General features: G+C 61.3%; 171 protein-coding genes, 1 tRNA gene and 1 pseudogene (1 of these 173 cut by a window edge). 88 read left to right on the top strand and 85 right to left on the bottom strand.

Features of this window, described 5'->3' with window-relative positions; all coding sequences use genetic code 11:
- Positions 1–148: 148 nt before the first annotated feature.
- Positions 149–1,348, bottom strand: coding sequence for a tyrosine--tRNA ligase (gene tyrS / locus AC56DI_RS03120; RefSeq protein ID WP_496344899.1), 1,200 nt, complete (start codon positions 1,346–1,348; stop codon positions 149–151).
- A 204-nt stretch (positions 1,349–1,552) separates the two neighbouring features.
- Here tyrS and AC56DI_RS03115 point away from each other — a divergent pair, with 204 nt between their 5' ends.
- A complete protein-coding gene (locus AC56DI_RS03115) occupies positions 1,553–2,938 on the top strand; it encodes a peptidoglycan DD-metalloendopeptidase family protein (RefSeq protein WP_496344898.1) in 1,386 nt (461 codons plus the stop codon).
- A gap of 6 nt (positions 2,939–2,944) precedes the next feature.
- The gene (locus AC56DI_RS03110; RefSeq protein ID WP_496344897.1) at positions 2,945–4,033 is read left to right on the top strand and encodes an anhydro-N-acetylmuramic acid kinase; all 1,089 of its coding nucleotides are present in this window, start codon (positions 2,945–2,947) and stop codon (positions 4,031–4,033) included.
- Positions 4,034–4,109: 76 nt separating this feature from the next.
- Here AC56DI_RS03110 and erpA read toward each other — a convergent pair whose 3' ends face one another.
- Both erpA and argC read right to left on the bottom strand, forming a co-directional pair.
- On the bottom strand, positions 4,110–4,460 hold the full coding sequence (gene erpA / locus AC56DI_RS03105; protein WP_324520546.1) for an iron-sulfur cluster insertion protein ErpA: 351 nt from the start codon (positions 4,458–4,460) through the stop codon (positions 4,110–4,112).
- Positions 4,461–4,575: 115 nt separating this feature from the next.
- Positions 4,576–5,610, bottom strand: a complete 1,035-nt coding sequence (argC, locus tag AC56DI_RS03100; RefSeq protein ID WP_496344896.1) for an N-acetyl-gamma-glutamyl-phosphate reductase — start codon at positions 5,608–5,610, stop codon at positions 4,576–4,578.
- 176 nt (positions 5,611–5,786) lie between these two features.
- Between argC and hemJ the strand changes: the two genes are divergently transcribed.
- The 4 genes from hemJ to AC56DI_RS03080 all read left to right on the top strand — a co-directional run bounded on the left by hemJ (position 5,787) and on the right by AC56DI_RS03080 (position 9,267).
- Complete coding sequence (gene hemJ, locus AC56DI_RS03095) at positions 5,787–6,212, top strand: protoporphyrinogen oxidase HemJ (protein ID WP_496344895.1); 426 nt, start codon at positions 5,787–5,789, stop codon at positions 6,210–6,212.
- 60 nt (positions 6,213–6,272) lie between these two features.
- Positions 6,273–7,223 (top strand): NAD(P)H-dependent flavin oxidoreductase, encoded by a 951-nt coding sequence (locus tag AC56DI_RS03090; RefSeq protein WP_496344894.1) that lies wholly within the window; start codon positions 6,273–6,275, stop codon positions 7,221–7,223.
- A 133-nt stretch (positions 7,224–7,356) separates the two neighbouring features.
- Positions 7,357–8,421, top strand: a complete 1,065-nt coding sequence (locus AC56DI_RS03085; RefSeq protein WP_496344893.1) for a DUF805 domain-containing protein — start codon at positions 7,357–7,359, stop codon at positions 8,419–8,421.
- Between the two features lie 48 nt (positions 8,422–8,469).
- Positions 8,470–9,267 (top strand): SDR family NAD(P)-dependent oxidoreductase, encoded by a 798-nt coding sequence (locus AC56DI_RS03080; protein ID WP_496344892.1) that lies wholly within the window; start codon positions 8,470–8,472, stop codon positions 9,265–9,267.
- Positions 9,268–9,380: 113 nt separating this feature from the next.
- On the opposite strand, the gene AC56DI_RS03075 is transcribed toward AC56DI_RS03080, so the two are convergent.
- The gene (locus AC56DI_RS03075) at positions 9,381–10,862 is read right to left on the bottom strand and encodes an AAA family ATPase (RefSeq protein WP_496344891.1); all 1,482 of its coding nucleotides are present in this window, start codon (positions 10,860–10,862) and stop codon (positions 9,381–9,383) included.
- A gap of 90 nt (positions 10,863–10,952) precedes the next feature.
- On the opposite strand from AC56DI_RS03075, the gene AC56DI_RS03070 reads away from it, so the two are divergent.
- Genes AC56DI_RS03070 through coq7 form a run of 3 tightly spaced genes read left to right on the top strand, consistent with a single transcriptional unit; the run spans position 10,953 to position 12,831 of the window.
- Positions 10,953–11,291, top strand: coding sequence for a histidine triad nucleotide-binding protein (locus AC56DI_RS03070; protein ID WP_496344890.1), 339 nt, complete (start codon positions 10,953–10,955; stop codon positions 11,289–11,291).
- Positions 11,291–12,142 (top strand): formylglycine-generating enzyme family protein, encoded by an 852-nt coding sequence (locus AC56DI_RS03065; RefSeq protein WP_496344889.1) that lies wholly within the window; start codon positions 11,291–11,293, stop codon positions 12,140–12,142. Before AC56DI_RS03070 ends, AC56DI_RS03065 begins: the two co-directional genes overlap by 1 nt.
- A gap of 41 nt (positions 12,143–12,183) precedes the next feature.
- The gene (coq7, locus tag AC56DI_RS03060) at positions 12,184–12,831 is read left to right on the top strand and encodes a 2-polyprenyl-3-methyl-6-methoxy-1,4-benzoquinone monooxygenase (RefSeq protein ID WP_496344888.1); all 648 of its coding nucleotides are present in this window, start codon (positions 12,184–12,186) and stop codon (positions 12,829–12,831) included.
- Positions 12,832–12,899: 68 nt separating this feature from the next.
- Here coq7 and AC56DI_RS03055 read toward each other — a convergent pair whose 3' ends face one another.
- Positions 12,900–13,322, bottom strand: a complete 423-nt coding sequence (locus tag AC56DI_RS03055; protein ID WP_496344887.1) for an OsmC family protein — start codon at positions 13,320–13,322, stop codon at positions 12,900–12,902.
- Between the two features lie 236 nt (positions 13,323–13,558).
- On the opposite strand from AC56DI_RS03055, the gene crp reads away from it, so the two are divergent.
- Entirely contained in the window at positions 13,559–14,203 is a 645-nt protein-coding gene (gene crp, locus AC56DI_RS03050) for a cAMP-activated global transcriptional regulator CRP (RefSeq protein WP_496344886.1), read from the top strand.
- Between the two features lie 52 nt (positions 14,204–14,255).
- Here crp and trpC read toward each other — a convergent pair whose 3' ends face one another.
- The 13 genes from trpC to AC56DI_RS02985 all read right to left on the bottom strand — a co-directional run bounded on the left by trpC (position 14,256) and on the right by AC56DI_RS02985 (position 32,332).
- Positions 14,256–15,092, bottom strand: a complete 837-nt coding sequence (gene trpC, locus AC56DI_RS03045) for an indole-3-glycerol phosphate synthase TrpC (protein ID WP_496344885.1) — start codon at positions 15,090–15,092, stop codon at positions 14,256–14,258.
- On the bottom strand, positions 15,089–16,138 hold the full coding sequence (trpD, locus tag AC56DI_RS03040; protein WP_496344884.1) for an anthranilate phosphoribosyltransferase: 1,050 nt from the start codon (positions 16,136–16,138) through the stop codon (positions 15,089–15,091). Before trpD ends, trpC begins: the two co-directional genes overlap by 4 nt.
- Positions 16,135–16,731, bottom strand: coding sequence for an aminodeoxychorismate/anthranilate synthase component II (locus AC56DI_RS03035; RefSeq protein ID WP_496344883.1), 597 nt, complete (start codon positions 16,729–16,731; stop codon positions 16,135–16,137). Before AC56DI_RS03035 ends, trpD begins: the two co-directional genes overlap by 4 nt.
- Positions 16,732–17,032: 301 nt before the next feature.
- Complete coding sequence (locus AC56DI_RS03030; protein ID WP_496344882.1) at positions 17,033–21,124, bottom strand: SNF2-related protein; 4,092 nt, start codon at positions 21,122–21,124, stop codon at positions 17,033–17,035.
- Positions 21,125–21,209: 85 nt separating this feature from the next.
- Complete coding sequence (trpE, locus tag AC56DI_RS03025; RefSeq protein WP_496344881.1) at positions 21,210–22,700, bottom strand: anthranilate synthase component I; 1,491 nt, start codon at positions 22,698–22,700, stop codon at positions 21,210–21,212.
- Between the two features lie 73 nt (positions 22,701–22,773).
- On the bottom strand, positions 22,774–23,610 hold the full coding sequence (locus AC56DI_RS03020) for a phosphoglycolate phosphatase (protein WP_496344880.1): 837 nt from the start codon (positions 23,608–23,610) through the stop codon (positions 22,774–22,776).
- Positions 23,607–24,281 carry a ribulose-phosphate 3-epimerase gene (rpe, locus tag AC56DI_RS03015; RefSeq protein WP_324520564.1) on the bottom strand — a complete coding sequence of 225 codons (675 nt, stop codon included), beginning with the start codon at positions 24,279–24,281 and terminating at the stop codon, positions 23,607–23,609. Before rpe ends, AC56DI_RS03020 begins: the two co-directional genes overlap by 4 nt.
- A gap of 104 nt (positions 24,282–24,385) precedes the next feature.
- Positions 24,386–25,216, bottom strand: a complete 831-nt coding sequence (locus AC56DI_RS03010) for an ABC transporter permease (RefSeq protein WP_496344879.1) — start codon at positions 25,214–25,216, stop codon at positions 24,386–24,388.
- A gap of 197 nt (positions 25,217–25,413) precedes the next feature.
- On the bottom strand, positions 25,414–26,661 hold the full coding sequence (locus AC56DI_RS03005; RefSeq protein WP_422587419.1) for an ABC transporter permease: 1,248 nt from the start codon (positions 26,659–26,661) through the stop codon (positions 25,414–25,416).
- 126 nt (positions 26,662–26,787) lie between these two features.
- Positions 26,788–27,819: an ABC transporter substrate-binding protein gene (locus AC56DI_RS03000; protein ID WP_496344878.1), complete on the bottom strand. Its 1,032-nt coding sequence runs from the start codon at positions 27,817–27,819 to the stop codon at positions 26,788–26,790.
- 34 nt (positions 27,820–27,853) lie between these two features.
- Entirely contained in the window at positions 27,854–28,966 is a 1,113-nt protein-coding gene (locus AC56DI_RS02995; RefSeq protein WP_496344877.1) for an ABC transporter ATP-binding protein, read from the bottom strand.
- A gap of 324 nt (positions 28,967–29,290) precedes the next feature.
- Positions 29,291–29,920, bottom strand: coding sequence for a response regulator (locus AC56DI_RS02990; protein ID WP_496344876.1), 630 nt, complete (start codon positions 29,918–29,920; stop codon positions 29,291–29,293).
- Positions 29,921–29,947: 27 nt separating this feature from the next.
- Positions 29,948–32,332 carry a PAS domain-containing sensor histidine kinase gene (locus tag AC56DI_RS02985; protein ID WP_496344875.1) on the bottom strand — a complete coding sequence of 795 codons (2,385 nt, stop codon included), beginning with the start codon at positions 32,330–32,332 and terminating at the stop codon, positions 29,948–29,950.
- A 161-nt stretch (positions 32,333–32,493) separates the two neighbouring features.
- Here AC56DI_RS02985 and AC56DI_RS02980 point away from each other — a divergent pair, with 161 nt between their 5' ends.
- Entirely contained in the window at positions 32,494–33,573 is a 1,080-nt protein-coding gene (locus AC56DI_RS02980; protein ID WP_496344874.1) for an alpha/beta hydrolase family protein, read from the top strand.
- A gap of 417 nt (positions 33,574–33,990) precedes the next feature.
- Here the strand turns inward: AC56DI_RS02980 and AC56DI_RS02975 are convergent, their stop codons facing one another.
- The 3 genes from AC56DI_RS02975 to AC56DI_RS02965 are packed head-to-tail and all read right to left on the bottom strand — an operon-like array spanning position 33,991 to position 36,453.
- Positions 33,991–34,758 carry a J domain-containing protein gene (locus AC56DI_RS02975; RefSeq protein ID WP_496344873.1) on the bottom strand — a complete coding sequence of 256 codons (768 nt, stop codon included), beginning with the start codon at positions 34,756–34,758 and terminating at the stop codon, positions 33,991–33,993.
- A 1-nt stretch (position 34,759) separates the two neighbouring features.
- Positions 34,760–35,431, bottom strand: a complete 672-nt coding sequence (murU, locus tag AC56DI_RS02970; RefSeq protein WP_496344872.1) for an N-acetylmuramate alpha-1-phosphate uridylyltransferase MurU — start codon at positions 35,429–35,431, stop codon at positions 34,760–34,762.
- Positions 35,428–36,453 (bottom strand): aminoglycoside phosphotransferase family protein, encoded by a 1,026-nt coding sequence (locus tag AC56DI_RS02965; RefSeq protein ID WP_496344871.1) that lies wholly within the window; start codon positions 36,451–36,453, stop codon positions 35,428–35,430. Before AC56DI_RS02965 ends, murU begins: the two co-directional genes overlap by 4 nt.
- 127 nt (positions 36,454–36,580) lie before the next feature.
- Between AC56DI_RS02965 and AC56DI_RS02960 the strand changes: the two genes are divergently transcribed.
- From AC56DI_RS02960 to yfiB, 15 genes are all read left to right on the top strand, one after another.
- Positions 36,581–39,340 carry an LPS-assembly protein LptD gene (locus tag AC56DI_RS02960; RefSeq protein WP_496344870.1) on the top strand — a complete coding sequence of 920 codons (2,760 nt, stop codon included), beginning with the start codon at positions 36,581–36,583 and terminating at the stop codon, positions 39,338–39,340.
- Positions 39,321–40,613, top strand: coding sequence for a peptidylprolyl isomerase (locus tag AC56DI_RS02955; protein ID WP_496344869.1), 1,293 nt, complete (start codon positions 39,321–39,323; stop codon positions 40,611–40,613). The genes AC56DI_RS02960 and AC56DI_RS02955 overlap by 20 nt, the downstream gene beginning before the upstream one ends.
- Complete coding sequence (pdxA, locus tag AC56DI_RS02950; protein WP_496344868.1) at positions 40,610–41,596, top strand: 4-hydroxythreonine-4-phosphate dehydrogenase PdxA; 987 nt, start codon at positions 40,610–40,612, stop codon at positions 41,594–41,596. The genes AC56DI_RS02955 and pdxA overlap by 4 nt, the downstream gene beginning before the upstream one ends.
- Before the next feature lie 138 nt (positions 41,597–41,734).
- Positions 41,735–42,553, top strand: coding sequence for a 16S rRNA (adenine(1518)-N(6)/adenine(1519)-N(6))-dimethyltransferase RsmA (gene rsmA, locus AC56DI_RS02945; protein WP_496344867.1), 819 nt, complete (start codon positions 41,735–41,737; stop codon positions 42,551–42,553).
- A gap of 95 nt (positions 42,554–42,648) precedes the next feature.
- Positions 42,649–43,029 carry a Co2+/Mg2+ efflux facilitator ApaG/CorD gene (apaG, locus tag AC56DI_RS02940; protein ID WP_324520585.1) on the top strand — a complete coding sequence of 127 codons (381 nt, stop codon included), beginning with the start codon at positions 42,649–42,651 and terminating at the stop codon, positions 43,027–43,029.
- Position 43,030: 1 nt separating this feature from the next.
- Entirely contained in the window at positions 43,031–43,906 is an 876-nt protein-coding gene (locus tag AC56DI_RS02935) for a symmetrical bis(5'-nucleosyl)-tetraphosphatase (RefSeq protein WP_496344866.1), read from the top strand.
- Positions 43,903–44,232 carry a thiosulfate sulfurtransferase GlpE gene (gene glpE / locus AC56DI_RS02930; protein ID WP_496344865.1) on the top strand — a complete coding sequence of 110 codons (330 nt, stop codon included), beginning with the start codon at positions 43,903–43,905 and terminating at the stop codon, positions 44,230–44,232. Before AC56DI_RS02935 ends, glpE begins: the two co-directional genes overlap by 4 nt.
- A gap of 251 nt (positions 44,233–44,483) precedes the next feature.
- The gene (locus tag AC56DI_RS02925) at positions 44,484–46,406 is read left to right on the top strand and encodes a PrkA family serine protein kinase (RefSeq protein WP_496344864.1); all 1,923 of its coding nucleotides are present in this window, start codon (positions 44,484–44,486) and stop codon (positions 46,404–46,406) included.
- Between the two features lie 84 nt (positions 46,407–46,490).
- The gene (locus AC56DI_RS02920; RefSeq protein WP_496344863.1) at positions 46,491–47,762 is read left to right on the top strand and encodes a YeaH/YhbH family protein; all 1,272 of its coding nucleotides are present in this window, start codon (positions 46,491–46,493) and stop codon (positions 47,760–47,762) included.
- A complete protein-coding gene (locus AC56DI_RS02915) occupies positions 47,759–49,327 on the top strand; it encodes a SpoVR family protein (RefSeq protein ID WP_496344862.1) in 1,569 nt (522 codons plus the stop codon). Before AC56DI_RS02920 ends, AC56DI_RS02915 begins: the two co-directional genes overlap by 4 nt.
- A gap of 61 nt (positions 49,328–49,388) precedes the next feature.
- Complete coding sequence (locus tag AC56DI_RS02910; RefSeq protein WP_496344861.1) at positions 49,389–49,895, top strand: DUF4136 domain-containing protein; 507 nt, start codon at positions 49,389–49,391, stop codon at positions 49,893–49,895.
- A 53-nt stretch (positions 49,896–49,948) separates the two neighbouring features.
- Complete coding sequence (locus AC56DI_RS02905; protein WP_496344860.1) at positions 49,949–51,181, top strand: multifunctional CCA addition/repair protein; 1,233 nt, start codon at positions 49,949–49,951, stop codon at positions 51,179–51,181.
- A gap of 201 nt (positions 51,182–51,382) precedes the next feature.
- Positions 51,383–51,922 carry a regulatory sequestration protein YfiR gene (gene yfiR, locus AC56DI_RS02900; RefSeq protein ID WP_496344859.1) on the top strand — a complete coding sequence of 180 codons (540 nt, stop codon included), beginning with the start codon at positions 51,383–51,385 and terminating at the stop codon, positions 51,920–51,922.
- A complete protein-coding gene (gene dgcN / locus AC56DI_RS02895; protein ID WP_496344858.1) occupies positions 51,919–53,178 on the top strand; it encodes a diguanylate cyclase DgcN/YfiN in 1,260 nt (419 codons plus the stop codon). The genes yfiR and dgcN overlap by 4 nt, the downstream gene beginning before the upstream one ends.
- Before the next feature lie 35 nt (positions 53,179–53,213).
- Complete coding sequence (gene yfiB / locus AC56DI_RS02890) at positions 53,214–53,678, top strand: outer membrane lipoprotein YfiB (protein ID WP_496344905.1); 465 nt, start codon at positions 53,214–53,216, stop codon at positions 53,676–53,678.
- On the opposite strand, the gene folK is transcribed toward yfiB, so the two are convergent.
- Entirely contained in the window at positions 53,679–54,218 is a 540-nt protein-coding gene (folK, locus tag AC56DI_RS02885; protein ID WP_496344857.1) for a 2-amino-4-hydroxy-6-hydroxymethyldihydropteridine diphosphokinase, read from the bottom strand. It abuts the gene before it with no gap.
- Positions 54,209–54,562: a dihydroneopterin aldolase gene (folB, locus tag AC56DI_RS02880; RefSeq protein ID WP_496344856.1), complete on the bottom strand. Its 354-nt coding sequence runs from the start codon at positions 54,560–54,562 to the stop codon at positions 54,209–54,211. Before folB ends, folK begins: the two co-directional genes overlap by 10 nt.
- Positions 54,563–54,635: 73 nt before the next feature.
- Here folB and plsY point away from each other — a divergent pair, with 73 nt between their 5' ends.
- Entirely contained in the window at positions 54,636–55,205 is a 570-nt protein-coding gene (gene plsY / locus AC56DI_RS02875) for a glycerol-3-phosphate 1-O-acyltransferase PlsY (RefSeq protein ID WP_496344855.1), read from the top strand.
- 20 nt (positions 55,206–55,225) lie between these two features.
- Here plsY and tsaD read toward each other — a convergent pair whose 3' ends face one another.
- Positions 55,226–56,251, bottom strand: a complete 1,026-nt coding sequence (tsaD, locus tag AC56DI_RS02870) for a tRNA (adenosine(37)-N6)-threonylcarbamoyltransferase complex transferase subunit TsaD (RefSeq protein WP_496344854.1) — start codon at positions 56,249–56,251, stop codon at positions 55,226–55,228.
- 202 nt (positions 56,252–56,453) lie between these two features.
- Here tsaD and rpsU point away from each other — a divergent pair, with 202 nt between their 5' ends.
- The 4 genes from rpsU (at position 56,454) to AC56DI_RS02850 (ending at position 60,948) form a co-directional block, all read left to right on the top strand.
- Positions 56,454–56,669 carry a 30S ribosomal protein S21 gene (gene rpsU / locus AC56DI_RS02865; protein WP_324520602.1) on the top strand — a complete coding sequence of 72 codons (216 nt, stop codon included), beginning with the start codon at positions 56,454–56,456 and terminating at the stop codon, positions 56,667–56,669.
- 161 nt (positions 56,670–56,830) lie between these two features.
- Positions 56,831–58,828: a DNA primase gene (dnaG, locus tag AC56DI_RS02860; RefSeq protein WP_496344853.1), complete on the top strand. Its 1,998-nt coding sequence runs from the start codon at positions 56,831–56,833 to the stop codon at positions 58,826–58,828.
- Positions 58,829–58,895: 67 nt separating this feature from the next.
- A complete protein-coding gene (gene rpoD / locus AC56DI_RS02855; RefSeq protein WP_496344852.1) occupies positions 58,896–60,737 on the top strand; it encodes an RNA polymerase sigma factor RpoD in 1,842 nt (613 codons plus the stop codon).
- Positions 60,738–60,874: 137 nt separating this feature from the next.
- A tRNA-Ile gene (locus tag AC56DI_RS02850) sits at positions 60,875–60,948 on the top strand.
- A gap of 219 nt (positions 60,949–61,167) precedes the next feature.
- Here the strand turns inward: AC56DI_RS02850 and AC56DI_RS02845 are convergent.
- Positions 61,168–62,064 (bottom strand): LysR family transcriptional regulator, encoded by an 897-nt coding sequence (locus tag AC56DI_RS02845; protein ID WP_496344851.1) that lies wholly within the window; start codon positions 62,062–62,064, stop codon positions 61,168–61,170.
- 144 nt (positions 62,065–62,208) lie between these two features.
- Here AC56DI_RS02845 and AC56DI_RS02840 point away from each other — a divergent pair, with 144 nt between their 5' ends.
- The 3 genes from AC56DI_RS02840 to AC56DI_RS02830 all read left to right on the top strand — a co-directional run bounded on the left by AC56DI_RS02840 (position 62,209) and on the right by AC56DI_RS02830 (position 64,923).
- On the top strand, positions 62,209–62,772 hold the full coding sequence (locus tag AC56DI_RS02840; protein ID WP_496344850.1) for a hypothetical protein: 564 nt from the start codon (positions 62,209–62,211) through the stop codon (positions 62,770–62,772).
- The gene (locus AC56DI_RS02835; protein WP_496344849.1) at positions 62,769–64,211 is read left to right on the top strand and encodes an MFS transporter; all 1,443 of its coding nucleotides are present in this window, start codon (positions 62,769–62,771) and stop codon (positions 64,209–64,211) included. The genes AC56DI_RS02840 and AC56DI_RS02835 overlap by 4 nt, the downstream gene beginning before the upstream one ends.
- Positions 64,212–64,569: 358 nt before the next feature.
- Positions 64,570–64,923, top strand: a complete 354-nt coding sequence (locus AC56DI_RS02830; protein WP_496344848.1) for a hypothetical protein — start codon at positions 64,570–64,572, stop codon at positions 64,921–64,923.
- A gap of 96 nt (positions 64,924–65,019) precedes the next feature.
- On the opposite strand, the gene AC56DI_RS02825 is transcribed toward AC56DI_RS02830, so the two are convergent.
- From AC56DI_RS02825 to AC56DI_RS02805, 5 genes are all read right to left on the bottom strand, one after another.
- Positions 65,020–65,904 (bottom strand): MbnB/TglH/ChrH family RiPP precursor modification enzyme, encoded by an 885-nt coding sequence (locus AC56DI_RS02825; protein ID WP_496344847.1) that lies wholly within the window; start codon positions 65,902–65,904, stop codon positions 65,020–65,022.
- A gap of 45 nt (positions 65,905–65,949) precedes the next feature.
- Complete coding sequence (locus AC56DI_RS02820) at positions 65,950–66,240, bottom strand: BufA1 family periplasmic bufferin-type metallophore (protein WP_496344846.1); 291 nt, start codon at positions 66,238–66,240, stop codon at positions 65,950–65,952.
- Between the two features lie 24 nt (positions 66,241–66,264).
- Positions 66,265–66,885, bottom strand: a complete 621-nt coding sequence (locus AC56DI_RS02815; RefSeq protein WP_496344845.1) for a glutathione S-transferase family protein — start codon at positions 66,883–66,885, stop codon at positions 66,265–66,267.
- Entirely contained in the window at positions 66,882–67,394 is a 513-nt protein-coding gene (locus tag AC56DI_RS02810) for a DoxX family protein (protein WP_496344844.1), read from the bottom strand. The genes AC56DI_RS02815 and AC56DI_RS02810 overlap by 4 nt, the downstream gene beginning before the upstream one ends.
- A 62-nt stretch (positions 67,395–67,456) precedes the next feature.
- Entirely contained in the window at positions 67,457–67,957 is a 501-nt protein-coding gene (locus tag AC56DI_RS02805) for a YHS domain-containing (seleno)protein (protein WP_496344843.1), read from the bottom strand.
- A 178-nt stretch (positions 67,958–68,135) separates the two neighbouring features.
- Between AC56DI_RS02805 and AC56DI_RS02800 the strand changes: the two genes are divergently transcribed.
- The 8 genes from AC56DI_RS02800 to AC56DI_RS02765 all read left to right on the top strand — a co-directional run bounded on the left by AC56DI_RS02800 (position 68,136) and on the right by AC56DI_RS02765 (position 77,419).
- Positions 68,136–69,050: a LysR family transcriptional regulator gene (locus AC56DI_RS02800; protein ID WP_496344842.1), complete on the top strand. Its 915-nt coding sequence runs from the start codon at positions 68,136–68,138 to the stop codon at positions 69,048–69,050.
- A gap of 5 nt (positions 69,051–69,055) precedes the next feature.
- Positions 69,056–69,955, top strand: coding sequence for a LysR family transcriptional regulator (locus tag AC56DI_RS02795; RefSeq protein ID WP_496344841.1), 900 nt, complete (start codon positions 69,056–69,058; stop codon positions 69,953–69,955).
- Positions 69,956–70,122: 167 nt separating this feature from the next.
- Positions 70,123–70,752, top strand: coding sequence for a glutathione S-transferase family protein (locus AC56DI_RS02790; protein ID WP_496344840.1), 630 nt, complete (start codon positions 70,123–70,125; stop codon positions 70,750–70,752).
- Positions 70,753–70,966: 214 nt separating this feature from the next.
- The gene (locus tag AC56DI_RS02785; protein ID WP_496344839.1) at positions 70,967–73,033 is read left to right on the top strand and encodes a 2Fe-2S iron-sulfur cluster-binding protein; all 2,067 of its coding nucleotides are present in this window, start codon (positions 70,967–70,969) and stop codon (positions 73,031–73,033) included.
- A 12-nt stretch (positions 73,034–73,045) separates the two neighbouring features.
- The gene (locus tag AC56DI_RS02780; protein ID WP_496344838.1) at positions 73,046–73,357 is read left to right on the top strand and encodes a cupin domain-containing protein; all 312 of its coding nucleotides are present in this window, start codon (positions 73,046–73,048) and stop codon (positions 73,355–73,357) included.
- 24 nt (positions 73,358–73,381) lie between these two features.
- Positions 73,382–73,858 (top strand): nuclear transport factor 2 family protein, encoded by a 477-nt coding sequence (locus AC56DI_RS02775; RefSeq protein WP_496344837.1) that lies wholly within the window; start codon positions 73,382–73,384, stop codon positions 73,856–73,858.
- Positions 73,859–74,145: 287 nt separating this feature from the next.
- Positions 74,146–74,472: a hypothetical protein gene (locus AC56DI_RS02770; RefSeq protein WP_496344836.1), complete on the top strand. Its 327-nt coding sequence runs from the start codon at positions 74,146–74,148 to the stop codon at positions 74,470–74,472.
- A 613-nt stretch (positions 74,473–75,085) separates the two neighbouring features.
- Complete coding sequence (locus tag AC56DI_RS02765; RefSeq protein ID WP_496344835.1) at positions 75,086–77,419, top strand: tetratricopeptide repeat protein; 2,334 nt, start codon at positions 75,086–75,088, stop codon at positions 77,417–77,419.
- A 136-nt stretch (positions 77,420–77,555) separates the two neighbouring features.
- Here AC56DI_RS02765 and AC56DI_RS02760 read toward each other — a convergent pair.
- Positions 77,556–77,831 (bottom strand): annotated as a pseudogene (locus AC56DI_RS02760) (type II toxin-antitoxin system HipA family toxin); the annotation flags it as partial.
- 137 nt (positions 77,832–77,968) lie between these two features.
- Between AC56DI_RS02760 and AC56DI_RS02755 the strand changes: the two are divergent.
- The 9 genes from AC56DI_RS02755 to AC56DI_RS02715 all read left to right on the top strand — a co-directional run bounded on the left by AC56DI_RS02755 (position 77,969) and on the right by AC56DI_RS02715 (position 88,324).
- Positions 77,969–78,739, top strand: a complete 771-nt coding sequence (locus AC56DI_RS02755) for a nuclease-related domain-containing protein (protein WP_496344834.1) — start codon at positions 77,969–77,971, stop codon at positions 78,737–78,739.
- Positions 78,740–78,769: 30 nt separating this feature from the next.
- Entirely contained in the window at positions 78,770–79,171 is a 402-nt protein-coding gene (locus tag AC56DI_RS02750; RefSeq protein WP_496344833.1) for a lysozyme inhibitor LprI family protein, read from the top strand.
- 47 nt (positions 79,172–79,218) lie between these two features.
- Complete coding sequence (locus AC56DI_RS02745; protein WP_496344832.1) at positions 79,219–80,133, top strand: restriction endonuclease; 915 nt, start codon at positions 79,219–79,221, stop codon at positions 80,131–80,133.
- Positions 80,134–81,055: 922 nt separating this feature from the next.
- Entirely contained in the window at positions 81,056–82,210 is a 1,155-nt protein-coding gene (locus AC56DI_RS02740) for a Fic family protein (protein WP_496344831.1), read from the top strand.
- A 3-nt stretch (positions 82,211–82,213) separates the two neighbouring features.
- Positions 82,214–83,761 carry a class I SAM-dependent DNA methyltransferase gene (locus AC56DI_RS02735; RefSeq protein WP_496344830.1) on the top strand — a complete coding sequence of 516 codons (1,548 nt, stop codon included), beginning with the start codon at positions 82,214–82,216 and terminating at the stop codon, positions 83,759–83,761.
- Positions 83,754–85,328 (top strand): restriction endonuclease subunit S, encoded by a 1,575-nt coding sequence (locus tag AC56DI_RS02730; RefSeq protein WP_496344829.1) that lies wholly within the window; start codon positions 83,754–83,756, stop codon positions 85,326–85,328. Before AC56DI_RS02735 ends, AC56DI_RS02730 begins: the two co-directional genes overlap by 8 nt.
- On the top strand, positions 85,325–86,941 hold the full coding sequence (locus tag AC56DI_RS02725) for a restriction system-associated AAA family ATPase (protein WP_496344828.1): 1,617 nt from the start codon (positions 85,325–85,327) through the stop codon (positions 86,939–86,941). The genes AC56DI_RS02730 and AC56DI_RS02725 overlap by 4 nt, the downstream gene beginning before the upstream one ends.
- Positions 86,942–87,013: 72 nt before the next feature.
- Positions 87,014–88,054 (top strand): hypothetical protein, encoded by a 1,041-nt coding sequence (locus AC56DI_RS02720; protein WP_496344827.1) that lies wholly within the window; start codon positions 87,014–87,016, stop codon positions 88,052–88,054.
- Positions 88,055–88,081: 27 nt separating this feature from the next.
- Positions 88,082–88,324 carry a hypothetical protein gene (locus AC56DI_RS02715; protein ID WP_496344826.1) on the top strand — a complete coding sequence of 81 codons (243 nt, stop codon included), beginning with the start codon at positions 88,082–88,084 and terminating at the stop codon, positions 88,322–88,324.
- A 342-nt stretch (positions 88,325–88,666) separates the two neighbouring features.
- Here AC56DI_RS02715 and AC56DI_RS02710 read toward each other — a convergent pair whose 3' ends face one another.
- The 3 genes from AC56DI_RS02710 to AC56DI_RS02700 all read right to left on the bottom strand — a co-directional run bounded on the left by AC56DI_RS02710 (position 88,667) and on the right by AC56DI_RS02700 (position 92,053).
- On the bottom strand, positions 88,667–89,155 hold the full coding sequence (locus AC56DI_RS02710; RefSeq protein WP_496344825.1) for a Dps family protein: 489 nt from the start codon (positions 89,153–89,155) through the stop codon (positions 88,667–88,669).
- A 192-nt stretch (positions 89,156–89,347) separates the two neighbouring features.
- Entirely contained in the window at positions 89,348–91,129 is a 1,782-nt protein-coding gene (locus tag AC56DI_RS02705; RefSeq protein ID WP_496344824.1) for a SulP family inorganic anion transporter, read from the bottom strand.
- Positions 91,130–91,189: 60 nt separating this feature from the next.
- Positions 91,190–92,053, bottom strand: coding sequence for an MBL fold metallo-hydrolase (locus AC56DI_RS02700; protein WP_496344823.1), 864 nt, complete (start codon positions 92,051–92,053; stop codon positions 91,190–91,192).
- Between the two features lie 486 nt (positions 92,054–92,539).
- Between AC56DI_RS02700 and katG the strand changes: the two genes are divergently transcribed.
- Positions 92,540–94,714: a catalase/peroxidase HPI gene (gene katG / locus AC56DI_RS02695; RefSeq protein ID WP_496344822.1), complete on the top strand. Its 2,175-nt coding sequence runs from the start codon at positions 92,540–92,542 to the stop codon at positions 94,712–94,714.
- Between the two features lie 283 nt (positions 94,715–94,997).
- Here katG and AC56DI_RS02690 read toward each other — a convergent pair whose 3' ends face one another.
- From AC56DI_RS02690 to AC56DI_RS02680, 3 genes are all read right to left on the bottom strand, one after another.
- Positions 94,998–95,573, bottom strand: a complete 576-nt coding sequence (locus tag AC56DI_RS02690) for a DUF2780 domain-containing protein (protein ID WP_496344821.1) — start codon at positions 95,571–95,573, stop codon at positions 94,998–95,000.
- A gap of 103 nt (positions 95,574–95,676) precedes the next feature.
- Positions 95,677–96,642, bottom strand: a complete 966-nt coding sequence (gene speB, locus AC56DI_RS02685; RefSeq protein WP_496344820.1) for an agmatinase — start codon at positions 96,640–96,642, stop codon at positions 95,677–95,679.
- Positions 96,643–96,652: 10 nt separating this feature from the next.
- Positions 96,653–97,732, bottom strand: coding sequence for a polyamine ABC transporter substrate-binding protein (locus tag AC56DI_RS02680; RefSeq protein ID WP_496344819.1), 1,080 nt, complete (start codon positions 97,730–97,732; stop codon positions 96,653–96,655).
- A gap of 123 nt (positions 97,733–97,855) precedes the next feature.
- Here AC56DI_RS02680 and AC56DI_RS02675 point away from each other — a divergent pair, with 123 nt between their 5' ends.
- The 4 genes from AC56DI_RS02675 (at position 97,856) to AC56DI_RS02660 (ending at position 102,256) form a co-directional block, all read left to right on the top strand.
- A complete protein-coding gene (locus AC56DI_RS02675; RefSeq protein WP_496344818.1) occupies positions 97,856–98,752 on the top strand; it encodes a LysR family transcriptional regulator in 897 nt (298 codons plus the stop codon).
- A 90-nt stretch (positions 98,753–98,842) separates the two neighbouring features.
- Positions 98,843–99,625 carry a substrate-binding periplasmic protein gene (locus AC56DI_RS02670; protein WP_496344817.1) on the top strand — a complete coding sequence of 261 codons (783 nt, stop codon included), beginning with the start codon at positions 98,843–98,845 and terminating at the stop codon, positions 99,623–99,625.
- Between the two features lie 330 nt (positions 99,626–99,955).
- Positions 99,956–101,086, top strand: coding sequence for a GGDEF domain-containing protein (locus AC56DI_RS02665; RefSeq protein WP_496344816.1), 1,131 nt, complete (start codon positions 99,956–99,958; stop codon positions 101,084–101,086).
- Between the two features lie 378 nt (positions 101,087–101,464).
- Positions 101,465–102,256, top strand: a complete 792-nt coding sequence (locus tag AC56DI_RS02660) for a gamma-glutamyl-gamma-aminobutyrate hydrolase family protein (protein ID WP_496344815.1) — start codon at positions 101,465–101,467, stop codon at positions 102,254–102,256.
- A gap of 805 nt (positions 102,257–103,061) precedes the next feature.
- Here the strand turns inward: AC56DI_RS02660 and AC56DI_RS02655 are convergent.
- From AC56DI_RS02655 to AC56DI_RS02630, 6 genes are all read right to left on the bottom strand, one after another.
- Entirely contained in the window at positions 103,062–105,017 is a 1,956-nt protein-coding gene (locus AC56DI_RS02655; RefSeq protein ID WP_496344814.1) for a PhoX family protein, read from the bottom strand.
- Between the two features lie 92 nt (positions 105,018–105,109).
- Positions 105,110–105,904, bottom strand: a complete 795-nt coding sequence (locus tag AC56DI_RS02650; RefSeq protein WP_496344813.1) for an energy transducer TonB — start codon at positions 105,902–105,904, stop codon at positions 105,110–105,112.
- A complete protein-coding gene (gene tolR, locus AC56DI_RS02645) occupies positions 105,901–106,344 on the bottom strand; it encodes a protein TolR (protein WP_496344812.1) in 444 nt (147 codons plus the stop codon). The genes AC56DI_RS02650 and tolR overlap by 4 nt, the downstream gene beginning before the upstream one ends.
- A 9-nt stretch (positions 106,345–106,353) precedes the next feature.
- Entirely contained in the window at positions 106,354–107,061 is a 708-nt protein-coding gene (gene tolQ, locus AC56DI_RS02640) for a protein TolQ (protein ID WP_496344811.1), read from the bottom strand.
- A 104-nt stretch (positions 107,062–107,165) separates the two neighbouring features.
- Positions 107,166–109,106 (bottom strand): phytase, encoded by a 1,941-nt coding sequence (locus AC56DI_RS02635; RefSeq protein WP_496344810.1) that lies wholly within the window; start codon positions 109,104–109,106, stop codon positions 107,166–107,168.
- A gap of 51 nt (positions 109,107–109,157) precedes the next feature.
- Complete coding sequence (locus AC56DI_RS02630) at positions 109,158–111,674, bottom strand: TonB-dependent receptor (protein WP_496344809.1); 2,517 nt, start codon at positions 111,672–111,674, stop codon at positions 109,158–109,160.
- A 341-nt stretch (positions 111,675–112,015) separates the two neighbouring features.
- Here AC56DI_RS02630 and AC56DI_RS02625 point away from each other — a divergent pair, with 341 nt between their 5' ends.
- The 3 genes from AC56DI_RS02625 (at position 112,016) to AC56DI_RS02615 (ending at position 114,968) form a co-directional block, all read left to right on the top strand.
- Positions 112,016–112,927 (top strand): GGDEF domain-containing protein, encoded by a 912-nt coding sequence (locus tag AC56DI_RS02625; RefSeq protein WP_496344808.1) that lies wholly within the window; start codon positions 112,016–112,018, stop codon positions 112,925–112,927.
- Between the two features lie 6 nt (positions 112,928–112,933).
- Entirely contained in the window at positions 112,934–113,974 is a 1,041-nt protein-coding gene (locus AC56DI_RS02620; RefSeq protein WP_496344807.1) for an AraC family transcriptional regulator, read from the top strand.
- 331 nt (positions 113,975–114,305) lie between these two features.
- Positions 114,306–114,968: an endonuclease I family protein gene (locus tag AC56DI_RS02615; protein ID WP_496344806.1), complete on the top strand. Its 663-nt coding sequence runs from the start codon at positions 114,306–114,308 to the stop codon at positions 114,966–114,968.
- 90 nt (positions 114,969–115,058) lie between these two features.
- Here the strand turns inward: AC56DI_RS02615 and AC56DI_RS02610 are convergent, their stop codons facing one another.
- The 4 genes from AC56DI_RS02610 to rpmE all read right to left on the bottom strand — a co-directional run bounded on the left by AC56DI_RS02610 (position 115,059) and on the right by rpmE (position 118,909).
- Positions 115,059–116,327, bottom strand: a complete 1,269-nt coding sequence (locus tag AC56DI_RS02610) for a malic enzyme-like NAD(P)-binding protein (RefSeq protein ID WP_324521885.1) — start codon at positions 116,325–116,327, stop codon at positions 115,059–115,061.
- Positions 116,328–116,430: 103 nt separating this feature from the next.
- Entirely contained in the window at positions 116,431–117,870 is a 1,440-nt protein-coding gene (locus tag AC56DI_RS02605; RefSeq protein WP_496344805.1) for a M48 family metalloprotease, read from the bottom strand.
- Positions 117,867–118,667: a thermonuclease family protein gene (locus AC56DI_RS02600; RefSeq protein WP_496344804.1), complete on the bottom strand. Its 801-nt coding sequence runs from the start codon at positions 118,665–118,667 to the stop codon at positions 117,867–117,869. Before AC56DI_RS02600 ends, AC56DI_RS02605 begins: the two co-directional genes overlap by 4 nt.
- A 26-nt stretch (positions 118,668–118,693) precedes the next feature.
- On the bottom strand, positions 118,694–118,909 hold the full coding sequence (gene rpmE / locus AC56DI_RS02595) for a 50S ribosomal protein L31 (RefSeq protein ID WP_324521888.1): 216 nt from the start codon (positions 118,907–118,909) through the stop codon (positions 118,694–118,696).
- Between the two features lie 162 nt (positions 118,910–119,071).
- Here rpmE and AC56DI_RS02590 point away from each other — a divergent pair, with 162 nt between their 5' ends.
- The 10 genes from AC56DI_RS02590 (at position 119,072) to AC56DI_RS02545 (ending at position 131,872) form a co-directional block, all read left to right on the top strand.
- Positions 119,072–121,291, top strand: a complete 2,220-nt coding sequence (locus AC56DI_RS02590) for a primosomal protein N' (RefSeq protein WP_496344803.1) — start codon at positions 119,072–119,074, stop codon at positions 121,289–121,291.
- 128 nt (positions 121,292–121,419) lie between these two features.
- Positions 121,420–123,159 (top strand): arginine--tRNA ligase, encoded by a 1,740-nt coding sequence (gene argS / locus AC56DI_RS02585; RefSeq protein ID WP_496344802.1) that lies wholly within the window; start codon positions 121,420–121,422, stop codon positions 123,157–123,159.
- Between the two features lies 1 nt (position 123,160).
- Complete coding sequence (locus AC56DI_RS02580) at positions 123,161–123,880, top strand: SPOR domain-containing protein (protein WP_324521891.1); 720 nt, start codon at positions 123,161–123,163, stop codon at positions 123,878–123,880.
- A gap of 132 nt (positions 123,881–124,012) precedes the next feature.
- A complete protein-coding gene (gene hslV / locus AC56DI_RS02575; RefSeq protein WP_324521893.1) occupies positions 124,013–124,543 on the top strand; it encodes an ATP-dependent protease subunit HslV in 531 nt (176 codons plus the stop codon).
- Between the two features lie 27 nt (positions 124,544–124,570).
- Complete coding sequence (gene hslU, locus AC56DI_RS02570; RefSeq protein ID WP_496344801.1) at positions 124,571–125,908, top strand: ATP-dependent protease ATPase subunit HslU; 1,338 nt, start codon at positions 124,571–124,573, stop codon at positions 125,906–125,908.
- Between the two features lie 88 nt (positions 125,909–125,996).
- Complete coding sequence (locus AC56DI_RS02565) at positions 125,997–126,371, top strand: gamma-butyrobetaine hydroxylase family protein (protein WP_496344800.1); 375 nt, start codon at positions 125,997–125,999, stop codon at positions 126,369–126,371.
- Positions 126,372–126,678: 307 nt separating this feature from the next.
- Positions 126,679–128,358, top strand: coding sequence for a class II poly(R)-hydroxyalkanoic acid synthase (phaC, locus tag AC56DI_RS02560; protein WP_496344799.1), 1,680 nt, complete (start codon positions 126,679–126,681; stop codon positions 128,356–128,358).
- Between the two features lie 165 nt (positions 128,359–128,523).
- Positions 128,524–129,381, top strand: a complete 858-nt coding sequence (gene phaZ, locus AC56DI_RS02555; RefSeq protein ID WP_496344798.1) for a poly(3-hydroxyalkanoate) depolymerase — start codon at positions 128,524–128,526, stop codon at positions 129,379–129,381.
- Positions 129,382–129,537: 156 nt separating this feature from the next.
- On the top strand, positions 129,538–131,220 hold the full coding sequence (gene phaC / locus AC56DI_RS02550; RefSeq protein WP_496344797.1) for a class II poly(R)-hydroxyalkanoic acid synthase: 1,683 nt from the start codon (positions 129,538–129,540) through the stop codon (positions 131,218–131,220).
- 37 nt (positions 131,221–131,257) lie between these two features.
- Entirely contained in the window at positions 131,258–131,872 is a 615-nt protein-coding gene (locus AC56DI_RS02545) for a TetR/AcrR family transcriptional regulator (RefSeq protein WP_496344796.1), read from the top strand.
- 46 nt (positions 131,873–131,918) lie between these two features.
- Here the strand turns inward: AC56DI_RS02545 and AC56DI_RS02540 are convergent, their stop codons facing one another.
- The 3 genes from AC56DI_RS02540 to AC56DI_RS02530 form a co-directional block, all read right to left on the bottom strand.
- Positions 131,919–132,617 carry a phasin family protein gene (locus AC56DI_RS02540; protein WP_324521907.1) on the bottom strand — a complete coding sequence of 233 codons (699 nt, stop codon included), beginning with the start codon at positions 132,615–132,617 and terminating at the stop codon, positions 131,919–131,921.
- A 12-nt stretch (positions 132,618–132,629) separates the two neighbouring features.
- Positions 132,630–133,067 carry a phasin family protein gene (locus AC56DI_RS02535; RefSeq protein WP_324521909.1) on the bottom strand — a complete coding sequence of 146 codons (438 nt, stop codon included), beginning with the start codon at positions 133,065–133,067 and terminating at the stop codon, positions 132,630–132,632.
- Between the two features lie 164 nt (positions 133,068–133,231).
- Positions 133,232–133,510, bottom strand: coding sequence for a polyhydroxyalkanoic acid system family protein (locus AC56DI_RS02530; protein ID WP_324521910.1), 279 nt, complete (start codon positions 133,508–133,510; stop codon positions 133,232–133,234).
- A 142-nt stretch (positions 133,511–133,652) separates the two neighbouring features.
- Between AC56DI_RS02530 and ubiE the strand changes: the two genes are divergently transcribed.
- The 9 genes from ubiE (at position 133,653) to AC56DI_RS02485 (ending at position 139,562) form a co-directional block, all read left to right on the top strand.
- A complete protein-coding gene (ubiE, locus tag AC56DI_RS02525) occupies positions 133,653–134,423 on the top strand; it encodes a bifunctional demethylmenaquinone methyltransferase/2-methoxy-6-polyprenyl-1,4-benzoquinol methylase UbiE (protein ID WP_324521911.1) in 771 nt (256 codons plus the stop codon).
- Positions 134,423–135,040: a ubiquinone biosynthesis accessory factor UbiJ gene (locus AC56DI_RS02520; protein WP_324521912.1), complete on the top strand. Its 618-nt coding sequence runs from the start codon at positions 134,423–134,425 to the stop codon at positions 135,038–135,040. Before ubiE ends, AC56DI_RS02520 begins: the two co-directional genes overlap by 1 nt.
- Positions 135,037–136,626: a ubiquinone biosynthesis regulatory protein kinase UbiB gene (gene ubiB, locus AC56DI_RS02515; RefSeq protein ID WP_496344795.1), complete on the top strand. Its 1,590-nt coding sequence runs from the start codon at positions 135,037–135,039 to the stop codon at positions 136,624–136,626. Before AC56DI_RS02520 ends, ubiB begins: the two co-directional genes overlap by 4 nt.
- A 75-nt stretch (positions 136,627–136,701) precedes the next feature.
- On the top strand, positions 136,702–137,103 hold the full coding sequence (hisI, locus tag AC56DI_RS02510) for a phosphoribosyl-AMP cyclohydrolase (protein WP_324521915.1): 402 nt from the start codon (positions 136,702–136,704) through the stop codon (positions 137,101–137,103).
- Positions 137,096–137,431: a phosphoribosyl-ATP diphosphatase gene (locus AC56DI_RS02505; RefSeq protein ID WP_422586837.1), complete on the top strand. Its 336-nt coding sequence runs from the start codon at positions 137,096–137,098 to the stop codon at positions 137,429–137,431. The genes hisI and AC56DI_RS02505 overlap by 8 nt, the downstream gene beginning before the upstream one ends.
- Before the next feature lie 21 nt (positions 137,432–137,452).
- On the top strand, positions 137,453–137,698 hold the full coding sequence (locus tag AC56DI_RS02500) for a twin-arginine translocase TatA/TatE family subunit (protein WP_496344794.1): 246 nt from the start codon (positions 137,453–137,455) through the stop codon (positions 137,696–137,698).
- 6 nt (positions 137,699–137,704) lie between these two features.
- Entirely contained in the window at positions 137,705–138,070 is a 366-nt protein-coding gene (tatB, locus tag AC56DI_RS02495; protein WP_496344793.1) for a Sec-independent protein translocase protein TatB, read from the top strand.
- The gene (gene tatC, locus AC56DI_RS02490) at positions 138,067–138,858 is read left to right on the top strand and encodes a twin-arginine translocase subunit TatC (protein WP_496344792.1); all 792 of its coding nucleotides are present in this window, start codon (positions 138,067–138,069) and stop codon (positions 138,856–138,858) included. Before tatB ends, tatC begins: the two co-directional genes overlap by 4 nt.
- Positions 138,855–139,562 carry a 16S rRNA (uracil(1498)-N(3))-methyltransferase gene (locus tag AC56DI_RS02485; RefSeq protein WP_496344791.1) on the top strand — a complete coding sequence of 236 codons (708 nt, stop codon included), beginning with the start codon at positions 138,855–138,857 and terminating at the stop codon, positions 139,560–139,562. Before tatC ends, AC56DI_RS02485 begins: the two co-directional genes overlap by 4 nt.
- A 25-nt stretch (positions 139,563–139,587) precedes the next feature.
- Here AC56DI_RS02485 and AC56DI_RS02480 read toward each other — a convergent pair whose 3' ends face one another.
- Positions 139,588–140,088, bottom strand: coding sequence for a winged helix-turn-helix transcriptional regulator (locus AC56DI_RS02480; protein ID WP_496344790.1), 501 nt, complete (start codon positions 140,086–140,088; stop codon positions 139,588–139,590).
- Between the two features lie 101 nt (positions 140,089–140,189).
- Here AC56DI_RS02480 and AC56DI_RS02475 point away from each other — a divergent pair, with 101 nt between their 5' ends.
- Positions 140,190–140,918, top strand: coding sequence for an SDR family oxidoreductase (locus AC56DI_RS02475; RefSeq protein WP_496344789.1), 729 nt, complete (start codon positions 140,190–140,192; stop codon positions 140,916–140,918).
- 163 nt (positions 140,919–141,081) lie between these two features.
- On the top strand, positions 141,082–141,669 hold the full coding sequence (locus AC56DI_RS02470; RefSeq protein ID WP_496344788.1) for a 2-hydroxychromene-2-carboxylate isomerase: 588 nt from the start codon (positions 141,082–141,084) through the stop codon (positions 141,667–141,669).
- Positions 141,670–141,756: 87 nt separating this feature from the next.
- Here AC56DI_RS02470 and AC56DI_RS02465 read toward each other — a convergent pair whose 3' ends face one another.
- From AC56DI_RS02465 to pip, 5 genes are all read right to left on the bottom strand, one after another.
- Positions 141,757–142,491 (bottom strand): amino acid ABC transporter ATP-binding protein, encoded by a 735-nt coding sequence (locus AC56DI_RS02465; RefSeq protein ID WP_496344787.1) that lies wholly within the window; start codon positions 142,489–142,491, stop codon positions 141,757–141,759.
- Positions 142,484–143,446 (bottom strand): amino acid ABC transporter permease, encoded by a 963-nt coding sequence (locus tag AC56DI_RS02460; protein ID WP_496344786.1) that lies wholly within the window; start codon positions 143,444–143,446, stop codon positions 142,484–142,486. The genes AC56DI_RS02465 and AC56DI_RS02460 overlap by 8 nt, the downstream gene beginning before the upstream one ends.
- A gap of 216 nt (positions 143,447–143,662) precedes the next feature.
- Complete coding sequence (locus tag AC56DI_RS02455; RefSeq protein ID WP_496344785.1) at positions 143,663–144,457, bottom strand: transporter substrate-binding domain-containing protein; 795 nt, start codon at positions 144,455–144,457, stop codon at positions 143,663–143,665.
- Between the two features lie 145 nt (positions 144,458–144,602).
- Positions 144,603–145,040 carry a D-aminoacyl-tRNA deacylase gene (dtd, locus tag AC56DI_RS02450; protein ID WP_496344784.1) on the bottom strand — a complete coding sequence of 146 codons (438 nt, stop codon included), beginning with the start codon at positions 145,038–145,040 and terminating at the stop codon, positions 144,603–144,605.
- Positions 145,037–146,008, bottom strand: a complete 972-nt coding sequence (gene pip, locus AC56DI_RS02445) for a prolyl aminopeptidase (protein WP_324521144.1) — start codon at positions 146,006–146,008, stop codon at positions 145,037–145,039. The genes dtd and pip overlap by 4 nt, the downstream gene beginning before the upstream one ends.
- Before the next feature lie 89 nt (positions 146,009–146,097).
- Here pip and AC56DI_RS02440 point away from each other — a divergent pair, with 89 nt between their 5' ends.
- Complete coding sequence (locus AC56DI_RS02440; RefSeq protein WP_496344783.1) at positions 146,098–146,529, top strand: hypothetical protein; 432 nt, start codon at positions 146,098–146,100, stop codon at positions 146,527–146,529.
- Between the two features lie 13 nt (positions 146,530–146,542).
- Here the strand turns inward: AC56DI_RS02440 and AC56DI_RS02435 are convergent, their stop codons facing one another.
- From AC56DI_RS02435 to AC56DI_RS02405, 7 genes are all read right to left on the bottom strand, one after another.
- A complete protein-coding gene (locus AC56DI_RS02435; RefSeq protein WP_496344782.1) occupies positions 146,543–147,103 on the bottom strand; it encodes a lipocalin family protein in 561 nt (186 codons plus the stop codon).
- A gap of 8 nt (positions 147,104–147,111) precedes the next feature.
- Positions 147,112–147,366 (bottom strand): hypothetical protein, encoded by a 255-nt coding sequence (locus tag AC56DI_RS02430; protein ID WP_496344781.1) that lies wholly within the window; start codon positions 147,364–147,366, stop codon positions 147,112–147,114.
- 132 nt (positions 147,367–147,498) lie between these two features.
- On the bottom strand, positions 147,499–148,506 hold the full coding sequence (locus AC56DI_RS02425; RefSeq protein ID WP_324521152.1) for a class 1 fructose-bisphosphatase: 1,008 nt from the start codon (positions 148,504–148,506) through the stop codon (positions 147,499–147,501).
- Between the two features lie 82 nt (positions 148,507–148,588).
- The gene (locus AC56DI_RS02420; protein WP_496344780.1) at positions 148,589–150,487 is read right to left on the bottom strand and encodes an autotransporter domain-containing protein; all 1,899 of its coding nucleotides are present in this window, start codon (positions 150,485–150,487) and stop codon (positions 148,589–148,591) included.
- 103 nt (positions 150,488–150,590) lie between these two features.
- Positions 150,591–152,237, bottom strand: coding sequence for a histidine kinase N-terminal 7TM domain-containing diguanylate cyclase (locus AC56DI_RS02415; protein ID WP_496344779.1), 1,647 nt, complete (start codon positions 152,235–152,237; stop codon positions 150,591–150,593).
- A gap of 33 nt (positions 152,238–152,270) precedes the next feature.
- Positions 152,271–153,647, bottom strand: coding sequence for a DUF3999 domain-containing protein (locus tag AC56DI_RS02410; RefSeq protein WP_496344778.1), 1,377 nt, complete (start codon positions 153,645–153,647; stop codon positions 152,271–152,273).
- Complete coding sequence (locus tag AC56DI_RS02405) at positions 153,644–157,234, bottom strand: DUF2339 domain-containing protein (protein WP_496344777.1); 3,591 nt, start codon at positions 157,232–157,234, stop codon at positions 153,644–153,646. The genes AC56DI_RS02410 and AC56DI_RS02405 overlap by 4 nt, the downstream gene beginning before the upstream one ends.
- 230 nt (positions 157,235–157,464) lie before the next feature.
- On the opposite strand from AC56DI_RS02405, the gene AC56DI_RS02400 reads away from it, so the two are divergent.
- Complete coding sequence (locus AC56DI_RS02400; protein ID WP_422589015.1) at positions 157,465–157,857, top strand: YkgJ family cysteine cluster protein; 393 nt, start codon at positions 157,465–157,467, stop codon at positions 157,855–157,857.
- A 64-nt stretch (positions 157,858–157,921) separates the two neighbouring features.
- Here the strand turns inward: AC56DI_RS02400 and cptA are convergent, their stop codons facing one another.
- The 3 genes from cptA to thiI form a co-directional block, all read right to left on the bottom strand.
- Positions 157,922–159,661, bottom strand: coding sequence for a phosphoethanolamine transferase CptA (gene cptA, locus AC56DI_RS02395; protein WP_496344904.1), 1,740 nt, complete (start codon positions 159,659–159,661; stop codon positions 157,922–157,924).
- A 207-nt stretch (positions 159,662–159,868) separates the two neighbouring features.
- Entirely contained in the window at positions 159,869–161,689 is a 1,821-nt protein-coding gene (gene typA, locus AC56DI_RS02390) for a translational GTPase TypA (protein WP_324521164.1), read from the bottom strand.
- Positions 161,690–161,818: 129 nt separating this feature from the next.
- Positions 161,819–163,273 carry a tRNA uracil 4-sulfurtransferase ThiI gene (gene thiI / locus AC56DI_RS02385; RefSeq protein WP_496344776.1) on the bottom strand — a complete coding sequence of 485 codons (1,455 nt, stop codon included), beginning with the start codon at positions 163,271–163,273 and terminating at the stop codon, positions 161,819–161,821.
- Positions 163,274–163,598: 325 nt separating this feature from the next.
- On the opposite strand from thiI, the gene glnA reads away from it, so the two are divergent.
- From glnA to ntrC, 5 genes are all read left to right on the top strand, one after another.
- Complete coding sequence (gene glnA, locus AC56DI_RS02380; protein ID WP_422589020.1) at positions 163,599–165,008, top strand: type I glutamate--ammonia ligase; 1,410 nt, start codon at positions 163,599–163,601, stop codon at positions 165,006–165,008.
- A gap of 149 nt (positions 165,009–165,157) precedes the next feature.
- Positions 165,158–165,706: a DUF4124 domain-containing protein gene (locus AC56DI_RS02375; protein WP_496344775.1), complete on the top strand. Its 549-nt coding sequence runs from the start codon at positions 165,158–165,160 to the stop codon at positions 165,704–165,706.
- A gap of 3 nt (positions 165,707–165,709) precedes the next feature.
- Positions 165,710–166,324, top strand: coding sequence for a DUF4124 domain-containing protein (locus AC56DI_RS02370; RefSeq protein ID WP_496344774.1), 615 nt, complete (start codon positions 165,710–165,712; stop codon positions 166,322–166,324).
- Between the two features lie 191 nt (positions 166,325–166,515).
- A complete protein-coding gene (glnL, locus tag AC56DI_RS02365; protein ID WP_496344773.1) occupies positions 166,516–167,601 on the top strand; it encodes a nitrogen regulation protein NR(II) in 1,086 nt (361 codons plus the stop codon).
- The gene (gene ntrC / locus AC56DI_RS02360; protein WP_496344772.1) at positions 167,598–169,028 is read left to right on the top strand and encodes a nitrogen regulation protein NR(I); all 1,431 of its coding nucleotides are present in this window, start codon (positions 167,598–167,600) and stop codon (positions 169,026–169,028) included. The genes glnL and ntrC overlap by 4 nt, the downstream gene beginning before the upstream one ends.
- A 479-nt stretch (positions 169,029–169,507) precedes the next feature.
- On the opposite strand, the gene AC56DI_RS02355 is transcribed toward ntrC, so the two are convergent.
- The 17 genes from AC56DI_RS02355 to AC56DI_RS02275 form a co-directional block, all read right to left on the bottom strand.
- Positions 169,508–173,533, bottom strand: a complete 4,026-nt coding sequence (locus tag AC56DI_RS02355; protein ID WP_496344771.1) for a DUF6701 domain-containing protein — start codon at positions 173,531–173,533, stop codon at positions 169,508–169,510.
- Positions 173,534–173,537: 4 nt separating this feature from the next.
- The gene (locus AC56DI_RS02350) at positions 173,538–173,936 is read right to left on the bottom strand and encodes a pilus assembly protein MshP (protein ID WP_496344770.1); all 399 of its coding nucleotides are present in this window, start codon (positions 173,934–173,936) and stop codon (positions 173,538–173,540) included.
- On the bottom strand, positions 173,917–174,795 hold the full coding sequence (locus AC56DI_RS02345) for a PulJ/GspJ family protein (RefSeq protein ID WP_496344769.1): 879 nt from the start codon (positions 174,793–174,795) through the stop codon (positions 173,917–173,919). Before AC56DI_RS02345 ends, AC56DI_RS02350 begins: the two co-directional genes overlap by 20 nt.
- Positions 174,795–175,253 (bottom strand): type IV pilus modification PilV family protein, encoded by a 459-nt coding sequence (locus AC56DI_RS02340; RefSeq protein WP_496344768.1) that lies wholly within the window; start codon positions 175,251–175,253, stop codon positions 174,795–174,797. The genes AC56DI_RS02345 and AC56DI_RS02340 overlap by 1 nt, the downstream gene beginning before the upstream one ends.
- Positions 175,250–175,699 (bottom strand): prepilin-type N-terminal cleavage/methylation domain-containing protein, encoded by a 450-nt coding sequence (locus AC56DI_RS02335; protein ID WP_496344767.1) that lies wholly within the window; start codon positions 175,697–175,699, stop codon positions 175,250–175,252. The genes AC56DI_RS02340 and AC56DI_RS02335 overlap by 4 nt, the downstream gene beginning before the upstream one ends.
- A 9-nt stretch (positions 175,700–175,708) precedes the next feature.
- The gene (locus AC56DI_RS02330; protein ID WP_496344766.1) at positions 175,709–176,149 is read right to left on the bottom strand and encodes a pilin; all 441 of its coding nucleotides are present in this window, start codon (positions 176,147–176,149) and stop codon (positions 175,709–175,711) included.
- A 26-nt stretch (positions 176,150–176,175) separates the two neighbouring features.
- Positions 176,176–176,703: a type II secretion system protein gene (locus tag AC56DI_RS02325; RefSeq protein WP_496344765.1), complete on the bottom strand. Its 528-nt coding sequence runs from the start codon at positions 176,701–176,703 to the stop codon at positions 176,176–176,178.
- A gap of 12 nt (positions 176,704–176,715) precedes the next feature.
- Positions 176,716–177,243, bottom strand: coding sequence for a hypothetical protein (locus AC56DI_RS02320; protein WP_496344764.1), 528 nt, complete (start codon positions 177,241–177,243; stop codon positions 176,716–176,718).
- Positions 177,243–178,472, bottom strand: a complete 1,230-nt coding sequence (locus tag AC56DI_RS02315; protein WP_496344763.1) for a type II secretion system F family protein — start codon at positions 178,470–178,472, stop codon at positions 177,243–177,245. The genes AC56DI_RS02320 and AC56DI_RS02315 overlap by 1 nt, the downstream gene beginning before the upstream one ends.
- Positions 178,473–178,560: 88 nt before the next feature.
- A complete protein-coding gene (locus AC56DI_RS02310; RefSeq protein ID WP_324520282.1) occupies positions 178,561–180,282 on the bottom strand; it encodes a GspE/PulE family protein in 1,722 nt (573 codons plus the stop codon).
- Complete coding sequence (locus AC56DI_RS02305; protein ID WP_496344762.1) at positions 180,279–181,646, bottom strand: tetratricopeptide repeat protein; 1,368 nt, start codon at positions 181,644–181,646, stop codon at positions 180,279–180,281. The genes AC56DI_RS02310 and AC56DI_RS02305 overlap by 4 nt, the downstream gene beginning before the upstream one ends.
- Positions 181,643–182,572, bottom strand: a complete 930-nt coding sequence (locus tag AC56DI_RS02300; RefSeq protein ID WP_496344761.1) for an ExeA family protein — start codon at positions 182,570–182,572, stop codon at positions 181,643–181,645. The genes AC56DI_RS02305 and AC56DI_RS02300 overlap by 4 nt, the downstream gene beginning before the upstream one ends.
- Before the next feature lie 3 nt (positions 182,573–182,575).
- Complete coding sequence (mshL, locus tag AC56DI_RS02295; RefSeq protein ID WP_496344760.1) at positions 182,576–184,177, bottom strand: pilus (MSHA type) biogenesis protein MshL; 1,602 nt, start codon at positions 184,175–184,177, stop codon at positions 182,576–182,578.
- A gap of 4 nt (positions 184,178–184,181) precedes the next feature.
- The gene (locus AC56DI_RS02290; protein WP_496344759.1) at positions 184,182–184,499 is read right to left on the bottom strand and encodes a type II secretion system protein N; all 318 of its coding nucleotides are present in this window, start codon (positions 184,497–184,499) and stop codon (positions 184,182–184,184) included.
- Positions 184,492–185,169: a type II secretion system protein M gene (locus AC56DI_RS02285; protein ID WP_496344758.1), complete on the bottom strand. Its 678-nt coding sequence runs from the start codon at positions 185,167–185,169 to the stop codon at positions 184,492–184,494. Before AC56DI_RS02285 ends, AC56DI_RS02290 begins: the two co-directional genes overlap by 8 nt.
- Entirely contained in the window at positions 185,162–185,770 is a 609-nt protein-coding gene (locus AC56DI_RS02280) for a PilN domain-containing protein (protein ID WP_496344757.1), read from the bottom strand. The genes AC56DI_RS02285 and AC56DI_RS02280 overlap by 8 nt, the downstream gene beginning before the upstream one ends.
- The gene (locus tag AC56DI_RS02275; protein ID WP_496344756.1) at positions 185,770–186,684 is read right to left on the bottom strand and encodes an MSHA biogenesis protein MshI; all 915 of its coding nucleotides are present in this window, start codon (positions 186,682–186,684) and stop codon (positions 185,770–185,772) included. The genes AC56DI_RS02280 and AC56DI_RS02275 overlap by 1 nt, the downstream gene beginning before the upstream one ends.
- Before the next feature lie 109 nt (positions 186,685–186,793).
- On the opposite strand from AC56DI_RS02275, the gene trmL reads away from it, so the two are divergent.
- Positions 186,794–187,255: a tRNA (uridine(34)/cytosine(34)/5-carboxymethylaminomethyluridine(34)-2'-O)-methyltransferase TrmL gene (trmL, locus tag AC56DI_RS02270; RefSeq protein WP_496344755.1), complete on the top strand. Its 462-nt coding sequence runs from the start codon at positions 186,794–186,796 to the stop codon at positions 187,253–187,255.
- Positions 187,256–187,380: 125 nt separating this feature from the next.
- Here the strand turns inward: trmL and AC56DI_RS02265 are convergent, their stop codons facing one another.
- Complete coding sequence (locus tag AC56DI_RS02265; protein WP_496344754.1) at positions 187,381–187,851, bottom strand: hypothetical protein; 471 nt, start codon at positions 187,849–187,851, stop codon at positions 187,381–187,383.
- Between the two features lie 122 nt (positions 187,852–187,973).
- On the bottom strand, positions 187,974–188,381 hold the 3' portion of the coding sequence (gene secB, locus AC56DI_RS02260; protein WP_496344753.1) for a protein-export chaperone SecB. It continues 66 nt past the right edge of the window; the window shows 408 of its 474 coding nt (coding positions 67–474); its start codon lies off the right edge, out of view; it ends in the stop codon at positions 187,974–187,976.

The raw sequence follows: 188,381 nt of genomic DNA, 5'->3' as shown, positions 1-188,381 counted from the left end.
CCGGCGCATTCTACACAGCTTTCGCTGCTTTGCAACCCCTCTTTTTAAGCTAACTCTTTGTTTTCAAAAGAGTTTTCCGAGAGGTCTGCGCCGGAAGAGGTGCGAATTATAGACACTTAAATCGAGCAGTCAAGGGATATTTGATAACTCATTCAGCTTTCAGCGTGACACGCGCAAAAGCCTTCTTGCCAGCCTGGCAAACATGGGTAGAACCCAGCGTGTATATAAAGGTGCGATCCACCACCTCACCATCTATACGCACACTGCCCGCATTCAACAGATCACGGGCGCCTGCCGCGTTCTTCACCAGCCCGGCCTTATTAAGGAGGGAAGCAATTGGCAGATCCTCGCTTGAGGTCACGTCCACCTCAGGCAGATCCTCTGGCAACTCCCCTTCTTTCATGCGGTTACCCGCAGAGCGGTGAGCACTGGCAGCAGCTTCTGCGCCATGGAAGCGCGCAACGATTTCTTCGGCCAGCTTGATCTTGATATCGCGCGGATTGGCACCCTGCTCGACATCACGCTTGAACTGCTCGATTTCAGCCATGGAACGGAAGCTGAGCAATTCGAAATAGCGCCACATCAGTGAATCAGGGATGGACACCAGTTTGTTGTACATCACGCCCGGTGCTTCCTGGATACCTACGTAGTTGCCCAATGACTTGGACATCTTCTTCACGCCATCCAGACCTTCCAGCAAAGGCATGGTCAGAATAACCTGAGGCTCCTGACCATAAGCGCGCTGCAGCTCACGCCCCATCAGCAGGTTGAATTTCTGATCGGTGCCGCCCAACTCGACATCCGCACGCAAGGCCACGGAGTCGTAGCCCTGAACCAATGGGTAAAGGAACTCATGGATGGCAATAGGTTGATTGCTGCTGTAGCGCTTGCTGAAGTCATCACGTTCGAGCATCCGCGCCACTGTGTATTGTGACGACAGACGAATGAAGTCCGACGGCTTGAGCTGATCCATCCAGGTGGAGTTGAACGCCACTTCGGTCTTGGTCGGATCGAGAATTTTGAACACCTGCGCCTTGTAGGTTTCGGCGTTGTCCAGCACTTGCTCGCGCGTCAGAGGAGGGCGAGTTGCACTCTTGCCACTCGGATCACCGATCATTCCGGTGAAGTCACCAATCAGGAAAACCACCTGATGGCCCAGCTCCTGAAACTGACGCAGCTTATTAATAAGCACTGTGTGCCCGAGATGCAGATCAGGCGCAGTCGGGTCGAACCCCGCCTTGATGCGCAGCGGCTGACCGCGTTTGAGCTTTTCAATCAGCTCGGCCTCGACCAAAACCTCTTCCGCACCGCGCTTGATCAGCGCCAGCTGTTCTTCAACCAACTTCATGACAGGACTCACAACCACTCAAAATGAAAGGGAACCAACCATACAAGATCAGGCACTAATTACAAGTTTTGCCCAACCCCGCACCGACCCTACCAAGACAAAGGTTGCCTAGAGCAAGATTTGGTTATATTTTAAGCAGTTGATAGATTCTATTTTTACTTTTTTGTCATCTTCATTTCATATTTTAAGAATCTTACCCAGACCATGACGCCGACTTCCAAGCCCCCGCTGTACCCCAAAAGCCACTTGCTAGCAGCAAGTGGCGTGGCCGCCTTTTTAAGCTTTACGCTGCTGGTTTTTCCCTCCAGCGATGTAGAAGCAAAGCGCACCACGCTGACGCTGGATATTAGTAGCGATGCCGAGCAGCTTGAGCAAAACAAAGACGACCTGCCGCTGACCACAGTCACAGGCACTGAAGGCGCGCAACCCTTTGCCAAAGCTGCAGACACTCCAGCTGCGCCCGACACTGCCAGTAAGCCTGTAGACCCGCTCAATAAGAGCGTCACAGTCGGTAAAGGTGACACGCTTTCCACGGTTTTTGCCAAGGTTGGCCTGTCGTCCAACGAACTGCATGACGTAGTCAACAGCAGCAAAGATGCCAAGCGTTTCAGCCGCCTGAATGTTGGCCAGGAACTGCAGTTTAAATTGACTGCAGACGGCCACCTGGAAAGCCTGCACAGCAAACTCAGCGACCTTGAAAGCATCAGCCTGAGCAAAACCGACAAGGGCTTCGCCTTCAAGCGCGAACTGGTTAAGCCTGACGTGCGCTCTGCCTATGCGCGCGGTGTTATCAACAGCTCCCTTTCGCAATCTGCCCAACGCGCCGGCCTGCCCTATAGCCTGGCAATGGACATGGCCAATGTGTTCGGCTACGACATCGACTTTGCTGAGGACATCCGCCGCGGCGACGAATTCGAAGTGGTCTACGAGCAGAAAGTCGTGAACGGCAAGCCGATTGCCAACGGCAATATCCTTTCCGCCCGTTTTATCAACCGCGGCAAGACCTTCACCGCCGTGCGTTATACCAACAAACAAGGTGCCACCAGCTACTACACCGCTGACGGCAACAGCATGCGCAAAGCCTTTATCCGCACGCCGGTAGACTTCGCCCGCATTAGCTCCGGCTTCTCCATGGGCCGCCGCCATCCAATCCTGAACAAAATCCGCGCGCACAAGGGTGTCGATTACGCGGCGCCACGTGGCACCCCGATCAAAGCCGCCGGCGATGGCCGGGTTATGCTGGCCGGCCGTCATGGCGGCTATGGCAATGCGGTGATCATCCAGCACGGCAACAGCTACAAGACCCTCTACGGCCACATGCAGGGCTTCGCCAAAGGTGTGCGTACGGGCACCAGCGTCAAGCAGGGGCAGATCATTGGCTACATCGGCACCACAGGCCTCTCCACTGGGCCACACCTGCACTATGAGTTCCAGGTCAATGGTCGCCACGTCAATCCGCTGAGCATCAAGACCGCCATGGCTGACCCGATTGCCCGCGCTGAGAAGCAGCGCTTCCTGCAGCAGAGCAAGCCGTTGCTGGCCCGCATGGACCAGGAAAAATCCACCATGCTCGCCCTGAACAAACGCTAACAGCCGATGCCGCGTTATCTGGGGGTGATGTCCGGAACCAGCCTCGATGGTTTGGACATTGCCCTGATCGACCAAGACCAGCACACCCGCCTGATCGCCACCCATTACGTGCCCATGCCCGCCACACTGCATGCCGAGCTGCTGGCGTTGTGCAGCTCCGGTCCCGATGAGCTGGCCCGTGCGGCACTGGCTGAGCAGCGCTGGGTCGAGCTGGCAGCGCAGGGCATTCAGGCCCTGCTGGCTGAGCAACAACTGCAACCTTCTGACATTCGCGCCATTGGCAGCCATGGCCAGACCATCCGCCATGAGCCCGCCCACGGCTTCAGCATCCAGATTGGCAACCCAGCCCTACTCGCCGAGCTAACCGGCATCAGCGTGATCAGCGACTTCCGACGTCGTGATATCGCTGCCGGCGGCCAAGGCGCGCCCCTGGTGCCAGCCTTCCATGAAGCCCTGTTTGCGACCGACAAGCGCTGTGCGGTCTTGAATGTTGGCGGCTTCAGCAACCTCAGCCTGTTGCAACCCGAGCGCCCGGTGCATGGTTTTGATTGCGGCCCGGGTAACGTATTGCTCGACGCCTGGATTCAGCTGCAGCGCGGCGAACGCTTCGACCGTGACGGCGCCTGGGCGGCCAGCGGTGAGATAATCCCGGAACTGCTGCATGCGCTGCTCAATGATCCGTTCTTCCAGACCCGCGGACCGAAAAGCACCGGCCGCGAACTGTTCAGCCTGGAATGGCTGCAGCAACTCCTAGCGCAGCTACCACCTTATGCGCCAGCCGACGTGCAAGCCACCCTGCTGGAGATGACGGCTTCGAGCATCATCGACTCACTCACCGCCGCCCAGCAAAACACCGAAACCCTGCTGGTCTGCGGTGGCGGCGCCCATAACGGCGCGCTGATGCGGCGCCTGCAAAGCCTACTGCCGAGCGCCTGCGTCAGCAGTACCGCCGCTCAAGGCGTGCCACCCGACTGGGTGGAAGCCATGGCCTTTGCCTGGCTGGCTCACTGCTGCCTCGAGCAGATCCCCGCCAACCGCCCCAGCGTCACCGGCGCCCGCGGACTGCGCGTACTTGGCGCCATCTACCCAGCCTGATCCGCAGAACTCATAACGCAGAAACGACAATGCCGCGCACAGGGCGCGGCATTGCGGGTCACACTCAGCAAACGAATCAGATCGAGAACGACTGACCGCAACCGCAGGTGCTGGAAGCATTCGGGTTCTTAATCACGAAGCGCGAACCTTCCAGACCTTCTTGATAGTCCACCTCGGCGCCGACCAGGTATTGAAAGCTCATCGGATCGACCACCAGGCTCACGCCTTCGCGCTCGACCACGGTGTCATCGTCCGCCATCTCGTCATCGAAGGTGAAACCGTACTGAAAGCCGGAACAGCCGCCGCCAGTCACGAACACCCGCAACTTCAGACGCGGGTTACCCTCTTCTTCAACCAGGCTCTTCACCTTGCTGGCAGCACCCTGCGTGAACTGCAAGAGAGTGGGTGTGAAGGTTTCGACGCTCATGCTGCTGTTCTCCCGACGCTACGCGCCATACTGCTTAGGCCTTGCATTATCCGCTTACCCTACCAAACTGGTCAACTATTCTCCGCCCACAGGCAGCCATGGCCGGCAAATACCCTCAGGGCAGCAATGCGGCCTGCATCAGCCCCATGCGCTCATCCAGGCCACAGCGGATGTTCATGCACTGCACCGCCTGACCCGAAGCGCCCTTGACCAGGTTATCAATCACCGAGAGCACCACCACCAGATCGCCGCCCTGCGGGCGATGCACCGCCAGACGGCAGACGTTGGCGCCGCGCACGCTGCGGGTTTCCGGATGACTGCCAGCCGGCATCACATCGACAAACGGCTCATTGGCATAACGCTGCTCGAACAGCGCCTGCAGATCCACTGCCTGATCAACCACGGTGGCATACAGGGTGGCGTGAATACCGCGAATCATCGGCGTCAGATGCGGCACAAAGGTCAGACCGACATTCCCGCCCGCAGCGCGGCGCAAGCCCTGAGTGATTTCCGGCAGGTGACGATGGCCCTTAACACCGTAGGCCTTCATGCTCTCGCCCGCTTCGCTGAACAGCGAACCGACACTGGCGCCACGACCAGCTCCGCTGACCCCGGACTTGCAGTCGGCGATCAGGCGGCTGTTGTCCGCCAAGCCCGCCTCCAGCAACGGCAGGAAGCCCAATTGGGTGGCCGTCGGGTAACAGCCGGCTACTGCGATCAGGCGCGCCTGGCGAATTTGTTCACGATTGACTTCCGGCAGGCCGTATACCGCCTCAGGCAACAACTCAGGTGCGCCATGGGGCTGGCCGTACCACTTGGCCCACTCCTCAGCGTCTTGCAGACGGAAGTCCGCTGAAAGGTCGATAACCTGAGTGCCCGCCGCCAGCAACTCACCGGCCAAGGCATGGGCGACGCCATGGGGCGTGGCGAAGAACACCACGTCGCAGGCGCCGAGGGTGGCACTGTCCGGCACGCTGAAGGCCAGCGAATCATAATGACCGCGCAGGTTCGGGTACATGTCCGCCACTCTCACACCGGCTTCGGAGCGCGAGGTAATCACCGCCACTTCTGCTTCCGGGTGCTGAGCCAGCAAACGCAACAACTCGACCCCGGTGTAGCCCGTGCCGCCGACAATACCTACCTTGACCATGACCCGCCCCTCGAACCAACCCAGTGGAAAGCTGCCGATGATACGGCCGCACGCCCGGCCAGCCAACAGCAAGGCGCGTCTGTCTCGCGGTTTCTCCACCGGCCAGGGCTGCGCAAGGTGACGAGCAGCCGTGCTTGCCTCTACTATCGGCGGACTTTGTCCCGCGGAGTCACCCCATGCTTTACCTCTGGCTGAAAGCCCTGCACATCATCGCCATGGTCTGCTGGTTTGCCGGGCTGTTCTACCTGCCCCGCCTGTTCGTCTACCACGCCATGAGCAGCGATGCCGTCAGCCACGAGCGCTTCTGCGTGATGGAGCGCAAGCTTTACCGCGGCATCATGCAGCCATCGATGATTGCCACCCTGGTCCTCGGCGCCTGGCTGCTGTACCTCAATCCAGCCTGGCTGAGCATGGGCTGGCTGCACGTGAAGTTAACCCTGGTCGCCATCTTGGTCGGCTATCAGCACCTCTGCGGCGCTCAGTTGCGCGCTTTTGCCCGTGGCGAAAACGCCCGTGGCCACGTGTTCTTCCGTTGGTTCAACGAGGTGCCCGTGCTGTTCCTGCTGGCCATCGTGATTCTCGTCGTGGTCAAACCGTTCTGATCACCGCCCTTGATAACACTGTCCTTAATAACACCGCCCTTAATAACAAGAGGAATGCCCATGTCCCTGCCCGCCTTGTTGCAACAGCGCCTGCGTCTGCCCGTAGTGGCTGCGCCGATGTTTCTGGTCTCCAATCCGCAACTGGTACTGGCCTGCTGCAACAGCGGTGTGGTCGGCAGCTTTCCGGCCCTCAATCAGCGCGAAAGCAGCGGCTTTCGCGCCTGGCTGGAGGAAATCCAGGCAGGCCTGCATGACGATGCGGCGCCCTATGCGGTCAACCTGATCGTTCACCACAGCAACCCGCGCTTGCAGGACGACCTGGCCATCTGCGTGGAAAAGCGCGTGCCGATCATCATCACCAGCCTCGGCGCTGTAAAGGAAGTAGTGGATGCCGTGCACAGCTACGGCGGCCTGGTGTTCCACGACGTAACCACCCGCCGGCACGCGGAGAAAGCAGCTGAAGCCGGAGTTGATGGTCTGATCGCGGTGGCCGCCGGCGCCGGTGGCCACGCCGGTACTTGGAGCCCGTTTGCCCTGATCGCCGAGATCCGCCAGTTCTTCGACAAAACCCTGCTGTTGGCCGGCTGCCTCAACCACGGCCACGAGATTCTCGCGGCGCAGCTGCTCGGTGCCGACCTTGCTTACCTCGGCACGCGCTTTATCGCCACCCAGGAAAGCCACGCCGGCGAGGCCTACAAGCAGATGCTGCTGGACGCCAAGGCCGCCGACATCATCCATACCCCGGCCGTATCAGGCATTCCGGCCAGCTTTATGCGCCAGAGCCTGCAAGCCGCCGGTTATGACCTGCAGCGCCTGCAAGACAAAGGCGAGGTCAATTACGGTGAAAAACTCAAACCGGTCAACGATGAGGCCAAGGCGTGGAAAACCGTGTGGTCGGCCGGCCAGGGCGTCGGCGACATTGATGACCTGCCCAGCGTGGCCGAACTCGTGGCTCGCCTGGATGCCGAATACCGGGCAGCGCGCCAGCGTTTCACCCCACTCGAACACTAAGCACCTCCCTGGCGGCTGAACTCAAGCAGCCGCCAGGAACTAGGCCACCTTTCTCCTGTTGCGCACTTGTCGCCCATGGCTGCGGCCCATTAGGCTGTGCGCTCAACTCTTTCCTGCCGACAGGGATGCCCGCATGTCACAAGCCCGTTTCAAGATCGTTTTTAGCGGCGAATTGATGCCCGCAGCGCAACTGGACGAGGTCAAAGCCAACCTGGCGCGCCTGTTCAAGAGCGACAGCGCCAAGATCGAAAGCCTGTTCTCTGGCAACCCGGTCGCTCTCAAGCGCGATCTGGCTGAAGACGAGGCCGAAAAGTACCTCGCCGCCCTGCAGCGCGCCGGTGCCAAGGTGTACAAAGAGGCCGATCTGGCCGCCAGCCTGAGCCTGGTAGAAACCGAAGACCACAATCCGCCTGCGGCTGCCAATGAAGCCACCGCCACCACCGACAGCAGCCGCATGAACTGCCCCAAGTGTGGTCACGAACAAGACAAGGCAGCCGAATGTACGGCCTGCGGCATCATCATCGACAAATACCTGGCACGCCAGGCCGAACTGGCCGCCAGTGCGCCCGCCATCACCATCACCAGCACCATCAGTAACGACCCCGCGCCGGCCTCCCCTTACGCGCCCCCCACTGCCAACGTCGCCGAAGAACTGCCGGAGTACGCCGAGTTGCGCCCGTTTGGCGTCGAGGGCCGGATTGGCCGCTTGCGCTACCTGGCCTGGAGCCTGAGCTTGATGGGTGCTGCCATGGCGGTGTTCGGCGTAGTCGCCATCGGCTTTCAATTGTCGCAAGTGCTCGGCGCTATCCTCGCCGTCGTGACCCTGGTGGCCATGGCGGTGGTCAGCGTACAAATTGGCGTGCAACGCCTGCACGACATCGGCTGGTCCGGCTGGCTGTTGCTGGTCAACCTGGTGCCGGTGGTCGGCAGCGTGTTCTCCATCATCATGCTGGTAGTGCCTGGCAGCACCGCGGCCAACCGCTTTGGCCCGCCACCGCCACCCAACAGCACCGCGGTCAAGGTTCTGTCCGCCCTCTGGCTGCTGGTACCGGTGGTGTTCGGCATCCTCGCCGCCATCGCCATTCCGGCCTATCAGGACTACACCGAGCGCGCCCAGTCCGCACTGGAAAGCAGCTACGATGAGGCCGACAGCGCCGAGGCCGCAGACGCTTACGCGCCGCTCAGCGAAGACGAGTAAATCCCCCCGCAGCAGCGGCCCGTCGGCCGCTGCCCCACGGAGTCACCCATGCCCCGTTATGCCCTGATTACCGGCGCCTCCAGCGGGATTGGCCTGGCCATTGCCGAAGCCCTGGCTCGCCGCGGCCGCAACCTGATTCTGGTGGCTCGCCAGCGCGACGCCCTGGAAAGCATCGCCTACGAGCTGACCCAGCGCTTCGGCGTCGAGGTGCTGTTTAGCTCCTGCGACCTTAGCGAGCCGCTGCAGGTATCCGGCCTGCTGCAAGAGCTGGAACTGGCCGATCAGCAGATTGACCTGCTGGTCAACAACGCCGGCTTCGGCACCGCCGGCGCCTTTCTCCAGCAGGAGTGGAGCCGCGAACAGCAGCTGGTGGAAGTCAATATTCTCGCCCTCACTCGCCTCTGCCATGCTCTCGGCCAACGCATGGTGCAACAGGGCGGCGGACAGATTCTCAACGTCGCCTCGGTCGCAGCCTTTCAGCCAGGGCCGTGGATGAGCAACTACTTCGCCAGCAAGGCCTACGTGCTGAGCCTGTCAGAAGGTCTGCGTGAAGAGCTGAAGGGCTTTGGCGTGAAAGTCTCGGTGCTCTGCCCTGGGCCGACGCGCAGCGCGTTCTTTCGCAATGCACAGATGAAATCCGCCAAGCTGGAACGCAGCTCGCTGATGATGTCCTGCGAGGAAGTGGCACTGCTCGCCGTCAGAGGCCTGGACAAGAACCGCGCGATCATCACCCCCGGATGGCGCAACAAGCTGATGGCCGGCTGGCCACGCCTGGCTCCACGCGCACTGGTGCGTTACCTGGTGGGCAAGGTCAATCGCTCCAGTTCAGGACGAAAGGCCGACTAGCTAAACACTCGCCCCTCAGACCGATTGAACCTGTAGGAGCCAGCTTGCTGGTGATCTCTGTTGCGCAACAGCATCGCCAGCAAGCTGGCTCCTACCGGGGATCCTCGCGCGCCTTAATCAGCACTCACCGTCCGCCCATCCGCCCAGGCCCGCAGCCGGGCCAGATCCTCGGCCATGACCACCGATAACGGCGAACTGCTGTGGATCATCTGCAACAGCAACGCCTGATCGACACTCTGCTGCCGCGCCTGCGCGGCATACAGCGCGCTGACCACCGCCTGCTCGATCTCCGCCCCGGCAAAGCCCTCACAGGCCGCCGCCAATTCCGGCAGATCAAACTGCGCAGGCTCCAGCTCACGGCGCTGTAGGTGGATCGCGAAAATCTCGGCCCGCACCTCGGCATCCGGCAGGTCGACAAAGAACAGCTCGTCGAAACGCCCCTTACGCACCAGCTCCGGCGGCAGACGGTCGATGGCATTGGCGGTAGCCACCAGAAACACCGGCGCTGTGCGCTCGGCCATCCAGGTCAGCAAAGTGCCCAGCACCCGCTGACTGACCCCGCCATCCTGATCGCCGCTGGCCAGGCCCTTCTCGATCTCATCCATCCACAGCACGCACGGCGCCATGCGCTCCGCCAACTGCAAGGCCTCGCGCAGATTGCGCTCGGTTTCGCCGAAGAACTTGTTGTACAGGCAAGCGAAATCCAGGCGCAGCAGCGGCAGCCCCCAAAGCCCGGCCACCGCCTTGGCCGCCAGACTTTTGCCGCCGCCTTGCACACCCACCAGCATCACCCCCTTGGGCAGGTCTTCGGCCTTGGCGGCGAGAAACACCGGTTCGCGTTCACCCAGCCAGCGCTTGAACGTACGCAGACCGCCGACCTCGGCGAAGCGGGCGGTGTCGTATTCGAAGCTCAGCACGCCTTCCAGATCCAGCAGCTGGAACTTGCTCTTGTTCAGCTCCGGCAGGTCATCCTGAGTAATTGCGCCGTCGTCGCAGATCACCCGCCGCGCCAGGGCTCGGGCTTCAGCGTGGCTCATGCCGCGCAGGTTTTTCACCACCTGCTGCAAGGTGCGGTTGTCGGTGCGTACCCGCGCGCCGCGATTGCCCTCGCTCCAACGCGTGGCCTCGTCGCGAACGATGGCCAGCAGCTCCTCTTCAGACGGCAGCGCCAGGGCAAAGCGCGCCGCATAACGCTGCACTTCCACCGGCAATTTGAGGGCGTGGGAAACCAGCACCAGGGTCGGTTTGTGGGCGCCTTCGGCCAGGGCGATTTCCTTGAGCAGGCGCACCAGCTTGGGGTTATCGACCAGGAACGGATGCAGGTCGCAGAGCACATACAGATTGGGCTGCGGATCGTGCTTGATCAGCTTCAGCGCGGCCTCTGGCTCCAGGCTGGCGCTTTCTTCACTCACGTCTGCGGCAAAGCCAAGACGCTGCAAACCTTCAGTCACCGCCCAGGTGTACAGCCCCAGGCCACGCTTGACCGCCAGGCTGGTGAGGGTCTCCAGCACCCGCCGCTCGTCCCAGGACTCAATCACTACCAGCTTGACCTTGGAGTCCAGCACCAGCCCCAGGTCATGAATATCGTTTATCACTGCTGCTCCTTGTGCGTATCGGCGCCACTGGTCGCCCCCGGTGTGCATGGTTACACTCTGCGGCTCAAATCATCAGCCGGGGGACTGTCCATGGACTGTCTGTTCTGCAAGATCGTCGCCGGGGACATCCCCGCGCGCAAGCTTTATGAAGATGATCAGGTCGTAGCCTTCCACGACATCAGCCCGGCCGCGCCGGTGCACTTCCTGGTGATCCCGAAAAAACACATCAGCACCCTCAACGACCTCGGCGAAGACGACAAAGCCCTGGCCGGCCATATCCTCTTCACTGCCCAGCGCCTGGCCGTTGAGCAAGGCTGCGAAGAAGGCTTCCGGGTGGTGATGAACTGCAACCCGCAAGGCGGGCAGACGGTCTATCACATCCACATGCACGTCCTTGGTCAACGCCAGATGCAGTGGCCGCCGGGCTGATGCGCGTACAGTTAGCCCTGACGCTCAGCCTGCTATTGCCCCTACCAGCCCTCGCCAACGAGGCCGGCAAGGTATTTCGCGACCCACTGCGCAACGGCCAGCAAGGCCCCGAGCTGGTGGTCCTGCCCACTGGCCGCTTTGTCTTGGGCGATAGCCTGGGCCGTGGTAACGACAACGAACGCCCACCGCGCGCGGTCGACATTAGCCAGCCCATCGCCATGGGTCGCTTTGAAGTCACCTTCGCCGACTGGCAGCTGTATGCCGATGCCACCGGCAAGGCCATGCCCGACAACGAGGGCTGGGCCATGTCGGCGCAGCGCCCGGTGATACACGTCAGCTACTTTGCCGCCCAGGGTTACTGCCAATGGCTGAGCAAAGTCAGCGGCCAGACCTATCGCCTGCCTAGCGAAGCCGAATGGGAATATGCGGCCCGCGCGGGCAGCCAGAGTTACTACTGGTGGGGCGAGCAACTCGACAGCAGTGAAGAACAGCCCCGCGCCCACTGCCGCGGTTGTGGCACGCCGCGCAGCCTAGAGTACAAAACCAGCCTGGTGGGGCAGTTCGCGCCCAATGCCTTCGGCCTGTACGACACTGCCGGCAATGTCTGGGAATGGACAGCCTCGGCCTTCGTCGCGCCCTATGACGGCCACGAACAGCGCCGCGCCGGCCTGCTCGACAACAGCCCAAGGGCGATACGCGGCGGCGGCTGGAACAGTGGCCCGGTGTACCTGCGCAGCAGCCTACGCGACCTCAAGCAGCCCCATATCAAGGACTACGCCTTGGGCTTCCGGGTGCTGCGCGAGCTGCCCCAATCTGATCCGGATCAAGACCGCCACGCCAGCTTGGAGTAGACTCGCAGGCGTATTCCACCTGCATGCCGCCCGGAGCGCCCATGGCCAGCGAACGTCATTACTCACCCATTGACCGTCTGTTACTGCAAGCCGATGCGGCCATGCGCACCCTGCTGCCCTTCAGCGGCCAGCCCTATCGCCCGTCGCCGGCCATCGTCCAGCCCGACACCCAGTTCGACCCCGAGACCACGCGTCATGTGGCCGGCCTGATGCGCATCAACCACACCGGCGAGGTCTGCGCCCAGGCGCTGTATCAAGGCCAGGCACTGACCGCCAAACTGCCCGAGGTGCGCAGCGCCATGGAGCATGCGGCCGAGGAAGAAATCGACCACCTGGCCTGGTGCGAACAACGTATCCGCCAACTCGGCAGCCACCCCAGCGTGCTCAATCCGCTGTTCTATGGTTTGTCGTTTGGTGTCGGGGCGGTGGCCGGGCTGATCAGTGATCGGGTCAGCCTGGGCTTTGTCGCCGCCACTGAAGACCAGGTGTGCAAGCACCTCGACGATCATCTCAGCCAGTTGCCGGCTGAAGACGAAAAATCCCGCGCCATCCTTGAGCAGATGCGCAGCGATGAAGAGCAACACGCCAACAGCGCCCTGGCCGCTGGCGGCCTGCGCTTTCCGGCGCCGGTCAAGTTCGGCATGAGCCTGCTGGCCAAGGTCATGACCAAGAGCACCTACCGGGTCTGACGCCGTAACCTGCAGGCAATAAAAAAGGGGCGCTGATTGGCGCCCCTTTTTTATTGCCTGCGTAACGATCAACCCAACTCGACAATCTCGTAGTCGTGGGTGATCTCAACACCGGCACGCCCGAGCATGATCGACGCCGAGCAGTACTTCTCCGCCGACAGTTCCACCGCGCGCTTGACCTGAGCTTCCTTCAGGCCGCGGCCCTTGACCACGAAATGCAGGTGGATCTTGGTGAACACCTTAGGGTCTTCATCGGCGCGTTCAGCCTCAACAAAGGCTTCGCAGCTTTCCACCGCCTGGCGGGATTTCTTCAGGATGCTGACCACATCGAAGTTGCTGCAGCCGCCCAGGCCGATGAGTAACATCTCCATCGGCCGCACGCCCAGGTTGCGCCCACCGGCCTCCGGCGGACCGTCCATGACCACGGCATGGCCACTGCCAGATTCGCCGATAAACAGGGCTTCGCCTGCCCACTGGATACGTGCTTTCATCGCCAGGTGTCCACTGCAAAAAGGGTCGCAAGCTTAGCACAGGGCCTACGAGCTCCGGCAAACGAGCACGCGTAGACTAATCCCCGACAGCCAGGTGTTAGCCACGTCGCAAAAACGCCTAGTTGGTGTATAACTGTCTGTTAAGCTGGCGTCGGATAAATGGCACACTGACCGCATTAATAATAAGAATTCGTCTAGCAGACAGGGACTTACCTCTTCTTTACCGGGACTCGCGCATGGTCGCTATTACGCTCACACCCAAAATCAAAAATCTCGACAAGCTGCTTGCCCATTGCCACCGTCGCCGCTACACCGCCAAGAGCACCATCATTTACGCCGGTGATCGCTGCGAAACCCTGTTCTTCATCGTCAAAGGCTCGGTCACCATCCTGATCGAAGACGACGATGGCCGGGAAATGATCATCGCCTACCTCAACTCCGGCGACTTCTTCGGTGAAATGGGTCTGTTCGAGAAAGAAGGTGTCGAGAAAGAACGCAGCGCCTGGGTACGGGCCAAGACCGAATGCGAAGTGGCCGAACTGAGCTACACCAAGTTCCGCGAACTGACCCTGCAAGACCCGGACATTCTCTTTGCCCTCGGCAGCCAGATGGCCGAGCGTCTGCGCAACACCACACGCAAGGTCGGCGACCTGGCCTTCCTCGATGTCACCGGCCGTGTGGCCCGCACCCTGCTGGACCTGTGCAAGCAGCCGGATGCCATGACCCACCCCGATGGCATGCAGATCAAGATCACCCGCCAGGAGATCGGTCGCATCGTCGGCTGCTCCCGCGAGATGGTTGGCCGCGTGCTCAAGGCCCTGGAAGAACAGGGCCTGGTCAACGTCAAAGGCAAAACCATGGTGGTGTTCGGCACCCGCTGAAAGCGACCACAAAAAAAACCGGCCTAGGCCGGTTTTTTTATCTCTGTCGCAATCAGTCCGGATCAGCACCCAGCGCCATCGACGCGGCATCCGGGAAGAACAGCCGCTGCAGCTCAACGCCGGGCTCTGCCGCACGCATAAAGGCCTCACCCACCAGAAAAGCATGCACGTCGCTGATTTCCATCAGCTCCACGTCAGCGCGATTGATGATGCCACTCTCGGTCACCAACAAACGGTCACGTGGAATCCGCGGCAGTAGATCCAACGTGGTGTCCAGGCTTACCTCGAAGGTGTGCAGGTTGCGATTGTTGATCCCTACCAGCGGCGTATCAAGGGTCTTCAGGGCGCGTTCAAGCTCGGCGCCATCGTGCACTTCGACCAGCACATCGAGGTTGAAGTCCTTGGCCACGCTGGCCAGTTCAGCCATCTGCCCATCCTCCAGGGCCGAGACGATCAGCAGTACGCAGTCGGCGCCGAGGGCACGGGCTTCAACGATCTGATAAGGATCGACCATGAAGTCCTTGCGAATCACCGGCAGGCTGCAAGCCGCCCGTGCCTGTTGCAGGTAGGCATCGGCGCCCTGAAAGAAGTCCACATCGGTGAGCACCGACAAGCAGGTGGCGCCGCCCTTGGCGTAGCTGACCGCGATCGCCGCGGGATCGAAGTCCTCACGGATTACGCCCTTGCTCGGCGAAGCCTTTTTGATCTCGGCAATCACTGCCGCTTCCTTGCGCGCGACCCGCTCCAGCATGGCCTTGGCAAAGCCGCGCGGGGCATCGGCTGCGCGCGCCAGGCGCTCCAGCTCGGCCAGGCTGACCCGCGCACTGCGCTCGGCCACTTCCACATATTTGCGGGCGATGATGTTTTCCAGAATGGTCGGCAGGCTCACGCTTGATTCTCCTCACGGAATACCGCGGTAAAGGACGCCAGCTCGTCCATTTTTTCCCGCGCCAGGCCAGTATGCAGCGCGTCATGGGCTAGGCGAACACCCTCAACCAAACTGGTGGCCAGGTCGGCGGCATACAGCGCCGCGCCGGCATTTAGCACGATAAGGTCACCGGCCTTCTTGCCGGCTTCGGTTTTGCGCCGCCCCAGAGCATCGCGGATCAATTCCAGCGACGCTTGCGGACCGTCCACCTCCAGGCCCATCAGGGTCTGGCTGTGCAGGCCGAAGTCCTCGGGGCTGACGTCATACTCGCTGATCACGCCATCTTTCAGTTCGGCCACATGGGTCGGCGCGGCCAGGCTGAATTCGTCCAGGCCATCACGGGAATGCACCACCAGGATGTGCTCGCTGCCCAGGCGCTTGAGCACCTCAGCCAGCGGCCGGCAAAGGGCTTGGCTGAATACGCCAACGACCTGATGGCGCACGCCAGCCGGATTGGTCAGTGGGCCGAGCATGTTAAAGATGGTGCGCAAACCCAGCTCGCGACGAGGGGCAGCAGCGTGTTTCATGGCCTTGTGGTGCACCTGGGCGAACATAAACCCGACACCGACGGTGTCAATGCAACGCGCCACCTGCACCGGGGTCAATTCCAGGTAAATGCCGGCGGCTTCGAGCAAATCGGCACTGCCGCTTTTACCGGACACCGCGCGGTTGCCGTGCTTGGCCACCTTGCCGCCCGCCGCCGCCACCACAAAGGCCGCCGCAGTGGAGACGTTGAAGATATTGGCGCCATCGCCGCCGGTGCCGACCACGTCGACCACATGCTTGAGGCTCGGCAGCTCGACCTGGCTGGCCAGCTCACGCATCACCGACACGGCGCCGACGATCTCGTCGATGGTCTCGCTCTTCATGCGCATGCCCATCAGAAAGGCGCCGATCTGCGCCTCGCTGCACTGGCCGGTCATGATTTCGCGCATCACGTCCTGCATTTCCTCGGTGGACAGGTCGAGCTGGGCCACCACCCGATTGAGGGCTTCTTTGATATTCATGCCCGCACGCCTCCAGTCTGCTTGAGGAAGTTGGCGAACAGCTCATGGCCCTGCTCGGTCAGGATCGACTCGGGGTGGAACTGCACGCCTTCAATATTCAGGGTCTTATGGCGCAAGCCCATGATCTCGTCGACCGCGCCGTCATCCAGCTGGGTCCAGGCGGTAATCTCCAGGCACTCCGGCAGGGTTTCGCGCTTGACCACCAGGGAGTGGTAGCGGGTCACGGTCAACGGGTTGTTCAGACCGGCAAATACGCCGGTGTCGTGATGGAACACCGGGCTGGTCTTGCCGTGCATCACCTGGCGCGCACGCACCACGTCACCGCCAAAGGCCTGGCCAATGCTCTGATGGCCGAGGCACACGCCAAGAATTGGCAGCTTGCCGGCAAAGTGCGCGATCACCGCCAGCGACACGCCGGCTTCGGTCGGCGTGCAAGGGCCGGGGGAAACCACGATGCGCTCGGGATTCAGCGCCTCGATCTCGGCCACGGTCAGTTCGTCATTACGGATGACGTTAACGTCGGCGCCCAGCTCGGCCAGGTACTGCACGACGTTGTAGGTGAAGGAGTCGTAGTTATCGATCATTAGCAGCATTTCTTGCTCAACCCTTTGCTTCTACTGCGCTTAAATTTAAAACCCTGATACTGCCGGGCGTCTCGCGCCGCGCGCTTTAAGCGACGGGCTGCAGGCCAGTGATACGCAGTGCAGAGGCAACACAAAACGGCCGACGCTGAGTCGGCGGGGAGGGATCAAGTGCGCCAACGCCAGCGGGCGTGGCCCTTGATCAGACGCATCAGGAGGGTACTGCTGAATGCCACGGGACTGTCTCGTTGCGCTATTCCCGCACAGTAGCCCACGCACAGACCGCCGCGCAATATTGATCGGCCGAAGGCCATCACAGGCCAAGGCCCTGATAATCGCCGCGCAGCAAACTCAGCAGGGCATCGGCATCCAGCTTGGCGCTCAGCTCGCCACCGTCCAGCAGGCTGTCCGCCAGGGCGCGCTTCTTGCTGTGCAGGGCGACGATCTGCTCCTCAATAGTGTGTTCGGTGACCAGTCGGTAAATGGTCACCGGGCGCAACTGACCCATGCGATGAGCGCGGTCGCTGGCCTGGTCTTCCACGGCCGGGTTCCACCAGGGATCGAGGTGGATCACGTAATCCGCCGCCGTCAGGTTCAAACCGGTGCCGCCGGCCTTGAGGCTGATCAGGAAGATTTCCCCCACACCGGCCTGGAAGGCATCCATACGCGCCTTGCGTTCTTTCGGCGAGGTTGAGCCATCCAAGTATTGATAGTGAATACCCTGCTCATCGAGCCAACCCCGGACAATCGTCAGGTGGTCGACGAACTGGCTGAACACCAGAGCCTTGTGTTTGTTCTCCAGCAACTCGGCGACGATCTCGGCGAAGGCCGCCAGCTTGCTGCCACTCAAGCCGGCACCCGGCATCACCAGACTAGGGTGACAGCAGAAGCGCCGCAGCCGAGTGATTTCCGCCAACACCTGCAAGGACTGATTCTGCCCGGCCGGCGCGCTGATCAGCGACTGCACAGCCTGCTGGCGCAGCGCCTCGTAGTAATGGGCCTCTTCCGCGGAGAGCGGCACCTTGTAAGTGATCTCGGTGCGCGGCGGCAGTTCATCCAGCACCTGACTCTTCAAGCGACGGAGGATAAACGGCTGGATCAGAGCCTTGAGGGCCTTGCGCGCAGACTGCTCGCCGCGCTCGATCGGCGTGCTGAAGCGTTCGGCAAAACGCTCTTGGCTGCCCAACAGGCCTGGGTTGATAAAACGAAACAGGTTCCACAACTCACCGAGGTGATTCTCCAGCGGCGTGCCGGTGGCGATCAGTTTGAAGTCGGCCTGCAGGGTCATCGCCGCCTGGGAGCGTTTGCTGCCGGCATTTTTGATCGCCTGGGCTTCATCCAGCACCACGCTCGTCCAGTGCTGAGCGACAAAGGCCTGATGATCCTGTTGCAGCAGGCCGTAGCTGACCACCACCAGGTCCAGCGGCCCCACGCCTTCAAGGCTTCGGGTTTGCTGGTAGTTGTGCACATTGAGGGTCGGCGCAAAGCGCTGCGCTTCACTCAGCCAGTTGATTGCCACCGAGGTCGGCGCCACCACCAATTGCGGCCCACGCGGCGCGCGCTGAAGCATCAGCGCCAGGGTCTGCACTGTTTTGCCTAGGCCCATGTCATCCGCCAGGCACGCGCCCACGCCCCACTCGGCCAGACGCGCCAGCCAGGCAAAGCCCTCGCGCTGGTAATCGCGCAACTCGGCCTGCAGGGTGCTCGGTACCTGTGGCTGGAAACTCTGCAAGGATTCGAGGCGCTGCAGATGGCTCTGCCAGTGCTCATCGGCTTGGAATTCACCGGCTTCGTCTGCCAGCCCAGCAAGCAACGGCGCGGTCAGCAGATTGAGGCGCAGGCCGTCATCGTCGACCCCGTCAGCCAGGTAGGCAAGCTCATCCAGGTGCTTGCGCAGACTGCTGCTGAGGGCCAGCCAGTCCTGATCACCGAGCTTGAGAAAACGCCCCTTGTTGGTTTTCAGCAGCTCCAGCAACTGGCGCAGGTGCAGCACCCGGCCGTCATCCAGCTGCACTTCACCGGCCAGAACAAACCAGTCGCCCTGCTGTTTGAGTCCCAGCTTGAGCTGACGCATGCCCGGCCGCGCCTTGATGCGCATGCGCTCGCCTTCCGGCCACACGCACTGCACGCGCTCACCATCCAGGGCCTGCAACTCGCTGAGCACCTGCAAAGCATCCTGGGGTTCGGCCAGCTGCCATTCCTGGCCATCGCACTCGGCTTGAGCCAAGGCCGGACACGCCGCCAGCGCCCATTCCAGGGTGGCGGTTTCTGCCGCCAGGTCGCGGGTGGCCTGCAGCGCACGGCCGTCCAGTTCACCGAGCACATTGGCCAGGCCAATACCGGGGCGGAACCAACTGCTGTTGGCCAATGGGCGCACCAGCAATTGCAGGCGCAACCCGCCCTGCAGCGGCAACAGGTGGGCATACAGGGTGGCATCGGCGGGCACGCAATCGAGGTGCGCGGCCAGCTCGGGTAAGTCCGAGTGAATCGGCAACAATGGCGCGATGGCACTGATGGCGTCGATCAACTGCGCCTTGCCGGCCTGCGGCACGGTGAGGCCATGGCCGATGATGTCGATGATCTGCCGCAGTTCGCGACTGACCGCATACACCAGCAGCCGAGTCGGGGTTTCCTTGTAGAGCAGCATGTTGCCGCTCTTTTGCAGCTCCGGCGGCTCCAGCTGCAGATGAATCTGTTCGCCTTGCGAATGCAGCTGCAGGCTGGCCTTGCCCAACAACAGATCGATACGCACATCGGCGCCATCGCCCAAATACAGCGCCGGGTGGCCGACCAGACGTGGCAGCGCCAGTTCAGCCGGCAATTCGTAACGCACGCCGCCGTAGTAATCGACCGCCGACTGAATCATGCGGATGGCCTGGCGGTCTTGCTCGAGGAGGAAATCCAGACGCTCGCCGTCCTCCAGCAAGCGCTTCAAGGCCACGGCGCGGCCCTTGCTCCACTGGCCCTTGGCGCTGAGTTTCTGCTCGCGCGGCTCGATCTGGACATGGGCGCCCTGGCCGCTGATTAGCCAGGCCAAACGGCTGCTGCTGGCGGCCGTAGCGGCGACATTTTGCGGATTAAGCAACGCCAGGGCGGTCAGCGCATGCTGCCACGCGGCCTGCCGCTGATAGAGCCTGACCAGCGGCACCAGCCCGGCGCTGGCATACCACTGCGGCGCCTGCCAGGGTTGCCCGGCCTGCTCGGCCAACAAGGCCTCGACCTCGGCGGCCAGCCAGTGATAACCGTCGGCGCTGAGCTGACGTTGGAAGGCTTCCAGGAGTTTTTGCCAGCCGGGCAAGCGGCCTTCTTCGGCATCGCTCCAGTACACCCCAAGCGCCAGCAGCAGACCGTCGAAACCATTGAATGCCAGGGTGCCGCGCAGCCCCTGATCCTGGCCCTGACTGCTGCCCTGCAACTGCTCGAGCAACATCGACAGGGCCGGATAAGCGCGCCCGTAATGTTCCTTCAAGCCCAGCCCAATCGCCTGTTTAAGCGCCGGGAAGTGCTGCGGATCGCCGCCTGCCAACAAGGCCAGGCAGTAGAAGCCATGCAACAACGGCGGCAGTTCCAGGCTGCGTTTTTTGGTCGGACGGCGCTGACCGTTCCACGCCTGCAAGGCCGTCAGGGCACTGCTGCTATCGCCGCTCAGCACGCCCTGGATAAAGGCACCCGGCACGGCGGCGACCTCCTCAACCAAGCGACTGAACTGCGCCCAGTCGCCACGCCACAGCGCCTGCAACGTCAGCTGCAGACCCAGTTCGGCCTGTTGCGGAGCACGTTTGAACAGCGTCAGGGCCACCCGATAGACCTCGGCAGCCGGCTGCAAGCGCCAGTTGAGCTGGTTCAGATAGTCTTGCAGCAGAAGGATTTGCACCTCCTGGCCCACGCTGGCGAACACCTGTTTGCCCGCGTCATCACTGAACAACTGCTGGGCCGGTGCCTCTACATTCCAACTGGCCAGGCGCTCAAGAATCTGCCGCAGCTCGAAGGCTTGCCCCTGCAAGATCGCCAGCCACAGGCTGTGCAGCTGATATTCCTGGGTCTGCACTTCCCAGCCGGCACGCGGCGCACCCAGGCTGCTGCGCAACAGGTCCAGCCAACGGTCTTTGTTGCTGTCGCCACTGAGCTGCTGCAACACCAGGTTGCGGCGTCCCGGCAACAGGCAAATCGGCTGCCCAGAGCCTGCTTCGGACAACCATTGCAGGCGCTGCAGAGGCTCAAGGATTTCGTTCAGCGAGGCGGCATCAAAGGCACGGGCGGCCGACGCGCGCACACCCATCTCGCGCAGGTGACGCACCAGCGCGGTCTTCAGCTGCCCAGGGAAAGACAACGCCAGCACATACAGCAGTGCCTTGTAGTTGTCCGGCAGTACTGCCAGAGCAGAAGGCGCTTGGGGCGCAGGCATGGGTAAGCTCCAGCGTAACGATTCAACCAACAACGGGCGGGCGGCGAGCTCGCGCAAGGCCTGCCCGCAGGCAGGCCGCGAGGTTTCAACCGTAAGTTTTGTGCGTGTGTTCGGCCAGGGCCACGGCGCGGAACATGGCGCGACGCTTGTTCAGGGTTTCTTCCCACTCCAGCGCCGGCACCGAGTCGGCAACGATGCCGCCACCGGCCTGCACGTGCAGCTCACCGTTCTTGATCACCGCCGTGCGGATCGCAATCGCGGTGTCCATGTTGCCGTTCCACGCCAGATAACCCACGGCGCCGCCGTAGACACCGCGCTTGACCGGCTCCAACTCGTCGATGATTTCCATCGCGCGAATCTTCGGCGCGCCGGACAAGGTGCCGGCCGGCAGAATGGCACGCAGCGCGTCCATGGCACTCAGGCCCTGCTTCAGCTGACCGTTGACGTTGGAGACGATGTGCATGACGTTGGAATAGCGCTCGATCACCATCTTCTCGGTGACCTTCACCGAGCCGGTTTCCGACACCCGGCCGGCATCGTTGCGGCCCAGGTCGATCAGCATCAGGTGCTCGGCAATCTCTTTGGCGTCGGCCAACAGGTCCTGTTCCAGGGCCAGATCGGCTTCCTCGGTGGCGCCCCGCGGGCGGGTGCCGGCGATCGGCCGTACGGTGACCAGGCCGTCCTCGACCCGCACCAGCACTTCCGGCGAGCTGCCCACTACATGGAAGTCGCCGAAGTTGAAGAAGTACATATACGGCGTCGGGTTGAAGCAACGCAGGGCGCGGTACAGGTCGATGGGCGCCGCCGAGAAATCGATGCTCATGCGTTGCGACGGCACCACCTGCATGCAGTCGCCAGCGAGGATGTATTCCTTGATGGTATCGACGGCGCGCTCGTAGTCCTCATGGCTGAAGCTGGAGCGGAAGGTCGGCTCGGCCGTTTCGCCCAAGGCGCTCAAATCGAGGCCACGGCGCGGGGTAATCGGCTGGCGCAGTTGCTCCATCAGCTCGGCCAGGCGAGCCTGACCGCGATCGTAAGCATCGGCTTCGCTGGGGTCGGCCAGGACAATGGCGTGCAGCTTGCCAGCCAGGTTGTCGAACACCACCACGGCGTCGGAGACCATCAACAGAATGTCCGGATTGCCCAGCGGATCGGGGTTCGGGCAGGTGGCCAGTTTCTTCTCGACGTAGCGCACGCAGTCATAGCCGAAGTAGCCCACCAGGCCGCCATTAAAGCGCGGCAAGCCGGCAATCGGTGCGACCTGATAACGCTCCTTGAATGTCTCGACAAAGGCCAGCGGGTCTTCGCAGTCGTGCTGCTCGATCACCACGTCATCGACGCTCACCGAGACCTTGTGCTCGTAAGCACGCAGCACGGTGCGGCACGGCAGGCCGATGATCGAGTAACGCCCCCACTTCTCGCCGCCCTGCACCGACTCCAGCAAATAGGAGTACGGCGCGTCGGCCAGCTTCAGGTACAGGGACAGAGGGGTATCGAAATCCGCCAGGGTTTCGATCGCCATAGGGATACGGTTATAGCCGGCAGCGGCTAAACGCAGGAATTCTTCGCGGGTCATAATCAGCCTCGTGGCTTGAGGAGCAAACGGTCAGCAAATAGGCAAACATACCGGCACGCCGGTCAGGCACAGGTCAGGCGCGCCAACGCCAGCGGGCCAGGGCCTTGAGGATTTTCATCCCGGACTTGATGAACCAGTGTTTGCGGGGGACCACCACGATTAAATCTCTTGAGCGGGGGGATTGAACGGCATCGGGCAACGGTAGCGCAGCGGCTGTTTCGAAGCAACCGGGCAGCAGCTCGCGCAAATCATCGATCACCAGCGCGGGCGACTCTTCGGCAATCGGCCGACCGTGGTTATAGCCATAACTCATGGCCACGCAAGCGACACCCGCCGCCTTCGAGGCCAGCACATCGCTGCGCGAGTCGCCCACAAACAACGCTTCGCCTGGGCTGACCCCGGCCATCGTGAGCACATGCAGCAAGGCGGTGGGATCGGGCTTTTGCTGCGGCAGGGTATCGCCGCCGATGATCCAGCGGAAATAGCGGCCGATGCGCAAATCGTCCAGCAGCGGGCCCACGAAGCGCTCCGGCTTGTTGGTGATCAAGGCCATCTCGATGCCTTGCAGCTTGAGCCACTTCAGGGTTTCCCGCACGCCAGGGTAGATCGCACTCAGGCCGTGGCTGTTGGCATAGGCGGCAAGAAACAGGTCGAGAGCGTGATCGGCATCCGCGTCAGCCACCTGCTCGTGCTGCAGGTCGCCCGCCAGGGCGCGCCGCACCAGCACCCGCGCGCCATTACCGACCCAGTTGCGCACAAGCTCGCGACCGGCCGGCGGGCGCCCAAGGCTGAGCAGCATTTCATCGACCGCCGCCGCCAGGTCGGGCACCGAGTCAACCAGGGTGCCGTCCAGATCGAACATCACCAGGCGTGGCAGGCGACCGGCCAGCAAGCGCTCGAAGCCACTCATCCGCGGGCGAGCGCGAGCTCGGCACGCATCGCGGCGATCACTTCGGCATAGTCCGGGGTATTGAAGATCGCCGAGCCGGCGACAAAGGTATCTGCGCCAGCAGCAGCGATTTCGCGGATGTTCTTGACGTTGACGCCGCCGTCGATCTCCAGACGAATGTCGCGCCCGGAGGCTTCGATCAGAGCCCGCGCCTCGCGCAACTTGTCGAGGGTGCCAGGGATGAACTTCTGCCCGCCGAAGCCTGGGTTGACGCTCATCAGCAGGATCATGTCGACCTTGTCCATCACGTACTTGAGGCTTTCCAGCGAGGTGGCCGGGTTGAACACCAGGCCGGCCTTGCAGCCACCGTCCTTGATCAACTGCAGGGAACGGTCGATGTGGCCGCTGGCTTCCGGGTGGAAGGTAATGTAACTGGCACCGGCCTCGATAAAGTCGCCAATGATGCGATCCACCGGCGAGACCATCAGGTGCACGTCAATCGGCGCGGTGATGCCGTACTTGCGCAGCGCCGTGCACACCATCGGGCCGATGGTCAGGTTGGGGACGTAGTGGTTGTCCATAACATCGAAGTGGACGATGTCGGCGCCAGCGGCGAGAACGTTATCGACTTCCTCGCCGAGGCGGGCGAAGTCGGCGGACAGGATGGACGGAGCAATGGCAAAAGGCTGCATGGCGCACCTCGGGGCAGATTCACGATGGCGCGCATTGTAGCCTGAGTCGTCGCCGCTGGCGGTTGTCCTGTGTCAGCGGCGGGCACGACCTTGGTCGCAGGCGGTTATTCGTGACTGGCCGAGGTGCGCATTTTTTCGCTACGGCCGCGTAACCATTCCAGGGTCAGCAGCAGGACAATGGAAAAACCAATCAGCAGAGTCGCGGCTGCGGCGATGGTCGGGCTGAGGTTTTCACGGATGCCGCTGAACATCTGCCGTGGCAAGGTGGCTTGCTCGGGGCCGGCGAGGAACAGGGTCACCACCACTTCGTCGAACGAAGTGGCGAACGCAAACAGCGCACCGGAAATCACCCCCGGCGCGATCAGCGGCAAGGTTACCCGGAAGAACGCGGTCAGCGGCGAGGCCCCCAGACTGGCCGCGGCACGCACCAGGTTGTAGTTGAAGCCCTGCAGGGTGGCCGACACGGTGATGATCACAAAAGGCACGCCCAGCACGGCATGCACCAGGATCAGCGCCAGGTAGCTGTTACCCAGGCCCAGCGGAGCAAAGAACAGGTAGCTGGACACACCGACGATCACCACCGGCACCACCATCGGCGAAATCACCAGGCTCATCACCAACGCCTTGCCACGGAACTCGCCGCGGGTCAGGCCGATGGCCGCCAGTGTGCCGAACACCATGGCCAGCAAGGTCGCCGCCGGAGCGATGATCATGCTGTTGCGCAGCGAGCGCATCCAGTCGGCCGAGCTGAAGAAGTCCTGGTACCAATGCAGGGAAAAGCCCTGCAGCGGATAGACCAGAAAACTGCCGGAGTTGAACGACAGCGGCACGATGACCAGCACCGGCAGAATCAGAAACAGCAGCACCAGGCCGCAGAGGATGCGCAGGCTGTAGAACCACACGCGTTCAATCGGGGACATGTAGGGGCTGAGCATGGTTGTTCTCCAGAATTCTTGATCCAGCAACGGGGGCAACGCCCCTCTCCCGGCCCTGGGGCCACCCTCGCCCAATGGCGAGGGTCACATCTTTATGTCTCTCCCCCGCTTGTGGAGGAGGGACTGGGAGAGGGGAGCAAGCTGCCGACACGCCCCCTCTCCCGCCCTGCGGTTGGCCTGCGGCGCAGGCCTTTAATTCAACTCAGGCGCAGACGACTGGCGCCCACCAGCCAGCTGTACACCACGTAGAGCACCAGGGTGGCGAGCAGCAGCAGGCCGCCGAGGGCCGTGGCCATGCCCCAGTTGATGCTGACGTTGGTGTAGAAGGCGACGAAGTAGCTAACCATCTGATCGCCCGGGCTGCCTAGCAATGCCGGGGTGATGTAGTAACCAATCGCCAGGATGAACACCAGCAGGCAACCGGCGCCGACGCCGGCCAGGGTCTGCGGGAAATACACCCGCCAGAAGCTGGCGAACGGGTGGCAGCCCAGAGAGATGGCGGCACGCATGTAGGTCGGTGAAATGCCCTTCATCACGCTGTAGATCGGCAGGATCATGAACGGCAGCATGATGTGCACCATCGAGATGTACACACCGGTACGGTTGAACACCAACTCCAGCGGCTGATCGATCAGACCGATCGCCAGCAGCGCGCTGTTGATCAAGCCACCGGACTGCAGCAGCACGATCCAGGCCGCAACCCGCACCAGGATCGAGGTCCAGAACGGCAACAGCACCAGAATCATCAGCAGGTTGCTCTGCCGCGACGGCAGGTTGGCCAGCAGATAGGCCAACGGGTAGGCCAGCAGCAGGCAGATGGCGGTAATCACCAAGCCCATCCAGAAGGTGCGGGCAAAAATATCCAGGTAGATGGCCTGGTCCGGTGTGGCAGCTGCCAGCTCGCCGAGATCGTCGATGCGATGGTCCAGGGCAGCCAACAGGTAATAGGGGGTGACATTCGTGTCGTTGCGGCGGATCACCTGCCAGTAGGCCGGGTCACCCCAGCGCTCATCGAGGCTTTCCAGCGCATCTTTATAGGAGGCCGGCTCGCTCTTGAAAGGCAGCGCGCGGGCGGTTTTCGACATCAGGCTGCGGTAGCCTGCCAGTTCCATGTTCAGGCGTTTCGACAAGTCACCCAGAGTCTGCTGCTTGCGTGCATCGGCCAGGTCCAGGCTCAGCGCCTGATACGCCGGCTCGGCGGGCAAGGCTTTACCATCCCACTGCTGCAGGGCGGCCACGGTACGCGGCAGTGAACCCACCACTTCCGGATTGCCCACGCTCTTGACCAGCAGCGCCACAATCGGCACCAGGAAGACCAGCACGAGAAACAGCACCAGCGGCAGGATCAGCGCCTGGGCCTTCAAGCGGTTAACCCGCTCGGCACGCGCCAGTCGTTGCTTCAGATTGGGCCCGGTAACCATGGTGAGAGGCTTGGCGACGGCCATAGTGAACTCCGCTAAAAAAGGCCACGCGAACGCGGCCAAAGGGTAACTCCGGGCCCCGCCATAAACCGGCGAGAACCCGCAAACTGAGGTAGCGCAACCGCCTTGGCGACGGTTGCGCCGCCTGTCTTACTTGGCAGCCCAGGCGTTGAAGCGCTGTTCCAGCTGCTCGCCGTAGTCAGCCCAGAACACCACGTCCATCGGCACCTGGTTGGCGATGTTTTCCGGGGTGGTCGGCATGTCTGCCAGCATCGACTTGTCCATCAGCGCCACGGCTTTGGTATTGGCCGGACCGTAGGCGATGTTTTCCGAGTAGGTCTTCTGCTGCTGCGGCTGGATCGAGTAGGCGATGAACTTCTGTGCGGCTTCCAGATCCTTGGCGCCCTTCGGAATGGCCCAGGAATCGAAGTCGTAGATGCCGCCGTTCCACACTACTTTCAGGTTGCTTTCCTTCTGCACGGCAGCGATGCGACCGTTGTAGGCCGAGCTCATCACCACGTCACCAGAGGCCAGGTACTGCGGCGGCTGAGCGCCGGCTTCCCACCACTGAATGCTCGGCTTGAGCTGGTCGAGTTTCTTGAAGGCGCGATCAACACCGGCGGGGGTCGCCAGCACCGTGTAGACCTCTTTCGGCGCCACGCCATCGGCCATCAGGGCGAATTCCAGGGTGTACTTGGCGCCTTTGCGCAGGCCACGCTTGCCTGGGAACTTGTTGGTGTCCCAGAAATCGGCCCAACCAGTAGGCGCGCTTTTCAGCTTGTCGGCGTTGTAAGCGAGCACGGTCGACCACACGAAGAAGCCCACGCCGCACGGTTGAATGGCACCCGGAACGAAGTCATCGGGGTTGCCGAATTGCGCCGAGTCGAGGGTTTCGAACAGGCCTTCGTCACAGCCACGGGCCAGCTCCGGCGACTCGACTTCGACCAGATGCCAAGACACGCTCTTGGTGTCGACCATGGCTTTGACCTTGGCCATCTCACCGTTGTATTCGCCGGCAATCACCTTGCCGTGACCGGCCGCTTCCCATGGACTGTAGAAGGCTTTGACCTGGGCGTTTTTGTTCGCGCCACCAAAGGACACCACAGTCAGGTCGGCCGCCATGCTGGAGGCGGCAAAGGCCATGCCCAGGGTCAGCGCAGTGAGTTTGAGAGAGTTGTTCATTGTTGTTGTCTCCACTGGATTGATAACGGATCGATCACACAGCATCGAGTAACGGGTCGAGCGCGCGTACGTGCTCCACTTGCCAGCCGAGGGGCACCACGTCGCCCACCGCGAGTGCCGGATCAAGCTCGGCAATCGGTTGTTTGACGAAGAAATCGGCCTTGCCACAAACCTCCAGGCGCACACGCACGTGGTCGCCCAGATAGATGAATTCCTCTACACGGCCACTGAAGCGGTTGGCACAGCTTTCACTGGCACCGTTCAAGCGAATGCGCTCCGGGCGGATCGACAGGGTCACCGGGCCACCGACTGCGCCGACATTCACCGCCAGCGCCTCGACCTTCTCGCCACGGCTCAGCTCGACCACGCAACGCTCACCGCTGCGGCTGTGCAGACGGCCGTTAAGGCGGTTGTTCTCGCCAATAAAGTTGGCCACGAAGGTGTTCTTCGGCTCTTCATACAGGCAGCGCGGGGGGGCGATTTGCTGGATCTCGCCCTGGTGGAATACCGCCACCCGGTCGGACATGGTCAGGGCTTCGCCCTGGTCGTGGGTCACGTACACCACGGTCACGCCGAGGCGCTGGTGGATGTGCTTGATCTCCATCTGCATGTGCTCACGCAGCTGTTTGTCCAGCGCACCCAGCGGCTCATCCATCAGCACCAACTGCGGCTCGAACACCAAGGCGCGGGCCAGAGCCACACGCTGCTGCTGACCGCCAGAGAGTTGGCCGGGATAGCGATTGCGGAACTTGTCGAGCTGCACCATGGACAGCGCACGCTTGACCCGCTCACTGCTGTCGGTCTTGTTCATGCCGCGCACCGACAACGGAAACGCCAGGTTCTCGGCCACGGTCATGTGCGGAAACAAGGCGTAGTTCTGGAACACCATGCCGATGTCGCGCTTGTGCGGCGGCACGTTATTGATCGCCTTGCCGGCCAGGAGAATCTCCCCAGCGGTGGGGGTCTCGAAGCCGGCCAGCATCATCAGGCTGGTGGTCTTGCCCGAGCCGGACGGCCCCAGCAAGGTGAGGAATTCGCCTTTGCGAATATCCAGGTTGAGGTCTTTGACGATGAGGTTCTCGCCGTCGTAGCTCTTCTGCACGCCACGAAAGCTGACCAGTACATCGTTCGCTTGCGTATCGACCATAACCGCACCTTTTGTCTTGTTGTCTGTCGTGACTTAAGACTAGGGCTGCAGGTCGGCAACGCAAATCGGCGGGTATGAGAGATTGCTATAAGCACAACGGACGACTGCGGGTAGGGATTGCCCTACAAAAACAACACAAGCACCCTCGTAGGTTGGGTTGAGCCGCACAGCGGCGAAGCCCAAAGGCAAGAGTTGCCCTAGTCCGTAGGATGGGTTGAGTCCGTAGGATGGGTTGAGCGCAGCGATACCCATCAATACCCATCGCAAGGCCATGATGGGTTACGCCGCTGCGCGGCTAACCCATCCTACAATTGCAGCCAGGCATCAGAGCAGCTTGTGCTCCATGGCGTAGCGCACCAGATCGGCCATCGAGGTGACGTTCATCTTCTGCATCAGCCGCGCCTTGTGGGTGCTGATGGTCTTGTTGCTGAGGGCCAGTTGCTGGGCAATGTCGTTGACGCTGGCGCCCTGCACCAGGCGCTCGAACACCGAGAACTCGCGCTCGGACAACAACGCATGGGCCGGCCGCGCATCGGTCAGCCCGACCTCGAAGACCATGCGGTCGGCCAGTTCCGGATCGATATAGCGCCCACCAGCGGCGACCTTGCGAATCGCCAGCAGCAGCAACGCCGGATCGCTGTCCTTGGTGGCGTAACCGGCGGCACCGACTTTCAGGGCGCGCGCGGCCATTTGCGCCTCATCGTGCATGGACAACACCAGGATGGCCGGCGGATTGTTCAACGCGCGAATCCGCGGAATCGCCTCCAGGCCATTCACCCCAGGCATCGAGATATCCAGCAGCACCACGTCGCAAGGCAGGTGACGCAGGGTCTCGAGTAATTGCTCGCCGTTGCAGGCCTCACCCACCACTTGCAGGTCCTTGGCCAGGCCGATGAGCTGCTTGATGCCCTCGCGGACGATGGTGTGGTCTTCCGCCACCAGTACTCGAATCACGCTGCTGCCTCCATATTCATTCCAGGCCTATTCCAGGGGGATGCGCACGCTGAGGGTGGTGCCCTCGCCCAGGCGACTGTCTAGGTGCAACTCACCGCCGAGCATCAACACCCGCTCGCGCATGCCGACCAAACCAAAGGAGCTGGGCCGCCCCGTGGGGGCGACAAAACCGCAGCCATCGTCGCTGATGGTCAGGCACAGCCAGCCGGCGTCCAGGGTTAGGTTCAGCTCAACAGTATGCGCCTGGGCGTGGCGCAGCACATTGGTTAGCGCCTCTTGGAGAATCCGAAATAGACCGATCGCTTTGTCGTCCGCCAGGGCCGGCAAGTTATCTGGCACCTGCACCAGACAAGGAATTTGCGTACGCGCCTCAAAGCGCTGGGCCTGCCATTCGATCGCCGAGCTGATGCCGGCATCGAGAATCGGCGGGCGCAGGGCGGTAGCCACATCACGCACCAGTTGGAACAGGTTGGCGATCAGCCGCTTCATGCTGTTCAGGCGTTCCTGCAAGCCGGCATCCAGCTCACCGAAAGCCAACTCGCACATGGAGGTTTCCAACTTGAGCACGGTCAGCACCTGGCCCAGTTCGTCATGCACTTCACGGGCGATGCGGGCTTTTTCTTCTTCGCGCACGCTTTCCAGGTGCGCCGATAGCTCTCGCAGTTGGCCCCGCGATTCACTCAGCGCCAGTTCAATGCGCTTGCTCTCGCTGATGTCCCAGACGATCCCGTCCCAGACCACCAGCCCGTCTTCCAGGCGCCGGGCGATGGCCTTGATATCAGCCCAGCGCTGTTCGCCTTCGCGGGTCAGGATGCGCCCTTGCCAGTGCCAATCGCGGTCGGCCTCCAGAGCGGCCGTCTGACTTTGGTTGTAACCGTCCAGGTCCTCCGTATGCACCAGGCTGCGAATCCCCCGCCCCGGCAACAGCAAGGTGCTGGCCGGATAGCCGACCAACTGCTCGCTGCCTTCACTGATAAAGGCAAAATCCACCGGCGCGTCCAACTGCGCCCGCTCCAGACGAAACACCAGGCCAGGCACGTTAGCGGCGATGCCCTGCAGGCGCGCCTCGCTTTCCTGCAGGGCGGCCAGGGCACGGCGGCGCTCGGTGACGTCGGTGAGGTAGACCACCAGGTATTCGGCCTGACGAAAGCGCAGAAAGCTCAGCGACACATCGGCCGGTAAGGTGCTGCCATCGGCGCGCAGGCAGTTGCTCTCGAAGCTCAACGGCTCTTCGCCGCCGCTGCGTACGCGCTTCCACAGGGCCAGCCAGCGGTCCATCTGCAAACTCGCTTCGATCTCGATCAGCGGCCGCGCCAGCAACCCTCCGGCGCCGTAGCCAAGCATCTGTTCGGCAGCGCGGTTGGCGTAGCCGATATGGCTGTCCCAGTTGACCCAGAGGATGCCGACCGTGCTCTGATCGATGGAGAATTGAGTCAGGCGCAGCGCTTGCTCGGCCGCCTCGCGCGACTCGATGGCCTGGCGCGCCTCCAGCAAGCCGCGCTCCAGCAGCGTGCGCTGCCGGCGCAGGGCAACCAGGATGGCCAGGGCCGCCAGCAGCAGTACCGTCAGCAGGGCACTGAGGTTCTGCCAGAACCCTGGCGAGTCACTCAGGCGCGGGTATTTGAGCTGCAGCCAGCGTCCGCGCAACTGATCCAGTTGCTTGGGCGACAGGCTGCGCAGGGCACTGTCGATCAACCCCGAGAGCTGCGGCCAATCGCGCCGCGAGGCAACCCGCAGCAACTGCGGCAGACCGATATCGGCCACCACTGCCAGCTCGGCAAACTCGCTTTCACGGGCCAGACGGCTGAACTGCGCCTCGTCGATCACCGCATAGCGCACCTGCTGGCTGAGCACCTGACGCAGAGCCTGCCGCTCGCCGCTGACGCCTTGCAGGCTGAGGTTTAGATAGGTGCCGCGCAGGTAATCAGCCACCACGCTGGGCATGCGCACGGCCACCGGCTCTGTGGAGCTGAGCTGTTCCAACTCCACTGCCGTGCCGCCATTGCGCGCACCCACCAACAATTGCGGCACGCGCATGTAGGGGTCCGAATACAGCCACAGGCGCAAGCCCGCTGGGGTCTGACTGAGGCCGGGAGCCAGATCGACCAGGCCTTTACGCACCGCCGTTTCCAGCGCTGCCTGATCAGCGTACTGCTGCCACACCAGTTCCACTTGCAGGGCGCTGGCCAGCCAGGTCATCAGCTCGACATTAAGCCCGGACAGCTGCTGCAGGCGCCGGTCAAACTGCACAAACGGCGCCTGCAAAACCACCCCGACTCGCAACTGCCGATGCTGATCCAGCCAAGCGCGCTGCTCGCTGTCCAGCGCCAGCGGCTCGATCGCCGCAGCGTAGGCGGGGGCCAACAGCGCCGAGCACGCCAACAGGCCGATCACCAGCAAACTTCGAATCATGCCGAGCACAACATGCCGCTCCCGATCTGCAGATTGAAAAGACCATCAACCCTGAATACTTCTGACTTATCCGGCAGGCCGCCAACAGACGCAAGCGGCGCCTGACAAATCACGGCCCAGCTATTAGGCTGAACAGATTACTCCCGGCCTGGACTGCTCTGATGTCTCGCACACTTGCTTCGACACTTTCACTCTGCTGCCTGACCCTGCTGCTGCCCTGCGCCACCCCCACCTGGGCGGAAGAACAAGCCGCGGCAGCAGCACCCGCCGAGGCACCGCCTGCCGCCGCGGATGCCCCTGCGGACGCCCCCGCAGAAACCGCTGCCGACACACCGGCCGCGCCGCCCACCGAGCACGTCGCCGTGCCCGAGCGCAGCGAGAACGAAGCCCAGGCCCTGCAACAGCAATTACCCAACGCCGAGCAACAACAACTCGCGGCCAGCGATGGCAACTTTCTCGCCTTGTGGAAGCCAGCCAATGCAGCCGAATCCAGCGGCGTGGTGATCCTCATTCCAGGTGACAGTGAAAGCGCCGACTGGCCGCAAGCCATCGGCCCACTGCGCAACAAACTGCCTGATGTCGGCTGGAGCAGCCTCAGCCTGACCCTGCCCGACCCCCATGACCAGGCACCCCAGGTCGCGCCCACGCCAGCACCTGAAGAAACCGCCAGCGCAACCGCCGAAACCGACCCAGAGGCGCCCGCCACTGACACGGCGCAAGCGGCGTCAGATGAAACACCCGCCGCCACAACCCAAGCCATCGCCGCCCCCGAAGCAGGTCCTCTGACCCAGGTCACGCCGGAGCAACACGCCGAGCGCGTACTGGCCCGCATTCAGGCCGCCGTGGCGTTTGCCCAGACGCAAAAACCCAAACGCATCGTGCTGCTCGGCCATGGTTCTGGCGGCTATTGGGCAGCCAGCTACCTGGGCAAAAACCCGAACCCCGAGGTGCAAAACCTGCTGCTGGTGGCCGCCAAGGTGCCAGAAGGCTTCACCCCACCACTGGAGGAGTTGGTGCCTGGCCTGAAGCTGGCTGTGGGGGATTTCTACTATAAAGATCAACCCGCCGACCGCACCGCGGCGCTGAAGCGCCAACAGGCCAGCAAGCGCCAGACCCAACCTGCTTATGTCCAGGTGGCGATGAAAGCCTTGCCAGGCAATCCGGCTACCGAACAAGAGCAATTGTTCCGCCGCATTCGTGGCTGGCTCAGCCTCGATGTGAAAGCGCCGGCAGCTAAGTAAGACCGCTAACGAAGCAACGCCTTGTTTAAGGTACTTACTATCGCCAGGAAGCGGCGGCCTACGCCGTTCGCGGTCGAGACCGCTCCCACAAAGATCGCGCCTGACGTAAACCCAGTGGGAGTGGCCTTGGCCGCGAATCCAGGCGACGCGGTGACGGAGCCGAGCCAGTAAGTGCTAAGTAGTTGAAGGGTTCTTAATATTCGCCACGAAACGGCGACCTACGCTGTTCGCGGTCGAGACCGCTCCCACATAAATCGCGCCTGACGTAAAACCTGTGGGAGCGGCCTTGGCCGCGAATCCAGGCGACGCGGTGGCGGAGCCGTGCCACTAGCGCGGCGCGCTGTTGATGACACTCACAATCGCCACGAACCCCGTCGGAGCACCGGCCTTATATTTCAAACAGCGCGAAGCGCAGCACTAGCGCTGACTGTGGCGCTGACGCAGCAGGGCATAGGCGCGGTGCAACTCACTGGTGACTTCCGTGGCCTCACGCAGACGTGCGGCACCGGCACCCGCGCCGGCCAATTTGTCCGGGTGATGACGACTGAGCAGGCGCCGGTACGCTTGCTTGATTTGCGCAGGCGTGGCCTCGCTGCTGACGCCGAGCAGGCGCAGCGCCTCAAGCTCGGCGTCGGCACTGCGCACACCACGACTCGCGCGACGAACGTAAGGCGCCTCCAGCGCCAGCACCGCATCGCGGCGCCAACCCAGCCACTGGCCCCAGCCCAGAATCAGCTCACGCGTGGACGACGGCACCTGCCCCTCGGCCCAGGCCAGTCGCCAGCAGGCACATAGCAACCCTTCTACCGTTACATCCTGCCCGCGCAATTGCCGCAACGGCCGACGCAGGTTGTCTGTGGGTGTCTTACCACGGTTAAACGCCTCAACTGCGCGCTGTTGCGCTGCACCATCCAGCTGCATCCGGCGCATTTCCTCACGGGCCTGTTGAATATGGGCAGGCCGTACCGCCCCGCCGCTCTTGGCCAAGCGCCCGAGCAGAACAAATAACAGCTCCTGCTCGCCCAGTCCGGGCTTGCCGCCCATGCGCAGGCGCAAATCGGCCCAGGAGCGCAGCTGCAGACGACGGTCCAGCACCTGCCCGAGCAACGCACCAAGCAGCGCGCCGGGAATGCTCGCCAGCAGCAGTCCGGCCAGCGCCCCGAGCAACGTGAGCGGCCAGAACACCCTAGCCACGCTCCGCAAGCAACTGCTCGACTTCAGCCAGACGCTCATGGGTGCCGACATCCACCCAGCGACCGCCGTAGCGCTCACCACTGACCTGGCCAGCCGCCATGGCCTGGCGCAATAACGGCGCCAGCTTGAAGGCGCCGTCCGAGCAGTCGGCAAACAGGTGCGGGCTGAGCAACGCCAGACCGCTGTAGGTAAGGCTCGGCTGCCCGGCGCTGGCGTTCAGCACCTGGCCATCCTGCAGGGCAAAATCGCCCTGAGGGTGGTGTGCTGGATTGTCCACCAGCACCAGATGGGCCAGCCCATTCAGACTGCGTGGCAGATTATCGAAACTGTAATCCGTCCAGATATCACCATTGACCAGCAGAAACGGCTCGTCGCCCAGCAACGGCAGGGCGCGAAAGATGCCGCCGCCGGTTTCCAGCGGCTCGTGCTCCGCCGAATAGCGGATCTGCACGCCAAAACGCGCGCCGTCACCCAGATGATCCTCAATTTGCTGGCCGAGCCAGGCGTGGTTGATTACCACGTCGCAGATCCCGGCTGCCGCCAGGGCACGCAGGTGATACTCGATCAAGGGCACGCCGGCCACTGGCACCAGCGGCTTGGGCGTGTACAGGGTCAGAGGGCGTAGACGCTCACCCTTGCCGGCGGCCAGGATCATCGCCTTCATGCCGGCACATCCGCCGCCTGCGGCAGGCTGGCCAGCAGTTCGCCCAATTCAGCCAGCTCCGGTCGGCGCGCCAGCACTTCGTGGATATAGGCAAAGAAACGCGGCACGTCGCCCAGGTATTTGGGCTTGCCATCGCGATGGCAAATCCGCGCGAAGATGCCGATGACTTTGAGGTGGCGCTGCACGCCCATCAGATCGCTGGCCCGCAGAAAGTCCTCCAACTGCACCTGCACCGGGATGCCGACCGCCTGGGCCTGCTGCCAATACTGTTCGAGCCAGCCACGCACCCGCTCGGGCGGCCAACTGAGGAAGGCATCTTTAAACAGACAGGTCACGTCATAGGTCACCGGGCCATAGACCGCATCCTGAAAATCCAGCACGCCCGGATTGGGGCTGCTGAGCATCAGGTTGCGCGGCATATAGTCACGGTGCACCAGCACCTGGGGCTGGGCCAGGGCGCTATCGATCAAGACGCTGCAGATCCGCTGCCAGGCAGCCGCCTGCTCGGCATTCAAGGTCAGTTGCAGGTGCTTGGCTAGGTACCAGTCAGGAAACAACTGCAGCTCACGACGCAGCAAAGCGTCGTCATACACCGGCAAACCATCCGTCAGGGGCAATTGCTGGAATTGCAGCAAGGCATTCAAGGCCGCGGCGAACAGCTCATCGGCGTTCTCCGCGGTAATCACGTCCAGGTAGGTCTGCCGGCCCAGATCGGGCAGCAGCAGAAAGCCTTGCGCCAGGTCGGCAGCAAGGATCTGCGGCACATGCGCATCGGCCTGAGCCAGCAGCCCGGCGACCTTGACGAAGGGCGTGCAGTCTTCCTGGGGTGGCGGCGCATCCATCACAATCAGCGTGCGGCCCCCCCCTTCCCAGCGAAAATAACGGCGGAAGCTGGCGTCACTGCTGGCACTGGTGAGGCTGGCCGGCGGCACGTCGCCCCACCCTTGGCGAGCAAACAGGGCCGGCAATTGCAGCTCCAGCCAGTGGCGCAGCTGGGTTAAACGTAGATCTTCATCAGGCATTGCAAGGGTCTCCGACGGCGCTAGCCGTTGCGCGGGTCATGCTTTATTATCCAGCATCTTTTTCAGCCCATCGAGAGGCATGCAGCTTCCTGCATGTTGATGGCGCGCAGGAAGCCCGGAAAACAAGATGGCAGTAAAATCCCCCGCGTTCCGCAAAAAATTTCCATTGCTGGTGACTGGCAGCCTGTTGGCTATGCAGCCATTGGCTGTGCCCTTCGCTGTGGCCGCCGAGCAGTTTGATTGCCAAGTGTCCGCCTCCGGCGGCTGGGCCTGCGCCCCGAAAAGCACCGCGGCCAAGCTGCCACCACGGCCGACCCACAGTGCCACCGCCGTTAGTGCCGTGGCCGCTGACAGCGCTGGCGATACCAGTACCGCGAAAACGGCGCTGGTCACTGACAGCGAGGGCAAAGGCCTAAGCTCGCGCAGCGCCGACTATAGCCATCTCGATTGGGTGCCGCGCGACAAACTTAGCGCCGCCCAACTGGCCGAAGCCGGTCCGTACTGCGCTGGCGCCTATATCGAGCCAACGCGGCCGGGCATGAACGACGATACGCCACTGAATGACGCGCCAATGTTCGTCTCGGCTAAAGCCTCGCGCTTTGAGCAGGAGCAGCAAGTCGCCACCCTCGCCGGTGATGTGGTGCTGCGCCAAGCCGGCCTGCAGGTTGAAGCTGACGAAGCGAGCCTGTATCAGACGGAAAACCGTGGCGAGCTGGTCGGCAACGTGCGCCTGCGTGACAAGGGTGCTCTGGTGGTCGGCGACCGTGCCGAGCTGCAACTGGACACCGGTGCGGCGAAAATCGACAACGCTGAATACGTCATGCACAAAGGCCATGTGCGCGGCAACGCGCTGTATGCCAAGCGCCAGGAAGACGCCATCATCCGTCTCAAGGACGGTACTTACACCCGTTGCGAACCTGGCAACAACGCTTGGCACCTGAAGGGCAACAACATCAAGCTGAACCCGCTCACCGGTTTCGGCACTGCCACCAACGTCACGCTGCGGATTAAAGACATACCGGTGTTCTACACCCCGTATATCTACTTCCCGATCGATGACCGTCGTCAGTCCGGCTTCCTCGCCCCGAGCATCAGCTCGTCCAGCGACAACGGCATGACCCTGCAGACGCCTTATTACTTCAACCTGGCGCCTAACTACGATGCCACCCTCTATCCGACCTATATGGCCGATCGTGGGTTACTGCTGGAAGGCGAAGGTCGCTACCTGACCAAGAGCAGCGAAGGTCAGATCGGCGCAGCCATCCTCAACGATGAAAATGACGACCGCGAACTGCAGTCCGAATATGAAGACACCCGCTGGATGTACAGCTGGCAGCACAAAGGTGGCTTGGACTCGCGCCTGTTGAGCGAAGTGGACTTCACCGACATCAGCGATCCCTACTACTTCCAGGACCTGGACACCGACCTGGGCATCGACACGCCCAGCTTCGTTAACCAGCAAGGTGCTTTGACCTGGCGCGGCGACAGCTACACCGCACGCCTGAATGCCCACGCCTATGAAATGGCCACGGTTACCGAGATCACCCCGTACAACCGCCTGCCACAGATCACCCTGGATGGCGTAGTACCGGTTGAGGCTGGCGGCCTGAAAATGACTTACGCCAGTGAATTGGTGCGCTTCGACCGCGACCTGCGCAAAGGCTACTTCACCGACGAAGACGGCAACACCGGCACCGACGCCCAGCGCTGGTATGACGACCGTATCAGCGGCCTGGCTCGCGCCAACGGTGACCGTGCTCACGTCGCGCCCGGCCTGAGCCTGCCGATGAGCAACAGCTACGGCTATGTCACTCCGTCGATCAAGTACCTGTACACCGATTACGACCTGACCCTGGACAGCATCGGCAAGGCGCAAGTGGGCGCTTTTGATGATGCCCCAGATCGCGGCGTAGCCGTTTCCAGCGTCGACAGCGGCCTGTACTTCGACCGCAACACCCAGCTGTTCGGCAAAGACTACCGCCAGACCTTGGAACCGCGCCTGTTCTACCTCTATGTACCCGAAGAGAAACAGGACGACATCCCGATCTTTGACAGTGGCGAGAGCCGCTTCAACTATGGCTCGCTGTTTCGCGAAAACCGCTTCAGCGGCCGCGACCGGGTGGGCGACGAGAACAAGCTGTCCCTCGGCGTAACCAACCGCTGGATCGAGCCTAACGGCTTCGAACGGCAGACCTTCAGCATCGGCCAGGCGGCGTACTTTGCCGACCGTAAAGTGCAGATGCCGGGCATCGACTACCGCGACCGTGCAGACGCCAAGACCTCGCAGTCGCCTTATGCGCTGGAATACCTCTACCGCTTCAACCGCGACTGGCGCCTGTCGTCCGACTTCAACTGGGACGAGAGCACTCACAGCACCCGTTCCGGCAGCGCGATGTTCCACTACCAGCCGCAGGACAACCTCAACAAGGTGGTCAACCTCGGTTATCGCTACAGCAATGACACCGTGGTCTACGACCCAGAGAGTGGCACCTGGCAGCAGGGCGGCGATTACGGCAACCCGGGCGACAGCAACTACATCAAGGATTACTACAAAGTCAGTCAGCACGACTTCTCCACCATCTGGCCGCTGGTGCCACAGTGGAGCGTCATTGCCCGCTGGCAGCATGACTACAACCGCAACCGCACCCTGGAAGCCTTTGGTGGCTTCGAGTACGACAGTTGCTGCTGGAAACTGCGCCTGATCAATCGCTACTGGGTCGACAATAACGAAGTCAGCCTGTCCCCTTCCCAGAACGAGCAAGGCGACCACGGGATTTTCCTGCAGATCGTGCTCAAAGGCCTCGGCGGTGTCGTAGGCAACAAGACTGGGACTTTCCTCGACCAAGGCATTCAAGGTTATCGTGAACGTGAAGACCAAGCTTTCTGATTGTCTGCGCCCGCTGTTGCTGGGCGCAGTGTTTCTCGGTACCTCGGTACACGCCGAAGTACAGCCCCTCGACCGCGTAGTGGCCATCGTTGATACTGACGTGGTCATGCAAAGCCAGCTGGACCAACGCGTACGTGAAGTGCAGCAGACCATTGCCAAGCGCGGTGACAGCCTGCCGCCTGAGCATGTTCTGAGCCAGCAGGTGCTTGAGCGCCTGATAATCGAGAACATCCAGCTGCAGATCGGCGACCGCTCCGGCATTCGCATCACTGACGAAGAGCTCAACCAGGCCGTCGGCACCATTGCCCAGCGTAACAACCTGAGCCTGGAGCAGTTCCGAGCCGCCCTGGAGCGTGACGGCCTGTCCTATGAGGATGCTCGCGAGCAGATCCGTCGGGAAATGATCATCAGCCGCGTGCGTCAACGCCGGGTGGCCGAACGTATTCAGGTCAGCGACCAGGAAGTGGAAAACTTCCTTGAGTCGGAAAGCGGCAAGATGCAGCTGTCGGTCGAGTACCGCCTGGCCAACATCCTGATTCGAGTGCCGGATGCGGCTTCCGCCGACGAAATCCAGGCAGCCGATCGCCGGGCTCAGGAGCTGTACCAGCAACTGCAGCAAGGCGCTGACTTTGCCCAGCTGGCGATTGCCAGTTCGGCCAGTGAAACCGCTCTCGAGGGCGGCAACATGGGCTGGCGTAAAGCGGCCCAGCTGCCGACACCATTCGACTCGATGATCGGCGCCCTGAGCGTTGGCGAAACCACTGAGCCCGTGCGCACTCCTGGCGGCTTTATCCTGATCAAACTGCTGGAAAAACGCGGCGGCGAAACCCAGGTACGCGACGAAGTGCATGTGCGTCACGTGCTGATCAAGCCGAGCGAAATTCGCAGCGAAGCCGAGACCAAGCGTCTGGCCGAGCGCGTTTATGAGCGCATCATGGCCGGCGAAGACTTCGCCGAACTGGCGAAAGACTTCTCGGAAGATCCGGGTTCAGCCCTCAACGGCGGCGATCTCAACTGGATCGACCCGAATGCCCTGGTGCCGGAATTCCGCGCAGTGATGGCGCAAACCGAAAGCGGTGAAGTGTCCAAACCGTTCAAAAGCGCCTTCGGCTGGCACGTCCTGCAGGTCATGGGCCGCCGCGCCACTGACGGCAGCGAGCAGTTCCGCAAGCAACAAGCCCTCAGCGTTCTGCGTAACCGCAAATACGAAGATGAGTTGCAAGCCTGGCTGCGCCAGATCCGCGACGAGGCCTACGTAGAAAGCAAGCTGTGAGCCTGCCCCGCTTTGCCGTTACCCCCGGCGAGCCCGCCGGCATTGGTCCCGACCTGTGCCTGCTGCTCGCCGCGCAAGCCCAGCCTTACCCACTGATCGCCATCGCCAGCCAGCCCTTGCTGGCGGCGCGGGCGAGCCAGTTGCAACTAACCGTACAGTTAATCCCGGTTGAGCCCGGCCACTGGCCCGAGCAACCGGCGGCTGCAGGTAGCCTGTACGTCTGGGACACACCACTGAGCGCCCCCGTGGTGGCCGGCCAGCTTGACCCGGCCAACGCTGCTTATGTACTGGAAACCTTGCACCGCGCGGGTTCCGGCTGCATCAACGACGACTTTGCCGGAATGATCACCGCGCCCGTACACAAAGGCGTGATCAACCAAGCTGGCATCCCCTTCTCTGGCCACACTGAATACCTGGCCGAGCTGACCCACACCGAACAGGTGGTGATGATGCTCGCCACCCATGGCCTGCGGGTTGCACTGGTGACCACCCACCTGCCCCTGCGCAATGTCGCTGATGCCATCACGCCTGAGCGCCTCGAACGGGTCACCCGCATCCTGCATGCCGACCTAGTCAACAAGTTCGGCATTGCTGCCCCGCGCATCCTGGTCTGCGGCCTCAACCCCCATGCAGGTGAAAGCGGGCACATGGGCCGCGAGGAAATCGACATCATCGAGCCGTGCCTGGCACGCCTGCGTGACGACGGTTTGAACCTGATTGGCCCGTTGCCCGCCGACACCTTGTTCACCCCCAAGCACCTAGAGCACTGCGATGCGGTGCTGGCCATGTACCACGATCAGGGCCTGCCCGTGCTCAAGTACAAAGGCTTCGGCGCGGCGGTGAACATCACCCTTGGCCTGCCGATTATTCGCACTTCAGTCGACCACGGCACCGCCCTGGACCTGGCCGGCAGCGGCAAGGTCGACACCGGCAGCCTGCAGGTCGCACTGCAAACCGCCTACCAGATGGCCGTGCACGGCTAGGGTCTGTTCCCGCTTCATTCGCTCGCAATGAAACGGGAGCAGACCTAAGCGCAAACACCGAACGGTGTGGCTTTGCTGTTAAACTGCCGGCCTTTTGCATTCGCTCAAGCGTATCGCTTGGGGCCCGGAGCCGCGTCCATGACCGAGAATTACCAACACCGCGCGCGCAAGCGCTTCGGCCAGAACTTCCTGCACGATGCTGGGGTGATTCACCGCATCCTGCGCGGCATCCACGCCCGTCCGGGCGAGCGCCTGCTGGAAATCGGTCCAGGTCAGGGTGCGCTCACCGAAGGTCTGCTCAACAGCGGTGCACAGTTGGATGTGATCGAGCTGGACCACGATCTGGTGCCTATTCTGCGTGCCAAGTTCGGCAGCAACCCGGCCTTCAACCTGCACCAGGGCGATGCCCTGAAGTTCGACTTCAACAGCCTCAACCCGGAACCGCGCAGCCTGCGCGTAGTTGGCAACCTGCCGTACAACATCTCAACCCCGCTGATCTTCCACCTGCTGGCCAATGCCGGGGTGATCCGCGACATGCACTTTATGCTGCAAAAGGAAGTGGTCGAGCGCCTGGCTGCCACCCCTGGCGGCGGTGACTGGGGCCGCCTGTCGATCATGGTGCAGTACCACTGCCGCGTGGAACACCTGTTCAACGTGGGCCCAGGCGCCTTCAATCCACCGCCGAAAGTCGACTCCGCCATCGTCCGTCTAACACCCCACGACGTGCTGCCGCACCCAGCCAAGGACCATCGTCTGCTTGAACGCGTGGTCCGTGAAGCCTTTAACCAACGGCGTAAAACCCTGCGTAACACCCTTAAGGCCCTGCTCAGCACAGCTGAAATCGAAGCCGCCGGTGTTGATGGCAGCCTGCGCCCGGAACAGCTCGACCTGGCCGCCTTCGTGCGCCTGGCCGACCAGCTCAGTCAGCAGCCGAGCCCGCAGACAAGCGCCGACTAAGGCCCTAGACTCAGCTTTTGGCCGCACCCGCCTGGCGGGCTGCGGTCCAGCGCCAGGCCCATCCGGCTCCGACCCTATTCAGCAGAGCCCTGCCCATGCCCAAACCCGCACAGCAAATCGACGTCAGCGTCACCTCGCGCTTTCTGCCGGAACAATCACAGCCGGAACAGAACCGCTACGCCTTCGCCTACACGGTCACCCTCAACAACAGCGGCCAACTGGCAGCCAAGTTGCTGAGCCGCCACTGGGTGATTACCGACGGCGATGGCCATGTGCAGGAAGTCCGCGGCCCCGGCGTGGTCGGCCAGCAGCCGCGGCTCGAACCCGGCGAGCAATACAGCTACAGCAGCGGCACCTTGATGACCACCCGCGTGGGCTTTATGCAAGGCAGCTACCAGATGCAGACCGATGACGGAGCCACTTTCGACGCCCCCATCGCCCCCTTCCGCCTAGTGGTCCCGGGAGCGCTGCACTGACATGACCGTCTACGCCGTCGGCGACCTGCAAGGCTGCCTGCAACCACTGCAATGCCTGCTCAAAGAGGTGGCCTTCGACCCCGCGAAGGATCGTTTGTGGCTGGTTGGCGACCTGGTCAACCGTGGCCCGCAGTCGCTGGAAACCCTGCGCTTTCTCTACGCCATGCGCGACTCTCTGACTTGCGTGCTGGGCAATCACGATTTGCACCTGCTGGCCGTGGCGCACAACCGCGAGCGCCTGAAAAAGGGCGACACGCTGCAGGAAATTCTCGATGCTCCCGATCGCGACGACCTGCTCAACTGGCTGCGCCAGCAAAAACTCCTGCACTACGACGCCGAGCGCGACACCCTGCTGGTGCATGCCGGCATTCCGCCACAGTGGACCCTGAACAAAGCCCTCAAGCGCGCGACGGAGGTGGAAGACGCCTTGCGCGATGACACGCGCCTGCCGCTGTTTCTCGAGGGCATGTATGGCAATCAGCCGAACCGTTGGGACAAGGACCTGCAAGGTATTGCCCGCCTGCGGGTGATCACCAATTACCTGACGCGCATGCGGTTCTGCAGCGCCGATGGCAGCCTCGACCTGAAGAGCAAGGAGGGCGTCGACAGTGCCCCCGCCGGCTTCGCCCCCTGGTTCAGCTACAACAACCGCAAGACCCGCAGCCATAAAATCATTTTTGGCCACTGGGCAGCCCTCGAAGGGCGCTGCACCCAACCCAACCTGTTCGCCCTGGACAGCGGCTGCGTATGGGGCGGCGCCATGACCCTGTTGAACCTCGACAGCGGCGCCAAACACCTGTGCCAGTGCCACGAACAGCGGCGCCCTGCCGCACCCACCACAACCCACGAACAACCCCGCAGCGAGGCAAGCCCATGACTGACTTCAAACGCATCGCCCCAGCCCAGGCTCAGGCCCTGCGCGCCCAGGGTGGCGTAGTGGTCGATATCCGTGACCCACAAAGCTTCGCCATGGGCCATATCAGCGGCTCCCAGCACCTGGACAACCACTCCCTGCACGACTTTATCGCCAAGGCCGATCTCGACCAGCCACTGGTGGTGGTCTGCTACCACGGCAACTCCAGTCAAAGCGCCGCTGCTTACCTGGTCGGCCAAGGCTTTGCCGAGGTCTACAGCCTCGACGGCGGTATCGAGCTATGGCGCAGCACCTACCCCGCCGAGGTTAGTCAAAGCCCCGCCGAATAAAAATTTTCCCCCGCCCAGCCCGCCGCCGCCGCGCCCTGCACCGACAAATCGGCAGACGGGCGGCGCGCCAGCCCTTGACCTCGCCGATTCCGAACTATTCTTTGCCATAGGCCCTGCTTGATCAGAACGAGCTGCCCGCAGCTCATGGCCATTGATGAGATCTTTTGGTGTCCCGGGGGATTCACGTCAGCTGCGTGGCAACCACTGCACGACTGGTCCCATGGCGACTCCGAGCCCCGCGAGGTGACGTCATGACTATTTTCAGCCACTTCCAGAACCGCTTCGAGGCCACTCGCCAGGAGGAGTACTCCCTGCAGGAGTACCTCGACCTGTGCAAACAGGATCGCAGCGCCTACGCCACCGCCGCCGAGCGCCTGCTGATGGCCATTGGCGAGCCGCAACTGGTGGACACCACCAGCAACTCGCGGCTGTCGCGGATCTTCTCCAACAAGGTGATCCGCCGCTACCCGGCCTTCGCCGACTTCCATGGCATGGAAGAGTGCATTGACCAGATCGTCGCCTATTTCCGCCACGCGGCCCAAGGCCTGGAGGAGAAGAAACAGATCCTCTACCTGCTCGGCCCGGTGGGTGGCGGAAAGTCGTCGCTGGCGGAGAAACTCAAGCACCTGATGGAGAAAGTGCCCTTCTATGCGATCAAGGGCTCGCCGGTGTTCGAGTCACCTCTAGGGCTGTTCAATGCCGCCGAGGATGGCGCCATCCTCGAAGAAGACTTCGGCATTCCGCAGCGCTACCTGTCCACCATCATGTCGCCCTGGGCGGCCAAGCGCCTGGCCGAGTACGGCGGCGACATCAGCCAGTTCCGCGTGGTCAAACTCTACCCATCGATCCTCAACCAGATCGCCGTGGCCAAGACCGAACCGGGCGATGAGAACAACCAGGACATCTCCGCACTGGTCGGCAAGGTCGACATCCGCAAGCTGGAGGAATACCCACAGAACGATGCCGACGCCTACAGCTACTCCGGCGCCCTGTGCCGCGCCAACCAAGGGCTGATGGAATTCGTCGAGATGTTCAAGGCGCCGATCAAGGTGCTGCATCCGCTGCTGACGGCCACTCAGGAAGGCAACTACAACAGCACCGAAGGCCTCGGCGCGATTCCGTTTATGGGCATCCTGCTGGCGCACTCCAACGAGTCCGAGTGGCACAGCTTCCGCAACAACAAGAACAACGAAGCCTTTATCGACCGCATCTACATCGTCAAGGTGCCCTACTGCCTGCGCGTCAGCGACGAGATCAAGATCTACGAGAAGCTGCTCACCAACAGCTCCCTGGCCAATGCCCACTGCGCCCCGGACACCCTGAAGATGCTCGCCCAGTTCTCGGTCTTGAGCCGCCTCAAGGAGCCGGAAAACTCCAACGTCTACTCGAAGATGCGCGTGTATGACGGCGAAAACCTCAAGGACACCGACCCCAAGGCCAAGTCGCTGCAGGAGTATCGCGACAGCGCCGGCGTCGACGAGGGCATGAATGGCCTGTCGACCCGCTTCGCCTTCAAGATCCTCTCCAAGGTGTTCAACTTCGACCCCCACGAGATCGCCGCCAACCCGGTGCACCTGCTGTACGTACTGGAACAGCAGATCGAGCAAGAGCAATTCCCTGCCGAGGTGCGCGAACGCTACCTGCGCTACCTGAAGGAATACCTGGCGCCGCGCTACATCGAGTTTATCGGCAAGGAAATCCAGACCGCCTACCTGGAGTCCTACAGCGAATACGGGCAAAACATCTTCGACCGCTATGTGCTGTACGCCGACTTCTGGATTCAGGATCAGGAATACCGCGACCCGGAAACCGGCGAAATTCTCAACCGCGTGGCCCTCAACGAGGAGTTGGAGAAGATCGAAAAACCCGCCGGCATCAGCAACCCGAAAGATTTCCGCAACGAAATCGTCAACTTCGTCCTGCGTGCCCGCGCCAACAACAATGGCAAGAACCCAACCTGGCTGAGCTACGAGAAGCTGCGGGTGGTGATCGAGAAGAAAATGTTCTCCAACACCGAAGACCTGCTGCCCGTTATCAGCTTCAACGCCAAAGCCAGCAAGGAGGACCAGCAAAAACACAACGATTTCATCACCCGCATGGTCGAGCGTGGCTACACCGAGAAACAGGTGCGCCTGCTGTCCGAGTGGTACCTGCGGGTGCGCAAGTCGCAGTAAGCGACCGGTCGTTGTTGCCGCCAGGCTGTTTGACCGCCGCCTGGCGAATCCGTCTGCCCTGCACGCGGGTTCAAAGGAGTTGCCATGAGCTATGTGATAGACCGCCGCCTGAACGGCAAGAACAAGAGCACGGTGAACCGGCAGCGCTTTCTGCGCCGTTACCGCGAGCACATCAAGAAGGCCGTGGAAGAGGCCGTCAGTCGCCGCTCGATCACCGACATGGAGCACGGCGAGCAGATCAGCATTCCTGGCCGTGATACCGACGAACCGGTGCTGCACCACGGCCGCGGCGGCAAGCAGACGGTGGTCCACCCCGGCAACAAGGAGTTCGTCAGCGGCGAGCAAATCGCCCGCCCCAGCGACGGAAGCGGCGGCAAAGGCGCAGGTAAAGCCAGCAACTCCGGCGAGGGCATCGACGAGTTCGTATTCCAGATCACCCAGGAAGAGTTTCTCGACTTCATGTTCGAGGACCTGGAGCTGCCCAACCTAGTAAAACGCCACCTGACCGGCAGCGAAACCTTCAAGACCGTACGCGCCGGCATCAGCAATGACGGCAATCCCTCGCGGATCAATATCGTCCGCACCCTACGCTCAGCCCACGCCCGACGCATCGCCCTGTCGGGCAGCAGCCGGGCCAAACTGCGCAGCTGCATGGCCGAACTGGAGCGCCTGCTGCGCGACGAACCGGACAACTTCGACGACATTCGCCTGCAAGAAGAGCAAATCAGCCAGTTGCGCGCGCGCATCAAGCGCGTGCCCTTTCTCGACACCTTCGACCTCAAGTACAACCTGCTGGCCAAACAGCCCAACCCCAGTTCGAAAGCCGTGATGTTCTGCCTGATGGACGTTTCCGGCTCCATGACCCAGGCTACCAAGGATGTGGCCAAGCGCTTCTTCATCCTTCTTTATCTGTTCCTCAAGCGCAATTACGACAAGATCGAGGTGGTATTCATCCGCCACCACACCAGCGCAAAAGAGGTCGACGAGGAGGAGTTTTTCTATTCCCGCGAGACCGGCGGCACCATCGTCTCCAGCGCCCTGAAACTGATGCAGGAGATCATGGCCGAGCGCTATGCGGTCAACGAATGGAACATCTACGCCGCCCAGGCGTCCGACGGCGACAACTGGAATGACGACTCACCGGTGTGCCGCGACATTCTGATCAAGCAGATCATGCCGTTCATGCAGTACTTCACCTACGTCGAGATCACCCCCCGCGAGCACCAAGCACTGTGGCTCGAATATGAACAGGTCGGCGCGGCCTTTGCCGATAGTTTTGCCCAGCAACAGCTGATCTCCAGCGGCGACATTTACCCGGTATTTCGCGAACTCTTTCAACGGAGACTGGCGACATGACCCCACCCAGCAAAGCACCCGGTGAACGGGCCGCACAACCGCTGTCCACGGGTTCGGAATGGACCTTCGAGCTGATTCGTAGCTACGACCACGAGATCGCTCGCCTGGCCAAACGCTATGCCCTGGACACCTATCCGAACCAGATCGAGGTGATCACCGCCGAGCAGATGATGGACGCCTACGCCTCCGTCGGCATGCCGCTGGGCTATCACCACTGGTCCTACGGCAAGCATTTTCTCAGCACGGAAAAGTCCTACAGCCGCGGCCAAATGGGCCTGGCCTACGAGATCGTGATCAACTCCGACCCGTGCATCGCCTACCTGATGGAAGAAAACACCATCTGCATGCAAGCCCTGGTAGTGGCCCACGCCTGCTACGGCCACAACAGCTTCTTCAAGGGCAACTACCTGTTCCGCACCTGGACCGATGCCAGCTCGATCATCGACTACCTGGTGTTTGCCAAGCAGTACATCATGCAATGCGAAGAGCGCCACGGCATCGATGCCGTCGAGGAGCTGCTGGACTCCTGCCACGCTCTGATGAACTACGGCGTCGACCGCTACAAACGCCCTTACCCGATTTCTGCCGAGGAAGAACGCCAGCGCCAGCAGGACCGCGAAGAGCACCTGCAAAAGCAGATCAACGACCTCTGGCGCACCATACCGAAAGGCGCCAGCAAGGGTGCTGACAAGGACAATGCACGCTTCCCCGCCGAACCACAGGAGAACATCCTTTATTTTCTGGAAAAACACGCGCCCCTGCTGGAGCCCTGGCAACGCGAAGTGGTGCGCATCGTGCGCAAGATCTCGCAGTATTTTTACCCGCAACGCCAGACTCAGGTGATGAACGAGGGCTGGGCCACCTTCTGGCACTACACCCTGATGAACGACCTGTATGACGAAGGCCTGGTCACCGACGGCTTTATGCTGGAGTTCCTCCAATACCATACTGGTGTGATCGCCCAACCTGGCTTCGACAGCCCCTACTACAGCGGCATCAACCCCTATGCCCTGGGCTTTGCCATGTACCGCGATATCCGCCGGATCTGTGAAGAGCCGACCGAAGAAGACCGCCTGTGGTTCCCCGACATCGCCGGCAGCGACTGGCTGGCCACCTTGAAATTCGCCATGCAGAGCTTCAAGGACGAGAGTTTTATCCTGCAGTACCTGTCGCCCAAGGTGATCCGCGACTTCAAGCTGTTCAGCATCCTCGACGACGATCGCCGCGAAGACCTGCTGGTGCCTGCCATCCACGATGAGAACGGCTACCGCAGCATCCGTGAACTGCTAGCCGCGCAATACAACCTGGGCAACCGCGAGCCCAATATCCAGATCTGGAGCATCGACCGCCGCGGCGACCGCTCACTGACCCTGCGCCACCAGCAACACGAGCGCAAACCCCTGGGCGACTCCACCGAAGAGGTGCTCAAGCACCTGCACCGCCTGTGGGGCTTTGATATTCATCTGGAAAGCCGCCAAGGCGAGCAACTGATAAGCACCCTGCACGTCCCACCCAAGAATGACAGCGAGCTGCCACGCCTGGACCTGGCCATGCCACCCATTTGATTGGTTGACCGAGGCGCTGACCGTGGTGAGCATGCTGGCATTTCCCCGGAGCCCTCGGCTAATGCGCATATTCCCCGTTTTGCTGGTGTGCCTGGCCTTAGCCACCTGCTCCAGCCACCTGCTGTTGCCGCAGGTGACAACCCCTGCCCAACCCGGCCTGCGCGACCTCAGCAGTGTGCAGCTGATCGCCGTAAGCGCCAGCAACGACAGCCAAGCCCCCGCCGAACGCGCGACCCTGCTCACCAGCCTGCTGCGCGACGGCCTGAGCCTGCGCGGTTACCGTGAAGGCTCGCCAGCGCAACTGCGCGCTTACTACTGGCTGGGGCTGCGCAGCGAACCCGTTGAACTCAGCACCGATCTACCACCGCCTGGCCTCCTTGGCCCTTACCAGAGCGTGCACCGCCTCAAGGAAGAGCGTGCCACCCTGCACCTGCGCCTTACCGACCTGCAGGACCACGTGCTCTGGGAAGGCCAGGTCGACACCGGCCTCAGCCCCGCCTGGGACAGCGACGAGCAACTGCACAAGGCCAGCAACGCCCTGCTGCAACAAGTGCCCATGGCCCGCTAAGCGCCATACTCCCGGTTCAGACGGTATGCTGTAGGCCTGACGAAGGAGTTCCCATGCAGATTTACAAGGTCGGCGGCGCCGTGCGCGACCGCTTGCTCGGTCAACCGGTCACCGACATCGACTGGCTGGTGGTAGGCGCTACGGTTGAACAGATGCTGGCCCAGGGCTTTCGCCCGGTCGGCGACGACTTCCCGGTGTTTCTCCACCCGCAAACGGGCGAGGAATACGCCCTCGCCCGCACCGAGCGCAAATCCGGCCAGGGCTACGGTGGCTTCACCTTCTTCGCCAGCCCGGACGTCAGCGTCGAAGACGACCTGATTCGCCGCGACCTGACTATCAACGCCATGGCCGAAGACGCCCAGGGCCAGTTGTACGACCCCTACGGCGGCCAGCGCGACCTCGAAGCCCGCCTGCTGCGCCATGTATCCCCGGCCTTCGCCGAAGACCCGCTGCGGGTGCTGCGCGTCGCCCGTTTTGCCGCGCGCTACGCACCCCTGGGCTTTCACGTGGCCGATGAAACCCTGGCGTTGATGCGCCAACTCAGCGAATCCGGTGAATTGCAGGCACTGACCGCCGAACGCAGCTGGAAGGAAATCTCCCGCGCCCTGATGGAGCCGCGCCCAGACGTGTTCATCCGCGTACTGCACGCGTGTGGCGCCCTACAAGAGCTGCTGCCGGAAGTTGACGCGCTGTTCGGTGTCCCGCAGCCCGCCGCCCATCACCCGGAAATCGACACCGGCGAGCACGTGCTCAGCGTGCTGCGCCAATGCGCCGAACACCAGCAGCCACTGACGGTGCGCTGGGCCTGCCTGCTGCACGATGTCGGCAAGGGCCTAACGCCAGAGGCCGAGTGGCCCCGGCATATCGCCCACGAGCGCACGGGGCTGAAGCTGATCCGCGCAATCAATCAACGCTACAAGGCGCCCAAGGATTGCCAGGAGCTGGCCGTGCAGGTCGGCGAGTTCCACACCCACGGCCATCGCGCGCTGGAGCTCAAGGCCGCCACCCTGCTCAAGCTGCTGCAAGGTTTCGATGTGTTCCGCCGTCCGCAGCGTTTTGAAGAATTTATCGCCGCCTGCGAGATGGATGCCCGCGGCCGCCTGGGCTTCGAGCAGCGCGCCTACCCGCAAGCCGACTACCTGCGCGCCGCCATGCACGCAGCCCGTGCGGTGGCCGTACAACCGCTGCTTGAACGCGGCCTGCAGGGTGCCGCACTGGGCGCCGCATTGCAGGAAGCACGCCTGCAGGCGCTGCAGCAATTTCGGCAGAACACCGCACGACCGTAGCGCCGCCCGCCGCACACTGATAGGCTGCAGGCCTTGCAGCACTAGGCCTCCAGCCAATACAAGCATGTTTTTTGACGCCAAAAACTGAGCGCATGAGCTTTACTTAACAAGAGCCTGCCTTGCCACGCGCCAACGCGCGTGCATCAGCGCCGAACAGGCCACGCCGGAGACCTCACCTTGTATCTCAATCGTTCAGTGTTTATGCGCGCCAATCGAAACGTTCTCTGCACCGTCCTGCTGACACTCTGGTCGGCGCTGACCCAGGCCGAATCCACCCCGGAGAGCGCCACACTGCGCGCCACTCAGGTCGCCCACGTGGTGCACGGTATTCTCAGCTATGCCCGTTGGCCGCAGCAGCCGCAAAGCCTGCGCCTGTGTGTGATCGCGCCAACCGAGTACGCCGACTTGCTGTGGCAAAATCACGAGCTGGAATCCCGCCTGCCGGTACAAGCCAAACGCCTGCTAATCGACAGTCCGCTGCTGGAAACCGACTGTGAAGCTGTCTACCTCGGCGTAATCGAAGAAAGCCAGCGCATCGAGCTATTCAGCCGCCTGGTCGGCAAACCGATCCTGACCATCAGTGAAGCCAGCCAGGCCTGCAGCGAAGGCAGTCTGTTCTGCCTCGGCATCAGCGATGAGCATGTGGCGTTCAAGGTCAACCTAGACGCTGTCGCCCGCAGCGGCATCCGCATTCACCCCAACGTGCTGCAGCTGGGCAAGCGTGCAGGCCCACAGCCATGAACCGCAGAAAGCCCAAAGTCATTCAACAGCGCCTCAGCCTGCGCCGCCTGCTGCAGAGCGCGCACCTGCGCGTCGCCCTGCTGGCCATGGGGCTGACCAGCCTGTCGCTGACCCTGGTCAGCCTGCTGGCACTCAGCACCTACGCCGGCCATAACCTGCAACTAATTGCCCGCTCCCTGGCGTACACCCTGGAAGCTGCCGTGGTGTTCAATGACCGCACCGCCGTGCGTGAAACCCTGGAACAGGTCTGCAAGAGCGAAGAAATCGCCCAGTTGGCCGTTTTCGATAAAAATGGCGCGCTGCTCGCCCGCCTGGACGCCCCCAACAGCACGGTACTGAACAGCGCCGAGCAAGCCATCGCCCACCTGCTGCTGCCGGACGTGGTGATCCAGCCCATCACCTACCAGGGCCAACAGATAGGCGCACTGCACCTCAGCGGCCAAGGCACCACCCTGCTGCGTTTCCTGCTCGGCGGCCTGTTCGGTCTGCTGGCCAGCCTGGCGCTCAGTGCATTGGGCGCGATCTATGGCTCCAAACGCATACAACGGGCGATTACCGAACCACTGCGCAACCTGTCGCACGTGGCGCACAGTATTTCTACGCAGCGCACCTTCAACGAGCGCGTGCCGGCCACCCCGATCGCCGACCTCAACGAGCTGGCCGAGAACTTCAACGCCCTGCTCGATCAACTTGAGGCCTGGCAGCACCAACTGGAGCGCGAGAATGCCTCGCTGGCGCACCAAGCCAGCCACGATGCACTGACCGGGCTGCCCAACCGCGCCTTTTTCGAATCGCGCCTGCTCGGCAGCATGCGCCAAGCCCGCGACAGCAACACCCAGATGGCGGTGATGTTTCTCGACAGCAACCGCTTCAAGGAGATCAACGATCAGCTCGGCCATGCCGCTGGCGACGCTGTGCTGATCGCCATCGCCCAGCGCCTGCGCGCCCAGCTGCGTGAAGGTGACACCGTCGCGCGCCTGGGTGGCGACGAGTTTGCGGTGCTGCTCGAGCCCATCCACCATGAAAATGACGCGGCACTGATCGCCGACAAGATCATCGACAGCATGCGCGCGCCCATCGCCCTTCCCGAAGGCGGCAGCATCACCAACTCACTCAGTATCGGCATCGCCCTGTACCCGAAGCATGCCGACAATCCTGAAGCGCTCGTGCACAAAGCGGATGTCGCCATGTATCAAGCCAAGCGCAACCAGGGCGGACGAACCATGGCCAAAAGCCAGAACTCAATTACCAACTGAAAAGGAACTTCATCGTGCGCAGTTTAATTCGATTGATGTTGATCAGCGTGCTCGGCGCAGCACTCCTCAGCGGCTGCCAGAGCGCCCCCAAGGGCCTCAGCGCCGAACAGGTGGCAGTGCTCAAGAGCAATGGTTTCCAGTGGACCGAAGATGGCTGGGAGCTGGGCCTCTCCGGAAAAGTGCTGTTCGACACCAACTCCGAAGTCGTCTCCAGCGCCAGCAACGCCCAACTGACGCAAATCACCCGCGCCCTGCTGGGTGTCGGTATTCAGCAGGTGCGTCTGGAGGGCCACACCGACAATGTCGGCCAGGCGGCGTATAACCAGCAGCTGTCACTGCGCCGCGCGCAGACGGTGGCAACCGTGATGCAAAGTGCAGGCATGGATGCGCAGCTGATTGCGACCCACGGCATGGGCCAAAGCAAGCCAATTGCCGACAACGCCACCGCCGAAGGGCGCAGCGAAAACCGTCGCGTGGCGATTATCGTCAGCACCCCCTGATCAGGGCTTGGCCGGATACTCGGCGCACAAGGCCGCGGGCGTTAGCGGCTGCTCACGCCAGCTGAACGCCACCGGCCACAGCTGCTGCTCAATCTGCGCTGTCTGCCAGAGGTCGGCAAAGCAACGCTGCACGCCGGGATGCACGGTATGCGGCGCGTGCAAAGCCAGCGGCCAAAGCACAAAGGCATTTTTGAGGATTTCAGCCCGTGGCAGCACCAGGCCATCAAAATCGCCCACCTGCTCGCCATACAGCAGCACATCGATATCCAGCGGCAGTCCCTTGCGGCCGGGGGCGTAGCGGCCATTGTCGGCCTCGATCAGCTTCAGTCGCTGGTCCAACTCCGCCAGTGTCAAATCGGTCTCGCCCGACACCACCAGATTGAAGAATGGGCCACTGCTGATACCCACCGGCTCGCTCTCGAACACCGGTGAGCACTGCAGGGAACCGACAAAGCCGGCCAAGGCATCGAGCCCGGCGCGCAGGTGCCGTTCGCGCTCGATATTGCTGCCGAGGCCAAGAAATATCCGCGTCACAGGCATCCGCGCTCGATCTCCACGCCGACACCACTGGCAGCCGGCACGGCGCCGGGCTTGGTCAGCTTGAGGCGCAGCCAGGGAATGTGAAATTCGTCCATCAGCAGCGCCGCCAGGCGCTCGGCGAAGGTTTCCACCAGGATAAATTGCGCGTCCTGGGCAAAGGCCTGAATGCGCGTCGAGACCGTGGCGTAATCCAACGCCAGGCTCAGGTCATCATTGGCCGCCGGCTTGCGGTTGTCCCAGGCGAAGCTCAAGTCCAGGCGCAGGCACTGGCGAATCTCGCGCTCCCAGTCATAGGCGCCGATCACCGTATCGACCTCCAGCCCTTCGATAAACACTCTGTCCACGTACGCTGCTCCGGCACGACAAGGGCGCCATGCGCCGTTAGAATCGGGGCTTACCCGCCCCGGAATGGAAACCATGTTTTGGCTCTTGGCGTTCCTCGCCTACCTGCTCGGCTCCTTGTCGTTTGCCATCCTGCTCAGTCGCCTGGCGGGCGGCCCCGACCCCCGTGATGGCGGTTCAGGCAACCCCGGCGCCAGCAACATGTTACGCCTGGCAGGAAAGAAACTGGCCATCCTCACCCTGCTCGGTGACTTGAGCAAAGGCCTGCTGCCAGTACTGGTGGCGGCGGCTTGGCACTTCAGCATCCAGCAACAAGCCTGGATTGGTCTGGCGGCAGTCGTTGGTCACCTCTACCCGGTGTTTTTTCGCTTCCGTGGCGGCAAGGGCGTGGCCACTGCCGCCGGCATGCTCCTGGGCCTCTATCCGCCCGCGGCTTTACTGGCGGTAGGCGCCTGGCTGCTGAGCTTTCAGCTGACCCGCATCAGTTCCCTCGCTGCGCTGATTGCCACACCGCTGACACTGCCCTTGCTGGCCTGGCAACAACCCGGCGCCCTGCTGCCCATGAGCGCGCTGTGCGGCCTGATTGTCTGGCGCCACCGCGGCAATTTACGCGACCTGTTCGCCGGGCGCGAACGGCATTTTTGAGCGATCAACCTGCAGCTGCCTCATAGCGGCAACAATTGCTCCATTGGCCAACGAGCCTGCACACCAATCGCCGGGCCGTCCTGCTGCCCCGCCAGCAGGCGCTGACAGCCCGCATACGCGATCATCGCACCGTTATCGGTACAGAACCGTGGCCGCGCGTAGAAGACCTGACCACCGAGCTCCTTGAGCATCTTCTCCAGGCCGCTGCGCAATGCCTGATTGGCACTCACGCCACCGGCGATAACCAGACTCTTCAAATGCGTGTGCTTCAGCGCGCGCTTGCATTTGATGGTCAGGGTTTCAACCACCGCCTGCTGAAACGCCAGGGCGATATCACAACGAACCTGCTCGTCAGCCTCGCCACCGGTGCGCTGTTGCTGCCAGGTATTCAGGGCAAAAGTCTTCAAGCCGCTGAAACTGAAGTCCAGCCCCGGCCGATCGGTCATCGGCCGGGGGAAAACAAACCGCCCAGGCACGCCACGTTCAGCCAGGCGCGCAATCTCTGGGCCGCCCGGATAGACCAGCCCGAGCATCTTGGCGGTCTTGTCGAAGGCCTCGCCAGCGGCATCGTCCAGCGACTCGCCGAGCAACGCATAACGGCCGATGCCATCCACGCGTACCAACTGGGTATGGCCACCCGACACCAACAAAGCGACGAACGGAAACTGCGGCGGCTGCTCTTCCAGCATTGGCGCCAGCAAATGACCTTCCATGTGGTGCACGCCCAGCGCCGGAATCTCCCAGGCAAACGCCAGCGCCTGGGCGCACGAAGCGCCCACCAGCAAGGCACCGACCAGGCCGGGGCCCGCGGTATAGGCAATGGCGTCAATATCCTGAGCCGTACACCCCGCCTCCTCCAGCACCTGGCGGATCAGCGGCAGCATGCGCTTGACGTGATCGCGCGAGGCCAACTCCGGCACCACGCCGCCGTAGGCACGGTGCAAATCAATTTGACTGAACAGCGCATCGGCCAACAGACCGCGCTCACTGTCGTATAACGCGACGCCGGTTTCGTCGCAGGAAGTCTCTAATCCCAGCACTAGCATGGGTTTGCGCCTTTAAGGGTGGGCAAAATCGAAGGCGCGCATGATAATGCCCACCCCGGGCACCGACCAGCGGTTTTCGATCAGAGGCTTTGCATTCCTCGCGCCAAGGGGTTAACATCCGCAACCCTTAAAAACCGACGTTCTCCCGTGCCATTTGCCAGGAGTGCGTTCACCATCGGTACATTGTGAAGGTAAGCCCTGGATGCCAGCCGTCAAAGTTAAAGAGAACGAACCCTTCGACGTAGCTCTGCGTCGCTTCAAGCGCTCCTGCGAAAAGGCCGGTGTACTGGCTGAAGTGCGCAGCCGCGAATTCTACGAAAAGCCCACCTCTGAGCGTAAGCGCAAGGCAGCAGCCGCTGTTAAGCGTCACGCGAAGAAAGTGCAGCGCGAACAGCGCCGTCACGTGCGCATGTACTAAGTTACACGTCGCACAGCTAGCGCTTCAGCACAATGCCCGACCTCGGTCGGGCATTGCGTTTTATTGAGCACCACTCCGCTTCGCAGATTCGCGAATGGCCGGAGTTTTTTTGTTTTATCCGCCTGCCCAGTCACCGCCTTCGAGCAGTATCCTGACCCCTTATGGCCGGCCTGATTCCACAATCGTTTATCGACGACCTCCTCAACCGCACCGACATCGTCGACGTGGTGAGTTCGCGCGTGCAACTGAAAAAAGCCGGCAAGAATTACAGCGCCTGCTGCCCGTTCCACAAGGAGAAAACTCCCTCCTTCAGCGTCAGCCCCGATAAACAGTTCTACTACTGCTTTGGCTGTGGCGCCGGCGGCAACGCCCTCGGCTTTATCATGGACCACGACCATCTGGACTTCGTCCAGGCCGTGGAAGACCTGGCCAAGCAGGCCGGCATGGAAGTGCCGCGCGAAGAAAGCGGCCGCCCGCACACACCGCGCCAGCCCACTGACTCACCGCTGTATCCGCTATTAACAGCCGCCGCCGAGTTTTACCGCCAGGCCCTGAAAAGCCACCCGACCCGCAAAGCGGCCGTCGACTACCTGAAAGGCCGCGGCCTGTCCGGCGAAATTGCCCGCGACTTCGGCCTCGGCTTCGCCCCGCCAGGCTGGGACAACCTCTACAAACATCTGGGTGGCGACAACCTGGCGCAGAAGCACCTGATCGACGCCGGCCTGCTGGTGGAAAACGCCGAGAACCCCGAGAAGGTCAAACGCTACGACCGCTTTCGCGACCGGGTGATTTTCCCCATTCGCGACAGCCGCGGACGCATCATCGCCTTCGGCGGCCGGGTACTGGGCGACGACAAACCCAAGTATTTGAACTCGCCGGAAACCCCGGTCTTCCATAAAGGCCAGGAACTCTACGGCCTGTATGAGGCGCGCCAGAGCAATCGCCATCTCGACGAGATCATGGTGGTTGAGGGCTACATGGACGTTATCGCCCTGGCCCAGCAAGGCCTGCGCAACGCCGTCGCCACGCTCGGCACCGCCACCAGCGAAGAACACCTCAAGCGCCTGTTTCGCATCGTGCCCAGCGTGCTGTTCTGTTTTGACGGCGACTCAGCCGGCCGCAAAGCCGCCTGGCGCGCACTCGAAGCGACCCTGCCCAGCCTGCAGGACGGTCGCCGCGCACGCTTTCTGTTTCTGCCCGAAGGCGAAGACCCCGACACCTTGGTTCGCGCCGAAGGCACAGACGCCTTTCGCGCCCGCATCACCCAGCAAGCTCAGCCACTGGCCGATTACTTCTTCCAGCAACTGACCCAGGAAGCCGACCCGCGCTCGCTGGAAGGCAAGGCTCACCTGATGACCCTGGCCGCCCCGCTGATCGACAAGATCCCCGGCGCCAACCTGCGCACATTGATGCGCCAACGCCTGAGCGAAATTACCGGCCTCAGCAACGACAACAGCGCACCCCCGGCAAGCCGCAGCACACCCGCCAGCCAATCCAGTGCCGCGCCCGACTACCCGGACTACAGCAACATCAGCACAGGCCAGCACGACAGCCCGCCGGATTATGGCGATATTGCCGACTACGCCCACTACATCGAACCGCCTGCCGCCGACTTCGAGTCACAAAAAACCTGGAAAAAAGGCGACGGCAAGAGCGGCTACAAAGACAAAAACTGGAAAAAGGGCGGCCGCGACGATCAACCGCGCGCACCGCGCAAGCCAGTCAGCGTCGAATCGCCCACCCTCACCGCCCTGCGCACACTGCTGCATCACCCAGCACTGGCGCATAAAGTTGAGGACGCCAGCCACTTCGCCGCCGAAGACGACACCTACGCCCAACTGCTGGTCGCGCTGCTCGGCGCCCTACAGAAAAACCCCAAGCTGCGCAGCCTGCAACTAATTGCGCGCTGGCACGGAACCGAGCAAGGCCGCCTGCTGCAGGCCCTGGCCGAGAAGGAATGGCTGATTTCAGCCGACAGCCTTGAACAACAGTTTTTCGACACTATAACTAGACTTGCAGCGCGCCAACGCGAGCGCAGCTTGGAACATTTGCTGCTCAAAGCCCGTCAAAGTGAACTGAGCCCCGAAGAAAAAGATCAGCTACGTAACCTGCTCAGCCGCAACACCGCCGCAATTACCTCGCCCCCAACTGGCGCATAAGGGGCTTTCTCGGGTATAATCCGCGGCTTGTTTTTTGCCCGCCAAGACCTTCAATGGATAGGGTGTTATGTCCGGAAAAGCGCAACAACAGTCCCGCCTCAAAGAGTTAATCAGCCGTGGTCGTGAGCAGGGTTACCTGACTTATGCGGACGTCAACGACCACCTGCCGGAAGAAATCTCCGATCCGGAACAGGTCGAAGACATCATCCGCATGATCAACGACATGGGCATCAACGTATTCGAAACCGCTCCGGATGCCGATGCCCTGCTCCTGGCTGAAGCTGATACCGACGAAGCTGCTGCCGAAGAAGCTGCTGCCGCACTGGCCGCCGTAGAAACCGACATTGGCCGCACCACTGACCCAGTGCGCATGTACATGCGTGAAATGGGCACCGTGGAGCTCCTCACCCGCGAAGGCGAGATCGAAATCGCCAAACGCATCGAGGAAGGTATCCGTGAAGTGATGGGCGCCATCGCCCACTTCCCAGGCACCGTTGACGGCATCCTGGCCGAGTACACCCGCGTCACCACCGAAGCCGGTCGCCTGACCGACGTCTTCAGCGGCTATATCGACCCGGATGACGGCATTCCGCCGCCGCCCGAAGCCGAGCCCGTTATCGAAATCGCCCCAGCGGCGGATAAAGCCGATGACGAAGAAGAGAAAGAAGGCGCCGAGGAAGAAGACGAGGTCGAAACCGGCCCCGATCCAGAGATCGCCCGCCAGCGTTTCGGCGCCGTTGCCGATCAGCTGGAGAAAACCAGAAAGGCCCTGAAGAAGCACGGTCGTGGCAGCAAGCAAGCCATTGCTGAACTGCTGGCCCTGGCCGAGCTGTTCATGCCGATCAAACTGGTACCGAAGCAATTCGACGTACTGGTGGTCAAGGTGCGCAGCGCCCTGGAGCGCATCCGCGCCCAAGAACGCGCCATCATGCAACTGTGTGTGCGTGACGCACGCATGCCTCGCGCCGACTTCCTGCGCCTGTTCCCAGGCAATGAAATCGACGAAAGCTGGAGCGACGCTCTGGCCAAAGGCAAAAGCAAGTACGCCGAAGCTATCGGTCGCGTGCAACCGGACATCCAGCGCTGCCAGCAAAAGCTGATCGCCCTGGAAGCCGAATGCAGCCTGACCATCGGCGAAATCAAAGACATCAACCGTCGCATGTCGATCGGTGAGGCCAAGGCCCGCCGCGCGAAGAAAGAGATGGTTGAAGCCAACTTGCGCCTGGTGATCTCGATCGCCAAAAAGTACACCAACCGCGGCCTGCAGTTCCTCGACCTGATTCAGGAAGGCAACATCGGCCTGATGAAAGCGGTGGACAAGTTCGAATACCGTCGCGGCTACAAGTTCTCGACCTATGCCACCTGGTGGATTCGTCAGGCAATCACTCGCTCGATCGCCGACCAGGCCCGCACCATCCGTATTCCGGTGCACATGATCGAGACGATCAACAAGCTCAACCGCATCTCCCGTCAGATGCTTCAGGAAATGGGCCGCGAGCCTACTCCAGAAGAACTGGGTGAGCGCATGGAAATGCCTGAGGACAAAATCCGCAAGGTATTGAAGATCGCCAAAGAGCCGATCTCCATGGAAACCCCGATCGGCGACGACGAAGACTCCCACCTGGGCGACTTCATTGAAGACTCCACCATGCAATCGCCGATCGACGTGGCGACCGTGGAAAGCCTCAAAGAAGCCACCCGCGAAGTCCTCGGCGGCCTCACCGCTCGCGAAGCCAAGGTCCTGCGCATGCGTTTCGGCATCGACATGAATACCGACCACACCCTCGAGGAAGTTGGTAAACAGTTCGATGTAACCCGCGAACGCATCCGCCAGATCGAAGCCAAGGCACTGCGTAAGCTGCGCCACCCGTCACGAAGCGAGCATCTACGCTCCTTCCTCGACGAGTAACACCAAAACCCCCAGCCCCGGCTGGGGGTTTTGCATTACGCCACTGGAAACCCCCGCAACCACCAGATAATTCCCCTGCGCACCGCGTAGCGTTGGCGCAAGCGCCAGGGCCTCGTTATAATCGCCCCGCTTTCTGGGGGCCTGTAGCTCAGTTGGTTAGAGCAGAGGACTCATAATCCTTTGGTCCACGGTTCAAGTCCGTGCAGGCCCACGATATGAAACAACGACTTAGGTCAGCCATCGTGCTGGCCTTTGGTCGTTTATAGGCCCGATAAACAATTTGCGCACCGTTTTGCGTACGATTTCTTTATCACTAGAGATTAAACACTTCATAGCTGGGCGAAGCTTAACGCCCTATCGGGATGTCCAGAATCATTGAGCCACAGCACTCTAGTTTTTATTGACGACGAAGGCTCAGAGAAAAGGGCGCTTATTCATCCTTCCTGCAAACTTGCAGGATCAAATCTCGAAGCCATCGATGAGCAGGATCTGCGCTGAATCGTGGATGCCACAACAAGGAGACAGTGAACGCCGTCGTACGCAAAGGAAGCGCAAAGCTATACATGCCTTCGCGCAAACTCGCGGTATGACGCTCGGGAACGCTGGCGATGAGGTCCGAGCCCCGAGCCAGCCCCAGCGCCGTCGAAAAACCACCGACGATGGTGGCTATCTTTCGCTGCAATCCAAGTTGCAGCAGCGCGTCATCTAAGGGGCCTTTTTCTAATCCTTCCCGTGACACGGAGATATGCATGCCCGCCGCATACTTTTCCGGGGTGATTGTGACGCGGCTCAGTGGATGCCTGGCTCGTACCACGCCAATGTAATGATCCCTGAACAACGCCTGGCCTCTCAGCTCGGGGGCAGAGGCCAGATCGATCACACCCGTTTCCAGATCCACGACTCCATCGCGTAGTGGCTTGCTGTCTTTGTCCGGCTTCTGCATAAAGAACAGCCGTACTCCAGGGGCCTGCCCCGCAATTCGTGCGATCAGAGCCGGGCCAAAGCTTTCAGCAAAACCTTCACTGCTCCTGATCGCGAACGTACGGTCGAGTTTTTCTAGATCAAGAAGTTCGGCTGGCCGCAAAACCTCCTGTGCATCCCGGACAAGCTGACTGACGCGATCACGAAGTTCGATTGCCCTGGGAGTAGGAACGAGCCCCCGTCCCGCCCTGACTAAAAGCGGATCTCCCGTGGTTTCTCTCAGCCGCGCAAGTGCCCGGCTCATGGCCGAAGGACTGAGCCGCAGGCGTTTGGCTGCACGCGCAACACTGCCCTCAGCCAGCACGGCGTCGAGGGTAATGAGCAGATTAAGGTCCGGATTCGACATGGCCTGATGGTAGCCCAACTTGTCCCTCACATAGCGTCATACGCAACAATAACGTGCAAACGCTGCGTCTTCCGCCACATCTGCGCGCTGCATACAGTTCCCTCCATCGGCACATTCGTACCGAAGTGAATGAGGAGAGACTGTATGAGCTCGTTGAACAGATGTGTTGCGCGTATCCAAGCAATCTGGGGACCGCTCAGTTCTGCAGTGGTCGCAGGCTGCCAGCAGCAGCTGGATGAACTCCTGAAGACACCTGTCACCGAACCCTGGCTGGCTGACCTGCACCAGCAAGCACTGGCCCAGCAAGAGATGCACCGAGACCCGGAGAACGGATTTGTACTGCTGGCACACACTGAGCCTGAAGGGCTCTACCGGCCACCTCATGATCATGGTCGGAGCTGGGTCATTTACGCGGTGCAGCACGGTGAAATAGAAATGGGCACCTACGCCAAAGTGCAGGGCTCGGATGGCCATGTGAAACTGGTAAAGCGCGGGTCCACAAGGGTGAGCGCCGGTCAAACGCAGGTCTACCTGCCGGGTGATATTCACGATACGCAGTGCATTAGCGGGCCAGCGCTGCTCTTTCGCTTCACCGAACGGGACTTGAAAAAGGAAGACCAAGAGGCCCGCACGCTGACACGGTATGTCGAGCAGGAGGGTGAGTGGGTTCCGGCGAGCCAGTGCGCGCCCGAGTGGTTGAAATCATGACCCATGGCCCTGCTCCCGAAACCGGCCGCCTCAGCACACAACCTGAACCGGCAGCTGTATCGGTGCATGCTGTGGACGCGCTCTCAGTGCGCGCACAACCGAGGCGTCTGGCTGCCGTCAGCTCAGTGCTGGCTGCCATGGTGCTGGTGGTGCTCAACACGGCGATAGCCAACATGGCCTTGCCAACGATTGCCCAATCGTTGCAAGTGCCTCCTGCGCTGTCCATCTGGATCATCACGGCCAACCAGGCGGCGCTCCTGATGGCGTTGCTCCCCTGCGCAGCGCTGGGTGAAAGCTTTGGCTACCGTCGGGTGTTCCGCTGGGGCGTGGCGCTCTTTCTGGCCGCCACGCTTGTATGCGCACTGGCCCCGACGCTGTCTTGGCTGATTGCTGCGCGGTTGCTGCAGGGACTGGGAGGTGCGGCAGTCATGGCGCTCGCCATTGCACTGCTGCGCCAAGTGGTGCCGAGTCAGCAGCTGGGTTCCGCTATCGGCTGGAATGCACTTGCAGTTGCTCTGTCATCAGCAGCAGGCCCTGCATTGGGAGCAGCGATGCTCAGCGTGGCAGACTGGCCATGGTTGTTTGCTGTGCTGCTTCCCTTCGGGTTCTGGGTGCTGCTATCGACCAGCGCGCTACCAGCACTGGACGGTACCGCGCGCAAAGTTGATCTGTTGAGCATGGCATTGAATGCCGGGGCCTTTGCATCACTGGTCATCGCCATTGGCGTCATCACCGAGCACCTCGTGCTGACTGCAGCGTTACTGTCCATCTCTGCCATCCAACTGGCGCTATTGGTTAAGCGGGAAAGGCAGAAGGAAGCGCCACTGATTCCGCTGGATCTGCTTAGAGCCACCTCATTCCGTATATCTGTTATTGCCTCGGTGCTCTGCTTTGCTGGGCAAACTGCAGGCTTGGTGGCGCTGCCCTTCTACCTTCAGCACAGCCTTGGACAAGAGGTGCTGATAACGGGCCTCTATATGATTCCCTGGCCTTTAACAGTCGCGCTGATCGCTCCGCTGGCGGGCAGCCTATCAAACCGATGGTCGGCTGCCTGGCTTTGCTCGGTGGGTGGCATTTGTCTCGCGACAGGATTAGCCGGGGCTGCGCTTTGGCCGCTGCGGGAAAATCTCATGACGCTGGTGCCACTGACCATGCTGTGCGGCCTCGGCTTCGGTCTCTTCAACGTAGCCAATAACCGCAACATGTTCCTCGCGGCGCCGCTGAGTCGGAGCGGTGCGGCTGGCGGCATGCAAGGGACCGCTCGCCTGCTCGGGCAAACGGCTGGCGCAGTCATCATGACACTGCTCTTTAACCTGCTCCCCGCCGATTCTGCGCCTCAGTTTGCCCTTTGCGTAGGAGCCTCATTGAACTTACTCGCGGCCCTTACAAGTACGCTGCAAGGCATGCCTAAAGCACCAGATCGTAAATTCAATTCCTGATCGACGAAGAGTTGTTGCGCGAACAGAGCGCGAGTGACGTCTAGCTGTAACGTCGCGACCCGAGCGGCAAACGGGTGATCAATCTGCTTGTCGACAAGGCCCAGGCAAACCTGACGGCCAGCCGTTTGTGCGCTTGGCCGCCAAGAGAGCATGCCGGCGGATGAGTCGCAGTGCATACACTGCGCCAGCCAGGCACACGGTTCGCAACGCCTCACAGCGCAAACGCTCTCATGCCCCACACCTATAATTTCAAAAAGTGAAATTAATCACTGACTAAAACATCTATTCCTCAACAATCTGATAATTGAGAAGCTTACTTCAACGCCGGAGACGGCAACTGACTTGAAGGAAAGCCAACATGAACCACCTCAACATAACTCGCCGTTTGACGCATACCCTGGCACTACTGGCCGTAATCAGCGCTAGCCAACTGCAGGCGAATGAAACCCTGCTAATTGTCGAAAACGGCAGCGAGCGCACTCTGGAAAACAGCCGAAAACTACGTCAGGAGCAGCACGTAAAATTGGCAGAGAACGGCAGCGAACGCACGCTGATAAACAGCCGAAAGCAGCGTCAGGAGCGGCGCGTAGAACTGACCGAGAATGGTAGCGAACGTACTCTGAAAAACAGCCGAAAACTGCGTCAAGAGCAGCGTGTAGAACTGGCGGAAAATGGCAGCGAGCGTACCCTGCAACACAACCGTCGTGCCTGATACCCAGCCTGACATCTACAGCTAGCCAATGAAAACACCGTTACCGCGTCTCGTCGGTAACGGTGTTTTCATTATTCAACTGCAATGCCCGGATCATCACGTTTGATCGAAACGGATCACATCCTCGCGGCAACACGCTGGCATAAACGGAAAATGCTGCAGGGCTCGCGCGCAATCGACTTCGGCGGCCAGCACCAGCCAGGATGGCAACTGGCGCTCCCATTCCACTACGACCGGCCGCTTGCCGATACGCCGCAGCAGATCGGTATACAGATCCCAACTGGCATCGGCCACCACGCTGGCGTGCTCATCTACCAGCAGATAAGCGCCGCTGGCCAGGCGCAGTTGGCTGTAACCGCCGAGATGAATTTCGCCGATCTGTTGCGCAGGCAGGCGGCGCAGATAGTCCTCGGCATTGCCGCCACAGTTATGACAGCTGATCAACAGATTGCCGATATCCAGCAACAAACCGCATGCAGTGCGTTGGCACAGCTCATGGAGAAAATCCGCTTCATCCATGTCACTTTCCATCAGACGTACATAGGCCGGCGGGTTCTCAATCAACAACTGACGGCCCAGGAGCGCTTGCACCTGATCGACATGCTCGGCCAAACGTTGCAGGGTGCTGGCGTTATACGCCAGAGGCAGATTGTCGCCGAGCAGGCTGGCCGCTTGCGGCGCACAGCCCAGATGGGCAGAAACCAGCGCTGGCTGGTAACGCCGGCAGAGTTGCTGCAACCCATGCAAATGCTCGCTGCTTAGAGCCGCTTCGCCACCCAGAGACAAGCCGATGCCATGCACCGAAAGTGGCAACAACTGGCGCAGGGCGAAGACCTGCATGTGTGCGACAGCATCGGTCGAATAATACTGTTCGGCCTGGATTTCGAAAAAATCCAGGCGTTGCGGGTCCGCCATAATGGCGGCGAAATGTTCTGCCTGAAACGCCACACCGGCGCCTTGCAACAGCGTACGGCTGTTCATCCTCACACCTCAAAAACGGCTGCAACGCCAGAGCCCGAGAACCTCTCAGGGACGTGACAACGGCATGAGTGAACCCATACCGTGGGGAGTCTCGATATGGGTACAAGTGCCTGTCGGCACGAGCTTCCAGGCATTGCCCTGGTAATCGATTTTTGCCGAACCGGCGCAGGACGTCCCAGCGCCTGCAGCACAATCATTTTGCCCAGCCTTGGAGATGCCATAGCATTTCTCCTTACCGGCATTTACCCCGCCATCAGCCGCACTCAGCGCCTGGCTGGTCAGCAACGCAGTGGTTAGCGACAACGCCAACGCGGCATGCACATTACGACGACTCATCATTAGCCCCTCTCAAAAATGGTGTTATTGCATGCGCGCCAACGCCCGCTGAACCGCGGGACGCTCGCTGATGGTGGCCACCCAGGCCGCCACCGCGGGAAACCTGGCCAGCTCGACACCGCCGTAATGGGCCATGCGCAACCAGGAGAAATTCATGATGTCGGCCAGTGAATACTCGCTGCCGGCCAGCCAGGGCTGCTCGCGCAAGCGCGCTTCAAGTACGCCAGTCAGGCGCAAGGCCTCGCCGCGAAAGCGCTCAATCGCCACCGCACAGGGCGTCGGTGTGGAGCGCAAAAACCAGCCGGCCTGACCAAACATCGGCCCGACACTGGCGACCTGTAGAAACAGGTACTCCATGGCCCGCAGCCGTTCGAGGGCATCTCGTGGAAGCAGACCACCGGCCTTTTCGGCCAGGTAGAGCAAAATCGCCCCGGACTCGAAGAGGCTCACCGTCTGCCCATCCGGCCCCTGATGATCGACAATCGCCGGAATGCGGCCATTGGGATTGATGGCGAGAAACTCCGGGCGGCTCTGCTCTCCAGCAGCCAGGTTGACGGTGATAAGCCGATACTCCAGCCCCAACTCTTCCAAGGCGATTGGCACCTTGATGCCGTTCGGTGTAAGTGCGGTGTAGACCTCAATCATTGCGGTGTCCTCAGGCATTGCTCGGGGTCAGCATGCTCGATACACGCATTGCCGCTCAGACGCTCATCGTCCCTGGCCAACCGCTTGCGCCAGTAAACACTCAGCAAGTGATCCAGCGATAAGCGTCCGGGGCCTTGAGCCAGCAGCAGTAACAACGCCACCGCCCAGGTGCCGTGGGTCGGCCAGGCGTCGGGATAGACAAACAGCTGGATCACCAGAGTCATGCCCAGTAACGCCAGAGCGGCCAGCCGCGAACCTAGGCCCAGCAGCAACAACAGAGGGAACAAATGTTCGGCAATAGCTGCCAGCACGGCAGCGCTGTACGGCGCCAGTAGGGGCAGCCGGTATTCGTTTGCAAACAGATAGAGCGCGCTGTCATTGAGCTGCCAACCATCCACCTTGGTGCGCCCGGATTGCCAGAAAATCGCTGCCGGTGCGACGCGCGCCAACAGCAATAAGACGTCGCGAGCCACTCCTGGCAAACGCAATAAAAGAGGGCAAGTACTCATATCGAACTCCAAGTCAGGGCAAACGGCCTGCCACCCTGGCGGGGGTGACAGGCCGAGTGGTGTTACAGGCTGTTGGCAGCCTTGTCCTTGATTGCAGGCCAGTTAGCGTTGGCTTTGGCAATGTTGCCCGGCACGTCCTCTGACCACTTCTTGAACACGTCGGCGTTAACGTTCAGGTACAGCTTGCCGTCGACCACTTTGTACTGGCTTGGGTCTACATCCAGCTTCTTGCCAAGGGCCGCGCCCATGGCGCAATAGCCGCCAAATTGCGGGGCGTACTTAGCCGGGTTGGCCTGGAAGGCTTTGAGGTTTTCCGCACTGGCGAAGTAATAGGTTGCGCCGTCATGAGCGGCGGCAAAGCGCTTGTCACCCTCGACCGGTTGGCCCTTGAAATAGGAGACGCTGTCATAGCCTTTGAGGATGACCTGGGCCGCATCGACGTTGATCGACGAGGTCGAGGCTTCGTCATAGGCAAAGCTGCTAGTCGCAGTCAGCAAGGCGCCGGCACCAAGGGACAGGGCAACAGCCAGGGAGCTGGCGATAAAAGAGTTCTTCAGGCTCATGAGGTAATTCCTTATTGACGCAATCGAGTGGGGTTGAGTGCGTCGAAACCAACTGCGTTCGACGTGGAGCCACTCTAGATCGCAACACTGCGCAGCTGAACGACCGCCTACTGCAAGGCTCTATTGCAGAAAATGAAACAAATCACGCACACTCGACGCAGACCTACAGGAGCCGCCGATGGATCGTTTTCAGGAAATGCAGGTGTTTTTGGCCGTCGCTGAAGAGCAAGGCTTTGCCGCCGCCGCGCGGCGCCTGAACATGTCACCACCCAGCGTGACCCGTGCCGTGGCGGCCCTGGAAGAGCGCATCGGCACCCTGCTACTGGCCCGCACCACCCGCAGCGTGCATGTCACCGAAGCGGGCCAGCGCTATGTGGAAGACTGCCGGCGGATCCTCGCCGAACTAGAGGAAGCCGAAGAGTCGGCCGCTGGCAGCCACGCCATCGCCCGCGGGCAACTCACCCTCTCTGCGCCAGTGCTGTTTGGCGAGTTGTTTGTCACTCCAGTGATGATCGACTACCTGGCCCAGCACCCAGCCGTGACCATCAAGGCCTTGCTGGTAGACCGGGTGGTGAGCATGGTCGATGAGGGCATCGATGTGGCCATCCGCATCGGCAACCTGCCCGACAGCGGTCTGCATGCCGTGAAAGTCGGCGAGGTACGTCGGGTGATCTGTGCGTCACCGACGTACCTGAACACCCACGGCCGACCGCAACACCCCGACGAACTGCTTCAGGCTCAGTTGGTGGTGGCAACCAGCAGTCCATTGCTGAGCAACTGGGAATTCAGCGGCCCTGACGGCGCCCTCAACATTCGCCCGCAGCCACGCCTGCTGGTCACCGCCAACCAGGCGGCCATCAATGCCGTCAGCCTGGGCTGGGGCCTGACCCGCGTGCTGTCCTATCAGGTGGCCAGCAAGGTGGCGGCCGGCGAGTTGGAAATTGTCCTGCAGAACTTCGAGCAACCGCCCCTGCCCATCCATGTGGTCTATCAAAGCGGCCGCAAGGTGCCGGCCAAGGTGCGCACCTTTGTCGACTTCTGCAGCGCGCAACTGAGCCAATCCAGCGCACTCAAGCCTGCCGGCCGAGACTGAGCACAATGGATCGCTACCAAGAAATGCGTATTTTCCAGGCGGTGGTCAGCGATCTCAGTCTGGCAGCAGCAGCCCGCCGCCTGAATATCTCGGCACCCACCGTGACCCGCGCAATGGCCGCACTGGAGCAACGCCTGGGTACGCCACTGCTGCAACGCAGTACCCGCGGCGTCAGCCTGACCGCGTCCGGTGAGCGCTTTGCCAGCGACTGCCAGCGCATCCTGCAAGATGTCAAAGAAGCCGAAGCCTCGGCCAGTGGCCTGCATGCCGAGCCGCGAGGCCATTTGCACCTGGCCATGCCACTGCTGTTTGGCCAGCAGATCATGACCGCCACCCTGCTCGACTATCTGCAGGCCTACCCCCATGTGGAGATGTTCGCCCAATACCTGGACCGCTTCCCAAACCTGCATGAAGAAGGCATTGACGTAGCCGTACTGGTCGGCGCCCTCCCGGACTCCTCACTGTTTGCCCTGCAGGTCGGCAGCATTCGCCGGGTGGTCTGCGCCAGCCCGGACTACCTGCAACGCCATGGCACACCCGAGCGCCCGCAGGCGTTGTCCACCCAGCAGATCATTCACTCCACCGCCGACTCACGCCTGCCGGAATGGCGCTTTCAGGACCAGGGCAACCCGCTCACCGTCAGCCTACGCCCGCGCCTGACCTGCGCCACCAACCAGGCGGCAATCGTGGCCGCCTGCGCTGCCAGCGGGGTGATCCGCTGCATGAGTTACCAGGTTCATGACCTCATTGAGCAAGGCCGCCTGTGTCGCTTACTGCAGGCCTATGAGCTGCCACCACTGCCGGTGTATCTGGCCTACCGGGAAGGGCGCAAAGCGGCCGCGCGGGTACGCAGCTTCGTCGACTTCACGGTGAGCAGGCTGCGCGAACACCCGGCGTTGCGTTAGGCCTTTGGGGGGCTTAGGGGCGCTTTATTGCAGCAGATGAAACAAAGGATTGCCATTTCTGGCGATTCTCCCGCAAAGACTGAAACGCGAAGATGGCTCCACCAGCACGGCAAGCCCCGGCACCTCGCCACCCCGTCGCTGCGGTACTACTGACTTCGGAGTTCACCATGTCCAACGCCATCAAACTGTTCCGTCACCCACTGTCCGGCCACGCCCATCGCGTCGAACTGCTGCTCTCGCTGCTCAACGTGCCGACCGAACTGGTCTTCGTCGACCTGGCCAAGGGCGCCCATAAGCAAGCCGAGTTTCTCGCCATCAACCCGTTTGGCCAGGTGCCGGCGATTGATGACAACGGCACCGTATTGAGCGATTCCAACGCCATCCTGGTGTACCTGGCGAAGAAGTACGACACCAGCGGCCGCTGGTTGCCGGCTGAACCAGTTGCCGCCGCCAAGGTGCAGCGCTGGTTGTCGGTGGCGGCTGGGCAGATCGCCTCCGGGCCGGCCACCGCGCGGCTGATTACCGTATTCGGTGCCCCCTACGATGCCGAGTCGACCATTGCCCGCAGCCATGCCCTGCTGCAGGTGGTAGAGAAGGAACTGACCAACAGCCCATTCCTGGCAGGCAACACGGCCACCCTGGCCGATGTGGCCGGCTATACCTACATAGCCCACGCCCCGGAAGGCAACGTCTCGCTGGCTGACTACCCGCAAGTGCGCGCCTGGCTGGCACGCATTGAAGCCCTGCCAGGCTTCGTGCCGATGCAGCGCACCGCCGTAGGCCTGCAAAGCGCTTAAGGGCCAAGCCGGACAGCGACTCAGGTGGCTGTCCGCGATGCCGTTCACTTAAGCCAAGTGAACGGCATCTTTGTAGTCCGGATGAAATCCGGGGAGGCTCGTTGACGTGCGCATTCGCCCCCGGATTTCATCCGGGCTACCGCTGTGGCGCCTTAAACGAACAACATTGGGTGCCTGTCCGGCCTTTTCTTTTTGATGTATGCGGAGCCCGAGCATGAACCCGCCCGACGAAAACACCCCCTCCCCCTGGCATGCCGGGGAAAAGCAGTTGCAGGCGCGCGCCGGCGTGGCCGAGCGCATGGAGGTGTTTGGCCGACGGGTGATTCGCGACCACATGCCCGAGCAGCACCGCCTTTTCTATCAGCAACTGCCGTTTATTTTGTTTGCCGCCGTGGATGATCAGGGCCGCCCTTGGGCCAGCATCGCCGAAGGCCCGCCAGGTTTCGTCCAGGCCCCTGAACCGCAGCAGCTAGAACTGCATGGCCCTCTGTCAGCGGACGATCCGGCCGCCGCCGCATTGGGTGCCGGCTCGGCAATCGGCCTACTGGGCATCGAACTGCACAGCCGCCGACGCAACCGGATCAATGGCCATGTGCTGACCCGTAATGCTGAGCAGTTGAGCATTGCCGTCGAGCATGCCTTTGGTAACTGCCCGCAATACATCCAACACCGTGAGGTGCGGGTCAACGCGGCTGAGCGCACGCCCCCACGGCCTCCTGCCCAGCGCCGCAGCGGCCTGGATGACGCGGCCCGCGCACTGATTGCCAACGCCGACACCTTCTTCGTCGCCAGTTACATCGAGCACGCCGATGGCAGCCGCTCGGTGGACATGTCCCACCGTGGCGGCCAGGCCGGCTTCGTCAGGGTCGAGGGCGACTGCCTGACCATCCCCGACTTTGCCGGCAACCTGCACTTCAACACCCTCGGCAACCTGCTGCTCAACCCACGCGCCGGCTTATTGTTTATCGACTTTGCCAGTGGCGACCTGCTGCAGGTCAGCGGACGCACCGAACTGATCCTCGACGGCCCGCAGGTCAAGGCGTTCCAGGGCGCCGAACGGCTCTGGCAGGTGCAGGTTGAGGAGCAGGTTTGGCGGCCGGCGGCCCTCAAGCTGCGCTGGGATTTTCATAGCTACTCGGCCAACAGCCTGATGACCGGCGACTGGGCCGATGCCCAAGCCCGCCTGGCCGCGCAGGCGCTACGCGATCAATGGCGGCCGTTACGGGTGGCACGCATCGTCGAGGAGAGCAGCCACATTCGCTCCTTCTATCTGGAGCCCGCCGACGGCGCCGGCTTGGCGGACTTTAGCGCCGGTCAGCACCTGCCCCTGCGTCTGTCGATTGCCGGCCAGGCCCAGCCGCTGATCCGCACGTACAGCCTGTCCAGCGCCCCCTCGGATAACTTCCTGCGCATCAGCGTCAAGCGCGAAGGCGTCGCTTCAAGCTACCTGCATGATCAGGTCGAGGTTGGCAGCCTGCTCGAGTCGCGTGCCCCGCAGGGCCGCTTCAGCCTGGATGCCGAGCAGCGCCGCCCACTGGTTCTGCTCGCCGCCGGGGTGGGTATTACTCCGCTGCTGTCGATGCTCCGTGAGGTCATTTTCCAGAACCAGCGGCTGCGTCGTTCGCGCCCGGTGTGGCTGCTGCAAAGCGCGCGCAGCCTGGCCGAACTGGCCTTTCGCGATGAACTGTTCAGCCTGCTGCAGCGCGGCGGTGACGCCGTCCACGCCGTGCGCCTGCTCAGCCAGCCCGAACCCCATGCGCGGGAAGGTCAGGACTTCGAGCTGGCCGGGCGCATCGATGTGGCGCTGCTCAAGGCCCTGCTGCCCTTTGACGACTATGACTTCTACCTGTGCGGCCCGAGCAGTTTCACCCAGGACCTGTATGACGGCCTGCGGGCCTTGAATATCAGCGACATGCGCATCCATGCCGAAACCTTCGGCCCCTCCAGCTTGCGCCGCCAGGCCGATCAGGGCAGCGCGCAACCGGTCTTGCCGGCCGCCGCCAGTGGCCCGGTGCCGGTGTTATTCGAACAGTCGGCCAAGGAAGCGCGCTGGACGCCAGACAGCGGCAGCTTGCTGGAACTGGCCGAAAGCCGTGGCCTGACACCCGACTTCAGCTGTCGCGGCGGTTCCTGCGGCACCTGCAAGACGCGCATTGTCAGCGGCGCAGTGACCTACCCGCAGCCACCGGCCGAAATGCCGGAAGCCGGCCAGGCGCTGATCTGCTGCGCCGTACCCGCGGCCAGTGCCGGCGCGGTACAACCTCTGATTCTGGACCTCTAACGAGCCGTATCGATGAAGATCATCCGTAGCAAACAATTCATCGCCGAGCGCGCCTGGGGCGCCCTCGACATCGCCAACATGCAGGGCATTACTACCCGCCTGCACTGGACTGATCAGCCTTACCGCTGGCACATCAACGACGGCCAAGAGGTATTTGTCGTACTCGATGGCCGAGTGCAGATGCACTACCGCGAGGACGGGCTGGAGCAGTCCTGCCTGCTGGAGTGCGGCGATATTTTCTACGCCAGCAGCGGCACCGAACACGTCGCCCACCCTCTCGGGGTGGCACGCGTTCTGGTGGTCGAGTCTGCCGGCAGCCCTTGAACCCAACCCCTTAAGGTAAACACCATGAGCAACGTTGAAGCCCGCCCACCCTTGCCGCCTTTCACCCGCGAAACCGCCATGCAGAAAGTGCGCATGGCAGAAGATGGCTGGAACAGCCGCGACCCCGAGCGCGTGGCGCTGGCGTATACACCGGACAGTCGCTGGCGCAATCGCCATGAGTTCCCGCTGGGCCGCGAACAGATCCGCGCCTTCCTCGCCAGCAAATGGCAGCGCGAGCACGAGTACCGCTTGATCAAGGAGCTCTGGGCCCACACTGACAACCGCATCGCCGTGCGCTTCGCCTATGAGTGGCACGACGCCAATGGCCAATGGTTTCGCTCCTACGGCAACGAGAACTGGGAGTTCGATGACCAGGGGCTGATGCAGGCACGTTACGCCAGCATCAACGACCTGCCGATTAGCAACGTTGAGCGACTGTTCCACTGGCCACAAGGCCGTCGTCCCGACGACCATCCGAGCCTCAGTGAACTGGGCCTTTGATCACCCCATGCTGAAAACCTGACCACGTATAAACGCAGGGCCAATGGCGAACTGTTCGACGCCCTGCTCAGGCTAAAAGCCCAGCGCAAGCACTCCCTCCCCTCTTGAATCATCCCAGTTATCCCCCCGCCAACGGGGGCGACTGGATGATGTGCCACGCCCGCACCAACAATTCCAAATCCTGAAACAGTCTATTAGAAAAGCTGGTCATTCTTTGAGCTAGAAGATATTGCGACACTTTCTCCGTCGGCGTCAGGCCACCTTAAATCAAGTTCGGAGACAGACAAATGAACAAACTTTTACTCACCTTGGTACTGCTCGCGCCCCTAGCTAATGCTGCGGAAATTGTCGGTAGCACCGAAGAAAATCGCGTCGGACAAACCTTCGGCAGTGGCACCGGCGTCTTGCTCGGCGGCGCAGCCGGCGGCCCAATCGGCGCCTTGGTTGGCGCGGCCATTGGTTACTTCAGTGGCGAGCAGATTCAGCATGGCAGTGGCCAGAGTGGGCGGGCCTATCTGGTCAGAAATGACGACGGCAGCCTTACCGAAGTACGCCCCAACCGCTTGCCACAGGAACTGCAGGACGATGCCGCACGACTCTCGGCGAGCAACTGAGGCAACAGCATCCAGGTAATGAATTGTGTGTGCTCCACGTTTGCAGGTCGTGGCCCTAACCTTTGACCTGATGGCGCCCTGGTGGCGCCTTTTTTTTGGAACGTGCAACCACTCGGTGATGCCGGATAAACAAGCAGCCCCAATGGTCGTACTTATCTCCGATGTCGAGTCTGACATTGGCCTGGCTGTTGCGAACGGACGCAGCGGGCATAGGCGTAATGCATGTTCACACGGCAGACGAAAGAAGCAGGGAGTTACGCCCCCACGGGCTTCACATAGCTCATTTACGCTATGCACCTGGGTGCTTAGATTCCAGGGCCGCGTTTGGTCCAAAGTCACCCGTCGTAACAGGCGAGATCAGCCTAAAGCGAACCATCAGAAGCGTTTACGAAACGCTAAACGATTCAGCAATTGATTTGCGTAATTGCACCCGCGATGGACGGGGCCTGCTGGATGCTGAAATACTCGTTTAACAAACGTCAGGCGACCGCCATCCACCTCCTTATCAGCAGATCAAACAGTGCCTAAGCACAAAAGAAAGGCACCTCAAAAATCCATGCCGCCACACTCATCGGCAACCGTCAGGCCGACGAGCACTCGCTGGAATTGGTATTTGCTGGCGGCGCTCGCGCTATTGCTTGTCACGGGCATCGCCTATTTCAAGCTGAGCAGCGCGCCTGCTGTCCGCAGCACCCCAGTAGCGAGCCCAGCGCCTCAATCTACTGCTCCGGCCCCGCGCGAAAAACCGCTGACCTATGTCGGCGGCGAAACCTGCGCCGGCTGCCACAGCCAGCAACACGACCTGTGGCAAGGCTCACACCACGACATGGCCATGCAGATCGCCACGGCCAGCAGCGTGCTGGGCAATTTCAACAATGCCCACTTCAGCTACAACGGCATTACCAGCACCTTCTTCAGCCGTGCCGGCAAATTCTTCGTCAACACCGACGGCCCGGACGGCAAGCTCGCCGACTTCGAGATCAAATACACCTTCGGCTTTACCCCGCTGCAGCAATACCTGATCGAATTTCCCGGCGGCCGCCTGCAGGCCTTCGGCATTGCCTGGGACAGCCGCCCGCAAGAGAAAGGCGGCCAACGCTGGTTCCACCTCTACCCGGAGCAGAAGCTCAAGGCCGGCGACTACCTGCACTGGACCAGCATCGACCAAAACTGGAACTACCAGTGCGCCGACTGCCACTCCACTAATCTGCAAAAGAACTACAACGCTGAAACCAAGACCTTCAACACCCAGTGGTCAGAGATCAACGTGTCCTGCGAGGCCTGCCATGGTCCCGGCTCCAATCACCTGACCTGGGCCAAGCATGAGCCCGGCGCAGAAGCCTTCAGCGGGCCGGGCAAAGGCCTGCCGCACGTGCTCGACGAACGCCGCGGCATCAGTTGGCGCAGCGAGCTGAAAACCGGTAACGCCACGCGCAGCGAACCCCGCAAAGGCACAGTGGAAATCGAAACCTGTGCCACCTGCCACTCGCGCCGCGGCCAGAACAGCGACACCTTTGTCCACGGCCAGCGCCTGGCCGACAACTATCACCCCGCGCTGCTGGATGACGGTCTGTATTGGCCAGACGGCCAGCAACGCGATGAGGTGTTCAACCACGGCTCCTTCCTGCAGAGCAAAATGTTCGCCAAGGGCGTGACCTGCAGCGACTGCCACGAGCCGCACTCGTTGAAACTGCGCGCCGAAGGCAACGGCGTCTGTGCCCAGTGCCACCTGCCGAGCAAATACGACGGCCCGCAGCACAGCTTTCACCCCCAAGGCTCCAAGGGTTCGCAGTGCGTCAGCTGCCATATGCCGACCACTACCTATATGCAGATCGACCCGCGCAACGATCACTCGCTGCGCATTCCGCGCCCCGATCTGTCCGTTACCCTGGGCACGCCCAACGCCTGCAACAGCTGTCATACCGACAAGCAGCCGCAGTGGGCCGCCGACAAGGTGCAGCAGTGGTACCCGCACCCACCTGCCGGCCATCAACGTTATGCCGAGGCCTTTGCGGCTGCCTCCCAAGGCTTGCCATCCGCCCATACGGCCCTGATGGCCGTGGCGACCGACAAGGACCAGCCGGCCATTGCCCGCGCCACAGCGCTGTCGCGCCTGAATGAAAGCCGCGACCAACAAACCTTCAGCCTCCTGGTCGACGGCCTGTATGACGACAATGATACGGTCCGCCTGGCGGCCGTCGAAGCCGTCGCCCGCATCGCCCCCGCGATGAGTTCGCAAGCCCTACCGCCGTTGCTCAACGATCCACTGCGCAGCGTACGCATGGCTGCCGCACGCGGCCTGGTCGGCGCCGCCGAACAACAGCTCAACCCCGCGCAGCGCGCCGCCTTCGAAAGAGGCCTGGATGAATACATCGCCGCTCAGCAATTCAATGCCGACCGACCGGAATCCCTGACCAACCTCGGCGCGCTGTATGCCGAGCGCGGCGACGCGGCCCAGGCCGAAGCCTATTTGCGCCGAGCCATTGCGCTCGACCCCTTCCCTCCAGCCGTGATCAACCTGGCCAACGTCTATCAAAGCCAGGGCCTGGAGCCACAGGCCGAAAAAACCCTGCGCGAAGGGCTGACTCGCAGCCCACAAGAAGCCAGCCTGCACCACGTGCTCGGCCTGGCGCTGGCACGGCAAAAGCGCCTGCCGGAAGCGCTCAGTGAATTGGCCAAGGCCAGTCAGCTGGCACCGGACAACTCGCGCTATCGCTATGTGTATGCGGTGGCGTTAAACAGCGCTGGCCAACCCAATGATGCGATCAAGGTGCTAGAGACAGCGCACCAGGACTTCCCGCAGGATCAGGACATTCTGCTCGGGCTGATCACCTTCAACCGCGATATGGGCGCACACGCTGTCGCCCGCCAGTGGGCCGATGCGCTGCTATTGCTGATACCGAACGATCGGGGCGCGCGCCAGCTGCGTGACTCGCTGAATCGGTAGCCGCCCACGTGTGATGGGGATGGGTACGGTGGACAACGCGAAGCGTGTCCACCGATGTTTATGCGCGGGGGAAATCACTCAAGTTGAATCGCCCCGATCAGCTACCAACGCCCTTCAATTGCTAACTAAACGCGCACTAAGCAAAGGTCTGGATGAACGGTGCAGCACATCGCCTGATCGCCGCGACCACATGCGGAGCCTGCTCGCCCAGCTCAGTTGAGCGAGCCAGCACGCGCTCCAGCGCACTCAACTGCTCGCGGATCACGTCTTCTGGGCGCGCCACATCGCAGACCTTAGCGAAGTCCAGGAGCCCTTGGCGCGAGGCAAACAGCGACTTATTGCCGACAAGATCCAACGCCAATACATCCTCTGGAATGTAGGCCGTGGTGTTGGCGATATCGTAGGCCGGTGCGCTGAGGGGTTTGTGAGCCGAATGGCCGAACTACTCGGCTCACGCAATAAGCCGAATGTCGTTATTGAATACGTTCGTCAAATTACCCTCACTTTCGGTACTATCCGAAATATCGAAGGATTACGGATAGTTGAGAGATGGATTTCACTCCGATCATTGCCCAGGTCTGGGGCACGTTTAGCTGGTTTATCCCGCTGATGCTGCTGGTTGGCCTGCTCAAGTCGCCTTGGGCCAAGGGCCATATTGGCGAACTCTTGGTGCGGCTGTTTGCCCATTGGCAGTTGAATAAGCAGACCTACCGCCGCCTGCACAATGTCACCCTGAACACGCCAGACGGCACCACACAGATCGACCACGTATTCCTCTCGCCCTACGGCATCTTCGTGCTGGAAACGAAGAACATGAGCGGCTGGATCTTCGGCAGCGAGAAGCAGGCGCAGTGGACGCAGAAGCTCTACAAACGCACCTTCAAATTCCAGAACCCGCTGCGGCAGAACTACAAACACCTCAAAGCCCTAGAAGCCACCCTTGGCGTAAACCCCGAGCACCTGCATTCGGTTATCACCTTTGTCGGCGGCAGCACCTTCAAAACCGAAGTGCCGGCCAACGTGACCGAGGGCATCGGCTTTATCCGCTACATCAAGTCATTCCAGCAGCGGGTATTTAGCGAGACTGAAGTCAGCGCCATGGTGAAAGCCCTGCAAACCGGCCGCCGAGCGCCGACGCTCGCCACCCAGCGCGAGCATGTGCAAAACCTCAAACGCCGTAGTGATCCGACTGCCGAGCGGCAATGCCCGAAATGCGGCAGTGCCCTGGTTATTCGCACCCGTAAAACAGGGACCAATGCCGGCCAACAATTCTGGGGCTGCTCAACCTTCCCTAAATGCCGCACCGTGCAAAACCTCTGACACCCTCTAGTGATACGCAGGATGCTCATCATGCAGTCAATCAAACACCGTTTACTGACCATCGCCTTAACAGCCATCAGCCTTAGCGTGAGTGCGGCAGACGATGGCTACAGCGCAACCTACACCAGCTGCATGGATGCCTCCGGCGGCGTGACCATGAATATGCTCGATTGCATGGGCAGCGAAACCGAGCAGCACGACGCCCGCCTAAATCAGAACTACAAGGCCGCCATGCAGGCGCTGGATAAAGGCCAGCAAAACCAACTGCGAGACGCCCAGCGACTATGGCTCAAGTTTCGCGATGCCGACTGCGCCCTGCTCGGCAACCTCACGGGCGGCAGCATCGACCGTATTAACAGCGCTTCGTGCTTTCTGGATATGACCAAGCAGCGTGCCGATGACCTTGCGCGATTGGCCGAGCCAAGCCTGTAACTACAGACCAATCCTAACGACATATTCACCCTGCGCCTGGAGCTGCAATGTCCGTCCCTACCTACGACCAGTTCATTGAACCGATCCTGCGCTACCTGGCCGCCAAGCCCGAAGGCGCGACAGCACGCGACGCCCATGAAGCCGCGGCTGATGCACTGAATCTGTCGGAGGCACAGCGCCAGGAGCTGATTGCCAGCGGCCAGGCCATCTACAAAAACCGCGCAGGCTGGGCCCATGACCGTCTCAAGCGCGCCGGTTTGTCCAGCAGCGCCAAACGTGGGTACTGGAAGCTGACTGACACAGGCATTACCTATGCCGCCCAGCACCCCGCCTCTCTAACTGCGGATAAGATCGAACAGCTCGCCATCGGCTTTATGAATGTAAAACTCAATACCCCGACTGATGCTGTCCCACTCGATGGGCAAGAGCAGCCGGCGCTTAGCTCAGCCACTGTTAGCCCTGACGATCGCCTGGAGCAGGCTCTACGTGAGCTACGCGAGGCAACAGCTGCAGACCTGCTGGATAGCCTCCTGCAAGTCAGCCCTAACCGCTTTGAAGTCATCGTGCTGGATGTGCTGCATAGCCTTGGCTACGGCGCTAGCCGCAACGATCTGCAGCGTGTTGGCGGCAGCGGTGATGGCGGCATCGATGGCGTGATCTCACTCGACAAGCTGGGCCTGGAAAAGGTCTACGTCCAAGCAAAGCGCTGGCAGGGCACGGTTGGCCGACCAGAGTTGCAAGCCTTCTATGGCGCTCTTGCAGGGCAAAAGGCCAAGCGCGGCGTGTTTATTACCACCTCAGGCTTTACCGCCCAGGCAATCGACTTCTCCCGCTCCGTGGAAGGCATGGTGCTGGTTGATGGCCGTCGACTGGTCAATTTGATGATGGATCACGAGGTCGGAGTAACGTCGCGCCTACTAAAGTTGCCAAAGCTCGACAGTGATTATTTCGATGAAGAATAAGGCAACCTAGAACCCTCCCGGCACCATTAATGGCCAGTAATCATGATCGACTTAAATAAGGCCAATCCACCAAGCTCGTTACGCGGCATGGGGACGCTGGCGAGCGGGCTTGCCCCATCTGACACAATCGTGGGAGGACTCAGCTTTGCCGATATTGCCACCCATTCGTGCGGGTGTGCCTACCGTGTGGGGAAGGTCTCACCTAACCAAGCGTTCTGCATTGAAGCTAAAGGTGGATACTATTTATATGTCCACTACTCCTACAGCGGATACCGCCATCTTGCACAGAAACTGTTTGGTGCCCACCCCAGTTTCGACATTGATCATGTCCTAGCTCGCAACCTCGCGGGCAGGATTAGTCTTCCTTACACTCTATTGGCCCTCGTACCTCGAAAAGTAAATAGGTCTCACGGCGCAGTGGAGAAGCTCGGCGTAACACCTCACGGAACAACCTCAAGTCAAGTGGCCTTCCTAGACCAACGAATGTTCCACAAGGTGCTCGGACGTCGCCCATATGCCCGTCAATCGCGATCTGAGCTTGTACATGGGTACGCTCCGGATGGACGCGTAGATCTTGGCCTTACCCTCAAGCAGAAGGGCCTTTGGTGCATTGCATTTCACCTGCATTCGCGCCCCCCTCAGAAATTCCTCAGCTCATTGAGTCCACTCCACACCAATAGCCGCCTCACTTGAAGAACAAAAGACGGTGGTTTGTTCAGTACAAGAACTGGATTTTCTTCCCTCAACCTCGGGAAGAAGTACTGATACACCTGCAAGCGCTGGATCAACGCCCCTGACCAGGCGCGCTCATCAAGCCAAACAACCCGGCTTGAGGATTAGACAATGAGCCGAATAGCCGGCATTATCGGCTCACTTAATGAGCCGAATAGACCCGCTAATCGGCTCACAGATGAGCAAGCCCATGAATCACCCCTTCTGGATTTGGCAGCAGCCCAACTGGCCACACTTCAGCTGGCAAGCCGAACCGCTTGCCCCGCTGCTGCGCGCCTGCACTCAGGCCCAGGGGCATTTGCTTGGCATGCTCGGTGCTGTCGGTAGCGATACCGAGGCGCAGAGCAGCCTAGATGCCCTGCTACAGAACATAGTCACCTCATCAGCTATCGAGGGTGAGCAACTGAATGTCGGCTCAGTGCGCTCCTCCCTGGCAAGGCGTTTGGGAATCAGCGAAGAAGGCCGAGTCAGCGCACGCTCCGAAGGCCTAGCGGAATTGCTGCTCGATGCCACCAGCGCACACCAACCGTCGCTTGACCAACAGAGGCTATATCGCTGGCACTGCTGGCTGTTCCCTAGTGACGATAACCTGCTGGCTCGCCCGTTACGGGTTGGCACGCTACGCGGCGAAGAGCCCATGCAGGTTGTTTCCGGCAGAGTCGACCGCCCCATCGTGCATTTTGAAGCCCCACCGCGCGTGGGACTAGAAGAACAGCTCGCAGATTTCCTCACCTGGTTCGAGAGTAGCCGCAACGAGACCGGTCTCGACCCGTTATTGCGCGCCGGCATTGCCCATTTCTGGTTCGTCACCCTGCACCCCTTCGATGACGGTAACGGTCGCCTTACCCGCGCCATTACCGATATGGCACTGGCACAGGGCGAGCAGCAGGCCATCCGCTTTTACGCCATGTCGGCGAGCATCCTCGACGACCGGGCCCGCTATTACCGCATCCTCGAAGCAAGCCAGAAAGGCAGCCTGGATATCACCTCCTGGCTGCAGTGGTTTCTCGCGACACTACTCAAGAGTTTGGAGCAAGCGCTTGCCCGAATTGACCGAGTTTTGGCCAAGGCGCGCTTTTGGCAAACACACCGAACAGACTCGCTCCCCGCCGAACAGATCAAAGTACTCAATCGACTGCTTGACGGGGGCGAGAATGGCTTCGAGGAAGGTATAAGCGCTGCACAGTACCAAAGCGTGGCGCAGGTCTCGAAGGCCACCGCCACTCGGCATTTGAGCGACCTGCTGGAGAAAGGCTGCCTGCGGCGCCTGCCCGGCGGAGGCCGCAGCACCCGTTATCAGATCAACCAGCCCGGCAGCTTCTTGCCTGGCCTAGACACCGAGTAAACCATGACCAACACCGACATCGTCCAAAAACTCTGGAGCCTGTGCGACGTACTGCGCGACGATGGGATCAACTACAGCGACTACGTTACTGAACTGGTTCTGCTGCTGTTCATTAAGATGGAATACGAGCAGGTGCAGAATAACGCCAGCTTTGAACATAAGTTGCCGGACGGCTGCCGCTGGTCAGACCTCACTGGTAAGGCCGGACACATCCGACTGAGCCATTACAGGCAGATGTTGCTAGGTCTGGGCAAAAGCAGCGATCCGATAATCGCCGAAATCTATGCCGATGCTCAGACCCGTATTAAAGAGCCACGCCACTTTGACCATCTCATCAAGAGCCTGGACGCCATCAACTGGTTTAATGCCCGCCAGGATGGCCTAGGCGACCTCTACGAAGGGCTGTTAGAAAAGAACGCAAGCGAAACCAAGTCCGGTGCTGGGCAATATTTCACGAAGCGCTCGTTGATCGACAGCATCATCCGCGTCATACGCCCCAGAGCGGGCGAAGTAATCCAAGATCCGGCGGCAGGAACTGCAGGCTTTCTCATTGCTGCCGACGCCTACATCAAGCAAAACACAAATGATCACTCTGATCTGGATGATAAAGCCCGCCACTTCCAACGCAATCTCGCCTTCGTCGGCGTCGAACTAGTACCTGGAACCCGCCGTCTAGCGCTGATGAACTGTCTGTTGCACGGTATGGAAGGCAACGCCGAAGGCGTAGTACGGCTGGGCAATACCCTCAGCCGGGCCGGAATGAGTCTACCCAAAGCCGACCTAATTCTTTCCAACCCTCCGTTCGGCACTGCTAAGGGCGGAGGTGCCCCGACTCGTGGCGACCTCACCTACAAGACCAGCAACAAACAATTGGCCTTTCTCCAGCACATCTACCATAGCCTTAAGCCCGGTGGTCGCGCTGCCGTGGTGCTACCAGACAACGTGTTATTCGAAGCCGGCGTCGGTGCCGAGGTGCGCCACGATCTGATGGAAAAATGCAACCTTCACACCATCCTTCGTCTACCCACAGGCATTTTCTACGCCCAAGGCGTCAAGACTAACGTTCTGTTTTTTCAGAAAGGCACCACCGACAACCCACGCCAAAAACACGGCTGCACCCGGCGAGTATGGGTATATGACCTGCGCAGCAATATGCCCAGCTTTGGCAAGCGAACACCATTCGACGCACAGTACCTCAAGCCCTTCGAGGACGCCTACGGTACCGACCCCAACGGAAGCAGCGCGCGCGCCGAAAATGTCGAGGGCATCGGCGAAAACAGCCGTTTCCGCGTATTTTCCCGCGAGCAAATCCGCGATCGCGGTGACTCGATGGATATTAGCTGGCTCAAGGATGCCAACAGGCTGGATGCCGCCGATCTACCCACCCCAGAAGTGCTGGCCGGAGAAACCATGGTCGAACTGGCCGAGGCACTGCATGAGCTGGAAGAACTGATGAACGCGCTGGGGGCTGGAGATGAAGTTGCGGTGCAGAAACAGTTGATGGCAGAAGTGATGGGGTTAACGGTGGCGCAGGCGACTCGGGATGAGTGAGTTTCCAAAGGAGTGGATGACAACCAACCTAGGCTACGTCGCAGTTGATATTCAGGGTGGAGGTACACCACCTAAAAATATCGCCGAGAATTTCAAAGGCGACATTCCCTTTATGACCGTAAAGGATATGAAGACTTATCGCCCCTCCGACACAAAGGACAAAATTACGGAGGCTGCTCTTCAGTCCTGCTCCAGCAAGCTAATACCAGCTGGAACCCCTATCGTCTGCACAAGAATGGGGCTAGGGAAAATTGTAGTTGCCAGTTTTGCGACAGCCATCAACCAAGACCTTAAGGCTGTTTTTTTGGAGGTAGAGCTAGTTAATATCCGGTACTTCGATTACTGGTATCGCAGTATGTCCAAAGAAATCAACTCGATGGGCACTGGTACTACAGTTAAAGGCATCACCTTAAAACAGCTGAAGGAGCTTCAACTTCCTTTGCCGCCTGTCGCCGAACAAACCTACATTGCCCAAAAAGTCGACGAGCTGCTGGCACTGGTCGACTCCCTCAAAGCTCGCATCGACTCCATTCTTGTCCTGCTCAAACGCTTTCGGCAATCCGTCCTCGCGGCAGCGGTTTCCGGACGGTTGACAGCGGATTGGCGTGCACAAATCAGCCTACCCGCTGAAACCACAACTTATAAACTCGGTTCTATTGCTCGTTTTATCGACTACAGAGGAAAAACACCTATCAAGGTGGACTCTGGCATTCCTTTGATAACGGCGAAAAATATCCGCCAAGGTTATATTTCAAGAGAACCAAGAGAATATATTCGCTCCGATGACTACGAAGCATGGATGACCAGAGGAGTACCAAATGTCGGAGATGTTTTAATTACAACAGAAGCCCCTCTGGGCAACGTTGCAGTAATTGATATAAGCGAAAAATTTGCACTGGCTCAGCGGGCTATTTGCATGCAGTTCATTAACGAAGTCAACTCAAAATACGTTGCCATAGAGCTGCAATCATCTCATTTTCAAGAAGAGCTCTTAGAAAAGGCAACTGGTACTACCGTCAAAGGCATCAAAGCATCTGTTTTGAAAGAAATGGATATCTCTTGCCCTCCACATGCAGAACAAACCGAAATTGTCCGTCGCGTCGAGGAACTCTTCGCTTCCTCCTTCAAATTGGAAAAAAAAATCACCTCGGCCAAGACCCGTATTGACTATTTGACACAAAGTGTCTTCTCAAAAGCCTTTAGCGGCGAACTCACCGCCGAATGGCGGGCTGCTAATCCCGATCTAGTCAGTGGAAAAAATTCGGCAGATGCGTTACTGGCAAAAATTAAAGCGGCACGTGAAACAAACAAAAACAAACCAAAATCCACGCGAACGACATCAAAGAAAAACAACATGAATAAGCTAACTAAAGATGAGTTAACCGCATGGGTATTAAACCATCCCAAAGCGATATTTTCTTTCGAAGATCTTAAAAACTCATTAAGCGCAGACTACGAACTACTGAAGGACTGTCTATTTGATTCGCTGCATGATGAAAACCCAGCCTTCAAACAAGATTTCGACAAAAATACAAAATCAATTATTTTCACTAAGGTGATCAGATGAAGCTAATACGACTAGCTATTATCGATGCTAACACCTGCGGCGGACTGCTAAATGGCGTACAAGTTATATTTAGAAGCGGCAAATTCGACACCGACAGCTTCTCACCAATCTGTTTAATTGGCCCTAACGGTGCAGGCAAGTCACAGGTACTGCAAATAATTGCGGAAATATTCCAAGCAGTATTCGCACACTACTTACCACGCGAAGAGCAAGGAACACCAAATACGCAGATACAATTTGAACTCGAATACCTTATTAAGAGTGAAAAAAATGAAGACCAAAAAGTAAAGATTCAACGCAAAAAAGATGGAAGAAAAGCATCCACCATCCTTATCGAAAAATCAGAAAATGGCAGCTGGGTAAAAGTAGAAACCATATCTGAAATTGAACAACTGCTGCCTTCTAAAGTTATCGGCTACACCTCTGGCGACAATGAAACACTTAGCATCCCATTCTTTGTTAGCCGTGCAGGCTACGCCAAGCAAGTCAGCCTGAATGCTCTCGATGAAAAAAAAGTATCTTTACCAATTGCAGACTCTAGGATGCTGCTTATCGACTACAGCACAAACCTAGAAGTATTGATCGCAAATTTACTCCTCAACCCTACAAATGTCCGCGATCACCTTATACAAGAACCCAATTTAAAAAAACTGAGATCTTTTCGCTGCATTATACAGCTCAAGTACGGCACTTCAGCTACTAAAACAGTTAAGTTAACCGACGAGCTTCACCAGTACATTGACTACTTGAAATCCTGCGCCACTTGTTACAATTATGACGAAAAGTCATTTTCTTATACATTTGACTTTCTTGTTCAAGATGCCACTCATAAGGCCTTCTCAAACTATTGGAAGGGAGGCGCATTAGAGCTTTACTCGTGTTTTCACAAGCTAGCGATGCTGAATGACCTAGTAATTCAAAAACAGGACAGAGATGCTTTTGCAAAAGGCGTTGAGCAAAGACGGTTTGCATCTCGTTTACCTGAACCGATGGAGCGACAGAAAATATTCCGTTTTGAGCGAGTGGAGTTTCTATCGCAAAAAAGTGAGCACCCAGTAGATTACGTCTCGTTATCTGACGGAGAGCACCAGCTCACTCAACTGCTAGGCACGTTATGCATGGCTTCCTTCCCAAATGTTCTATTTCTACTGGACGAACCAGAAAGTCACTTCAACCCCAAGTGGCGAGTAGAGTTCATTTCAAAAATATTAAATTTACCAACCACCTCAAAAATTAACTGCACAAATGAAGGCAAGCGCTCTGCTAATTCGCTCGCAAGTCGACAAGACTGCTTACTAACCACACACTCTCCATTCGTGCCATCAGACATGAGCAGCGACAACGTTTTAATATTTAAGAAGAATATTGAAACGGGCGAAATCTCAGCCCGCAACCCAAACATTCAAACCTATGGCAGCACATTTGATACCATCCTTGAAGAATGTTTCGATATTTCGCCTCCGATTTCCAACATCCCGAAACTAGAAATAGAAAGCCTATTAAAATCAGAAAACATTGACGAGATTAGGACCGCAATTGGAAACCTTGGCGATTCTGTCGAACGCATGTATTTGGCAGACAGACTTAGGATGTTAAAAGCTAAGGAAAGCTAATTTATGCGAAAATGTTATCCAATCGTATCCACGCAAGAAAACTGGCTTCATGACGCCATAACAAATATCATTATGCTCGTCCATGAAAAACTCGACGCAGGAGAGACTATAGAGAACAGTCACGATGTCTGGTTGAATATAGTTGAAAACTCCGTCGCAGAAGAAAAAATAGATGCAATCAAAAGCCTTACGGGCATCCGCGATCGTCTATTTAAATACAAAGATGAAGTTTGCAAGCTGACGCAAAAACGAAGACAAACAATATTGAAGGCTATGGCCAGCCAAAACGAGATAGAAAATCTACTCAACGGCACAGAGCAGATCAAGCTGATAAACAAATCTTATCCGAAGGTACATACAGCAGCAAAAGAACTATTCGTATTTTGCTTTGAGAAATTGACAGACCTGAGCATAAGAGAGAATCAATACAAAATCATATTTGACTCACTACCCGACAAAATTTGCTCTTTTTGCGGAATTGAACGAATTATGAATCCTGAAGAAACGGCGCAAGATCAAGATCATTATCTAGCAAAAAGCATCTACCCTTTTGCAGCTACAAACATGCGCAATCTGACCCCTATGTGCAGGTGCTGCAATCGTGACTATAAGAAAGGTACCAACATAATAATAGGGAGTAACAACACCAGAAGAAAGGCGTTCAACCCTTACAACTGCGCACCTCCAGACATTTCATTATATTCATCAGTACTAATCCTAGACAGCTCACCGATAAGATTCCAGTGGGAAATTGATTTTCTGTCATCCACGGAGGAATCAGAAACTTGGGACAACGTCTTTTCTATCCGCACTCGATATAAACGCGATGTGCTCGATCAATATTTTGATAAATGGCTAAGCGGCTTTTCCCAAAAATGCGCTAAAGAGCGAAGAAGAGGAAAAATTCACGCCAACTCTACTTCAGACCAAGTCAGAGAGCATCTTCAATTCTATCAAGAAGACAAGGCAGACAATCCTAGTACTGGCCTTGCCGGCTTTCTTGAGCCATTAGTCTTCAGCCTTCTTCTTAAGCTCTACGACGAAGATAATGAGCGAATTGTTAAGCTCATCCGAGATGCGGTACTGGGCGTATCGTTAGATGACGTAGCTTAACCATGCGGTCACTTCAACAACCTGCTGGTGTTCGCTCCTTCACTGCTCAACCGCTACGGTCACGTTGCAATTATTGCCAGTGTCGACAACAACATTTGGCAAATCGCCCAGCAAAACTCAGGCCCCTTCGGCAGCTCCAGAGAGAATCTGGCGCTGATCCAACGCGAGGGCCGCTGGCATATCGAGCAGTCACGGGTACTGGGCTGGCTCCGCCTGCCGCCCGCTGAGGGATTTTCATTACCTGGGTCCGGTTACAGTCAGAACCATTAACCTTTTGTCATCTAGAAACTTAGTAGTAGACACGGCCCTGCGGAGGAGAAAACCTGACCGTTTCGCGGTACAAAAAACAGTACGCTGGCGGTACACTGCCCAGCTTTTACAGTTTTCGCTAAATTACGCTTAACCAGCTCTACGACGATACTTTCAGCTAACTGTACCTGCGCTAAGCTACGCCCGATTTCACTGGGCTTGCAGCGTTTCCAGGCAACTCATAATCCTTTGGTCCACGGTTCAAGTCCGAGCAGGCCCACCCATTAAAAAGCCCCGTTATGCGGGGCTTTTTTGTTTCTACTGGGAGGTCAAATGCGCTTTTAGCTTCGGCCTACTTCGAGGTTATTCCTCCAGCAGGCTGCGCAGCATCCAGGCGGTTTTTTCGTGGACTTCAAGGCGTTGGGTGAGCAGGTCTGCCGTGGGTTGGTCGTCGGCGGCGCTGACCACGGGGAAGAGTTTGCGCGCCGTGCGGGCGGTGGCTTCCTGGGCGGCGACGAGGTGGCGAACCATGTCGTCGGCTTTCGGTACACCCTCGACCTCTTTGATGGAGGCCAGCTTGACGAACTCTTTGTAAGTGCCGGGGGCCGGATGGCCGAGGGCGCGGATTCGCTCTGCGATCATGTCCAGGGCATTCCACTGTTCGGTGTATTGCAGCATGAACATCTGATGCAGGCTGTTGAACTGCGGGCCTTTGACGTTCCAATGGAAGTTGTGGGTCATCAGGTAGAGGGTGTAGCTGTCGGCCAGCAGACCGGACAAGCCTTTGACGATGTCGGCGCGCTCAGTCGCGCTGAGGCCGATGTCGATTTCCTTGATTTTTTTGCCAGCCATGGTGTTTTCCTTGTCGAAAAGTGGGCTCGGCCCAACGGTGTACCTGACACCATCATCACGGCAAAGCGATGTGCAGACCAAGCGTTACCGACGCCTGCGGGCCATGAAGAGCGGTTTCAGGTGTGACTGCATGTGATAGCACAAAAAGCATAGAGCCAACGGCCGCGCCAAGCCCAGCATGACGGGCAATTGTTATCCGTGATGGTGCACTGCGGGTGGGTGTACGTGCGGTGCTTCCCGCCCGTGCTCCAGGGTCTCCAGGGCGACCTGCGGGGCGAGGGTTTTCAGGGCTTGGAATTGGCTGATAAACACCTGGCCGCCAAACCGCTGCAGGAAGTCGGAGCGCTTGAGTTGGTCCATCACCGGCCCTTTGACCTCGGACAGGTGCAGCTGCACGCCAGCCGCCGCCAGGCGCTCGACAATGGCGTCCAGCGAGTCGAGGGCACTGGCGTCGATCAGGTTGACGCCAGGGCACATCAGCACCAGATGCCGAACCTGCGGCCTGGCGGCGATCAGTTCGCCAATGCGTTCTTCAAGGAAGCGCGCATTGGGAAAGTACAGACTCTCATCCACCCGTAACGACAACACGCTGGGCGACTCGACCACGGCAAAACGCTCGACATTGCGAAAGTGCTCGCTGCCCGGCACCTGACCCACCACGGCCATGTGCGGCTTGCTGGTGCGCCATAGGAACAACAGCAGCGACAGGCCGACACCCAGCAAAATGCCGACCTCCACGCCGATCAGCAGCACCCCGAGCAGGGTGGCTGCTTGCGCCGCGCCGTCCTGGGGCGAATAGCGCCAGGTACGCTTGAGCGACCCCAGATCAACCAGGCTCAGCACAGCCACGATGATGGTTGCCGCCAATACGGCTTGGGGCAAATTGTGCAGCAAGGGCGTCAGCAGCATGACGCTCAGGCCGATGCCGATGGCGGTAAAAACCCCGGCCATGGGCGTTTGCGCCCCGGCGTCATAATTGACCACCGAACGGGCGAAGCCGCCGGTAACTGGGAAGCCGCCACTGAACGCCGCGCTCAGGTTGGCCGCGCCCAGGCCGAGCAATTCGCTGTCCGGCTCGATGCGCTGGCGGCGTTTGGCGGCCAGGGTTTGGCCGACGGAAACAGACTCGACAAAGCCCACCAAGCTGATCAACAGCGCCGCCGGCAGCAGTTGCAGCGCCAACTGCAGATCCAGCGTGGGCAGCACCAACCCTGGCAGCCCCTGAGGAATGACGCCCACCACCTTGACCCCGGCCTGCTGCAACTGCAGAACAGACACGGCGACAATGGCGACGATAATCGCCAGCACCGGCCCCGCCTTGGCCAGGTTGCCGGCGCCCTGTGCAGACAGGCCCAGGCGCTGCAGCAGCGGTTTGAGGCGCCCGCGTGCCCACCATAACCAGGCCAGGCTAAGCACACCGATCAGCAGGGTCGCACCCTGTGTATGCGGGAGCGCGCGCACCAGCGCCGGCACGATCTGCAGCAGGCTTTCGCCAGAGGCCGAGACGCCGAGGATGTGCTTGAGCTGACCGCAGGCGATGAGAATGCCCGAGGCACTAATAAAGCCGGAAATCACCGGGTGACTGAGGAAGTTGGCGAGAAAGCCCAGGCGCATGACGGCCATGAGGCTGAGGATCAGGCCCGAGAGCATGGCCAGCAACATCGCCGCACCGATGTATGCCGCGCTGCCGGCAGGAAACAGCGGGCCCAGCGCGGCGGCAGTCATCAGCGAAACCACCGCCACAGGCCCCACGGCCAGCGCCCGGCTGGAACCGAATAACGCATAGGCCAACAGCGGCAGGATGCTCGCATACAACCCCGTGACCGGCGGCAAACCGGCGAGCATGGCGTACGCCAGGCTCTGCGGGATCAGCATCAGGGTGACGATCAGCGCCGCCAGGCCATCCTGGCTGGCGGTAGCCCGGTTATAACGCCGCCCCCAGTCCAGGCAGGGCAGCCAACGGCGCAGGTTCATTGGACTGTTTCCTCAGCGAGGCCGCGGGGCTGGCGTTTGAGCACGCTCATTGCAGGCGCCTCAGAGCACATCGAGGGGGATTTTCAGGTAGCGGGTGCCGTTCGCTTCTGCGGGCGGCAGCTGGCCGGCGCGCATGTTCACCTGCACCGACGGCAGGATCAGCATCGGCATACCGAGCGTGGCGTCGCGGGCGCTGCGCATAGCCACGAACTCGGCCTCACCAATGCCTTCATGCACGTGCACGTTGTGTGCGCGCTGCTCGGCAACGGTGGTCTGAAAGCGGAAATCATCGCGTCCAGGGGCTTTGTAGTCGTGGCACATGAACAGGCGCGTGTCATCCGGCAGGCTGAACAACCTATGGATCGACTGGAACAGCGTGCGCGCATCACCACCCGGAAAGTCGCAACGCGCTGTGCCGTAGTCGGGCATAAACAAGGTGTCGCCGACAAAGCCGGCATCGCCGATCAGGTAGGTCATGCACGCCGGCGTGTGGCCGGGAGTGTGAATGGCACGGGCCTCCAGGCTACCGATCTGGAAGGTGTCGCCATCCTTGAACAGGTGATCGAACTGGCGGCCATCGGTGGCGAACTCGCTGCCAGCGTTGAACAGCTTGCCAAAGGTGTTCTGCACAACGGTGATGTTTTCCCCAATGGCCAACTGCCCACCTAACTCACGCTTGAGATACGGCGCGGCGGACAGATGGTCGGCGTGCACATGGGTTTCCAGCAGCCAGTCCACCTGTAGGTGCTGCTCGCGGACATAGGCGATCAAACGATCTGCACTCGCGTAGGAGGTCCGCCCAGCAGCGGGATCGTAGTCGAGCACCGAGTCGATGATGGCGCAGCGCTTACTCGTCGGGTCGGTCACGACGTAGCTGTAGGTAAAGGTGGCAGGGTCAAAAAAAACTTCGACGTGGGGCTGCATGATCTGGCTCCATTAGCATACCCATGGGGGTATTCAATTAAGATAAATCGTAACTGTTTTTTCCGCTGCATACTTAGAATAAAAACGAATAGCGTGAGGACGAGCGGCTGTGGCAAGCCACAGTAACGACGCGCCTGGCAGACTCATCGCGGGCAGGCAGGTGCGCTAACGTGACCCGCAAAGCCCTGCCCACGGGGTGAAAAAATGACGGGCCTGTGGAGTTTTCTCGGGGGGCTGGTGAAGGTCGATCCGGTGCCCGGCGCGGACATGATGCAGATGCTGCAAACCGCCGCGAAATAGCGCTACAAGAATGGCTAACGACCCTATAGCCATTCTCAATCTCCCCTCGGCGTGGCAAGCAGTCATCATCTGCTAGCGTTGATAACGAGCTAATGACCGCTGGCTGACACCGTCGCCAGCGGTAAACCCGATCAGCCTCCAGCACATGCTGTTGAGCTGATCCACGGAAAACTCCGGGAGTTTGCTATGGATCCGAAAACCCCAAACACCGCCGGCCAATGCCCTGTAATGCATGGCGGCAACACCTCATCGAGTCAGACGAGCATGGCGTGGTGGCCGAACGCCCTCAACCTCGACATCCTGCACCAGCACGACAGCAAGACCAATCCGCTGGGACACGGCTTTGACTACCGCGAGGCGGTGAAAAAACTCGATGTGGCTGCCCTGAAACGCGACCTCACCGCGCTGATGACCGACAGCCAGGATTGGTGGCCGGCAGACTGGGGCCACTACGGCGGCCTGATGATTCGCCTGACCTGGCACGCGGCGGGTACTTACCGCATCGCCGACGGCCGTGGCGGTGCTGGCAGTGGCAGCCAGCGTTTTGCCCCGCTCAACTCCTGGCCGGATAACGCCAACCTGGACAAAGCCCGTCGCCTACTCTGGCCGATCAAGAAAAAGTACGGCAACAGCGTCAGCTGGGCTGACCTGCTGGCCCTGGCCGGCACCATCGCGTATGAGTCCATGGGCCTGAAGACTTTCGGTTTCGCCTTTGGCCGCGAGGACATCTGGCACCCGGAAAAAGACATCTACTGGGGTTCGGAAAAACAATGGCTGGCGCCAACCGGCAGCGAAGGCAGCCGCTACTCTGGTGAGCGTGACCTGGCCAACCCGCTGGCAGCCGTGATGATGGGCCTGATTTACGTCAACCCAGAAGGCGTGGATGGCAAGTCCGACCCGCTGAAAACCGCCCATGACGTGCGCATTACCTTCGCCCGCATGGCCATGAATGACGAAGAAACCGTGGCCCTGACCGCCGGTGGTCACACCGTGGGGAAAGCGCACGGTAATGGCAATGCGAAGAACCTCGGCCCTGAGCCAGAGGGTGCGGACATTGAAGAACAAGGCCTGGGCTGGAACAACCACGTCAGCCGTGGCGTAGGCCGCGACACCGTGACCAGCGGCATTGAAGGGGCCTGGACCACCAACCCGACCCAGTGGGACAACGGCTACTTCCACCTGCTGCTCAACTACGACTGGGAGCTGAAAAAGAGCCCGGCCGGTGCCTCGCAGTGGGAGCCGATCAATATCAAGGAAGAAGACAAACCGGTGGACGTGGAAGATCCGAGCATTCGCTTGAATCCGATCATGACCGACGCCGACATGGCGATGAAGATGGACCCGGAGTACCGCAAAATCTCCGAGCGGTTCTACAACGATCCGGCCTATTTCTCGGACGTGTTCGCCCGCGCCTGGTTCAAACTGACCCACCGCGACATGGGCCCTAAAGCCCGTTATTTGGGCCCGGATGTGCCAGCGGAAGACCTCATCTGGCAAGACCCGGTGCCAGCCGGTCGCAGCGATTACGATGTGGCTGCCGTGGCGGCGAAAATTGCCGCCAGCGGGCTGTCCATCAGCGAACGTGCCAGCACCGCGTGGGACAGCGCCCGCACGTTCCGTCACTCGGACAAACGTGGTGGCGCCAACGGTGCACGCATTCGTCTGGCCCCACAGAAGGACTGGGACGGCAACGAGCCGGCGCGTCTGGCCAAGGTGTTAGCGGTGTATGAAAAAATCGCCAGCGAAACCGGTGCCAGCGTTGCTGATGTGATCGTGCTGGGTGGCAACCTGGCCATCGAAGAAGCCGCCAAAGCCGCTGGCGTGACCGTCAAGGTGCCGTTTGCAGCCGGGCGTGGTGATGCCAGCCAGGAACACACCGATGTCGAGTCATTCGACGTGCTGGAGCCGCTGCACGACGGCTTCCGTAACTGGCAAAAGCAGCACTACGTGGTGCAACCCGAAGAGATGCTCCTCGACCGCGCGCAACTGATGGGCCTGACGGCAGCGGAAATGACCGCACTGGTCGGCGGTATGCGTGTACTGGGCACCAACCATGGCGGCAGCCAACATGGCGTGTTCACCGATCGGGTCGGAGTGCTGAGCAACGACTTCTTCGTCAACCTGACCGACATGGCCTACAACTGGAAACCCACCGGACGTAACAGCTACGCCATTGTCGAACGTAAGAGCGGTGCCACCAAATGGACAGCCACACGCGTCGATCTGGTGTTCGGTTCCAACTCAATCCTGCGTGCCTACGCCGAGGTCTACGCCCAGGACGATAACCGCGAGAAGTTCGTTCAGGACTTCGTGGCCGCCTGGACCAAGGTGATGAACGCCGACCGCTTCGACCTCACGTAAGCGCCACCCCCGCGCGCCGCAGGGCGCGCGGGGGACGCTTTGTCACACACCGAAGGTACTCGCTGTAGACGTGACTTCAAACGCGCCTACAACGAGCTGCTGATGCCTACAGAATCCGTGGGAGCGGTCTTGACCGCGAAGCTTTTGCCCGAGGGGCTGATCGCGGCCATCCCATCCTTAAGTGAACAGCCTTCCTGTAGCCCGGATGAAATCCGGGCTACGCCTGTGGCGCGTTAAGTGAACAGCTCTGCGCAGCTTTTCCGTTACTGCCCACTGCACACCATCAAGCGCCGCTAACACCCCAGACGCTGCCCAGGCTGTTAAGCAATGCGCCTTGCACGCCTTGCTGACCGAAGTACTGCAGCAGCAAGGGCGCGATCTGGCCGATCATGCCGCTGTCCATGCCCAAGGCGCTAAAGGCCTGATTGAGCTGCTGGGTGTTGTTGACGTTGCTCAGCGCCGCCGTGGCTTCGGCGCTGAGCGGTGCGCCCGCCGATTTGCCCAGCAGGCCGCTGAGGCCATTCAGTTGCTGCAGGCCGTTGCTGCCTTCCAGCTTGTTCAAACCGGGAATGCTTTGATTCAGCTGGTTGTATTCAGCGCTCGGCAATTGATTTTTCGCGAGGCCAAGCAACGCGCCCGTGCCGCCCAGCGCCTGTTGCGGGCTGAGCTTGAGGCTGCTCAGAGCCTGCAACAACTCCAGGCTCTGCGGGTTACCCAACAGGTTCGCGGCCTCCCCGCCCGCATTGGCGCCGCCGGCTGCCGAGACCACATTGGCGGCGTCGCTCAAGCTAAACGCCAGGGCCGGAAACGTGGTCATCGACAGGGCGCCGAGCAGTAACAGGCGGTGGGCAGTTTTCATCGTTAAAACCTCAAAAGAATTAAGTCGCCGCCAGACTGGCGAGCCGGTGCACCCGCCGTTGGACTGCTGCGCCTGGGCGGATGTTCCCACTCAGGCGCGATTATCACGCGGGCACTTTATGCCGGGCAGCGTATAGACAGAGCATCTCCATGGCCACATAAGAGGCCGCCAGGGCCGTGACTTCGGCGTGGTCGTAGGGTGGCGAAACTTCCACCACGTCCATGCCCACCAAGTTGATCCCGCGCAGGGCACGGAGAATTTCCAGGGCCTGATGGCTGCTCAGGCCACCCGGCACAGGGGTGCCGGTACCGGGCGCATAGGCCGGGTCCAGGCAGTCGATGTCGAAGGTCAGGTACACCGGATTATCGCCAACCCGCGCCCGGATCAGCTCGGCGATCTGCTCGGGGCTGCAGCGGTGCACCTGGCGGGCGTCCAGCACCTGAAAGCCCATGACGTCATCGTTGGTGGTGCGCAGGCCGATCTGTACCGAGCGCGCCGGATCGACCAGGCCCTGCTTGGCGGCGTAATAAAACATGGTGCCGTGGTTGATGCCTTGCGGGCCTTCGTCGGTATCCGGCCAGGTGTCGCTGTGGGCGTCGAAGTGCACCAGCGACAGCGTGCCGTGCTGCTTGGCATGGGCCTTGAGCAGCGGGTAACTGATGAAGTGGTCGCCGCCCAGGGTGAGCATGGCGCAACCGGCAGCGAGGATGATGTCGGCATGCGCTTCGATCGCCGCCGGGGTCTGCTGGGGCTGGCTGTGGTCGAAGTCGCAATCGCCATAATCGATTACCGCCAGGTGATCGAAGGGATCGAACTCCCACGGCCAGTGCCGTTCCCAGGCGCTGGTGACCGATGCCGCGCGGATCGCCCGCGGGCCAAAGCGGGTGCCCGGTCGATTGGTGGCAGCGGTGTCGAACGGCACACCGCTGACCACCACATCCACGCCCGTCAGATCGCGGCTGTAGCGCCGGCGCATAAAGCTGGTGACGCCGGCGTAGGTCGCTTCGGAATAGGTGCCGTACAGGCTGGTACGGGTCATGGCCTGGTCGTTGCCCTGAAAAGCTTCCATGGTCAGCTCCTTAATAGTGTGTACGGAAGGTGGTCCAGAGTCGCGTGCGCTCACGCTGGCTGCGCAGCGGCAGTAACTCTTCGGTGAACAAGCGCTCGCGCAGCGCCTGATCGGGATAGATATCGGGGTCACCACTGACTGCCGCGTCAACCAGAGCCGTGGCCTCGCGGTTGGCGTTGGCGAAGAACACACTGTTGGTCAGCTCGGCAATCGCCTCCGGACGCAGCATGTAGTCGATAAACGCGTGGGCAGCCTGGGGGTGCGGCGCATCCACCGGGATGGCCAGGGTGTCGAACCACAACAGCGTGCCCTCACGGGGGATGCGGTAGATCACCTCGAAGGCTTGCTGGCTTTCCTGAGCACGCGCGGCGGCCATGGCGGCATCACCGCTATAGGTCAGGGCCAGGCACACCTCGCCTTTGGCCAGGTCGTTGATGTGCCGGCCCGTGGCGACGTAACGAATGTTCGGCTGCAGTTGGGCGAGCAGCGTCTGCACCTGCGCCAGCTCACTGGCGGTTGTGCTGTAGGGTTTGAAGCCGAGGTAATTGAGCGCAACGCTGATTACCTCCTGGGGCGAATCGAGCATGGCGATACCACAGTCTTTCAACCGGCTGGCGTACTCGGGTTTGAACAGCAGGTCGAGGCTGTTCAACGGCGCATTGGGGATGCGCTTTGCCAGCGCCTGCTTGTTGATGCCCAAGCCCACAGTGCCCCAGGTGTAAGGCACGCCGTACTGGTTGCCGGGGTCGGCGCTGGCCAGCTTGCCGAGCAGTTCGGCATCCAGATTGGCGAAATGTGGCAGTTGCTCGCGCTGCACCGGCTGCAACGCCTTGGCCTTGATCGCCCGGGCCAATCCGCCGGATGAGGGGAACACCACATCGTAGCCACTGGCGCCAGTCAGCAGCTTGCTCTCCAGGGCTTCGCTGCTGTCAAAGATGTCGTATTTGACCGCAATACCGGTCTCGTCCTTGAAGCGCTGCAACGCTTGCTCCGGCAGATAGGCGGACCAGCTGTAGATGTTCAATTGTTTTTCTTCGGCCTGGGCGACAACCCCCAACCCCAGGCACAACACGGCAATCACGGCACGCATGGCAACACTCCTCGGCAAGCAACGGTTGAGGGCATCCTGCGCCGGGCCATGCTTCGGATAAATATGAAGCATGCTACTTTGGCATTCATCGCCATCAATGTTTAACCCGCGCCAGGAGTGCCCATGCTCAGCCAATTACGCGATCTTGACCTGCAACTGCTGCGTCTGTTTGTCTGCGTGGTGGAGTGCGGTGGCTTCAGCGCGGCGCAAGGCGAGCTGGGCATCGGTCAGTCGACCATCAGCACGCAAATGGCCAAGCTGGAGACCCGCCTGGGCTATCGCCTGTGCGAACGCGGCAAGGCCGGGTTTCGCCTGACACCCAAAGGTGAGCAAGTGTTGGCCGCCACGCGCCGCTTGTTCGCTGCCATCGAGCAGTTCAAGGGCGAAGCCCAGGGCATGGCCGACAAGTTGCTGGGCGAGCTGCGCATTGGTTTGTCAGAAGCCCTGGATGCTCAGGTGCTGGAACGAGTAGCCGCTGCCATCGGCAGCTTTCGCCAGCGCAACCAGGCGGTGCAGATCGAACTGCTCAGCGCCATGCCGGCGGAGCTGGAACGGCGCCTGCTGCAAGACCAGTTGCACCTCGCCATCGGCTACTTCGCCGGGCAGCAGCACACCCTGGATTACCAGCCGCTGTTCAGCGAACAACAGCGCCTGTATTGCGCCAAGGCCCATCCGCTGTTCGACGTGGCGCAACCCAGCCAGGCGCAACTCGACGCCTGCGACGGCGTGCTGCATCCGTATCGCTTTATCAGCGCCGCCGAGCCCTTCCAGCCAACCAGCAGCAGCGCGCGCAGCGAACAGGTGGAAGGCTGCCTGAGTTTTATCCTCTCCGGCGCCCATATCGGCTACCTGCCCCGACACATTGCCGCGCCCTGGCAGGCTCGCGGCTTGCTCAAAGCGCTGGGGCCAGAGGAGCTGGCCTTCACGGTGCAATTTCACCTGGCCCAGCACCGCGGCCGGGCGCCCAGCGAAGCGCAGCTGGCGCTGGTTGAAGACCTACACGTGGCCTTCAGCGCCTGACCACTTGTCTGGATAGATGACCGCAGGGCGTGCCTACCTATACTCATTACCACTCAGCGAAAAACGTCTCGGCACCGAAAGGCGACGCCCATGGACATACAGCGCTATTTGCTCGCAACACTTCTGTCTGCACTGATGACTGCAGCTCATGCCGAAAAAATTTTGATTGCGGCTGAAGATGATTGGCCGCCCTACTCGGCCAAGCAGGCCAACAGCGCTGAACCTGAAGGGTTTACCCCCGCGCTGGTACGCGAGATTTTTGCCCGCCGCGACATTGCGGTTGAGTTTATTACCGTACCTTTTTCCCGCTGCCTGCATTACGCCCAAACCGGCCACGCCGTGGCCTGTTTCAACGTCACCATTACCGATGCCAACCGCAATGAGTTCTTTTGGCACCCCACCCCCATGTTTCATGAAGGCTTAGCCATTTTTGCCCTACGAGGCCGCTTTCAGCCGGAGTTAAACAGCCGCGATTTAGAAAACCACATCGTGGGCATTACTAACGCCTACACCTATCCGAGCGAGTTTATGGAGAACCCGAAAATTGAACGCGCGGTGGCGCAATCCGATGCCTATTTACTGAACATGCTGATCAAGCGTCGCGTGGACTTCATCATCATGAATACCCTGCCAGGACAGCTGCGGATTCTCGACGAAAAACTCGGCACAGAAATCGAACGCGTCGGGATGATCTCCCTCGATGGCTTCTGGCTGAGTTTTTCCAGAAATCATCCTGATGGCGAGCGCCTGTCAAAAATATTCGAAGAAGAACTGGTCAGACTCATGGCCAGCGGGCGCGTTGCCGAACTGGAGTTAAATATGAAGGCGCGCCTGGGGCTAAAAATCCCACAAGATGCCCAAGTGCGGCATTAACTAACCCTGAATGCCCTGCAGCCGTTTAACCATCCGCAACGAGTAAATGCTAAGCCAGGAGGCGTGCCGACAGAGGCATCATCTTCAATGAACCTGCCGGGCGCAATGACGGAACAGAAGCTAACCTTGCCAACAAAGGTCGCTTACCCGGCCCAGATCCAACCTGCCCTCGGCACATGGCATGATGCCCAGCAATGGCCTCACTTACGCCAATTGTTCCGCAGTCCAACGCTCACCCTGGCTTCATTCCCATGACTCGCCGCGAGATCATCAATGCAACCACACGTCGTATTGCCTCCTATCGATGACCTCAGCGCGGAATCAGCAACGTTGAAATGGGGCCTTGCCCTGCGGCGTTTCCCGCCCGAGCTGGAAGCTGAGTACCTGCGCTTTGCCTTCCAGAACTATCAGCAGACACGCCACAAAGCCATCGTCCTGCTGCTGCTCAGCATCGTGGCCTTTATCGGCTTTGATCTGCTGCTGAGTCAGCACTTGGTCAGCCCCACAATCACCCTACCGGCCATGGTCCTGCGCCTGTGCGCACTGCTGATTATCGTGTTCGCTGCCAGCCGCGTGCTGAAGTCCCCTGATGTGGCCACCGGCGACCTCTGGATCCCCATTGCCATGGGCAGTCTCAGTCTCGCCATGCTGCTAATCACGGTGCTGTATCTGCCGGTAGTGGAACAGATGCAACTGCCCTTCGGCCTGGAAGGCATGATGCTGATCCAGATGGTGATTTTCTTTCCTATTGGTTACAGCTACCGCAAGAGCCTGTATCTCGCCCTCGCCACACTGTTGCTCACCTACGTGGCGGTATACCTGGCGACTGCCGATGCACTGTCGATACAGTTTCACGTGTCAATGGCCTATCTGGTGGTGGCCAGCATTGCCGCGGGCGCAGCAGGGTATTGCCACGAACACTCGATGCGCACGCTCTTCCTGACCAAGCGCACTCTGCGCAACATGGCCGACACTGACGGCCTGACTCAGCTATATAACCGCCGCAGTTTTGACCTGCTGTTGCAACGCGCCCTCCAGGAAGCTCAGCGCGAGCACAATTGCATTGCCTTGATCATGCTCGACCTCGACCACTTCAAGGCCTACAACGACCTCTACGGCCACCCTGCCGGTGACCTCGCCCTGCAGCGCATTGCTGGCGTCCTGGCCGGCAATGCGCGCCGGGGCCTGGATTTTGCCGCACGCCTGGGCGGCGAGGAATTTGCCCTGGTGCTGCACAACCCGGACCGCACCTACTTAGCCAGTGTCTGCGAAAGCATCCGCCAACAAATTCACAGCGGGCTGGCCATCGAACACCTGAAGAACCCGGCCCAGGTAATGACTGCCAGCCTCGGCGCCTGCTTCAGCCAAGCCGACGACAGCCCGACCAGCCTCTATCAGCGCGCCGACGAGGCGTTGTACCGGGCCAAAGCCGGCGGCCGCAATCGCGTGGAAATCGACTGATCCAGAGCCCGCCTCCGTGCCCGCTCAGCCAAGGTGCCCATACGCTCAACACGCACAGAGACATCAGGCGCCACCAGCGTTTCAGCGTGATTCTCCACGTGCCTACAACGCTGCAATGGTCGGATATTCTTAACAAAGAACACTGATTTGTTTGACATATTTTACAGCCAAGGCAAACTGAGCCACGGTTCCGTCTGCTCTTCAGCTACCCTTTAGCGACCCTCTGGGCGCTTTCACTCGGCCAGCTGATGCACGCAACATGGCTATTGCGCGAGGCTGCAGCAAGGCAGACAGCACCAGTAAAAACAGGAAGCACCGCGGCAACACAGGTACTTCCTGCACAGAAACGGCAGGCGCCGGCCTGCCCTAAGGTGACATATGTCCAACAACAACACTGGCAACACCCAGAACGCAAAACGTAAACCTGTAGTCCTGATGTCCATGGGCGCCCAAGAGCGCAAAGGCCACGACTACCAAGTGATGACCAACAAGTACATCCGTCCCCTGGTCGAAATATCTGGCTGCGTGCCCCTGCTGGCACCCACCTGCTTCGGCACCGATGACCTTGAGCAATACCTGTCGATGGTCGATGGCGTCTACCTCACTGGCGCCGGCAGCAACATCGACCCGACGCTCTACGGTCAGGAAAACCTCACGCCAAGCAAGGCCCAGGACCAGGACCGCGACAACTTCGACCTGCCACTGATTCACGCCGCATTGGCCAAGGGCCTGCCGATCTTCGGTATCTGCCGCGGCATGCAGGAAATGAACGTGGCCCTCGGCGGCGACATGCACCAGAAACTCTATGAAGTTGAGGGCATGAACGACCACCGCGAAGACGACACCACGCCTCCGGCCGAGCAATACGCCGAAGCCCACAGCATCCGCCTGGTGCCCGGCACCTGGCTGGCCGAGTTGCTGGGTCTGGAAGAAATTCCGGTCAACTCCCTGCACGGCCAGGGCATCAAAACCCTGGGCAAAGGCCTGGAAGCACTGGCCCATGCCGAAGACGGCGTGATCGAAGCCATTCACCTGCCGCAAGCACCGCAGTTCACCCTGGGTGTGCAATGGCACCCCGAGTGGCAAGCCTCGCAAAACCCGCAATCGGTGCGCCTGTTCGAGGCCTTCGGTGCGGCCTGCCGTAAGCGCGTAGCCGAGCAAAACGGCTAAGTACCCGCTTAGCGGCATAAATGAATAGCGCAGGCCTTGGCCTGCGCTATTCATTTCTAGCGAAGCAACATCGACTACACACAACAAGCGCTCTAGGTTTATGCGTCAAAGCCTTGCCTGGGCGTTGACTGCGATCGAGCGCTCGTAGGAGCGGCTTTAGCCGCGAACCCTCCAACTCTCAACACCCACTTCGCGGCTGAAGCCGCTCCTACGGGAATGGCGGCGGCGTTGCCGATCTATCCCACTGCGCGCTCACGCTAATCCAGAGAATTGCGNAGCGCTCTAGGTTTATGCGTCAAAGCCTTGCCTGGGCGTTGACTGCGATCGAGCGCTCGTAGGAGCGGCTTTAGCCGCGAACCCTCCAACTCTCAACACCCACTTCGCGGCTGAAGCCGCTCCTACGGGAATGGCGGCGGCGTTGCCGATCTATCCCACTGCGCGCTCACGCTAATCCAGAGAATTGCGCTGCTTGTGTGCACGGCGACCAGACTTTTGTAGGAGCGGCTTTAGCCGCGAACCCTCCAACTCTCAACACCCACTTCGCGGCTGAAGCCGCTCCTACGGGAATGGCGGCGGCGTTGCCGATCTAGCCCACTGCGCGCTCACGCCAATCCAGAGAATTGCGCTGCTTGTGTGCACGGCGACCAGGCTTTTGTAGGAGCGGCTTTAGCCGCGAACCCTCCAACCCTCAACGCCCACTTCGCGGCTGAAGCCGCTCCTACGGGAATGAAGGTGTGGGCGGCGATTGTTGAGCTGGGCATAGCCTCGACTAGCCCCGCTTTACCCAATGCTGCTCTGCGCTGGCTCAGCTACCAATCACCCCGCCATCGAGTTTAGTGATCAACACTGTGGTCGAGCGCGGGCGGGTTTTGCCGTCGCTGGCCGGGAAGCTGATGCCGGGGTGCTGGATATTCGCCCACATCACCTTGCCATCCGGGCTCCAGGCCAGGCCGGTGATTTCGCAGCCGCGTGGGCCGACCAGAAAACGCCGCACCTCGCGACTGCTGGGGTCGGCACACAGCAATTGGTTGCAGCCCATGGCCTGCATAGCCGGCTCGGCATCGTCGTAGTCGGTTTGAATCCACAGGCGCCCGGCCGCATCAAACGCCACCCCGTCCGGTGAAGAAAACAAATCGCCATTGATGGTACCTGTGAGGTTGGCCGGCACTGGCTGGCCATCCTTGCCCTTGGCGCCGCGCGCCTCACCGGCGAGCAGGAACAACTCCCAGGTAAAGGTGGTGGCAGTCGGGTCTGCGCCCTGCTCGTTAAAGCGCAGAATCTGCCCGTGCAGGTTGTTCGGCCGCGGGTTGGCCTTGTCCACGGGTTGCTTGCTGCCGCGCCCGTCGTTGTTGGTCAGGGTGACGTAAACCTCACGGCTCTTGGGATGCACGGCGGCCCATTCCGGGCGGTCCATCGGCGTGGCACCGGCGCGGTCGGCGGCGGCGCGGGCGTTAACCAGCACCTCGGCCTGGCTGGGAAAGCCATGCTCGGCGCTAAGGCCATTTTGCCCATGCACCAGCGCCAGCCACTGGCCGCTGCCATCGGCATTCAGCTTGGCCACATACAACGTGCCGTGATCCAGCAGGTCGCGGCTGGCCTTGGGGTTGGCGGCATCAAAGCGTCCGCTGGGCACGAATTTGTACAGGTACTCGCCCTTGGCATCGTCGCCGGAATAGAACGCCATGCGTCCGTCATCGCCCAAACTCAGGGCCGCGCACTCACGGCTGAAACGGCCGAAGGCGGTGCGTTTGATTGGCTGCGCCTGTGGGTCGAAGGGATCGATTTCCACCACCCAGCCAAAGCGGTTGGGCTCGTTGACGTGGCCGCCATGGGCCTGATCCGGGTACGGCGTGGCGTCGAAGCGCGGGTCGGCGGTTTCCCAGGCGTAGTTTTTACTGGTGCCGCTGCTGGCCAGGCCATAGCGCTTGTGCGCCACCCGCGCGGCGTAATCGGCCGGGTCGCGGTTGATAAAGTAGTTGGGCCAGTTTTCCTCGCAGGTGAGGAAGGTGCCCCAGGGGGTGATGCCGGTGGCGCAGTTGTTCAGGGTGCCGAGCACCTCCAGGCCGCGCGGGTCGCTGGCGGTCTGCATCAGCGCATGGGCCGCCAGCGGGCCGGCCAAACGCATCGGCGTGAGCATGCTGATACGGCGGTTATAGGCCGAGTCCATGACCCGCTGCCATTGACCATCGGCGCCCTTGCGCACTTCGATCACCGACACGCCGTGGGCCGCCTGTTCCTTGCGCACCTCGTTGAGCGGCCGTGGTTTGCTCTGATCGATCTTGCCGGACGGGTGCAGTGGCGGGTTGATGTACTCGTGGTTCATCACCAGCAGGCCACGGTCGCTTTCACCGGGGAAAGCGAAGAAATCCATACCGTCGTGGTTGTCGCCGGCCTGCTTGAGCTGAGCCTGCCAGTCGTCGCTGGCGTCCGGGTTCCAAGCGGGGGCGCCCGCTTCCACCGGGTCGCCCCAGGAGAAGAACGGCACGGCGCGGTAGCCCTCGGCTACCAGCACGCGGTCAAAGGCCGGATCGATCTGCACCGGCACGCCCTTGAAGTTCAGCAACGGGCTGGCGCTGGCCTTGCCGCAGGCGCTGATACCACCGGCGAAGAAGCCCAATGCCGCCAGGGTCAGGCCGCCCTTGAGCACGTTGCGCCGACTCGGATTGAGCAGCTCGGCCAGCGGCGGATTGGCGCTGGGGTTGATGGTGATGTCGTCGTGGGCTTCCAGGCGGGCGTGGAATTGGCTGTGCTCGTTCATCACGGAGTCTCGATGGCTGTGAGTGGTGGTCCCGGAGTGCATCCGGGCTACGGCCCCCTCGCCCATCAATGGCAGAGGGGGCTGGCGGTTCGGGGTTATTCGATGCGGTAGTGGAAGGTGTTCTTTACCCCGACCACGGCCACCGCCTGGCCCGCGACGATGCGCGGCTGGTAGCGGAAGGTCTTGGCTGCCGCCAGGGACGGACGCACGAACAGCGGATGGCAGTCGCCAGCCACCTGCGGGTCGGCCACCCGGCCTTGAGGCGTGACGGTGTAGGTCACGCTGCAATCGCCTTCGATGCCTTTGTCCAGGGCGCGATCGGGGTAATCCGGTGCCTCCTTGGCAATCGGCAGGTACTGACGACTAGCGGCCGCAGCAGCCTCGGCCTGGCGCGCACGCTCGTCAGCCTGAGCTTGCAGCTCGGCCAGACGCTGCTGTGCCTGTTGCTGGGCGAGTTGCTCGGCGGCGGCACGGCGTTGCTGGTGGAGGCGCTGCTGCTCTTGCACCTGACGCTCCTGCTTCTGTTTCTGCTCACGCTCGGCAACCCGCTGACGCGCCAGCGCGGCCTGTTCGAGCTGTTGCGGCTGCACGCGCGGCTCGACGGGCGGGGCAACCGCAGGTTTGACCGGCGCAGGCTCAGGCGCGACGACGACCGGTTCGGGAGGGGGCGGTGCCGGGGCGACAGGCGGCGACAGGCTAATCAGTTGGGTGGTCAGGGTGCGCACCTCAGGCTCCTGCACCGGGCTGCTCTGCCACTGGCCGAGCAGCCCCACCAGCACCAGCCCGTGCAGCGCCAGCGCGCCGAGCGCCGCACCGGCGTTGCGACACCAGCCGCACGCCGGACGTGGCGCGCGCAGCAGCGGCATAACCGGCAGCAGCGCGGCCGTCATTGCGGCGCCTCGGTGATCAGCCCGAGGTTGCTCACCCCGCCCTGCTGCAGGGCAGCGATGCCGGCCACCACATGCACATAAGCGGCGTTCTGGTCGGCGCGCACATACACCTGGGTGTCGCCACGGGCGGCGATGATGGCGCCAACCTTGGCGGTCATTTCCTCCAGGCTCACGGCGCTGTCGGTCTGGCCTTCGGTCTTCAACTCGCTACCGAGGTTCCAGTAGTAACCGCCATCGGCCTGCACCGAGAGGGTCAGGATCTGCTGCTCGACGTTGCTGGTCAGCGCCTGGGCGGCGACCTTGGGCAGTTCGATTTTCACCCCCTGGGTGAGCATCGGCGCGGTGACCATAAAGATCACCAGCAGCACCAGCATCACGTCGATATAGGGCACCACATTCATTTCGGCCTTGGGCCCGTGCTTCTTCGCTGGCTTGCGCATGGCGCCTCCTCAGGCCGCGCGGGCGAGGCTGGTGGCGGCTTGCAGCTTGCGGTGCAGGCGCCCCTGCAGCTCGTTGCCGAAGGCGTAATAGCGCGTACCGAGGGTTTCCACCCGCGCCGCGAAGCGGTTGTAGGCGACCACCGCCGGAATGGCTGCGAACAGGCCGATGGCAGTAGCAATCAGCGCCTCGGCAATCCCCGGCGCCACGGTACTGAGGGTGGCCTGCTGCACCTGGGACAGGCCGATAAAGGCATTCATGATCCCCCACACGGTGCCGAACAGGCCGATATAGGGGCTCACCGAGCCGACCGTGGCGAGAAACGCCAGGCCCTTTTCCAGGCGTTCCTGCTCTTCGCTGATGGTCACCAGCAGGCGTCGCTCGACACCGTCGATTACCGCCTCGCCGCTGATCCCCGGCTCACTTTTCAGGTGACTGAACTCGCCGAAACCATCACGAAAAATCCGCTCCAGGCCCGCATCATCGTCGGCTGTGGCATCGCCCTCGCGGTACAGCTGGGCCAGGTCGGCGCTGGCGCGGAACTGCTGCTGAAACTGTTTCAGCAAGCGCTCGCTGCGCCCCAGCAACAGGCTGCGCTGGACGATCAGGTACCAGCTGGTCAACGAGGCCAGCAGCAGGGTCAGCATCACCCCTTTGACCAGCGGCGTGGCGCCGCTGATCAGGCTCCAGATGGTCATATGTTCAAGTGTGGCGTGCATAACAGGGTTACCTCTTGGCGCTCGACCCGCTGCTAGGCAGCGGGCGTATCCGGCGTATTGAATGATGTTGCTCTTACCGAGTGATGACAGCGGCTAGGACAGCCTTATGGCAGCCCCAAGACCTTGGCCACCTCGGCCCAGGGCACAAACTTGAAGTTCTGGGTGCTCTCGGGCAGGCGCTTGCGCCCGTCCTGGACCACCAGCAGACCGGCGCTCCAGGGCCCGCCGAGGTTGGCCGAGGTGACCTCCAGGCCATCGGTTTCCGAGGCACCGTCGATGCCCAGGGCACCGTTCAGGCCCACCCGGAAGGCGCCCTGCGGGGCAAAGGGCGGCGCGGCGTCGAGCACCACATAGCTGTCGTTACCCTGGCTGGAAATCACCAGGTAGTCGCGCTCGGCGCCCTGATACAGGCCCAGGCCCTCGACATCGGCCTGCAGCAACTCGCCGACCTTGAGCACGCTGACCAGCTCGGCCGGTTGCTCGGCGCGGGCGTCCAGGGTCCATACGCCGGCGTCTTCTTCGCCGACAAACAGGCGCTGGTTGCGGTCGTCGGCGACGCAGCCTTCCGGCTGGCTGGCGACCTGGAAGCGGCGCACCTGCTCGCCCTGCACCTGGCCCTGGGCATCGCTGCGCAGGCGGTATTGCAGGAAGGTGCCGTCCTTGCCATTGGCGAAGGCGTACAGCTCGTCGCGGTTAGGCTGGAACAGGCAGATGCCGTAGATTTCCTTGAGCGACGTGCGGATCTCGCCGGCCTCGCGCAGCTCACCGCTGGCGCGGTCGATGGCGAACAGGCTGATGCTGTTGTGGTCACGATTGCTGGCCACGGCGAGGTCGACGCGCTGGTTGCCGAGGGCAAAGTCGCCGCGCACATCGACGTTGTTCAGGCGCCCGACCGGCAGCTCCTGCAGCAACTTGCCGTCGAGGTCATAGCTGAGCAGCCCCTGTTTCTTGTTGGTGCCCAACACCCGCGACAACGCTGGATCTGTGGGGTGCAGCCAGATCGCCGGGTCATCGGCGGCGTCGCCATGGCGACCCACCGGCTCGCTCTGGCGCAGCGCCGGCACATTGGCCAGCACCGGCGGCAGGGCCACCGGCGTCGGCAGCCAGTTCAGTTCGCCCTGATAGAAACGCCCGCTGCCGTCATCTTGAATCAATAACTCCAGCCCCTTGGCGGTTGGCCGGACTGTCAGGCGCTCAGGCTCCTGCAAGCCGTCCAACGCCAGACTGGCGACGCTCTGCCAGGTATCGCCCTGTTGCTGATAGAGGTGCAGGCGCGCCGCCTCCGGGTCCAGCGCCAGCACGCCGCCAGGCTGGCTGTGCATGGCGCCGATGCTGGCCTGCAAACCGCCAAAGGGCGCACGCAGGTCGACCGGCTGGCGCGCTACGTCGGCTTCCGGCTGGGCCGCATAGGCCCACAGGCCGACGCCTTCTTCGTTGACGAACAGGCGGTTGGCGGCGTCGTCGGCCTGGCAATACTCGGCGCCCGGCGGCGTCGGCAGGCCACGCAGGCGCAGCGGCGTGGCATTCAGCCCGGCGCCGTTGCCGACCAGCCATTGCTCGCCCTGGCCGTCTTCGCCGAGCAGAAACAGGTGCAGGTTGCTCGCTTCATCGCGGTACAGGCACAGCCCGGACACGGCGTAGTCGCGGGCCGGCAGTGCTTGCACCGCGCCCCACTGGCGAGTGGCCGGGTCGAGCGGCACCAGGACCGCCTGCTGGGTGGCGCTGTCCAGGCTGGCAACGATCAGTTGCTGGCCCTGCGCGCGGCTGTCCAAGCCTGCATAAGTGCCCGGCAAGCGAGCCAGCGGCTGACCGTCGACGGCCAGCAGCAGCAAGCCTTTGCGCTCACTGGCGGCCAGGCGCAGGTCATGGCCCAGGCTGCCCAACTCGGCGGGCAGAAAGCGCACATCCTCGGCCTTGACCTGCGCCGAGGCACCCCAGGGGCTGAGTTGCAGCGTCGGTTTGCCCGCCGACTTGTCGCAGCCGGCCAGCAAGGCGCTGGCCAGCAGCACGGCCAGTGGCGTGTGTTTTAGCAATGCAGTTTTCAAGCAGTCATCCTTACCCGGCGCCGCGCAGTGAGGGGCGCCGCCGGGGTTCAATCAGAAGTGGGTGAAGGTCAGACCGAGCTTGTAGCTGGGGCCGTACTCTTCGTACTGGGCGTTGTAGCTGCTGCTGCCGGTGGAGACGTAGTAGGACTCGTCGGTGAGGTTCTGCGCCTCAAAGGACAGTTGCAGCTCGTCGGTCAGGAAGTAGCGCGCGGTGAAGTCGACAAAGGTCTGGTCGTCGACGCTGAGGTCGTGGGCCGCGTCGTCGACCGCCGCCACTTCCTGCAGGTAGTCGGACTTGTAGTTGGCCGACAGGCGCAGGCTGAGTTTGTCGTTCTCCCAGCCGAGCATCAGGTTGCCGACGCTGTCGGACTGGAACGGCAGGTCGATGTCGCGGCTCAGGCCACGGCTTTCGATGCTCGCCTCGGAGCGGCTGAAGGTAGCGTTGGCGCCCACCAGCAGGCCGTTCCAGGGCGCCGGCAGCCAGTTGAATTTTTGCGAGTAGGCCAGTTCCAGGCCATACAGGTCGGCGCTGTCGCCGTTGGCGAAGGTGTTGGCCTCGTCAAAGTTGAGCCACTGGCCGCTGCCGGCCAGGTCGCTGTTGTAGACGAAGTTCTGGATGTCCTTGTAGAACACGAACGCCGAAACCACGCCGGCCGAACCCAGGTAGTGCTCGATGCCGAGGTCGAAGTTGCTCGACTCCAGCGGGTCGAGGTTGGGGTTGCCAAACTCGGCCTCGTCGCCGTCGATGACAAAGCCCGGCGCCAGTTGTTCGAAGGTCGGACGGACCACGGCGTTGGTCCAGGCGGCGCGCAGCTGGGTGTTTTTGTCCAACTGATAGCGGGCGTGCAGGCCCGGTAACCAGTGGTCGTAGTCATGGCTGGCGTCGCTGGCAACATAGTCGCCATCGTTGATGCCCGTACCCTTGGCCTGGAACTCGGTGCCCTCGTAGCGCAGGCCGGCAATCAGGCGCCAGTCGTCGATGTCCAGGGTGTGCATCAGGTAGCCGGCGTTAATGTCTTCGCGCATGTCGAAGTCATTCACCCGCGACTGTTCCTCGTCATAGAACGCGCTGCGATCCAGGCGGCCGAGCAGATTCTCCACCGCGTTGGCGCTGATCCCCGTACCGAACGGGCCGAGGCCGTAGTCGACGCTGCCCTTCTGGTAATGGCTGAGCAGCAGCTCGTCGTCGCTGATGCCGAAGGTGTCGAAGTCTTCGTACTTCCACACCTCGGTGTCGTTGTCCTTGTCGCGGCGACTGAGCTTGCCGCCGAACTTGAACTGCGCAGCATTGCCGGCCAGGTCGTAGTCACGGGCCAGGTCGAGCTTGATGTTTTTCTCGGTGTCGGTGGTGTTCTGCTCTTCGCGCTCAACATCCTTGAGGCTGAAGTTGGTCGGGTCGTAGAAGGCGTCTTCGATGTGCAGGCGCGGCTTGCGCGTGTCACTAAAGCCGGCGCTGGTGAAGTCGTCATTGCCCTCGAAGGTGGCGCTGGCGATATGTTCCGGGGTGTCTTCGCTGGACTGGCTCCAGCCGGCCTGGGTATTCAGCGTCCAGGGCCCGCGCAGGTGCTCGCTGCCAAGGACGTAGGACTGAATCTCCTGGGTTTCCTCGCGGTCTTTTAGCTCGCGAAAGCCCTCGGCTTCGCCGCTCTGGCCTTCGGCCTGGGCATCGGCAAACTCGACGCCGGCGGCGTTGCGGGTTTCAGTGTCCTTGTAGCGGCTGTACAGGGTGCGCAGGAAATAGCTGTTGAGGTCATCGGCCTGGTAGTCGAAGTTCAGGCCCAGGCCACTGCGCTCGCGGCTGATTTCGTAATCGCGCTGCTCGAACTGCTCCAGCTTGGCGCCGTCGCTGAAGTCCCAGTCGCCACCGGTCTCGACGTTGTCGGAGCCGAAATCGCGTTTACCCCAACTGGCCGCAGCGGCCACGCCGAAGTTGTCGGTGCCGTCGCCAAGGCTGAAGCGGTCACTGGCCGCACCGGAGAATTTCGGGCTGGTCTCGCTGGTGTTTTCGTCGTAGCTGCCCTCGGCACTGCCGGTGTAGAACAGCCCCTCGTGATCGAACGCCGACAGGCTTTCCACCGCCACGGTACCGCCCAGGGAGTTGGCGTCCATGTCCGGGGTCAGGGTCTTGATCACCGACAGCGACTGCACCAATTCGGCGGGCAGAACATCCAGGGCCACCGCGCGACTGCCGCTGTTGGGCGACGGGATCAGGGTGCCGTTGATGGTCACGCTGTTGAGGTCCGGACCCAGGCCACGCACGCTGACAAAGCGGCCTTCGCCCTGATCACGCTCGACGCTGACACCAGGCAGACGCTGGGCCGCCTCGGCCACGTTCTCGTCCGGCAACTGGGCCACACCGTCGGCACTGACCACGCTTTCGACACTGTCGGAGCGGCGTTGCTGCTTCAACGACTTGTCGATGCTGACGGCCTGGCCGACCACATTGACGTGTTCACTGCGCTCGGTGCTGGTTTCCGCCGCCAGCAGCGAACTGGCTGCCACGGCCAGCGCCAAGGCACTGAGTGCATGGCCCGCACGGCGGGCGGAAGTACGGCGATTGCGCGTCATCAGAATCTCCCCTGGTAATGATGGCCAGGCAAATGGCCCGGCTAACTTGGGAGGGCACGCTAGAAGCCGGGCATGACGCTTCTGTGACAGCGCTGCCGCCAAGCCACGAAAAACGGGGCTTTGCGACGTTTTTAACGGGTAAATGGGCTGCAATGACCCGCCTTTTTGAGCTGCTTGAACCCGCCCGCCGCCGTAGCGTGCGCCGCCCATTGGCCGGCGACCCGCTATCGGCAAAATACTCAACACAACGCCTGAGCCGATTTGACCTCCCTGCCTGCAACCAAACCGTCACATCGCTCTGTTGAGCTGGCGCCCATACGCTGAAACGGAGCCTACTGGCCATGTCCTCTTTGCTGCATCTACACCGTCTGAAACTGGCCGCCCTGCTGCTGGCCGCCAACCTTGCCCTGCTCCTGCACCTGGCCGCCGGCGACCTGAAACCCATGGCCGAATGGGTCTGGCTGGACATCCTCGGCGAAGGTGGCTCAGCCCTGCTGGCCCTGGCCTGGCTGGTGCTGATCCTCAAGAGTCGACCGGCGGGACGGGTCAGCAGCCTGCTGGCCCTGGGCCTGGGCTGCGTGTTCTTTTCCTGGTGGGTGGATGCCCTGGATGAGTTCATCCGCCTGCCCGACAGCCTCACCTGGGACAGCTGGCTGGAGTCGGCGCCAATGCCCATCGGCCTGCTGCTGATGACGGTCGGCCTGTACCACTGGCACCACGAGCAACTGGCGATCAGCGCCCAACTGGAAAAGCGCGAGCGGCTGTTCCGCGAGCACCGGCTGTTCGACAAGCTCACCCCGCTGGGCGCCGCCGAGTACCTGCGCCGCCAGTTGCAGCTGAGCCTGCAGCACGCCGGGCAGGCGCAACCGCTGTCGCTGGTGGCGGTGGATCTGGACAACTTCAGTGCGCTGAATCAGCGCTTCGGCCATGCCGAGGGCGATGCCGTGCTGCAGGCCATCAGCCAGCAACTGCTGCTCAACCTGCGCTGCCAGGACCTGCTCTGCCGGCTGGCCGGCGACCGCTTCGTGGTGCTGCTGCCGAACACCGGCGAGACCTTGGCCCGTCAACTGGCCGGCGAGCTGCAACAGGCCGTCGCCCATCTGGCCCACAAGACCCGCCAGCACGGCGAACGCCTGCATCTGCGCGCCACGGTGGCGGTGGTGATGGCCGTCGACGAAGACCCGCAAACCCTGTTGCAGCGCCTAAACCTGGCCCTGGCCAGGGCCAAGCAACCGCTGGCCTTGAGCGCCTAAACAGCCATGGCCAGCAAACCCGACTGGTATGAGCGCGACAGCCGCTTTATTGCCGCGCACCAGCAACCGGCCTGCCTGATCGATTTGTGCCTGTCGCGGGGCATCGACAGCCATCGCCTGCTGCGCGGCACCGGCCTGTTTCACGCCGATATTCTGGCCGGCAACACCCTGATCAGCCCGGAGCAGTTTCTCCTGCTGATCGATAATGCCCAGCGCCTGCTGGGCGCCGATGACAGCAGTTTTCTGTTTGGTCAGCGCCTGTTGCCCGGCCACCATGGCGCTGCCAGCCAGGCCCTGGCCCTGGCGGGCAATCTGCAACAGGCGCTGGAGCTGCTCGGCGAGCTGCGCGCCTTGCTGGCGCCCTTGCACAGCCCACGCCTGCTGCTGGACGAGCACTACGCCTATGTCTATTGGCTGGACAGTTGCGGTGCCGGCGTTCAGCAACGCTTTCTGCTGGAGGCGAGCATGACCGCGGTGGTGGCTCTCGCTCGGCAGCTGTGCGGCGAGCGCCTGCCCTGGCAGTTTCACTTCACCCACGCGCAACCACGCTATGTCGAGCAGTACTGGGTGCACCTGGGCGAAGACCTGCACTTCAACAGCCCCTACAACTTGCTGCGCCTGCCACGCCACTACCTGACCCGTGCCCTGCCCCAGGCCGCCCTGACCACTGCGGTGGTGGCCTGCCAACAAGCCCGTGAACAGCTGCTCGCCAACGGCCCACGGGCCAGCCTGTTGGATTGCCTGCAACGCTGGCTGCTGCGCCATGTGCGCGAGGCGCCGAGCCTGGAACGTGCGGCGGCCGCCTTTGCCATGAGTCCAGCGACCTTCAAGCGCAAGCTGCACAAACATGCCACCAGCTATCAGCAACAGCATGATCAGGTGCGTCTGCAGGTGGCACTGTACCTCTATCAGGTCAAGGGTTACAGCAACGACCAGGTGGCCAGCCACCTGCACTTTCACGATGCGACCAATTTTCGTCGCTCGTTCAAGCGCTGGACTGGCGTGCCGCCGAGTGCCCTGCGTCGCTGGCTGACCGGCGAGGTCTAGCTCCGAAAATTTTGGGCGGGCAAAAAGAAAACCCCGCCGAAGCGGGGTTTGCAGACTGTGTCCTGACATCCATGTTCAGACCGCCATCCTGGCGGAGCTCCAGCATTTCCGTGCTGGCGGCTTGCGCTTCCTGCGCGACGTCCTTGGGGCACAGATTAGTCAGTGGCAAATTTCGGCGATAGCGCCAATCGGCAGCACGCCTTGTAAGCCAAAGCCTACAAGAAAACCAAGCAACCGCTTGTTCGCCTTTATTTTGTGACGCAGGTCTTGTTAGACTGCTTTTGTCCTACAAAATAACAGGCCGCGCTCACGTGGCCACAGGGTCAAGACCATGCGCGCAGTTGCGATTGCCCTTGGCTGCCTGGCGGCAGTCAGCACCATCACTCCCGCCCTTGCCGGCGGCCAAAGTCAGCTAGGCGACCCTAAGGCCAGCGCCGAACAGGTGTTCTGGGGCCAGTTGTATGCCAGCGGCGGCAGTTCGCTGTATTGCGCCAAGGCCTTCGACCAGAGCCATGGCCAACTGATGCCCAGCCCTGTCTATGCCAGCAAGCAGATCAAAAGCGCCCTGCGTTGCGTCACCGACTCGCAATGCCTGGCCGCCAACCCGCAATACCCCTACATGCTCGCCGACCTGCACAACCTCTACCCGGAGCTGACCCGCGTCGAACTGGCCCGCCGCAGCGCTCAGTTCGGTGATTTGGGTGACGATATACCGAGCAAGTTCGACGCCATCGGCTGTGACCTGAAGAGCAGCTTCCAACTGGTGGAACCGCGCGATGCGGCCAAGGGCAACGTTGCCCGCGCCATCTTCTATATGCACATTGAGTACGGCCTGCCGATTGTCGGCCAACTGCAGATGTTCAAGCAGTGGCATCAGATGGACCCGCCCGATGCCGAAGAGAAAGCGCGCAACGACAAGATCGCCAGCCTGCAAGGCAACCGCAATCGCTTTATCGACGACCCAAGCCAGGTCGAACTGCTGATCAAGGACTGAGCGCATAGGCACAGCCCTATCCAGGTAAAAAATTCGCATAAAAAAACGCCCCGAACCAGTCGGGGCGTTTTTGCTACTGCGTCAACAGACTTAGCCGTTGAACACGTCATCCACGGACGTCAGCGGGTAGTGCTTCGGATACGGCAGGGTCGCCACACCACTTTCGATCGCAGCCTTGGCCACCGCATCGCAAACCACGTTGATCAGACGCTTGTCCATCGGCTTCGGAATGATGTACTCACGGCCGAACGCCAGCGGCGCACCGCCGTAGGCGTCACACACGTCCTGCGGTACCGGTTGCTTGGCCAGGTCACGCAGGGCCAGGGCAGCGGCAATCTTCATTTCTTCGTTGATGCGAGTAGCGCGAACATCCAGAGCGCCACGGAAGATGAAGGGGAAGCCGAGTACGTTGTTAACCTGGTTCGGGTAGTCCGAACGACCGGTGGCCATGATCACGTCGTCGCGCGTGGCGTGGGCCAGGGCCGGGCTGATTTCCGGGTCCGGGTTGGAGCAAGCGAACACGATCGGATTGGCCGCCATGCGCTTCAGGCCGTCGGCCTCCAGCAGATTGGCACCCGACAGGCCAACAAACACATCGGCACCGTCGAGGGCATCGAACAGGCTGCGCTTATCGGTTTCGTGGGCGAAGGCTGCTTTGTACTGGTTCAGGTCGTCGCGACCAGCGTGAATCACGCCTTTGCGGTCGACCATAAAGATGTTCTCGATCTTGGCGCCCATGCTGACCAGCAACTTCATGCATGAGGTCGCGGCAGCGCCAGCACCCAGGCAGACGATCTTGGCTTCAGGCAGGGTCTTACCGACGATTTCCAGAGCGTTGAGCATGCCGGCCGCGGTAACGATGGCGGTACCGTGCTGATCATCGTGGAACACCGGAATGTCGCACTGTTCGATCAGTGTGCGCTCGATTTCAAAGCACTCGGGTGCCTTGATGTCTTCCAGGTTGATGCCACCAAAGGTGATAGAAATACGACGTACGGTGTCGATAAACGCCTGCGGGCTCTCGGCTTCAACTTCGATATCGAACACGTCGATACCGGCGAAACGCTTGAACAGCACGCCTTTGCCTTCCATCACTGGCTTGGACGCCAGCGGGCCGAGGTTGCCCAGACCGAGGATGGCCGTACCGTCTGAAATGACTGCGACCAGGTTGCCTTTGCCGGTGTATTTGTAAGCCAGCTCAGGGTCTCGGGCGATTTCTCGCACTGGTTCCGCCACACCCGGACTGTACGCCAGCGCGAGGTCGCGGGCCGTTGCAGTGGGCTTGGTCAGCTCGACACTCAGCTTCCCCGGACGAGGATTGGCGTGGTATTCGAGAGCGGCAGTTTTCAGATCAGACATGGTGGCATTTCCGCTTTGGGGGCTGTGAAACAGACAAGAGGTCGAGGATACGGCAAGAGGCCCAGGCCTCACAAGACCGTTGAGCCAGCCGGACCATGGGGCTCTAACGCAATATTTTCAGCCAGTCACCGGGACGCGGCTCACCATCGGGATAGAGTCCGTTGAGAAGACGCAGCGTCGCCTCGGGGTCCTCCGGCCACTTGCTGGCCGTGGCCAGGGCGGCCATTTTGTCGCCCGCTTTGGCCTTGCGCAGATGCACGCGCAGCGGCTGCGCCAGCTTGGCTTCGGCGGCGGCCAGCGGGCGGAAACTGTTGATCACCTGCATAAAGTGTTGGTCCTCGCTCTCCAGCGAGCCGCGACCTTTGACGGCAGCAATAAACTGATAGGCGCGTGAATCCTTGTAGATGATCGCCACGCGCTTGGCCGGCGAGCCCGCGATGATCCCGGTATAACCGTGCAAACCGCCGCCCTTGAGGGCTTGCTCCTGCACCAGGCGCTGGCCCTTGGCGCGCTGGCGGAGCAACTCTTCGGGGCTCAAGCCCGGCTCCGCGGCGCTCACTGTCATGGCGACAAAAGCTTGCTGATCGGCGGTGTGGACAATGACCGCCTCGGGGCGATTGAGCAGCCTCCAGCCAGCGGGAAAGTCCAAGGCGATGCCCAGCTCGGCATGGTAGAAGTGCTGGCCGCGGCGCACGCCGGTGGCCGCCGAATCACCGAAGGGCAAACCTTCCAGGTGCTGCAGAAACACCTCGCGATTGACCTCCTGCTTACCGCCGGCCAGGGCGCGGGCCGGGCCGATCACCTCCTGCAGGCGGCGATCATTGTCCGGGTGGCTGTCGAACACACCGTGGTAACTGCTCTCGGGCACGGCCTGGCCGCGCTTGGCGGCCTGGTCGCGGGCGAACACTTCCTGATTCTTCAGCACCTTGACCACTTCGATCATCGCCTGCGGGTCGTAGCCGCTGCGCGCCAGGTACTGGGCACCAAGGCCGTCGGCCTCCAGTTCCATGTCCCGACCATAGCCGCTGACCACCGCGGTGCCGAGCACATTGGTGACATCCGCCGCCGCGCTGACGCCGGTGCCGATGGCCACTGCCTGGCCGAGAATGCCCCAGGCCGTCGACTGGCTTTGCTGCTGCACGCTGTGCCGCGCCGTGACATGGCCGACTTCGTGACCAAGCACCGCAGCCAGCTCGGCTTCAGAACTGAGGTAGGCCAGCAAGCCGCGATGGATATAGATGTAGCCGCCGGGCAGAGCGAAGGCGTTGATGTCCGGCGAATCGACCACAGTGAAGTGGTAGCTCAGGTTGCTGCGATGGCTGTTCTTGGCCACCCGCTCGCCCACCTGCTGCACATAGGCCTGCAGCTTCTCGTCGGCGTAGCGCGGGTTCTCCTTGAGAATCTGCTGGTTGTAGCTGTGCCCCAGGGCCAGCTCCTGCTGCTCGCTCATCATCACGAAATCGGTGCGCCCGGTGGCCGGGTTATGCGCACAACCCGTCAGCAGAGCGCAGCCCAGCAGCATCAGGACAATTCGCACACTCATGGCAACTCCTCAAACATGGCCGGATGACTCAAGGGCAGCAGCCAGCGCGCCTGGCCGTTTTTTACGCCGCCACGCTTGGCACGGTCAATCACCCAGCCTCGCGCCTCGACCTGCTGGCCAGGCAGACGTTGCAGCGCCGCCTGATCGAAGCCAGCCAATTGCGCCGGGCTGATACGCAGCACCAGCGGTCCGTGCAATTCGATCCACAGGCCACCACGATTGCGTTGAACGCGCTCAACGCGCCCACGCAGCATGGCGAAACCCGAGTTACGCAGCTGTTCGGGCGTCAGGACTGGCGACTTTTTCCACAGACCCTGACGGGCTTGGCGCGCCTGCTGCTCAGCAACGCGCTGGCAAACGACCTGGGCGGTATTGGGCGGGATGGCCACCAGATAGCCCAGGCCTTCGGCCAACAACTGAGCTTCCAGATTCTGCCCATGGCTGTCGTAGGCGTGGGCCAGGGTGCGACCGTAATGGTCCTTGGCCTGACTGCCGAGCTGCAAACCCACGCGCCCGTCATTGGCCGCCACCAGTGCCTGCAACCGGCGCAGGGCCTGCACCGCGAACGGCTCGACCGGGCGACCGTGATGGCCCAGCTCCGGCGTATTGACACCGATCAGGCGCACATTGCGGCCATCCTGCAGGCGCAGGGTATCGCCATCCAGCACCTTGCTGACCCGCACCTGCGTAAGCGTACCCGGCGCCAGGCACGCAGCCGGCGCCGCCAACGTGGTCAGCAGGCAAACAAAAAAGGCGCCCACGAGGGACGCCTTTTTCAGTAGTGCGGTACAACCCATGGGGGCTGCCGTCACTGCGCGCAAGCTTACTGCTTGGCGCCGAACATGCCGAAACGCTGCTTGAAGCGATCAACACGGCCGCCGGTGTCGAGCATCTTCTGCTTACCGGTGTAGAACGGGTGGCACTCGGAGCACACGTCGAGGCTCAGTGGCTTGCACAGAGTCGAACGGGTCTTGATCACGTTGCCGCAGCTGCAGGTTGCGTCGATAGCGTCGTATTGCGGGTGGATTTCAGCTTTCATGGTACATCCTCGGGTTATGTGTGCCGCCACCCGACCCCTGTCGAGTACCGCACGGAAATAGGCCGCGGATGATACCAGAGCAGCAGGTCGATGCAAGCGCCCCCGGCACGCCTGGCGACGCACGGCCGTGCTAGGATCGCCGGGCCATTTTCGGAGCCCGCTGTGCCTGCCACCATCCTGCGCCTTGCCTTGCCCTCACCGCTGCGCCGCCTGTTCGATTACGCGGTGCCGGCCGACCTGCAACACATCGCCTGGCAACCGGGCATGCGCCTGCGGGTGCCGTTTGGCCGCCGCGAGATCATCGGCATTCTGGTGGAAGTCAGTCAGCACAGCGAGGTGCCGGCCGACAAGCTCAAACCCGCACTGGCCTTGCTTGACGCCCAAAGCCCGCTGCCGCCGGCGCTGTTCAAGCTGTGCCTGTGGACCGCCCAGTATTACCAGCACAGCCTCGGCGACACCCTAAGCTGGGCCTTGCCGGTGCTGCTGCGCCAGGGCGAACCAGCTGAAGCGCGCCAGGAGCGCTTCTGGCAGATCGCCGCTGGCGCCCAGCTGGACGACCCGCGCCTTGCCCGCGCACCGCGCCAGCGCGAAGCCCTGCAAACCCTGGCCCAGCACCCCCACGGCGTGCCGCACCGGTTGCTCAGCCAATTGCAGCTGAACAAGGACAGCCTCGACCTGCTGCTGGAAAAAGCCCTGGTCACCTGCGAAGCACGCCGCCATCCGCTCCCGGCGCGCCACCTGAACTGGCTGGCGCAGCCAGAACTGCCGCTAAACCCCGAACAGCAAAGCGCCGTCTCGGCGATCCAGTCGGCGGGCGGCCACTTCAATGCCTTTTTGCTGGCCGGCGTCACCGGCAGCGGCAAGACCGAGGTCTACCTGCAGCTGATCCACCAGACCCTGGCAGCCGGCAAACAAGCGCTGGTGCTGATCCCGGAGATCAACCTCGGCCCCCAGACCCTGGCGCGCTTCGAACAGCGTTTTAATGCGCGGATCGCCCTGCTGCACTCCAACGTCAACGACCGCGAACGCCTGGATGCTTGGCTGGCCGCCCGCGACGGCGAGGCCGACATCATCATCGGCACCCGTTCGGCGCTGTTCACGCCGATGTTCAAGCCCGGCCTGATCATCATCGATGAGGAGCACGACGCCTCCTATAAACAGCAGGAAGGCCTGCGCTACCACGCCCGCGATTTGGCCCTGGTGCGCGCCCGCCAGGAGAACATCCCGATCGTGCTCGGCTCCGCCACACCATCGTTGGAAAGCCTGCACAACGCCCACGCTGGCCGCTACGCCCTGCTCAAACTCACCCAACGGGCCGGCGGCGCCCAGCCACCGCGCTTTCTACGCCTGGACATCAAGAGCCTGCCGCTCGACAGCGGCATCTCCGGCCCACTGCAGCAGGCGATCAAGCAAACCCTGGCTGCCGGTCAGCAGGTGCTGGTGTTTCTCAACCGCCGCGGCTTTGCCCCCACCCTGCTCTGCCACGATTGCGGCTGGATCAGCCAGTGCCCGCGCTGTGATGCTCGAATGACTGTGCACCAACGCTCCGGCGAACTGCGCTGCCACCACTGCGGCTACAGCGAGCGCTCGCCGCGCAATTGCCCGGACTGCGGCAAGGTCGACCTGCGCCCGCTCGGCGCCGGCACCGAACGGGCCGAAGAACGCCTGGAAATCCTCTTCCCGGACACCCCCGTGCTGCGCATCGACCGCGACAGCACCACGCGCAAAGGCGCTATGGACCAATTGCTCACCACCATCCACCACGGTGAACCGTGCATTTTGGTCGGCACCCAGATGCTCGCCAAAGGCCATCACTTCCCGCGCGTGACCCTGGTGGCGATTCTGGATGCCGACGGCGGCCTGTTCTCCGCGGACTTTCGCGCCAGCGAGCGCATGGCCCAATTGATCGTGCAGGTCGCCGGCCGCGCCGGACGGGCCGAAGAGGCCGGCCGGGTGATCATCCAGACCCACCTGGCCGACCATCCGCTGCTGGTGCAACTGACCGAGCAGGGTTATTTCGCCTTTGCCGAGCAGGCCTTGAGCGAGCGCCGCAGCACCGGCCTGCCGCCGTTCTCGCATCTCGCCCTGCTACGCGCCGAGGCCCATAAACCAGGGCAGGCCGAGGAATTTCTCGACCAGGCCTGCAGCGAAGCCGAACACCTGTTGGCGGAATTAGCCCTGCATGGTGTCGAGCTGCTCGGGCCGATTCCCGCACCGATGGAGCGCCGCGCCGGGCGCTACCGCGCGCAATTGTTGTTGCAGGCCAACGCCCGCGCGCCGCTGCACCGTTTATTGGCAGCGCTGCTGGCGGCACTGGAGCGCATGCCCAGCGGCCGCGCGGTGCGCTGGTCGCTGGATGTCGACCCCATCGACCTGTTCTGAGCCACCCACCTGGGCCGATAAATCGCCATCTACCGCTTAACCCTTGAAGCACCGGGCGAAGCACGCCGATAATGCCCGGCTTTAATCCCGCGCCATGGCGCCGCCGCTTGCCGGCCTGAGAGCAGATCATGAAAGACACCATTCGCCAGCTGATCCAGCAAGCCCTCGCCAACCTGACCACTGCAGGTGTGCTGCCGGCAGGCCTGAGCCCGGCGATCCAGGTGGAAAACACCAAGGACAAGACCCACGGCGACTTCGCCAGCAACATCGCCATGATGCTGGCCAAGCCGGCCGGCATGAAGCCGCGCGACCTCGCCGAGCAGCTGATCGCCGCCCTGCCGGCCGATGCAGCCATCAGCAAGGTCGAGATCGCTGGCCCCGGCTTCCTCAATTTCTATCAAGACAACCAGGCCCTGGCCCAGCGCCTGGAAGTCGCCCTGGCGGACCCTCAGTTGAATGTGCGCAAGATCGGCCCGGCGCAGCGCGTAGTGGTCGATCTGTCCGCCCCCAACCTGGCCAAAGAGATGCACGTCGGCCATCTGCGCTCGACCATCATCGGCGACGGCGTCGCCCGTGTGCTCGAATTTCTCGGCGACGAGGTGATCCGCCAGAACCACGTTGGCGACTGGGGTACCCAGTTCGGCATGCTGTTGGCCTATATGCAGGAAAACCCAGCCGCCGCCGACAGCGAACTGTCCGACCTGGAGAACTTCTACCGCGCCGCGAAGAAGCGCTTCGACGAGTCGCCCGAGTTCGCCGAGCGCGCTCGCGAACTGGTGGTGCAGCTGCAAGCCGGCGATGCCGAATGCCTGCGCCTGTGGACCCGTTTCAACGATATTTCCCTGAGCCACTGCCAGGCACTCTACGACCGCCTGGGCGTGAAACTGAGCATGGCCGACGTGAAGGGCGAGAGCGCCTACAACGACGACTTGGCCAACGTGGTTGCTGACCTCAAGGCCAAGGGCCTGCTCAGCGAAAGCGACGGCGCCCAGTGCGTGTTCATGGACGAGTTCAAGAACGCCGAAGGCAACCCATTGCCACTGATCGTGCAAAAAGCCGGCGGCGGCTACCTGTATGCCACCACTGACCTGGCTGCCACCCGCTATCGCGCCAATGTACTGAAGGCCGATCGCGCCCTGTACTTCGTCGACCAGCGCCAAGCCCTGCACTTCCAGATGGTCTTCAGCGCTGCACGCCTGGCCGGCTTCGTCCCAGCCAGCATGCAGTTGGAGCACATGGGGTTCGGCACCATGAACGGCGCCGACGGCCGCCCATTCAAGACCCGCGACGGCGGCACGGTGAAACTGGTCGACCTGATCAATGAAGCCGAAGAACGTGCCTACAGCCTGGTCAAGAGCAAGAACCCGGAACTGGACGAAGCCGAACTGCGCCAGATCGCCAACGCCGTGGGCGTGAGCGCAGTCAAATACGCCGACCTGTCCAAGCACCGCGCCAGCGACTACAGCTTCAACTTCGAGCTGATGCTCAGCTTTGAGGGCAACACCGCGCCCTACCTGCTGTACGCCTACACCCGTGTGGCCAGTGTGTTCCGCAAACTGGGCAAGGACTTCAGCGAAGTCGAGGGCCAGATCCGCCTGGAAGCGCCGCAGGAAATCGACCTGGCGACCAAGCTCGCCCAGTTCGGCGAAGTGCTGAACAACGTTGCCGACAAGGGCACGCCGCACATTCTCTGCGCCTACCTGTACGACCTGGCAGGGCTGTTCTCCAGCTTCTACGAGCACTGCCCGATCCTCAGTGCCGACGACCAAGCCACCCAGCAAAGCCGCCTGCGCCTGGCCGCCCTGAGTGGTCGCACCCTCAAGCAGGGCCTGGAACTGCTAGGCCTGCACACCCTGGAGCGCATGTAAGGTGGCAGCCAAGAAGAAGCCGGCACCCAAACGCGGCGCCAGCCGCTACCAGGCACCACCGCGCAAGCCGGTGCCGGGCTGGGTGTGGCTGACGTGCGGCCTGCTGATCGGCGCCTTTGTGGTGTTTTTGCTGCAACTTGAACCGGGCCGCGATGAGATCAAGCGCATCAAGGACGAGAAGCCGCGCCAGACCAGCAGCCAGGCCAACAAGCCGACACCTAACGCGCAACCGGCGGGCCCGGCCAAGCCGAAGTACGACTTCTACACCCTGCTGCCGGAATCCGAGGTCATCGTGCCGCCGGATGCCGTACCGCCGCCACCGGCCGCCGCTCTGACCCCGGAGCAATTGGCCAAAGCCGATGCCGCCCGTGCCGAAGCCGCCCTCAACGGTCAGGTCCCTCCGGCATTGCCGACCGCCAGCACCACGCCACCAACAGGCACGCCGACCCCGCCACCGAGCGTGGCCAAGGCACCGCTGACGACGCAGTTCTTCCTCCAGGCGGGCTCGTTCCGCAAACAAGCGGATGCCGACAAGGTGCGCGCGCAGATCATTCTGCTCGGGCAGAACGTGCAGGTTGAATCCGGCACAGTGCGCGAAGAAATCTGGTACCGGGTGCTCGTCGGCCCCTTTGCCAGCCGTGAACAGCTCGGCGCCGCGCAGAAGCAACTGGCCGCCAGCGGCTTCGGTAATCTGTTGTTACAGCAGCGCCAAAGCCGCTAAAACCAAGCCTTGCCGGTCTGTCAGTAGCCTCTAACAGACCGGCAAAGCCGATTCACGCTTGAAGCCGGCCACCCCCGTCCCCATATCTGCTGGCATCAGGGCATTTCGCCCAACAGCGTGGAGACGCCTCTCTTGACCACCATCGTTTCAGTGCGCCGCAACGGCAAAGTCGTCATGGGCGGCGACGGCCAGGTTTCCTTGGGTAACACCGTGATGAAAGGCAACGCGAAGAAGGTTCGCCGCCTCTACCACGGCCAGGTGCTGGCCGGCTTTGCCGGCGCCACTGCCGACGCCTTCACCCTGTTCGAACGCTTCGAAGGCCAACTGGAAAAACATCAAGGCAACCTGGTGCGCGCCGCCGTCGAACTGGCCAAAGACTGGCGCACCGACCGCTCCCTGAGTCGTCTGGAAGCCATGCTGGCAGTCGCCAACAAAGATGCCTCGCTGATCATCACCGGCAACGGTGACGTGGTCGAACCCGAGCACGGCCTGATCGCCATGGGCTCCGGCGGCGGTTTCGCCCAGGCCGCGGCCATGGCGCTGCTGCAGAAAACCGACTTGAGCGCCCGTGAAATCACCGAAACCGCGCTGAATATCGCCGGCTCCATCTGCGTATTCACCAACCAAAATCTGACTATTGAAGAAGAAGACTGCGCTGAATAAGCGCGTCTTCTTCTGGAGTACGCCTGCATGTCCATGACGCCCCGCGAGATCGTTCACGAACTCAATCGCCACATCATCGGCCAGGATGACGCCAAGCGCGCCGTGGCCATTGCTCTGCGCAACCGCTGGCGGCGCATGCAGCTGCCGGCCGAGCTGCGCGCTGAAGTGACGCCGAAGAACATTCTGATGATCGGCCCCACAGGCGTCGGCAAGACCGAAATCGCCCGCCGCCTGGCCAAACTGGCCAACGCGCCGTTTATCAAGGTGGAAGCGACCAAGTTCACCGAAGTCGGCTATGTCGGCCGTGACGTCGAGTCGATCATCCGCGACCTCGCCGATGCGGCGATCAAGATGATGCGCGAGCAGGAAATGCGCAAAGTCAGCTTCCGCGCCGAAGATGCCGCCGAAGAGCGCATCCTCGATGCCCTGCTGCCGCCGGCACGCAGCGGTTTCGGCGATGAGCCGGCACGCAGCGAAGACAGCAACACCCGCCAGCTGTTCCGCAAGCGCCTGCGCGAAGGCCAGCTGGACGACAAGGAAATCGACATCGAGGTGGCCGAATCGCCGGCCGGCGTCGAGATCATGTCGCCACCGGGCATGGAGGAAATGACCAACCAGCTGCAGAGCCTGTTCGCCAACATGGGCAAGGGCAAGAAGAAGAGCCGCAAGCTCAAGGTCAAGGAAGCTCTCAAGCTGGTGCGCGATGAAGAAGCCGCGCGCCTGGTCAACGAGGAAGAGCTGAAAGCCGCCGCCCTGGAAGCGGTCGAGCAGCACGGCATCGTGTTTATCGACGAAATCGACAAGGTCGCCAAACGCGGCAACACCGGCGGTGCCGACGTGTCCCGCGAAGGCGTGCAGCGCGACCTGCTGCCACTGATCGAAGGCTGCACGGTGAACACTAAGCTGGGTATGGTCAAAACCGACCACATCCTGTTTATCGCCTCCGGCGCCTTCCACCTGAGCAAACCCAGCGACCTGGTGCCCGAGCTACAAGGCCGCCTGCCGATCCGCGTCGAGCTCAAAGCCCTGACGCCCCACGACTTCGAGCGCATCCTCAGCGAACCGCACGCCTCGCTCACCGAGCAATACTGCGCGCTGCTGAAGACCGAAGGCCTGCATATCGAGTTCGCCGCCGACGGCATCCGCCGCCTCGCCGAGATCGCCTGGCAGGTCAATGAGAAGACCGAGAACATTGGCGCCCGCCGCCTGCACACGCTGCTCGAACGCCTGCTCGAAGAGGTGTCCTTCAGCGCCGGCGACCTGGCCAACAGCCAGGCCGAGGCGATCCAGATCGACGCCGCCTACGTCAACAGCCACCTGGGTGAGCTGGCCCAGGACGAAGACCTGTCGCGCTATATTCTTTAATCGCGCCGTGTAGCCCGGATGCAATCCGGGGCATTCGCCATGAAGCCCCGGATTGCATCCGGGCTACACAATGTCAGGAGCACCGCCAATGCGCATCCCCAGCTCAATCAAACTGCACAAGGCCTCGCGCACCCTGGAGTTGAACTACGACGACGGCCAGCACTACTGCTTTCCCGCTGAATTCCTGCGCGTGCATTCGCCCTCGGCGGAGGTCCAGGGTCACGGCAAGCCGGTGCTGCAAACCGGCAAGCTCAACGTTGCCTTGCAGCGGATCGAACCGGCCGGCAGTTATGCACTGAAACTGTGCTTCGACGACGGCCATGACAGCGGTCTGTTCACCTGGGACTACCTTGACCAACTCGGTCAACGCCAGGCGCAATTGTGGGACGACTACCTGGCGGCCCTCAGCGCCGCCCGACAATCGCGCGACCCGAACGAGTCGGCGATCAAATTGATGCTCTAAGAACTCGTCTAGCACGCGGCTTGTGGCGCAATGCCAGAAGCCGTGCACAGAGTTAGGGCGACCTTTCTAATCTGTCTCGGCATACTGCTCGCGCGCACGGCGACTTAATGCCGAACTTGCACAAAATCACAAACTCGGGTAACCAAGGAGCTGGCAGATTTCCTGCATTCAGGCCGACTGAATGCCAGAAGATGCACGGAGTTCGCTCCGCCTACGGTAACCCGATCAGTATTCGTTTCTGCCCACTGGGGCGAGCGCAAATCACCGTCGCTCGATGAATACTGCAAAGGACAATGGAGTGTTGTAGATGACTAATAAAGATAATGAAGACCTGAAGCGCCAAGCGATGGACAACACGCTGGGCCTCAACCCGGTGATCGGCATTCGCGGCAAAGACATTCTGTCGGCAGCGCGCACGGTAATGATTCAGGCCATCAAACAACCCTTCCTCAGCGCCAAGCACGTCGCCCACTTCAGCCTGGAGCTGAAGAACGTAGTACTCGGCCAGTCGCCCATGGAGCCAGATGCCGGCGATCGACGCTTTGCCGACCCGACCTGGAGCCAGAACCCGTTGTACAAACGCTACATGCAGACCTACCTGGCCTGGAGCAAGGAGCTGCATGAGTGGATCGACGACAGCAAGCTGTCGGCCGAAGACATCAGCCGCGGTCACTTCGTCATCAAGCTGGTGACCGACGCCATGGCGCCGACCAACACCATGGCCAACCCGGCAGCCGTCAAACGCTTCTTCGAAACCGGCGGCAAAAGCCTGCTGGACGGCCTCTCGCACCTGGCCAAAGACATGGTCAACAACGGCGGCATGCCGAGCCAGGTCAACATGTCGGTGTTCGAGGTCGGCAAGAGCCTGGCCACCACCGAAGGCGCCGTGGTGTTTCGCAACGACGTGCTGGAACTGATCCAGTACAAGCCGGTGACCGAGCAAGTGCACGAGCGCCCGCTGCTGGTGGTGCCGCCGCAAATCAACAAGTTCTACGTATTCGATCTGTCGCCGGAAAAGAGCGTCGCCAAGTTCTGCGTGCGCAATAACCTGCAGACCTTCGTGATCAGCTGGCGCAACCCGACCAAGGCCCAACGCGAGTGGGGCCTATCGACCTACATCGAGGCACTCAAAGAAGCCATCGACGTGGTCTGCGCCATCACCGGCAGCAGTGACATCAACATGCTCGGCGCCTGCTCCGGCGGCATGACCACCGCGTCGCTGCTGGGCCACTATGCCGCCCTGGGTGAGACCAAGGTGCATGCCCTGACCCTGCTGGTCAGCGTGCTGGACAACCGCCTGGAAACCGAAGTCGCGCTGTTTGCCGACGAGAAGAGCCTGGAGGCCGCCAAGCGCCGCTCCTATCAGGCTGGCGTGCTGGAAGGTGCCGACCTGGCCAAGGTGTTCGCCTGGATGCGCCCCAACGACCTGATCTGGAACTACTGGGTGAACAACTACCTGCTCGGCAACGAGCCGCCGGTGTTCGACATCCTGCACTGGAACAACGACACCACGCGTCTGCCGGCGGCCTTGCATGGCGAGTTTATCGACATGTTCAAGAACAACCCGCTGACCCGCGCTGGCGCCCTGGAGGTCTGCGGCACGCCGGTGGACCTCAAGCAAGTCACCTGCGACCTGTTCTGCGTGGCGGGCACCACTGACCACATCACGCCGTGGGAAGCCTGCTACAAGTCGGCCCACCTGTTTGGTGGCAAGTGCGAGTTCGTGCTGTCCAACAGCGGCCACATCCAGAGCATTCTCAACCCGCCGGGCAACCCCAAAGGCCGCTACATGACCAACAGCGACCTGCCGGTAGACCCGAAAGCCTGGTTGGCCAGCTGCACCAAGCATGCCGACTCCTGGTGGCTGCATTGGCAACTGTGGCAAACCGAGCGCGCCGGCAAATTGAAGAAAACCCCCAGCGCATTGGGCAACAAGGCGTTCCCGGCCCGCGAAGCTGCGCCCGGCACCTACGTGCACGAGCGTTAATCGCACACCTGCAACAACCGACGCCCGCCACGACGGGCGTCAACAGCCCTGGCAGTGAGCGCCAGGGATGCAGCAGTAACGCGAACCGCAGCCCCGCTGCCTCGCGTCACGCTGGGAGGACTCGGGATGGTTACTCCCAGCAGTACACTTCATAGGGCTGCGCATATGCCGTTACCATTTATTTTTCGCACCATCGACCTGGACGGCAACACCATCCGTACTGCCGTACGCCCAGGCAAACCGCACCTGACCCCACTGCTGGTGTTCAACGGCATTGGCGCCAACCTGGAGCTGGTGTTCCCGTTCGTTAACGCCCTGGACCCGGACCTGGAAGTCATCGCCTTCGACGTCCCCGGTGTGGGTGGCTCATCCACGCCCAGCTCGCCCTACCGCTTCCCGGGCCTGGCCAAGCTGGCCGCGCGCATGCTCGACTACCTCGACTACGGCCAGGTCAGCGTGATTGGCGTGTCCTGGGGCGGCGCACTGGCGCAACAGTTCGCCCATGACTACCCCGAGCGCTGCAAAAAGCTGATTCTCGCCGCCACCGCGGCCGGCGCGGTCATGGTCCCTGGCAAACCCAAAGTGCTCTGGCGCATGGCCAGTCCACGCCGCTATATCCAGCCCTCCTATGGCGCCCATATCGCCCCAGACATCTATGGCGGCGCCTTTCGCCGCGACAAGAACCTGGCCCTGTCGTTCGCCAGCAAGGTGCGTTCCTCGGGCAAGCTGGGGTACTACTGGCAACTGTTCGCCGGCCTCGGCTGGACCAGCATTCACTGGCTGCACAAGATCAAGCAGCCGACCCTGGTGCTGGCGGGCGACGACGACCCACTGATCCCGCTGGTGAACATGCGCATGCTGGCCTGGCGAATTCCCAACTCGCAACTGCATGTTCTCGATGACGGCCACCTGTTCCTGATTACCCGCGCGGAAACCGTGGCGCCGATCATCATGAAGTTCCTCCAGGAAGAGCGTCAGCGCGCCGTGATGCACCCGCAGCCAACAACCGTACGCAGTCATTGAGCGCCCGATCAAAGCGCAGCCGAGAAACACTTGACCCATTCAGGGGCGAGGTGTAACACAGGCAGTCCTGTGTGCGCCTCGGGATCAGTGGGCACGCACGTTGGTACAAGCCTTGCTGTTTGGCTTGGGACGGTTTGACGACGGAGTGTTGCCCCCATGCAAGAAAAAGCAGCAACAGATTCCCCACCTGCCCCGCAGACCTACCTCAACGTGCACAACGCCATGCTTGGCCTGCACGGCAAAGACCTTTATTCGACCCTGCGCACCCTCGCCTTCCAGGGCCTGCGCCAGCCCCTACACAGTGCTCGCCACGCCCTGGCACTGGGTGGTCAACTGAGTCGCGTACTGCTGGGCGACACCCTCTATCGACTCGACCCTAACGACGTGCGTTTCAGCGATCCGACCTGGCGCCTGAACCCGTTTTACCGCCGCAGCCTGCAGGCCTACCTGGCCTGGCAACACCAGCTGCAGCAGTGGGTCGAACAGAGCAATCTGCCGGAAGATGACCGCGCGCGGGCACGCTTTATTCTGGCCATGCTCACCGACGCCATCGCGCCCTCCAACAGCCCGCTTAATCCGCTGGCGCTCAAGGAGCTGTTCAATACCGGCGGCAACAGCCTGGTTAAAGGACTGCGCCAGTTGCTCGACGATGTCGTCAACAACGGCGGCATGCCCCGTCAGGTCAACAAGCTGGCCTTCGAAGTGGGCCGCAACCTGGCCACGACCGCCGGCGCCGTGGTTTATCGCAACGAGCTGCTGGAGCTGATCCAGTACAAGTCGATGAGCGAAAAGCAGTACGAGCGACCGCTGCTGATCGTGCCGCCACAGATCAACAAGTACTACATCTTCGATCTCAGCGCGGACAAAAGTTTCGTTCAGTACGCCCTGAAAAATGACCTGCAAGTGTTTGTCATCAGTTGGCGCAACCCTGATGCACGCCACCGCGAGTGGGGCTTGTCGACCTATGTCGAGGCCCTGGAACAGGCCATGGATGTGTGCCGGGAAATCACCGGCAGTCGCTCGGTGAACCTCCTCGGCGCCTGCGCCGGCGGCCTCACCAACGCCGCCCTGCAAGGCCACCTGCAAGCCAAGCGGCAATTGCGCAAAGTCAGCAGCGCCACCTACCTGGTCAGCCTGTTGGACAGCCAGATCGACAGTACACCGATGCTGTTTGCCGACGAAAAAACCCTGGAGGCCGCCAAGCGCCGCTCTTACCAGCAGGGCGTGCTCGACGGCCGCGACATGGCCAAGGTGTTCGCCTGGATGCGCCCCAACGATCTGGTGTGGAACTACTGGATCAACAATTACCTGCTCGGCAAACAGCCGCCGGCGTTCGACATTCTCTACTGGAACAACGACAACACCCGCCTGCCGGCAGCGTTGCACGGCGACATCCTCGACTTCTTCAAACTTAACCCGCTCAAACATGCCGGCGGCCTGGAGATTTGCGGCACACCGGTAAACCTGCAGAAGGTCACGGTCGACAGTTTCAATGTGGCCGGCGTCAACGACCACATCACGCCCTGGGCTGCGGTGTATCGCTCGACCCAACTGCTCGGCGGTCACAAGCGCTTCCTGCTGTCCAACAGCGGGCATATCCAGAGCATTCTCAACCCGCCCAGCAACCCCAAGGCCAACTATTACGAAGGCAGTCACCTGAATGGCAACGCCAATGAATGGCACTCAGAGGCCAATAATCTGCACGGAAGCTGGTGGCCGACCTGGCTGGAATGGGTGCAGAAGCGCTCCGGTGAACAACGCCCAACCCTCAGCACCCTGGGCAATCAGCACTATCCGCCACAGGAGAAAGCGCCCGGCACCTACGTGCACATGCGCTGAGCGCAACCTTACTCGCAGACCTAAATAAGAAGACTGGATGAAAACCCGCGACCGTATCCTTGAGTGTGCCCTGGCGCTGTTCAACCAGGAGGGCGAACCCAATGTCTCCACCCTGGAGATCGCCAATGAACTGGGCATCAGCCCAGGCAACCTGTACTACCACTTCCACGGCAAGGAGCCGCTGGTGCTGGAGCTGTTCGAACGCTTCCAGGCTGAAATGGCACCACTGCTGAACCCGCCCGCCGAGGCGCAACTGGAGGCGGAAGATTACTGGCTGTTCCTGCACCTGATCGTCGAACGCCTGGCGCTGTTCCGCTTCCTGTTTCAGGACCTGTCCAACCTGGCCGGGCGCCTGCCGAAACTGGCCCGTGGCATCCGCGCCTGGCTCAACACCCTGAAGCGCACCCTCGCCTCCCTGCTGGCCAGCCTCAAGGCGCAAGGCCTGCTGATCAGCGACACCCAGGCCCTTGGTCAGTTGGTTGAGCAGATCACTCTGACCCTACTGTTTTCCCTCGACTATCAACGCATCATCGGCAACAGCGGCGAGATCCGCCTGGTGGTCTATCAGGTCATGATGCTGGTGGCCCCGCACCTAACGCCCGTTCCACGGCACACCGCCGAACAACTGGCCCAGCGTTACCTGCAGGCCTAAACGAAAAAGCCCGGCACTAGGCCGGGCTTTTCTATTCCTGAAGAACTCAGGACGGTGTAACAGGACTCGCCGGGGCAGCAGGCGCTGCGACCGGAGCTGCGGCTGCAACCGGAGCTGCCGGCTTGGCGACTGGCGCCTTTTTCACCGCAGGCTTTTTCACCGCAGCCGGCTTGGCCGCAGCGGGTTTAGCTGCTGCCGGTTTAGCCGCTGCAGGTTTGGCTGCAGGCTTAGCAGCAACCGGCTTGGCTGCAGCTTTGACCGCAGGTTTAGCCGCTGGCTTTTTCACTGCTGGTTTGGCGGCAGCTTTCAGCGCTGGCTTAACCGACGAAGCAGAAATACCGGTGAGTTTCTCGATCTGCTTGGTCAGGCTTTCAACCTTGCTGTGCAGGTCTTTAACTTCATTGCGGCTCGGTACACCAAGGCGCGAGATGGCGCTGTTCAGGCGCTTGTCGAACGCGTCTTCCAACTCGCTCCACTTGCCCATGGCCTTGTCTTTGACTTCTTCAACGCGGGACTTGGCCGAGTCAACGGTGTGCTTGACCACGCCGACTTGCTTGTCCACTTCAGCCTTGGCTTGCTTCTCGGCTTTTTCGCCGTCCTTGACCAGGCCATCAAACAGCTTTTCGCCGTCTTTGCTGACCTTGGAGTATGCACCTAGACCGGCCAACCAGATTTGACGCGAGTACTTCTCTACTTCGCTAATCCAGGTGCTGGTTTCTTTTTCGACTTTTTTCTTGCCTGCCATGATCTGTTCTCCTTATTGAGCTTTGGCTGCGCGTTCAAGCATTGCATTGAGCACATCGAGCTTAGCAGAGAGTGCATCAACGTCTTGCTTGGAAGGAATGCCCAGACGATTGAGACCGCTGGCAACGCGACGATCAAAGGCTTTTTCGACTTTTTCGAACTGGCCTTCAACTTTGCCCTTCACTTCGGCAACGCGATCTTTCACGTTGTCTTTAACGCTGTCGATCTGGCTGTTCGCAGCTTCAACCTGCTCATCAACCAGTTGCTTGCCTTGCTTCTCGACGCTCTCGCCAGCCTTGACCAGGTCCTTCAGGTAACCCGCGCCTTCCTTGCCAGCTTTGGCGTATGCGCCCAGGCCAGCCAGGTAGATCTTGCGCGCATAGCCTTTAACATCGGCAAGCACGGTAGTTTCGTTTTTGCTTACGGCTTTCTTGACTGCGACTTTAGCCACGATACACCTCACACAGAGTGATAAATGGGTCGCCCTTTCTCAGGGCTTGTGTGCAAGGTATCGAGGAAAATTAGAAACCACATACTAAGAAGCCATTTGATTGCACCGCGCCGTTAGCCGCACATGGCCAAGGGCGCGAAAGCGGGCCAAGGTCCGGCATGCACTCAGGCCTGCAGCGACTCATCGAGGGTCTTCTCGATTTCGCGCTTGATGCTGCCGCCCAATGCCGACAACAACAGGCCCAGGTTCAGTTCAACCTGCACCCGGTCTTCTGTTACGGCAATCCGCCCATCGGCGCCACTGCGCTTGAATTCCAGGCTGTCACCCACCCAGCGATAACGCACCTCGTATTCACGGGCCAGGCGCTCGGCCAGCAATTCGGCTTTCGCCCGCGCGGCCGGCAGGCCAAGGGAATGGGGGCGTTCGACTTTGATCCGGGCCATCGGCTAACTCCTGACTGCGACCTTAGGTCGCGCGACTATAACAGGCCGTAGCCAGCCATCGGGCAAATGCGCCGCCGTGGCGCCGCGACAAAGGCCGCCGCCGGGATTAGAATGGCCGGCACTTTCTTGTGGTGACAGTGAAATGAACGACCCACGCAACGCCAACGACGCGGAACCGACCACCCACTTCGGCTTTCAGAACGTACCAGAAAGCCAGAAGGCCGATAAGGTCGCCGAGGTGTTCCATTCGGTAGCCGCCAAATACGACCTGATGAACGACCTGCTTTCCGGCGGCATGCACCGCCTGTGGAAGCGCTTCACCATCGAATTGTCTGGCGTGCGCAGCGGCAACCGCGTGCTCGACATCGCTGGCGGCACCGGCGACCTGACGCGCAAGTTCTCCAGCCTGGTGGGCCCCACCGGCGAAGTGGTTCTGGCCGACATCAACGACTCGATGCTCAAGGTCGGCCGCGACCGCCTGCTCGACAAGGGCGTGGCCGGCAACGTGGTCTTCGTTCAGGCCGACGCCGAGAAGCTGCCGTTCCCGGACAACCACTTCGACGTGGTCACCATCGCCTTCGGTTTGCGCAACGTCACCCATAAAGAAGACGCCCTGCGCTCCATGCTGCGGGTGCTCAAGCCCGGTGGCCGCCTGCTGGTGCTGGAGTTCTCCAAGCCATCCAGCCAGATGCTGTCCAAGTTTTACGACACTTACTCGTTCAACTTCATGCCGCTGATGGGCAAGCTGATCACCAACGACGCCGAAAGCTACCGCTACCTGGCCGAGTCGATCCGCATGCACCCGGATCAGGAAACCCTCAAAGCGATGATGAGCGAGGCCGGCTTCGAGCGCACCAGCTACCACAACATGACCGGCGGCATCGTCGCCCTGCACCGCGGCATCAAGCCCTGATGCTACTGACCGGGCTGCTGGCAGGCGTCGAGCTGGGCCTCAATCGCGTCCTGCAAATGGACAGCACCGCGCTGCCGCGCCTGGCGCGGCTGAGCGGCAAGGTGATTGCCGTCGACGGCCAGAGCCCGCTGCTGCAGCTGTTCATCCTGCCCAGCGGCAGTGGCCTGCAACTGGCGGCCAACTGGCAAGCGCCGGCTGATTGCCAGCTGCGCGCCAGCGCCAGCAGCTTGCTGCAACTGGCCGTGGCCAAGGACAAAACCGCCATCCTGCATCGCCCCGAAGTCAGCCTCAGCGGCGACAGCGCTGTGTTGATGGAGCTGGCAGCAATCCTCCAGGACCTGGAACTGGACTGGGAATATGAGCTGTCACGCTGGCTCGGCCCAGTCGCCAGCCCGATGCTGGCCGGTCACTTGCGCAGCCGCGCACGCTGGACCAGCACCAGCCTCGACAGCCTGCGCCTGAACCTGGCCGATTACCTCAGCGAAGAATCCCGCAGCCTGGTGGGCCAGCGTGAAGCCGATGCGCGCTTTGCCGAACTGGACCAGCTGAAACTCGCCCTTGAGCGCCTCGACGCCCGCGTCGCCCGCCTCCACCTCAAATCCGACGATCCCGCATGAAGCTGCTCGCTGTCCGCCGTCTGTTTCGCATCCTGCGCGTGGTGATCCGCTACCGCCTCGACGACCTCTTGTTCGCCCTGCCGCTGCCGTTCTGGCTGCGCGCCCTCGGCACGGTCCTGCCGTGGCGCTGGTTGCCACGCCCGGCGCTGAATGAGTCGCGCGGCGCCTGCCTGCGCCTGGCCCTGGAAGACCTCGGACCGATCTTTATCAAGTTTGGCCAGCTGCTCTCCACCCGCCGCGACCTGCTGCCAATGGACATCGCCGACGAACTGGCCAAGCTGCAGGATCAGGTGCCACCGTTCGACGCCAAGCTCTCGGTGGCGCGCATCGAAGAACAGCTCGGGGCTCCGGTGGCCGAAGTGTTCGCCCGCTTCGACAAGCAACCCATGGCCTCGGCGTCGATCGCCCAGGTGCATGCGGCGCAGCTGAAAAGCGGCGAAGAAGTGGTGGTAAAGGTCATACGCCCAGGCCTGAAGCCAATCATCCGCCAAGACCTAGCGTGGCTGTTTCTGCTCGCCCGCCTGGCCGAGAAACTGTCCGCCGAAGCCCGTCGCCTGCGACCGATGGAAGTGGTCAGCGACTACGAAAAAACCATCTACGACGAACTCGATCTGCTGCGCGAAGCCGCCAACGCCAGCCAGCTGCGGCGTAACTTTGCCGGCTCCGAGCAGCTGTATGTGCCGCAGGTGTACTGGGACCTGTGCCGCCCCAAGGTGCTGGTCATGGAGCGCATTTACGGCGTTGCCGTGACCGACCTCGCGACCCTCGCCGACCAGCGCACAGACATGAAACTGCTGGCCGAACGCGGTGTGGAAATCTTCTTCACCCAGGTGTTCCGCGACAGTTTCTTCCATGCCGACATGCACCCCGGCAACATCTTCGTCAGCACCCGCACGCCGTGGAGTCCGCAGTACATCGCCATTGACTGCGGCATCGTCGGCAGCCTCACCCCCGAGGACCAGGACTACCTGGCGCGCAACTTGATCGCCTTCTTCAAGCGCGATTATCGCCGCGTAGCCCAGCTGCACATCGACTCCGGCTGGGTGCCGGCCGACACCAAGGTTAATGATTTCGAGGCGGCGATCCGTACCGTTTGCGAGCCAATCTTCGAGAAGCCGCTGAAGGACATCTCCTTCGGCCAACTGCTGCTGCGCCTGTTCCAGACCGCGCGGCGGTTTAACATGGAAATCCAGCCACAGCTTGTTCTGCTGCAGAAAACCCTGCTCAACATTGAAGGCCTGGGCCGTCAGTTGTACCCCGACCTCGACCTGTGGAACACCGCCCAGCCGTTCCTCGAACGCTGGATGCGCGAGCGCATCAGCCCACGCAGCTTGCTGCGCAACCTGCAGCAACAAGCCGAGCAAGTGCCGCACCTGTCGCAGATGGCCCGCGACACCCTGGAGCGCCTCAACCAACAAGGTCAACAGCCCGTCGTGACGCCGGTGGTGCAGCGCCATTGGCCGGCACAGCTGCTGGGCGCAGCCCTGATCGGCGGCGCCGTCAGCCAGGGTTTGCTGCTCAGCCTGCTGGCCTGGCCGAGCTGGCTGATGCTGGCCGGTGGTCTTTACCTGGTGCTGCGCCGATAGCCAGCCCGCCAGCGGACTGGCAGACTTGACCCTCTTTTATTCCTGGCCGCCGACGCGGCCCGTTATGGATCTGATATGAGCGACTGGCTGGATGCAATCAAATGGGACGCCGACGGCCTGATACCGGCCATCGCCCAGGACCATAAAACCCAGCGTGTGCTGATGATGGCGTGGATGAACCGCGAGTCATTACAGCTCACCGTCAATGAAGGCCGTGCCATCTATTGGTCACGCTCGCGCGGCAAACTGTGGCGCAAGGGCGAAGAGTCCGGCCACGTGCAAAAGCTGCATGAACTGCGCCTGGACTGCGATGCTGACGTGATCATCCTGATGGTCGAGCAACTCGGCGGCATCGCCTGCCACACGGGCCGGCAGAGCTGCTTTTATCGCGTCTACGACAATGCCAGCTGGAAAATCGTCGAGCCGGTGCTCAAAGACCCGGCCGCCATCTACGCCACAGGACACAGCCATGAGTGACACCCTCACCCGCCTCGCCGCTGTACTGGAAGCGCGCAAAGGCGCCGCGCCCGACAGCTCCTACGTGGCCAGCCTATACCACAAGGGCCTGAACAAGATTCTGGAAAAGGTCGGCGAAGAGTCGGTGGAAACCATCCTCGCCGCCAAAGACGCCGCCAGCAGCGGTGACTGCAGTGACCTGATCTACGAAACGGCCGATCTGTGGTTTCACAGCCTGGTCATGCTCGCCGCCCTCGGCCAGCACCCGCAGGCCGTACTGGACGAACTGGACCGCCGCTTCGGCCTGTCCGGACACGACGAAAAAGCCGCGCGCTCCGACGCCAACTAACAACTACGAGGTATTGCTGTCATGGGTATTTTCGACTGGAAACACTGGGTAGTCATTCTGATCGTCGTGGTGCTGGTATTCGGCACCAAAAAGCTCAAGGGTTTGGGCAGCGACATCGGCGAATCGATCAAGGGCTTTCGCAAAGCCATGAACGATGAAGAAAAGCCGGCCGAGGCCACCACCCCGCCCGCCGCTGCCCCCCTCAATCAGCCGACCACCATCGACGCCCAGGCGCAGAAAGTCGAAGAGCCGGCTCGCAAGGACTAACGCGCCATGTTCGGTATCAGCTTTGGTGAATTGCTCCTGGTCGCCCTGATCGCCCTGCTGGTGCTCGGCCCCGAGCGCCTGCCTGGCGCGGCGCGCACCGCCGGCCTGTGGGTCGGGCGCCTGAAGCGCAGCTTCAATGCGATCAAGCAGGAGGTCGAGCGCGAAATCGGCGCCGACGACATTCGCCGGCAGCTGCACAACGAAGAAATCATGGCCCTGGAACAGCAGAACAAAAGCCTGCTGCCGAACGCCGCACCCGCCAGCGACAGCCTGCCGAATCCAGTCCCGACCGGCACACCAATGGCCGTCGGTAGCCCGGTCGCCAGCGCGCCTATCAGCCACGATTCGCCACCGCCGCCGCGAGCCCCATGAGCAGCCAGACTCCGCACAACGACCAGGAAATGCCCCTGGTAGCCCACCTCACCGAACTGCGCACGCGCCTGCTGCGCTGCGTCGGCGCGGTGTTTCTGATCTTCGCCACGCTGTTCTACTTTGCCCGCGAGATCTACACCCTGGTGTCCGAGCCGCTGCGCCGCTTCCTGCCGGAAGGCGCCACGATGATCGCCATCGACCCGGCCTCGGCGTTTCTCGCCCCGCTCAAGCTGACCATGGTCATCGCCCTGTTCGTCAGCATGCCGGTGATCCTGCATCAGGTCTGGGGATTTATCGCGCCCGGCCTGTACAAGCACGAAAAACGCATCGCCGTGCCGCTGCTGACTTCCAGCGTGCTGCTGTTCTATGCCGGTATGGCCTTCGCCTACTTCCTCGTACTGCCGCTGATGTACCACTTCCTGATTGGCGCGGCGCCGGAAGGCGTCACGCCGATGACCGACATCAACAGCTACCTGGACTCGGTGCTGACCCTATTCTTCGCCTTTGGCGTGGCCTTCGAGATCCCGGTGGCGGTGGTGCTGTTGATCTGGATCGGCATCGTCGACGTCGCCTATCTACAGAAGATTCGCCCCTACGTGATCATCGGCTGCTTCGTGGTCGGCATGGTCCTGACGCCGCCCGATCCGTTGTCGCAGACCCTACTGGCGGTGCCTATGTGGCTGCTGTTTGAGGTCGGCTTATTCTTCGGCCGGCTGATCCGCAAGCGTCCGGCCGATGAGGCTGCGGACGACGCGGACAACGATCAGCCGCCTGCCGTCCAGCCATGAACCTGCTTCTGCTAGAAGACGGCGACTTTATTGCTGCCGATCGCGTATTGCTGCAAGGCCGACGCCTCAAGCACTTGCAGGAGGTGCACCGCGCCGAAGTGGGCGACAGCCTGCGGGTCGGGCGCCTCGGCGGCCTGATGGGCCAGGGCCAGTTGCTGCGCCTGGACAGCGACGCCGCCGAACTGCAGATCAGCCTCGAACAAACCGCTCCAGCCAAACTACCGCTGACCCTGCTGCTGGCCCTGCCACGGCCAAAAATGCTCAAACGTGTGCTGCAGACCGTGGCCAGCATGGGCGTGCCCAGGCTGATTCTGCTCAACAGCTATCGGGTGGAGAAGAGCTTCTGGCAGACGCCGTTTCTGCAACCCGAGGCGATCCGCGAGCAGCTGATTCTCGGCCTGGAACAGGCCCGTGATACGGTCTTGCCAGAGGTCATCATCGAGAAGCGCTTCAAGCCCTTTGTCGAAGACCAGCTGCCACAACTGGCCGCCGGCAGCCTCGGCCTGGTCGGCCATCCCGGTGACTATCCCGCCTGTCCGCGCGCCGTCACCCAGCCGGTGACCCTGGCCATCGGCCCGGAAGGCGGCTGGATTCCTTATGAAGTGGAAAAACTCGCCGCCGCCGGCCTGCAACCGGTGCAACTGGGCGAACGCATTCTGCGGGTAGAAACTGCCGTTACTGCCCTACTCGCCCGCCTGTTCTGAGCCTGTAGCCCGAATGCAATCCGGGCTAGCTGTCCGCCGTCTTCTGCGCATGCCAGTGCGCCGGCAATAACTGCCCTTGCAACGCTGGCGCCTCGCGCAGCGTCATGTCGCGCGCCAACAGCGGCTCGCCACAGTCGGAACACACCAACACCCCGTGCACTTCATGGCCGCAGCTTTTGTGTACATGGCGCACCGGCGCGCCCTCGGCACCGCTCATATGCCGATCGCCCCAGTTCACCAGCGCCAGCACCGCCGGATACAAGTCATGACCTTTCTCGGTCAGCCGGTATTCCTCGCGCAGTGGCCGCTGCTGATAGGCCTGCTTGCTCAACACGCCGGCCTCGACGAGCTTTTTCAGGCGCTCTGCCAGCACATGGCGGGTAATGCCCAGGCGTTTTTCGAACTCATCGAAACGCCGCACCCCAAGAAAACACTCGCGCAGCACCAGCAAGGTCCAGCGGTCGCCAACCACCGACAGCGTGCGCGCCAGTGAGCAGGGTTGTTGCTCAAGTTCTTCCCACCGCATCAGCAATCCTCTGCAAAGCCATGGGCCTACGATAGCTTGACAGGTTCCAAAAAGGAACCGAGTATTTAGCTAAGTTCCAAAAAGGAACCAAGGAGAAAGTGATGACTGAACGTAAAGCGATACTGGTCATGGGCGCTGGCGATGCCACCGGTGGAGCAATCGCCAAACGCTTCGCCCGTGAGGGCTACGTGGCCTGCGTGGCACGGCGTAATGCCGACAAGCTGACCAGCCTGGTGGATGACATCACCGCCGCTGGCGGCACGGCACGTGCCTTCGGCTGCGATGCACGGGTAGAAGAGCAAGTGCTGGAGCTGTTCGCCACCATCGAGCGGGAGGTCGGGCCACTGGAAGTGGTGGTGTTCAATATCGGCGCCAACGTACGCTTTTCGATTACCGAGACCACCGAACGGGTGTACCGCAAGGTCTGGGAAATGGCCGCCCTGGCGGGCTTCCTCACCGGCCGCGAAGCCGCGCGGGTGATGCTGCCACGCCAACGCGGCACAATCATTTTCACCGGCGCCACGGCGTCCTTGCGTGGCAGCAAGCACTTCGCAGCCTTTGCCAGCGCCAAGTTCGCCCTGCGCGCCACCGCTCAGAGCATGGCGCGCGAACTCGGCCCCCAGGGCATCCACGTCGCCCACCCGATCATCGACGGCGCCATCGACACCGCGTTTATCCGCGACACCTTCCCCGAGATGTACCAGCTCAAGGAACGCGACGGCATCCTCAATCCCGACCATATCGCCGACAGCTACTGGCAGATCCACTGCCAGCCACGGGACTGCTGGGTGCATGAGATGGATCTGCGGCCTTGGCTAGAAACCTTCTAATTGACGATCAAGTATCGGCCGTAGCCGTAGGATGGGTTGAGCACAGCGATACCCATCACGAGCTTGCTTACGAACAGATACCGATGGGTATCGCAGGCTCAACCCATCCTACAAAAGCGCCATACGACCTCACACAAGCCCAGCCCCAACCGAGAACCATGCCATGAGCAAATCCCTGGAATTCTTTTTCGACTTTGGCAGCCCAACCACATACTTGGCCTGGACCCAACTGCCGAAGATCGCCGCCGAGGCGGGCGCCACCATCATCTGGCGGCCCATGCTGCTGGGCGGCGTATTCAAGGCCACCGGCAACCAATCGCCAGTCAACATCCCGGCCAAGGCGCGCTACATGCTCCAGGACCTGGCCCGCTATGCACGCCGTTACGGTGTGCCGATGACCTTCAACCCGCACTTCCCAATCAATACCCTGACCCTGATGCGCGGCGCGGCGGGCTATCTGGATACACCGCAATTTGCGACCTATGTGACGGCGATATTCAACGCCCTGTGGGTCGAGCAGAAGAACCTCGGCAAGCCCGAAGTGGTGGCCGACGTATTACGCGCCGCAGGTCTCGACCCCGCCGAATTCGAGCGACTGGTAAATGATGATGGCGTTAAAGAACGCCTGAAGAGCAGCACCGAGGAGGCGATACGCCGCGGCACCTTTGGTGCGCCGACGTTTTTTATCGGAGAGGAAATGCACTTCGGCCAGGACCGCCTCGACTTTGTCGCCGAGGCGTTGCGTAACTGATGCAGGTAGCCCGGATGCAATCCGGGAGAGGCGGCAATCCGGACCCATAGCCCCGGATTGCATCCGGGCTACGGGGCCGAACTCGACCTACAACACCTGCTTGAGGAACGCCTGGGCCCGCGGGTCTTGCGGCCGGGTGAAGAACTGCGCCGGCGGCGCGTCTTCCAGCAGTTTGCCGTGGTCGAAGAACAGCACGCGGTCAGCCACTTCGCGGGCGAAGCCCATTTCGTGGGTAACGCAGACCATGGTCATGCCTTCCAGGGCCAGGGTCTTCATCACGTCCAGCACCTCGCCGACCATTTCCGGGTCAAGCGCCGAGGTCGGCTCGTCGAACAGCATGACCTTGGGCTCCATGGCCAATGCGCGGGCGATCGCCACCCGTTGCTGCTGACCACCAGACAAGCGCGCGGGGAACTCGTTGGCCTTCTGCGCGATACCGACCTTTTCCAGCAGGGCCAGGGCCTTGGCTTCACGCTCGGCCTTGCCGCGCTTGCGCACTACTTTCTGCGCCAGGCAGAGGTTTTCCAGCACAGTCATGTGCGGGAACAGGTTGAAGTGCTGGAACACCATACCGACTTCGCGGCGGTAGGCGTTGACGTCGGTTTTCGGATTGGCCAGGTCCAGGCCATCGATGCTCACCGAGCCGGAGTCCAGTTGCTCCAGGCCATTCAGGCAGCGCAAAAAGGTCGACTTGCCGGAACCGGACGGGCCGATCACCACCAGCACTTCGCCCTTGCCCACCTGGGTGGTGACATTGTCGACCGCGCGTACCTGCTGGCCGCGGGCGTCGAATACTTTGATCAGCTCACGAACTTCAATCACTTTGCGCCAACCTCCGCTCCAGCCGGCTGGCGATCTGCGACAGCGGCAAGTTGATTACCAGGTACAGGGCCGCCACACAGAACCAGATCTCGAACGTCGAGAACGAGGTGGTGATGGCTTCGCGACCGCTTTTGGTCAGTTCGGTGATAGCGATCACCGAGACCAGCGAGGTGTCCTTGACCAAACTGATGAACTGCCCGGCCAGCGCCGGCAGCGCCCGTTTGAACGCCTGCGGCAATACCACGTAGCGCATTGCCTGCCCAGCCGTCAGGCCCAGGGAGCGGGCCGCTTCGGCCTGGCCCTTGACGATCGACTGCACGCCGCCGCGGACGATCTCGGCCACGTAGGCGCCGGTAAACAGCGCCAACGCCGCCACCCCGGCGAACTCGCGGGACAGGTTGAGCACCGTGCCGATAAAGAAGTAGAAGATAAAAATCTGCACCAGCAGCGGCGTGCCACGCACCAACTCGACATACACCGTCGACAAGTCGCGCAGGGTCGGGTTGCTCGACAGCCGGCACAGGCCGGTCACCACGCCAATCAGCAGCCCCATGGCACCGGCGGCCAGGGAAATCCACAAAGTGGTCAGTAGGCCCCAGGCCAGCGGGCCAGCGGCCCAGTGACGAGTCACGCCGACCTGATCACCTTCCTCGACCTCGTCACCCAGCGACAACTGCAGGCTGTCGCTGTCCACGCTCAGTACCTGTTCGGCGCCCTCGCTGCTGCGCAGGGTCACCTCGGTTTGCGTGCCCTGCACCGTTAGGGTTGCCACCTCGGCCAACTCGGCCGCGCGCTGCGACTCCTCGGCCTGATAGACGAAGTACTGCGGCACGCGGTTCCAGCGCCACTCATAGGCAATCATCGAGGTAGCGAACCACAGGCTGCCAGCCAACACGATGAGAATCAGCCCGGTCAGCAGATGCCAGGGCCATTGGGCTTGTTTCAATTTAGCCACGAAGCAATTCCATAAATGCGAACGCGCAGCCGGGCTGCGCGTTGGGTATCACCAGCGGAGTAAGTCAGAGAACCTTGTTCAAGGTCTCGCGAGCTAGAGCCAGACAAGGCAAAAATGACCGAGGGAGCGGAGTTTACGGGTTGTAAATGAGCATCCCGAGGTCATTTTTAACGCCGCATGGCCGACGCGCAGCAGACGTTGAACAGGTTCTAAAGCTTATTCCATGTCTTTTAGCCAGGCAGTGCTCTTAAACCACTTGGCGTGCAGGCGATCATAGGTACCGTCGTGACGGATCTGCTGCAGCCAGTTGTTGATCCAGTTGATGCTGTCGTAGTCGCCCTTCTTCAGGCCAAACGCCAGCGGCTCGTAGGTGAAGGGTTCGTCCAGGTACACCAGCTTGCCGGCGCCGGCCTTGTTCACCGCCACTACGTTGTACGGAGCGTCGTAGATAAAGGCATCGGCTTTGCCGTTGACCACATCGAGTACTGCTTCTTGCTCATTATCAAAACCGTTGTACTTGGCTTTGCTGATCAGCTTCTTGGCGACCATTTCACCGGTAGTGCCAATCTTCGAGGTGATGCGGTACTGCGGATCGTTGAGGTCTTTGTAGGTCTTGATCTTGCCTTCCAGGTCCTTGCGAATCAGCAGGGTCTGGCCGACGACGATAAAGGGCTCGGAGAAGTTCAGGCGCAGGTTGCGTTCCTGGGTCAGGGTCATGCCGGAACCGATCATGTCGAACTTGTTGGTCAGCAGGGCCGGGATGATGCCGTCATAACCGGTGGACACCAGCTCCAGCTTGACGCCCATGGCCTTGGCCATGGCTTTCAGCAGGTCGACTTCGAAGCCGATGATTTCACCGCGCTTGTTGGTCATTTCGAACGGCATATAGGTCGGGTCCATGCCGACGCGCAGGGCACCGGCTTTCACCGCATCATCGATGGCACCGGCCTGGGCGGAAAAACCGGTCAGCGTGGCGGCGGCAAACAAAACTGTCGCAAGAAACTTTTTCATCGGCGTTCCTGACAAAGTGGAGGGAATAGGTTTGCTTGCCGGCGCGTAAACACCGGCAATCCATGGGCGCGCATGCTAACCGCTGAGGGCAGTGCTGGCCAGTCGGTCAACTGCCGCCGCGTGAGCTAAGCGACGACTTGCCGGTTCAGGTTTGCAGCAAAAAGGTCACCGGACCATCGTTGATCAGGTGCACCTGCATGTCCGCACCAAACTGCCCGCAGGCCACCGTGGCATGCTGCTGGCGGGCCTGGGCGAGCAGATAATCGAACAGCTCGGCACCCAGTGCCGGCGTTGCAGCAGTGGAGAACCCCGGACGCAGGCCACTTTTGGTGTCGGCCGCCAGGGTGAACTGGGACACCAGCAGCAAGCCGCCCGCCACATCCTTGAGCGACAGGTTCATCTTGCCCGCCGCATCGTTGAACACCCGGTAATTGAGCAGTTTGTGCAGCAGCTTGTCGGCGCTGGCCGGGGTGTCTTGGGGTTCGACACCGACCAGCACCAGCAAACCGCCAGCAATGGCGCCGACACACTCACCGGCTACGTCGACCCGCGCCTGGCTGACGCGTTGCAGCAGAGCCTTCATGCCTCGTCGGGCGCCAGGTCGAGCAGGCGTCGAGCCATGTCATCGGCACCGCGCACCAAGGCATCGGTGATGCCCACTTCCGAGGCGGCGTGGCCGGCATCGCGGATGATCTGCAACTCGCTGTTGGGCCAGGCCTGGTGCAGCGCATAGGCATTGTCTAGCGGGCAGATCACGTCATAGCGACCGTGCACGATCAGGCCCGGCAGATGGGCAATCTTGGGCATGTCGCGAAGCAACTGGTCGGCGTCGAGAAAGGCGTTGTTGACGAAGTAGTGACACTCGATCCGGGCAATCGACAGGGCCCGATGGCTGTCACTGAAACGGTCGACCACCTGGGGATTGGGACGCAGCGTGGCGGTACGGCCCTCCCAGGTCGACCAGGCCTTGGCCGCATGCATCTGAGCAATCTGGTCCTGACCGGTGAGGCGCTTGTAGAACGCCTGCATCAGATCGCCGCGCTCGTCCGCCGGGATCGGCGCCAGGTAATCTTCCCAGTAGTCAGGGAACAGGCGGCTGGCACCTTCCTGGTAGAACCACTGGAAGTCTTGCGGGCGGCAGAGAAAGATCCCCCGCAGCAGCAGAGCATGCACACGTTCCGGATGGGTCTGGGCATAGGCCAAGGCCAGGGTCGAACCCCAGGAGCCGCCGAACAGCACCCACTTGTCGATGCCTAGGTGCTCACGAATGCGCTCAAGGTCGGCAACCAAGTCCCAGGTGGTGTTGTTGTCCAGGCTAGCGTGGGGCGTCGAGCGCCCGCAACCACGCTGGTCGAAGGTGACGATGCGGTACAGGTTAGGGTCGAAGAAGCGCCGACTCAGGGCATCACAACCCGCCCCCGGGCCACCATGGATAAACACCACCGGCAAACCATCCGCATAACCGCTTTCGTCGACATACAGCACGTGCGGTTCCGTCACGGCTAACTCGTGACGGGCGTAAGGTTTAATCTCCGGATATAGCGTCTGCATGCTGCACTCCCGAATCGGCGGCTGCGGGCCCTGTTGGACGCCGCTCTGATACTGTTGCGGCCATCATAACCATGAAACGGTGCTTCGACATGCCGCTGCGACTATTTACCCTACCCTTGGTAATGTTTTGTCTCCTGCTTGGCGGCTGTCGTGGCGATGACCCGCAAGCCGCGCTGGAAAAAGCCGTACAGCAGTTGCAAGACAACCTCGAACACAAACGCAGCAGCGCCGTGCTGGAACAACTGCACGGGCAGTTCAGTGCCCAGCAGCAATACGACCGCGACTGGGCCAAGCGCACCATGCTGATGCTGTTTATGCGCCATCAGAATGTGCGCGTGCTAGCGCTAAGCCAGAACAGTTATCTCGACCCCACCTACCGCGAGCGTGGCCACAGCGACCTGCAGGTGGCGCTGACCGGCGCCGAGGGTTTGCTCCCGGACAGCGCCAGTCATTACAAGGTCAAACTGGACTGGTGGCTGGAAGACGGCCAGTGGCAGCTGGCGCGTCTTAACTGGGAGTGAGCCACGAACTCACTCAGGGCTGGCCGATAGACTGATCAGCGACTCGCCAGATCAGCCCTTCAGTGGCATAACCGCGCTCGCGGGCGATGCTCAGCAACTGCTCACGGGTCTTGGCCGACACCTGCGGCGTGCGCGACAGCAGCCACAGGTACTGACGATCCGGATTACCCACCAGGGCCACATGGTAATCGTCATCCAGGTACAGCACCCAGTAATCGCCACGGGTCAGGTCGGGGAACAGGCGACTGAACCAGTTATCGAAGCGCACCCACAGTTTATCGGTCTGCCCCGCCTGCTGAGCAAAGGCCTGGCCGCTGGCCTCCTGCCACTCGCCCTGTAGGGTCCGGCAGCGATTGCGCACCGCCACCGTGCCATCGCCCTGCAACGCGTAATGAGCCTCGGACTGGGCGCAGTTGCGCTGGAAGAACATCGGCAGACGCGCCAGCTCGTACCAGGTGCCCTGGTAGCGGGACAGGTCCACCTGATCGACCGTCTGCGGCGGAGCCAATGTCCCACCCGAGGCGACACAGGCGCTCAACAACAGGGCCGCGCACAAACCGGTAAGCGTACGCATAACGGCTCCTACTTCAGCCCCTGGCCGGAGAACAGCAGCACTTTGTCGCCCGCGTACTGCACGCTGATAAAGGTCTTCTCGTCGCCCCAATTGCAGCTGCTGATGCCGACGGCACCGGAGCACTCAGTGGGCGCGCCGAGCAAGGCTTCCACCTCAGCTTTGGCCATACCGGCCTGCAACTTGGCGTAGTTTTCCTGATTGATCTTGCTGCAGGCGCTCAGGCACAGCACCGCACCCAGCAGCATTAGCGTACGCAGGGACATGTCAGACTCCTTGGGGATTCGTTTGAGCGCTTGAGCATCGCACACTGTGCGTCATCTGCCTAAATCAGCAGTGCCCCGACCTTGCGCCGGGGCATGCGAGCGGCCATCGCAGCCGCTCGTCTGTAACCGTACTCAGGCCGAGTGATAGGCCGTGACGCGCTCGACTTCTTCTTTCGAGCCGAGGAACACCGCCACACGCTGGTGCAACGAGGTCGGCTGAATGTCGAGAATGCGCTCGTGACCGTTGGTGGCCATGCCACCTGCCTGCTCGATGATGAACGACATCGGGTTGGCTTCGTACATCAGGCGCAGCTTGCCCGGCTTCTCTGGCTCGCGGGAATCGCGCGGGTACATAAACAGGCCGCCACGGGTGAGGATACGGTGCACGTCAGCCACCATGGCCGCGACCCAGCGCATGTTGTAATCCTTGCCCAGAGGCCCGGTTTTGCCGGCCAGCAACTCGTCGACGTAACGGGTAACGGGCGCTTCCCAGTGACGCTGGTTGGACATGTTGATGGCGAATTCTGCGGTGCTTTCCGGCACACGAATATTGTCGTGGGTCAGCTCGAAGCTGCCCAGCTCGCTGTCCAGGGTGAAACCTTTGACACCGTCGCCGAGGGTTAGCATCAGCATGGTCTGTGGGCCGTAGATGGCGTAGCCCGCAGCGACCTGCTCGGTGCCCGGCTGGAGGAATGCATCCTCACCCAGATCACCCTCATCGCCATTACGATCCGGGCAACGCAGCACCGAAAAGATGGTGCCGACCGAAACGTTGACGTCGATATTGGAGGAGCCGTCCAGCGGGTCGAATACCAGCAGGTAGGCGCCTTTCGGGTATTGACCAGGAATCTGATAGGCATTGTCCATCTCTTCCGACGCCATGCCGGCCAGGTGACCGCCCCACTCGTTGGCCTCCAGCAAAATTTCGTTGGACAGCACGTCGAGCTTCTTCTGCACTTCGCCCTGGATGTTCTCGGTCCCCATGCTGCCGAGCACGCCGCCCAGTGCACCTTTGGAAACAGCGTGGCTGATTTCCTTGCAGGCACGGGCCACTACTTCGATAAGAAACCGCAAATCCGCCGGGGTATTGTTGCTGCGGGTTTGTTCAATCAGGTAGCGGCTGAGGGTAACGCGAGACATGACGAGGCTCCGGAGAGGAATAAATTGCGCGCAGTTTACCCTTAATGGGCCGGTAGCGCCTCACACTACCGACCCAACTGACTTACCAGTCCAGCGCCAGGGAAACACTCACCCCTTGCTGGCTTTGATCATCAGACTGGCTGTAGCTGTAGCCACCGCGCAGAGACAGGTCCCGAGTCAACTGGTGGCTAACGCCAACGCTGGCACTGTCGAGGCTGTCGCCAGGGGTATAGCCGCGCAGCTCGAAGCCGATCCCCGGCAGGCTGTTCAGCTCGGAACGCACCTCGCTGGTGTCATCTTCGTACTCACGTTCGTGACTGTACTCGGCAAACAGCGCCGTGGCCGGGCTTAGCTGGTAACGCCCTTGAATGCCGGCACCGAGACGACGAGAGTCACGCTGCTGGTCATCGAAGGTCAAGGCGGTGGAGCGGCTGCCGTCCTCGGCGTAGCCATCGACATCGACTTCGACATAGTCGGCGCTCAGGAACGGGCTCAGGTGCCACTCGCTACCTGGCTGAGCGATGTCATACCCCACACGGCCACTGGCGCCCCAGAGATTGCCATCAGTATCGCCTTGCTCAGTGCGCGTAACCTGGCCCAGCTGGATGGAGCGCTCAAGATTGTCGTAATCCAGGCTGCCGGCACTCAGGGCCAGATCCGCCCACCAGCGATTGTCCTGATACTGGGCAAATGCCGTGGCCAGATAACTGTTGAGGTTGTAGTCAGAGTTGGCGGCGCCCGCCTCCAGGTCCTGACCATAAAGCCCCAGCGCCACGCCAACTCGCCAGGCGTCATCAAGACGATAGCTACCACCCAGATTGAGGCTGTAGCCGTCGCCGTCGGCACTGCTGGCGTTATCCTGGCTGTCAAAATCCTGCTGCTGCCCACCGGCCGCAACGAAACCACGCCACTGGTCGACCGCCTGCCAGGCGTTCCAATCGGCCTGCCACTGGCTACGCAATTGACCCTGATGCGCTCGCAGATTACCCAAGGCCATTTCCGGCAGCAGGCTTAGCTCTTGTGAAGCACTGAGCAGCGAATACGCGTAATCGGCAGCAATCTGCTGCACCGCTGTGGTCGGGTGCACGCTGTCGTTGAACATCAACTTGCTCGGATCCGGCGTCGCGCTATTGATGCCCCAGGTGGTGTTGACGTTAGCGCAACCGTTGAAACAGGTACCGGTCAGGTCCTGCGTGGCATCAAAGCCATACGCGCCTGGGGTGGCGAGCACTTCAGTCACCAGCAGCGGCAGGTTCAGCGGGATGATATTGGCGTCAATGCCGCGCAACTGGCTGACCAGCTCGGTATTCAAGTCGCCGGCCAGACCACCAATAAAACTATTACCGCCCCCCAGGGCCGGGGTATTGCCGACATTGGGCAACAACGAAACCATGATGTAGCGTGCGCCCGCAGTTTGCAGGGCCTCGACACTGTCGACCAGTCGACCCGCGGCAGCCTGGGCCTGCGCTGTACTCAGCACCTGACCCTGGAGGAAGTCATTACCGCCGCCATTGACGTAATACAAGGCATTGGCGTCGAGGCTCAGGCCGCGATTGGCCAGATCGACCAGGAAACCATCACGGGTGCGAGTGCCCGCTACCGAACCGCCTGCCTGAGTGATCGAGTCAAGAACCTGATCGGTTCGATAACCGCCCACCGCCCAGTTGTTGCCGTCCTCCCAGCCATTGTCCTCAAACACGGATGACGTCGAGGGTGACTGAGCTCCAAGCCCCAGCAATTCACCGATCAGCATCGGCGAAGTCTTGCCATACACCTCACCACTGGCATCGGTAAACAGCGGGCCGACACGGTTGGTGAAACGGCGGGTTTGGGTCGTGGAGTTGACCGAGTCAGGGAATTGTCCGGCGTCGCTCAAACTATCGCCGAACACGTACAGCCCGCTATAGGGCGCCGCTGACAGGGAGGGAGCTACGGTAGCCATGCAGCAGGCTACCGCCAACGGAGAAAGAAGGCGTTTCATGGGCAGTCCTTATTGTTATTGGCGTGACTTGCGCCTTGGACTTTAGCCATTTTCAAACAACAAAGCAGCCATCTTCGATGAACAAGATTGTAACTAGCCTGCGCTAGCTGCCCTGACTCACAAGCACCCGATCACGGCCATCACGCTTGGCCTGGTACAGCGCGCGGTCGGCCGCCTGCATCAGCTCTTCCAGCGTATGCCCGTGGCTGGGCCACAGCGCTACACCGGCCGAAAGGGTAACGCGCAGAGCACCGGCGCGGGTCGGCAAGTCGCAAGCAGCCAGTTGCTCGCGCAGACAGTCGACACGGCTTACCGCCTCGGCCAACTCGACATCCGGCAGGATCAACAAAAACTCTTCACCACCGATGCGAAACACCGCGTCAGTGCTGCGCAGGTTACCTTGCAGGTGCTGGGCCACCGCTTGCAGCACTTCATCGCCGACCAGATGGCCATGGCTGTCATTGAGCCGCTTGAAATGATCGAGATCGATCATCGCCAACGCCAAACTACTGCGCTCACGCAGTGCTCGCGCCTGCTCGCGCTGGAAGAACTCAACGAGATAGCGGCGGTTGAACAGCCCGGTTAATGGATCGTGCAACGCCTGCTCACTCAGTTGCGCGTGCAGGGCCGAGATGGTGTGCAGACGCTCTTCACTGAGGCTCAGCGCCTCGGCCAGTTGCCGCTCGCTGAGGTAGCGCTGGGTCACGTCGCGTAGATAAAGCATTTCCCCCAGCACAATTCGCTCGGCGCGCACGCTGCGCTCGATGGCACGCTGGCGCACTTCGAAATAGCGGGAAGGCTCAGTGAGCGCCAAGAGCGGCGCCTCGGCGCTCGCCACCTGCGGCTGCAGCAAGGCGTGCAAGTCACGCCCAATGATCGGCCATTCAACCAGCAGACGCCCCTGCCAGCCATCGTGCACGCCGGCCAATTGCAGGGCGGCCGGATTGGCCTCGATTACTCGCTGGCGCGGATCAATGACCAGGACCGGATCGACCAGCGCCTTCAGCAGTAGATCGCGGGCCACGGGCAACACATCAAACAGACGTACGCCGATGATCAACCAGGTCAGGGCCAGCAAGGTGAAAGCAAAGCTGAAGGGCGTCGGGTCAAAGCCGAAAACCGTCCAGCCAAACACCACATAACCGATGTTCCCAGCCCAAGGCACGGCGGTCAGCGCAACGAATGCCAGGTAATGCCGACGATACAAGCCCTGACTGGCAAAGGCCGCGCGCAGCACGATCAGCAAACAGAAGGACATAAACAGGTAAACGTAAACGGCTGTGGCAAAGAACAATGGGCCGTGCTCATAGCGAATCGGCGCCCCCACCTCAGCTGAAATCGGCCCACTGCCAGGGCCGTAAAACAGCCCGTGCCACGGATTGCTCAACGCCAATAGCCAGACCAGCACGGGCACCAGGGTCAGCACACACACCCGGCGCAGGGAAATCGGCAGCCGCTCAGTGTTTACGTATTGCCAGAGGAACACCGCCCAGAAGGTCGGCACGGCAAGAATTCCCGGCCAAGCCATGGAGGCCCATAACATTTTGCAATGCGGCCCTTGCGAGGCCATTTCCAATGCAGCGGCCAGCAGCCACCAGAGCGTGCCTACATGCAGCATGAAAAAACTGCGCTGACCGGGAAAATGCGACTGGCGACTGACCCAGGCCGACAGGAAGGCCACCCCCACACAGACGGCCAGGGTCAACAGCACCGGGGCTGACAGCGCCCAACCCGCACTGCAGCTAGTCATTCACACCACCCCACGCACGGCACTGAACAGAACTCATGGTTTGACCTGCGTCGTGCGCAACACGCTCATGGCCATCAGCACCAAGAGGCCGACGCCCAGCAACAGGACCGCCCACAGGCCGATACGTTTCCAGTCAATCGCCGCACTGGCGGGCGCCGGCGGCTCAACGCTGGCTGCCGTCGCAAGTGCCACATTGGCCACACCCAGCTGGCTGAGACGCGCCGGCTCGTAGCCAGGAATCAACGTGCTCAACGGCAAGTTGGCGGCTTGCGCGGCCTGATTGCCCAACGCCAACTGATACGGCGGCGTACCACGGGCGAGAAACACCAGTTCAGTGGCACGCAGGCCCACGGTGATCTGCGGGGAACTGATACCCAAGCCACCGCCGCGTTCATCCACTACCAATTTGAGCTGCTGCACCGGCGCACCATACAAGTCGATGTGTTCCTGCACTGATTCCTTGCCGCCGTGGGGCACGCGGTACAGCAGGCTGCGATTGAGCACCTGCCACTGCAAGGTGCTATCACGACGGCCATAAAGCGTTACCGGCGCCAGGGTATTGGCTTGAGGCAAGCTGATGTGTACACGCTCCAAGGGCAACGCCAATGGCAGCTCCCAGGTGTATTCACCCGGCTTGCTGCTGCTCGCCGACAACGCGGCCGACCAGGCCATGGGCGCCACCTTGGCCTGCCGGTCGCTGCTGCTCAATTCGGCCGCCAACAACTGCGGGGCTTGCTGCGGCGCCAGCCAGAGCAGGCGCAGGTAGCGCGCCGACTGACCGGGTAGGTTGACCCGACGCTGCTGCAATTGCTCATCAGCAAACGCCAGTCGGGCGATCTGCCCTTCGCCCCAGCTTTGCCAATGCTGCAGGTCATCGCTGGCCTCGATGCGGAAACGCTGGAAGCCGTCGCTGTCGCTACTCCAATCAAGCTGCAACTGCTCAAGAGGCGCCTTAATGGCGCTGGCATCCAGCAGCCAACCGCGCAGGATTTGCTGCTCAGGCTTGCCGCTCGTCTCGCTCAACACCTCCACCAGGGTGCCGCCATCGCTGCGCTGCACGCGAATACCCGGCGCTTCGGCGCTGCCATCCTTGGCCCCGTGCAACGGGAACCACTTCACCGCCGTCTGGCGCACCTGCACCTGCTGCTCGGCACGCCCCAGGGTCAGGGCATAGGCCTGCGCCTGGTCTTCGGCATTGAATACGCGAATGTCGCGCAGGTCCGCATAGCGGGCGGCAAACTGCAGGGCCATCGGCACCTGCAGCCGATACCAGGGGCCTTCCCCAGTCAATGTGAGGGCCGCCTGGGTGGTGAAGTCGGCCGGAGCGTCCTGAGCGACCGCTACTGGCAATAACAGGCTGGCGACCAGCCCGACCAATAGGCGACGCTTGCTGGCGAAGATGCCCTTCATAACTTGACCTGCTCGACGTCTGGCACCGCCTGCCGAGGTGGCAGTGGCGCGAAATAACCCACGATCAGCAGCAAAACGCCGACCCCAATAAACGACACGATACGTTCCAGCCCACCCTGGTTGCCCAGCTCGACGAAGAACAGCTTGGCCACCACCAGGGCAATCAGCGCCGCGCCCACCAGCCACAACTCGCGACGACCACGGCGGTGGGCGAAGATCATCAGCGGCAAGGCGATCAGCGTCCACACCAGCGACAAACCCGCCTGCACCAGCATCGACTGCAGCAGCGGCTGCACGGCATAAGGCACAGCGGCCCAGTGATGCACGGCGCGCAGCACCGCCGCCGTGAGCAAGGCGAACAGTGAAGCACCGGCCAGCAGTTGCACCAACGTGGCGGTGCGCTCAGGGCTCCAGCCCAGTGCCGGCAGACCACTGCGCAACCACTGGGTCACGCCGAACAGGGCAAACAGCAAACCCAACTCCAGCGGGTTAATCAGCGGTAGATAAGGCAACGGCTCGGCGGCGCCATCGCTGGCGATATTAGCCAACCAGAACCACGCCAGCATCAGCGCAGCCAGAGGTGCAGCCGCCAGCAGCCGGTACTCGCGCCCATACACCGCCACCGGCCAGGGTAGACGCCGCGGCTGCGCCATCAGCCACAAGTAGGCGCTCGGCAGCAGCGCCCAGCCCAGCCAACGCCAGGCGTTGTAGTGCTCGGCCAGCAGCGCCAGTAAGTAACGCAACTCCAGCGCCAGCACACCGAGGAGTAACCAGCAGCCGAGCACATGGCTGGCACTCCGGGCGCGCGTGGGCAGCAACGCCGCCAACTGACGCAGGCCAACAAAATGCACGGCAAACACCAGTGACCAGGCCAGCCAGCCAAAGTGCCCCGCCGGGTTCCAGCTGCTCGACCAGCTCAAGGCCAAGAGCACGCTGGCGACCGGGATGTGCAAGGTCTGCAGCCGGGCCAGCGCACGCCAATCGCAGCGTTTGGCCAGCAAGGTGACAAGTGCCGCGCTGCCGGCCAGGGCCAGCAACAGCAACGTGGCCTGCCAAGGGCCCGGCACAAACCGCCAGACCTCACTGGCCCAGGCCAGGGCCCACCAGCCTGTACCCCAGACCAGCAACAGTTGCGACAAACGCTCCAGGCTCAAACGGCCCAAGTCGCCGGCACTCTCGCGGCGCACCACCTGCTGCAGGCGCCAGGCGCCAACCAATGCGGCCAACCCCAGCACCAAGGGCGTCCAGAAACCGGCATGGGCCAGCGGACGCAAACCGACACCAGTCAACATGCCCAACAGCAGCGGGCTAGCACCCAGGAAGGCCACACCGCCCACCACCTGCAGCAGCAGGCCGAAGATAAAACTGGCGCGCTGTTGCAGGTGCAGACTGAGCCAGATGATCAGCAAACCACTGCCGCCCCACACCGAGCTGGCGGTTTGCCAGGGCAGCACGAACAGCACCGCCAGATTGATTAGCAGTAGGCCGGCCAGCAACACCAGCGACAGCCCACGCAACAGGCGCACATCGCTGCGCACCAGCTGATCACGGGCGGCAAACAGCATGCCGCCGATCAGCGCCAGGCCAATCAGCGAGGCCGTCATCAAGCCGCGCCAACCGGCGCTGAATACCCCACTGGCGCCATCCTGGGCGGTATCCAACTGCAACAGGAACAGCGCGCCACCTAGCAACTGCACGGCAAAGGCGCTGAACAGAAAACTGCGTGACTGGATGCGCAGGCCGACGATCAGCGTCGCCAGCCCGGCCAGCGCCCAGCAGATGGCCGTCACTTCCGCGGCGAAGTTCAGCGGCGCGATCAGGTAGAGGAACGCCAACCCGGCACAGGCCAGCAGCGGCAGGCCATGGCGCTCCCAAGCCTGGCTCAGCGCGGGTGCAGCCAAACGCAGCTGACGATGGCTGAACAGCAGCGCCGCACCAAGCATCAACGCACCGAGCGGCGCACCGTTGAGCACGGTATCGCTCCCACCCTGCAAACTGCCAAGAAAGGCCAGCCCGGCCGCCGCCTGCAGGAACAGGGCAAAGGCTCGTGCCAGGCGCCGTTGCTGACGCAAGCCAAGCCAGAAAATACCAGCACCCTCCACCGCCCAGGCCGCCGACGTCCAGCGTGCATCGAGGCCGAGGGGAATGGCCAGCGTGGCAAAGATCACCCCCAGCGCCAGGCAGGTTTCCACCAGCAGCAGCGCGCGACCCGGCACCTTGGCGCTCAGCAGCCGCGCCAGCAGCAGGTAAAACAGGCCCAGACCTAGGGCACTGAAGGCCGCGGCGAACTCGATATGCTGAACCAGCCCGTACTGCAGGCCAAAGCCAATCAGCGGCGGGCCGAAGAGGATGGTGCCGTCGACATAATCACCCTGGCGAGCCGACCAGCGCAGCAGTTCGCTGCGACTGCCATCCACCGGCAAGCCCGCGGCTTCCAGCAACTTGCGCCGGGCGAACAGCAGACCGATGCCGACGTACATGAGAAAGAACAGGACCAGGAACGGCTCAGTGCTGGCCAGCAGCTCCGGTTTATAGGAGCGCAGGCCCCAGGCGAAACCAATACCGAAGGTGCCGACGAAGCCGATCAGGTTAAGTAGGCGCCAGGCCTTGAACCAGGCAATGGCGAAGATGCCGGCATTCAGCAGGGCAAAGTAGCTGAACAGCGCCACATGGTTGCCGCTGCCAGTGGAGGTCAGAATCGGCGCGGCAAAACCGCCCAACGCGGCGGCAGCGGCCAGCCCAAGCGCATCCTGGGCAATCGCCAGAATGGCCGAACAGAGGGTGATTACCACCAACAAGCCCAGGGCTTCCCCGGAGCTCAGCAGAGGATGCAAGCGCATCGCGGCAAACACCGTCAGGTACAGCACGGCGATGCCAGTGCCTTGCAGCATCAAGCCATAGTTGGCATTGCGCAGACGCAACCACCAACCCAGGCCAAGCAGTGCCACGGCGCTGGCCGCGACCCCGGCATAACGCACCTGCACCGGCACCACCATGCCTTCGGTGGCATAGCGCAGGAGAAAGGCCAGGCCGAGAAACAACAGCACCACACCAACCCGCAGCACGGTATTGCCGCCAAACAACCAGGCTTGTGCGGCGTCGATGGCGCGCTCCAGCGGCGAAGGCTCGCGCGGCACTGGCGCAGCCTTGGGCAGCACCGGCTGCGGCGCCACCACGACCGGCTCGGCCATCCACACATTGGCGGGCAACGGGCTCGACGCCGCCATGGCTGGGCGCTCAAGCAGTTCGTCGGGCAGCTCCCAGACCAGCTCGTCATCGGCGGGTGCCGCAACAATCTCCGTCAGCACGGCACTGGCCGCTGCCGGTGGCTCAGCGACCTCATCGGGGGGCGTCTGCCCCGCCTCCAGCTGGCGCAGGCGCTCCTGCAACGCGACGCCGGCCTGTTCAAAGCGCGCGGCGAAGGCCAGCAGCTCCTTGCGCAACTCGCTGTTCTGCAGCTCCAACCCCTGCAGACGCAGGGTCTGTCCCAACGCTAGGCCGATCAGGCCACCGAGCAATCCGGCGCTGAGCGATTCGTCGGCCAAGGCGCCGAGCACCAAGCCAACCAGCATGAAGATCCATTGCATGCGTTGTGTTCCCAATTCGGTTGCGACAAATACGGCGGTCCCTGGACTGCGCGCGAGAGTATAGGGCTGCACCTGCATCCCCTGACAGAGACGAATGGGCGACAGCGCACAGACACACAACACATTTATCCATGCTTATTGCCCGCCACCGGGCGGAAGAGCGTTCATAAATGCGCGGACGTCGGTATCATCGCGCGCCCAACGCTTTCCACATACAGGTGCACTGAGTCATGACCAAGCTGTTGATCGTCGGCGCCGACCTGGATCGCACCGACACCTGGATCAAATACGAACGCACCATGTGCAGCAGCTGCGTGTCCTCGTGCTGCACCATGCCGGTGGAAGTGCGCTTCAACGACCTGCTGCGCCTCGGCCTGGTGCAGGAGTTCGAGCGCGAAGAGCCGCGCAAGAACATCGCCAAGCGTCTGCAGAAAGAAGGCATCGTCGAGCGCTTTCACCAGAAGTCGGAAATTTTCACCCTGGTGCGCATGGGCAATAACGACTGCCTGTACCTGGACCGCAAGACGCGCCTATGCACCGTCTACGACCTGCGCCCGGAAACCTGCCGAAATCACCCGAAAATCGGTCCACGCCCAGGCTTCTGCGCTTACAAACCCAAGTAAGCCGGCAAACAGCAGATAAAAAACGCCCCGACAGTTGCCGGGGCGTTTTTGTTTAGGCGGCGGTTTACTTCTGCGCCAGGTCAGCCGGCCTGGCCGGCGCTGGTGCCTTGGGCTTGATCAGACTGAAGTCGATCAGCGACTTGGGCTGGTAAGGGTCGCCAATCATCAGCGGCCGCTCCTTGAAGTTGGCACTGACCAAGCTCTTGCTCGGGTCCAGCTCAGCCGCTCGCAGGCCAGCCAGATCGGCCCAGGTATGGATCAAATTCGAGCTGCTATACGGACGGCTGAGTTCGGCCTGATAACTAGCAGGGCTATGACTGCGCCACTGCTCGGAGGTCCAGAGCATAAACGGGATGGTGTACATCGGCGCCGTCGGCTTGCCCTCGTTGCGGCCCAGCACGTTGCCCTTGGGCGAATCGAACACCGCTTCGCCATGATCCGCCAGGTACAGCAGGAAGCCGTTGGGTTTGCTTGCCGAAAACTGCTCGATCAGGCTGGAGACCACAAAGTCGTTGTACAGCACGGCATTGTCGTAGCTGTTGTAGGTCGGCAGCTGGTCATCGGTGACCCAGCCCGGCACGCCCTTGCGGTCGGTGAACTGGTCGTATTCCGCTGGGTAGCGGTACTTGTAGCTCATGTGCGTGCCCAGCAAGTGGATGATGACGAACTTGCGCGGCGCACTGTCAGCCAGAATCTTGCCGAAAGGTTTGAGTACGTCACCGTCGTACTGACGGGCGTTCTGGTTGAGGTTGTTGTTCAGATAGACCTGCTCATCGGCCTGCTTGGAGAAGGTGGTGAGCATGGTGTTGCGCTTGGTCATGGTCTGCTGGTTGGTGATCCAGTAGGTCTTGTAACCCGCCTGCTTCATCATGTTCATGATCGACGGCGTGGTCAGGTAGGCGTCCGGGTTCTGCTCATCGGCAAAGGTCAGCACCTGCTGCAAGGCCTCGATGGTGTAAGGCCGCGGCGTCACCACGTTGTCAAACACCGCCAGTTGCTCGCGCAATTTATCCAGCTTCGGCGTGGTCGCCCGCGGATAGCCGTACAGGCTCATGCGCTGGCGATTGGTCGACTCGCCGATCACCAGCACCAAGGTGCTGGGTTGACCGGCCTGGGCATCCTGCAACTGCTGCAGTGGCGCAACCTTGGCATTGCCATCCAGAAGCAGTTGCATGTCACCCAGCTGCTCCAGATATTTGCGATAGCCCACCACCAGCTGCCATGGCACCGCCGGTTCGACCCGCGCCTCGAACTTTTCCAGGGCAGTTGGCCAGTTACCGTGCTTGTAGACCTGCTTGCCGAGCGGGTAAGCCAGCAAAGCAACAAACAGTGCCAGGCTCAGCAGCAACGCCTGGTTGCGGCTGAATTCGAGGGGCCTCACACGCTTCCACAACAACCAGGCGCCGAGGGTGTAGAGCAGGTAAACCGGCACCATCCACCAGGCGAAATACTGGGCAAAGTACTCGCTGCTTTCGGCCATGTTCGACTCGAACATGATAAAGATCACGCTCTGCGAGAACTGCTGGCCATAAATGCAGAAGTAGCCCAGCCCCACCAGGGAGCAGGCCCACAGCAGCAGGCCGATGCTGCCGGCAATCGCTCGCGCTCGCGCCGGAAACAGCAACACCGGAATCAGCCAGAGGGCACTGAGCAGAAACGCCTGGCGAAAACTGGCAAAGCCGGTGGTGCCGGTCAGCTGGATCAACAGGTGCGTCACCCCGGAGAAATACCAGAAGAACAGGAACAGCCAGCCCAGGCCTGCCCAATCCCAACGCTGCCGCCCACTCATCACCTGCGCCTGCATACCACTCACTCTCCACCAGCTATTGTCGCGTCTGCGCCCGTGCAACCTGATTGCACCACAGGCATCAGCCGCCATTTTGTCCAGCACACTAACGCTGGTTCTGTGAAAACTATGTGAGCCGCCCTCCAGCGTGCAGCCCGAACAACGCGCAAAAAAAAGCCCCCGGCCTTGCGGCAGGGGGCTTCTTCAAGCGGGGTAACGGGTTACTTAGTTACCGCTTTTCTTGTTAGCGCGGGTGCGCTCGCTTTCGCCAAGAATTTTCTTACGCAGACGAATCGACTTCGGCGTCACTTCACAGAGCTCGTCGTCCTGGATGAACTCCAGTGCCTGCTCCAGGGTGAAACGGACTGGCGGAACCAGAGCGATGGTTTCGTCTTTGCCGGAAGCACGCATGTTGTCGAGCTTCTTGCCTTTGGTTGGGTTCACACCCAGGTCGTTGTCACGGCTGTTGAGACCGACGATTTGACCTTCGTAGATTTCCTGGCCGTGCTCAACGAACAGCTTGCCACGGGCCTGCAGGGTTTCCAGCGAGTAGGTCAGTGCCTTACCAGTAGCAACCGATACCAGTACGCCGTTCTGACGGCCAGACATGTCGCCGGACTTCATCACATCGTAACGATCGAAGATCGAAGTCAGGATGCCGCCACCGCAGGTCAGGGTCAGGAACTCGTTACGGAAACCGATCAGACCACGAGCAGGGATGTTGTACTCCAGGCGCACACGGCCTTTGCCATCCGGAACCATGTTGGTCAGGTCGCCTTTACGCACGCCCATCTGTTCCATGATCGCGCCCTGGGATTCTTCCGGCAGGTCGATGGTGACGTTTTCGAACGGTTCGTGCTTAACGCCGTCAACCATGCGGATGATCACTTCTGGACGGCCAACGCCCATTTCGAAGCCTTCGCGACGCATGGTTTCGATCAGTACCGAGAGGTGCAGCTCACCACGGCCAGAAACCTTGAACTTGTCAGCCGAGTCGCCTTCTTCAACGCGCAAAGCAACGTTGTACAGCAGCTCTTTGTCCAGACGCTCTTTGATGTTACGGCTGGTGACGAACTTGCCTTCTTTACCGCAGAACGGCGAATCGTTGACCTGGAAGGTCATGGATACGGTCGGCTCGTCGACGGTCAGCGGCTTCATCGCTTCAACATTGTTGATGTCGCACAGGGTGTCGGAGATGAACAGCTGGTCCATGCCGCTGACGCAGACGATGTCACCGGCGGTGGCTTCTTCAACGTCGATGCGGTGCAGGCCGTGGTGACCCATCAGCTTGAGGATACGACCATTACGCTTCTTGCCGTCAGCGTCGATAGCGACCACCGGGGTATTCGGCTTGACGCGACCACGGGCGATACGGCCAACACCGATAATGCCGAGGAAGCTGTTGTAGTCCAGTGCCGAGATTTGCATCTGGAACGGACCATCGATATCAACCTGCGGGGACGGCACGTTGTCGACGATGGACTGGTACAGCGGGGTCATGTCTTCAGCCATGTCGGTGTGATCCAGACCGGCAATACCGTTCAGGGCCGAGGCGTAGACAACTTTGAAGTCCAGCTGTTCTTCGGTGGCACCGAGGTTGTCGAACAGGTCGAAAATCTGGTCCAGAACCCAGTCCGGACGCGCGCCTGGACGGTCAACCTTGTTGATGACCACGATTGGCTTCAGGCCGGCTTCGAAGGCCTTTTTGGTCACGAAGCGGGTTTGCGGCATCGGGCCGTCTTGGGCGTCGACCAGCAGCAGCACCGAGTCAACCATCGACATTACGCGCTCAACTTCACCGCCGAAGTCGGCGTGGCCGGGGGTGTCGACGATGTTGATGTGGTAGCCGTTCCAGTTGATCGCGGTGTTCTTGGCAAGAATGGTAATGCCGCGCTCTTTTTCCTGGTCATTGCTGTCCATTACGCGCTCGTCGTTGAGCTCGTTACGCTCAAGGGTGCCGGACTGGCGCAGGAGTTTGTCTACCAGGGTGGTCTTACCATGGTCAACGTGAGCAATGATGGCGATGTTGCGTAGATTTTCGATCACTTTTGTATCTCGATCAGAGGATTCGGGGTGCCGCTAAGTCTAGGCGGCGAGTATGCAAAACGAGTGACTCAACCGGCCCGTCGGTCGGGAGGGCGATGGCGGATACTGCCGCCATTGAGCCCTGGAGTCTTATGCCGGACGATAAACGCGCACATTGGCATGTCCCTCGCTCAGCAGGTGATGGGCATGCAGACGACTCATCACGCCCTTGTCGCAATACAGCAGGTACTGGCGCGTAGCATCCAGCTCCTTGAAACGGTTATTCAGCGCATAAAACGGCAGTGCCTGAATGTCGATACCGGGCAACTCCAGTGGCGCATCTTCCTGCGCATCCGGGTGGCGGATATCCAGCACGATCTGCCCGGCGAGGGCCTCACGCACTTCTTCCACCTGCAGGTCTTCGCCCAGCTCATCAATCACCCGATCGATGGCCACTTGCCGAGTACGCTCCATGGCGCGCTCGAACACCGCCATGTCGAACTGGGCTTCTTCGTATTCAACCCGGTTGCGCTTGGCACGGGTGGTCGGGTTTACCGAGATCACGCCGCAGTACTCAGGCATGTTCTTGGCGAACTCGGCGGTGCCGATCTGTTCGGCGGTGTCGATGATGTCTTGCTTGTGGCTGGCGATCAGCGGACGCAGCACCAGCATGTCGGTCGCCGCGTCGATGACCGAGAGGTTCGGCAGGGTCTGGCTGGACACCTGGGAGATCGCTTCGCCGGTGACCAAAGCATCAATCTGCAAACGCTCGGCGATTTGCGTCGCGGCGCGCAGCATCATGCGTTTGAGCACCACGCCCATGTGGCTGTTGTCGACCTTGCCGAGAATTTCGCCGACCACTTCCTCGAACGGCACGCTGATAAACAATACGCGGTGAGAGCTGCCGTATTTGTTCCACAGGTAATGCGCCACTTCCATCACGCCCAACTCGTGGGCACGGCCGCCGAGATTGAAGAAGCAGAAGTGGGTCAGCAGGCCACGGCGCATCATCTGAAAAGCCGCCACGGTGGAGTCGAAACCACCGGACATCAGCACCAGGCTCTGTTCCAGCGCACCCAGCGGGTAACCGCCAACGCCGTTGTGCTGGTGGTGAATGACAAACAGGCGCTGGTCGCGGATTTCCATGCGAACCAGCAGCTCGGGGTCTTTCAGCGAAATACCGGCGGCGCCGCACTGCTGACGCAGCTGGCTGCCGACGTAGCGCTCGACGTCCATCGAGCTGAAGCTGTGCTTGCCACCACGCTTGCAGCGCACGGCAAAGACCTTACCCGGCAGCAGGTCGGCGTAGTGGGTTTTGCACTTCGCGGTGATGTCGTCTAGATCACCAAGGGGGTACTCGTTAACTTCCAGGAAGTGCACGATGCCCGGTGTGCAGCACAGCCGCTCGGTCATCTCGCGCAGCACTTTCGTATCCGTCAGCTGCGTCTCAACTTCGAGATTGTCCCAGACACCACTGACCTTCAGGGCCGGATCGAGATCACGCAGCACCGAACGGATGTTCTTCCCCAACTGCCGGATAAAGTGCTTACGCACTGGCCGGCTTTTGATGGTGATTTCTGGAAAAACTTTAACGATAAGTTTCATGAAAGCTGCGCGTGACAAAGCGGCCAAAAAGAGGGGCGCGGATTATAGCGGAAATTGTTCAAGCTTTGACCAACTATCTGCAGCAATCCGCATTACGCACCAGAACAATGCACAACCAAACAATCAAGCACCATTAAAGTGCGCGACACACCCAAAAACCCGCATCGCCGCCGCAAAGGGCCTGATATTTCGCTGCCCGGCCCAAAAAAGAGCACTGGCATACATTTTGCTGCCTTGCGAGACAGGTTGTCATGACCGAGTATTCTGGCCGGCAACATATACATAGCAGGGGCAACGAACTGCCCTTATCCACCTGGAGAACAGCATGTCCAAGGCAATTCAACTGATCAAAGAACACGACGTGAAGTGGGTAGACCTGCGCTTCACCGACATTCGCGGCAAGCAGCACCACATCAGCATGCCGGCACGCGACGCTCTGGACGAAGACTTCTTTGAAGTCGGCAAGATGTTCGATGGTTCCTCCATCGAAGGTTGGAAAGGCATCGAAGCCTCCGACATGATTCTGCTGCCAGACGACTCTACCGCCGTACTGGACCCGTTCACCGAAGAGCCGACCCTGATCCTGGTCTGCGACGTGATCGAGCCGTCCACTATGCAGGGCTACGAGCGCGACCCACGCGCCATCGCCAAGCGTGCCGAAGAGTTCCTGAAAACCACCGGCATCGGTGACACCGTATTCGTTGGCCCGGAGCCAGAATTCTTCATCTTTGACTCCGTGAAATACAAGTCGGACATGTCCGGCTCGATGTTCAAAATCTTCTCCGAACAAGCCTCGTGGAACAGCGACGCTGACAACGACGGTCGCCAGGGCAACAACGGCCACCGCATCGGCGTGAAAGGTGGCTACCTGCCGACTCCGCCAGCTGACTCGGACCACGAAATCCGTACCGCCATGTGCAACGCTCTGGAAGAAATGGGCCAGATCGTTGAAGTGCACCACCACGAAGTGGCTGCCGGCCAGAACGAAATCGGGGTTAAGTTCAACACCCTGGTTGCCAAAGCTGACGAAGTGCAGACCCTCAAGTACTGCGTGCACAACGTTGCCGAAGCTTACGGCCGCACCGCGACCTTCATGCCGAAGCCGCTGTATGGCGACAACGGCTCGGGCATGCACGTACACATGTCCATCGCTAAAGATGGCAAGAACACCTTCGCGGGCGAAGGCTATGCCGGCCTGTCCGACACCGCCCTGTACTTCGTTGGCGGCATCATCAAGCACGGTAAGGCACTGAACGCCCTGACCAACCCGGCTACCAACTCCTACAAGCGTCTGGTACCTGGCTTCGAAGCACCGGTCATGCTGGCCTACTCGGCCCGTAACCGTTCCGCCTCGATCCGTATTCCTTACGTCGCCAGCCCACGCGGCCGTCGTATCGAAGCACGCTTCCCGGATCCAGCTGCCAACCCGTACCTGGCTTTCGCTGCCCTGCTGATGGCTGGTATCGACGGTATCCAGAACAAGATCCACCCTGGCGATGCTGCCGACAAGAACCTCTACGACTTGCCGCCAGAAGAGTCCAAGCTGATCCCGCAAGTGTGCGGCAGCCTGAAAGAAGCCCTGGAATCCCTGGAAGCCGACCACGACTTCCTGCTGAAAGGTGATGTATTCACCAAGGACTTCCTGGAATCCTTCACCGAGCTGAAATCGGAAGAAGAAGTCAAGGTTCGCACCTTCGTACACCCACTGGAATACGACCTGTACTACAGCGTCTAAACCAGTCTTAGCCGCCTCGGCAGCTAATGAAAGGCCTCCCTCGGGAGGCCTTTTTTGTTAGTGCAGAGCACAGCTCCACGTCGCATAACTTGCCAGCTGCCGCCAGCAGTGCAAGGCTTAGCCATCCAACCCGCTGCGGGAGACGCTTGATGCGCACCCTTCTGACCTGCCTGCTGCTCGCCCTGAGCCTGCCAGCAACCGCCCAGATCTACAGTTACACCGATGCCAACGGCAACACGGTGTACACCAATCAACCGCCTGAAGGCATTGATACCAAGACCATCGACCTGCCGCCGACCAACAGCGTCGCCGCCCAGCCCATCAGCGCACCGAGCACGACAACAGACAGCACCGTCGCCGGCAACGCCTACCGCGTCCTGCAACTGACAGACATTCCCGATGACGAAGCCATGCGCGCCAACAACGGCACCTTCAGCGTCGGCGTTATCTTGCAGCCCGCCCTCGCCGCCGGCCATCAACTGCAATTGCTGCTCGACGGCCAACCCAGCGGCCCGCCCAGCAGCCGCCCACCGCTGCAACTGACCAACGTACCGCGCGGCACCCATCAGTTGGCCGTACAGGTACTCAGTGCAGGCCGGGTGCTGCAGCAAAGCGCGGTGATTACCTTCACCGTGCAACGGGTGAACACTCAGAGCCCAGCGCTACGACCTAAACCCACACCCAAGCCAGCTGGTTAATCCATGCGCGCATTACTGCTTAGCCTGCTGATGCTTGCCAGCCCGGCCTTTGCCCAGGTGTATACCTATGTCGACGCCGAGGGGAACCGGGTCTTTACCGACCAGCCCAAGGCCGGCAACGCACGACATGTACCGCTGGCGCCCACCAACGGCATGGCGCAGATCACGCCGAACGTGGCCGCCCCCAGCGCTCCCGCCGTAGCGGCGCCACCCAGCTATCAAATGTTGCGCATTCTGGTGCCCGAGCCAGACGCCGTACTCAATGATGGCACCGGCGATATCATCGTCAGCGCCACCAGCGAACCCGCCCTGCTGGCCGCCCACAACTACCGTCTGATCCTCGACGGCCAACCTGCGAGCGAGCCCGGCCGCAGTCCGGTATTTCCCCTGCAAGGGCTCAGTCGCGGCACCCATCAACTGGCAGTGGAGATTCTCGACAGCGAAGGCCGCACACTGGAACGCACCCCCAGCCAGCCCCTGCATGTGCGCCTGATTTCGCTGGACCAGAAGCGCAAAGCCAGACCGTGCAAAAAGGCTGATTACGGCGTGCGTCCCGAATGCCCGATCAAGGACAAACCCATCGAACCTCGCGACATTCCCTTCGTTCCTTTTATCTAGCCCACCTCAATGCGCACTCTATTGGTGCGCACAATTCTGGTGCTGCCTGCTAAAGTCCCCATTTTGGTTCGCCTAACCACCTGCGGCTGCGCCGGATTCGGCCGTTCGCCCTGAATACACGCATTTATCGCGTCGTTTCGGGGCTTTGGTTTGCTTCTTGCATTTTCAGCCCTAGACCTGGGATGCCCAAAATGACCATCGACGACGCACTGCACCGGCTACTGCTGGACAACCTCACCACCGCGACCATTCTGCTCAATGCCAACCTGCGCCTTGAGTACATGAATCCGGCGGCGGAAATGCTCCTGGCTGTCAGCGGCCAACGCAGCCACGGTCAATTCATCAGCGAGTTGTTCAGCGAGTCACCGGAAGCCCTCAGCGCTTTGCGCCACGCGGTCGAGCATGCCCATCCGTTCACCAAGCGCGAAGCCCTGCTCACCGCACTGACGGGCCAGACCCTGACCGTCGACTATGCCGTCACGCCAATCCTCAATCGCAGCACTACGCTGCTGCTGCTGGAAGTGCACCCACGTGATCGCCTACTGCGTATCACCAAGGAAGAGGCCCAGCTGTCCAAGCAGGAAACCACCAAGATGCTGGTGCGCGGCCTGGCCCACGAGATCAAGAACCCCCTTGGTGGCATTCGGGGTGCGGCGCAACTGCTGGCCCGCGAGCTGCCCAGCGAAGACCTCAAGGACTACACCAACGTCATCATCGAAGAGGCCGACCGGTTAAGAAATCTAGTGGACCGTATGCTCGGCTCGAACAAGCTGCCGTCCCTGGCCATGACCAATATTCACGAAGTGCTGGAGCGCGTCAGCAGCCTGGTCGCCGCCGAAACCCAGGGCGGCATCACCCTCGTGCGCGACTACGACCCAAGCATCCCGGACGTCTTGATCGACCGTGAGCAGATGATCCAGGCCGTGCTCAATATCGTGCGCAACGCCATGCAAGCCCTCAGCGCGCAAAATGAACTGCGCCTGGGCCGCATCACCCTGCGCACCCGCACCCTGCGCCAATTCACCATCGGCCATGTGCGCCATCGCCTGGTGGCCAAGGTGGAAATCATCGACAACGGGCCGGGCATCCCCACCGAGCTGCAGGACACCATCTTTTATCCCATGGTCAGTGGCCGCGCCGATGGCACCGGCCTCGGCCTGGCCATTACCCAGAACATCATCAGTCAGCACCAGGGCCTGATCGAGTGCGAAAGCCATCCTGGCCACACCGTATTTTCGATCTTCCTGCCGCTGGAACAAGGAGCCGCTTCGTCATGAGTCGCACTGAAACCGTCTGGATCGTCGACGACGACCGCTCCATCCGCTGGGTACTGGAAAAGGCCCTGCAACAGGAAGGCCTGACCACTGTCAGCTTTGAAAACGCCGACAGCGTGATGCAGCGCCTGGGCCGCCAGCAGCCGGATGTGATCATCTCCGACATCCGCATGCCCGGCTCCAGCGGCCTCGACCTGCTGGCCAAGCTGCGCGAGCAATACCCGCGCCTGCCGGTGATCATCATGACCGCCCATTCGGACCTCGACAGCGCCGTGGCCTCCTATCAGGGCGGCGCCTTCGAGTACTTGCCCAAGCCGTTCGACGTCGACGAGGCCGTGTCGCTGGTCAAGCGCGCCCTGCAGCATGCGCAAGAACAGCAAAGCCTGGCGGCCCCGGCCGAAGTCGCACGCACCCCAGAAATCATCGGTGAAGCGCCGGCCATGCAGGAGGTGTTCCGCGCCATCGGCCGCCTCAGCCACTCCAACATCACCGTACTGATCAACGGCGAGTCGGGCACCGGCAAAGAGCTGGTCGCCCACGCCCTGCACCGCCACAGCCCACGCGCCAGCTCGCCGTTTATTGCCCTGAACATGGCGGCGATCCCCAAAGACCTGATGGAATCCGAGCTGTTCGGCCACGAAAAAGGCGCCTTTACCGGTGCGGCCAACCAGCGCCGTGGGCGCTTCGAACAAGCCGACGGCGGCAGCCTGTTTCTCGATGAGATCGGTGACATGCCCGCTGATACTCAGACGCGCCTGCTGCGCGTGCTGGCCGATGGCGAGTTCTACCGGGTCGGCGGCCACACGCCGGTCAAGGTCGACGTGCGCATCATCGCCGCTACCCACCAGAACCTGGAAAGCCTGGTGCAGGCCGGCAAGTTCCGTGAAGACCTGTTCCACCGCCTCAACGTCATCCGCATTCATATCCCGCGCCTGGCCGACCGCCGCGAGGACATCCCTACCCTGGCCCGTCACTTCCTCGCTCGCGCCGCGCAAGAGCTGTCGGTCGAACCCAAGCTGCTGAAGACGGAAACCGAGGAATACCTGAAGAACCTGCCATGGCCTGGCAACGTGCGGCAGATGGAGAACACCTGTCGCTGGATCACGGTCATGGCCTCCGGCCGCGAAGTGCATATCGACGACCTGCCCCCCGAGCTGCTGACCCAGCCGCAGGAGCTGTCGCCGGTGAGCAACTGGGAACAGGCCCTGCGCCACTGGGCCGACCAATCCCTGGCCCGCGGCCAGACCAGCCTGCTGGACAGTGCCGTGCCAACCTTCGAGCGGATCATGATCGAAACCGCCCTCAAGCACACCGCCGGCCGCCGCCGCGACGCGGCACTGCTGCTGGGCTGGGGCCGCAACACCCTGACCCGTAAGATCAAAGAACTGGGGATGAAAATCGACGGCGACGAAGACGAAGGCGACGAATAAGCCACGTAATCACCGCCACCTTGAATACGGGCCCAATCGGGCCCGTTTTTTATGGCCGCAACACAATGCGGTCCGCCTGGCAGCGCCTCGCGGCTGAAGCCCTAGACCCAATGCATTTAGCCCCCTCCGCTGCTTACGGGAAGGCATAAACGCGCCTTTACTCAACCCACCCGTAGGAGCGGCTTCAGCCGCGAACCCCAGAACACAAAAATGCGCCAGAGCAATGCACCCGCATCAACCCGGTGCACATACACCGCCCAGCAGGCCCCCAACCCTCCCACCACAGGCACCCCAAAGAACCGCTAAAACCCAGCATTCACGCGGCCTGCAGCCAGCGTAATAAAACTGGCATACAGTCTGCATAGACTCTAGCAATCCCGGTTTTGGGGACCTTGGTACAGGCAGGCCGGGGATTCCCCTCTTTTACACCGCCAACAAAAAGGCCACCTACTCAGGTGGCCTTTTTGCTTTCTAGCGATCTAGCGGTAGAGCTCACGACGGAAGATCAGCGGTGCGGCGCCTTTGTAGATACCGAAGGTGGCCAGGCCAGTGGGCTTATCCAGAACACCATCGCCATTCCAGTCATATTGCAGCCAAGCGGGTGCGCCGTCGTAGGTCAGCAACACGCTGCCACTGCTCCTCTGGCCTGGCGCGCGCAGCAGATAGCCCCCCGCGCCCGCCGCCACCTGGTAGGCACCAGATGCCAGCACTGGCGTGCCCGTACCTGTGTCCGTTCGTTGATACGCGCCCAGGCTGGCTGGCGTGAACACCGTGCAATTATCCAGTGGGTTCGGTGCATAGCCGCTGCCGTTGAAATAACTCGCAGTAAACGGCAAGGACAAATCCTGCAACTCCGACCCATGGGCATTATTGATACGTGCCTGCCCCAGGCGGAAGTCCGGAAGCGTGCCAGGAATCGGGTTACCGACATCCACAATACTGCCCGTCACCCCGTCACTGTCTGTCGCCCGAGTCAGGATCGCCAGTGGATAAGGCTCTCGCGGTGCGCCGAAGAGGAAGCTAGGCGAGCTGGCGCTGTAATCCAGATTGCCAACGCCAGCGGCGCCAGGCTCTGTCAGCCCACTGCCCGCCACGCTGATGACACCCACGTTGCCAGAGTCGGTGTAACTGATCCCACCGGCGCTTAACTTGACGAAGCTACCTGTGTAATTGCGGGTCAGCGCGCCGCCACGGTTGCGAGCAGACAATGCCCCCATGAAGGCAAACGTCTGGCCCGCTTTGACGCCCTGAGAAGGCGGCCCGGCCTGCGCTGATAGCCCCCCATAGGTCGAACCGTTGCAGGCAGGGGTCAGCAACGGATCTGCAAGAAGAAAACTGGCCGGATAGAAACGGCCAATATTGGCGCTAACACTGACAATATCGACATCACCATCACCATCGCTGTCACCCACACCCGGGCCACTGAGGTAGCTGCCCGGCGGCGTAGCGGTGACGGTGAAAACACCCACCTCGGAAATGCTCTGGGTGGTGAGAATCTTTTCGCCGGTATCGGCAGCGGCAATGTCGAGGCCGGTCACCCCTAAATTGCCTGTACTGCCTCCGCTCGGCGCCACTAATGCATGACTAAGGGCGATGGCTGTCGCCGGGGCAACCCCAACCTGCCGGTAATTGGGTGTATTCAGATTACCGCTGCACAGGTCAGCGGCGGCATCAGCCTGCCAGGCAACGCCACCGACGCGCAGGCGAAAAGGATCGCCCGCCACTACAAACTTCGAGCAACTGGCATCGCCTGTCGTGCAATCACTGTTGGCCGTGTCGCTGTAGACACAGAGCCCGGCCGGGCGAGCGATGAAGGCGTCGGAACCGGTCATCACCAAGTCGGTCTCATCCCCACTGGTTGGCGCATAACGAGCATTGAGAGTCATCTGTCCTGCATCCGGGTAGCGCACCTTGAAGCTGGCCCTCGCCTGCGGTCCGAACGTCAGGTTGATATCCGTTCCGGGCGAAGCTGCGGCGATATTACTGCCCTCGACGGCAACGCTGCGCGTACCGCTGTTTGGATTGTTGTAGGTGGACCAGAACTTGACCGTACGCGTCCCGGACTCAAAAGCCGGCACGCACAGCTGGCTCGTATCGCTGGTACGCACGGCCTGCAAACTAACGGTGCGCTCGGTATTGGCCACCATATTAGGCACATCGAAAATAAAGCCGCTGTCATAGAAGCTCAGCGGGCAAGTGCTCAGCGCGCCGCCATTGGCACACTGGTGCGCGGAACCGTAGGGCTTGAGCGTCGCACTGACACCGGCGACGCCGAAGACGACATCGCCTGCCGTCGTACGCCGGTACTGACCAGTGCCCACACCTCCCGTCAACGCCAGGTTATTACCACCCACCCACCCGGCGCTCGGGCTCAGCGTGACAGTGACCGGGTCGGGATAGGTGCTGCTGCAAGTGGCATCCATGCAAGCCTTCACCGTCACTGTCTCCGGCTGACAGGTCAACGCACTGCCATCATGTTCGATGCGGACATGATCAATTTGCAGCCCCACCGGATTCATCTGCGTGGCACATATCTTGAAATCGTCCAGCTCATGTATGTTGTTCGAGCCGCCCGTCGAACCGGTTAGGGACATGAAAAAGTTGCTCGGCAACCCCGTCTGACCGCTTTGGGCCAGGGCATCGAAGGACGGCACCAGCGTGGCAAACCCCGCGCCGGTATTACGCTCAACGGTGACCATGGTCTTACCGCTCACGGTGCTGTCGAGGGTAATGCGATAGGTGTGACCTGGACCGGCCGTAGAGCCAGAGACATCAATGCCCGGATTCAGGTTTGCCGCCGTACCGGCCAGGTAACGGTAGCCCGAGGTGCCGCTGCCCGAGCCACGGATCGACACCGAGTCAGCACGCTGCCCAGGGCCGCCATTACGGGTCTCGGTAGGGTTGGAAAAGTTGCCGAACTCGTCCAGCGCCACCCCCAGCCAGCCCCCGGCGAAACCACTGGCACCATTGAGCTGCGCATAACCCAACGAGCCACCGTAACCACCCGGCTGCGGCGTGATCGATGCGTCAGAAAAGATCACGGCAACCCCGTCTGCGCCATCACCGTTGTAGGCGTAGTACTTGAACTGCACCTGCACATAGTTACCGGTGGCCGGCAGCAAGCGCTGGAAGGTCGATGCAGTGGCCACGTTACCGCTGTTGTCAGTCAGTCGCAGTCGATTACCCACAATCCGCGGATCGCCAAATGAGCCATTGCGGTTGGTCACCGTCCAATCGCTGCTGCCCAGGCTGCTGCGATTGAAGTTGTCGGTTACGCAGGTAGGTCCAACCACGGCCTGACACAAATCGGCCGGCGAAGTCAGGCTGGGCGTGCAGGTACCCACGACCTTGCTGGTACCGGTGCCCGTAATGGTGCTCCAGGATGCCGCCGTGACATTACCGGTGACGCTGGTATTGGCCAGGCTGATGACATTGGTGGAGGTCAGATTACCCGTGATGCTACTGCCGCTGATAAGCAGATTATTGCTGGTGGTGGACACGTTTCCGGTGAGCGTCACGCCCGTCAGGCTGACTTGGCAGCAGCCATCAGTGATGTTGCCGATGATGGTGCCTGCGCTTAACGAGATGGCACCGTTCGACGCCACGACATCGCCGGAAATATTGGTGTTGTTCGAGGTAACCCCGTTGGGACCGGTGATTTTGCCACCGACACTGCCGCCACTAAGACTGACCAAACCGTAGCTACTGGTGATCGCACCACCGATGGTTGTGCCATTGGTAGTGGTGACATCACCGGCAACGTTCAAAAAGCCGGCGACGCTACCGCCACTGAGCGTGGCCGTACTGCTGCCGGTCACGTTGCTGGAAAATGTTGTTCCGCTCGCGCCTAGCGCACCGCTCACCTGTGCGGCACCAACAACGGTGCCACCGGCTAACTGGGCCGTACTGGAAACGGTGAGTGCGCTGTTGAATCGCGTGGCACTGGCCACCAGCGTGTTGTTGATCTGCGCGGTGCCGCCGACCGTGGCATTGGTCAGATTGCTGGCCCCGTTGCTGGTCAGGGTGCCATTCACCGTTGTGCCGTTCAGGGTGATCGAGCCACTGCTGGATTCCAGCGCCCCGGTAATAGTCCCGGTGGCAAGTGCGACGCTGTCGCTGCCGCCGCGCACCGAACCATAAATGTTATTGGTGCCTGTGCCGGTGAGGGTGCTGTAATCGGTACGCAAAGAAATGTTCTTACCGCTAGTACCGATGGTATTGCCAGCCAGGGTAAAACCGCCGTTGGCAACCAGGGTGATACTCCCCAATGGCTCAAAGATCGCTGTTGATACGATGACCGTATCGCCTGCAGCGAGCACCATCCGACCCGAGCAGGTGTAGGTACTCGCGCCATTGTAAGACCAGCTGCCGCCCTGACAGGGCGGAGGGTTGTAGACGGAAAACCAGCCTTCGCCAAAGCTGTAAGTCGCAGCCAGGGCAAGCTGTGGCAATAGCAGGCCGAAACACAGGATGAACAGCCGGGGGAGGCGCCACGTTTTGCGCATAAGGCTATCTCTCCACCACTGCGGTCAGTTGCCGATAGGCGTAATCGGGGTTGCCCGTAGTGCCGTACTGAGCAGCGGCAGTGATGGTATAGAACGTCACCAGGTCGTTTTCTTCAGGCACTGAGATGGAAGTTTGCGCCACGCACGTCACGCCGACAGCAAAACCATCCAGGCTAAAGCTGCTACAGCCCCCGCCAGCCAGCACCCGCGCAACCCCGTACTCCAATCCCGCACGCGCCGCTTGATAGGCCCGAGCCTGCTGGATTGCCATGCTATTGGTAGCGTTTTGAGTTTCGGCCAGGCGGGCCATGGCGGTAATCACCGCCGTAATGATGATGATCACGAACATCGCCGCGACCAGGCCAAAGCCGTGCTGTCTCGATTTAGGGCGCATTGTCGACATGGACCTGTTGCAGCAGGGTAATGGTTTCGCCGTCTTGGGTCAGCGTCAGGCGCAAGGCAACCAGACCACCCCGACTGCTGGTGCCCGGATCGTAACTGAAAGAGCAACCGCTGACGGCATCGACCACCAGCGACTCACTAGCGCTAGAACCATTTAGATTTTCTGAGACGCCACGCCAGAGCTTGCCACTGCTATCACAGCGATAACTCAGCGCCTCCTTGACCAGATAAAAACGGTGCTGCGGTGAGGCATATTTGAAGCGAAAGTTTTGCAGGTTGGCGCTTAGCGTAGTGGTCGTCCAGGTGAAGCTTTTCGGCGATATCACCGACGGCGATGCAACACTGCCCAGCTCGCTGACATCGGTGTTATAGATAATCAGCCAGTGCGGGGTGGCGTTTGCCGTGATCGGACTGAGAATGTCGATGCTGCAACTGGGCCCGAGCTGAGTGCATTGCGGCGGGTCCAGACGCGGGCCCGAACCATTCGGTTGATTGGCGCGGTATCGGCCAGCGGCGGCAATCGGCAACATATTCAGCGTGGTACCGGTAACCGTCAGCGAGTTGGGCACCGCCAGGCGGATATCGCGGGCCATGCGGTTAAGCGCCATGCTGGCTTTATCCACCAATTCGGCGCGGCGGCTCTGGTCGACCAAGCTTTGCAGCGGGTTCGACATCACCGTACTGATCAGCACCGCAACCAGACCCGCAATGGCGATAACCATCACCAATTCGACCAGGGTAAAGCCGCGCTGGCAGACGACAGCTCTTGGCAAAGCAGGAACGACCGTAGCCCGGATCCCATCCGGGGAATGTGCCTCCCCGGATGGGATCCGGGCTACGGTCTTGGCTGGACGCGTCATCAGTAGCTGGTCCGATAACCGTCAAGCACCAGCGGCTGACCCGTGGAATCAGTGACAGTGACCTGAATATGTCGAGCAGCAACGCCAGGAGCGGGGCCAAGAGCCTGCGCAGATACTGCCACTTGCACCTGGTAGCTACTCAGCACATCGATGGCGTCACCACGCGCGTCATGGGGCGCCTCGTCAAGGCCGTGATAATCGCCAACATCATCAAAACAACTTCGCCCGCAATCGGCCAGACCATCTGGATCACTAAACGCCTGCAGAGTGATTTCCTCCATATACGCCTCGGCAATTGCCAGGCTCTGCTGGCGCAGCATGGGGTCGGCTGAGCGGCCATTGATCGCGGCCATGGCCGAGAACAGCGCAGCAGCGGCAATGCCAAGAATGACGATAGTCATGACCAGCTCGACCAATGTCATGCCGTGCTGAGCCTGAGGGTGAGCAGGCCGGGTCATGGCGTGGTCTCGATAAAACCAGTCGCCAGATTAACCGTGAGGGTAAAAGTACCGCTGGCAAATTTGGCCGAGTTCTCGGCACCTGAAGCGGCGGCGGCGCCAAGGGAGTCGAAGGTCACATTCAGCGCTGAAGAAACGCTGACATTGTGTGAGTTACCAGCGGCGTATGCGCCCCCGGAAGGATTCGCCACAGCACTGTTGGCGGCAATCCCGCCACAGGCAGCAGCATACGACAGCGCGTAACCAGAATTACTGACCTGAGCCTTAATTGAACAGCCGCTGGCCACGGCCAGCTTCTGCGCGTAACGCACCGCACTCAGGCTTTCCTCGAAAAACAGGCGATCATCGAATACCTGTCGATCGAAGAAACGCGGCCCCACCACGGCGGCGAGAATGCCGATGATCACGATCACCATCAGCAACTCGATCAGCGTGAAGCCGCGCATATGCCTCAATTACGGAGCGCAAGACGATGGAGGAGTGCCAGTCGCACCAGTGATAGCAGTGATTACCGCTGCGTCGCCCGCAGCAGCGCCTGTATAAGTGAAGCTACAAGCACCCAACTTGATGGTTCCTGCTGTTGTAGTGTCGAAGTCATTGCTCAACTGTGCCGCCGTCAAGATCGACGCCTGAGTGGCATAACCATTTACTAAGGCAATTGCCGTGCCTTCTAGGGTCACAGTACCTGTAGCACCTGTCTGATTACCGGCAATAGCAGCAGAGTGCACGATGGCATTGGCAGAACGAACGGAGCCCAACGCACCGTTAATTGTCGAATAGCGAGCCTGGCCGCTGAAATCCGCAAACTTCGGCAACGCAAACGCCGCCAAAATCCCCAGAATCACGATAACCATGATCAGCTCGATCAGGGTGAAGCCACCTTGTTGTCTTTTCATTTTCACTACTTCCAGGTTGGTTTTGCTTAGTTAAAGGTACGTGTTACGACGCCGGTACTGGTGTCGTAAACGATGCTGTCGTCGCCGCCGTCGCGCTGGTAGGTGTAGGTACAGCTGTTGGTCGGTGCTGCGGTGGCGATGTAATCCGGGTCGCTGCCAGTCAGGGTGGGGGCGGTGCCTTGCAGCACACCGCGCCAGATGTTCTGGCATTCAGCCGCGCTGGGCGTGGCTACGGCTGGCGGGTTGCCGGCGCCGTCGGTGCCCATGGGCCAGAAGTTGGCATTGACGTCGACCGTGCCGTCGCCAAAGCCGGCCACGTTGATATAGCAGTTGTTGCTGGCGCAGCCGTTCAGGCCACCGCCACGGTTAACTTCGACCTGGGCACGCACCAGCGCTACCGCCGCCGCCAAGCCACCGGCGGCGCCATTCAGGGCGGAGCGGTGCGCATCGCGAGTGGCGCTCATAAAGCGCGGCAACGCCACGGCGGCGAGGATGCCGAGGATGGCAATCACCACCACCAGCTCGATCAGGGTGAAACCTTTGCTGCGTTGCATCCGTGTTTCTCCTTACCGGTAAGCCTGGGCCAATGCTGCAACTTGTGCGGCTGGCACGCGGTCAAGCTCCATGCTGATAAAGCGTCCTGTTGATTGTGGTTCAGCGGACGGCAAATTGGGAACTGCCCGCAGCTGAAAAACCTGTAGTTGCCCGTCCATTCCTTGCCCTGCGTCAGTAAAACGGCTGCGGTGCAGCAGCCAACCCTGTGCGGGCAGGTAGTACCAGCAACCGCGCCTGGGCTGCTCGCCCTCGCTCAACTCGCCGCAATAATCCTCGCTCGGCCAACTGAGCAACTCGAACGGATTGCGTCGCAGCCAACTGGCCTCCAGCATCTGCCCACGGGCCATGTGCTCGACCGCCAGGGCACTGAGGCTGGCGGCGATGTTCTCCCGCGTGGCACTCACCGCCCGCGCCTCGCTGACGCGCAATATCTTGGCCGTCAGCAGCCACAGCACCACCAGCAACAGCACCCCACTCACCGCCCAAACCAGCCAGCGCAGCTGCTGCACATCACGGGCGCTGGCGTACTCCGCGCGCATCAGCGGCCCTTGGCTGCCGAGGCCAGTTCCCACATCGGCAGGAACACGCCAAGGGCGAGAATCAGCACCATCACACCCATGGCCACGATCAGGATGGGCTCGATGGCATCGGCCAGCTGCTTAAGGTCGTAGTCCACTTCTTGCTCGTAAAAATCAGCCACTTCGACGAACAGGTCGTCCAGGGCGCCGGTCTCTTCGCCGACCGCCATCATCTGCAGCACCAGCGGGGTAAACAGGCCGCTGGCCGAAGCAGAACGGGTCAGGGCTTCGCCGCGTTCGACGCTCTCGCGCATGCCGAGAATGGCCTGGCCAATGTACTTGTTGCCGACACTGGCGCTGTTGATCGACAGGGTTTGCAGCAACGGCACGCCGGCTTTGTACATCATGGCGAAGGTGCGGGTGAAACGGGCCAGGGCGATGCGCTCAAAGATGCCGCCGACAATCGGCAGGCGCAGCTTGAGTTGGTCCCACTTCAGGGCGCCGGCCTCGGTCTCGATCCATTTGAAAAAGGCATACAGGCTGCCGCCCAGCAGCAAGGCCAGCAGCCACCAGTAGTCCTGAAAGAACTGCGAGGTGGCGATCAGAATTCGAGTCGGCAGCGGCAGTTGCGCCTGGAACTGGGCAAACACTTTGCTGAAGGCCGGGATCACGAACAGGTTGATCACCGTCAACGCCACCGCCATGGCACTGAGCACGAACAGCGGGTAGCGGGTGGCTTGCTTGATGCGCTTGCGGGTTTCGCGCTCCAGCTCCAGGTAGCTGGCCAGCTGGCGAAAGGCCTGATCCAGCTGGCCGGTGTTCTCGCCGACGCTGATCATGCTGACAAACAGGGTGCCGAAGACTTTCGGGTGGGCATTGAGGGCCACGGCCATGCTCACGCCGCCCTCCAGGTCACTGCGGACCTTTTGCAGCACCTCACGGAAATACAGGTTGCGATTGGACTCGCCGAGGCCGGCGATGGCGCGAATGATCGGCACCCCGGCCTTGGCCAGGCTGTACATCTGCCGGCAGAAGATGATCAGCTCGTCGAGATCAACATGCTTGCGGCGCAGGAACTCGCCAATGCTGGCGAACACGTCGGCATCGACCGCGTTCTGCGCCTCGATGGTCAGCGGTGTAATGCTCTGACCCAGCAGCTCACTGGCCACCGCCTCGGCGCTGTTGCCGTCGACAATCCCGGCCACCTTGGCGCCCTCGGCGTTGCGGCCGCTGTAACGGAACGTCGCCATCAGCCGCGCCCTCCGACCAAGCCGTAGCCCGGATGCAATCCGGGGCAGTGCCGGTCCCGGATTGCATCCGGGCTACGGGCATTGATCATCACGCCAACACCTCATCGGTCAAAGTGGCGCAAACCTTCAGCACTTCCTCGACGCTGGTGACGCCGGCCAGGGCATAGTCCAGGGCACAGGCCGCCAGCGGGCGGTAATGGGGATTGGCCTTGGCCGCTTCGGCAAAGCCTTGCGGGTCGCTGCGGCGCAGCGCGGCAATCATCGGCTCGTCCATTTCCAGCAACTCGTAGACACCGACCCGACCGGCGTAGCCGCTGTTATGACACTGGTGGCAACCCGTGCCGCGCTTGAAGCGGCGCCCGGCCAGTGCGCCGCCGTAGAGGTTCTCCAGCCAAACCAGCTCACGCGGTTCGGCCTCGTGTTCTTCCATGCAGTTTTCGCACACCCGCCGGACCAGACGCTGGGCCAGCACAGCATTCAGAGCCGTGGCCACCAGAAACGGCTCGGCGCCCATGTCGATCAAGCGCATGGCCGAGGTCAGGGCGTCGTTGGTGTGCAGGGTGGACAGCACCAAGTGACCGGTAAGTGCGGCGCGCAGGCCGATTTCGGCGGTTTCCTGATCGCGCATCTCGCCGACCAGAACGATGTCCGGGTCCTGACGCAAGGCGGCGCGCAAAACGCGGCCGAAGGTCAGGTCGATCTTGGTGTTGACCTGCACTTGATTGACCCGTGGCAGGCGGTATTCCACCGGGTCTTCCACGGTGATGATTTTCTTCTCCGGGCTGTTCAGCTCGGACAGCCCCGCATACAGGGTGGTGGTTTTACCCGAGCCCGTGGGGCCGGTCACCAGCACCATGCCAAACGGCCGTTGCAGCAGACGCCGGAAGCGCACCAGCAAGTCAGTCGGCATGCCCGTGCCTTCGAGCTGGAACACACCGCCGCTCTGGTCGAGCAAACGCATCACCACCGACTCGCCGAACTGCACGGGCATGGTCGAAACCCGCACATCGATGTTGCGACCCTTGACCCGGATATTGAAGCGACCGTCCTGGGGCAGGCGCTTCTCGGAGATATCCAGGCCGGACATGATCTTCAGGCGCATCACCAGCGCCGAGGCAATGCGATGCTCCTTCATCACCTGCTCGCTGAGCACGCCGTCGATCCGCTGGCGAATTCGCACCAGGCCCTCATCGGGCTCGATGTGAATGTCTGACGCCTGCATCTGCACGGCTTCTTCAAACAGGGTTTGCAGCAGGCGCACCACCGGCGCCTCGCTGTTGTTATCGGCGCCCAGCTTGGACAGGTCGAAATCGCTTTCCTGCAGGTCGCCTTCCAGCTCGCCGGCAATCGAGGCGATCTCGCTGGTGCGCCGGTACACCGTGTCCAGGGTGGCCAGCAGCTCGGCCTCGCGCACCACGGCCGGGTGCACGCGGGTCTTGAGCAGGCGCTCCATTTCATCGAGGGCGAACAGGTCCAGCGGGTCGGACATGCCGACCAGCAGCCCACCGGCCTCGCGGGTCAGGATGATGGCGCGAAAACGCCGGGCCATGGCTTCTGGCAGGCTCTGCACAAGAACGTTGTCGAACTTGAAGTGGCGCAGTTCGACAAACGGAATCTTCATCTGCTCGGACAACGCCGTGAGCAGCCGCACCTCGGCGACAAAGCCGAGATCGATCACCGCGCGGCCGAGCTTCGAGCCGCTGCGCTTTTGCTCCTGCAGGGCCAGTTGCAGCTGCGCGTCGGTCAGTAGACCGGCCTGAATCAGCAGGTCGCCGAGGCGCAGCTTGCGCTGGCGAAGGTCATCGCTCATGAGGGCTCCTTCAACGCGCCAGCTCGCTCGCTGGCAAACCGCCGCGAGCTTTCGTCCAAGCCTTGGCCTTGCAGGGCCAGGCGATAATGTTTAACGGCTGCAGCCGGCTGCTCCAGTTGCTCCAGGGCAATGGCCAGGCCCAACTGCCAGGTGGCTTGGGCGGGACGCAGGGCGACCAGCTGACGATACACCGCCGCGCTCTGCGCCCATTGCCGGGTCTGCTGATAACTGGCCGCCAGCAAGGCGTGATAGCCCGGCTCACTGCTCAAGGCCGGTGCATGTTGACTAAGGGTGGCCACAGCAGCGGCCATGGCACCGCTCTGTAACTGGGCGCGGGCCAATAGCATGCGCAACTCGGCATCCTGCGGATGTTGGCGCAGCTGCGTCGGCAACCAAGCGAGCAACTGGGCCGACTGGCCGGCACCTTGATAGGCCTGGGCCAACCAGCGCACCACCTCAAGGTCACGGCTTTGGCTGGCATGCAGGGCTTCCAGCTCGCGAATGGCGCGCGGGTAATCCTGCTCCAGCAAGTGCTGATGGGCCTGACTACGCGGATTGACCTGATGGCTGCTGATGCGCACCTGCGGCGGCCCGCTGGGCTGCTCCACGGCGGGTTGTTTAGCAATAGGGGCCGGCGCGGCGGTGGGTGAGCGGGGTTTGTCGGCCGGCACCGGACGACTGGCCCAGTCCGGCATTGGCGCCTCGACCTCGACTGGCGCGGCCGTCGCCGGGGCAAAAGCCTCAGTGGCAGGCTCAACCACCTCGGCAGCAGCGGCCTGCAGCGGCACTTCCAGCCACAACAGCCAACGGTCGCCGGCCGGCTCCAGGCGATCACTCAACTGCAGCTGCTCGCCGAGACCGACCAGCAGGATCTGCACACCATCGCCCTTGGCCTCGACGCGCCAAGACAAGCTGCGCCCAGCGTTTTGCACGCGGCCTTGATAAGGCTCGGCGCCCATCCGCACGCCCGGCAAGAACAGGCTGACAGCGCCGCTCTCTTCGCTGCGCTGGTAGGCCACGGAGCTGTCCAGCAGTACCTGCAGCAGCAGGCGTCGCCCGTCATTCTGCGGCAACACTTCGAGCACCCGCGGCGCCGGCGCAACAACCGGCGCGCTGACCACGGGCTCAGGGGCAAACAACGACGGCGGTTCGCCATTTACCACCCGACCGATCATCAAGCCGACCATCACTCCGATCAGGATCACCGCACCCAGCCAGATCAACCCGCGGCGCAAGCGTTCAATCCGCTCACGGCGCGCCGCCCCGGCTTCATCCACCGCTTGCAAGCTGTCGCGCAGCGGCCATTCGCCCGGTGCTGCCCGGCGCGCTTCGAGGTCGCGCAGCATGTCGTTGACCAAACTCATGACCACAGCTCCCGCAACGGCGCCAACCATGGCCAGGCACCCAGCACCAGCAAGGCCAGCGCGCTGGCGGCCAAGCCCCAGCGCAGCCAGGACGGCACTATTTGCAGCAACGAAGGCGCGCCGTCGGTATCGGCCAAGGCACGGCGCACTTGCGCCACACCCACCTGCCGGCGCCCTTCGCCATAAGTGGCCATCAATGCTTTGTTGCCGAGAATATTCAGCAGCCGCGGAATACCGCCACTGCCACGCACTAAAAGGCGCACGGCCGCCGGGCTGAACAAGGGGTCACCACGATAACCGGCCACACTCAGGCGCTCTTGCAGGTAGCGTCCGGTGTCGGTGACATCCAGCGGCCGCAGGCGATAGGCAAAGGTGATGCGCTGGCGCAGCTGGCGAAATTCATGGCGCGCCAGAGTGGCATCTAGCTCAGGCTGGCCAAACAGCACCACTTGCAGCAGCTTGTGCTGCTCGGTTTCCAGATTGGTCAGCAGGCGCAGGGCCTCAAGGGTTTTATCCGGTAGGGCCTGGGCCTCGTCGATCAGCAATACGGTGCTTTTGCCCTGCGCCGCCAGCTCAATCAGGCGGTGATGCAGGGCATCCAGCAAGCTCATGGCATCGTGGCTTTCGATATCCTCGATGCGCAGTTCGCGAGCCAGGGCCTGGCGCAAATCCAGCGGCGACAGGCACGGATTGGGCAGGTAGGCCAGTTGGTAGCGCTCGGTGTCCAACAGGTTGAGCAGCGCCCGGCACAGCAGGGTTTTGCCGGTACCAACCTCGCCGGTCACCTTGATAAAGCCCTCGCCTTCGCCCAACGCCACCCGCAACAGGTTCAGGCAGGCCTGATAAGGCGCCAGCTGAACCAGAAACTCGGTGTTGGGGGTCAGCGCGAAAGGCTTTTCACGCAGCCCGAAGTAGGCCTGATACATGGGTTATCTCAGCTCTTTGAAGGCCGCGGCGCTCTTCTGGATTTCGTTGATCCAGGTGTCGTCGGCTACCACTTGCGGGCGCATAAGAATCACCAGCTCGCTCTTCTTCAGGCTCTTGCGCTGCTGCTGGAACAGCCAGCCGACGAAGGGCAAGTCCGAGAGCCAGGGCACATTGGCATCAAGGTTTTCGTTGTCGTTCTGCAACAAGCCACCGATTACCACCACCTGACCACTGCGGGCGCGGACGATAGAGTCCGATTGCCGCGAGGTGGTACGGGCGGTCGGCAGGTTGAGGGTACCGAAGGTGTCGCCCAGGTTGATCTGGGTATCGTCCTCGGTGACCTTGCTCACCGACGGCCGCACATGCAGGGTGACCTGGCCCTGGCTATCGATCTGCGGCGTGACATCAAGGGAAATACCGGAGAAGAACGGTGTCAGGGTGATGTCGGGCGTCGAGTTGCCATCGCCGTTGGTGCTGGTGGTGGTGCTGGAGGAGACGTCGGTGACGAAGTACTCGTCAGTGCCGACCTTGATCACCGCCTTTTGATTGTTCAGGGTGGAAATCCGCGGGGTGGACAGCACGCGCACTTCGCCCTGGGTTTCCAACAACTCCAGCACGCCCTCGAAGTCGCCGACATTCAGTGCAGCACTGAATACGCCACCGATGGTCTGCGGACCGGACAAAGCATCGCCTTTGACACGAATACCGCCATCACTCCCCGTGCCACTCCAGTTCACCCCAGCCTGAAATTTATCATTGAGGTTAACTTCAAGAATCTTGGTTTCCAGGATCACCTGGCGTTGCAGGTTGATATGCGCCTGCTTGAGAAAACCCTCGACACTTTGCTGGTCGGCACTGGACGCACGCACCACCATCAGCCCGGCCTGAGGGTTGATCACCACGCTGTTGGCCTCCTCGTTGCCGACGATCATGCTGACCACACTGTTGAGCTCCTTCCAGAAATCCACATTGCTGGTGGTGATCAACTGGGTCGATGGCCGAGTGGTCGACGAGGTGCTGTTGCTGGTGGTGCCGTTGTTGCTGTCAGTGTTGTCGCTGGTGGTCACCTGCCCGGAACTGACCTCGGTGTCAGTGATGCCCTGGCGCTGCAGGTTGAGGTAATTGATGTCATAGGTGCGGGTGATCGCCTGATTGGGCAGGATCTGATAGCCGTAGCTGGTGCGGGCGAAGTCATAGCCGTAGCTGTCGCGCACCGCGGCGAGCACTTCTTCGAGGGTGACGTTGCGCAGACTGAAGGTGATGTTGCCGGTCACCTCGGGATGCACCACCAGGTTCTGCCCGGCGCCATCCATCAGGCTGAGGAAGAAGTCCCGCGCCGGCATGTCTTTGACCGCCACATCCAGCCGGGCGCCACGCCGTGGCTGAGCCTCCAGCAGCGGCGGAGCCATCAGCGCGGCCTGCACCGCAGCCGGCGGCGCCACTTTGGCGCGACTTTGCGCCAGGCTTTCATCCAACAGGCGATTGCTCTGGTCGTAGAGCTGCTGATCGCCATCGGTAAAGGTCTGGCACGAGGCCAGCAGGCTCAGCGAGCCGAGCAGTGCCAGGCGGGTCAGGGTGAGACGCAGCGGAGGAATGGACTGCATGGCGTTATCGACTCAATTTCATGATGGGTTCGACCAGGCGCAGGACTTCCTGCTGACCTTGCCGCTCAAGAACGACGGAGTGAGCATAAATAGCCCGCAAACGGGCGCCGCCGAGGTCGTCACCGACCTTGACCTGCTGACCACTGATGACTGCATGGGCCTGGCCATTGCTGCGCATGATTGCCTGCAGCACCAGGGCTGGCTGGGCGCTATCCGTGCGCGCTTCCGAGCGCAGGTCAGCGGGCGCCTGAGTAGGATCGAGGGCCGCGTGGGCGCCCGCGCTGCAGGCCAGCAACAAAACCAGATAAACAGACTTAAACACCGATCCACCCCGCTTCACGGCTAAGGGTATAGAGCACCAGGGTGATGGTGGCTGGTGCGCCGGCTTCCTTGCCAACCTGATAATCGAGGCTATCCCAATGCAGGCGCCAGCCGCTGGCCTGAATCGCCTGCAGGTAGCTGAGCAGATCGAAATAACCGCCTTCCAGGCTGAGTTTGAGGCCGTGCTTGTAGAGGGTCAGGGGGGCTTCAGCGGCAGTGGCCGGGTTGCCTGCTGCTGCCGCAGTGGCGACTGCCGGTAGCTGTAACGGCTCGCTAAAGCTCTGCAGGCTGAGCAAACGCAGGTTCGCCTGGGTGCGCAGTAACTCTTCCAGCACGCCGCGCATTTTCGCGGCGGGCATCAGCCCGGCGGTGTCGCGGTCGATCTCGCCAATCAGTTGTTCGCCGCCTGCCTGGGCCGCCAGCAACGCCGTGCGATAGGGCAGATTGGGATCAGCCGCCAACTGCGCCTGCAAATCGGCCAGACCCACTTGCGCCGCCTGCTGGCGGGCCTCGGCACTGCGTAACAATGCCTGCTGTTGAGCGCCGCGCTGAGTCAGCGGGTCGCCCAGCAGCAACATATACAGCATGCCCACCAGCGCCACGGCACCGGCATAGCTCAGCCACTGCTCGCGCGGCGCCAGCAGCAACCAGCGTTGCAACAGATTATTCATGCTCCGGGCCCTCATCCTTCAGGCGCGACGCCAGGCGAAAACTCAGCACGCCGGTCTCATTGCGCTGCAACTCAAAATCGGCAAAGGCACGACCGCTAAATACCGGGCTGACGCCGAGGCTTTGCAGGTACAGCGGCAGTAACTCCTGATCCTGACTGAAGCCCTGCAAGCTCATCTGATTGCCACCCTCGGCCAGGCGAATGCGACTGAGCCACAAACCGCTGGGCGGATGACGCTCGGACAACGCGGCCAGTGGCGCAACAAAGCCGCTGCGCTGCTGGGCGCCAAGCCGCTGCAAATGGCTCACCAGGCGCTGCAATTGCTGATTGGCAGCCTCCTGTTTGGCCAACTGCAGCGGCAAGCCAGGGTCCAGTTGCGGCGCGCGAAAGCTGGTCTTGGCGCGCTCGAATTCTTCCTCAAGCTGCTGGGCACGCACCTGGGCTGCATCGGCTTTCGCGGTGTGCTCACGCAACTGCCAGGCCTGCCAGCCGCCGTGCACAAGCATCAGAGTAAACAGTGCAATCCAGCCCAGGGTCATCTGCCGCGGGCGGGGGCCGTCACGGCGTTTGTGCTCGACTTGGTAGAGGTTGATATTTTGCATCAGGCCTCCTGGCGCAGCGCTGCGCCGACGGCGGCCAGGCAGTAGGCCTGCTGCTGCTGATCCAGCTCGGCGGCGGCCTGACCGACAAACAGCTCGCGCAGGTCGAGGGCTTGCAGGTTAACCGCCAGCCCTGCCGTCAGCGCCGCCAACATCGCAGCACCGTCGCGCTTCATCGGCAGCAGCAACAAACGGTTGATATAGCCCTTGCCCAACTGGCTTTCGAAGTAATCCAGCGAGCGCTGGATTTCCAGGGTTACCCCAGCGAAGCCCTCATCGACCCGATCCAGGCCCTGCTCAATCCGCCGTGCCATGTAAAGATCGGCACCCTGCTGGATGCATATCAGCCCTTCACTGGAGCGCAGGCGCAACAAACCCAGGTTGAGACCCTCAGCACCGGCCTGCAGGCCAAGATTGCGAAAGGCCATCTCGGTGATATCGATACTCTGCAGGCGCAGGCCTGCGTGTTTGAGCAGTGCTCTCCAGGCCGCCACGTGGGACTTGGCCAGTACCGCGCAATAGGCCATGCGCGAACGGCCACGGTAAGCGTCTTCAGGCAGGGCGAAGGCATCGACCACCACCTGATCCAGCGGTTCGCTGATCAATTCCTTGATGCGCCAACGCAGCGCATCACGCAGCTCGTCAGCCGGCACTTCTGGGCAATCAAGCAGAAGCATCTGGTAGAGCGCCGGGTGCAGCACGAAGTTGACCGGCATACCCGCCAGCCCCAACTCTGCCACCAGGCTCTTGAGCAACTCGGGGTGTTGCTCCGGCGCGCCCGGGCGAAACAGGCAGTTGCGCAGCTGCACCGGCTGGCCGGGATTGCGCTGCACATGGGCCAGGGCGATGCCTTCCGGGCCGATTTCGATACCCAGTAAGCCGCCTGCTACCTGCTTGTTGTTTTTCAACCACGCCAACAAGGTCGTTCCCTCAAGCTGTTGCGCCAGGCGCAATCTCCACGATGGCCAAGGATTCACCAGCGGCACGCTGTAGAATGAATTTTTCGACTCGACCTTGAGCCCAATCATGTTCCATGTAGTGCTGTTTCAGCCGGAAATCCCACCCAATACCGGCAACATCATTCGCCTGTGCGCCAACAGCGGCTGCCAGCTGCACCTGATCGAGCCACTGGGCTTCGAGCTAGACGACAAACGCCTGCGGCGGGCTGGTTTGGACTATCACGAATACGCAACATTGAAACGACATCAAACACTTAGCGACTGTATAGCAGAAATCGCTGGAGGTCGGATATTCGCCTTTACCACTAAAGGCAGCCACACCTACGCCAACGTCGAGTTCCAGCCCGGCGATATCTTCCTGTTTGGCCCGGAAAGCCGTGGCCTGCCGGCGGAAATTATCGACAGCCTGCCTGCCGAACAGCGCCTGCGTCTGCCCATGCAGGCCGGCTGCCGCAGCCTCAACCTGTCTAACACCGTAGCCATCGCCGTATATGAAGCCTGGCGCCAGCAGGGTTTCGCCCTGACCTAAAGCAACCGCCCATAAAAAAAGCGCCCCGTAGGGCGCTTCCTTTTGTCGCAGCCAGACTCAGATGTTGCCAGCAGTCTGCACGCGCGCCAGTTCTTGCTGATATATCGCACCCCAAAAAGCCAAAATCAATTTGCGTTAACAATGTGTGGGATCAGCGGCCCAACAAATAAGTCCCCCCAAACACATTTGGCAACGTTCCTTTTTTCACCAGTCTTAAGCCAACCTACAGGAATTTTCTGCCCAGGGCATATATCCAACATTGCCATATTGGCAGTTCTCGTAACCTCCCACACAACATTCGGGCCACGATAACCAGAAGTCCGACATACAACACCCGCATTTCCTGTACCAGTAACAAGAAATCCAGGCGGCAAGGTTTGATTTGAGCAGACGGTTACAACTCGCTTCCCTGAAGTATTAGTAATCTTCATCGCATACTTATCTCCACAAGTACCAGGTGAATTAAACACCCGGATCACCAACCAGTTGGCAGGCACTGGCTGCCCGGAACAAATAGTAGCGCTATCAAGAGCAAGAGCACTATGTGAACAGATCATCAACACTAAAGCCACCAACACACCACGAATCGAAATCATAAATTAGCTCCTTTAAGTTATTTTCGACTTCCAACGACAAAAAAATTCACAGACATACAAATAACCTCTAACGCTCCAATACAAAAAAGATTATTTGTGAACCTATTTTATTAGCCAAGCTTTCAGGCGTTACCAGCGGCCTGCATACGACCCAGTTCCTGGGCGTACAGCGCATCGAAGTTCACCGGGGCCAGCATCAGGGCCGGGAACGAACCACGGGTCACCAGGTTGTCCAAGGCTTCACGGGCATACGGGAAGAGGATGTTCGGGCAGAAAGCACCGAGGGTGTGGCTCATGGCCGCGGCATCCAGACCGGAGATCAGGAAGATACCGGCTTGCTGCACTTCAGCGATGAACGCGGTTTCACCGGCGGTTTTCACGGTCACCGAGAGGGTCAGTACCACTTCGTGGAAATCGCCTTCCAACGGCTTCTGCCGGGTGTTCAGGTCCAGCTCAACGCTCGGGGTCCATTCCTGACGAAAGATCTCCGGGCTCTTGGGTGCTTCAAACGACAGATCCCGCACGTAGAT

It is taken from the genome of Pseudomonas sp. BGA-UO-ETr-WB11, assembly GCF_059567785.1.
Note: the sequence above shows the minus strand (reverse complement) of the source record. Positions and strands in the feature narration are given on the sequence as shown.

Excerpts from the sequence above, each read along its gene's own strand:
- tyrS (WP_496344899.1), bottom strand. The coding sequence starts at position 1,348 with ATGAAGTTGGTTGAAGAACAGCTGGCGCTGATCAAGCGCGGTGCGGAA.
- AC56DI_RS03115 (WP_496344898.1), top strand. The coding sequence starts at position 1,553 with ATGACGCCGACTTCCAAGCCCCCGCTGTACCCCAAAAGCCACTTGCTA.
- AC56DI_RS03110 (WP_496344897.1), top strand. The coding sequence starts at position 2,945 with ATGCCGCGTTATCTGGGGGTGATGTCCGGAACCAGCCTCGATGGTTTG.
- erpA (WP_324520546.1), bottom strand. The coding sequence starts at position 4,460 with ATGAGCGTCGAAACCTTCACACCCACTCTCTTGCAGTTCACGCAGGGT.
- argC (WP_496344896.1), bottom strand. The coding sequence starts at position 5,610 with ATGGTCAAGGTAGGTATTGTCGGCGGCACGGGCTACACCGGGGTCGAG.
- hemJ (WP_496344895.1), top strand. The coding sequence starts at position 5,787 with ATGCTTTACCTCTGGCTGAAAGCCCTGCACATCATCGCCATGGTCTGC.
- AC56DI_RS03090 (WP_496344894.1), top strand. The coding sequence starts at position 6,273 with ATGTCCCTGCCCGCCTTGTTGCAACAGCGCCTGCGTCTGCCCGTAGTG.
- AC56DI_RS03085 (WP_496344893.1), top strand. The coding sequence starts at position 7,357 with ATGTCACAAGCCCGTTTCAAGATCGTTTTTAGCGGCGAATTGATGCCC.
- AC56DI_RS03080 (WP_496344892.1), top strand. The coding sequence starts at position 8,470 with ATGCCCCGTTATGCCCTGATTACCGGCGCCTCCAGCGGGATTGGCCTG.
- AC56DI_RS03070 (WP_496344890.1), top strand. The coding sequence starts at position 10,953 with ATGGACTGTCTGTTCTGCAAGATCGTCGCCGGGGACATCCCCGCGCGC.
- AC56DI_RS03065 (WP_496344889.1), top strand. The coding sequence starts at position 11,291 with ATGCGCGTACAGTTAGCCCTGACGCTCAGCCTGCTATTGCCCCTACCA.
- coq7 (WP_496344888.1), top strand. The coding sequence starts at position 12,184 with ATGGCCAGCGAACGTCATTACTCACCCATTGACCGTCTGTTACTGCAA.
- AC56DI_RS03055 (WP_496344887.1), bottom strand. The coding sequence starts at position 13,322 with ATGAAAGCACGTATCCAGTGGGCAGGCGAAGCCCTGTTTATCGGCGAA.
- crp (WP_496344886.1), top strand. The coding sequence starts at position 13,559 with ATGGTCGCTATTACGCTCACACCCAAAATCAAAAATCTCGACAAGCTG.
- trpD (WP_496344884.1), bottom strand. The coding sequence starts at position 16,138 with ATGAATATCAAAGAAGCCCTCAATCGGGTGGTGGCCCAGCTCGACCTG.
- AC56DI_RS03035 (WP_496344883.1), bottom strand. The coding sequence starts at position 16,731 with ATGCTGCTAATGATCGATAACTACGACTCCTTCACCTACAACGTCGTG.
- AC56DI_RS03030 (WP_496344882.1), bottom strand. The coding sequence starts at position 21,124 with ATGCCTGCGCCCCAAGCGCCTTCTGCTCTGGCAGTACTGCCGGACAAC.
- trpE (WP_496344881.1), bottom strand. The coding sequence starts at position 22,700 with ATGACCCGCGAAGAATTCCTGCGTTTAGCCGCTGCCGGCTATAACCGT.
- AC56DI_RS03020 (WP_496344880.1), bottom strand. The coding sequence starts at position 23,610 with ATGAGTGGCTTCGAGCGCTTGCTGGCCGGTCGCCTGCCACGCCTGGTG.
- rpe (WP_324520564.1), bottom strand. The coding sequence starts at position 24,281 with ATGCAGCCTTTTGCCATTGCTCCGTCCATCCTGTCCGCCGACTTCGCC.
- AC56DI_RS03010 (WP_496344879.1), bottom strand. The coding sequence starts at position 25,216 with ATGCTCAGCCCCTACATGTCCCCGATTGAACGCGTGTGGTTCTACAGC.
- AC56DI_RS03005 (WP_422587419.1), bottom strand. The coding sequence starts at position 26,661 with ATGGCCGTCGCCAAGCCTCTCACCATGGTTACCGGGCCCAATCTGAAG.
- AC56DI_RS03000 (WP_496344878.1), bottom strand. The coding sequence starts at position 27,819 with ATGAACAACTCTCTCAAACTCACTGCGCTGACCCTGGGCATGGCCTTT.
- AC56DI_RS02995 (WP_496344877.1), bottom strand. The coding sequence starts at position 28,966 with ATGGTCGATACGCAAGCGAACGATGTACTGGTCAGCTTTCGTGGCGTG.
- AC56DI_RS02985 (WP_496344875.1), bottom strand. The coding sequence starts at position 32,332 with ATGATTCGAAGTTTGCTGGTGATCGGCCTGTTGGCGTGCTCGGCGCTG.
- AC56DI_RS02980 (WP_496344874.1), top strand. The coding sequence starts at position 32,494 with ATGTCTCGCACACTTGCTTCGACACTTTCACTCTGCTGCCTGACCCTG.
- murU (WP_496344872.1), bottom strand. The coding sequence starts at position 35,431 with ATGAAGGCGATGATCCTGGCCGCCGGCAAGGGTGAGCGTCTACGCCCT.
- AC56DI_RS02965 (WP_496344871.1), bottom strand. The coding sequence starts at position 36,453 with ATGCCTGATGAAGATCTACGTTTAACCCAGCTGCGCCACTGGCTGGAG.
- AC56DI_RS02960 (WP_496344870.1), top strand. The coding sequence starts at position 36,581 with ATGGCAGTAAAATCCCCCGCGTTCCGCAAAAAATTTCCATTGCTGGTG.
- rsmA (WP_496344867.1), top strand. The coding sequence starts at position 41,735 with ATGACCGAGAATTACCAACACCGCGCGCGCAAGCGCTTCGGCCAGAAC.
- apaG (WP_324520585.1), top strand. The coding sequence starts at position 42,649 with ATGCCCAAACCCGCACAGCAAATCGACGTCAGCGTCACCTCGCGCTTT.
- AC56DI_RS02935 (WP_496344866.1), top strand. The coding sequence starts at position 43,031 with ATGACCGTCTACGCCGTCGGCGACCTGCAAGGCTGCCTGCAACCACTG.
- glpE (WP_496344865.1), top strand. The coding sequence starts at position 43,903 with ATGACTGACTTCAAACGCATCGCCCCAGCCCAGGCTCAGGCCCTGCGC.
- AC56DI_RS02925 (WP_496344864.1), top strand. The coding sequence starts at position 44,484 with ATGACTATTTTCAGCCACTTCCAGAACCGCTTCGAGGCCACTCGCCAG.
- AC56DI_RS02920 (WP_496344863.1), top strand. The coding sequence starts at position 46,491 with ATGAGCTATGTGATAGACCGCCGCCTGAACGGCAAGAACAAGAGCACG.
- AC56DI_RS02915 (WP_496344862.1), top strand. The coding sequence starts at position 47,759 with ATGACCCCACCCAGCAAAGCACCCGGTGAACGGGCCGCACAACCGCTG.
- AC56DI_RS02910 (WP_496344861.1), top strand. The coding sequence starts at position 49,389 with ATGCGCATATTCCCCGTTTTGCTGGTGTGCCTGGCCTTAGCCACCTGC.
- AC56DI_RS02905 (WP_496344860.1), top strand. The coding sequence starts at position 49,949 with ATGCAGATTTACAAGGTCGGCGGCGCCGTGCGCGACCGCTTGCTCGGT.
- yfiR (WP_496344859.1), top strand. The coding sequence starts at position 51,383 with ATGCGCGCCAATCGAAACGTTCTCTGCACCGTCCTGCTGACACTCTGG.
- dgcN (WP_496344858.1), top strand. The coding sequence starts at position 51,919 with ATGAACCGCAGAAAGCCCAAAGTCATTCAACAGCGCCTCAGCCTGCGC.
- yfiB (WP_496344905.1), top strand. The coding sequence starts at position 53,214 with ATGTTGATCAGCGTGCTCGGCGCAGCACTCCTCAGCGGCTGCCAGAGC.
- folK (WP_496344857.1), bottom strand. The coding sequence starts at position 54,218 with ATGCCTGTGACGCGGATATTTCTTGGCCTCGGCAGCAATATCGAGCGC.
- plsY (WP_496344855.1), top strand. The coding sequence starts at position 54,636 with ATGTTTTGGCTCTTGGCGTTCCTCGCCTACCTGCTCGGCTCCTTGTCG.
- tsaD (WP_496344854.1), bottom strand. The coding sequence starts at position 56,251 with ATGCTAGTGCTGGGATTAGAGACTTCCTGCGACGAAACCGGCGTCGCG.
- rpsU (WP_324520602.1), top strand. The coding sequence starts at position 56,454 with ATGCCAGCCGTCAAAGTTAAAGAGAACGAACCCTTCGACGTAGCTCTG.
- dnaG (WP_496344853.1), top strand. The coding sequence starts at position 56,831 with ATGGCCGGCCTGATTCCACAATCGTTTATCGACGACCTCCTCAACCGC.
- rpoD (WP_496344852.1), top strand. The coding sequence starts at position 58,896 with ATGTCCGGAAAAGCGCAACAACAGTCCCGCCTCAAAGAGTTAATCAGC.
- AC56DI_RS02845 (WP_496344851.1), bottom strand. The coding sequence starts at position 62,064 with ATGTCGAATCCGGACCTTAATCTGCTCATTACCCTCGACGCCGTGCTG.
- AC56DI_RS02840 (WP_496344850.1), top strand. The coding sequence starts at position 62,209 with ATGAGCTCGTTGAACAGATGTGTTGCGCGTATCCAAGCAATCTGGGGA.
- AC56DI_RS02835 (WP_496344849.1), top strand. The coding sequence starts at position 62,769 with ATGACCCATGGCCCTGCTCCCGAAACCGGCCGCCTCAGCACACAACCT.
- AC56DI_RS02830 (WP_496344848.1), top strand. The coding sequence starts at position 64,570 with ATGAACCACCTCAACATAACTCGCCGTTTGACGCATACCCTGGCACTA.
- AC56DI_RS02825 (WP_496344847.1), bottom strand. The coding sequence starts at position 65,904 with ATGAACAGCCGTACGCTGTTGCAAGGCGCCGGTGTGGCGTTTCAGGCA.
- AC56DI_RS02820 (WP_496344846.1), bottom strand. The coding sequence starts at position 66,240 with ATGAGTCGTCGTAATGTGCATGCCGCGTTGGCGTTGTCGCTAACCACT.
- AC56DI_RS02815 (WP_496344845.1), bottom strand. The coding sequence starts at position 66,885 with ATGATTGAGGTCTACACCGCACTTACACCGAACGGCATCAAGGTGCCA.
- AC56DI_RS02810 (WP_496344844.1), bottom strand. The coding sequence starts at position 67,394 with ATGAGTACTTGCCCTCTTTTATTGCGTTTGCCAGGAGTGGCTCGCGAC.
- AC56DI_RS02805 (WP_496344843.1), bottom strand. The coding sequence starts at position 67,957 with ATGAGCCTGAAGAACTCTTTTATCGCCAGCTCCCTGGCTGTTGCCCTG.
- AC56DI_RS02800 (WP_496344842.1), top strand. The coding sequence starts at position 68,136 with ATGGATCGTTTTCAGGAAATGCAGGTGTTTTTGGCCGTCGCTGAAGAG.
- AC56DI_RS02795 (WP_496344841.1), top strand. The coding sequence starts at position 69,056 with ATGGATCGCTACCAAGAAATGCGTATTTTCCAGGCGGTGGTCAGCGAT.
- AC56DI_RS02790 (WP_496344840.1), top strand. The coding sequence starts at position 70,123 with ATGTCCAACGCCATCAAACTGTTCCGTCACCCACTGTCCGGCCACGCC.
- AC56DI_RS02785 (WP_496344839.1), top strand. The coding sequence starts at position 70,967 with ATGAACCCGCCCGACGAAAACACCCCCTCCCCCTGGCATGCCGGGGAA.
- AC56DI_RS02780 (WP_496344838.1), top strand. The coding sequence starts at position 73,046 with ATGAAGATCATCCGTAGCAAACAATTCATCGCCGAGCGCGCCTGGGGC.
- AC56DI_RS02775 (WP_496344837.1), top strand. The coding sequence starts at position 73,382 with ATGAGCAACGTTGAAGCCCGCCCACCCTTGCCGCCTTTCACCCGCGAA.
- AC56DI_RS02770 (WP_496344836.1), top strand. The coding sequence starts at position 74,146 with ATGAACAAACTTTTACTCACCTTGGTACTGCTCGCGCCCCTAGCTAAT.
- AC56DI_RS02755 (WP_496344834.1), top strand. The coding sequence starts at position 77,969 with ATGGATTTCACTCCGATCATTGCCCAGGTCTGGGGCACGTTTAGCTGG.
- AC56DI_RS02750 (WP_496344833.1), top strand. The coding sequence starts at position 78,770 with ATGCAGTCAATCAAACACCGTTTACTGACCATCGCCTTAACAGCCATC.
- AC56DI_RS02745 (WP_496344832.1), top strand. The coding sequence starts at position 79,219 with ATGTCCGTCCCTACCTACGACCAGTTCATTGAACCGATCCTGCGCTAC.
- AC56DI_RS02740 (WP_496344831.1), top strand. The coding sequence starts at position 81,056 with ATGAATCACCCCTTCTGGATTTGGCAGCAGCCCAACTGGCCACACTTC.
- AC56DI_RS02735 (WP_496344830.1), top strand. The coding sequence starts at position 82,214 with ATGACCAACACCGACATCGTCCAAAAACTCTGGAGCCTGTGCGACGTA.
- AC56DI_RS02730 (WP_496344829.1), top strand. The coding sequence starts at position 83,754 with ATGAGTGAGTTTCCAAAGGAGTGGATGACAACCAACCTAGGCTACGTC.
- AC56DI_RS02725 (WP_496344828.1), top strand. The coding sequence starts at position 85,325 with ATGAAGCTAATACGACTAGCTATTATCGATGCTAACACCTGCGGCGGA.
- AC56DI_RS02720 (WP_496344827.1), top strand. The coding sequence starts at position 87,014 with ATGCTCGTCCATGAAAAACTCGACGCAGGAGAGACTATAGAGAACAGT.
- AC56DI_RS02710 (WP_496344825.1), bottom strand. The coding sequence starts at position 89,155 with ATGGCTGGCAAAAAAATCAAGGAAATCGACATCGGCCTCAGCGCGACT.
- AC56DI_RS02705 (WP_496344824.1), bottom strand. The coding sequence starts at position 91,129 with ATGAACCTGCGCCGTTGGCTGCCCTGCCTGGACTGGGGGCGGCGTTAT.
- AC56DI_RS02700 (WP_496344823.1), bottom strand. The coding sequence starts at position 92,053 with ATGCAGCCCCACGTCGAAGTTTTTTTTGACCCTGCCACCTTTACCTAC.
- katG (WP_496344822.1), top strand. The coding sequence starts at position 92,540 with ATGGATCCGAAAACCCCAAACACCGCCGGCCAATGCCCTGTAATGCAT.
- AC56DI_RS02690 (WP_496344821.1), bottom strand. The coding sequence starts at position 95,573 with ATGAAAACTGCCCACCGCCTGTTACTGCTCGGCGCCCTGTCGATGACC.
- speB (WP_496344820.1), bottom strand. The coding sequence starts at position 96,642 with ATGGAAGCTTTTCAGGGCAACGACCAGGCCATGACCCGTACCAGCCTG.
- AC56DI_RS02680 (WP_496344819.1), bottom strand. The coding sequence starts at position 97,732 with ATGCGTGCCGTGATTGCCGTGTTGTGCCTGGGGTTGGGGGTTGTCGCC.
- AC56DI_RS02675 (WP_496344818.1), top strand. The coding sequence starts at position 97,856 with ATGCTCAGCCAATTACGCGATCTTGACCTGCAACTGCTGCGTCTGTTT.
- AC56DI_RS02670 (WP_496344817.1), top strand. The coding sequence starts at position 98,843 with ATGGACATACAGCGCTATTTGCTCGCAACACTTCTGTCTGCACTGATG.
- AC56DI_RS02660 (WP_496344815.1), top strand. The coding sequence starts at position 101,465 with ATGTCCAACAACAACACTGGCAACACCCAGAACGCAAAACGTAAACCT.
- AC56DI_RS02650 (WP_496344813.1), bottom strand. The coding sequence starts at position 105,904 with ATGACGGCCGCGCTGCTGCCGGTTATGCCGCTGCTGCGCGCGCCACGT.
- tolR (WP_496344812.1), bottom strand. The coding sequence starts at position 106,344 with ATGCGCAAGCCAGCGAAGAAGCACGGGCCCAAGGCCGAAATGAATGTG.
- tolQ (WP_496344811.1), bottom strand. The coding sequence starts at position 107,061 with ATGCACGCCACACTTGAACATATGACCATCTGGAGCCTGATCAGCGGC.
- AC56DI_RS02630 (WP_496344809.1), bottom strand. The coding sequence starts at position 111,674 with ATGACGCGCAATCGCCGTACTTCCGCCCGCCGTGCGGGCCATGCACTC.
- AC56DI_RS02625 (WP_496344808.1), top strand. The coding sequence starts at position 112,016 with ATGTCCTCTTTGCTGCATCTACACCGTCTGAAACTGGCCGCCCTGCTG.
- AC56DI_RS02620 (WP_496344807.1), top strand. The coding sequence starts at position 112,934 with ATGGCCAGCAAACCCGACTGGTATGAGCGCGACAGCCGCTTTATTGCC.
- AC56DI_RS02615 (WP_496344806.1), top strand. The coding sequence starts at position 114,306 with ATGCGCGCAGTTGCGATTGCCCTTGGCTGCCTGGCGGCAGTCAGCACC.
- AC56DI_RS02610 (WP_324521885.1), bottom strand. The coding sequence starts at position 116,327 with ATGTCTGATCTGAAAACTGCCGCTCTCGAATACCACGCCAATCCTCGT.
- AC56DI_RS02605 (WP_496344805.1), bottom strand. The coding sequence starts at position 117,870 with ATGAGTGTGCGAATTGTCCTGATGCTGCTGGGCTGCGCTCTGCTGACG.
- AC56DI_RS02600 (WP_496344804.1), bottom strand. The coding sequence starts at position 118,667 with ATGGGTTGTACCGCACTACTGAAAAAGGCGTCCCTCGTGGGCGCCTTT.
- rpmE (WP_324521888.1), bottom strand. The coding sequence starts at position 118,909 with ATGAAAGCTGAAATCCACCCGCAATACGACGCTATCGACGCAACCTGC.
- argS (WP_496344802.1), top strand. The coding sequence starts at position 121,420 with ATGAAAGACACCATTCGCCAGCTGATCCAGCAAGCCCTCGCCAACCTG.
- hslU (WP_496344801.1), top strand. The coding sequence starts at position 124,571 with ATGTCCATGACGCCCCGCGAGATCGTTCACGAACTCAATCGCCACATC.
- AC56DI_RS02565 (WP_496344800.1), top strand. The coding sequence starts at position 125,997 with ATGCGCATCCCCAGCTCAATCAAACTGCACAAGGCCTCGCGCACCCTG.
- phaC (WP_496344799.1), top strand. The coding sequence starts at position 126,679 with ATGACTAATAAAGATAATGAAGACCTGAAGCGCCAAGCGATGGACAAC.
- phaZ (WP_496344798.1), top strand. The coding sequence starts at position 128,524 with ATGCCGTTACCATTTATTTTTCGCACCATCGACCTGGACGGCAACACC.
- phaC (WP_496344797.1), top strand. The coding sequence starts at position 129,538 with ATGCAAGAAAAAGCAGCAACAGATTCCCCACCTGCCCCGCAGACCTAC.
- AC56DI_RS02545 (WP_496344796.1), top strand. The coding sequence starts at position 131,258 with ATGAAAACCCGCGACCGTATCCTTGAGTGTGCCCTGGCGCTGTTCAAC.
- AC56DI_RS02540 (WP_324521907.1), bottom strand. The coding sequence starts at position 132,617 with ATGGCAGGCAAGAAAAAAGTCGAAAAAGAAACCAGCACCTGGATTAGC.
- AC56DI_RS02530 (WP_324521910.1), bottom strand. The coding sequence starts at position 133,510 with ATGGCCCGGATCAAAGTCGAACGCCCCCATTCCCTTGGCCTGCCGGCC.
- ubiE (WP_324521911.1), top strand. The coding sequence starts at position 133,653 with ATGAACGACCCACGCAACGCCAACGACGCGGAACCGACCACCCACTTC.
- AC56DI_RS02520 (WP_324521912.1), top strand. The coding sequence starts at position 134,423 with ATGCTACTGACCGGGCTGCTGGCAGGCGTCGAGCTGGGCCTCAATCGC.
- ubiB (WP_496344795.1), top strand. The coding sequence starts at position 135,037 with ATGAAGCTGCTCGCTGTCCGCCGTCTGTTTCGCATCCTGCGCGTGGTG.
- hisI (WP_324521915.1), top strand. The coding sequence starts at position 136,702 with ATGAGCGACTGGCTGGATGCAATCAAATGGGACGCCGACGGCCTGATA.
- AC56DI_RS02505 (WP_422586837.1), top strand. The coding sequence starts at position 137,096 with ATGAGTGACACCCTCACCCGCCTCGCCGCTGTACTGGAAGCGCGCAAA.
- AC56DI_RS02500 (WP_496344794.1), top strand. The coding sequence starts at position 137,453 with ATGGGTATTTTCGACTGGAAACACTGGGTAGTCATTCTGATCGTCGTG.
- tatB (WP_496344793.1), top strand. The coding sequence starts at position 137,705 with ATGTTCGGTATCAGCTTTGGTGAATTGCTCCTGGTCGCCCTGATCGCC.
- tatC (WP_496344792.1), top strand. The coding sequence starts at position 138,067 with ATGAGCAGCCAGACTCCGCACAACGACCAGGAAATGCCCCTGGTAGCC.
- AC56DI_RS02485 (WP_496344791.1), top strand. The coding sequence starts at position 138,855 with ATGAACCTGCTTCTGCTAGAAGACGGCGACTTTATTGCTGCCGATCGC.
- AC56DI_RS02480 (WP_496344790.1), bottom strand. The coding sequence starts at position 140,088 with ATGCGGTGGGAAGAACTTGAGCAACAACCCTGCTCACTGGCGCGCACG.
- AC56DI_RS02475 (WP_496344789.1), top strand. The coding sequence starts at position 140,190 with ATGACTGAACGTAAAGCGATACTGGTCATGGGCGCTGGCGATGCCACC.
- AC56DI_RS02470 (WP_496344788.1), top strand. The coding sequence starts at position 141,082 with ATGAGCAAATCCCTGGAATTCTTTTTCGACTTTGGCAGCCCAACCACA.
- AC56DI_RS02455 (WP_496344785.1), bottom strand. The coding sequence starts at position 144,457 with ATGAAAAAGTTTCTTGCGACAGTTTTGTTTGCCGCCGCCACGCTGACC.
- dtd (WP_496344784.1), bottom strand. The coding sequence starts at position 145,040 with ATGAAGGCTCTGCTGCAACGCGTCAGCCAGGCGCGGGTCGACGTAGCC.
- pip (WP_324521144.1), bottom strand. The coding sequence starts at position 146,008 with ATGCAGACGCTATATCCGGAGATTAAACCTTACGCCCGTCACGAGTTA.
- AC56DI_RS02440 (WP_496344783.1), top strand. The coding sequence starts at position 146,098 with ATGCCGCTGCGACTATTTACCCTACCCTTGGTAATGTTTTGTCTCCTG.
- AC56DI_RS02435 (WP_496344782.1), bottom strand. The coding sequence starts at position 147,103 with ATGCGTACGCTTACCGGTTTGTGCGCGGCCCTGTTGTTGAGCGCCTGT.
- AC56DI_RS02430 (WP_496344781.1), bottom strand. The coding sequence starts at position 147,366 with ATGTCCCTGCGTACGCTAATGCTGCTGGGTGCGGTGCTGTGCCTGAGC.
- AC56DI_RS02425 (WP_324521152.1), bottom strand. The coding sequence starts at position 148,506 with ATGTCTCGCGTTACCCTCAGCCGCTACCTGATTGAACAAACCCGCAGC.
- AC56DI_RS02420 (WP_496344780.1), bottom strand. The coding sequence starts at position 150,487 with ATGAAACGCCTTCTTTCTCCGTTGGCGGTAGCCTGCTGCATGGCTACC.
- AC56DI_RS02415 (WP_496344779.1), bottom strand. The coding sequence starts at position 152,237 with ATGACTAGCTGCAGTGCGGGTTGGGCGCTGTCAGCCCCGGTGCTGTTG.
- AC56DI_RS02410 (WP_496344778.1), bottom strand. The coding sequence starts at position 153,647 with ATGAAGGGCATCTTCGCCAGCAAGCGTCGCCTATTGGTCGGGCTGGTC.
- AC56DI_RS02405 (WP_496344777.1), bottom strand. The coding sequence starts at position 157,234 with ATGCAATGGATCTTCATGCTGGTTGGCTTGGTGCTCGGCGCCTTGGCC.
- AC56DI_RS02400 (WP_422589015.1), top strand. The coding sequence starts at position 157,465 with ATGACCAAGCTGTTGATCGTCGGCGCCGACCTGGATCGCACCGACACC.
- cptA (WP_496344904.1), bottom strand. The coding sequence starts at position 159,661 with ATGCAGGCGCAGGTGATGAGTGGGCGGCAGCGTTGGGATTGGGCAGGC.
- thiI (WP_496344776.1), bottom strand. The coding sequence starts at position 163,273 with ATGAAACTTATCGTTAAAGTTTTTCCAGAAATCACCATCAAAAGCCGG.
- glnA (WP_422589020.1), top strand. The coding sequence starts at position 163,599 with ATGTCCAAGGCAATTCAACTGATCAAAGAACACGACGTGAAGTGGGTA.
- AC56DI_RS02375 (WP_496344775.1), top strand. The coding sequence starts at position 165,158 with ATGCGCACCCTTCTGACCTGCCTGCTGCTCGCCCTGAGCCTGCCAGCA.
- AC56DI_RS02370 (WP_496344774.1), top strand. The coding sequence starts at position 165,710 with ATGCGCGCATTACTGCTTAGCCTGCTGATGCTTGCCAGCCCGGCCTTT.
- glnL (WP_496344773.1), top strand. The coding sequence starts at position 166,516 with ATGACCATCGACGACGCACTGCACCGGCTACTGCTGGACAACCTCACC.
- ntrC (WP_496344772.1), top strand. The coding sequence starts at position 167,598 with ATGAGTCGCACTGAAACCGTCTGGATCGTCGACGACGACCGCTCCATC.
- AC56DI_RS02355 (WP_496344771.1), bottom strand. The coding sequence starts at position 173,533 with ATGCGCAAAACGTGGCGCCTCCCCCGGCTGTTCATCCTGTGTTTCGGC.
- AC56DI_RS02350 (WP_496344770.1), bottom strand. The coding sequence starts at position 173,936 with ATGTCGACAATGCGCCCTAAATCGAGACAGCACGGCTTTGGCCTGGTC.
- AC56DI_RS02345 (WP_496344769.1), bottom strand. The coding sequence starts at position 174,795 with ATGACGCGTCCAGCCAAGACCGTAGCCCGGATCCCATCCGGGGAGGCA.
- AC56DI_RS02340 (WP_496344768.1), bottom strand. The coding sequence starts at position 175,253 with ATGACCCGGCCTGCTCACCCTCAGGCTCAGCACGGCATGACATTGGTC.
- AC56DI_RS02335 (WP_496344767.1), bottom strand. The coding sequence starts at position 175,699 with ATGCGCGGCTTCACGCTGATCGAGTTGCTGATGGTGATCGTGATCATC.
- AC56DI_RS02330 (WP_496344766.1), bottom strand. The coding sequence starts at position 176,149 with ATGAAAAGACAACAAGGTGGCTTCACCCTGATCGAGCTGATCATGGTT.
- AC56DI_RS02325 (WP_496344765.1), bottom strand. The coding sequence starts at position 176,703 with ATGCAACGCAGCAAAGGTTTCACCCTGATCGAGCTGGTGGTGGTGATT.
- AC56DI_RS02320 (WP_496344764.1), bottom strand. The coding sequence starts at position 177,243 with ATGCGCGCGGAGTACGCCAGCGCCCGTGATGTGCAGCAGCTGCGCTGG.
- AC56DI_RS02315 (WP_496344763.1), bottom strand. The coding sequence starts at position 178,472 with ATGGCGACGTTCCGTTACAGCGGCCGCAACGCCGAGGGCGCCAAGGTG.
- AC56DI_RS02310 (WP_324520282.1), bottom strand. The coding sequence starts at position 180,282 with ATGAGCGATGACCTTCGCCAGCGCAAGCTGCGCCTCGGCGACCTGCTG.
- AC56DI_RS02305 (WP_496344762.1), bottom strand. The coding sequence starts at position 181,646 with ATGAGTTTGGTCAACGACATGCTGCGCGACCTCGAAGCGCGCCGGGCA.
- AC56DI_RS02300 (WP_496344761.1), bottom strand. The coding sequence starts at position 182,572 with ATGTATCAGGCCTACTTCGGGCTGCGTGAAAAGCCTTTCGCGCTGACC.
- mshL (WP_496344760.1), bottom strand. The coding sequence starts at position 184,177 with ATGCAGTCCATTCCTCCGCTGCGTCTCACCCTGACCCGCCTGGCACTG.
- AC56DI_RS02285 (WP_496344758.1), bottom strand. The coding sequence starts at position 185,169 with ATGAATAATCTGTTGCAACGCTGGTTGCTGCTGGCGCCGCGCGAGCAG.
- AC56DI_RS02280 (WP_496344757.1), bottom strand. The coding sequence starts at position 185,770 with ATGCAAAATATCAACCTCTACCAAGTCGAGCACAAACGCCGTGACGGC.
- trmL (WP_496344755.1), top strand. The coding sequence starts at position 186,794 with ATGTTCCATGTAGTGCTGTTTCAGCCGGAAATCCCACCCAATACCGGC.
- AC56DI_RS02265 (WP_496344754.1), bottom strand. The coding sequence starts at position 187,851 with ATGATTTCGATTCGTGGTGTGTTGGTGGCTTTAGTGTTGATGATCTGT.